Here is a 205,870-nt window from a genome sequence, read left to right on the forward strand (position 1 = left end):
AAACGCCCGGTTACATTCCGAACCCGGAAGCTAAGCCTTACAGCGCCGATGGTACTGCAGGGGGGACCCTGTGGGAGAGTAGGACGCCGCCGAACTCCTTTTAGAGCTCTGGCTCTTGGGCATGCAGCCCAAGAGCCAGAGCTTTTTTGCGTTGGGGTAAGGTTCGGGAGAATCATCGGCACGTTTTCCCACAGGAGGCCCCGGGTGGAGGTCCAGGAGACCCGCGTCCAGACAGACCGGGTGCTCACCATCCCGAACATCCTCAGCATGGCGCGCCTGGTCGGCGTACCCATCTTCCTGTGGTTGATCCTCAGGCCCGAGTTCGGCGGCCCCAAGAGCGACGGCTGGGCGCTTCTGGTGCTGATGCTGAGCGGGATCAGCGACTACCTGGACGGCAAGCTCGCGCGACGCTGGAACCAGATCAGCAGCCTCGGCCGACTTCTTGATCCCGCCGCGGACCGGCTCTACATTCTCTCGACTCTCGTCGGGCTCACCTGGCGCGAGATTCTGCCAATCTGGTTGACCGCCGTGCTGCTGGCGCGTGAACTGGTCCTGCTGGTGGTGGTGGCCGTCCTCAGGCGGCACGGCTATCCGCCGCTGCAGGTGAACTTCCTCGGCAAGGCCGCCACCTTCAACCTGATGTACGCCTTCCCGTTGCTGCTGCTCAGTGACGGAAGTGGATGGCTGCCCTCACTCGCAGCGATTTTCGGATGGGCGTTCGCAGGATGGGGTACAACGCTCTATTGGTGGGCAGGAGTCCTGTACGTGGTACAAGTCCGCCGCCTACTGCGTGCGGACGCCATGGCCGACTGACCTTGCCGATTGGGGCGGTAACAGTCGCTCGATGGCCCGTTGCGCAAAAGTGCGGGACAATCTGGACTGGTGAAGTCGGCTAGACCGTCGTCTCGCAGAGGAGGACGCTTCCGACATGAAGGCCGTAGTGATGGCCGGAGGCGAAGGCACGCGCCTTCGCCCCATGACCTCAAGCATGCCCAAGCCGCTGTTGCCCGTGGTCAATCGACCGATCATGGAGCACGTGCTCAGGCTGCTCAAAAGGCATGGGCTCAATGAGACCGTAGTCACCGTGCAGTTCCTGGCCTCGCTGGTCAAGAACTACTTCGGCGACGGCGAAGAGCTCGGGATGGAGCTCTCGTATGCCAATGAGGAGAAGCCACTCGGTACCGCCGGAAGCGTCAAGAACGCTGAAGAGGCGTTGAAGGACGATGCCTTCCTCGTCATCTCCGGTGATGCCCTGACCGACTTCGACCTCACCGAACTGATCAACTTCCACAAGGAGAAAGGCGCCCTGGTCACTGTCTGTCTGACCCGTGTGCCCAATCCGCTGGAATTCGGCATCACCATCGTCGACGAAGAGGGAAAGGTCGAGCGGTTCCTCGAGAAGCCGACCTGGGGTCAGGTCTTCTCTGACACCGTGAACACGGGCATCTACGTGATGGAGCCCGAAGTCTTCGACTACGTCGAGGCCGATGTTCCCGTCGACTGGTCCGGCGATGTCTTCCCCCAGCTGATGAAGGAAGGCAAGCCGGTCTACGGCTTTATCGCCGAGGGCTACTGGGAGGACGTCGGCACTCACGAGAGCTATGTGAAGGCGCAGGCCGATGTCCTGGAGGGCAAGGTCGACGTCGAGATCGACGGCTTCGAGCTGTCGCCCGGCGTGTGGGTGGCCGAGGGTGCCGAGGTGCACCCGGACGCGGTTCTCCGCGGGCCGCTGTACATCGGTGACTACGCCAAGGTCGAGGCCGGTGCCGAAATCCGCGAGCACACGGTCATCGGCTCCAACGTCGTCGTGAAGTCCGGGGCCTTTCTGCACCGGGCCGTCGTGCACGACAACGTGTACGTCGGCCAGCACAGCAATCTGCGGGGCTGCGTCGTCGGAAAGAACACCGACATCATGCGTGCCGCGCGGATCGAGGACGGCGCCGTCATCGGTGACGAGTGCTTGATCGGTGAAGAATCGATCGTGCAGGGCAATGTGCGGGTCTACCCGTTCAAGACGATCGAAGCCGGCGCCTTCGTCAACACGTCCGTGATCTGGGAGTCCAGAGGGCAGGCGCATCTCTTCGGCGCGCGCGGTGTCTCCGGAATCCTGAATGTTGAGATCACACCGGAACTGGCCGTCCGCCTCGCCGGTGCCTACGCCACGACGCTCAAGAAGGGGTCCACGGTCACCACGGCCCGCGACCACTCCCGAGGCGCCCGAGCGCTCAAGCGTGCGGTGATCTCCGCTCTCCAGACGAGCGCCATCGACGTACGGGACCTGGAGAACGTGCCGCTGCCCGTGGCGCGGCAACAGACCGCGCGGGGCAGTGCCGGCGGGATCATGATCCGGACCACACCCGGTGTGCCGGACTCAGTCGACATCATGTTCTTCGACAGTGAGGGCGCCGACCTCTCGCAGGGGAGCCAGCGCAAGCTGGACCGGGTGTTCGCCCGGCAGGAGTACCGGCGTGCGTTCCCCGGTGAGATCGGGGACCTGCACTTCCCGGCCAGCGTCTTCGACTCGTACACCGGGTCTCTGCTGCGGAACGTCGACACGACCGGGATCGCCGAATCCGGCCTGAAGGTCGTGGTGGACGCGTCGAACGGCAGTGCCGGGCTCGTGCTGCCCAGCCTGCTGGGCAAGCTCGGTGTGGACTCGCTGACGATCAACCCCGGTCTCGACGAGTCCAGGCCGACGGAGACCGCGGACACACGGCGGTCGGGGCTGGTGCGGCTCGGCGAGATCGTGGCCTCCGCGCGGGCCGCGTTCGGAGTGCGGTTCGACCCTGTCGGTGAGCGGCTGTCGCTCGTCGACGAGAAGGGGCGGATCGTCGAGGACGACCGGGCCCTGCTCGTGATGCTCGACCTGGTGGCCGCGGAGCGGCGCAGCGGGCGGGTGGCGCTTCCGGTGACCACCACGAGGATCGCCGAGCAGGTGGCGGCGTATCACGGGACCCAGGTCGAGTGGACGACGACCTCGCCGGACGACCTGACCAGGGTCGGGCGGGACGAGACGACCATCTTCGGCGGGGACGGCAAGGCCGGGTTCATCATCCCGGAGTTCAGCAGTGTCTTCGACGGCGCGGCGGCCTTCGTACGGCTCATCGGGCTCGTGGCGCGGACGCAGTTGACGCTGAGCCAGATCGACGCCCGGATTCCGCGGGCGCATGTCCTCAAGCGGGACCTGGCGACTCCCTGGGCCGTCAAGGGACTTGTGATGCGGCGGGTCGTCGAGGCGGCCGGCGATCGCTTTGTCGACACGACGGACGGTGTGCGGGTCGTCGAGACCGACGGGCGCTGGGTGATGGTGCTGCCCGACCCCGCCGAGGCGGTCACGCATTTGTGGGCCGAAGGGCCCGACGACGCCTCCGCGCAGGCCCTGTTGGACGAGTGGTCGGCGGTCGTGGACAGCGCCGGACGGTAAAACACGGAGCACGCGCGCGTGCCGGACATGTGTCCCCAAGGGGGCCTGTCCGGCACGCCGGTGGGGCCATTCGGAGGTACAGGCCACCACGTGCGACGATGTGCGGCATGCCGCAGCAGCCCCCCGTTCGGAGCACACCCACGCGCCCTTCGCGGCCGGACGCGTCCATGTCGCTGCTCACCAACGTCATGGACCACAGCCTCGACGACGGTTACGCCGAGGCCGCCGCCCGGAAGAAGGCCGCGGGCGCGAGTGGCATGCCGAAGACCCTCCGGGCGAAGCTCGGTCTCGCCGCCGGCCTGGTGTTGGCGGCGCTTGTCGTGACCGTAGGTGCGGCACAGGCGCGGGTGGCCGCCCCCGTGGTGGCCAAGGAGCGCCAGGAGCTGATCGACCGTATCGACAAGGAGACCAAGTCGGCGGACAAGCTGGAGGGCTCCGTCGACACGCTCCGGGACGATGTGAGCGCGCGGCAGCGGGCGGCCCTGAAGACGAGCGGCGGCAGCGGGCAGGCCGACCTGGTGAGCATGCTCTCCGGCGCCACCGCGGTACACGGCCCCGGTGTGCGGCTCGTCGTCAACGACGCGAAGGAAGCCAGCAGCGGCGGCGGCGACAACCCGCGTGAGACCGCGGACTTCTCCGACACCGGCCGGGTGCGCGACCGTGACATGCAGCGCGTCGTGAACGGACTGTGGGCCGCGGGTGCCGAGGCCGTCTCCATCAACGGACAGCGGCTGACGGCGCTCTCCGCGATCAGGGCCGCGGGCAACGCGATACTGGTCGACAACAAGCCGCTGGTGCCGCCCTACACAGTGCTCGCGGTGGGGGACGGCCAACGGCTGAGCAGCAGATTCCAGAACGGTGCCGACGGGCTGTATCTGCACGCCCTGGAGGACACCTACGGCATCAGGGCGACCATCGCCGTGGAGAGCGATCTCCGGCTGCCCGCCGCGCCGAGTGTGATCGTACGTACAGCACAGCCGAGAACTGAGAAGGGCACATCGTGATCGCCGTACTGGGCCTCATCGTGGGAGTGGTGGCCGGAATCCTGGTCCGGCCTGAGGTGCCGGTGGTGGTGGAGCCCTATCTGCCCATCGCCGTGGTCGCGGCGCTGGACGCCGTCTTCGGTGGGCTGCGGGCCATGCTCGACGGGATCTTCGACGACAAGGTCTTCGTGGTGTCGTTCCTGTCGAACGTGGTCGTGGCCGCCCTGATCGTGTTCCTGGGCGACAAGCTGGGCGTCGGCGCCCAGCTGTCGACGGGTGTCGTGGTCGTGCTCGGCATCCGGATCTTCTCCAACGCCGCGGCCATCCGCCGGCACGTCTTCCGGGCGTGACGCCGATGAGCCACGAAGACGAGCGGCCCGAACACCGGCTGCGCAGGGAACTGCCCGAGGAGGTGGCGGCGTCCGCTCCATCGGAGGCGCCGGTTCCGGGGGAGCGGGCCACGTCCGGGGTGACCGGTCGGCAGCGGCTCGTGCAGGGGCTGTGGCCGCCGCGCGTGAGCCGGGCCCAACTCATCGTCGCCGTGCTGCTGTTCGGCCTCGGTTTCGGGCTGGCCGTGCAGGTCGCGTCCAACAGCAACAGCGACAGCGCGCTCCGCGGAGCACGGCAGGAAGATCTTGTTCGCATTCTCGATGAACTGGATGACCGTACTCAGCGTCTTGAGGACGAGAAGCAGGGTCTGCAGAAACAGCGCGACGAGCTGGAGAACAGCTCCGACCAGGCCGAGGAGGCCCGCAAGCAGACGGCCGAGAAGGAGAAACAACTCGGCATTCTGGCGGGCACCGTGGCCGCGCAGGGACCCGGCATCACGATGACCATCGACGACACGAAGGGAACGGTCCAGGCGGACATGCTGCTCGACGCGGTCCAGGAGCTGCGCGCGGCCGGCGCGGAGGCGATCCAGGTGAACGGTGTGCGGGTCGTGGCCAACACGTATCTGTCGGACTCCGGCAAGAGCGTGAGCGTCGACGGGAACAAGATCAACGCTCCGTATCGTTTCAAGGTCATCGGCAAGCCGCAGGACCTCGAACCGGCGCTCAACATCCCTGGAGGCGTGGTGCAGACTCTCGAGAAGGAGCAGGCCACCGTTACCGTCGGGCGGTCGGCCAAGATCGTCGTGGATGCCTTGCGGGCCGCGAAGCAGCCTGACTACGCTCGGTCGTCCTCCCAGTGAACCGGGGGTGCATGGGGACCGTCCGGCGAGGGCATGAGGTTGCGGGGGGTCGACGCACCGATTGGGTGGTGCGTGGTGGAAACTGTCAGGTGGATACGGACGTTGTGAGGATGTCCGGGTCAACCGGTGTGTTCAATCAGGGTTCGTCCTGCCCCACGGGCGGGTCTGTTTCGGTCAAGGGGAATCGCCCGTGAAGTTGTTTGCGAAGTTGTTCGGCAAGAGTGCGAAAGAGGGCAGCGACAATCAGACCGCTCGCCACCGCGCCCAACCGGACGCAGAAGGCCAGCGCCCGCTGTTCCGTGACCAGGTCGCGGGCCAGGGCGCGTCGTCGGTTGACCCTGCGCAGTCCGGCGACATAGGTTTCGGGCAACCGTCAACCTCAAGTACGGGTGGAGGGTTTTCCCCTATGTCGGCCCTGGTGTGTACGAGGTGCGGTAACCGCAACGCGGAGAACAGCCGCTTCTGTTCCAACTGTGGTGCGCCGCTGCGGCCCGGCGCGACCCCGGAGCGTCCGTCCGAGACGACCTCCACGATCTCCATCTCCGGTCTTGAGGCCTACGACGCCGAAGTGACCGGGCAGACGCAGATGCCCACGCTCTCCCCGGAGGCGCAGGCCGCCGTCGACGCCCTGCCGTTGGGCTCGGCGCTGCTGGTGGTCCGTCGCGGGCCGAACTCGGGCAGCCGCTTCCTGCTGGACGGCGAGCTGACCACGGCCGGCCGTCATCCGCAGAGCGACATCTTCCTGGACGACGTGACGGTCTCGCGCCGGCATGTGGAGTTCCGGCGCTCTCCTGACGGTTCGTTCACGGTCGCCGACGTCGGCAGCCTCAACGGCACGTATGTGAACCGCGAGCGCATCGACTCGGTCTCGCTGGCGAACGGTGACGAGGTGCAGATCGGCAAGTACCGGCTGGTGTTCTACGCGAGCCAGCGGGGTTACTGACCCTCCCTCGGACTGGGTCCGGGGGATTCCCCCAGGAAGGTCCATGCTTCAAACACCGAGCGGCGGTGCCGGACACGGTACCGCCGCCGCGGACACTGGCCTGATGAGCATCGGCACGGTGCTGACCGTGCTGCGCGACGAGTTCCCCGAAGTCACCATCTCCAAGATCCGGTTCCTGGAGTCGGAGGGCCTCATCGAGCCGCAGCGGACTCCCTCCGGGTACCGCAAGTTCAGCCCCGCCGACGTCGAGCGCCTGGGCCATGTCCTGAGGATGCAGCGGGACCACTATCTGCCGCTCAAGGTGATCCGTGAGCACCTCGACGCCATGGCGCGCGGTGAGGCGGCTCCGCTGCCCACCGTGGGGCGTCAGCGGGACGGCGAAGCCGCCCTGGAGCCCGTCGAGGGGCCCACCGCGGCCCGGATCGGCCGGGCCGAGCTGATGGCCGCCGCCGGGATCGGCGAGCAGGAGCTCCAGGAGTGGGAGTCGTACGGACTCATCGCCCCGCTGCCGGACGGGGTGTACGACGCGGAGGCCGTCACCGTGGCCGGACTTGTCCTCGAACTCGGGCGGTTCGGGATCGAGCCGAGGCATCTGCGCGCGATGAAGGCCGCCGCCGACCGTGAGGCCGGCCTCGTCGACCAGGTGGTGGCCCCGCTCAAGCGCCACCGCAATCCGCAGACCAGGGCCCATGCGGAGGCCCGTACGAAGGAGCTGGCCGGGCTCACGGTGAAGCTGCACGCGGCCCTGGTGCAGACCGCGCTGGGCGTGCGTCTGCCCTGAGACGGGCGGCTTTGCGGCTGCCTGATCGGTCACCCGTTCTCGGCCCGACTACCCAAACGTCCCGGGCACGGCCTAGGGTTGCTGTGTGAACGAGCTCGATGTCGTAGGTGTCCGGGTCGAAATGCCCTCCAACCAACCGATCGTGCTCCTGCGTGAAGTGGGAGGCGACCGCTACCTCCCCATCTGGATCGGGCCCGGGGAGGCGACGGCGATCGCCTTCGCGCAGCAGGGCATGGCCCCCGCAAGGCCGCTGACCCACGACCTGTTCAAGGACGTGCTGGAGGCCGTCGGCCAGGAGCTGACCGAAGTACGCATCACGGATCTGCGGGAGGGCGTCTTCTACGCGGAGCTGGTCTTCGCCAGCGGCGTCGAGGTGAGCGCCCGCCCGTCCGACGCCATAGCGCTTGCCCTGCGCACCGGGACGCCGATCTACGGCAGTGACGGTGTGCTCGACGACGCGGGCATCGCGATCCCGGACGAGCAGGAGGACGAGGTGGAGAAGTTCCGCGAGTTCCTCGACCAGATCTCGCCCGAGGACTTCGGCACCAACAGCCAGTGAGGGCGAGGCCGGCGGGAAAATGCTGGCATTTGCCACCGGCGTGTGAGTGCGTCCTGCGGCCCTGCGCGAGCGCATTCGGCTAGCCTTTCCCCGCGGTGGGACACGGGAAACCACTCCTTGGGTGATTATCACTCGGCGTGCCGAGTGTGGCGATCGTTGACGCACCCCTGGTGACTGCCTACCGTCGAGAAGGCAGGTCAAGGACGGAGGTCGGCGTGAGAAGCAGCGGCGACGGTACGGCTGGGGGTGCCCCGGAACGCAGTTTCGGGGACAGAGGCCCGTACCCGCTTCACGGCAGTACGGCCGATCGCATTCCGCAGCGGCCGGCGGCAGTGCCGAGCAGCGGAGGGGCGACGTCCATGGCGTCCGAGGAGATCGGCTACCGGGGCCCTACGGCCTGTGCGGCGGCCAGCATCACCTATCGGCAACTGGACTACTGGGCGCGCACCGGGCTTGTCGAGCCCAGCGTGCGGCCCGCACACGGGTCGGGGACGCAGCGGCTCTACAGCTTCCGGGACGTCGTCGTCCTGAAGATCGTCAAGCGGTTCCTGGACACGGGGGTGTCGCTGCAGAACATCCGCAGCGCCGTCCTGCACCTCAGGGAGTGCGGCTTTCGCGATCTGGAGCGCATGACGCTCATGAGCGACGGCGCCACGGTCTACGAGTGCACCTCGCCGGACGAGGTCCACGCGCTGCTCCAGGGCGGCCAGGGCGTCTTCGGCATCGCCGTGGGGGTCGTGTGGCGGGACGTCGAGAGCGCCCTGTCGCAGCTGCACGGGGAGCGCGTCGACACCGGCGAGACACTCGTCGGGTCCAACCCCGCGGACGAGCTGGCCAGGCGGCGCAACCGGGCCGTCTGAGGGCCGGCGGGAGCCGTGGCGGGGCATTGTCAGTGGCGTAGGGCAGCATCGGAGATGTGAGAACCGCGCCCACGATCCTGCATCTCGACATGGATGCCTTCTTCGCCTCGGCGGAGCAGGCGTCCAAGCCGAGCCTGCGCGGGAAGGCCGTCGTGGTGGGCGGGCTCGGGCCGCGCGGGGTGGTGGCCACCGCGTCGTACGAGGCGCGGGTCTTCGGGGTGCATTCGGCTATGCCCATGGCCCAGGCGCGGCGGCTCGCGCCGAACGCCGCGTATCTCGTGCCGCGCTTCGGGTTCTACCGGTCGATCAGCGAGCAGGTGATGGGGCTGCTGCGGGCGCTGTCGCCCTTGGTGGAGCCGCTGAGCCTGGACGAGGCGTTCGTGGACCTGGAGGCCGGGGGAGCGGCCTGGGACGCCGAGTCCGCGCGGCTGACGGGGGAGCGGCTGCGGGCGGACATACGGGCGGTCACGGGGCTCACCGGGTCGGTGGGACTCGCCGCCTCCAAGATGATCGCGAAGATCGCCTCCGAGCGCGCCAAGCCCGACGGGCTGGTGATGATCGAGCCGGGGACCGAGCGGGCGTTGCTGGGACCGCTGTCGGTGCGCACGCTGCCGGGGGTCGGGCCTGCGACCGGTGATCATCTGCGGCGAGCCGGGATCACCACGGTCGACGAGATCGCCGAGGCGGGCGAGGACGAGCTCGTACGGCTGGTGGGCAAGGCGCACGGGCACGGGCTGTACGCGATGGCGCTCGCGCACGACGAGCGGCCCGTGGTGGCCGAGCGGGAGACCAAGTCCGTGTCGGTCGAGGACACGTACGACGTGGATATCCACGACCGGACCAGGGTCGGCCTTGAGGTGCAGCGGCTCGCCGACCGGTGCGTACGGCGGCTGCGGGCGGCCGGCCTGTCGGGGCGGACCATCGTGCTGAAGGTGCGGCGGTACGACTTCTCGACGCTGACCCGGTCCGAGACGCTGCGCGGGCCCACCGACGACCCGGGGGTGGTGCGGGAGGCGGCGGCCCGGCTGCTGGACTCCGTGGACACCACGGGCGGGGTGCGGCTGCTCGGGGTGGGTGTCTCCGGGCTGGCCGACTACACGCAGGAGGACCTGTTCGCGCAGGCGGCCGGGGAGCAGGTCGATCCCCTGGAGGAGGAGCACACGGAGGCGCCGGGCGAGGAGCCGGCGGCCCCCGTGGAGCGGCGCTGGCCCGCGGGGCACGATGTGCGCCACGCCGGGTTCGGGCACGGGTGGGTGCAGGGGAGCGGGCTGGGGCGGGTCACCGTGCGGTTTGAGACGCCGGAGGATCAGGGGCCGGGGAGGGTGCGGACGTTCCGGACGGATGATCCGGAGCTGGAGCCGGCTGAACCGTTGCCGTTGGTGACGCGGGAAGGGGAGGGGGTGGCGGCCGGGGCCGTGTCGATGCCGTATCCGTCGGCGGCGCGCGGAGGCGGGGAGCGGTCGGCCGAGTCGCCACCCTCGGTGGAGCCCAGCCCTGGCATCACCGAGGCCGAGCCGCTCTCCGGACCCGGCAGCACGGACGCGCGGCCCACCGGCATCGCGCCGGACGGTCCGACGCACTCGACGGCACCGGACGCTCATGCCCCGCCCGCCGCGTCGGCGACCCCGGGAAGCCGAAGACCCGGCGACGACCCGTCCGCCGGGCTGCCTCAGCTGTCGTCCGAGCCCGCCAGCTTGCCGAAGTCGTGGTCCGGGAGGGACGGAGGCGGGGCCACGTCGAGGCCGTAGTGGTGGTAGAGCTGGAGTTCCTGGTCGGGGGAGAGGTGGCGGCCGACGCCGAAGTCGGGGGCGTCCTTGATCAGGGAGCGGTCGAAGGGGATGTGGAGCGAGCCCTCGATCAGTTCGCTGGGCTCCAGCGGGACGAAGGCGTCCCTGGAGAACAAGCCCGTGCGTATGGCCGCCCACTCCGGTGCGCCGGTCGCGTCGTCGAGGTAGACCTCGTCGATCGTGCCGATCTTGGCGCCGGTGCGGTCGAACGCCTTGCGGCCGATCAGGTTGCGCGGATCGATATCGGTCTGCACGGGCCCTCCTCCTGGTCGCAACTCATTCGTAGACACTACAAAAGAGCACATTCAGGCCGGTGGCCACTCGAAAGCCGGGCTCTAGTGCTCGCTGGTAGGCTGGCCAGCGGCTGCTGACCCCGTGCGGGAGAGTCCTCCAGACTTCATCGGAGGCGCCGAAGGAGCAACTCCTCCCCGGAATCTCTCAGGCTCACGTACCGCACGGACGAGGTCACTCTGGAAAGCAGGGCGGGTGCCGACGACGGCTCCCGCTCTCACCGACGGTGAAAGCCGGGCACCTTCGGGATGCCCGGTGAAGCTCTCAGGTTGAGATGACAGAGGGGGAGGCCGTCCGGGCACCCCACCGCCGTGGTGTCCCTCGAAGGTCGTGTCTGACCAGGAGGCCTCCGTAATGACCGTCCCTCGCATTCCGCTCTCCGAGCTCGAACAGGGCATTCCGTTCGAGCAGCGTCACATCGGGCCCGACCAGGAGGCGCGGGCCAAGATGCTCGCGCAGGTCGGCTACGGCTCGCTCGACGAGCTCACCGCCGCCGCGGTCCCGGACGTGATCAAGAACGCCGACTCCCTCGACCTGCCGGGCGCCCGCACCGAGGCCGAGGTGCTGGCCGAGCTGCGCTCCCTCGCGGACCGCAACGAGGTCCTCGGGTCCATGATCGGGCTCGGGTACTACGGGACCTTCACCCCGCCGGTGATCCTGCGCAACGTGATGGAGAACCCGGCCTGGTACACCGCGTACACGCCGTATCAGCCGGAGATCTCCCAAGGGCGGCTCGAGGCGCTCCTGAACTTCCAGACGATGGTCGCCGACCTGACCGGGCTGCCGACCTCCGGTGCCTCCCTGCTCGACGAGGGCACCGCCGCCGCCGAGGCCGTCGCCCTGTCGCGGCGCATGGGCAAGAACAAGAAGGGCCTCTTCCTGGTCGACGCGGACGCGCTGCCGCAGACCATCGCCGTGATCGAGACCCGGGCCGAGCCGGCCGGTGTCGAGGTCGTCGTCGCCGACCTCAGCGAGGGCATCCCGGCCGAGATCGCCGAGCGCGAGATCAACGGCGTGCTCGTGCAGTACCCGGGCGCCTCCGGAGCCGTACGCGACATCAAGCCGCTGATCGAGCAGGCGCACGCACTCGGGGCGCTCGTCACCGTCGCCGCCGATCTGCTCGCGCTGACGCTGCTGAAGTCGCCGGGTGAGCTGGGGGCGGACATCGCGGTCGGTACGACGCAGCGGTTCGGGGTGCCGATGGGCTTCGGCGGGCCGCACGCCGGATACATGGCCGTGCACGAGAAGTTCGCGCGCAGCCTGCCCGGCCGGCTCGTCGGCGTCTCCGTCGACGCCGACGGACACAAGGCCTACCGCCTCGCGCTCCAGACCCGCGAGCAGCACATCCGCCGTGAGAAGGCCACCAGCAACATCTGCACCGCTCAGGTGCTTCTCGCCGTCATGGCCGGGATGTACGCCGTCTACCACGGGCCCGAGGGGCTGAGGGGCATCGCGCGGCGGACGCATCGCTACGCCACGATCCTGGCCGCCGGTCTCACCGCGGGCGGTGTCGAGGTCGTGCACGGTGGCTACTTCGACACGCTGACCGCGCGGGTTCCGGGCCGGGCCGCCGAGGTCGTCGCCGCCGCTCGCGAGGACGGGGTCAATCTGCGTCTCGTGGACGCCGACCAGGTGTCCATCGCCTGTGACGAGACCACCACGCGCGACCAACTGGCCGCCGTATGGACCGCGTTCGGGGTCGACGGGGACGTCGAGACGCTGGACGGGTCCGCCGAGGACACGCTGCCGGAGGGGCTGCTGCGGACCGACGCGTACCTCACGCACCCCGTGTTCCGGGACCACCGTTCCGAGACCGCGATGCTGCGGTATCTGCGGCGGCTCGCCGACCGGGACTACGCGCTCGACCGGGGCATGATCCCGCTGGGCTCCTGCACGATGAAGCTCAACGCGACCACCGAGATGGAGCCGGTGACCTGGCCCGAGTTCGGGCAGCTGCACCCCTTCGCGCCCGCCGAGCAGGCGCAGGGATACCTCACGCTCATCCGGGAGCTGGAGGAGCGGCTCGCCGAGGTCACCGGGTACGACAAGGTGTCCTTGCAGCCGAATGCCGGTTCCCAGGGCGAGTTGGCCGGGCTGCTCGCCGTTCGCGGGTATCACCGGGCCAACGGTGACGAGCAGCGCACTGTCTGCCTCATCCCGTCGTCCGCGCACGGCACCAATGCCGCGAGTGCCGTGATGGCCGGGATGAAGGTCGTCGTCGTGAAGACCGCGGAGGACGGTGAGATCGACGTCGAGGATCTGCGGGCGAAGATCGAGCAGTACCGCGACGAGCTCTCCGTGCTGATGATCACGTACCCGTCCACGCACGGGGTGTTCGAGGAGCACGTTGCCGACATCTGCGCGCAGGTCCATGAGGCCGGCGGGCAGGTCTACGTCGACGGCGCCAACCTCAACGCCCTTGTGGGGCTTGCCAAGCCGGGGCACTTCGGTGGGGACGTCTCGCATCTGAATCTGCACAAGACCTTCTGTATTCCGCACGGCGGCGGCGGCCCCGGGGTCGGGCCGGTGGGTGTGCGGGCGCATCTGGCGCCGTATCTGCCGAACCATCCCTTGCAGCCCGCGGCCGGGCCGGAGACGGGAGTGGGTCCGATCTCGGCGGCTCCCTGGGGCTCCGCCGGGATTCTGCCGATCTCCTGGGCCTACGTCCGGCTCATGGGCGGGGAGGGGCTGAAGCGGGCCACGCAGGTGGCGGTGCTCAGCGCCAACTACATCGCCAAGCGGCTTGAGCCGCACTACCCGGTGCTCTACACCGGGCCCGGCGGGCTCGTCGCGCACGAGTGCATCATCGATCTGCGGCCGATCAGCAAGGCGACCGGCGTCAGTGTCGACGACATCGCCAAGCGGCTCATCGACTACGGGTTCCACGCGCCGACCATGTCGTTCCCGGTGGCCGGGACGTTGATGATCGAGCCGACCGAGTCCGAGGACCTGATCGAGCTGGATCGGTTCTGCGAGGCGATGATCGCCATTCGTGGGGAGATCGAGAAGGTCGGGGCGGGGGAGTGGCCGGGCGAGGACAACCCGCTGCGGAACGCTCCGCACACCGCGGCCGCGCTCGGTGGGGAGTGGGAGCACGCGTACACGCGCGAGGAGGCGGTGTTCCCGGCGGGGGTTTCCGTCGCCGACAAGTACTGGCCGCCGGTGCGTCGGATCGACCAGGCTTTCGGTGACCGGAACCTGGTGTGCTCGTGCCCGCCGTTGGACGCGTACGAGGACTGAGCGCTCCGCCGGTAGGCCGTACGTCGGGCGCGGCTGTGTCGAGGCTGGTCGCGCCCTGCGGCGGAGCCGCGGATCGATGCAGCCCGCGCGCCTTATGACGCGCCATGGTTCAGGCCGGATACGCGTGGGTCTGGGTTGCCTTCACCGTCGCCCAGACCGACGCCCCCTGATGCAGGTCCAGTTCGGCCGCCGCGACCGTCGTCAGGTCGGCGGTCAGGGGGAGTTCGCCGGTCAGGTCGGCGCGGATCTGGTCGCCGTGGGATTCCAGGCCCGCTACCTCGCAGTGCCAGAGGTTGCGGGCGCTGATGTCGGTGGGGCGGGTGCGGAAGAGGGTGACTCCGCTGGGCGGGAAGGCCACGAAAGCCTCGCCCTGGAGGTCCTCGGTCGTGGTGATCGTGGGGCCCTCCTCCAGCGTCACGATGTGACCGTCCGCCTGGCCCTTGTAGAGGTTGAGGCCCACCAGTTGGGCGATGTAGTCCGTGCGCGGGTGGCGGGCGATGTCGGCGGGGTTGCCCTCCTGGACGATCGTGCCCTGTTCGATCACCACCAGGCGGTCGGCCAGCACCATGGCGTCCAGGGGGTTGTGGGTGACCAGGACGGCTACCGCCTCGAACTCGGCCAGGTGGCGGCGGAGTTGGGCCCGTACGTCCAGCCGGGTGCGGGCGTCCAGGGCGGCGAGGGGCTCGTCCAGGAGGAGCAGGCGCGGGCGGGTCGCCAACGCCCTTGCCACGGCCACGCGTTGGGCCTGGCCGCCGGAGAGCCGGCGGGGCTTGGCGGCCGCGTGCTCGGCGAGGCCCATCCTGTCCAGCCACTCCGCGGCCACCGCGCGGGACTCCGCCTTGGTCGCGCCCTGGCAGCGGGGGCCGAAGCCGACGTTGTCCAGTGCGCTGAGGTGGGGGAAGAGCAGGTAGTCCTGGAAGACGACTCCCACCGGGCGGGACTCCGGTGGCGTGCGGTCCAACTCCGTTCCGTCCAGCCGCAGATGACCGTCCGTCAGGCGGGTCAGGCCCGCGAGTGCGCGGAGCGCCGTGGTCTTGCCCGCGCCGTTCGGGCCGAGCAGGGCCACGACGTCTCCGGGGGCGGCCGTCAGCTCCACGTCCAGGCGGAACGTGCCGCGGTCCACGACGAGGTGGGCGTCCAGGCCCTGGGCGCCGGGGAGTTCGGGGTCGTAGGGCTCGGGGTCGGTCATGACGGGCACGTCCAGGGGGCCGATGTGCGGGCGGTCGCGGGGGAGTTGGTCATGACGTGGTCATCCAGCGGTCCCGCAGGGCCGCCAGGACCGCGATCGAGACGGCCAGCAGGACCAGGCTCAGGGCGACGGCCGCCTCGGGGTCGTTCTGGAGGGCCAGGTAGACCGCCAGGGGCATGGTCTGGGTGCGGCCGGGGAAGTTGCCGGCGAAGGTGATCGTCGCGCCGAACTCGCCCAGGGCGCGGGCCCAGGCGAGGACCGCGCCCGCCGCGATGCCCGGGGCGATCAGGGGGAGCGTGACCCGGCGGAACGCGGTGAAGCGGGAGGCGCCGAGGGTCTGGGCGGCCTCCTCGTAGCGGGGGTCGGCGGCGCGCAGGGTGCCCTCGACGCTGATGACCAGGAACGGCATCGCCACGAACGTCTCCGCGACCACGACGCCGGCCGTGGTGAAGGGCAGGGTGATGCCGAACCAGGAGTCCAGCCACTGGCCCACGACGCCGTTGCGGCCGAGGGCCAACAGGAGCGCCACGCCTCCCACCACCGGGGGCAGGACCAGCGGGAGGGTCACCAGGGCGCGGAGGAGGCCTCGGCCGGGGAACTCCGCGCGGGCCAGGACCCAGGCCAGCGGGACGCCCAGGACCAGGCTCACGGCCGTCGCCGCCGTCGCGCTGAACAGGGACAGCTGGAGCGCCTGCCAGACCTCGGTGCTGGTCAGCTGGGACGGGAGGGAGCGCCAAGGGGCCCGTACCAGAAGGGCGATCAGCGGGAGGAGAAGGAACGCCAGCCCCACGAGCGCGGGCAGCAGGAGGGGGAGCGGCACTCCCCGCCCCGTCATCCGGACGCGGCGACGCCGCGGGCCGCCCTTGAGGGTCTCGGCCGCGGCGTCGGAGGTGTCGGTCAGGGTCACGGCTTGAGGAAGCCCGCGGCGGACAGCACCTTCTGGCCCTCGGCGGACCGCACCAGCGCGATGAACGCCTTGGCGGCGACCGTGTTCGGCGCGTTCTTCAGGAGGACGATCGGGTAGTCGTTGACGGCGTCGGCGGACTCGGGGAACTCCACGCCCTCCACCTTGCTGCCGGCCGCGTGCACATCGGTCTTGTAGACGACCGCGGCGTCGGCCTCCTTCAGCACCACCTTGTTGAGCGCGGACTTGACGTCCGCCTCGTACGACACCGGGGTGAGCTTCAACTTGCTTGCGGTGAGCGCCTTTTGGGCCGCCGCGCCGCACGGCACCGTCTTGTCGCAGAGCACGACCTTCAGCGAGGACTTCGTGAGGTCCTTCAGAGAGGTCACCTTGTCGGGGTTGCCCGGCAGGGTGGCGATCTCCAGCTGGTTGCGGACGAACGTGGCCGGCGTGCCGACGCCGTCGCCCTTGTCCGTCACGATCGCCATGGTCTTGGGGCTCGCGGCGGCGAACACATCGGCCGGGGCGCCGCCCGTGATGCCGGCCGCGAGGGAGTCGCTGCCGCCGAAGTTGAAGGTGACCTTGGTGCCCGGGTGCGCCTTCTCGAACTCCTTGCCCAGGGTCGTGAACGACTCCTGGAGCGAGGCGGCGGCGAACACGGTGACGGTGCCGGACATCTTCGGGGACGCGGAGGCCGAGGAGTCGGACTTCGAGGAGGACGAGTCGTCGCTGGAGGAGCAGGCGCTCAGGGCCAGCAGCGCGGCGGCTCCCGCACCGGCCACCTGCATGGTCCGGCGGGTCCGACGCGCGGAACGGGTCATCACGGTTCTACTCCTCTGATTCTGCCGATAAGGGATCGTCGCGCCCTTGCCCGGCCGCAATGGCCGTGCCGCGATGATACTGCCGCATTTGCAAGGTGTAAGTCTCCTGTCACATCGCATGAGCTGTGCTATCGGCTTGAGGAGCGCGCATGTGCGTTTGTACGGGAGGGCTGTACCGGGTGCGGGTCAGCTTCGAGTGCACCACCAGCGGCACCCAGGTGCACCCCTTCGAAGGGCCTCGTCTCTACGACGTCCTGTCCTCGGCGGGTCCCGGCTTCGACCCTGTCCGCCGCAAGGACAGGCTGCGCTTCCACCGCGCCGCGCTCCCGACGCGGACGTTCTCGAAGAGGGTCGACGACCCGTGGCAGCCCTGTTGTGCCGGACGGAGAGCGCCTAACCTGCACGTTCCAGGGGAGGTTGGGCATGTTGCTGCGTCAGCTGGAGTATCTGGTCGCGCTGGCCCGTGAGCGGCACTTCGCGCGTGCGGCGGCGGCCTGCTACGTCTCGCAGCCCTCGCTGTCGGCCGCGATCCGGCGCCTGGAGCACGAGTTGGACGTCCCGATCGTGCGGCGCGGCCGACGGTACGAGGGGCTGACCCCGGAGGGCGAGGTCGTGCTCGCCTGGGCGCACCGCATCCTGGCCGAACAGGACGCGCTGCACCAGGAGTTGTCCGCGCTGCGGGGCGGACTGACCGGCACGCTGCGCCTCGGCGTGGTGCCGACCGCGCTGCCCGCCGCCTCTCTCCTCACCACCCCGTTCTGCGAGCGGCACCCCCGGGCCAGGGTCGCCCTGGAGTCGCTCGCGTCCGTCGACATCACCCATGGGCTCGCCGAGTTCGAGCTCGACGCGGCGATGACCTACCTGGACGACGACACGCTCCGCAACGTCCGCCGCCTCCCGCTCTACGAGGAGCGGTACGTCCTGCTGACACCGGTCGACGGGCCGCTCGGCGGTGTCCCCAGGGCGAGTTGGGCCCAGGCCGCCACCCTTCCGCTCTGCCTCCTCAACCCACGGATGCGCAACCGCCGCATCATCGACGAGTGCTTCGCCGCCGAGGGCGCGACGGCCTCCCCGGCGGTCGAGTCGGACAGCGTCGCCGGGCTCTACACCCTGCTGCCGGGCGGCCGTTGGTCGAGCGTGATCTCCCATGCCTGGCTGCACATGTTCGACGTGCCGGACGGCATGCGGGTCGTACCGCTGAACGGGCCCGCGCACGGTCCCCGGGTCGGACTGGTCGTCGCCCGCAGCGAACCCCAATCGGTGCTGGCGGACGCGCTGTTGAAGGTGGCCAGGGGGGCGGGAGTACGGGACGCGCTCGACGCGCTCCTGCACACCTACCTGGGTGACGGCCGCTCATAGAAGCGGGCTATCCAGGCATAGCGAGGTTCGCTTTGACCACGGCGATTCACCCCGAGGATCGTGAAGTCCACCTTCCGACAACGGAGTTGAGGAGCCGCGACATGGCCAAGGTTCTCTGTGTCCTGTACGACGACCCCACCGACGGTTACCCGACCTCGTACGCCCGTGACGACCTGCCCGTGATCGACCACTACCCGGGCGGCCAGACCACCCCGACCCCCGAGGGCGTCGACTTCACCCCGGGCCATCTCCTCGGCAGTGTCTCCGGCGAACTCGGCCTGCGTGCCTACCTGGAGGCGGCCGGGCACACCCTCGTCGTCACCTCCGACAAGGACGGCGAGGGCTCGGTCTTCGACCGGGAACTGGTCGACGCCGACATCGTGATCTCGCAGCCGTTCTGGCCCGCGTACCTCACCCCGGAGCGGATCGCCGCCGCCAGGAACCTCAAGCTGGCGGTCACCGCCGGCATCGGCTCCGACCACGTCGACCTCGACGCGGCGATCTCGCACGGCGTGACGGTCGCCGAGGTGACGTACTGCAACAGCATCAGCGTCGCCGAACACGTCGTGATGATGACGCTGTCCCTGGTGCGCAACTACCTGCCGTCCCACCAGGTGGTGCTCGACGGCGGCTGGAACATCGCGGACTGCGTGGCCCGTTCGTACGACCTCGAAGGCATGCACGTCGGGACGGTCGCCGCCGGGCGGATCGGGCTCGCGGTGCTGCGGCGGCTCGCGCCCTTCGACGTCAAGCTGCACTACACCGACCGGCACCGGCTTTCCGGGGACGTGGAGCGGGAGTTGGGGCTGACCTGGCACGAGAGCGCCGAGGACATGGTGCCGCACTGCGACGTCGTGACGATCAACGCGCCGTTGCACCCCGAGACGGAGGGGCTGTTCGGCGACAAGCTGCTGGAGCGGATGAAGCGCGGCGCGTACCTCATCAACACCGCGCGGGCGAAGATCGTGGACCGGGACGCGGTCGACCGGGCCCTGCGCAGTGGGCAGTTGGCGGGATACGCGGGCGACGTGTGGTTCCCGCAGCCCGCTCCGGCGGACCATCCGTGGCGCACGATGCCGCACCACGGGATGACCCCGCACATCTCGGGTTCGTCGCTGTCCGCGCAGGCGCGGTACGCGGCGGGCACGCGGGAGATCCTGGAGGCGTTCTTCGCGGGGCGGCCGATCCGCGACGAGTATCTGATCGTGGACGGCGGGGCGCTCGCGGGGACCGGCGCCCACTCCTACTCGGTCACCACGTGACCCGGTGACGGACGGGGGCCGCCGCACGCCTCACACGCGGTCGATGTGCACGTTCGTCGACTTCACCCGTGCGGTGGCCTCCATGCCGACCTCCAGGCCGAGTTCCTCGACGGCCTCGCGGGTCAGCAGGGAGACGAGGCGGTGCGGGCCCGCCTGGATCTCGACCTGGGCCGCCACGTCGCCGAGCTTGATCGCGGTGACGATGCCGGGGAACGCGTTGCGCACCGAGGTGTACGAGGTGTCCTCCTCGACGCCGCCCGCCTTGGCCAGCGCCACGGAGAACGCGGCCAGGTCGACGCCGTTGATGAGCCGGCGCCCGCCCTCGTCGCGGTGGGTCGTCACCCGGCCCGCGTCCGCCCACCGGCGCGCGGTGTCCGGACTCACGCCGAGCAGCCGCGCCGCCTGGCCGATTGTGTAGGACTGCATAGGCGTCACCCTAGGGCCAGAAACGCAAGGCGGTGGACGGGGGGCCGCCCCTGGGGTATAACGCGATATAACGTCAGTCCATCGATCGGGGTGAGGGCATGTCGGGTGAGCTGATGGGCACGACCGAGTTGCGGGCCTCCCATGCGGACCGGGACCGCGTCGTGGACGTGCTGACCGGCGCGGCCGGCGACGGAAGACTCACCGCCGAGGAACTCGACGAGCGGGTGGAGGCGGCCCTGTCCGCCCGCACCCTCGGGGAGTTGGCGGTCCTGACGGCCGACCTGCCGGTGCCTGCCGGCGCGGTCGCGGCCGAGGTCAAGGACGTCGCCCGCATCGAGCAGCGCGGCGGTTCCGCGCGACGCGGCGACGGCTGGGTGGTGCCGCGCCGGCTGGAGATCGTCTCGCACCTCGGTGACGTGACACTGGACTTCACCCAGGCGGTGATCACCGAGGACACCCTGCGCATCGACCTGGACATGCACCTGGGCAAGCTGGTCCTGCTGATCCGGCCGGGCATCGTCGTCGACACCGACTCCCTGGTGACCGGCTACGGAAAGATCAAGACACGGGGCCCCGCCGACCCGGGGGTCCCCGTCGACCTGCGGATCGAGATCGCCGGAGAGCTGGGGTTCGGGAAGGTCCTGGTGCGCCGGAAGCGCTGACGGTCAGGAGATCCCCGACGCCCTGAGGACCGAGCGGGCGGTCTCGTCGTCGATCAGCCGACCCAGGTGACGCAGGACATCGGTGCCCTGGCGCAGCGTGCCGCGCTCCATCGAGTGCCTCATGCCCGCGTCCAGCTCGTGCCAGAGCAGCGGGTTGGCGACCAGGACGCGGGGGTCCAGTTCGAGCCACTGTCCGTGCGTGTCCCGCAGCAGCAGGCGCGCGGAGACATCGCCGTACTGCCGTACGACGGTCAGCGCGTCCGTGTGCACCGTGCGCCGCAGCAGCGGGCTGTCCACGGCGAGCCAGCCGGGGCCCGCGGTGACGCGATGCGGGAGCAGGACGGCGAGGAGCGTGACCGACAGGGCGAACCACAGCAGTGCGCGGGTCAGGGTGAGGGTTCCGGCTTCCCCGTCGACCACCAGGGTCATGACGAGGAAGCCGAGCGCGCAGCCCGTCGCCAGCCGCGCGTCGCCACGCCAGTGGCGGTCGCCTGCCGGGTCCGGTGGGAGGGTGCTGTGCCGCATGAGGCCGACGGTAGGCCGCCCCGAGCGCGGTGCGCGGGCCGCTGACGGGGCTCTTACACACCGGGGCCCGATTTTGTCGCGGCTCTTACGGTGACGTCCGCCCGGGCGGTTCCGGAGGGGCGGCCGGTGTGCGCGGGCGGGGTGTGCCGGTCAGCCGGTGTGCACGCGCGGGCGGCGGGCGCGGTCCGGTTCCGCCTCGCGGAGGACCTCACGGGTGACCGGGGCGACCTCGCCCTGGCCGAAGAGGAAGAAGCGGAGGAAGTTGGCGAAGGGGTTGCCCTCGGTCCACTCGAAGTACATGTGCGGGATGCGGCCCGTCGCGTCGCGGACGCTGAGCATCAGCGCGGCCAGGGCGTTGGGGATGGAGGACGACTCCAGGGTCAGCACGCGGTAGCGGCCGTGCAGGACCTCGCCGCGCACGGTCAGGCCCGCCTCGAACTCGGAGGCGTCGAGGACCGTCACCTCGACGAACACGAAGTCCTCGCCGGGGATGTCGTTGTCGTTGCGGATCTGCTCGATCTTCTCGCGGTACTCGACCTTGTCGCGGCGGTCGGGCTCGTTGGCGACGAAGCGGATCTTCCGGCTGGCCATGTCACGGATGAATCGTTCCGCCATGGGGTCCAACTGCACGCTCGTCACGCGGAGTTCGAAGGCGCGGGCCAGCCGGGACAGCAGGGAGACCAGGATGATGCCGGCGATGAAGCAGGCGCCGATCTTCACACCGTCGGGGCGTTCGATGACGTTCACGACGGTGACGTAGAGAAGGACCGCGGAGACGACGCCGAAGACGACGGTCCAGTTGCGCTGCTGGGCGCGGCGGGCCGCGATGGTCACCGCGATCGCCGCCGAGGACATGAGGACGAGGACGCCGGTGGCGTAGGCGCCGCCCTGCGCGTCGACGCTGGCGTCGAAGATCCAGGTGACCAGGAACGCGATCAGGGTGAAGACGATCACCATCGGGCGGACCGCGCGGGCCCAGTGCGGGGCCATGCCGTAGCGGGGGAGGTAGCGCGGCATCAGGTTCAGGAGACCGGCCATCGCGGAGGCGCCGGCGAACCAGAGGATCGCGATGGTCGACAGGTCGTAGACCGTGCCGAAGCCGTTGCCCAGGTACTCGTGCGCGAGATAGGCCAGCGCGCGGCCGTTGGCCTGGCCGCCCGCCTTGAACTCGTTCTCCGGGATCAGCACCGTGGTGATGAAGCTGGTCGCGATCAGGAACACGCTCATGATGAGCGCGGCGGTCGTCAGCAGCTTCTTGGTGTCGCGGATACGGCCCTTGGGGTTGTCGTGGGTGTCGTCCGGGTCGCCCTCGACGTGCGGCATGACGGCCACGCCGGTCTCGAAACCGGACAGGCCCAGCGCCAGCTTCGGGAAGACCAGCAGGGAGACGCCGATCATCGCGAAGACGTTGCCGTGCTCGGTGGTCAGCGCGCTGCTCCAGTCGGTGACCACGTGCCCGTGGGTGACCACGTGCCACAGGCCGACGACCACGACGACGACGTTGAGGCTGAGGTAGGCCGCGACCAGGTACACGGCGACGCCGATCGCCTCCAGGAAGCCCTTGAGGAACACCGCGCCGAGCAGGGCGACCAGGATGAGCGTGATCAGCATCTGCTTGTCGTGCAGGACGCTCGTCAGGTGCGGGTTCTCCACCAGGTGGGTGGAGGCGTCCGCCGCGGACAGGGTGATCGTGATCAGGAAGTCCGTCGCCGCGAACCCGAGCAGGGTCAGGACGAACAGCTTGCCCTTCCAGAACGACAGCAGCCGTTCCAGCATCGCGATGGAGCCCTCGCCGTGGGGGCTCTCCTCGGCGACGCGGCGGTACACGGGGAGGGCGCCGGCGAGGGTGACGACCACGAGCACGATCGTCGCGACGGGGGAGAGCAGGCCGGCGGCCAGGGCGGCGATGCCCGGCTGGTAGCCGAGGGTGGAGAAGTAGTCGACACCGGTCAGGCACATCACGCGCCACCAGCGCTGGCCCTGGTGGGCGTGCTGCTGGGGTTCCGGTGCGGTCTGCGCGACCTGGTGGCTGCCCTTGCCCATGTCGGCCAGGCCCTCCAGCATCCAGGCGCGCAGACGACTGGGAGGGTGTTCGGTCGTGACCATCGGCGTGCTCCTGAGGTGCGGGTCAGCGTGTGGGCTCTGGCCATCACGCGGACGGCGGCACCAGCGTAAGCGGAGAGTGACGCGTGGGCCCATGGATGTGGGGGCGACGGGCGTCAATCTTGCGTTAAGACTGGCCGGGTTCGGGGAGGGGGTGCGTCAGGGAAGGGGGGACGGGGCTGGTTGGGGGTGTGTTGGGCTGTATGGGGCCGTGCGGGGTTGGGTGGGGGTGGTGGATACCCAGCGTTACGGGGGGCGGGGGGTTTGTCGCCTAGGGGGGTGGGGGGGTCTGTTGGGGGGCGGGTGCGGGTTGTCTGTGGCTGGTCGCGCAGTTCCTCGCGCCCCTGAGGGGTGTCGGCCTTGCGGGGTTCCCGGGGAGGCCGCGCTTTCGATCCTCGTGTCTTTGCTGTTACGCGTCTGTCAGCCTTGCCTCTTCCAGGTCCAGGGAGCGTTGGAGGCGGCGGCGGGTCGTGTCGCTGATGGTGTGGTTGTCGTAGAGGCGCTGTAGTTCGACTGTCTCTACGGCGATCAGGTCGCGGCGGAGCTGGCGGTAGACGAGGTCGGCCGATTCTGCTTGTGGTGCTTGGTCGTTGGGGTCGGAGAGGCGGTCGCGGGCGTCGTCGAGGCGGGCGTTGAGGCCGCGGCGGAGGCGGTCGAGGACGACGTCCGGTACGGCTTCCAGCTCGGCGAGTTCGTCGAGGCGGCGGATGCCCGCGTCGGCCAACCGGCAGCGGGCGGAGGCCTCTTCGCGTTCCGTGTGGTCGGGTTCGAGGGCGATGCCCGAGCGGCGGACGACCGGCGCGAGGGTGAAGCCCTGGACGACGAGGGTGACGACCACGACCGAGGTCGTGAGGACCAGGACGAGGGGGCGGTCGGGCAGGGTGGCGCCGGACTTGGTGACCTCCGGGATCGACAGGGCCGCCGCCAGCGGCAGGACACCCCGGGTGCCCGCCCAGGTCAGCACCATCGGCACCCGCCAATTCACCCTGTGCACCCCGCCCTTGCGCTGCACGACCGCCGACAGCGGCGCGAGCCACAGCAGTCGTACGGCGATCAGGGTGGCCGCCACCGCGAGCGCGTACAGCGGCCATGCCCGGTCGCCGTCGGACAGCGCCCGCACCTGGGCGGGCAGTGCGAGGCCGATCAGCGAGAAGACCACGCTCTCCAGCAGGAACACCACCGTGCCGTAGACGGCGTGCAGTTGGAGCCGTATGCGGGCGTTGGTGAGCCGGTCGCCGCGACCGCCGAGGACGACGCCCGCGACGACCACCGAGGTCACGCCCGAGGTGTGGGCGCCCTCGGCGAGGACGTAGGCCGCGTACGGCGTGACCAGGGAGATCACCGTCTCCAGGACCGGGTCCTCGGTGCGCCGCCGGATCAGGGTGACGACGGAGGCGACGGCCGCCCCGATGACCGTGCCGCCGCCCGCGAGCACGAGGAACTCCCCGCCCGCGGCGCCCCAGTCGGCCGCCGCCGAGGCCACCGCCACGCTCACCGCGACCCGGAACAGCACCAGCGAGGTCGCGTCGTTGAACAGGGACTCGGCCTGCACGAGGACCTGGACCCGGGGCGGCAGCGCGAGCCGGCGGCCCAGCGCGGTGACGGCCACCGGGTCGGTGCTCGCTAGGACCGCGCCGAGCACGAGCGCCATCTGCCAGGACAGCGGGGTCACCGTCGACGCCACCCAGCCGACGGCCGCCGCGGAGGCGAGGACCAGGCCGATCGCGAGGATGCCGACCGGCTTCCACACCGCCTTCAGCTCGCGCCACGACATGTCCTCGGCGCTGGCGTACAGCAGCGGCGGCAGGACGACCAGGGCGATCACGTCCGGGCTGATCACGATCGCCGGGGTGCCCGGCAGCAGGGCCACGGCGAGACCGGCGACCACGAGGAGGGAGGGCGCGGGGATGCGCCAGCGGCGGGCGAACGTCGCGACCAGCGTCGCCAGAACCACGAGTGCCAGAACCGTACCGACGCCGCGCATGCCGTCCCCCTGGGGCTTGGACGAGCCCATGTGGACTCCCCGCCGACCAGACTTCCCGGCACACCGCGCACACCCTAACCCGGCCGGGCGCCGTCAAGACAGTGTCAACGTCCCCGCGGGCGACGCCAGAGACGCGTCAAGAAGCCGGTCCGCGCGGCTGTGGGGCGCTTGTCTGGGAGGCGATGAACGACGTACGACGCGGGCGACTGAAGGTCTACCTCGGGGCGGCCCCGGGTGTCGGCAAGACCTACCGCATGCTCGACGAGGCACGGCGGCGGGCCGCTCGCGGCGCCGATGTGGTGGTGGGGTTCGCCGAGTGCCACGGGCGTCCGCTGACCGAGGCGATGCTCGACGGGCTCGAGGTGGTGCCCCGGTCCCCGTGCGCCTACCGGGGCGGGTACTTCGAGGAGATGGACCTCTCCGCGGTGCTCGCGCGCCGCCCGGAGGTCGCCTTCGTCGACGAGTTCGCGCACAGCAACGTCCCCGGCGGCGGGCGCAACGCCAAGCGGTGGCAGGACATCGACGTGCTGCTCGCCGCCGGCATCGACGTCGTCACCGCCGTCAACGTGCAGCACCTGGCCTCCCTCAAGGACGTCGTCGAGAAGATCACCGGGGTGCCGCAGCACGAGACGGTGCCCGACGACGTCGTACGCCGGGCCCGGCAGATCGAGCTGATCGACATGCCTCCCGAGGGACTGCGGCGACGGATGGCGCACGGCAACATCTACGCGCCGGAGAAGATCGACGCGGCCCTCGCCAACTACTTCCGGCCCGGAAACCTCACCGCCCTACGGCAGTTGGCGCTGCTGTGGGTCGCCGACCGGGTCGACGAGGCCCTGCACACCTACCGCGCCGAGCACGCGATCGGCGGCGTGTGGGAGACCCGGGAACGGGTGGTCGTCGCCCTCACCGGCGGCCCCGAGGGCGACACGCTGATCCGGCGGGCCGCCCGCATCGCCGCGCGGTCCGTCGGCGGCGATCTGCTCGCCGTGCACGTGGCCCGCAGCGACGGACTGGCCGCCGGGGTCTCGCACGCCTCGCTCGCCCGGCAGCGGCGCCTCGTCGAGGACCTCGGCGGCAGCTACCACTCGGTGGTCGGCGACGGCGTCGCCACCGCCCTGGTCGACTTCGCCCGCACCGAGAACGCCACCCAACTCGTCCTCGGCACCAGCCGCCGGGGCCGACTCGAGCGGTTCCTCACCGGTCCCGGCACGGGCGAGACGGTCACCGAACTCTCCGGTGACATCGACGTCCACCGGGTCACCCACGAGCGCGCCGGACGCGGCACCCTGCTGCCGTCCCGTCGCCGCACGCTGTCCACGGCACGCCTGATCGCCGGACCGGTGGCGGGACTCGTGCTGCCGGTGCTGCTCACCGTCTGTCTCGCCCAGGTGCGCGGCACGGTCAACCTCACCAGCGAGGCCCTGCTGTTCCTGCTCGCGGTGGTCGGGGTCGCCTGCATCGGCGGTGTCGCCTCGGCGGTCATCGCGTCGGTCACGGCCTCGCTGCTGCTGAACTACTGGTTCATCCCGCCCATCGGTCAGTTCACCCTGAACGACCCCAACGCCCTTCTTGCCCAGGGGGTGTTCACGGTCGTGGCCGCGACCGTGGCCGCCGTCGTCGACCGTTCGCTACGGCTCTCCCGGCGCTCGGCACGTGCCACCGCCGAGGCCGAGACGATGTCGTCCCTCGCGGGCAGCATCGTGCGGGGCGGCCAGACGATCCCGGCCCTGTTGGAACGCACCCGCGAGACCTTCGGCACCGACTCGGCGGAACTCGTGGGCGCACCACCGGACCACGAGGCCGTCACCACCGTCACCAGCGTCCCCGCGGGCCCCGGCGCCTACCTCGTCCTGCGCGGACGCACCCTCTCCTCCTCGGAGCGCCGGGTGCTCGCCGCCTTCGCCGCGCATGTCGGCTCCGCCGTCGAACGCGCCCAACTCGCCGAGGCCGCCGCCGAGATAGAGCCGGTGAAGGCCGCCGACCGCCTGCGTACGGCGCTGCTGCGGGCGGTGGGACACGATCTGCGGACCCCGCTCGCGGCGGGGTGGGCGGCGGTGACCTCGTTGCGCGGGCGGGACGTCGAGTTCTCGGAGGAGGACCGGGACGAGCTCCTCGCCACCGCCGACGAGTCCATGGCCAAGCTCAGCCGGCTCCTGGAGAACCTCCTCGACCTGAGCCGCCTCGAAGCGGGCGTCCTGCCGCTGAACCTCCGTGTCACCAGCCTGGAGGAGGTGCTGCCGATGGCCCTCGCGGACGTGCCCGATGTGGATCTGCGGGGCGTGGAGCCGATCCCGCCGGTGCTCGTCGATCCGCCGCTGCTGGAGCGCGTGATCGCCAACCTGGTCGGCAACGCGGCGCGGCACACCCCGGCCGGGCGGCGCGTCATGGTCACCGCCAGCGCGCTGGGCGGGCGGGTGGAGCTGAGGGTCGTGGACCGAGGGCCCGGGCTGCCGACCACCGGGCGCGAACGCCTCTTCGAGCCCTTCCAGCGGCTCGGCGACACGGACAACACCACCGGGCTCGGACTGGGCCTCGCCCTCGCGCGCGGCCTCACCGAGGCGATGAACGGGAGCCTCACCCCCGAGGACACGCCGGGGGGCGGTCTGACCATGGTGGTGTCCCTTCCGCAGGCCGACCGGGGGAGCCGGCCGGACCCGGCGACGGCCGGCCCAACACCCCACCGGACACCGTGAATTCGGCCCGCGGCCGTTGCTCCGGCCTCGACACCTTGAACACGGTCCCCGCTATTCCAGGCCGGACACCTTGAACACGGTCTCCGCGGTCTCCCGCTCGACGCGCTCCGCGATCCGCCGCAGCGCCGTCGCCCCGCAGGTGAGAGTGCCGGAGTCGAGGGAGCGGCGGGAGTCCTCGGAGACGCGGTGCCACAGGTCCGGGTTGGTCACCAGCACATCGGGGTCGATCTCCACCCGGCCGCCCAACTCATCGCGCAGCACCAGTCGCTGAGAGATCCCGTCGAGACAGCGCACGGACACCAGCCGGTCGGTGCGGACGCACCGCTCGCGCAGCAGCCCGCGGGAGGACAGCCAGCCCTCGCCCGCCCGGACCCGGGCCGGGTACAGCACCACGAAGAGCAGCACGGCCAGGGCGAGCCAGAGCGCGCCGCGCCAGAGCGTGACGTGCCCGGTCAAGCGGTCGACGACCAGCAGGAGTACGAGCAGCGCGCCCGCGCAGCGGAACGCGTCCCGCAGGTCCCGCCGCCACAGGCGGTCGTGCGCGGACGCGTGGCCGTATGCCTGCGCGTGTGCGTCGTCGGGGCGTCCCATGGTGGCGACGGTAGGCACTCCGGACGTACGAAGCCCGGGCCTTGACGGGACTCTGACGGGCGGCCGGTGCTTCTTGACGCCGTCGCGGCGGCGGGTGATCACGGGCGGTCGCGCCGGTCACACGGCCGGCCCGCCTGCGAGCGCCGTTCGCTGGGCCGCCCGTGTACGGGACGCCCCGGCCGCGCAACCGGACGCCCGGGTCACCGTCCTGATCGCCGAGGCGGAGCCCGTACGGCGGGACACGGACGCCGTGATCTGCCGGCTGCGGTTCCGGCTGTTCCGAGGCCGGGGCGCGGGTCGACGCCGTGAACCGGGCTCGCGGCACCGCCGCGGAACCGTGCCCGCGGGCCGTTCGCGGCAGCGCCGTAAGAGTCCCGTCAAAGGCGTGTGCGCCGCCGTAAGGGACCCGTCAACGGCGGTCGAATCCGGTCAGGGGCGCGGTTACCTCTAAGCGTCCGTTCCATTCGCACCTCATTCCAGGAGCTCACGATGGCCGATCTGGCCTTCGTCGTCACCACGATCGCGGTCTTCGCGCTGGTGGCCCTCGTCGCCAAGGGGGTGACGAAGCTGTGACCGCCGAGAACATCGTCGGCCTCGTCGTGGCCGTCGCCCTGCTGGGCTATCTCGTCCTCGCCCTGATCTTCCCGGAGAGGTTCTGAGTAGCGTATGGGTCCCGTCCTCGCCGGCGTGCTCCAGCTGATCGCCCTCATAGCGGCGCTGGCGCTCGTCTACGTCCCCCTCGGCACCTACATGGCCAGGGTCTACTCCTCCGACAAGCACCTGCGCGTCGAGAAGTGGATCTACAAGGGCATCGGTGCCGACCCGAACACCGAGATGCGCTGGCCCGCGTATCTGCGCGGCGTACTCGCCTTCTCGGCCGTCGGCGTCCTCTTCCTCTATCTCCTCCAGCGCCTCCAGGGCATCCTGCCCGGCTCGCTGGGCTTCTCCTCGGTCAACCCGGCGCAGTCCTTCAACACGGCCGTCTCCTTCGTGACGAACACCAACTGGCAGTCGTACTACGGCGAGCAGACCATGGGTCACGTCGTGCAGACCGCCGGTCTCGCCGTGCAGAACTTCGTCTCCGCGGCCGTCGGCATCGCCGTCGCGGTCGCTCTCGTCCGGGGCTTCGCGCGCTCCCGCACCGGTGAACTCGGCAACTTCTGGGCCGACTTGGTGCGCGGCACGATCCGCATCCTGGTCCCGCTGTCGGTCCTCGCGGCCCTCGTGCTGGTGGCCTGCGGTGCCATCCAGAACTTCTCCGGTATCCATGAGGTCGGCCAGTTCATGGGCGGCCACCAGCAGTTCAACGGCGGCGCGGTCGCCTCGCAGGAGGCCATCAAGGAGCTGGGCACCAACGGCGGCGGCTACTTCAACGCCAACTCCGCCCACCCCTTCGAGAACCCGACCCCGTTCACGAACCTGTTCGAGATCTTCCTGCTGCTGGTGATCCCGTTCGCGCTGACCCGCACCTTCGGCGTGATGGTCGGCTCGATCAAGCAGGGCTACGCGATCCTCGCCACCATGGCCACCATCTGGGTCGGCTTCGTCGCCCTGATGATGTGGACCGAGTTCGCCCACCACGGCGCGGCGCTCCAGGCCGCCGGCGGTGCGATGGAGGGCAAGGAGCAGCGCATCGGCGTCGGCGCCTCCTCGATCTTCGCGGTGTCGACCACCCTGACCTCGACGGGCGCGGTGGACTCCTTCCACTCCTCGTTCACCGGCCTCGGCGGCGGAATCACCATCCTGGGCATGCAGTTGGGCGAGATCGCACCCGGTGGTACCGGCTCCGGCCTCTACGGCATGCTGATCATGGCGGTCATCGCGGTGTTCATCGCCGGACTGATGGTCGGCCGTACGCCCGAGTACCTGGGCAAGAAGATCGGCACCCGCGAGATGAAGCTCGCGGCCTGCTACATCCTGATCACCCCGGCCCTGGTGCTGGTCTTCGCGGCGGCCTCCATGGCGCTGCCGACCCCGCCGCACTCGATGCTGAACTCCGGCGCGCACGGCTTCTCCGAGGTGCTGTACGCCTTCACCTCCGCCGCGAACAACAACGGCTCGGCGTTCGCGGGCTTCAACGCGAACACCGACTGGTTCAACACGACGACCGGGCTCGCGATGCTGTTCGGCCGCTTCCTGCCGATGGTGTTCGTGCTGGCGCTGGCCGGCTCGCTCGCCGAGCAGAAGCCGGTGCCGGTCACCGCGGGCACTCTGCGCACCGAGAAGCCGCTGTTCACCGGCCTGCTGGTGGGGGCGATCCTCATCATCACCGGTCTGACCTACTTCCCGGCCCTGGCGCTGGGACCGCTGGCCGAGGGGCTGGCGTCATGAGCACCCGCACAGACAACCAAGAGGACTCGATGTCCACAGCCACTCCGACCAGGGCGCCGCACAGCGATGTGCCCACCGGTCACAAGGAAGAGGGACGTGTCGGCGCGGGTCTGTTCGACCCGAAGCAACTGGTCAAGTCCCTGCCCGACGCCTGCCGCAAGCTCGACCCGCGGGTGATGGTCAAGTCGCCCGTCATGTTCGTGGTGTGGATCGGCTCGGTGCTGACCACCGTCTTCTCCTTCAAGGACCCGGGCGACTGGTTCGGCTGGACGATCAGCGCCTGGCTGTGGCTGACCGTCATCTTCGCCAACCTGGCCGAGGCCGTCGCCGAGGGCCGCGGCAAGGCGCAGGCCGACACCCTGCGCAAGGCCAAGACCGACACGGTGGCCCGGCGCCTCGACGGCACGGCCGAGGGACAGATCCCCGGCACCGAACTGCGCATCGGCGACCTGGTGGTGTGCGAGGCCGGGGACATCATCCCCGGCGACGGTGACGTCGTGGAGGGCGTCGCGTCCGTCGACGAGTCGGCGATCACCGGTGAGTCCGCGCCCGTCATCCGCGAGTCCGGCGGCGACCGCTCGGCCGTCACCGGTGGCACGAAGGTCCTCTCCGACCGCATCGTCATCAAGATCACGACGAAGCCCGGCGAGACCTTCATCGACCGGATGATCGCCCTCGTCGAGGGCGCCGCCCGGCAGAAGACGCCCAACGAGATCGCGCTGAACATCCTGTTGGCGTCCCTCACCATCGTCTTCCTGCTGGCCTGTGCCACGCTGCCGCCGTTCGCGGACTACGCGGGCACCCACCTCACGATGATCGTGCTGGTCGCCCTGCTGGTCTGTCTGATCCCGACGACGATCGGCGCCCTGCTCTCCGCGATCGGCATCGCGGGCATGGACCGGCTGGTGCAGCGGAACGTACTGGCCATGTCCGGCAGGGCGGTCGAGGCCGCAGGCGACGTGTCGACGCTGCTGCTCGACAAGACCGGCACCATCACCCTCGGCAACCGTCAGGCCTCCGAGTTCGTGCCGGTCACCGGCACCACCGAGGCCGAGGTCGCCGACGCCGCCCAGCTCTCCTCGCTGGCCGACGAGACGCCCGAAGGCCGCTCCATCGTCGTCCTGGCGAAGGAGAAGTACGGCCTGCGGGAGCGCCACCAGGGCGAGCTGTCCCAGGCCGAGTGGATCGCCTTCACCGCGCAGACCCGGATGTCCGGCGTCGACGTGGACGGGCGCAAGATCCGCAAGGGTGCGGCCGGTTCGGTCGTCACCTGGGTCCGCGAGCGGGGCGGCGAGGTGTCCGAGGACGCCGGCGCGCTCACCGACCGGATCTCCGCGGCCGGCGGCACCCCGCTGCTCGTGGCGGTCGAAGACACCGACGGCGCACGGGTGCTGGGCGTCATCCACCTCAAGGACGTCGTCAAGACCGGCATGCGCGAGCGGTTCGAGGAACTGCGCCGCATGGGCATCAAGACCGTCATGATCACCGGCGACAACCCGCTGACCGCCAAGGCGATCGCGGACGAGGCTGGTGTCGACGACTTCCTCGCGGAGGCCACTCCCGAGGACAAGATGGCCCTCATCAAGCGGGAGCAGGCCGGCGGCAAGCTGGTCGCGATGACCGGCGACGGCACCAACGACGCCCCCGCGCTCGCGCAGGCGGACGTCGGCGTGGCGATGAACACGGGCACGTCGGCCGCGAAGGAGGCCGGCAACATGGTCGACCTCGACTCGAACCCGACCAAGCTCATCGAGATCGTCGAGATCGGCAAGCAACTCCTCATCACCCGGGGTGCGTTGACGACGTTCTCCATCGCCAACGACGTCGCGAAGTACTTCGCGATCATCCCGGCGCTGTTCGCGGCCGTCTACCCGGGCCTGGACAAGCTCAACATCATGCACCTGGCCTCGCCCGACTCCGCGATCCTCTCCGCGGTCATCTTCAACGCGCTGGTCATCATCGCGCTGGTCCCGCTCTCCCTGCGGGGCGTGCAGTACCGGCCGGTCAGCGCCGACAGGATGCTCCGCCGCAACCTCGCGATCTACGGCATCGGCGGCCTGATCGCCCCCTTCATCGGCATCAAGATCATCGACCTCCTCATCTCCCTCGTCCCCGGGCTGTAACTCTTCGAAAGCGTGCTGATCGGCATGAACAACTCGGTATCCAACACAGCCCGGTTGCTCTGGGCGGGCCTGCGCGCCCTGCTCGTGCTGACCCTGGTGACCGGCGTCATCTACCCGCTGGCCGTCACCGGCATCGCGCAGGGGATCTTCTCCGGCAAGGCGAACGGCTCGGAGATCAAGGCGGACGGCAAGGTCGCCGGCTCGTCCCTCATCGGGCAGTCGTACAACCTGCCGTCGAAGAGGGGGCAGGAGACCCCGGACCCGGACCTGAAGTGGTTCCAGGGCCGGCCGCAGAACGGTCTCGGCACCAACAGCGTCAACACGCGGTACTCGTTGATCCTGTCCGGCGCCACCAACCTCTCCGCCGACAGCAAGGTCCTCGTCCAGCAGGTGAAGGACGCCAAGGCCGCCGTCATCAAGGACAACTCGGTGCCCGGCTACACGGTCAGGGCGTCCCAGGTGCCCGCCGACGCGGTCACGTCCTCCGGCTCCGGCCTCGACCCGGACATCTCCCCGGCCTACGCGGACCTCCAGGTCCACCGCGTCGCCGAGAAGAACGGCCTGTCCGTCGCCCAGGTGCGGAAGCTGGTCGACGAGCACACCGACGGCCGCACCCTCGGCTTCATCGGCGAGCCGACGGTGAACGTGCTGGAGCTCAACATCGCGCTCAAGTCCCTTGTGACGAAGAGCTGATGGCGTTACACGACCGGCAGGGGAGCCGGCGGCCCGGAAGGGAACCCGGAGCCGCCGACTCCCACCGCCATGCCAGGGACCACACGAAAGGCACACCCCCATGACACGGGTGCTGGTGGTGGAGGACGATCCGCAGCTCGTACGGGCCCTCGTGATCAACATGCAGGCTCGGCAGTACGGCGTCGACGCGGCCCCCGACGGCGCCACCGCGCTCCGGCTCGCCGCCATGCGACAGCCGGACGTCGTGATGCTCGACCTCGGACTGCCCGACATGGACGGCGTCGACGTCATCAAGGCACTGCGCGGCTGGACCCGGGTCCCGATCCTGGTGCTGTCGGCCCGGCAGGCCTCCGACGAGAAGGTCGCCGCCCTCGACGCGGGCGCCGACGACTACATCACCAAGCCGTTCAGCATGGACGAACTCCTCGCCCGGCTGCGGGCCGCCGTCCGCCGCGTCGAGGACGTGCCGCTCGCCCCGACGACCACCCTCGTCACCACCGACGACTTCACCATCGACCTGCTGGCCAAGAAAGCCACGCGCGCCGGACACGACATCCGGCTCACCCCCACCGAGTGGCATCTGCTGGAGATCCTGGTCACCAACCCCGGCCGCCTGATCACCCAGAAGTACCTGCTCCAGGAGGTGTGGGGGGTGACCCAGAGCAACAAGACCAACTATCTCCGGGTCTACATGGCCCAGTTGCGCCGCAAGCTGGAAGGGGACCCGTCGAGCCCCCGCTATCTGATCACCGAGCCCGGCATGGGCTACCGCTTCGAAGGATGACATGGGACGCGGCAAGCTCCGGATCTACCTCGGCGCGGCACCGGGCGTCGGCAAGACGTACGCAATGCTGTCCGAGGCGCACCGGCGGATCGAGCGGGGCACCGACTGCGTGGTCGCCTTCGTGGAACACCACAACAGGCCCCGCACCGAGGTGATGCTGCACGGCCTGGAGGAGATCCCGCGCCGTGAACTCGCCTACCGGGACACGACGTTCACCGAGATGGACGTCGACGCGGTCCTCGCCCGCCACCCCGAGGTCGCCCTCGTCGACGAGCTGCCGCACACCAACATCCCCGGCTCCCGCAACGCCAAGCGCTGGCAGGACATCGAGGAACTCCTCGCGGCGGGCATCGACGTGATCTCGACCGTCAACATCCAGCACCTGGAGTCCCTGGGCGACATCGTCGAGTCCATCACCGGCGTCCGCCAGCAGGAGACCGTCCCCGACGAGGTCGTCCGCCGCGCCGACCAGATCGAGCTGGTCGACATGTCACCTCCCGCGCTACGGCGCCGGATGGCCCACGGCAACATCTACAAACCGGACAAGGTCGACGCGGCCCTCTCCAACTACTTCCGGCCCGGAAACCTCACCGCGCTACGGGAGTTGGCGCTGCTCTGGCTCGCCGACCGGGTCGACGCCTACCTCCAGGAGTACCGCAGCGAACACCGCGTCTCGGCGATCTGGGGCTCTCGCGAGCGGATCGTCGTGGGCCTGACCGGCGGACCCGAGGGCCGCACCCTCATCCGCAGGGCCGCGCGCCTGGCCGAAAAGGGCGCGGGCGGCGAGGTGCTGGCGGTCTACATCTCCCGCAGCGACGGCCTGACCTCGGCCTCCCCGAAGGAACTCGCCCAACAGCGCGCCCTCGTCGAGGACTTGGGCGGCACCTTCCACCATGTCGTCGGCGAGGACATCCCGGCGGCCCTGCTGGACTTCGCGCGCGGCGTCAACGCCACCCAGATCGTCCTCGGGGTCTCCCGCCGCAAGGGCTGGCAGTACGTCTTCGGGCCCGGCGTCGGCTCCACGGTCGCCCGGGACTCCGGCCCCGACCTCGACGTCCACCTCATCACCCACGCCGAGGCGGGCAAGGGACGCGGACTGCCCGTGAACCGGGGCACACGGCTCGGGCGGGCCCGGATCGTCTGGGGCTGGCTGGCCGGAATCGCCGGACCGCTGCTGCTCACCTGGCTGTTGAGCGGCGTCGCCCCCGAAGTCGGCCTGGCCAACGACATGTTGCTCTACCTGTCCCTGACGGTAGCGGCGGCCCTGCTCGGCGGACTCCTCCCCGCACTGGCCTCGGCGGCGGTCGGATCGCTGCTCCTGAACTGGTACTTCACCCCGCCCGTCCACACCTTCACCATCGCCGACCCCAAGAACATCGTCGCCATCGCGATCTTCGTGGCCGTCGCGGTGTCGGTCGCCTCGGTGGTCGATCTCGCGGCCCGCCGCACCCACCAGGCGGCCCGGCTGCGCGCCGAGTCCGAGATCCTGTCCTACCTCGCGGGCAATGTGCTGCGCGGCGAGACCAGCTTGGAGGCGCTCCTCGAACGGGTCCGGGAGACCTTCGGCATGGAGTCCGCAGCCCTGCTGGAGCGCGCGAGCGACGTCGACCCCTGGACCTGCGCGGGCAGCGTGGGACCCCGCCCCTGCCGGAACCCGGAGGACGCGGACGTCGACGTACCGGTCGGCGACCACATGGCCCTCGCCCTCTCCGGCCGCGTCCTCCCGGCCGAGGACCGCCGCGTCCTCGCCGCCTTCGCCGCACAGGCCGCCGTGGTCCTGGACCGCCGCCGCCTCCGCGAAGAGGCCGACCAGGCAAGGGCGTTGGCCGAGGGCAACCGCATCCGCACCGCGCTCCTGGCGGCCGTGAGCCACGATCTGCGCACCCCGCTCGCCGGCATCAAAGCGGCGGTGTCCTCGCTCCGCTCCGAGGACGTCGCGTGGTCGGACGAGGACCAGGCCGAGCTGCTGGAGGGCATCGAGGACGGCGCCGACCGCCTCGACAACCTCGTCGGCAACCTCCTCGACATGTCCCGCCTCCAGACCGGCACGGTCACCCCGATCATCCGCGAGGCGGACCTCGACGAGGTGATCCCGATGGCCCTGGGCGGCGTCCCCGAGGACAGCGTCGAACTCGACATCCCCGAGAGCCTCCCCATGGTCCCCGTCGACAAGGGCCTCCTGGAACGCGCCGTCGCCAACATCGTCGAGAACGCGGTGAAGTACAGCCCGGAGCGAACTCCCGTACTGGTCACGGCAAGTGCCATCGCCGACCGGGTCGAGATCCGCGTCGTCGACCGCGGCCCCGGCGTCCCCGACGACGCCAAGAACCGCATCTTCGAACCCTTCCAGCGCTACGGCGACGCCCCGCGCGGAGCCGGAGTCGGCCTCGGCCTGGCGGTCGCCCGCGGCTTCACCGAAGCTCTCGGCGGCACCCTCGGCGCCGAGGACACCCCCGGCGGCGGCCTCACGATGGTCCTCAGCCTCCACCTCACCCCCGCGCCCACCCTTGCCCCCGCCGAAGGATCCACCTACAGTCCGGCTCCGTAATGTTCGTCAATCGTCCCGAAACTTTCGAACCCGGGCCGGACGGAGGGGCGGGACCACATGCGGACCTACGACAACCCGGTCATCGGCGGCTTCCACCCCGACCCCAGCGTGTGCCGGGTCGGCGAGGACTACTACCTCGCGTGCTCCAGCTTCGAGTACTTCCCCGGCGTCCCGCTCTTCCACAGCCGTGACCTGGTCCACTGGCGGCAGATCGGCAACGCCCTCGATCGGCCAGGGCAGTTGGACCTCCCGGCCGACACCCCCGCCTCGGCCGGCATCTACGCCCCGACCCTCCGCCACCACGACGGCCGCTTCCACCTGATCACCACCGACGTGCGGGGAAAGGGCACCTTCATCGTCACCGCCGACCGCCCCGAGGGCCCCTGGTCGGACCCCGTCTTCGTCGATGTGCCGGGCATCGACCCCGACCTGGCCTGGGACGAGGAGGGCAACTGCTGGTGCGCGGTCGCCGGGGTGCAGGTGGCCCGTATCGACCCGGAGACCGGCAAGGTCCTGGAGGGCCCGCTTCCGGCCTGGTCCGGCACCGGACTCCAGCACCCGGAGGCCCCGCACCTCTACCGCATCGGCGACTGGTGGTACCTGCTGCTCGCCGAGGGCGGCACCGCACACGGCCACAGCGTCTCCATCGCCCGCGCCCGCTCCCCGCGCGGCCCCTGGGAACCGGCCCCCGCGAACCCCGTCCTCTCCCACCGCAGCACCGACCTCCCCGTCCAGAGCACCGGCCACGCCGACCTGGTCACCGCCCCCGACGGCACCTGGTGGATGGTCCTCCTCGGCACCCGCCCCCGGGGCTCCTTCCCCGGCTTCCACGTCCTGGGCCGCGAGACCTTCCTGACCCCGGTGGAATGGGCCGACGGCTGGCCCCGGGTCGGCCCGGTGCGGGAACGGCACCCGGCACCGGCCGCCTGGCACCCCTTCGAACTCCCGCCGGTGCGCGACGACTTCGACGCCCAGAGCCTCGCCTTCTCCTGGATCTCCCCGCGCAGCCGGCCGGACGACAACTGGTCGCTGACCGAACGCCCCGGCTGGCTGACCCTCGACGCCCGGTCCGGCCCGGTGTTCCTCGGCCGCCGCCAACAGCACCCCGACTGCCGCGCGTCCACCCGGATCGACCCCGGCTCCGGCCGCGCCGGCCTCTCCGTCCGCATGGACGACGCCCATCACTACGACATCGAGATCGCCGGGGGAGTGGCCGGCGTCGTCGCGCGGATCGGTACCGTACGGCAGCGGCTCGCGGAGCACCCGGTGGGGCCGGGCCCGGTCACCCTGACCGTCGACATCACCGCGACCGGCGCCGACACCCGCGGCCCCGACACCCTCACCTTCTCGGTGGAGAGCCCCGAAGGAGCCGTGGAACTCGCGGAGTTGGACGGCCGCTATCTCTCCACGCAGGTCGCCGGGGGCTTCACCGGTCGTGTGATCGGCATGTACGCGGCCGAAGGCGGGGCGGCCTTCGACTGGTTCGACTACCAGCCGCGGTAGCACATCTTTCCGGACCGGCACCGAAAGTTTCGACCCTCACCCGTACGGGCGCAACCTCACGCACCGCTCATCCATGGACAGGAGTCGCACCATGCCCAGAACCGGAATGAGACTCGCCGGCGCCCTCGCCGCCGTCCTGATCGCCGCGGGCATCGCCGGCGGCACACCCGCCCAGGCCCACGAAAAGCAGCCCACCCTCGCCCAACTCGCCGAGCGCCACGGGCGTTACTTCGGCAGCGCCACCGACAACCCCGAGCTGACCGACACCGCGTACACGAAGATCCTCGGCAGCGAGTTCGACATGATCACCCCGGGCAACGGCATGAAGTGGTACGCCACCGAGCCGCAACAGGGCGTCTTCGACTGGACGAACGGCGACCAGATCGTCGACCTCGCCCGCGCGCACCACCAGCGGGTCCGGGCCCACACCCTGGTCTGGCACAGCCAGTTGCCCGACTGGCTCACGTCCCGCACCTGGACGGCGACGGAACTGAGGGCCGTACTGAAGAAGCACATCACCACCGAAGTGCGGCACTACCGCGGCAAGGTCTACTCCTGGGACGTCGTCAACGAGGCGTTCAACGAGGACGGCACCTACCGCGACACCCTCTGGTACCGGACGCTCGGCCCCGGCTACATCGCCGACGCCCTGCGCTGGGCCCACCAGGTCGACCCGCACGCCAAGTTGTACGTCAACGACTACAACATCGAGGCGACGGGCCCGAAGAGCGACGCCTACTACGCCCTCGCCAAGCAGCTGAAGGCCCGGCACGTCCCGCTCGACGGCGTCGGCTTCCAGGCGCACCTGGCGCTCCAGTACGGCTATCCGACGACCCTGGAGGACAACCTCCGGCGCTTCTCCCGCCTCGGCCTGGACACCGCGCTCACCGAGGTCGACGTCCGGATGCAACTTCCGGCGACGGACGCCAAGTCGGCCGAGCAGGCCGCCTGGTACCGGGACCTGACGGGGGCGTGCCTCGCGGTGCGCAGATGTGTCGGGGTGACCATCTGGGACTACACGGACAAGTATTCGTGGATTCCGGCCGTCTTCCCCGGCGAAGGGGCGGCACTTCCGTGGGACGAACTGCTGAATCCGAAACCGGCCTATTACGCGCTGCGGTCGGCGCTCGGACAGCAAACGACTACGGGGAGTGAGTGACCCGGGAAATGCGTCGGGGCCGGTGCGCACCGTGGAAGTCGTGCGTCCGGCCCCTCAGTTCCCGAAATGCTCAGGCCGCTGTGACCACTTGGCGGTGCGGGGCGATGATCTGGCCGTCGGGCAGGAGCTCACCGGTGTCCTCGAACAGGAGAACGCCGTTGCACAGCAGGCTCCAGCCCTGCTCCGGGTGGTGCGCCATGAGGCGGGCGGATTCCCGGTCGGCGGATTCGGCTGTGGGACACGGCGGCTGGTGCTTGCACATGGGTGGGGTCTCTCGCTCTGTCGTGGTCATGTCCGTCCCCCGTGGTGTTGAGTCGGTCCGAACCCAGTGTTGCCCCACGGGCGTCAATCCGCAGGGATTTAGCGGCACCGCTTCTCACAGGTTGATGACGCATCACCCGCGCGGACGGTTCATCCCTATTCCCGGCTCGTACGAGCGTTACGAGCGTAAAAGGGCCGGAAACGCGATCGTACCCCGCTGCCGGGAATTCGGCGGCGGGGTACGGGGGGTGACGAAGGGGAATGTCAGGCGGGTGAACCGAGCAGGGGCGCGGGAGTCACCCGGTGGGTCAGCACCGGCAGCAACTCGGCGACCCGGTGCGGACGATGGGCCGCGATGCCGGGCGGCGCGGGGGCCAGCGGGACCAGCAGATCGGTCGCGGCGGGGTGGCCGCCGGCGCCGTCCGCCGTGAGGTCACCGTGCAGCCAGAGCGTGAGCATGTAGAGGCCGGGCACGGAGAGCAGGCGCGGCTGGTGGGCGCCCTTCATGTTCTCGGCCTGGCGCAGCGCCCGCTCGGTGGAGGCGATGTACGGCCCCTCGAAGAAGTGCGAGAACGCCCAGCCGTCGGGCGTCAGCATCGTCTCGGCCGCGGCGACCGCGCGGTCCCCGCAGCGGATCAGGAATCGCCATCCGGCCAGCCGGGTGACGGCCGTGCCGTCCTCGGAGACGCGGTCCAACACATGCAGAGGCAACGGGAGTTCGGGTGTCGCGGGCCCCTGGGCCGCGCGCAGGGACGGGGTCTTGGCCTCGCGGACTGCGGTGGGGGAACCGAGTGCCGTGAGAACGGAGCGCAGGGCGGGCGCGGGAGCCGGGGGGACATGCAGCGGCATGGTGGGTCGCCTCTCATTCGACAGGCACTGGTGGCGCGAGGGCGGGGCGGGGGCGGACGGCGCTGTCAGCTCTCGGGGTCAAGAGGCCGGGCCGGGTTCCGTGAGCATGGGTGCGGCCTGCCGCGCGTCGCTCGACGGCAGGTTCCGGGACCGGGGCGCCAACCTTCTGCCTTGTTCGCGGAGTTTATACGACACGTGTTCAGAAGATGTTTCGTCTAACCGTTTCCCGTATGAACAACAAGGGCCTATTCGGTCAGCGATTCACGGGAATCATCCCGGTTCTGAACCGGCTCCACGGCCATGACCTCGGGACTTGTCTCCGGCGGGGTCGGCCAATTCTCGTCGGCGTTTTTCACGAGGGCTCATTGCGCCAGGAACCGCTTACTGCGGCATGCCTCGTGAATGTGCCGCGGGTCACGTCCGACCAGAGTAGCGGGCGCCGGGCCGCTCCGGGACGTTATCGATCGCCAGGTCTGGGCATCATCATTCCTGACCCGGGACGAGGAGGTGACGCTGCGATGGGCGAGAAGGTCGTGGCAGGGCCGTTCGAGCTGGCCGACCGCCAGCGCTACCGCGCCAAGCTGCGGCGGTGCCTGACGGGGCTCGAGCGGCTGCTGGCCGAGGAGCGGTTCGACCGCCCCAAGAACCTCATGGGGCTGGAGATCGAACTGAACCTGGTCGGCTCCGACGGCATGCCGAGAATGCTGAATGGAGAGGTTCTCGAGCGCATCGCGAGCCGAGATTTCCAAACAGAACTCGCCATGTTCAATCTGGAAGTCAACATTGCCCCACACCGATTGGACGGCCGGGTATTCGACCGGCTCGCGGAGGAGATCCGTACGTCACTGGCATATGCCCATCGAAAAGCGGGCGAGGTCGACGCCGGAATACTGATGATCGGCATTCTGCCGACACTCGACCGGGACGACCTGGTCTCCTCGAACCTCTCCGCGGTCGACCGCTACACCCTGCTAAACGATCAGATCGTGGCCGCCCGCGGCGAGGATTTCGTCCTCGACATCGACGGCGTCGAGCACCTCACCTGCACCTCCGGCTCCATCGCGCCCGAAGCCGCCTGCACCTCCGTGCAGTTGCATCTCCAGGTCACCCCGGACCGCTTCGCGGGCGTGTGGAACGCGGCGCAGGCCGTCGCCGCCGTACAGGTCGCCGTGGGCGCCAACTCGCCTTTCCTGTTCGGCCGTGAGCTGTGGTGCGAGTCCCGGCCCCCGCTGTTCCAGCAGGCCACCGACACCCGCCCGCCCGAACTCCAGGCCCAGGGTGTCCGCCCCCGCACCTGGTTCGGCGAGCGCTGGGTGACGTCGGCGTACGACCTCTTCGAGGAGAACCTGCGCTACTTCCCGGCCCTGCTCCCGATCCACGACGACGAGGAACCCCTCGACGTCCTCGACGCGGGCGGCATCCCCACCCTCGCCGAACTCGTCCTGCACAACGGCACGGTGTACCGCTGGAACCGCCCGGTCTACGGCATCGCCGACGGCGTCCCGCACCTGCGCGTCGAGAACCGCGTGCTGCCCGCCGGGCCCACCGTCACCGACGTCATCGCCAACACCGCGTTCTACTACGGCGTCGTGCGCGCCCTCGCCGAGGAGTCGCGGCCGGTGTGGACCCGGCTGCCCTTCGAGGCCGCCGCCGCCAACTTCGACACCGCGTGCCGCGACGGCATCGACGCCCGTCTCGTCTGGCCCCGGCGCGGACGGCTCGGCGGCACCACCGAGATCGACGCGGTGACCCTCGTACGCGATGAACTGCTGCCGCTCGCGGAGGCCGGCCTGGACGCGTGGGGGGTCGAACCGGCCGACCGGGACCTGTACTTGGGCGTCATCGACGAGCGCTGCCGCCGCCGGGCCAACGGCGCGACCTGGCAGGCCGCCACGTTCCACCGGGCCCTGGAGCAGGGGCTCGACAGGGAGGCCGCGCTGGCCGCGACCACCCGCCGCTACAGCGAGCTGATGCACCTCGGCGAGCCGGTCCACACCTGGCCGGTGGGGCTGCCGGAGCCGGTGCCGCTGGGGTGAACGGCGGCTGTTCCGGGGCGCGTCGGCAGCAGCGGGGGAACGGCGGCCGTTTCGAGACGAGTTGGCGGAAGGGCGGGTGAACTGCCGCTGTCTCAGCCCGCGTTGGCCGACGCGCCCGACGCCCCCGCCGCCACGATCGCCTGGAGGATCACCGACTGGATCTCGGCCGGGTTGTTCACCTCGTGCCCCGAGCCGCCGGTCGCCTCGGCGATCTGCCGGGCCTCCTCCTTGTCGGCCTCCGGACCCACCGCGATCATGATGAGCGGCACCGGCCGTTCAGGGCTGGCGAGTTGCCGCAACTGCTGCATCAGCGCCGAGCGGGAGATGCTGCCCGGGTCCTGGTTGACCCCGTCGGTCAGGATCACCAGCGCGTTGAACTTCCCCTTCACATAGGAGGAGGTGGCCGCCTTGTACGCGGCGAGCGTGGTGTCGTAGAGGCCGGTCGCGCCATTCCGCACCGGCTTCAGAGAGCCGAACGCCGCTGACAGGGCGTCGCGTTGGGTGCCGTCGCCCTTGCGGTCGCCGAGCCGCTCGGTCGGGACCAGGACGCGGTAGTCCTTGTCGCCGTCGAGCTTCGTGGAGAACTCCCACAGCCCGATCTCGTCCTCGGGCGTGAACGTGGCCAGCGCCTGGAGCAGCGACCCCTTCGTGACGTCCATGCGCGACTGCCCGGTCCCCGGCACCTTCTCCGCCATCGAGGCGGACGCGTCGACGACCGTGGTGATCCGCGCGCTCTGCACGGTGATCGTCCAGGTCCCCAGGGCCTCCTGGAGCGCCGCGTCGGAAGCCGGCTCGGCCGCCGCCACGCCGTACGGCTGCGGGCTGGTGCCTCCGGCCTTGGCGACCACGGCCTCCGGCGCGGTGTCGTCATCGGTGCGGAAGCCGTACTTCTCCATGAGCTTCTGTTGCGCGGGCCGGCTCAGATAGGTCATGAACCGGATCGCGGCCCGGCTCTCGTCCGTGGTCAGCCGGTCCTGGTCGACCAGGTTGTACGGGTAGTCGAGCCGCGGGGAGCCGTCCTTCGGATAGAAGAGGTCGAGGCTCGCGTCGCCGTCGGCCGACGCGTTGTACGAGAACGCCGACTGCTCGCTGAGGACCAGCGCCTGGTTGCGCTTCGGGTTGCCCTGCTCGGTGCCCGAGGCGTCGCGCGGCAGGGTGTCCAGGACCTGGCCGTCGGTGTCCGAGATCCGCTGCGACAGGGTCTTCATCATCGCCGCCGCCTGCGTGGCCCCGCCCTTGACCTTCCCGGCGGCCGTGCTCAGCTGCGTGAGCGCCAGCAGTCCCGTCGCGCTGCGCGCCGGGTCGGCCGCGCCCAGCCGGAGCGAGTCGTCCTGGAGCGTGGCACCGGCCAGGTCGAGCCAGGTGTACGTCTTCTTCGGCCACCCCAGCGACTTCGCGGCGGCCGGCACCATCGCCACCCCGACCGGCGTCGAGGCCACGTTGCCCGCGGGCGTCACCTCCGTGGCCGCGCTGTCGGCGGCCGACGAGACCTCGCTCACCCACAGCTCGGAGTCGGGCACCCACACCTGCACGTCCGGGTGCTTGCCCGCCTTCAGCGTGTCCGCGAACTTGTACGACTCCGCGGCGGTCACGGAGATGTTCAGGCACTGCCCGTCCGACGTGATGTTCTCGTCGCGGGCCTGTCCGGCCGCCGCGCGCAGGGCGGGGGCCATGTCGGGGGAGGCGGCGAGCTTCAGGCGCACGGCGTCCTTCCGGCAGGAGGAGCCGAAGGAGAGCAACCCGCTCTGCACCGCCACGGCGGTACCGCCTGCGACGGTCAGCACCAGCACCGTGGCGATGGCGATCGTACGGCGACGCGCGCGAGGACGGGGGTCGCTGCCGCCGGCCCGGTACTGATCGGGCAAGCTGTGACGTCCCATGACGGTGGTGCCCCTCCCTGTTGAACCTCGTGCCGGTATGCGGCCGTATGGCAGACATGGGGGAGGTTCGCCCCGTACGGCGTCCGTCCCCCCAACGGCCTGTCGCGCACGATCTTCGTAAGTTCTTTCGAGACCCTAGCGGGGCGAAGATGGGCATGAGGCGGGATTTCCGAACTGAAGGCAGGTGTGCAGGTGGAGGCAGGGCAGGTGGCCGAAACTTTTCCGCTGGAGCGGCCCACACGGCGGATTCTCCGGTCCGAAGCACTGCTCGTTCTGGGGCTTTCGCTCGGTGCGAGTGGAGTGTCCGCCCTGATCAGCTTTGTCGGATCGGTCACCAAACCGGGGGGTCTCAAGGGCCAGGCCGCCACCCTCAACGCCTCGGCCGCACCGGGCCGCCCCTGGCTGGATCTGGCCTGGCAGCTGTTCGGGATCGCGTCCGCGCTGGTCCCCGTCGCCCTCGTCGCGCACTTCCTCCTGCGGGAGGGCGAGAGCCTGCGCACGATCGGCTTCGACCGCACCCGCCCCTGGCCCGACCTGGGGCGCGGGGCGGGCGTCGCGGCCGTCATCGGCTCCACCGGAATCGCCTTCTACCTGGCCGCACGCGGCCTCGGCTTCAACCTCACGGTGGTGCCGGAGGCGCTGCCGGACGTCTGGTGGAAGTACCCGGTCCTGATCCTCTCCGCGATGCAGAACGCGATCCTCGAAGAGGTGATCGTGGTGGGCTATCTGCTGCGCAGGCTGGGCCAGTTGGGCTGGACGCCGGGCACCGCGCTGGTGGCCAGTTCCGTACTGCGCGGTAGCTACCACCTCTACCAGGGCATCGGCGGCTTCGTCGGCAACATGGTGATGGGCGTGGTCTTCGTCTACCTGTACCGGCGCTGGGGCCGCGTGGGTCCCCTGGTGGTGGCGCATTCCCTGCTCGACATCGGGGCGTTCGTCGGCTATGCGCTGCTCGCGGGCAAGGTGGGCTGGCTGCCCACCGCGTAACGCCCGTGCGGGGCACGCCTGTTGCGGCTCAGGCGAGCAGCTCGCCGTCGAGGACCGTGACCGCCCGACCGGTCAACAGGGTCCGCCCGCCCCGCAGTTCGGTACGGACCCGCCCGGAGCGCGGCGACGCCTGGAGCCCGGTGAGGACCGTGCCGCCGAGCCGCTCGGACCAGTACGGCGCGAGCGCCGTGTGCGCGCTGCCGGTGACCGGGTCCTCGTCGATCCCGATGTTCGGGAAGAAACACCGCGACACGAAGTCGTAGCCCCCGCTGGGGTCCTGGGCCCGGGCCGTCGCGATGATGCCGCGCTCGGACGCGGCGCCGAGAGCCCTGAGGTCCGGCGCGAGTCCTACGACGGTCTTCTCGTCGGCGAGTTCGACGACGAGGTCCCCGATGTCCGGGCCGGTGTCGAACGCGGTGAGCGGTTCCGCGCCCAGCGCCTCGGCGAGACCGTCCGGGATCTCGATCGACGTGAGCGGGGCGGTCGGGAAGTCCAGCGTGATCGACCCGTCCTCGGCCGGCGTGGCGCTGAGCACCCCACTGCGCGTCGCGAACCGCACGGGCCCCTGATGGGCGCCGGTGGTGTGCAGCACATGGGCCGTCGCGAGGGTCGCGTGCCCGCACAGCGCGACCTCGGTCGCCGGCGTGAACCACCGCAACGCCCAGTCCGCGTCCCCGCCTTCGGGCAGCCGATGCGCGAACGCCGTCTCGGCGTGGTTCACCTCCAGCGCGATCCGCTGGAGCCGGTCGTCCGCCGGGAAGGCGTCGAGGAGCACTACCCCGGCCGGGTTTCCGGGGAAGGGGCGGTCGGTGAAGGCGTCGACGATTCGGATGCGCATACGGCGACGCTAGCCGCGCCGCGGCCTCCCGGCCCAAGGCCAATTCACGGTCACTGGACCGATACGCGCGCGGGTGGCGGGGGCGACGACGCGGTGCGAGGAGAAGCCGACGCGATGCGAGGTGAAGCGGCGCCCCCCTACCGGCGATCGCCCTGCCGCATGGGTAATGTCCGCCCCGACGCACCAGACCCGTGGCACCGCGGTCCACGACGAGGAGGAACACCATGACCGACCGTGGACACGGGACCGAGGCGGACGAGGCGTCCCCGCCGGGGCCGCCGGAAGCCCGTCACGGGGGCGCACGGGACGCCGTACGGCTCGCGGTGGTGGTCGGGGCGCTCGGCGTGGTCTTCGGCGACATCGGGACCAGCCCGATCTACACCCTTCAGACCGTGTTCAACCCGGGCGACCCGCACCCCGTCCCGGTCAGCACGCAGAACGTGTACGGCGTGGTCTCGCTGGTGTTCTGGTCGGTGATGGTCATCGTCACGGTCACCTATGTGCTGCTGGCGATGCGCGCCGACAACGAGGGCGAGGGCGGCATCATGGCGCTCATCACCCTGCTGCGTCGCTGGAGTTCGGAGCGGGGCGGCCGAGCGGCCGTCGTCCTGACCGGTCTCGGCATCTTCGGCGCGTCGCTTTTCTTCGGCGACAGCATGATCACCCCGGCGATCTCGGTGCTGTCCGCGGTCGAGGGACTCAAGGTCGTCGAACCGTCCCTGGACAGCGCGGTCGTGCCCATCACCGCGGTCATCATCGTGGTGCTCTTCCTGGTGCAGCGCCGGGGAACCGCCGCGGTGGGCCGGGTGTTCGGGCCGGTCATGATCGCCTGGTTCACGGCGATCGGTGCGTGCGGAGTCGTCGGCATCACCGAACACCCGGGCATCCTGCGGGCGTTGTGGCCGAGCTACGCCCTGGGCTTCCTGTTCGGTCACTTCGGCACGGCCTTCTTCGCCCTCGCCGCCGTGGTCCTCGCGGTCACCGGCGCCGAGGCCCTCTACGCGGACATGGGGCACTTCGGCCGCCGCGCCATCACCCGCGGCTGGATGTTCCTCGTCTTCCCCGCCTGCGTCCTGAGCTATCTCGGCCAGGGCGCGCTGATCCTCGACGACCCGGCCAACATCAGCAGCCCGTTCTTCCTTCTCGTGCCGCACTGGGGACGCTGGCCGATGGTCCTGCTCGCCACGGCGGCCACCGTGATCGCCTCCCAGGCCGTGATCACCGGCGCGTACTCCGTCGCCTCCCAGGCAGCCCAGCTCGGCTACCTCCCGCGCCTGCGGATCGCCCACACCTCCGAGTCCACCATCGGCCAGATCTACGTCCCGTGGATCAACTGGCTGCTGATGGTCTCCGTCCTCACCCTGGTCTTCGCCTTCCGCAGTTCGGCGGCGCTGGCCTTCGCGTTCGGCATGGCGGTCACCGGCACGATCACCATCACCACCCTCCTGTTCTTCTGCGTCGCCCGGGCGAAGTGGCACACACCCGTGTGGCTGATCGCGACCGGCGCGACCCTGCTGCTCACCGTGGACCTGCTGTTCGTGGCGGCCAACCTGACCAAGCTCGTCCACGGCGCGTGGCTGCCGCTGCTGATCGGACTCACCGCGTTCACCGTGATGACGACCTGGCAGCGCGGCCGTGAGGTCGTCACCGCCGAACGGGCCGACCACGAGGGCTCGTTGCGCGAGTTCGTCGACCAACTCCGCAGCGGGGAACGGCCGGTGATCCAGGTTCCCGGCACGGCGGTCTTCCTCAACCGGGGCAAGCGGACGGCACCCCTCGCGATGCGCGCCAACGTGGAACGCAACCACGTACGGCATGAACAGGTGGTGATCCTGTCCATCGAGACCGAGCCCGTCCCACGCGTCCCGCTCGACCGGCGCATCGTCGTCGACGGCCTCGGCTACGCGGACGACGGGATCATCCATGTCACCGCCCGCTTCGGCTACATGGAGACACCGGACGTGCCCGGCACCCTGACCCTGATCGACCCGGCCGAGACCGAGGGCACCCTCCACCTCGACCAGGCGTCCTACTTCCTGTCCACCATCGAGCTACGCCGCGGCGAGGCGCCGACGATGGCCCCCTGGCGCAAACGCCTGTTCATCGCCACGTCCCACATCACGGCCGACGCGGCCGAGCACTTCGGCCTGCCCCGCGACCGTACGGTCATCATGGGCTGGCACATCGAGGTGTAACCGGGACTTCCCCGTACGGTCGCGGCGAGCCCCCTCCTCCGCCGCGACCGCGTGCGAGGCTGCGCCCATGGACGTCACGGCACTGGCCCGCACCCTGCTGGAGCCCATCCCGGCCCACCGCACCGCCGGCATCGAGGTGGTGCGGGCCGCCGACGGCGAGGCCGAGATCTCCGCGGAGGTCCCGGAGCCGCTGACCAACGTCATCGGGTCCCTGCACTCCAGCGGCCTCGTCGCCCTGCTGGACGCGGCAGGGCTGGGCGCCATCATCGCGGCGAGCGAGACCCCCGGGGACTTCGACGGGGTCGTCCCCCTCGGCGCCTCCGCGTCCCTGGAGTTCCTGGCCCCGGCCCGCGGCCGCCTCCGCGCCGTCTGCCACCTCGGTACCGAGGCCCGCGCCGCGCTGCGACCCCTGCTGTCCGGCGAGACCGACCGGGCCCGCTTCTCCACCCACGCCGAGATCACGGACGCCACCGGCACCACGGTGTGCCGGGGCGCGTTCGACTGGAGCGTGCGGCGCCGCCGGGCGTGACGAGCGGGGCTACGGCCCTGAAGGCCGGGTCCGGCCAGGCGCGCCCGGCACCGAAGCGGTCCTACTGGTAGCAGGGGGGCGCGCACAGCGGAGTGACCGTGCTGGTCTCCCACGGCATGGGGGCGGCCGAGGCCGCCGGGGTCACGATGCCGACCATCGCCGCGGTCAGCAGGGCCGCGATGCCCGCGCGCTTCCACATCCTCATCACGTTCTCCCTGGGTTGGTTGTCGTGGCTGGCATCCCCAGTCAACGGTGCGGACGCCGGGCGCGGGAAGGACTTCGAAGCCGTTCGAAGTCCTTCTGGGCGGGGGTGTCGGAAGGGGGTTGTCATCCGAACAGTTCCGATATATCGTTGACGCATCGCGACAGATCAACGATGGAATGGAGTGATTGCGATGCGTACCCACGGATACGAGCGTGGACATGGACAGGACGGCTTCTCCCGGCGCGGCCGGGGTGGCCCCGACGGGCTGCGTGGGGCTTTCGGTCCCTTCGGGCCCGGTGGCCCGGGTGGTCCCGGCGGTGGCCCCGGATTCGGACCGGGCTTCGGTCCCGGCCCCTGGGGTGGACGAGGGCGTGGCGGCCCGAGGGGCGGCAGGGCGCGGCGCGGCGATGTGCGCGCGTCGATCCTGGCCCTCCTCAAGGACCGGCCGATGCACGGCTACGAGATGATCCAGGAGATCGCCGAGCGCAGCGGCGGCGCGTGGAAGCCGAGCCCCGGCTCGGTCTACCCCACCCTTCAGCTGCTGGAGGACGAGGGCCTGATCGCCAGTGAGTCGGAGGGTGGCAAGAAGCTCTTCGCCCTCACCGAGGCCGGCCGTACCGCCGCGGGAGAAGGCCCGGACGCACCCTGGGAAGAGGCTTCCCGCGGTGTCGACTGGGAGGCCCTCAGCGAGATCCGCCAGGCCGGTTTCGGTCTGATGGAAGCCTTCGGCCAGGTCTGGAAGACCGGCAGCAAGGAGCAGCGCGAGAAGGCGCTGACCGTCATCAACGACGCCCGCAAGAAGCTGTACCTGATTCTGGCCGACGAGGACTGATGTCCTCCGGGCCGGAAGAGATGGCAGGCCAAGGCGCCTCACGGACCTTCCGTGGGGCGCCTTCCCTGTGCGCGTTCCCGTTCCTGCGGTGCCCCGGCGCGTTCCTCAGGCCACCAGCCCGGCCAGTTTGCGCAGCGACTCGTTCAGGGCAGCCGTACCCGAGTCCTTCAGTTTGCCCGCCATCAACGACACCGCCGCACCCGTGAACTCACCGTCGATCCGGACCGTCGTGGCGTCGCCGTCGGGCGTGAGCGTGTAGCGCGTGGCGACGTTCACGGCCATCGGGCCCTTGCCGCGGATGGCGAACACCCGGGCCGGCTCCACCTCCTCGATGGTCCACTCGACCTCCGCCGGGAAGCCCATCAGCTTCATGTTCTCCTGGAAGGTCCCGCCCACCGCGAGGACGTCCGGGCCGCCCTTGGGGAAGTTGGTGTGGGTCGCGTTCCACTCGCCGTACGCGGACCAGTCCGTGAGTTGAGCCCACACCTTCTCGGCCGGGGCCTCGATGCGGGCCTCCGCGCTGATTTCGGCCATGCGACCACCTCTTCGTATCGGGCTACGGTGTCGCGGAACGTAGCCGCAGGACGCGCAACATTCAATACTGATGAACCGTCAGGAATTGTGTCCATGGGCCGCGTTGCGCGGCTCAGCTCACCCGTCGTATGACCGCCGCGTCGAACAGGTCCCACGCGCGCGGGTGGGCACTCTCGTCGTGGCAGTGCCAGGCGTCCCAGAACAGGTCGGCGAGCAGCGCGTCCTCCGGGGCGTACACCCGGTACACGTACTGTCTGCCGTCGACCGCCGGCAATGCCACCAGCCAGCACCTGCTCTCCACGTTCGCGAAAGACGTACGCCGGGTGCAGCGCGGTTGCGAACGGGGCGCGCGGCGGGGCGGCGCGCGCCTCTCGGGGGCGACGGGCGTGATCTCATCCGTAAGGAGGAGATTCCGCCGCCCCGGGTCCACTTTGTGTGGGACGCCGAAATGCTTCCCTCCGGGGATGCCCTCAACGCGGCGGACTGATGGGGTAGGAGTGTGCAACCCCGTATCCCCAGCCAGTCGGCCCGCGAGCAAGGAATCCACCGCGCGGACAACGATGCCAGGCTCAGTGCAGAGCTGGCAGCGGTGATCGCCGGTGCGCGCCGCCGGGCCCTGCGGGACGGGGACCGGCACATCGACACGGCCCACCTGCTGCACAGCCTCCTGGAGTCCGACCCCGAGGCACGCGCCGTCTTCGGCGACGGCCCGCAGATCGCCCGCCTGCTCGGCTACCTCGTCCAGCGCAGCATCGGCTACGGCCTCCGCTGGCAGGGCGCGGTCGAGGACTCCGGCGCGATCCCCGCGGTACCTGCGGCGGAGGGCTGGTCGCCGCTGGCCGCCGACGCCCTGGAGTACGCCTGCGAGCGCGCAGAACTCCGCGACGGCGACCTGGCCCGCGGCATCGACCTCCTCGCCGCGATCGTCGCGGACCCGGAGTCCCGCGCCGTCGAGGTCCTCCACCGCGCGGGCATCGAGTCCCCCGAGGTGCTGATCTGGGTCGAGGGGCGCTTGGAGGAGTACGTCACGGGTGCCGGCGAGACGGGCTGCTGAGCCCCGGCCATCGGCTGCTGAGTCCTTTGGTGCGGGGAACTGCTCCCGGGTGTGGTCCCGTCCACGCCCTGAGACAGGTGTCAACGGGGATGACGCTGCTGTCCTCCCCTGTCATCATGTGCCCGTGCATACGTCTGAGAGCAGTGCGGCCGGAGGCGGCAAGGGCGTCGGGCTGGGCCTGGCGCTCGGGTCCGCGTTGGCCTTCGGGGGGTCCGGGGTCGCGGCGAAGCCGCTGATCGAGGCGGGGCTCGACCCGCTGCACGTGGTGTGGCTGCGGGTGGCCGGCGCGGCCCTCGTGATGCTGCCCCTCGCAGTACGGCACCGCGCGCTCGTACGCCGTCGCCCCGCGCTGCTCCTCGGCTTCGGGCTGCTCGCCGTGGCCGGTGTCCAGGCCTGCTACTTCGCCGCGATATCCCGGATACCCGTAGGGGTCGCCCTGCTCGTCGAGTACCTCGCACCCGCCCTCGTGCTCGGCTGGGTGCGGTTCGTGCAGCGGCGCCCGGTCACCCGTGCCGCCGCGCTCGGCGTGGTCCTCGCGGCCGGGGGACTCGCCTGTGTCGTCGAGGTGTGGTCCGGTCTGAGCTTCGACGCCGTGGGACTGCTGCTCGCGCTCGGCGCCGCCTGCTGCCAGGTCGGCTACTTCGTCCTGTCCGACGAGGGCAGCGACGCCGGCGACGAGGCCCCCGAGCCGCTCGGCGTGATCGCGTACGGCCTGCTCGTCGGCGCCCTCGTCCTCACCGCCGTGGCCAGGCCCTGGACCATGGACTGGTCGCTCCTCGCGGGCCACGCCCACATGAACGGCACCGCCGTACCCGCCGCGGTCCTGCTCGCCTGGATCGTGCTGGTCGCCACGGTCCTGGCCTATGTCACCGGCGTCGTCTCCGTCCGCCGACTCTCCCCGCAGGTCGCGGGCGTCGTGGCCTGCCTCGAAGCGGTCATCGCGACCGTCCTGGCCTGGGTCCTCCTCGGCGAACACCTCTCCGCACCGCAGATCGCCGGGGGAGCGGTGGTCCTCCTGGGCGCGTTCATCGCCCAGTCCTCGGCCCCGACGAAGGGCTCCGGCGAGCCGGTGGCCAGCGGCGGCCCCGAAAGGGAACTGTCCCGCCGCGGAACGGCCGCCTAGCCGACCGGTCACGCGCCGCAACACGCTCGCCCTTCCGCCTCCGTCCACCCGGGGCGGGCCCCGACGTCAGCCCTGACCCCGCCGCCGCAGCAGATGCTCCCGCGCCGCCGCGTCCCGGGGACCGTCCCGCCCCAGGAGCCCCGCCGCGATGCGGTCCTGGACCCCGGCCGCCCGCTTGCCCGCGTACTTGAACTTCGCCCGCACACCGGTCACTTCGAGCCGCACCGCCCGAATCCCCGACAGCAGCCTGCCGTACGGCCCCTCGCCCGCTGCGACCGTCGAGGAACCGCCCTCGGGCTGGAAGTGCCCGACCTGCCGGTTCAGCAGTGCCGCCAGCTCGGCCGGGTCGTCCACCAGGTGGGCGGTGCACCGGAGTTGGACCGCCGCGTAGAAGCTGGTCGGCACACCGTGTTCCGGCGGGCCGTCCGGGTCCGCCTGCCAGGGGCCGGGGATGAAGGCGTAGTCGTCGACGACGCTCAGGACCACCCGCGGGTCCGCCGCCAGCGCGGGCAACAGGGGGTTGGGGCGGGCGAGATGGGTGATCGCCTCGCCGCGCTCCGGGTCGTAGAAGAAGTGCAGGGGCTGGACGAACGGGGGTTCGCCGGGCGGGCCGTTGACGGCGAGCTGGCCGAAGTCGTGGGTGGTGAGCCAGTGCTGCCACTCGGTGTCGTCCTGCGGTGCGTCCCAGGGGTGGACGAGCATCACAACTCCGCGAGGTAGTCGGGGAGTTCGATGCCCGGGGTCAGGTCGTCGTTCGGGAGCGGGGTGCCGTAGGCCGGTTGGAGCGGGACCACTCCGGCCCAGTGGGGGAGGTCCAGGTCCTCGGGGTCGTCGTTCGCGCCGCCGGTGCGGAGCTTGGCGGAGACCTCGTCGAGATCGAGGCGGATCACCATGGTGGCGGCGAGTTCCTTCTTGTTCGCGGGCCGTGAGTCCGCCGAGCGGCCCGGCACGACGTGGTCGACCAGCGCGTCCAGTGCCGTCCGCTTCTCCTCGGGGTCCGTCACCTGGCGGGCGATGCCGTGCACCACCACGGAGCGGTAGTTGATCGAGTGGTGGAACGCGGAGCGGGCCAGCACCAGACCGTCCACGTGCGTGACCGTCAGGCACACCGGCAGCCCCGGATCGGCCTGACCTGTCATCCGCAGCGGACGCGCGCCCGTCGACCCGTGCACGTACAGCCGCTCGCCGACCCGCCCGTACAGCGTCGGCAGCACCACCGGCACGCCGTCCCGCACGAAGCCGAGGTGGCAGACGTAGGCCTCGTCGAGTATCGCGTGCACCAACTCCTTGTCGTACGAAGCCCGTTCGGCGGAGCGGGTGGGGACGGTCCGGTCGGTCGGCGTGTAGGCGGCGGGCTGTGGCGTCGGCTGTGTGGTGGTCCCCTGCATGGTGCTCTCCATTGCTCCTGCTCGGTCTGCTCGACGCCCGGGGTGGTGTCCGGCGGCGGCTGCGACGGTCGGGTTGCGGTTCGTTTTGCACTAGTGCATAATCCGCTTTGTGCTAGGAGGATATCGGATCGAAGGGCGACGCGCAGCGGACATCGCGGCGGACGTCGAGCGTGCGGTGGGTTCGGGAGAGCTGGAGCCTGGGCAACCGCTGCCGCCCATGCGGGAGTTGGCGGTCGAGCTGGGGGTGAATCCCAATACGGTCGCGGCGGCGTACCGGACCCTGCGGGAGCGCGGGGTCATCGAGACCGCCGGGCGCCGGGGCAGCCGGGTGCGACCGAAGCCGGCCACGACCGGGCGCGAGCACATCCGGGTCGACGTGCCGGAGGGCGTGCGCGACATCTCGCACGGCAACCCGGACCCCGCGCTCCTGCCGTCCCTGGCAAGCGCGTTCACCTTCGCCGCCGAGCAGGCCGACCGGCAGCCGGTCATGTACGGCGACGACCCGGTCGAACCGGAGCTGGCCCGCATCGCCCGCGCCATGCTGGACGCGGACGGCGTGCCGCCCGGCCCCGTGGCCGTCACCTCGGGCTCGCTCGACGCCATCGAGCGGGTCCTCACCGCGCACCTCAAGCCCGGGGACACCGTCGCCGTGGAGGACCCCGGATGGGGCAGTCTCCTCGATCTCGTACCGGCGCTCGGACTGCGCGTGACTCCCGTCCGCGTCGACGACGAGGGACCGCTCCCGGACGATGTGCGCGCCGCGCTGGAGTCCGGCGCGCGGGCCCTGATCGTCACCGACCGGGCGCAGAACCCCACCGGAGCCGTCGTGAGCGGCACGCGCGCGCGTGCCCTGCGGTCCGTGCTCCGCGGTCACCCGGAGACCCTGCTGATCGAGGACGACCACGGCCACGGCATCGTCGACCGCCCGCTGCGCCCCCTGGCCGGCACCACCCGCACCTGGGCCTTCGTCCGCTCCGCCGCCAAGGCCTACGGCCCCGACCTGCGCCTCGCCGTGCTCACCGGGGACACCGTCACCCTCGACCGCGTCCGCGGGCGGCAGCGCCTGGGACCGGGCTGGGTCACCCGCATCACCCAGCGCGCGGTGGCCCGTCTGTGGGCCGAGGGCGCGGTCGACACCCCGGCGGTGGCAGCCGCGTACGCCGCCCGCCGCGACGCGCTGATCACCGCGCTCGCCGAACGGGGGGTCACGGCCCACGGCACCAGCGGCCTCAACGTCTGGATCCCGGTACCGGACGAGACCGGCGCGGTCTCCCGCCTCCTCCACGCGGGGTGGGCGGTGGCCCCGGGCGCCCGCTTCCGGATGAGCGCGCCGCCCGGCATCCGCGTCACCGTCTCGACGCTGACGGCCGAGGAGACCGGACCGCTCGCGGAGGCGATCGCTTCGGCGTGCGGTCCCGCGCCGGCTCGCGGTTACGTCTGAGGCCGGTCACCAGCAATGTCGGGGATGTCCGGTATATCCGGGATGCGGGGCGGACGCTTCCCCCGCGCCACAGCCTCCCCGCGCTACCGCTTCCCCCGTGCCCTCACCTGCGTGAGCCCCGCCCCCGCCAGCACGATCACCGCCCCCACCGGAGTCGACCACGTCAACGACTCGCCCAGGATCGCGACCCCCGCCGCAGTGGCGATGACCGGGATGAAGTAGGTGACCATCTGGGCCGTGGTGGGCCCGACTTCGGCGACCAGGCCGTACTGGAGGAGGACGGCGAGGCCCGTGCCCAGGGCGCCCAGGGCGGCGATCGCCAGGAGGGGCAGAAGAGGGAAGTGGGTCGGCACCGAGGTGAACAGGGGCGTGATCACGGCCAGTTGGACGGTCGCCAGGAGCAACTGGGCCCCGGTCAGCGAGAGATGGGACGAGCCGGTGCCCGCCAGCGTGCGGCGGACGTAGATCCAGCCGATCGCGTAGCAGAGCGAGGCCAGCAGGGCCATCGCCGTGCCTCCGGCGTCCAGACCGCTGAAGCCCTGCCATGCGCCGAGGACCGTGAGGACGCCGAGGAAGCCGAGGCCGAGACCGGCGACGCGGACGCGAGTCGGGCGGTCCTCCGAGAGGGCGACCAGGGAGAGTGCCATGCCCCAGAGCGGCGAGGTCGCGTTGCAGATCCCCGCGAGCGTGGACGGGATCGTCAGCTCGGAGTAGGCGAAGAGGGAGAAGGGCAGGGCGTTGAGCAGGAACGCGGCGACCGTCAGATGGGCCCAGGTGCGCCCGCCGCGCGGCAGCCGCTCCCGCTTCACCGCCATCGCCGCCGCGAGCACCACCGTCCCGAACAGCAGCCGCCCGAAGGTGACGTGGAAGGGCGCGTAGCCGTCCGTGCCCACCTTGATGAGCAGAAAGCTGAAGCCCCAGATGAGGGAGAGCGCCCCGAACCGCAGCCGCCAGTCGAGCGCGCGGCGGCGGAGGGGAGCGGTGGTGTCCGGGGCGGTGACGGTCGTGGTCGTGACGGTGGTCATGAGCACCAAGATCCTGGCACCGACCTCGTAGCACAAGCGAGATTTCGCCCACGGTATCTCGTAGGATCGCTTACATGTTGAACCTGGAGCGCCTGCGCACCCTGGACGCCCTTGCCCGGCACGGCTCGGTCAGCGGCGCGGCCGAGGCGCTGCATGTGACGACCTCGGCCGTCTCGCAGCAGATGGCCAAACTGGAGCGGGAGGTCGCGCAGCAGCTGCTCGCGAAGAACGGGCGGGGGGTACGGCTCACCGACGCGGGCCGGCTGCTCGCGGAGCACGCGGGGCGCATCCTCTCCCAGGTCGAGCTGGCCCAGTCCGACCTGGAGGCCCAACGCGGGCAGGTCGTCGGGGAGTTGAGGATCTCCGCGTTCCCGACCGCCGCCCGCGGCCTGTTCCCCGCCGCGCTCGCCGCCCTCCGCTCCCGCCACCCCGCGCTGCGGGTCCGCTCCACCGAGCAGGAACCGGAGCGCGGCATCGCGGGCGTCGTACGCGGCGATCTCGATCTCGCCGTCGTCCTGGACTGGTACAACAAGCCGATGCCGCTCCCGGACGGCCTGGTCAAGGCGCCGATCCTGGACGACCCCGCCGACGTGGCGATGCCCGCCGATCACCCGCTGGCCGGGCGCGACGAGGTGGACCTCGGGGAGTTCGCCGACGACGAGTGGATCACCTGGGCCGAGGGCGAGTTCTGCCACGAATGGCTGATGTTCACGCTCCGCTCCCGGGGCATCGAACCGATCATCGGCCACCGTGCCGCCGAGACCCACACCCAACTGGGCCTGGTCGCCGCTGGGCTGGGCGTCTGCGTCGCCCCGCTGCTGGGCCGCCACCCGATGCCCGCCGGGGTCGTCACCGTCCCGCTGAAGCAGCGTGTGCGCCGCCATGTCTACGTCGTCTGGCGTGCCGACGCCGACCGCCGCCCGTCCATCCGCGCGGCGGTCGAGGCACTGCGGTCGGCTGCGGAGACCGTCGCCTGAGACGCACCGGCCAACTGCCTTACAGCGCCGCCAACTTGCGGAAGTCCCAGGAGGCGAGGGTGTCCGGCGTCAGCCGTATCCACGCGTGCCGTCCGTCGTACGGCATCGCGTCCAGGCCGAAGTTCTTCTGCGCGAACAGCTTCTCCACGGCGACGAGTTCGGGGTGCGGCTCGCCCGTGTGTGGGGCCTCGCCGACGAACTCGACGGTCCCGGACAGCTCGACGCCCCGCAGCTCGTCGTAGGCGTGCCCGCCGTCGACCACCACCGCCACGCGCGGGTCGCGGCGCAGGTCGGCCCAGCGCTTGCTGCGGGTGATCGAGTACAGCCACAACGAGGTGCCGTCCCACACGAACCAGAGCGGGCTGACGTGCGGTGCCCCGTCCGCCGAGACGGTCGCGACCCGGCAGGTGCGCTCGGCGGCGAGGAACTCGTCCAGCTCCTCGGGTGTCATCATGATCTTCCGGCCTCGACGCTGAGTGGCGGTCATGCGATCCCCTTCGGCTACGGAACACACGGCGGACAGCCGCATCTGACGGTACGTCAGAACAGGGGTCGGGAAAACCGCCGGCCGTCTTCCGTCCGCACACGATGCTCGTTACTGTCACCCGCCCCGGCCGTCGACGACAAGGGAGCGCCATGCCGTCGCACGCACGACTCAGTGAGATCCTCGACACGGCGAGCACGGTCCTGATGACCGTCGAATGCCAACAGGGAGTGGTCGGACCGGACAGCGCACTGCCCGAACTCGCCCTCGCCGCACGGCAGTCGGGTGCGCTGGCGAACATCGCCCGGCTGGTCGCCGCCGCGCACGAGAGCGGGGTCCAGGTGATCCACGCGATCGCCGAACGCCGGCCCGACGGCCGGGGCGCGAACCACAACGCCCGGCTGTTCCGCGCCGCCGAGCGCCTGCCCGTCCAACAGCTGTCGGGCACCACGGCGGTCCGCGTGGCGCCCCCGATCGAGGTCGCCGAGCAGGACTTCGTCGTACGACGGCTGCACGGTCTGTCGCCGATCCAGGGCACCGAAGTCGACGCCCTGTTGAGGAACATGGGCTGCCGCACACTCGTCGTCACCGGCGTCTCGGCCAACGTGGCCGTACCCAACGCGGTGTTCGACGCGGTCAACCGCGGCTACACCGTCGTCGTCCCCAGTGACGCCATCGCGGGGGTGCCCTCGGAGTACACCCCCGCGATGATCCGCAACACCCTCGCGTTGGTCGCCACGGTCGCGACCACGGACGAGGTGCTGGGCTGTCTCAAACGACCGCGCCGAGCGGGCCGCGGCTGACCGTCACCTCAGCCGCCCTCGATCACGCCAGCGTGATCGAGTCCCCGGACACGGAGATCTGCTCGGCGGGCAGGCCTTGGGTGGCCGGGCCCTTCTTGACGCTGCCGTCGGTGACGGAGAACTCGCTGCCGTGGCACGGGCAGACGATGGCCCCGCCGCTGATGCTGCTCACCGCGCAGCCCTGGTGGGTGCACTTCGACGAGAACGCCTTGTAGGTGCCTGCCGTCGGCTGGGTGACCACCACGCCCTGGCTGGCGAAGATCTTGCCGCCGCCCTCGGGGATGTCGGAGGTCTTCGCCAGTTCGGTGCCGCCGGCGGCACCCTGGGCGGTGGACGAGCCGGCCGTGCTGGTGGAGCCCGAGGTGTCCTTGGAACTCGACGAGTCCGACGACGAGTCGTCGGACGAGCACGCGGTCAGCGCGACGGCGAGTCCCGCCGCGCCGACCGCCGCCAACGCGGTGCGACGGGACGGCGCCGTGACGGGTTCGAACGATTCGCTGGTCATGCTGACGTTCCTTCCATGGGAAGCATGTGTGAGTCTGCAAAGGGGTACGACGTGCGGGCGACCGTCGTTCAGACGGTGTCGTGAGCTTGGCCCGATCGAGATCAGGAACGCGTAAAACGTCCCTGTCGTTCCGCTGTCGGCCGCACATAAGCCCAGACCAGGCGCCGGTGAGCCCGACAAGGCACCAGTAATCTGGGGCGATGCTCAAAGAAGTCATCGCGACCCGCTACATCACGCCCCTGCGTGAGGGCGGTTCGCTCCCGGGGCTCGTCGAGGGCGACGACCTCGCGCCGTACGTCATGAAGTTCAGCGGTGCGGGACAGGGCCGCAAGACGCTCGTCGCCGAGGTCGTGGTGGGGGAGCTGGCCCGTCGGCTCGGCTTCCGGGTGCCGCGCCTGGTGACCCTCGACCTCGACCCCGTGCTCGGCCTCGGCGAACCCGAGCAGCAGGTCCAGGAGCTGCTGAGGTCCAGCGGCGGCGCCAACCTCGGCATGGACTTCCTGTCCGGCGCCCTCGGCTTCGACCCGCTCGCCTTCACGGTGAGCCCCGAGGAGGCCGGCCGGATCGTCTGGTTCGACGCCCTCGTCAACAACGTCGACCGCTCCTGGCGCAACCCCAACCTGCTGATGTGGCACGGCGACCTGTGGCTCATCGACCACGGCGCCACCATGATCTGGCACCACAACTGGCCCGGCGCCCGGACCTCGGCGGCCCGCCCCTACGACGCCGCCGACCACGCCCTGGCCCGTTTCACCCCGGACGTCGCGACCGCCGCCGGGGACCTGGCACCGCGGGTCACCCCGGAACTCCTCGCCGAGGTCACCGCCGAGATCCCCGACGCCTGGCTGACCGGCGAACCCGGCTTCGACACCCCGGACCTCCTCCGTGAGGCGTACGCGGCACCCCTCCTCGCGCGCGTGCCCTCCCTCCACGAGCGCATCAAGGGACTCCAGTGACCGAGCGCCACATCATCCGCCCGAGCGAGGCGAACACCCGGGACGTCTTCGAGTACGCCCTCCTGCGGGTCGTACCCCGCATCGAGCGCGGCGAGTGCATCAACGCGGGCGTGCTCGTCTACTGCCGCGCCCAGTCCTACGTCGGCGCCCGCACCCATCTGGACGAGGCACGGCTGCTCGCTCTCGACCCGGACGCCGACGTGGCCGGGATCAGGGCCGCGCTCGGTGCCGTGGAAGGCGTGTGCGCGGGCGGTGCCGCGGCCGGACAGGCGGCCTCGGACGATGCGGGGCGGCGCTTCCGATGGCTGATCGCGCCCCGGTCCACGGTGGTCCAGCCGGGGCCCGTGCACACCGGTCTCACCGTCGATCCGGCGGCCGAGACGGAGCGCCTGCTGGACCTGCTGGTGAGGTAATGGATCACACCGGGCCACGCGCACGTTGACACCGAGTGCCAGGGCTTCTAGCGTCACGTAGGCCGAAGGTACTAAGCGGTCGCTCACCGGCGGGCCGCGAGGGCGAGAGTCACTCAAGGGCGAGGAGAACCAGCAATGTCCACCACTGAGCAGCGGGTCGCGATTGTCACCGGCGGGGCGCGGGGCATCGGCGCCGCCACCGCCGTACGCCTCGCGGCCGAGGGCCGCGCGGTCGCCGTGATCGACCTCGACGAGGCCGCCTGCAAGGACACCGTGGAGACGATCACCGCGGCCGGCGGCAAGGCCCTCGCGGTCGGCGCCGACGTCTCCGACGAGGCACAGGTCGAGGCCGCCGTCACGCGCATCGTGGCCGAGCTGGGCGCCCCGACGATCCTCGTCAACAACGCGGGCGTGCTCCGGGACAACCTCCTCTTCAAGATGAGCGTCTCCGACTGGGACACCGTCCTCGGCGTCCACCTGCGCGGCTCCTTCCTGATGACCAAGGCCGTCCAGAAGCACATGGTCGACGCGGGCTTCGGCCGGATCGTCAACCTCTCCTCGTCCTCCGCCCTCGGCAACCGCGGCCAGGCCAACTACTCCGCCGCCAAGGCCGGTCTCCAGGGCTTCACCAAGACCCTCGCCATCGAGCTGGGCAAGTTCGGCATCACGGCCAACGCGGTCGCTCCCGGCTTCATCGCCACCGACATGACCGCCGCCACCGCCGCCCGCGTCGGCATGGGCTTCGACGACTTCAAGGCCGCCGCCGCCACCCAGATCCCGGTGCAGCGCGTCGGCGAGCCCGACGACATCGCCAACGCCGTCGCCTTCTTCACGAACGAGGCGGCCGGGTTCGTCTCCGGCCAGGTGCTGTACGTCGCCGGCGGACCGCTCAACTAGGGAACACGGAAAAATGACTGAACTCCCCGAACTCTCCGGCAAGGTCGCCGTCATCACCGGCGCGAGCCGAGGCATCGGCTACGGCGTCGCCGAGGCACTGCTCGCCCGCGGCGACCGGGTCTGCATCACCGGCCGCAGCGAGGAAGCCCTCAAGGAGGCCGTCGAGACCCTCGGAGCCGACCGTGTCATCGGCGTCGCGGGCAAGGCCCACGACGAGGCCCACCAGGCTGTCGTCGTCGAGCGCACGATGGAGGCCTTCGGCCGCGTCGACTTCCTGGTCAACAACGCCGGTACGAACCCGGTGTTCGGCCCCATCGCCGACCTCGACCTGAACGTCGCCCGCAAGGTCTTCGAGACCAACGTCATCTCGGCCCTCGGCTTCGCCCAGAAGACCTGGCACGCCTGGCAGAAGGAGAACGGCGGCGCCATCGTCAACATCGCCTCCCTCGCCGGGATCTCCGCCTCGCCGTTCATCGGCGCGTACGGCGTCAGCAAGGCCGCGATGGTCAACCTGACCCTCCAGCTGGCGCACGAGTTCGCGCCCGGCGTGCGGGTCAACTCGATCGCCCCGGCGGTCGTGAAGACCAAGTTCGCCGCCGCCCTGTACGAGGGCCGCGAGGCGGAGGCCGCCGCCTCCTACCCGCTGGCCCGGCTCGGCGTCCCGTCCGACATCGGCGGCGCCGCCGCGTTCCTCACCTCGGACCAGTCCGACTGGATCACCGGCCAGACCCTCGTCGTCGACGGCGGCATCCTCCTCAACGCCGGAGTGGGCTGACCGACTCCGCCCGGGCGCCGGTCCCTTCACTGTTCCCTTGACGGAACCGGCGCCCGTGTCGAGACGGGAAACGCGCACAGCCGAATGACAACGTCGTCATAAAAACGCAGCTCAACAGCCCCTCCCGAACCACCATTCCGGGCCGCGGAACTGCGGTACGGTCTGCCGACCCTTGGCACGGCGGATCGAGGAGCGAGCGCGTGTTCAACCGGAACCGAGGCCTGCGGGCGGGCGCGGCGATCGCGTCGATCACCCTGGCGGCAGGATGCGGAGTGTTCTCGAACGGGAACTCCGACGACCGCCGTCCCATCGTCGTCGGGACCACCAGCGCCCCCAGCACCCTCGACCCGGCCGCGTCCTGGGACGGGTCCTGGGAGCTGTTCCGCAACATCTACCAGACGCTGCTCGCCTACCCCTCCGGTGCCACCACGCCCGAGCCGGACGCGGCCAAGTCCTGCCGTTTCACGGACGGTTCGAACACCACGTACCGCTGCGAACTCCGCGCCGGCATGAGGTTCGCCGACGGCGACCGCCTCGACGCGCGGGCCGTCAAGCACTCCATCGACCGCATCCGCCTGATCGACGTGCCGGGCGGACCCGCCGGCCTGCTCGGCAGCCTCGACCGGGTGGAGACCGCGGGCGACCGCGACGTCGTCTTCCACCTCAACAAGCCCGACGCCACTTTCCCGTTCGTGCTCGCCACCCCCGCCATGTCGATCGTCGACCCCGACGACTACCCCGCGCACTCCCTGCGCAAGGACGGCAAGGTCTTCGGCTCCGGGCCGTACACCCTGAAGTCGTACGACGACGGGAAACGGGCCCGGCTCGTGCGCAACGACCGCTACAAGGGCTTCGCCCAGCGGGAGAACAGCGCGGTGACGATCCGCTACTTCCAGGACTCCGCCACCATGGTGAAGGCACTGCGGGACAGGCAGATCGACGTCACCTACCGGGGCCTCGCCGCCGACGACATCATCGCCCTCCAGGGCCGCGCCTCGAAGACCCTGCAACTGATAGACGGCTCCGGCACCGACATCAACTACCTGGTGTTCAACCCCAAGGACCGCTGGGCCGGCAACATCGCCGTCCGCAAGGCCGTGGCCCAGGTCGTCGACCGCGGGGCGATCACCCACAAGATCTACCGCGACACCGTGGACCCGCTCTACTCGATGGTCCCCAAGGGCCTCACCGGCCACACCACCGCCTACTTCGACGACTTCGGGGACCCCAGCGTCCCCAAGGCCCGCAAACTCCTCACCGACGCGGGCATCCACCAGCGCGTCCCCCTCACCCTCTGGTACACCAGCGACCGCTACGGCTCCGAGACCGCCCTCGAATTCCAGGAGCTGAAGCGGCAGTTGGACGGCTCCGGGCTCTTCACGGTCACCCTGGAGAGCCGCCCCTGGAAGACGTACGTGACCGGCTACCAGAAGGGCGAGTACCCGGTGTTCGGGCGCGGCTGGTTCCCGGACTTCCCCGACGCCGAGAACTTCATCGCGCCCTTCGTGGGGAAGCAGAACGCGCTCGGCACGCCCTACCTGTCGACCAGGATCACCGACGTACTGCTGCCCGAGTCCCGCCGGGAGAGCGACCGGGCCGACGTGGTCAAGGAGTTCGAGGACGCGCAGCAGGTCCTGGTGGACGACGCGCGGCTGCTGCCGCTGTGGCAGGGCCGGCAGTACGTCGCGGCGAGCGACGACATCTCCGGCGGGGAGCAGTCCCTCGACCCGTCGACGATCATGATGATGTGGGAGCTGTACCGCAAGACCAGCTGGTGACCCGGCTTTCGGCCCCCGTTGTCAGTGGCCGCCTGTAGGTTCTGGGGCATGGAGGCGACCGCATCGCGCGGCCGTCCCGCATCGCAGTCGCCGCACACCGTAAGGAAGTTGACGTGACCGACATCTCCATGCTCCCCGAGTCCTGGCGCGGGGTCCTGGGCGACGAGCTTCAGCAGCCCTACTTCAAGGAGCTGACCGAGTTCGTCGAGGAGGAGCGCGCGAAGGGTCCCGTCTACCCGCCGCGCGAGGAGGTCTTCGCCGCGCTGGAGGCGACGCCGTACGACCAGGTGAAGGTGCTGGTCCTCGGCCAGGACCCGTACCACGGCGAGGGCCAGGGCCACGGCCTGTGCTTCTCGGTCCGCCCCGGCGTCCGGACCCCGCCCTCCCTCCGGAACATCTACAAGGAGATGAAGGAGGAGCTCGGCCTCCCCGTCCCGGACAACGGCTATCTGATGCCGTGGGCCCAGCAGGGCGTCCTGCTGCTCAACGCGGTGCTCACGGTCCGCTCCGGCGAGGCCAACTCCCACAAGGGCAAGGGCTGGGAGAAGTTCACGGACGCGGTCATCCGCGCGGTCGCCGAGCGCCCCGACCCGGCCGTCTTCGTCCTGTGGGGGAACTACGCGCAGAAGAAACTCCCCCTGATCGACGAGGAGCGCCACATCGTGGTCAAGGGCGCGCACCCCTCCCCGCTGTCGGCCAAGAAGTTCTTCGGCTCCCGCCCCTTCACCCAGATCAACGAGGCCGTCGCCCAGCAGGGTCACACCCCGATCGACTGGCGCATCCCGAACCTCGGCTGACCACACCGGGGCCGGTCCGGGGCCGCCTGACGGGGATTGTCAGTGCCGCCGGTTAGCTTCGACAGAGACAGTCGGAGTGGCCGGCGAGTGCGGAGGACGCGGTGGCGGAGCGACAGGGGCAGGCGGCGCCGGACGCTCTGCTGACGCGGATCGGACAGGTCGTCATGCTGCACCACGGCGGCGACCGCGAGGAGGCCCGGGAGCGGCTGCTGGGCCTGTGGGCGGAGCTGGGCGAGGACGGCGACCCGCTGCACCGCTGCACCCTGGCCCACTACCTGGCGGACACCCAGGACGACCCGACCGACGAACTCGCGTGGGACCTGCGGGCGTTGTCGGCGGCGGAGGAGCTGACGGACGGGCGGTACGCGGGCGACCCCGCAGACCCCGGGCACATCGCGGACGCAGACCGGGAGGGGGCGGTCGCGATCCGCGCCTTCTACCCGTCCCTGCACCTCAACCTCGCCGCGGACTATGTGAAGCTCGACCGCCCCGACGCCGCCCGCACCCACATCCGCCGCGCCCGCAGCGCCTGCGCGGTCCTCGCCGACGACGGCTACGGCGACGGGGTGCGGGCCGCGATCGGCCGGCTGGAGCTGCGGCTGGGGGACGGAGGTCCTGGCGGGGGCGAGGGCGGGGCGTGGGGGCCGCCGAGACAGCGGCCGTAGAGCGCCGGGCTGCCTGCTGGCCGTAGGGCCCTCGCGCCTGTCCGGGGTCTCAATGCCCGTAGGTCCGGCCGCAGATGACCGACTGCGGGCTGTCCGGCTGCCAGCCGCCGTACTTCCTGCCGAGGGCGCAGACGTCCTGCGTGTTCCTGGGTACCGACCTGACCGCGTCGGGGATGTCCGCGCTCGGCTGCCGGGGACGGTGCGGCTTCGGGTGCGGATGGGGCTGCGGCCGGGGGTGCGGGTGGACGCGGGGGACCGGCTCCTGGGCCGTGCGCGGGGGTGCGAGGGGTGCCCGGTGCGGGGGAGGGGCGGCCGGTGCGGAGCGGTGGGACGGGCTGATGAATTCGAGCGCTTCCCGTGCCGGGGCCTGGACGACCTGCGGCGACGCGCTGTCCTCCGGTCGCGGCACCGACGCCGGGGCCGGTGCGGCCGGGGGAGCGGGGGCCACCGGCCGCTGGACGGTCATACAGCCGGAGAGGGCCGAGACAGCCACGGTGACCAGGAGCGTTGCGGTCGTCGTCGTTCGATGCACCCGCGCAACTCTGCTGGTTCCGGGCCCGTTTGGGACAGCGGACGAGCGGATGATGCCCCGCACGGGTGATCTCCGCCCTCTTACGGACGGCGCCCGCCCGCTCCGGGTGACGAGACGTCAGTCGCCGGTGTTCCCGTCGATCCGCTCACGGAGCAGGTCGGCGTGGCCGTTGTGCCGGGCGTACTCCTCGATCATGTGCGTGTGGATCCAGCGCAGGTTGAAACTCTCGCCGGTGCGCCGGTGCTTGCCCAGGGAGATGTCGTCCAGGGTGAACCGCGCCGCCTGCTCCCGCGCCGCCGCGATCTCGGCCTGCCAGGTGGCGTACGCCTCCGCCCAGGTGTCCGCCTCGGTGAGATGGAAGTCGCCGTCCGGGTCCTCGTCGGTGTAGTAGATCGGGGTCAGCTGCTCGTCCGCCATGACCCGGCGGTACCAGCTCCGCTCCACCTCGGCCATGTGCCGCACCAGGCCCATGAGCGTCAGCCCGGACGGTTCCGCGGAGGCGGTCCTCAACTGTTCGTCGGACAGGCCCTCGCACTTCCACGCGAGGGTCTGCCGGTGATAGTCCAGCCAGCCGTCCAGCATCGTGCGTTCGTCGGCCGTGGTCGAGGGTTCAGTGCGTTCGATGGTCATCCCCGCATCCTCGCGTGCTCCGTCCGCCCGCACCAGCGGATATCGGCCACCGTATGCTTCCGGAAGGTATCGCAGGTCAAACGCCAGGGAGGCTCCGTGAAGGTCGGCTGCGTCGGACTCGGTGACATCGCGCGCAAGGCCTACCTGCCGGTTCTCGGCGGACTGCCCGGGGTCGAGCTGCATCTGCAGACCCGCACGCCCGCCACCCTCACCGAGGTCGCCGACGGCCTGCACCTCCCGGCGGGGCAGCGGCACACGGACCTCGACGCGCTCCTCGCGCAGGACCTCGACGCCGCGTTCGTGCACGCGCCCACGGCCGTCCACCCGGAGATCGTCACCCGGCTGCTGGAGGCGGGCGTACCGACGTACGTCGACAAGCCGCTCGCCTACGAACTCGCCGAATCCGAGCGGCTGGTACGGCTCGCGGAGGAGCGGGACGTGTCGCTCGCGGTCGGCTTCAACCGGCGCCATGCCCCCGGGTACGCGCAGTGCCTCGACCACCCGCGCGAGCTGATCCTCATGCAGAAGAACCGCATCGGACTCCCCGAGGAGCCGCGCGCGATGATCCTGGACGACTTCATCCACATCGTGGACACCCTGCGGTTCCTGGTGCCGGGCCCGGTCGAGGACGTGACTGTGCGCGCCCGCACCCAGGGCGGCCTGCTGCACCACCTCGTGCTCCAGCTCTCCGGCGACGGCTTCACCGCGCTCGGCGTGATGAACCGGCTCAGCGGCTCGGTCGAGGAGATCCTGGAGGTCTCCGGCCAGGACACCAAGCGCCAGGTCCTCAACCTCGCCGAGGTCGTCGACCACAAGGGCCAGCCGACCGTACGGCGCCGCGGGGACTGGGTGCCGGTGGCCCGGCAGCGCGGCATCGAGCAGGTCGTCCTCGCCTTCCTCGACGCCGTGCGCGCCGGAAAGGTGCTCAGCGCCCGGGACGCGCTGGCGACTCATGAACTGTGCGAGCGGGTGGTACGAGAGGTCGCGGAGCGGTCCGCCGCAGCCTGAACGCCCGCATCCCCTCGCCGACGCACACGAGCGCCAGGATCAGCAGCGAGCCCTGCACCGGCCAGTCGCCGTAGCGGACGTACGGCGTGATGCCGTGGGCGAGCGGGACGTCGTAGACCCGGGTCGTGCTCGCGCCGGTGCCCAGCCACGGGCCGACGCGCTCGCCGCTCGGGCCGTAGACGGCGGAGACGCCGGTCAGGGTGGCGTGGACCATCGGGCGGCCGGTCTCGGCGGTGCGCAGGGCGGCCAGCGTGGCGTGCTGCTCGGGGGCCCAGCTGTGCTGGAACGACGAGGTCGACGACTGCGCGAGCAGCACGTCCGCGCCGTCCTGCGCGAGATGCCGGCTCATGTCGGGGAACGCGGTCTCGAAGCAGATCAACGGCCCGACGCGCAGAGCGTGACCCACGCTCATCACGACCTGCTCCGTGCCGTGCCTGCGGTCGACGCCCGCCGCCTTGCCGACGGAGGTCGCCCAGCCGAGCAGCGAGCGGAACGGGATGTACTCCCCGAAGGGCACGAGCCGCATCTTGTCGTAGCGGTCACCGGTGAGCCCCTTCGGGCCGACCAGGATCGAACTCTTGTAGATGCCGGGCTTGTCGGAGCGCTCGGCGTCCACGTTGACCAAAATGTCGGCGCCGGTCTCCTTCGACAGAGCGGCGATACGACGTGCCAGATCCGGCCGCTTGCCGAGGTCGAAGCCGACACTGCTCTCGCCCCACGCGATCAAGTCCACGTGCCGGCCGGCCAGTTGACGGGTCAGCCGCTCCTCGCGGTCGAAGCGCCGGACACCGCTGTCGTCGCCCGCGATGACACCGGGCTGTACGACGGCGATCCGCACGCTGCCGTCGACATCGGGGCGCGGCGACCACACCCAGGCGGCGGAGGTCGCGGCGGCGGTGGCGACGAGTCCGGCGACGGCCGGTACCCGCACCTCACGGACCGAGACCAGCACGGCGGCCGCGACATTCACGGCCACCACCAGGAAGCTCAGCAGCCACACCCCGCCCACGGAGGCGAGCCGCAACGCCGGTTCCACCTGCCACTGGGTGGAGCCGAGCAGCCCCCAGGGACCGCCCAACCCCTGCCAGGAACGCACGAGTTCGACCATCAGCCAGCCCGAGGGCAGCACCAGCAGCGCGGCGGCACCCCGCCGGGGCGACGGCACCCCGCCCAGGAAGCGGCGCACCAGCCAGCCCCACGGCGCCCACAGCGCGCCCAGCAGCGCCGCGATGACCACGATGAACACGCTCAGACTCGGCACCAGCCAGCTGTGCACCGCCAGCATGAACCCGAGGCCTCCGAACCAGCCGTCGTGGGCCGCGCGGCGTCCGGTCGGTGCGGAGCGGGTCAGCAGAATCCAGGGGACGAGCGCGACGTAGGCGAACCACCACAGGGACGGCGCGGGGAACGCGAACACGGGCAGGGCGCCCGCGAGCGCAGCGAGCACGGAACGCCGCCACGGAGAGGCGAGCCAGTCGCCGAAGGTCTTCATACAGCACCTCCTTACCCGCTGGTCGCTCCAGTGTGCGTCCCGGGGACGATCTCGCACAGGGGGCCCCGCCCCGGCCGTCTCAGTGGACCACGGCTTCCGGGCGCCGTTCGGGAAGGCGCCGCCACTTCTCCTCCACCACGACCTCGGTCAGCCGCCAGCCGTCGTCGGTCCGCAGCAGCCCGAACAAGTACCGGCCGCCGCACACGAAATCCGGTGCGGTGGAGAGGTTGTCGGCGCTGTCGTCGTCCTTGGCGAAGCGCATCGGGTTGACGTAGTCGGCCTGGACGTGGGCGGTGTCGTCGGTGTGCTGGTCCGGGGCGCCGAAGCGGATCCGCCGGTTGACGATCAGATGCTGCCGCATCGGGAACATCCGCATGCTCTCCGCCAGCCACCCGGCGATCTGCTCCGCGTTCCCCTCGATCCCACCGGCGGACCGGTAGTCGGCACGCCCGTCCGGGGCGAACAGTTTCCGGTACGCCTCCCAGTCCCCGTTGTCCACCGCCACCGCGTAGGCGGTGACCACTTCGTCCACGGCAAGCCGGTCCATCACAATCGCCAGTTCCACACGCTGCGTCATCGGCTCAGTGTTGGCTACGGAGGGTGTCGCGCCAAGAGGGACGCGGATACAAGGTGGGGAACATTCGGTGGTTCTCCCAGCTCTGCACGGGTCTTCGGCGTTCTTCGTCGCTCATTGTCGTTCTTCGGCAGTCTCGGTCGTTCTTCGTCGCGAGGAATGGTCCATGAGAGGAGAGGAATGGTCCATGAGAGGAGTGGTCCATGAAACGTCTTGTCACGGTCGTCACCGGGGGTGGCCCGGGAATCGGCGCCGCGATCTGCCGCCGGCTCGCGGAGGACGGTCACGACGTGGTGGTGGGCTACGCAGGGGACGGGCACGGGGACGCGGACGCGGCCGAGGAGGTGGCGGAGGACGTACGGCGGTCTGGCGCCCGTGCGGTCTGCGTACGGGCGGACACGTCGCTGGAGGCCGAGGTCGAGCGGCTGTTCACCTCGGCCGAGAAGCAACTCGGCCCGGTCACCGGGCTGGTGAACAACGGGCTGGTGAACATCGCGGGGTCCGCGGGGCCGTCCGCCCGCCTCGCCGACACGGAACCGGCCGACCTGCGCCGGTTCGTCGAGGTCAACCTCCTTGGCACACTGCTGTGTTCACGCCGGGCCGCACGAGTGATGACGGCTGGGGGAAACGGCGTGATCGTGAACGTGATGCCGTGCACGGCCACCCCCGGCGCCCCGGTCCACCCCGCGATGACGAACGCCGCCGTCGAGGCCCTCACCCTGAACCTCGCCGAGGAACTCGGCCCCGGCATCCGCGTCAACGCGGTCGAACCGGGAGACACCGAGGAAGTCGCCGCCGTCGTCGCCTGGTTGATGTCACCGGACGCGTCGCGTGTGAGGGGGACGGTGATACGGGGGACGGGCGGGCGGTAAAGCCACCGCCCCGGGCGGCCGGTGCCTGACTCAGGCCGCCGCGATGACCTCGTCGCGGATCGCCGCGGCCCACTCGACCACCAACAGCTCGTATTCCTCGCGCTCCTGGGTGGAGAGGGAGCCGCCCGCACGGAGCCAGAGTGCCCGGATCTGCTCGTTCACCTCGGCAGCAGACCGCACGGAACCAGGGGCCACGAAATCGGGGGACATGCGAACAGCCTAGGGGCAAGGACTGACACTGCGCTACCGGACGGCTACTCAGACCGTATGGGGTTGGTCACGGGTGCGGTGAACCGGCGCCTGGTGCCGGGCGGGAAGCTCAGTCGACCCACGTGACGACGCACTGCGTCCGACGTGCGGCGGTCCGGTAGAACTCCCGCAGGGCGACGAAGTGTTCGGCCAGATATTCCCGTACGTCCCCGTCGAACCCGGCAGCGAATCCGCAGGCGACGGCCGCGTCCGCCGTGGACGCGGGCAACGACGAGAGCAGCTCGTCGAGTTGGACACGGGTCAGCGCGGCGGCGATGTCGGCGACCGCGGCGGGGGCGAGCAGCCGAGGCGGGTCGCCGAAACCGTCGTACACCTCGGCGTGGTCCAGGAATCCCACGTCGCCGTCGGGATCGCCCGAGACGGCCCGGTCGAGCAGGGCGATCAACTCCGGGTCGGCTGCGGTCGAGCGGCTGTGATGGAGGAGCCCCCATAGCGCCCAGTCCGTGTCGAGCCGGTCGCCCTCCGGTGGGTCCCAGTCCGGGGACGCCCCGGGCGAGTCGAGGGCCGTGGCGCGGCAGCGGTCGAGGTACTCGGGTGTCACCCGGGCGAACTGCTGGGTCAGTGCCATGAGTTGGTCTCCCGGGTCAGGTGGCTCAGCCCGCCGACTCCGCCGCGTGCGGGCTCAGTACGCCCGCCGTCACCAGCGCGATGATGACGATGCCGAGGGCGACACGGTAGTAGACGAACGGCATGAAGCTCTTGTGGGAGATGAACTTCATGAACCAGGCGATGACCGCGTAACCGACCACGAAGGCGATCACCGTCGCGAACATCGTCGGCCCCCACGCCACATGCCCCTCCTCCGCCGCGTCCTTCAACTCGAAGGCGCCGGAGGCCAGTACGGCCGGCATGGCGAGGAGGAAGGAGTAACGGGCCGCCGCCTCCCGGGTGTAGCCCATGAAGAGGCCGCCGCTGATGGTCGCGCCGGAGCGGGAGACGCCGGGGACCAGCGCCATCGCCTGGCAGAGGCCGTAGAGGAGGCCGTCCTTGGCGTTGAGGTCGACCAGGGTCTTGCGCTGCTTGGGGGCACGGTGCCGGCCGCCGTGCTCGTCGCGGGCGGCGAGGCGGTCGGCGATGCCGATCACGATGCCCATGACGATCAGCATTGTGGCGGTGATACGGAGATCGCGGAACGGACCCTCGATCGCGTCCTTGAGGGTGACCCCGAGCACGCCGATCGGTATGGAGCCGACGATCACCAGCCAGCCCATCTGGGCGTCGTGGTCGCGCCGCATCTCCTTGTTCGTGAGGGACCGGAACCATGCGGCGAGAATCCGCCCCACGTCCTTGCGGAAGTAGATCAGCACCGCCGCCTCCGTGCCGAGCTGCGTGATCGCCGTGAAGGCCGCGCCCGGGTCCTTCCAGCCGGAGAAGGCCGCCGTCAGCCGCAGATGCGCGCTGGAGGAGACGGGGAGGAACTCGGTCAGCCCCTGGACGAGTCCGAGGATGAGGGATTCAAACCAAGACATGGAGTTACGGCGTCCAAGTGCTGATCGTGGAGGGGTAAAGGACACGCCAAAACGCCGCGCACGGTGATCGGGTGTGTGTGAGGGGCAGCGTAGCGTCCCGGTGTGACAGGCCCGACACAGGGGTTTCACGGCGACGGGTGGCTCCGGACGCGACGGGTCCGGCGGCGGTCGGGCGATCCCGGGCGGAAGGTTTCGCCGCCGTCGGACGATTCCGGGCACAGAGGATTAGCGAGCGGTCCGGCGACTCCGGGTACAGAGGATTAGCGAGCGGTCCGGCGACTCCCGGTTCGCGGTGTTGACCTGCTGCGGGGGCGGCGCATACGTTGCAGCCGAGGAAAGCGCTTGCTGTACGCGCTCGCTGCCCCGGAGGAGTGCTGATCACGACCATGTCCACACCCGCCACCGACCCCGGGGCGTTCCAGCCCTTGCCCCCGCTCACCGGCCGACGCATCAGGGCCGCGGTGGTCGGCGCGGGTGCGATCGGCCGCGGGTCCCATTTCCCCGCGCTCGCCCGGCTCGCCGAGGAGGGCGAGACCGAGGTCGTCGCCGCCGTTGACATCGATGCCAACGCGGTCGAGTCCTTCGCCGCCGAGGCCGGGATTCCGCACGCCTACACCGACCTGGAGCGGATGCTCCGGGAACAGCGGCCCGACCTCGTCACCATCTGCACCCCGCCCACCCTGCACCGCGCGCAGACCATCGCCGCGCTGCGGGCCGGCGCCTGGGTCTGGTGCGAGAAGCCGCCGGTGCCGACGCTGGCCGACTTCGACGCCGTGGAGGACGAGGAGGGGGCAGTCGGCGGGCCGTACGCCTCGATCGTCTTCCAGCACCGCTTCGGCTCGGGCTCGCGGCATGTGCGGCGGCTGCTCGCCGAGCAGGCCATGGGGCGGCCGCTCGTGGCGCACTGCCAGACCACCTGGTACCGCGACACCGCCTACTACGCCGTGCCCTGGCGCGGGCGCTGGGAGACCGAGGGCGGCGGTCCCGCCATGGGACACGGCATCCACCAGATGGACCTCCTGCTCGATCTGCTCGGGCCGTGGACCGAGGTGAAGGCCATGGCCGGGCGGCTGGTCCACGACGTGGAGACCGAGGACGTCTCGACCGCGCTGGTCCGCTTCGAGAACGGCGCGATGGCCACCGTCGTGAACAGCGTGCTGAGCCCCGACGAGGTCAGCCGTATCCGCATCGACTGCGAGCGCGCCACCGTCGAGCTGACCCACCTCTACGGGCACGGCAACGACAACTGGCGCGTCACCCCCGCCCCGGACGTGCCGGCCGAGGAGGCCGCCGCCTGGCGGGACTTCGGCCCCGACGTACCGAGTTCGCACCTGGAGCAGCTGCGTGAACTCGTCGTGAGCATGCGCGCCGGTGAACGCCCGCGCAGCAGCGGCACCGACGGGCGCACCAGCCTGGAGCTGATCACCGCGCTCTACAAGTCGGCGTTCACGGACACGACCGTACGGGCCGGCGAGATCGGCCCCGGAGACCCCTATTACACGGCGCTGCACGGCGGCGCCCCCGGCTGGGCGCCCGTGGCGCGCGAGGAGGTGCCGGCGTGACCGGCCTGCGTATCGTCCACGCCCACGGGGACCGCGTCACGGTCACCGAACCGGCCACCGGCGTCGAGCTGTTCAGCTATGTGTACCGGCCCGAGGCCGCCTGGGAGGCGCCGAAGCCGTACCTCCACCCGATCAGGACCCTCGCCGGTGACGTCGTCACGGACTACCGGCCCAACGACCACCGCTGGCACAAGGGCCTCCAGTTCACCGCCTCGCATCTGTCGGGCGCGAACCTGTGGGGCGGCAACACATACGTTCACGGCGAGGGGTATCTCCAACTCCCGGAGCGGGTCGGGTCGATGGCCCATGTCGCCTTCGACGAGATCGACGCCGACGCCGACCGTCTCGTCATCGCCGAACGGCTCACCTGGCACCCGTACAGCGGTGAACTCTGGGCCGATGAGCAGCGCCGGATCGAGGTCCACGACGTCGACACGGAGTCGGGTTCCTGGGCGCTGACCTGGACGAGCGCGGTGACCAACCGCCGTGACGAGCCGCTGCGGTTCGGCAGCCCGACCACCCACGGGCGCGAGGCGGCCGGTTACACGGGCCTGTTCTGGCGCGGCCCGCGCGCCTTCCGCGACGGCCGGATCATCGGCCCCGACGGCGAGGGCCCCGAACTGATGGGCTCCCAGGGCCCCTGGCTCGCCCTCTCCGGCGAGCACGACGGCACCGACGGCCACGCCACCGTCGTCTTCGCGCACGCCCCCGAGAACGACGAGTCCGGCGCCCGGGGCACCCACCCCGCCCACTGGTTCGTCCGCAACGAACCCTTCGCGGGCATCGCCCCCTCCTTCGCCTTCCACGACGAACTGGAGCTGGCCCCCGGCGACACGCTCACCCGCCGCTACCGGGTCGTCGTGGCCGACGGGGCATGGGAGCGGGAGGAGATCGCCAAGTACCTGGAGGCGCACCCGTGGTGAGCGGTTTCCCCGGACTGCCGGGCGGGGTCGCCGTCTCGCGTCTCTCCGTCTACGACTGGCCCGCCTCCGACGGTGTGTGCGGCGGAACTCCCCATATGCACCTGACCTGTTCGGAGGGGTACGTCGTCACCGGCGGTCACGGCGCGGTGCAGACGCTCACCACCGCCGGGTACGAGGTGACGCCTCTCGCGGCCGGGACGGTCGCCTGGTTCACGCCGGGCACCATCCACCGGCTCGTCAACGAGGGCGACCTGCGCATCACCGTCCTCATGCAGAACAGCGGCCTGCCCGAGGCGGGGGACGCGGTGCTCACGCTACCCCCGCGGTACCTCGCCGACCCCGGGACGTACGCGGACGTCACCACGATCCCGGCCGACGCGTCCGAGGCCGAGCGGGAACGCGTCGCCCGTGCCCGGCGCGACCTCGCCCTGGAGGGCTACCGGGCGCTGCGTGACGCGAAGGGACCGGAGGCGCTGGCCGCCTTCCACCGGGCCGCCGCCGCGCTGATACGACCCCGGCTCACGGAGTGGCGCGAGCGCTGGGAGCGGGGTGCGCGGGCCGCCGCCGCGGCCACGGGGGAGCAGCTCGACCGGCTGGAGCAGGGCGACTTCTCGCACCTCGCCGATGCTGCCGTGCGGGCTGAACAGCCTTCGGAGTACGGGAAGTTCGGGATGTGCGGGCGGTTGGACGTCTACAAGGGGGCGTAGGCCCGGCTTCTTTTTGGAGCGGGCCTGGTTCTTTCCGCTCAGGCTGCCGCCGGGCCCCTCACGGTCCAGCCCGGTGACTGCGGGTGGGCCGTCAGGTCCTCGTGGCGCACCGGGTCACCGCAGGCCGTGCAGGTGACGGCCGGGACCAGTTCGTTGCCGCAGATGTGCTCGATCACCATGGGGCGATCGTCATCCTTCCGGAGATGGCGGTCGCCCCATGCCATGAGGGTCATCAGGATCGGCTCCAGTTCGAGCCCCGCCTCCGTGGGCCGGTACTCGAAGCGCTGCGGGTGTTCGCTGTAGGTCCGCCGGGTCAGGACGCCGGCGTCGACGAGACGGCGCAGCCGGGTGGCCAGGACGTCGCGCGGGGCGCCGATGTTGCGGACCAGTTGGTCGAAGCGGCGGTTGCCGAGGCACACCTCCCTCAGGACGAGCAGGGAGTACTTCTCACCGACGAGTGCGAGGGCGTCGGCGATGGAGCAGGGGCGCGGGTCTTTGGGGGCGGCCATGGCACCCACTGTAGAGGAGGGTTTGATTTTCAAACTGACAGGGCTATGGTGAGTTTGGAATTCCTACTCACTAGTAGTGCTCGCTGGTAACCACGGAGGCCCGCCCCATGCGTGACGCAGTGATCGTCGAAGCCGTACGCACACCCGTAGGCAAGGGCAAGCCGAGCGGCAGCCTCGCCCAGGTCCACCCCGTCGAACTCCTCTCGCACACCCTGCGCACCCTCGTCGAGCGCACCGGGATCGACCCGGCCGTCATCGACGACGTCATCGGCGGCACGGTCACCCAGGTCGGTGAGCAGGCCGTCAACATCACCCGGCAGGCGGTGCTGTCGGCGGGCTTCCCGGAGTCGGTGCCCGCGACCACGGTGGACCGCCAGTGCGGCTCCTCCCAGCAGGCCGTGCACTTCGCGGCGCAGGGCGTGATCTCCGGGGCGTACGACATCGTCGTGGCCTGCGGTGTGGAGTCCATGGGGCGCGTGCCGATGGGGTCGAGCGTGCTGCCCGGCACGGACCCCTTCGGCCCCGGAGTCGCCGGGCGCTACCCGGAGGGCCTCGTCCCGCAGGGCATCAGCGCCGAACTCATCGCCGCCAAGTGGTCGATGACACGCGACCAGTTGGACGCCTTCGCGGTCTCCTCGCACCAGAAGGCGGCCACCGCGTGGGACGCGGGACTCTTCGACGCCCAGGTCGCCCCCCTGGCGGGCACCTCGCGCGACGAGTGCGTACGGCCCGGCAGCACCCCCGAGATCCTCGCCGGCCTCAAGCCCGCCTTCTACGACGCGACGTACGCCGAGCGCTTCCCGCAGATCGACTGGAACATCACCGCGGGCAACTCCAGCCCGATCAACGACGGCGCCTCCGCCGTCCTCATCACGTCGAGCGAGACGGCGGCCCGGCTCGGACTGCGCCCGCTCGCCCGGCTGCACAGCTTCGCCGTGACCGGGTCCGACCCGCTGCTCATGCTCACCGGCGTCATCCCGGCCACCGAGAAGGTGCTGCGCCGGGCGTCGCTCACCCTCGAGGACATCGACCTGTTCGAGGTCAACGAGGCGTTCTCCAGCGTCGTCCTGGCCTGGCAGCAGGAGACGGGCGCCGACCTCGCCAAGGTCAACGTGCACGGCGGTGCCATCGCCATCGGGCATCCGCTCGGGGCGAGCGGCACGCGGCTGACGACCACCCTGGTGCACGCGATGCGGGACCGAGGAGCGCGCTACGGACTCCAGACGATGTGCGAGGCGGGCGGCCTCGCCAACGCGATGATCCTGGAAGCCGTGTGACGCCTCGGACGCGTCAGTCGCCGCGCAGGTGGTGGCGCTTGCGCCAGGCCACCACCGCGCCGCCCAGGGCGGGCAGGGCGATGCAGGCCATCGCGATCAGGAAGACCGGGGACGTCGGGCTGGAGGCACGGGCGCCGGCGACGACGTAGGCGGCGGTGTTCGGGATCGAGCCGAGCGCCGTCGCGAGCAGGAACGGCGTCCAGCGCATGCGGGAGACCGCGGCGCAGTAGTTCACGCCCCAGAACGGCAGTCCCGGGAAGAGCCGGGCCGCCATCATCGACCGGAAGCCGTGCTTGCTGAGCTGTCCGTCCGCCGCCTTCAGCCAGCGGCCCCGCAGCAGCGGGCGCAGGGCGTCCTGGCCCAGCAAACGGCCCAGGCCGAAGGAGATCCCGGCGCCGAGCACCGTGCCCGCCAGCGCCGCGCCGGTGCCCAGCTGGGAGCCGAAGAGCGCGCCCGCGGCGAGGTTCAGCAGGGGGCGCGGCACGAACGCCACACTGCACAGGCCGTACGCCGCCGCGAACACCAACGCGGCCATGGCGCCGCCGAGTTGGGGCGGCCAGCCGTCCGAGAGCAGTCGCTGCGGGTGGAAGAGCAGCACCGTCGACGCGGCCCCGGCGAGCAGGACGAGCAGCAGCGACAGCCGCGACCACGGCGAGAGCAGGGCTCTCGTGCAGCGCGCGGCGAAACCTGTCGGGACGACGGGCAGCGGAGGCGCGACGGGCATGACCGCGGGAACGGCCACGGCGACGGCGAACTCCGTGCCGGTGATCCGGTCCGTGGCCCGGGGAGTGGCCGTGGCGGTGCCCCCTGAGCGGGTGGTGGCATCGGCGAGCATGTCGGCGACACTAACCGACCTGTGTATGTGATCGCCGTATGGTTCGTCTCATGAGCGTCACAGGTGCGGGCACCGTGCGGGTACCCGGCAGCGTCCTCGCCGACACCGTGCTGGAGCGGCTCACGGCCACGTACGCCGCCGCGGCCGACCCGGAGCGGGCCGCGTCCATGCGGGCGTACATGAAGGACGTGGCGCCCTTCCTGGGCCTCACCACACCCCTGCGCCGCACTCTGTCCCGCACGGTCCTGGAGGGCACACCCCGCCCCGACGAGGCCGACTGCACCGCGATCGCCCTGCGCTGCTGGGAGTTGCCGGAGCGGGAGTACCAGTACTTCGCCGTCGACTATCTGCGCCGCCATGTGAAGCGGTGCACGTCCGGCTTCCTGCCCGTCGCCCGGCATCTCGTCTCGGCCGTCCCCTGGTGGGACACCGTCGACGCACTCGCCTCCCACGTGGTGGGAGGCCTCGTCGCCGCCGATCCGGAGCTGGTCGGTGACATGGACGCGTGGATCGTGGACGAGGACATGTGGGTCGCCCGCACGGCCCTCCTCCACCAACTGCGTTACAAGGAGCGCACCGACACCGAGCGCCTCTTCGCCTACTGCCTGCGGCAGTCCGGGCACCCCGACTTCTTCGTCCGCAAAGCGATCGGCTGGTGCCTGCGCGAGTACGCGAAGACGGACCCGGAAGCGGTACGCGGCTTCCTGGCGCGGGAGAAGGGGCGGTTCGCGCCACTGTCGGTGCGTGAGGCGCTGAAGAACATCGGGGCCTGAGAGCGCCGAGGGACCGGTGGGGGAGCGAACTCCCCGGCCCGCGAAAACCATTCGACTCGGAGCAGGGCGTCGGCGATGATCGCCTCATGTTCCGGTACGCCTTCCACCTCGCAGCACCCGCCGTCGCGGGTGCCACGAAGGCTGCCGTTCCCCCTCCCCTCGCCGCCGTCGACGGCGCCCGAAGCTGACCCTCTCCGGATCGTCCGGCGGACCCCGCAGGGGGAGGGTCGGCGAGTCCTCGGGGTCCCCGCTTTTCACCTCTGGAGAGGCTTCGAGGTACAGCCATGCCCAAGACGGCATACGTGCGCACCAAACCGCATCTGAACATCGGCACCATGGGCCATGTCGACCACGGCAAGACCACCCTGACCGCCGCCATCACCAAGGTCCTCGCCGAGCGCGGGGCGTCCACCTTCGTACCCTTCGACCGCATCGACCGGGCGCCGGAGGAGGCCGCGCGCGGCATCACCATCAACATCGCGCACGTCGAGTACGAGACCGACACCCGGCACTACGCCCACGTGGACATGCCCGGCCACGCCGACTACGTCAAGAACATGGTCACCGGCGCCGCGCAGCTCGACGGGGCGATCCTCGTCGTCTCCGCGCTCGACGGGATCATGCCGCAGACCGCCGAACACGTGCTGCTCGCCCGGCAGGTGGGCGTCGACCACATCGTGGTCGCGCTCAACAAGGCCGACGCGGGCGACGACGAGCTGACCGACCTGGTCGAGCTGGAGGTCCGCGAACTGCTCACCGCGCACGGCTACGGCGGCGACGCCGTGCCCGTCGTCCGGGTGTCCGGTCTCAAGGCCCTTGAGGGGGACCCCCGTTGGACCGCCTCGATCGACGCGCTGCTCGACGCCGTGGACACGTATGTGCCCATGCCCGAGCGGTATCTGGACGCGCCGTTCCTGTTGCCGGTCGAGAACGTGCTCACGATCACCGGGCGTGGGACGGTCGTCACGGGGGCGGTCGAGCGGGGCACGGTCCGGGTGGGTGACCGGATCGACGTGCTCGGCGCGGACCTGGACACGGTGGTGACCGGCCTGGAGACCTTCGGCAAGCCCATGGCGGAGGCGCAGGCCGGGGACAACGTGGCGTTGCTGCTGCGGGGTGTGCCCCGGGACGCCGTTCGGCGGGGGCATGTCGTCGCGGCGCCCGGGAGCGTGGTGCCCCGGCGGCGGTTCTCGGCGCGGGTGTACGTCCTGTCGGCGCGCGAAGGCGGTCGTACGACCGCTGTGTCCACGGGGTACCGGCCGCAGTTCTACATCCGTACCGCGGATGTCGTCGGGGACATCGACCTCGGGGAGGCGGTCGTCGCGCGGCCGGGGGACACCGTCACGATGACGGTCGAGCTGGGGCGGGACGTGCCGTTGGAGCCGGGGCTCGGGTTCGCGATCCGTGAGGGTGGGCGGACCGTGGGAGCCGGGACGGTCACGGACGTCGACTGAGGGGCTGGGTGGTTGATGGGGCGTGGGTGGCTGCGGGGCCGTTGTGGCTGGTCGCGCAGTTCCCCGCGCCCCTTTCGGGGCGCCTCCCTGGGCCGGAGCCGAGACCGCACCGGCACCGGGGGCAAGCCGTCACCGGCACAATGGACCCGTGAACGAATCCCTTCCCGTGGACGAGCCGATACCCGTTACCCGGGATGTCGATCACGGCGTCGCCAAGCTCATGCCCGACGTGGACCGCGACCGTGCCTGGCTGCTGACCGTCGACGGGGCTCCGCAGTCCTACGTGGATCTGGACGAGCCCACGCACCTGGAGTTCGAGTACGCGCGGCGGCTCGGGCATGTGCTGGACGTCGTCGCCGAGCCGGAGCTGCCGCTGGACGTGCTGCATCTGGGCGGTGGGGCGCTCACGTTGCCCCGGTACGTGGCCGTGACGCGGCCCGGGTCGCGGCAGGACGTGGTCGAGGCGGATCGCGGATTGCTGGAACTGGTCGCCGAGCACCTGCCGTTGCCGGAGGGCTCCGGTGTGACCGTGCACGGCGCCGACGCGCGTGCCTGGCTTGAGGCGGCGCCGGACGGGTCGGCCGACGTGATCGTGGCCGATGTGTTCGGCGGCTCACGGGTCCCGGCGCACCTCACGTCCCTCACCTACGCCCGTGCGGCGGCCCGCGTCCTGCGTGCCGACGGGGTCTACCTGGCCAACCTCGCGGACGCCGCCCCCTTCGCCTTTCTGCGTGCCCAACTCGCCACGTTCGGCGCGGTGTTCCAGGAGCTGGCCCTCATCGCGGAACCGGCCGTCCTGCGCGGCCGGCGCTTCGGCAACGCGGTGCTCGTCGCCTCGCGGCAGCCGGTCGAGACGGCGGCCCTGATCCGGCTCGTGGCCTCGGACGCGTTTCCCGCGCGGCTCGAACAAGGGCTCGCGGTAAGGGAGTTCATCGGTTCGGCGCGACCCGTCCGGGACGAGGACGCCGTTCCGTCACCCGAGCCCCCCGACGGGGCGTTCGGCATCGGCTGATGGGTTCGCCGTCGGGTCCGGCCGCCCCGCAGGTGTCGAAACGGTGCGTCGCCGCAGGTTCCGTACCTCCGGTACGCACAGCGCCGCCCCGGTGACCAGCGCGACCAGCCCCGCGCAGCCCCACAGCGCCGCCGTACGCCCGAAGGCGGACTCCGCGGGGCCCGCCGCCGCTGCCGCGAGCGGCATCAGGGCGATCGAGCCGAACCAGTCGTAGGCGGAGACGCGGGAGAGTTTCTCCTCGGGGATCTCCTGGTGCAGGGCGGTCATCCAGCTCACCCCGAACACCTCCACCGTGGCGCCCGCGACGAACATCACCGCGTAGAGGACGCCGACCGGGACCGGGACGGCGAGCGCGGCGGACGGGAGGGCCAGGGGGAAGATGCCGAGCATGCCCGCGAGGAGCAGACGGCGGGGTCTCCAGCGGGTCATCAGCAGAGCGCCCGCGACCGTGCCCGCGCCGAACGCGGCCAGGGCCAGGCCCCAGGGACCCGCGCCGCCGAGGCTGTCGCGGGCGACGAGCGGGCCGTAGACCGCGTCCGCCGCGCCGACGACCGCGTTGGCGACGGAGAACGCCACGACGATCGACCACAGCCAGGGGCGGCCGGTGAACTCCCGCCAGCCGTCCCGGAGATCGGCCAGCATCCCGCCGCCCGGTGCGCGCGCCGGGATGTGGCTCACGTCGAGGAAGGAGCGGAGTCCGCCGGCGACCGCGAAGGCCGCCGCGTCGACCGCGAGCACCCAGCCCGGACCGACCGCCGCGACCAGGGCGCCGCCGAGCGCGGCACCGCCCAGGGACGCGCCCTGCATCGCCATCCGGAAGACCGCGAACGCGCGGCCCGCCTGTTCACCGCTGACCGTGGACATGAGCATGCCCTCGGCGGCCGGGCCGAAGAACGCCTGTCCGGTGCCGCCCAGCGCGGTCAGCAGCATCATCTGCCAGAGGCGGGGTTCGCCGGTGAGGACGAGCACGGCGAAGGCCGCCTGCGAGACGCAGCTCAAGGCGTTCGCCGCGACCATCACGCGGTGGCGCGGCACCCGGTCCGCGATCGCGCCGCCGATCAGCAGGAACAGCACCAGCGGCAGCGTGCGCGAGGCGGCCACCAGGCCCACGTCACCGCCGTCGCCGCCCGCCTCCAGCACGGCGAACGCGGACGCGATCAGCGCGCCGTTGCCCCCGAGACCGGTCGCCACCGCGGCGGCCGTCAGCAGCGAGTAGTTGCGGCCCGCCCAGTCGGGTCGGCTCGGTCGGCGGGAGGCGGGGGCGGCGGTCACCGGCCGACTATCGCCGCCCATGCCGCACCCCGCCAAACGAATTGCCGCCGGAACCGGGCCGAACGGTCAACGACCCGCGGCCGTCAGCTCGTTGCGCCCGTCGGGTCCCCGTGCAGCCGGACGGTGCTGAGGATCTTCTGGATCGTCGCGTCGGGGATCTCCTCGCTGACGCCCTTCGCGCCGTAGAGGGTCCAGGAGACGAAGTCGTCCGCCGAGTTCTTGAAGGCGAACGTGGTCGCCTTGCCGTCGGAGGAGCACTTGCCGGTCTTCGGGACGCCCGTCGTGTACGACGTGGCGACGCTGCCCTTCACACCGGACGTCGTCGTGTACGGCTTGGCCGCGCCGATCTTCAGGTACTTCTTGGACGAGTCCTTCTGGTCCGTGTACCCGCCGAACGCGAACGCGGCGGCGTCACCGCGCGCGGTGCTCGCGGTGTCCTTCGCGCCGTCCTCGCCCTTGGTGCCGCTCGACGCCAGCGACGAGGTCTCCTTGGTGCCGTCCTTGTTGTCGTCGGACTCGCACCAGTTCTCCTTCAGATAGGCAGGCGCGGAGAAGCCGATGTACGGGGAGCCGTCGCCCTTCACCTGGTCCTCGAAGAAGGAGAACGTGCCCGGCTTGCCGACCTGCCAGTCGGCGGGGACGTCGAACGCGGTGCCGTACTTCTGGTTGACGACGACCTTCCAGCCCGCGATCGTCGGCTTCTCCGTCTCGTTGCCGCGCGGGTTGTCGTCCGAACCGGAGGAGGACGCGCTCGGGTCGGCGGACGTCGAGGGCGACTGGCTCGCCTTGTCCTTGCCGCCGTCCGCCTTGTCGTCCTTGTTGCCGCCCAGGACCAGGAATCCGGTCACGCCCGCGGCCACGACGACGGCCGTCGCCGCGATGATCGCGATCAGTTTCGTCCGGTTCCCGCCACCCTGCGGCGGCACGGGCGGCTGCGGTCCGCCCGCCGGACCCGGCGCGCCCCACTGCGGCTGCTGCCCATAGGGAGGGGGCTGCTGGTAGCCGGGTTGCTGATACGGATTCGGCTGCTGGTACCCCGGCTGCTGGTACGGGTTGTCCTGCGGGTTCTGCTCGCCCCCGGGCGGCTGCTGTCCTGGCCACATGGGGGGTAACCCTAGTGCGGCCCCGGACACGGTTGGGTCACCGCCCCTTGTCAGGGTCGTACCAACTCCCCGCCGAGGGGACGGCCGCGCGCGGTGTGCGGGCGCACACACCTGGCCAGAAGTGGCTACTCGTGGGTAACATCACCGTCATGAGTGCTGACCAGATGTCGATAGGCGAACTGCTCGCCGCCACGGTGCCGATGGTTCGGACCCTGAACCTGGAGTACCTGGAGACCAGTCCGGAGCGGGCCGTGCTGGCCCTGCCGGACCAGAGCGAGTACCGCAATCACGTCGGCGGACCGCACGCCGGCGCGATGTTCACCCTCGGTGAGTCCGCCAGCGGCGCGATCGTCCTCGCCGCCTTCGGCGACCAGCTCTCACGGGCCGTGCCGCTCCCGGTCAACGCCGAGATCGCGTTCAAGAAGATCGCCCTCGGCCCGGTCCGCGCCACCGCGACCCTCGGCCGCCCCGCCGCCGACGTCGTCGCCGAACTCGACGCGGGCCGGCGCCCCGAGTTCCCCGTCACCGTCGCCATCCAGCGGGAGGACGGCGCCGTCACCGGCGAGATGACGGTCACCTGGACCCTCCGCCCGAACGGCTGAGCGCCCCCACTCCGTGACGGGGTCCGGTCGTGGCCCACAACGAACCGACTCCGCTACGAGGGCCCGGTCATCGCCTGCCGATGACCGGGCCCTCGTAGCGCGTGAGGTTCAGGCCGCGATCCGCGCGCCGTCGCTCTCCCCGGCCTCGCCGCTCTCCAGTCCCGCCACGAACTCCTTGAGCCAGGCGACGAATTCGGGCCCCAGGTCGTCACGGTCGCAGGCCAGCCGGACCACCGTGCGCAGGTAGTCGGCCTTGTCGCCGGTGTCGTAGCGCAAACCCTTGAAGACGACTCCGTGGACCGTGCCCGAGGCGGCCAACTCCTGGAGGGCGTCGGTCAGTTGGATCTCGCCGCCGCGGCCGGGCGGGGTGCGTTCCAGGGTGGGGAAGATCGACGGGTCGAGGACATAGCGGCCGATGACGGCGTAGCGGCTCGGCGCGTCCTCGCGGGACGGCTTCTCGACGAGGCCGGTGACGCGGACGACACCCTCCTCGCCGGTCGGCTCCACGGCCGCGCAGCCGTACAAGTGGACTGATTCCTCGGGGACTTCCATCAAGGCGACCACGCTGCCCGCGTACCGTTCGCGGACGTCCAGCAGCCGGCTGAGCAGGGTCTCGCGCGGGTCGATCAGGTCGTCGCCGAGCAGGACGGCGAACGGCTGGTCGCCGACGTGGTGGCGGGCGCACAGCACCGCGTGCCCGAGGCCGAGCGGGTCGCCCTGGCGGATGTGGTGGATGTCGGCGAGGCGCGCGGGATCGCGTACGGCGTCCAGGTGCACGGTGTCGCCCTTGGCGGCCAGGGCCTGTTCGAGCTCGAAGGCGTGGTCGAAGTGGTCCTCGATGGCGCGCTTGTGCCGCCCGGTGACCATCAGGATGTCGTCCAGTCCGGCCGCGGCGGCCTCCTCGACGACGTACTGGATCGCGGGCTTGTCGACGACCGGGAGCATCTCCTTGGGTGTCGCCTTGGTCGCGGGCAGGAACCGCGTGCCGAGCCCGGCGGCCGGCACGACCGCCTTGCGGACCGTGGGGACGCGGGCGGGTGCGGGGGTGGCTGAAGAGTGGGGGGCGATCATGCGGCCCATGGTGGCCCACGGTGATGAGAGCACCCCGGGAGAAACGTCGGAGTTCCCTGTGTGCCGCCCGTAGTTTGCGGGGGAGTTGGAGATTTCGTGCAGACGCCTGTGGATACCCGCGGTAACCAATCTGAATTCGCTGCGTTTTGAACATCGGTCACTCGAACTGCTTGTTTCCTGTCAGCCGCTTGTGCGAGTGTGAGCCACCTTGTGGGACCGGCCGTCAGAAGGCATCAGAAGGCAATGGTCGGGGTCGTCGCCTCCGGCACCTTCTGACATCTCATAGGTATGCACCAATCAAGTACCTGCTTTCCGAGGGCGGGCATTCCGTGTGCCGTCCTGCGGCTTGGAAGGAAATGGTTCCGTGCAATCCCCCTACCCCCCACGCCCGCCGTTCGCGCCCCTCCCCGGACCGCACCCGGGGGAGTCCGACCGCAATCTCGTCGCGCAACTCGGCGACAAGGCCGCGGGCACCCGTGCCGTGGCACTCCTGCTCGCACGCCACTGGCAGGCGACAAGCGAATATGCCGTCATCTGCCTCGCCACCGCCGACAGTTCGGCGTCCATGGTGGCCACCGCCGCCTTCCACCAGGTCCTGGCCGGTCGGGTCACCGGCGGCGCACTTCGGCCCCAACTCCTCGTCGCGGTACGGGAGATGGTGAAAGCCTGGGCGGCGGACGAGCGAATCGCCGCTCTGCTGCCGGAACTTCGTAAACCCATCGGCGCCCGAGGTCTACGCGCGGCGAGGCCCGGCACCCCGGAAAGGCGGAAGCTCGCGGAACGGGCTTTCGGCGCGCTGTCCGGAGCCTCCCAATGCCTGCTGTGGCACACCGAGGTCGAGGCCGAACCCATATCCGTACCGGCCGGTCTGCTGGGCGTCGACGAGGTCACCGCGGCTGCCGCCCTGGACCGGGCCCGAGAGCAATTCCGGCAGGGCTGCGCACGCGCCCATAAGGAACTCGCGCCCACCGCGGAATGCCGTCACTACAACCGGCTCCTCGACGTCCCGATCCGTCGCGGCGGCAGCTTGCTCCCTGATGTGCAACGGCATCTCATGACATGCCGCTACTGCCGTTTCGCGGCGGAGCAGTTGAGCCATTTCGACGGCGGCCTCGAAGTGCTGCTCGCCGAGACCGTCCTCGGCTGGGGCGCCCGCCGCTATCTCGACTCACGGCCCGGCCGCAGGACCCCCGACGCCCCTGCCCGCCCCGCCCGCCGACCGGTGGGCCGCCACCGCCCCTCGCCGGACGGCCGGCTGAGCTTCCCGCGCCGGCATCCCAAGGCCGCGCTCGTCGGCGTGGGCCTGACCTCCCTCGCCCTGCTCGCCACCGTGCTGGTCTCCAAGGGCTGGAGCGAAGGGGACAACACGCCCGATCCGCACGTCACTTGGGGCGCCCCCAGCGGCAGCTCGACCCACCCGAGCCCCGTCGGCGCCCCCTCGTCCGACGGTTCCGCCGGGTCCGCCTCGACAGCCGGCGCGGCCGGGACGGGAGTCGTCCAGCAGGGCGTCCTGCGCAGCCTCGGCTCCGGCCTCTGCCTCGGCATCCCGGGCGACCGGGTACGGTCCGGCACCGCCGTCACCATGGCGGCCTGCTCGAACACCGGTCGCCAGCAGTGGTCCTACGACCAGGACGGCCTGCTGCGCAGCCTCACCGACCCGGGACTCTGCCTCGCCACCGACACCACCGCGCGCACGGTCACCCTGGCCGGCTGCCTGGTGCACGCGGGCGAGGTGCACTACGACCTCACGGTGCGCGGCGAGTTCCTGCTCCGCTGGAGCCAGGAGCTGGCCGTGACTCCCGCGACCGGCAAGGCCGGGTCGCGGGTCGTGGTCGCGGACCGGGACGGCTCCGCCCGGCAGCAGTGGGCACTGGAGTCCGCCGCCGACGCACGGGTCAAGCCGGGACTACCGGCCGGGGAGGGGGCGGGAGCGGGACAGGGCTCGCCCGACGGGCGGAGCACGGCGCCGGAGAACGGCGCGGCGCCACCGCCCGCGCCGCCCGGGGGAGCGCCCGAGGACGGCGCGCCGCCTTCCGCGGGCCTACCGCAGCAGGGCAGGCCGGAGCTCGCGCCGCGGGCGGCACAGGTCGCGTGCTGCGACACGAGCGCGCCGGAGCCCGCGCCCGCGGGCGGCGACACGGGGGGCGGCGCCGGTACCGCTGCCGTGCGGCCGCTGACGACGGTGGTGGGGGCCGCCGTGGACACCGTCACCTCACTGGTCCCGGTGCTTCGCTGAGCCACGGCGCACGATCCGCGGGGCCGCCCCGGCATGGGCGGCCCCGCACTCTTGTCATCCTTCGGTTCTTGTGGGCTCGTGGTCGATTCCTGTTCGACTCATTGACACGAGTCAGTGACGGTCATAGTTTTCCCGCCGCGTCACTGGTGCCAGGCGGGTCGTCACGTCGGAGTCCGCACAGGGTGCGTTCAGATACCGAACGCGGTCCGGGGCAGCAGGGCGCACCAGCGGTTCACAACGTCGTGCCCGCACACCGAAGGAGTGACGGCTCATGACCGACACCGTGTCCCGGCGATCCGCCCTGCGTCTGCTGGGCGGCGCGATCGCGGTCGCCAGCGCGGCGACCACCGGACTCGTCTCCCCGACGCACGCGTACGCCCAGGCCAGACCCGAGGCGGGGGCCGGCCCCCGCGTGGAAGGACTCCTGGCCAGGCTGACCCTCGACGAGAAGATCTCCCTCCTGCACGGCGCCACCGACCCGGACTCGCTCGGCCAGGCCGGCTACCTCCCCGGCGTCCCCCGCCTGAAGATCCCGCCCCTACGGCTCACCGACGGACCGGCCGGCGTCCGCGTCACCGCACACGCCACCGCCCTCCCGGCGCCCGTCCTGCTCGCCTCCGCCTTCGACCCGGACCTCGCCCGCCGCTACGGCCAGGTCGTCGGCCGTGAGGGCCGCGCCCTCGGCCAGGACGTCCTGCTGTCCCCGATGGTCAACCTGATCCGCACCCCGTACGCGGGCCGCAACTTCGAGACCCTCAGCGAGGACCCGCTGCTCGCCGGTGACCTGGTCGCCGCCGAGATCAAGGGCATCCAGGGCGAAGGGCTCATCGCGACCGTCAAGCACTTCGCGCTGAACAACCAGGAGAAGAACCGCGACTCCATCGACGTGCGGGCCGACGAACAGACCATGCACGAGCTGGAGTTGAGGGGATTCGAGGCGGCCGTCGAGGTCGGCGCCGGCGCGGTGATGGGCGCGTACAACAAGGTCAACGGCACCTTCGCCTGCGAGAACAAACCCCTCCTCACCGACATCCTGCGCGGTCAATGGGGCTTCGACGGCTGGGTGATGACCGACTGGTTCGCCGCGCACAGCACCGTCGCCGCGATCACCGCTGGCCTCGACATGGAGATGCCGGACGGGATGTACTTCGGGGCACCCCTCAAGTCGGCGGTACAGAACGGCAGTCTGCCCGAGTGGTACGTCGACCGCGCGGTACGCCGGATCCTCGGCGTGATGGACCGGTTCGGGCTCCTCGACGGCAGCGTGCCACCCCGCCCCGCCCGTAACGCGAAGGCGGGCGCGGCCCTGGCCCTGGAAGTCGCCAAGGCGGGCGCCACCCTGCTCCACAACGAGAACCGCACCCTCCCGCTGACCGACGGCGGTTCCATCGCGGTGATCGGACCCACCGGCACCCTGCCCTTCGTCAGCGGCGGCGGCAGCGCGCACGTCGTACCGGACCACGCCGACAGCCCGCTCGACGCGATCAGGGCACGGGCCGGCGCGCGGACCCGGGTGACGTACACACTCGGCGAGGACCTCTTCGGCAAGGCCATTCCCGCGTCCGCGTTCACGCCGGCCTTCGCCAGCGAGGGCCTGCGGGTGGAAGCGGGCAAGACCTGGCAGTACGACGGCTCGCTCACCGTGACCGAGCCCGACGAGTGGACGTTCGTCCTGCACTTCGACTCGGCCCCCGCCGCCCGTCCCCAAGTCCTCCTGGACGGCCAGGAGTTGTTCCCGCTGGCACCCGGCTACGGCGAGTACTTCTCCGGCGGCCTGGTCTCCACCGCCCCCGACGGCCTCGCCGTCCGCCGCAAGACCCTCACCCTCACCCGGGGCACGCACACCCTGAAGATCACCGCCCAGGGCGGCGACACGGGACTGCTGTTCCGGCTGCGCCGCATCACCACCGCGACCCGCGCGCAGGACGTCGCCGAGGCCGCCACCGCGGCACACGCCGCCCGAAGCGTCGTCCTGTTCGCCTACGAGGACGCGACGGAGGGCCTCGACCGCGACACCCTCGAACTCCCCGGCAACCAGGCCAGGTTGATAGCGGCGGTCACGGCGGCGAACCCGCGCACCACCGTGGTCCTCAACACCTCGTCGGCCACGTCGATGCCCTGGCTGGCGAAGACGGGCGCGGTCCTCCAGATGTACTACCCGGGTCAGGAGGGCGCCGCCGCCACCGCCGCCGTCCTGTTCGGCGACTGCGACCCCGGTGGCCGGCTCACCCAGTCCTTCCCCGTCGACGACACCCACCACCCGGTCGCCGGCGACCCCCTCCGCTACCCGGGGGTGAACGGCACCGAGGAGTACTCGGAACGCATCCACGTCGGCTACCGCTGGTACGACGCGGAGGGCGTCCGGCCCCTCTACCCCTTCGGCCACGGCCTGTCGTACACCTCCTTCTCCTACGGTGACGTGTCGGCGCGGTGGACCGGACACGGGCTCGACGTGACCTTCACGGTCCGCAACACGGGCCACCGGGACGGCATCGCGGTGCCGCAGATCTACGTCGGCCGCTCACCCGACCTCCAACTCGACCAGGCCGTGCGGGTGTTGGGCGGATATCGACGACTCGCGCTGCGGCGCGGCGAACGGCGGCGGGTCACCGTGCGGGTTGCCGCGCGCACGCTGTCCTCCTGGGACGTGAAGCGGCACGCGTGGGCGCTGGGGACCGGGCGGCGTTCGGTGTGGGTCGGGGCGTCCGCGGGGGATCTGCGGGAGCGGACGAGTGTCGTGGTGAAACGGTGAGGCAGGGAGCAGCCGGCCGGGGCACGGGAGGGCGATCCGCAAGATAAGGTAAGCCTTACTTGAGTGGTGGAATCGTTGGAGGAGTGCTCTCGGCATTCCCCTGGAGGCCCTTATGGCGGACAACCCGAGCTCCTTGGCGCTCACCCGAGTACGACTCGGAGCCGGTGGGCCGCTCGTCCGGGTGCGGGTGGCGGACGGGCGGGTCACCCATGTCGTGGCCGAGTCGGACGCGGGCGTCGGGGCCGACACCGGGCATCAACTCGACCTGCACGGTCGGGTGTTGCTGCCCGGCCTCTGGGACGCCCATGTCCATCTCGCGGAGTGGGCCAGTGCCCGCCACCGGCTCGATCTGGCCGGTACCCCGTCCGCGCGGGCCGTCGCCGACCTGGTCCGGGAGCGGGCCGGGGCGGCCGATGGCTCCGTGCTCTACGGGTACGGGTTCCGGGACGGCCTGTGGGCCGATGCCCCGCACAAGGCGCTGCTGGACGCGGTGCTGCCCGATCGGCCGGTCGCGTTGGTCAGTGCCGACCTGCACGCCGCGTGGCTCAACTCCGCCTGCCTCGCCCTCGTCGGGCGGGGCGACCACCCGACCGGGCTGATCCGGGAGCACGAGGCACACGAGGTGCTGTCCGCCCTGCCCGCGGCGCCGGTCGACGTCGTCGACGGATGGATCGAGGAGGCCTGCCGGGCCGCCGCCGCGCGCGGGGTCACCGGTGTCATCGACTTCCAGTACGGCGACACGGTCGTGGACTGGGAGCGGCGGTCCGCTCGATTCCGGCCCGCGGTAAGGGTGTCGGCCGCCGTCTATCCCAGTCGCCTGGACGCCGCGATCAAGCGCGGGCTGCGGACGGGGGACGAGGTCGGCGCGGACGGGAGTCCGGTCCAGGTCGGGCCACTGAAGCTCTTCACGGACGGTTCGCTGAACACCCGAACCGCCCTGTGCCGCGACCCCTATCCGGGACTCGAGGGCACGGACGGCGCCCACGGCATCGAGGAGACCGCCCCGGACGAACTGGTCCGGCTCATGCGGCACGCCGCCGCGCACGGTATCGAACCCGCCGTGCACGCGATCGGCGACCGTGCCAACACCGTTGCCCTGGACGCCTTCGAGGCGGTCCGGTGCCGGGGCCGGATCGAGCACGCGCAGCTGCTGAGCCCCCAAGACCTGCCGCGTTTCGCCCAGTTGGGGGTCACGGCGGGGGTGCAGCCCCGGCACGCCACGGACGACCGTGACGTGGCCGACCGGCACTGGGCCGGACGCACCGAACGCGCCTTCGCCTACCGCGACTTGCTCGCGGCGGGCGCCCGGCTGGAGTTCGGCTCGGACGCCCCGGTCTCGCCGCTCGACCCCTGGCTCGCCATCGCGTCCGCCGTCAGCCGCACCGACGACGAGCGCCCCGCCTGGCACCCCGAGCAACGCCTGTCCGTCCCCGACGCGTTGGTCGCGGCGGCCCGCGGACGCCGGCTCATCAGGGTCGGCGACCCGGCCGACCTGGTCGTCGTGGACGTGGACCCGCTGGACGCCGACCCGGACACCCTGCGCGCGATGCCCGTGCACGCCACGATGACCAACGGCCGCTGGACCCACGGGCCCTACTGAGCCGCTCCCTGTCCACATCCCCGTAGACGACCCCACGGCACTACCCCGCGACGTGGGCGCCCGATACGCACGGCGAAGGCCCCGGGCCCGGAGGGGACCGTACCCTCCGGGCCCGGGGAGTCAGGGGGCGTCAGACGGTCACCCTCGCCGACCGCACCGACCGGTGGATCTCCTCCGCCCGCACCGCGACGGTCGACAGCAGGGTGCTGGTCAGCCCGTGCGTGTGCTCCGTGCCGCCCTGGAGGTACAGGCCCGCCGAGACCTCCGGCACGGTCTCGACCCGGTGGTCCCGGCCCACGCGGATCTCGTCGCCGTCGTCCCGCAGACAGAGTTTGGCCGCCTCGCCGAGGAGTGAACTCAGGTCGCGGGGGCGGTAACCGGTGGCGAGCACCAGCACATCCGCGGGCAGCACCTGCTTCTCGCCGGTGGGCAGGAACTCCACGGCGACGTCGAGACCGCCGTCCGCCGCCGGGTCGACCGCGCGGATGCGGGAGACGTTGAGGAAGCGCAGCCGTTCCCGTCCCGCCACCTTCTCCCGGTACGCGGTGGCGTACAGCGCCTCGATCAACTCCATGTCGACGACGGAGTAGTTGGTGGACCGGTGGTAGTCGATGAGCGATTGCTTCACCTCGGACGGGGCCGAGAAGTAGACGTCCACCGCCTCCGGATCGAAGATGCGGTTCGCGAACGGGCTGTCGTCGGCCGGGGTGTAGCCGTACTTGGCGAACACCGAGCACACCTCGGCGTCCGGGAAGGTGCGGTGCAGATAGTCCACCGCCTCGGCGGCGCTCTGCCCGGCGCCGAGCACCACGGCCCGCCGCACGGGCTCGCCCGCGTCGGCGAGTGCGGTGGCGCGGGGGATCAACTCGCTGTTGTGCCAGATCCGTTCGGCCAGTTCGAGCCCCGGCGGCACATGCGGCTCAAGCCCCATCGCGACGCTGATGTTGCGCGCCCGCCGGGTGATCGTCGTACCCGAACCCGAAGGGTCGCGGCTGGTGACGTCGAAGTGGGCGATCTCGCCGTCGTCGCCGCGCACCGGGTCGACGGAGACGACCTCGCTGCCGTAGGAGACCAGGTGGGAGACGCGAGCTGCGGCCCACTCGAAGTACTCGTGGAACTCCACGCGCAGCGGGAACAGGGTCTTCTGGTTCAGGAAGTCGATGAGCCTGCCCTGCTCGCGCAGGAAGCAGAGGAAGCTGTAGTCGCTGGTCGGATTCCGCAGCGTGACCAGGTCCTTGAGGAACGACACCTGCATCGTGGCGTCGTCGATGAGCATGCCCCGGTGCCAGCCGAAGCGCGGCTGCCGTTCCAGGAACAGGGCGTTGAGACGACGGTCTGCCGGAAGGCTCCGGTTGTGCTCCTCAACCGCTATGGACAGAGCGAGATTTGACGGACCGAATCCGATTCCGAGTATGTCGTGGACCACTTCGGAACCCAGTAGCGGTGACTTCACCGTGGCATCGCCTCCCTCAGGCAGCCCAATGCTAGATAAGGTAAGGCTTACCTTGCAATGAGTCGTTGAAGGGGAGGACCGTCATGCGGGTCGTCATGCTCGGCTATCAGACCTGGGGTCACCGCACGCTACAGGCGTTGCTGGACTCCGACCACGAGGTCGTTCTCGTCGTCACCCACCCGAAGAGCGAGCACGCCTACGAGAAGATCTGGGACGACAGCGTCGCCGAACTCGCCGAGAAGAACGACGTCCCCGTCCTGCTGCGCAACCGCCCCGACGACACCGAACTCCTCGACGCCGTACGGGAAGCACGGCCGGACATCATCGTCGCCAACAACTGGCGGACCTGGCTGCCGCCGGAGCTGTTCGACCTCCCGCCGCACGGCACCCTCAACATCCACGACTCACTGCTGCCGTCGTACGCGGGCTTCTCGCCGATCATCTGGGCGCTCATCAACGGCGAGCCGCGCGTCGGCGTCACCGCCCACCGCATGAACGGCGAACTCGACGCCGGGGACGTCCTGATCCAGCGCTCGGTGCCGGTCGGACCCACCGACACGGCGACCGACCTGTTCCACCGGACCGTCGACCTCATCGCACCCATCGTGCGCGAGTCGCTCGACCTGATCGCCTCCGGCCGGGACGCGGGCCAGTGGGTGCCGCAGGACCGCAGCCGCGCCAGCTTCTTCCACAAGCGGTCGGCCGAGGACAGCCGTATCGACTGGAGTTGGCCGGCGGACCGCCTGGAGCGCCTCGTACGGGCCCAGTCGGACCCGTACCCGAACGCGTACGCCTTCCATCGGGGGGAACGGCTCAGGATCGTCTCGGCTGCCGTCTCCGAGGGGCGCTACGGCGGCACCCCGGGCCGGATCTTCATCCGCGAGGGCGACGGCGTGGTCATCGTGGCGGGCCCGGAGGCCCATACCGGGCGCAGCCGTGGGCTGTTGGTGCGCCGGGTGCGCACGGACGACGGCACGGAGTACGCGGCAGGCGACTACTTCCGCACCATGGGCGGGTACTTGACCTCCCGGCCTTGACGTCCCGGCCCTGACCTCCCGCTTCTGGACGACCGGGCCCCCGCCCGCCCCGGCGGGGGCCTCAGCGGGTCGAAACGGCTTTCGCGGCAGGGGAGTTGCCGTCGTGGTGGTGCCGCCCCAGCGGGATCACCAGCGGCGTGCCGCTGACCGGGTCGGGCGTGATCCGGCAGCGCAGGTCGAAGACGTCCTCGACCGTCGCCTCGGTGACGACATCGGCGGGCGCGCCCTCGGCGACGATCCGGCCGGCCTTCATGGCGATGACGTGATCGGCGTACCGGCAGGCCTGGTTGAGGTCGTGCAGCACCATCACGACCGTGCGGCCCTCGCGCCGGTTGAGGTCGGTGATCAGGTCGAGTACGTCGATCTGGTGGGCGAGGTCGAGATAGGTCGTCGGCTCGTCGAGGAGCAGCACCGGGGTGCCCTGGGCGACGGCCATGGCGATCCACGCGCGTTGCCGCTGGCCGCCGGAGAGTTCGTCGACCGGGCGCTCGGCGAGGTCGGTCAGATGGGTCGCCTCAAGAGCCGCGTTCACGGCGTCCTCGTCGGCCGCCGACCACTGCCGCCACCAGGTCTGGTGCGGGGACCGGCCCCGGCCGACCAGATCGAGGACCGTCAGCCCCTCGGGCGCGACCGGCGTCTGCGGCAAGATGCCCAGTTTGCGGGCGAGTTCACGCGTCGGGACGGACCGCAGCGCTACGCCGTCCAGCTCCACCACGCCCTCGCGCGGGGCCAGGAGCCGGGCCAGCGCCCGCAACAGGGTCGACTTCCCGCAGGCGTTGGCGCCGACGATCGCCGTGATCCGGCCGGTCGGCACCGTCAGGTCCAGGTTCTCGACCACGGCCCTGCCGTCGTAGGCGAGATGGAGAGCTCGTGCCCGCAACTCGGGCCCCAAGGCGGGTGATGCGGACGTCCGCGGGGCGCGCGGGTCAGTGGTCGACATGCGATCAGCCTCCAGAGCCCGCGCGGTTGGCGCGGATGAGCAGCCACAGCAGGACCGGCGCGCCCAGGGCGCCGGTGACGATCCCGACCGGCAGTTCCGTCCCCGGAATCGCCTCGCGGGCGAGGAGGTCGGAGCCGAGGACGACGAGTGCACCGGTGAGACCGGAGACGAACGGGGGCGGCGACGAGGTGCCCGCCAGCCGCTGGGCGATCTGCGGACAGGCCAGCGCGACGAACGCCACCGGACCGGCCGCCGCCGTGCCGAACGCGACCAGGCCCACACCGGCCAACAGCAGGGCCAGCCGGACGGGTTGGACGGGCGTGCCGAGTCCGGCGGCCACGTCGTCGCCGAGCATCAGCGTGCGCATCCAGCGGCCCATGCCCAGGGTGACCGGCAGCAGCACGGCCAGGGCGATGGCCAGCGAGTCCACCTGGTTCCAGGTCCGGCCGTTGAGGTTGCCGACCAGCCAGCCGAGCGCCGCCTCCGCCTCGAAGCGATTGCCGCGCGCCACAAGGAAGTTGGTGGCGCTGGAGCAGATCCAGGACACCCCGATGCCGACGAGGACGATGCGGTACCCGGTGGCCCCGCCCTTCCACGCCAGCACGTACACGATGAGCGCGGTGGCGAGCGCGCCGAGCAACCCCAGGGTGGACAGGCCGAGTCCGCCGGTCCAGCCCAGAACGACCGCCGCCACCACGGCGGTTCCGGCGCCCTCGGTGAGCCCGATCATGTCGGGGCTGGCCAGCGGATTGCGGGTCATCGTCTGGAACACGGCTCCGGAGACCCCGAAGGCGACGCCGACCAGCAGCCCGACCAGGGCACGGGGCAGCCGTAGGTCCTGGACGACGATCACCGTTCCCGCGTCGCCCGAACCCCACAGGGCCCTGATCACGTCGGTGAAGGCGACGGGATAGTCGCCGATGGTCAGGCCCCAGCAGAAGAGCAGGAACGCGCCGAGTGCGACCCCGGCTCCCGTGAGGAGCAGGCGTGGACGCAGCACTCCGGACACCGGGGGCACGGTCAGCCGGAACGGCCGGTCGGCGAGGGCGGCGCGCGGGGGAGCGACGGGGGTGGGCACGCTCATACCTCCGCGAGCTTCCGGCGGCGGACCAGGACGATGAAGAACGGGCCGCCGAGGAAGGCGACGAGGACACCGGCCTGGATCTCGGTCGGGCGGTCCACCATCCGGCCCAGGATGTCGGCGGACAGCAGCAGGAGAGGTGCGAGCGCGGCCGAAAGGGGCAGCAACCAGCGGTAGTCGGGGCCGATACCGGCGTACTGCGCGAGAACCCGCGCGATGTGCGGGACGACCAGACCGAGGAAGACCACCGGACCGATGACGGCGACCGACGCGCCGGTCAACAGCACGACGGCGGTGACCCCTTGGAGCCGGACCAGGCCCAACCGCCGTCCCAGCGAGGCGGCCACGTCGTCGCCGAGGGCCATGCTGTTGAGGGCGGGCGCGTTGGCGAGGGCCAGGACGGCGCCCACGACGAGGAACGGCAGGATGCGCACCAGCTCGCCCGAGTCCTGGTCGGCGAGGGTGCCGGCCGACCAGAAGCGGTAACGGTCCAGCGCGTCCTGGTCGGTGAGGACGACGGCGCTGGTGAACGACTGGAGCAGCGAGGTGATCGCGACCCCGGCGAGCGCCAGTTTGACCGGCGTGGCCCCGGACCGGCCCATCCGCCCCAGGAAGAACACCACGACGCTCGCGACCAGCGCCCCGCCGAACGCGAACCACACATAGCCGTACAGCGAGACCACCCCGAACACCCCGACCGCCATGACGATCGCGAAGGACGCCCCCGCGCTCACCCCGAGAATTCCCGGATCGGCGAGGGGATTTCGGGTCAGGGCCTGCATCAGCGCGCCGGACAGGCCGAGCGCGGCGCCGGTGGTCAGGCCGAGCAGGGTGCGGGGCACGCGCACCGACCAGATGACGTTGTCGACGAGGCGGCTGGGCGGATGGCCGAGGACCGAGCGGACGACCTGGTCGAGCGGGACGCTGAGCGCGCCGAGGGCGACGGACAGCAGGGACAGCAGGGCGAGGAGGGCGACGATCACCGTCACCAGCACCGTGGTGCGAAGCCTTCTGCCTGAAGCCACGTGCCGGTCTCCATGTCGTGTTCCGGGTCATCTTCCGTGCTCTGGAGCCCTGTTGGCGGACCAGCGGGCAGCCCGGGCCAGCAGCTTAGGTGAGCATAACCTCAGTGGCTGTGACAGGGGCCGACGGTTCCAGGGAGGTCTATCAAGTAAGGCAATGCTTACCTTACTATGCGAGCGGTCGCGGCTCCGCTGAGCCGTTCCACACGCATGGGGAGGCACGGGCAGCTGTGGCGGGCAATACGCTTTCTTCCGCACGGGCAACGGCGACGAACGACTTCTGGCGACGGCGGTTCGCGTCACCGGTACCGGAGACGTCCCTGCCGCTGGACTTCCCGCGTCCGACGCGCGGCGACGGCGAGGTGTCCCGCGCGCACCGCGCGGCCCCCCTCGCCGTGACGGCCGACGAGGTCACCCAACTCACCGCCTTCGTCGCCCTGTTGCACCGCTACGGTGGCATCACGGCCACCGAGACCGCGGTCGCCCACGAGGGCCTCCCGCTCCGCGTCACGATCGACGGCGACACCCCGTTCGCCCAACTCCGCGACCACATCACGGCCGTTCGCGAGGAAGCCGCGGCGCACCGCCTCCCGACCACCGATCTGCTACGGCTGCTCGCCCCCGAACCCTTCCGCGGCGGCGGCCTGTTGTGCGCGACCGGCTTCGGCGCCGACCCCTGGGACGAGACCGGCCCCCTGGACCTGGCGCTCACCGTGACCGACGGAGAGGTGGCCGCCGACTACCGCGCCGACCTCTTCTCGCCGGCCACCGTCGACCTGATCCTCGGCCACTACGGCACCCTCCTCGCCGACGCCGTCACCCGCCCGGACACCCCGGTCGCCGACCTCGAACTCCTCGGCGCCGACGAACGGCACCGCATCCTGCACGGCTGGAACGACACCGAGCACGACGTCCCCGCGCTCACCTGGCCGCGCATGTTCGCCGACCAGGTCGCCGCCCGCCCGGACGAGACCGCCCTCATCCACGAGGACGTCCGCCTCACCTACGCCGAACTCGACGCCCGTGCGGCGAAGTTGGCGCACGCCCTGGTGGCCCGGGGTGCCGGACCCGAGCAGGTCGTCGCGCTCGCCGTGCCACGCTCGGCCGACATGATCGTGGCCGAGGTCGCCGTCCTGAAGTCGGGCGCCGCCTACCTCCCGGTCGACACCGACTACCCGGCCGACCGCATCGCCTACATGCTCGCCGACGCCCGCCCGGTCTGCCTGGTCACCACTGCCGAGATCGCCCCCGACCTCCCGCCCGACCTCGACCCACTGGCGCTCGACGCCCCGGAGACGGTCGCCGAGCTGGCCGCGTACCCGGCCCAAGGCCCGTCCACCGCCGACGAGTTGACGACCGCCCACGCGGCCTACGTGATCTACACATCGGGCTCCACCGGCCGCCCCAAGGGCACCGTCCTCTCCCACGCGGGCGTCGCGAAGCTCGTCGCCACCCAGCGGGAACGCTTCGGCATCGGCCCGCACAGCCGGGTTTTGCAGTTCGCCTCGCCCAGCTTCGACGTGGCGTTCTGGGACCTGTGCCTCGGCCTGCTCTCCGGCGGCCGACTGGTCGTCGTCCCCGCCGACCGCCGCGTCCCCGGCGCCCCGCTCGCGGACTACGCCAACGAGCACGGCGTCACGTTCATGATCCTGCCCCCCGCACTCCTGGCCGCCATGCCCGAGGACGTCCGACTCCCGCCCGAGGCAACCCTCCTGGCGGGCACGGAACGCGTCTCACCCGAACTCGTCGGCCGCTACGCACGCGGCCGCATGATGTTCAACGCCTACGGCCCCACCGAGGCCACCACCAACTCCACCCTCGGCCTCTGCGACCCGGACTCCCCGCCCGGCACCATCGTGCCCATCGGCATCCCCGACCCCGGCACCCGCGCCTACGTCCTCGACGACCGACTGCGCCCCGTCCCCGCCGGAGTCACGGGAGAGCTCTACCTCGGCGGCGCCGGACTCGCCCGCGGCTACCTCGGCCGCCCCGCCCTCACCGCCGAACGCTTCGTCGCCGACCCCTTCGGCGCTCCCGGTGAACGCCTCTACCGCACGGGCGACTTGGTGCGCTGGAAGGCGGACGGCCGCCTGGAGTTCCACGGCCGCGTCGACAGCCAGGTCAAGATCCGCGGCTTCCGCGTCGAACCCGGCGAGATCGAGTCCGTCCTGCGCTCCCACCCGTCCGTCGACCAGGCCGCCGTGATCGTCCGCGAGGACCGCCCCGGCGAACGCCGCCTCGCCGCCTACGTCGTGCCCTCCCTGGACGCCGAGGCGACCCCCAACGAGGGGGTGGCGGAGTGGAAGGACCTGCACGAACTCCTCTACTCCGCAGCCGGATCGGACGGCTTCGAAGAGAACTTCGCGGGCTGGAACAGCATGTACGACGGGCTGCCCATCCCGCTCGCCGACCTGCGCGAGTGGCGCGAGGCCACCGTCGACCGCATCCGCGCGCTACGCCCGCGGCGCATCCTGGAAATCGGCGTCGGCTCCGGCCTGCTGCTCTCCCGGCTGGCCCCGGACTGCGCCGAGTACTGGGGCACCGACCTCTCCGAGGAAGCCGTACGCGCCCTCGACGCCCAGGTGTCCGCCGTCCCCGAACTCACCGACCGAGTCACCCTGTTGGCCCGCCCCGCGCACGACCTCACCGGACTGCCCGAGGGCCACTTCGACACCATCGTCGTGAACTCCGTCATCCAGTACTTCCCCGGAGGCGACTACCTCACCGGCGTCCTCCAGAACGCGGCGGCTCTCCTCGCCCCGGGCGGCGCGGTCTTCGTCGGCGACGTACGCAACCTGCGCCTGCTCCGCACGCTCGGCGCGGCCGTCGAGAGCGGACGGGCACAGGACGCGGCGGACGACGACAAGGAAGCCCTGCGCGCCGCCGTGGACCGGGCCGTCGCCTGGGAGGGCGAACTCCTCGTCGACCCCGACTACTTCACCACCCTCGACGGACTCAGCGCCGACATCCGCGTCAAGCGCGGCACCCACCACAACGAACTCACGCGCTACCGCTACGACGTCGTCCTCCGCGCGGAGACGGAGACGGACATGGCCGAGGAGATCCCCGAGTCGCCCTGGCCCGCGGTCGGTTCGGTCCAGTCGCTGGGTGAACTGCTCGCCGAGAGCCCGGAGTCGCTGCGGATCACCGGCATCCCCAACTCCCGTCTCGCCGACGACCTCGCCGCACTCGCCACCCTCGACGACAGCAGCCGGCCGGCCGCCGGACCGTACGGCGTGGACCCCGAGACCCTGCACGAGATCGCCGGGCGGCACGGCTACGAGGCGGCGCTGACCTGGAACGGGACGGCGGAGGACGGCAGCCTCGACGCCGTGTTCGCTCCCCGAGGTCGCGGCCTGGACGGCGTGTTCGCGCCCGGGGAAGGTGGTGTGGACGGCGTGGTCGCGCCCGAGGGCGACGGGCGGGTGCGCGTTCGTTACCGGCCGGGCGGCAGCCACCCGCTCACCAACCGCCCGGCGCCCTTCCGCAACGTCAACGCCCTGATGTCGACCCTGCGGACACACGCCACCGAGTACCTGCCCGACTACATGGTCCCGGCCGCGTTCGTCCCGCTGGACCGGCTGCCCGTCACCCCCAGCGGCAAGCTCGACGCCGCCGCGCTGCCCGTCCCCGACCTCACCCGTCGGCTCAGCGCGGGCCGCGCACCCGGGACGGCCCGCGAGCAGCTGCTGTGCGACCTGTACGCACGGGCGCTCAAGGTGCCCTCCGTCGGTGTCGACGACGACTTCTTCGCCCTCGGCGGCGACAGCATCGTCGCCGTCCAACTCCTCATCCTGGCCCGCCGCGCAGGCCTGGAACTCACCCCGCGCGACGTCTTCCGGCACCGCACGGTCGCCGAACTCGCCACGGTCGCCCGCACGGGCACGGCCGACCTCGTGGAGGAAACGCCCTGGCAGACACTGAGTGACGACGAACTCAGCGCTGTGCAGGGCGAGTTCCCCGTCACGGTCGAGGAGGTCCTGCCCCTCGGGCCGCTTCAGGAAGGCTTCTTCTTCCACGCGCTCGTCGACGGCGCCGAACTCGACGCGTACGTCGTCCAGCAGGTCATCGAACTGTCCGGACCTGTCGACGGCACCCTCCTCCGCGAGGCTGCCCAGCGCCTCGTCGACCGGCACGCCCCGCTGCGTGCCTGCTTCCGCCAGACGCCCGACGGCCGCCCCGTCCAGCTCATCGCGACCGGTCTCGAACTGCCGTGGCGCGACGTGTACTTGGCTCCGGAGGGCGACGCCACGGTCCGCCGCGCACTCGCCGAGGCAGTTGCCGCCGAGGAGCGCGCCCACCCCTTCGACCTCGCCCGCCCGCCGCTGATCCGCTGCGCGCTCATCCGCTTCGGCGAGGACCGCAGCCGACTCGTCCTGACCTTCCATCACATCGTCGCCGACGGCTGGTCCTTGCCGGTCCTGCACCGCGAACTCCTCGCCCTCTACGGCGAGAACCCGACGCCCCTCCCCGAAGTCGCCCCGTACCGCGGCTACCTCCGCCGCATCGCCGGCGCCGACCGCGAGGCCGCCCGTGAGGCTTGGCGCACCGCGCTCGCCGGCGTCGAGGAGCCCACCCGGCTCGTCGAGGCCCCCGCGCCCGCCGGACCGGTCGAACCCGCGCAGATCCGCGTCGAGTTGACCGAGCGCGTCACCTCGCGGCTGGCCGCCCGCGCCCGTGAGCGCGGAGTCACCCTCGGCACGCTCGTACAAGGAGCGTGGGGTCTGCTCGTCGGCCGTATGACGGGCCGCGAGGACGTGCTGTTCGGCACCACGGTCGCCGGACGGGACGCCGCCGTCGACGGCATCGAGTCGATGATCGGCCTGTTCATCAACACCCTGCCCACCCGCCTGCGCTGGGCTCCGGGCGACACCCTGGGCGCACTGCTCGACCGGCTCCAGGAGGAGCAGAGCGCGCTTCTCGACCACCAGCACCTCGGCCTCGCCGACATCCAGCGCGCCACCGGGCACGCGGGCGACGGCGAACTCTTCGACACCCTGGTGGTGTTCGAGAACTACCCCGGCGGCGAGGGCGCCCCGGGCATCACCGACCCCACCGGCACGGTCGCGGTCGCCGGGCACGCCTTCCACGACGCCGTGCACTATCCGCTGGCCCTCATCGTCAAGCCCGGCCGGCGTCTCGACCTGCGCCTCAAGCACCACGCCCGGCGCCTGGACGCCGATGCCGTCCAGGCCCTCGCCGACCGGCTGACCCTCATCCTCCACGCGCTGGCCGACGACCCCGGCGCCCGGGTCGCGGACCTCGATCTGCTGACCCCCGAGGAGCTGGCCACGGCTCATCCGGCGGGGGAGACGCGGGAGGTTGCGGCCACCACGCTTGCCGCCGCGTTCGCGGAGCAGGTCGCGCGTACTCCGGACGCGACGGCGGTTGTCTTCGACGGCGCGACGAGCCCGGAGGAAAGAGGGGGCGCGGAGCGAACCACCCTCACCTACGCCGAACTCGACGCCCGTGCGACGGAGTTGGCGGTACGACTGCGGGCCAGGGGCGCCGGACGGGAACGGTTCGTCGCCGTCGCCGTCCCCCGCTCGGCGGAGCTGATGGTGGCGCTGCTGGGTGTCCTGAAGTCGGGGGCCGCCTATCTGCCCCTCGACCTGGACTATCCGGCGGAGCGGCTCGCGTACATGCTGGCCGACTCGGGGGCGACGATCGTCGTGACGACGGAACGGGACGCGCATCGGCTGCCGTCCGTCGAGGACCTGGACGTGGTGCGGGTGGACGCCGCCTCCCCGAAGGCGGGGCCGGAGGGCGAGGACGACCCGACCGTCCCGTCCGCCCAGCTGCCCGACCCCGCCCGCCCCGACGACCCCGCGTACCTCATCTACACCTCCGGCTCCACCGGCCGCCCCAAGGGCGTGGTCGTCACCCACCGAGCCATCGGCAACCGCCTGGCCTGGATGCAGGGCGCCTACGAACTCACCCCCGACGACCGGGTGTTGCAGAAGACCCCGGCCGGCTTCGACGTGAGCGTCTGGGAGTTCTTCTGGGCGCTGCGCGAGGGCGCCGCCGTCGTCCTCGCCGCCCCCGACGGACACCGCGACCCCGCCTACCTGTCCCGCCTGATCCGGTCCGAGGGCATCACGACGATGCACTTCGTCCCCTCGATGCTGGAGGCGTTCCTCGCCTCCGACGAGGTCACCGCCGACCCCGCGTGGGCGGCCGGCCTGCGCCGCGTCTTCAGCAGCGGCGAGGCCCTGTCCGGGTCGGCCGCGCACCGCTGGCACCAGCTGACCGGCGTCCCGCTGCACAACCTCTACGGCCCCACCGAGGCCGCCGTCGACGTGACGTACCACGCCTACGACGGCGAGCCCGGCACCACCGTGCCCATCGGCCGCCCTGTGTGGAACACCGGCCTGCGCGTGCTCGACGCGTGCCTGCGCCCGGTGCCGGACGGTGTCCCCGGCGAGCTGTACCTGACCGGCGTCCAGCTGGCCCGCGGCTACCACCGGCGCCCCGCGCTCACCGCCGACCGTTTCGTCGCCGACCCCTATGCCACCGAACCCGGCGCCCGCATGTACCGCACCGGCGACCTGGCGCGCCGCCGCCCCGACGGCACCGTCGACTACCTCGGCCGCACCGACCGGCAGGTCAAACTCCGCGGCAACCGGATCGAACTCGGCGAGATCGAAGCCGAGTTGACCCGCATCTCCGCCGTGGCCCGGGGCACCGTCGTCATCCGCGACCAGCGGCTGGTCGCCTACGCGGTGCCGGCGTCCGGCGTCACGCCCGACCCCGCCGCCCTGCGCGCCGCCCTCGCGCAGGCGCTGCCCGCACCCCTGGTCCCCGAGGCGTACGTCGTCCTCGCCGACCTCCCGCTCACCCCGAGCGGCAAGCTGGACCAGGCCGCGCTGCCCGCCCCCGAGGCCGAGCGCGCCGAACGGCGGGCGCCCGCGGGGCCGTTGGAGCGGCAGCTCACCGAGATCTTCGCGGCCGTCCTCGGCATCGAGGACGCCGGCCCCGACGACGACTTCTTCCGGCTCGGCGGCGACAGCATCAGCTCGATCGGTGTCGCGAGCCGGGCCCGTGCGGCGGGCCTGGAGCTGAGCCCGCGCGATGTGTTCACCCACCGCACCCCGGCCGCCCTCGCGACGGCGGCCGGCATCGCAACGGCCGTGCCGAGCGACCGAGTTGAGGCGTTCAGCCTCACGGAGGCCGAGCACGCCCGCGTCCGCGCCGTCGCCGCCCCGGCGGAGGTCGCCGACGTCTGGCCGCTGGCCCCCCTCCAGGAAGGCCTGTTCTTCCACTCGGCGTACGACGAGGGCGCGTTGGACGTCTACACCGTCCACGAGACCTTCGACTTCGCGACCCGCCTCGACACCACCCGGCTGCGCGCCGCCGTCCGCGCCCTGCTCGACCGCAACCCCGGCCTGCGCGCGGGCTTCACCAGCGACGGCCTCGACCAGCCGGTGCAGTTCATCGTCGAGGACCCGGAGATCCCCCTCGAAGAGGTCGACCTCTCCCTCCTCCCCGCGGCCGAACAGGACGTGCTCCTGAGGGAGGTGACGGACGCCGAACGCAACCGCCGCTTCGACCTCTCCGCACCCCCGCTCTTCCGCCTGCTGCTTCTGCGCCTGGGTGCGGAACGCGGCGACCGTCTCGTCATCGGCCGTCACCTGATCCTCTGGGACGGCTGGTCGGCGTGGCTGTTCCTCGATGAACTGTTCGCCCTCTACGAGTCGGGCGGCGATGCCAACGCCCTGCCCGAGCGCGGAAGTTACCGCGAGTATCTGACCTGGCTCGACGAGCGGGACGACTCGGTCGCCACGGCCGCCTGGCGCACCGTGCTGGCCGGACTCGACGAGCCGACGCTGCTCGCGCCGACCGCGACCGACGGCCTCGAACCGGTCATCCCCGACCAGCTCGACGTACGCCTCACCGCCGAACTGAGCGACCGGCTGCGCGAGTTGGCCCCGGCTCACGGACTGACCCTCAACACCCTTCTCAACGCGGCCTGGGGACTCACCCTCGCCTCCGCGACCGGCCGCGCCGACGTCGTGTTCGGCACGACCGTCGCCGGGCGGCCCAGTGAGATCCCTGACGTCGGCGACATCATCGGCCTGTTCCTCAACACCGTCCCGACCCGCATCGCCCTCGACCCCGCCGAACCGGTCCTCGGCCTGCTCCGCCGCATCCAGGGCGAACGCCTCGACCTCATGCCCTACGAGCACCTGAGCCTCGGCGTGCTCCAGGCCGAGACCGGTCACCGCAAGCTCTTCGACACACTGTTCGTGCTGCGCAACAACGACACCGAGGAGCGGTTGGCGGACCTGAAGACCCGGCACGGCGCCACGGCCGTCGCCAACGTCGACGCCACCCACTACCCGGCCAACCTCGTCATCACCCCGGGCCGCGAGATCGCCGTCACGCTCACCCACCGCCCCGACCTCGTCCCGACCGCTCAGGCGCAGGCCCTCCTCGACCGCTTCGCGCTCCTCGTCGACCGCCTCACCACCGACCTCACCGCCCCGGTCGGCTCCCTCGACCCGCTCCTGCCCGCCGAACACGCGGCGCTACGGCGGGAGTCGGCGGCCGGCCGGGTCCCCGACCCCGAGGACACCATCGCCGACCTGCTGGCCGCGCAGGCGGAACGCACCCCGGACGAACGCGCCCTCGTCTTCGGCGAGCGCAGCATGACGTACGCCGAACTCGACGCCGCCGTCAACCGGTTGGCCCGCGTGCTGATCGACCGGGGCGCGGGCCCCGAGCGGGTCGTCGCCCTCGGCCTGCCGCGCTCCCTGGACATGGTGGTCGCGCTCTTCGCGGTCCTGCGCACCGGAGCGGCCTACCTTCCCCTGGAGTTGGACCACCCGGCCGACCGCCTCTCGCTGATGCTGGCCGACGCCCGCCCGCTCCTGCTGCTCAGCACCTCGGCCGTGTCGGCCACGCTGGACGGCGAGATGACCCGCGTTCTGCTCGACACCCCGGAGACCGAGCGGGAGCTGGCGGCCCTGTCGGACGCCCCGGTCCGGCTCCGCTTCAGCCTGGAGCACCCCGCGTACGTCATCTACACCTCCGGCTCCACCGGCCGCCCCAAGGGCGTCGTCACCCCCTACCGGGGCCTGACCAACATGCAGTTGAACCACCAGAAGGAGATCTTCGAACCCGCCATCGCCTCCGCCGGCGGGCGGCGCCTGCGGATCGCGCACACCGTGTCCTTCGCCTTCGACATGTCGTGGGAAGAACTGCTCTGGCTTGTCGAGGGCCACGAAGTGCACGTCTGCGACGAGGAGTTGAGGCGCGACGCCGAGGCGCTGGTCGCCTACTGCCAACGCCACCGCGTCGACGTCGTCAACGTCACCCCCACCTATGCCCGACTCCTCATCGAGCAGGGCCTGTTGGAGGGTCACGTCCCGCCGCTCGTGCTGCTCGGCGGCGAGGCCGTCCCCGAGACGGTGTGGACGGCACTGCGCGACACTGAGGGGACCTACGGCTACAACCTGTACGGGCCGACCGAGTACACCATCAACACCCTCGGCGGCGGCACCCTCGACAGCGACACCCCGACCGTCGGCAAGCCCATCCGCGGCACCCGCGCCCACCTCCTCGACGCCTGGCTGCGCCCGGTGCCGGACGGTGTCCCCGGCGAGCTGTACATCGCCGGAATCGGCCTGGCCCGCGGCTACTTGGACCGCCCCGCGCTGACCGCCGAACGCTTCGTCGCCGACCCGTTCGGTGAACCCGGCGAACGCATGTACCGCACCGGTGACCTGGTGCGCCGCAACCCCGACGGGAACCTCGACTTCCTCGGCCGTACCGACGACCAGGTCAAGATCCGCGGTTACCGCATCGAACCCGGCGAGATCGAAACCGCCCTCAGCCGCCACCCGCTGGTCGCCCAGGCCGCCGTCGTGGTCCGCGACGAACGCCTCGTCGGCTACGTCGTGCCCTCCGGCGCCGACTCCGCCGAACGCACCGCCGCCGAGGCCGCGCAGGTGGGGGAGTGGCAGGAGATCTACTCGGACGAGTACGAGGAGATCGGCACCGCCGTCTTCACCGAGCGGTACGACGGCTGGGACAGTTCCTACGACGGACAGCCCATCCCCTTCGAGGAGATGCACGAGTGGCGCGAGGCCACCCTCGCCCGCATCGGCGCTCTGAGGCCCCGCCGCATCCTCGAAATAGGTGTCGGATCGGGCCTGTTGCTGTCCCGCCTCGCCCCCGAGGCGGAGGCGTACTGGGCCACCGACTTCGCCGCCCCCGTCATCCGCAAGATAGGCGAGGAGGTCCGGCGCGACCCCGCGCTCGCCGCCAAGGTCGAACTGCGCTGCCGCCCGGCCGAGGACCTGAGCGGCCTGCCCTTCGGCTACTTCGACACCATCGTCATCAACTCCGTCATCCAGTACTTCCCGAGCATCGACCACCTCACGACCGTCCTGCGCGGCGCGATGGAACTCCTCGCCCCCGGCGGCGCCCTGTTCGTCGGCGACGTCCGCAACCTGCGGCTCGCCGGCACCTTCCACACCGAGATCCAGCGCACCCGGGGTACCGCCGAAGCGGACCTGGAACGCGCGGTGGAACGCGGCCTGCGGCTGGAGAAGGAACTCCTCGTGGACCCCGACTACTTCACCACCCTCGGCTACGGCGTCGACCTGCGCACCAAGCGCGCCCGCCACCACAACGAACTGTCCCGCCACCGCTACGACGTCGTCCTCTACGCCGACGAGCCGGACGTCCGCCTCGACAACGCCCCGTCCGTCGACTGGGCCACCGGCAACGCCATCGGCGAACTCCTGCGCGGCGACCGGGCATCGGCCGAGGCGATCGGCCAACTCCTCGCAGGCAGCTTGTCCGCGACCGGGGTGACCGGTGAACGCCCGCGTGGTGAACGACCGGAGGCGCTCCGCGTCACCGGCATCCCCGACGGCCGTACCACCGAGACGGGTGTCGACCCCGAGCACCTCCACGAACTCGGCACGGCGGCCGGATACCAGGTGCTGACCACCTGGTCCGAGCAGCGGGGCACGTACGACGCCGTCTTCCTGGAGCTCGCCGAACTCCGCCTGACCGGCGGCCTGTTCAAGCCCGGCGGCGGCACCCACCCCTACGCCAACGACCCCACCGCCGCCCGCGAGGCGAGCGCGCTGGTACGGCGGCTGCGGGACGACCTGGGCCGTGAACTGCCCGACTACATGGTCCCGTCGGCCTTCGTCACCGTCGACGGCCTGCCCATGAACGCCAACGGCAAGCTCGACGTCCGCGCCCTGCCCGACGCCGAACCCGCCGTCGCCCTCGGCGGCGGACGCGGCCCGCGCACACCGCGGGAAGAGGTGCTCTGCCGCCTGTTCGCCGAGGTGCTGGGACTGCCGGAAGTCGGCGCCGAGGACAACTTCTTCGACCTGGGCGGCCATTCACTCCTCGCCACCCGGCTGGTCAGCCGCGCCCGCACGGAGGTGGGCGCCGAACTCGCCATCCGCGACCTCTTCGAGGCCCCGACCCCGGCGCTGCTCGCGGACCGCGCCGACCAGGCCGGCCCGGCCCGCCCGGCGGTCACCCCGGTCGCCGAACGGCCCGACCGCATCCCGCTGTCGGCCGCCCAGCGACGGCTGCTGCTCGTCGAGGAGATCACCGGCAGCGGCGTCGCCTACAACTTCCCGCTGGTCTTCCGACTGCACGGCCCCCTCGACACCGAGGCCCTGACCGCCGCTCTGCGCGATGTCGCCGGCCGCCACGAGGCCCTGCGGACGGTCTTCCCGACGCACGAGGGCGAGCCGTACCAGCGGATCGTCCCGGCCGGGGACGTGGCCGTGTCCTGCGCGGTTCTCCACTGCGCCGAGCACGAACTGCCCGCGCTGATCGAGTCGGCCCAGCGCCGCCCCTTCGACCTCACCACCGAACTGCCCCTGCGCTGCGAGGTGTTCAGGCTCGGCCCGGACCAACACGTGGTCGCCGTCGTCCTGCACCACATCACCACCGACGAGTGGTCCGACCGCCCCTTCCTCGACGACCTCGACACCGCCTACACGGCCCGCCGCCAGGGACGAGCCCCGGAGTGGGTGCCTCTGCCGGTGCAGTACGCCGACTACACCCTCTGGCAGGACGACCTCCTCGCCCGCACCGGCGACGCCCAACTCGCGCACTGGGTGCAGGCGTTGCGCGGACTGCCCGACGAACTCGCCCTGCCCACCGACCGACCCCGCCCCACCGCACCGACCGGCCATGGCGGCAAGGTCCGCCTGGAACTCCCCACCGCCACCGGCCACGCCCTGCGCGACCTCTCCGGCGCCACCGGCACCAGTATGTTCATGCTGTTCCAGGCAGCCACCGCCGCCCTGCTGAACCGGCTCGGCGCGGGCGACGACATCCCGCTCGGCGCCCCCATCGCGGGCCGCACCGACGAGGCACTCGCCGACATGGTGGGCTTCTTCGTCAACACCCTCGTACTGCGCACCGATGTCTCCGGCGACGACCTGACCTTCCGCGAACTCCTCGGCCGGGTGAGGGGGGCGTCCCTCGCCGCCTTCGAGTACCAGGACCTGCCCTTCGACCGGGTCGTGGAGGCCCTCAACCCGCCCCGCGTGGCCGGCCGCAACCCCCTCTTCCAGGTCATGCTCGGCTACCACCACCGCCCTGACGGTGATCCGGACGTGCTCGGCCTCACGACCGAGTGGTTCGACATGGACACCGGCATGGCCAAGTTCGACCTGCACTTCACCTTCGTCGACGAGACGGGCAGCGACCGGGTCGTCCTGCTCCTGGAGTACGCGACCGACCTCTTCGATCACGACACCGCGGAGCGCATCGCCGCCCGCATGGCCCGCTTGCTGGACCACGCGGCAGCCGAACCCGACCGCGCGGTAAGGGACTTCGACCTCCTGGCCGACACCGAACGCGCCCTGGTCCTGGGGGAGTGGAACGCCACCGAGCACCCCGTCCCGGCCACCACCCTCCCGGAACTCTTCCGCGCCCAGGCGGCCCGCACCCCCGACGCGACGGCCCTCGTCTTCGAGGGCCGGTCGCTGACCTACGCGGAGCTGGACACCCAAGTCGAGCACACGGCACGGGCGTTGGCAGCACTCGGCGCAGCCCCTGAGCGGACCGTCGCCGTAACCCTCCCGCGCTCACTCGAACTCGTCGTCGCCCTGCTCGCCGTCCACCGGGCCGGAGCCGCCTACCTCCCGCTCGACCCCGACTACCCGGAGGACCGCCTGGCCCTCATGGTCGAGGACGCCCGCCCGGTGCACATCGTCCGCGACACCCTGCCGACCGGCCCCGAGGGTCAACTCCCCACGTCCTACGACCCGTCGAGCCCGGCGTACGTCATCTACACCTCCGGCTCGACCGGCCGTCCGAAGGGTGTCGTCGTCCCGCACGAGGGCATCGTCAACCGGCTGCTCTGGATGCAGGACGCGTACGGACTGACGGCCGACGACCGGGTGCTCCAGAAGACGCCGTCCAGCTTCGACGTGTCGGTGTGGGAGTTCTTCTGGCCGCTGATCACCGGCGCGACCCTGGTCGTCGCCAGGCCCGAAGGCCACCGCGACCCGGCCTACTTGGCAGGGCTGATCCGCGAACAGGGCGTCACCACTGTCCACTTCGTGCCCTCCATGCTGCAACTCTTCCTGGAGGAACCGGCCGCGGCCGACTGCACCGTACTGCGTCGCGTGATGTGCAGCGGCGAGGCCCTGCCCGTCGCCCTCACCCACCGCTTCCACGACGTCCTGACCACCGCCGGACTCCACAACCTCTACGGCCCGACCGAGGCCGCGGTCGACGTCACGGCCGTCGAGATCGCACCGGACGCGGCCGGCGTCCCGATCGGCCGCCCGGTCTGGAACACCCGCACCTACGTCCTCGACGCGGGGCTGCGGCCCGTACCGCCCGGCGTCCCGGGCGAGTTGTACCTCGCGGGCATCCAGCTCGCGCGCGGCTACCTCGACCGACCCGGCCTCACAGCCGAACGGTTCGTCGCCGACCCGTACGGCGCTCCCGGCACCCGCATGTACCGCACCGGCGACCTGGCGCGCTGGAACGCCGACGGGACCATCGACTACCTGGGCCGCACCGACGACCAGGTGAAGGTACGCGGCTTCCGCGTCGAACCCGCCGAGATCGAAGGCGTGTTGACCACGTACCCGTCCGTCGCGCACGCGGTCGTCGTGGTCCGGGAGCAGCGCCTCGTCGCCTATGTGGTCCCGGCCGGGGGCACCGGAGCGGCGGACACGGAGTCGATCCGCGCCCACACCGCCGCCGCACTCCCCGCCCACATGGTCCCCGCCGTGTTCGTCACGCTCGACGCGCTGCCCCTCACCCCCAACGGCAAGCTGGACCGCGCCGCCCTGCCCGCCCCCGACTTCACGACCCGCACCGGCACCGCGCCCCGCGGCCCCCGCGAGGAGATCCTCGCCGGACTCTTCGGCGACGTCCTCGGCCTCGAACCGGTCGGCGCCGACGACGACTTCTTCACCCTCGGCGGCCACTCCCTCCTCGCCATGCGGCTGGTGAGCCGTGTCCGCTCGGTGCTCGGCGCCGACCTCACCGTCCGTACCGTCTTCGAGGCCCCCACCCCCGCACAGCTCGCGGCCCGCCTCGACGACCGGGCCGGCGGACTGCCCGTGCTCGTCCCGGCCGACCGCCCCGACGAACTCCCGCTCTCCCACGCCCAGCAGCGCCTGTGGCTGCTGCACCGCATCGAGGGCCCGGGATCGACGTACAACATCCCCGCAGCCTGGCGCCTGACCGGCACACTCGACCGCGATGCCCTGTCCGCCGCCCTCGACGACCTCGCCCTCCGCCACGAGAGCCTGCGCACGCTCTACCCCGAACAGCACGGCCGCCCGCGCCAGGTCGTGCTGGACGCGGCCTCCGTGCCGCTCCACCACAGCCGCGTCACGGAGACCCACCTGCCCGACCGGCTCACCGAGGCCGCGGCACGCGGCTTCGACATCGACCGCGAAATCCCGCTGCGGGCGCACCTGTTCGAGGTGAGCGAGGACGAGCACGTCCTGCTGCTGGTGCTGCACCACATCGCCGGCGACCAGTGGTCCGACGGCCCGTTGTGGCGCGATCTGGCCACCGCGTATGAGGCCCGCCGCGAGGGGCGGGCCCCCGCGTGGGCTCCGCTGCCGGTGCAGTACGCCGACTACGCCCTCTGGCACCGCGATGCGCTCGGCGACGCCGACGCCCCGGACAGCCGCCAGTCCCGGCAACTCGCCTACTGGCAGCAGACCTTGGCGGGCCTGCCGGACGAGCTCGCGCTGCCCACTGACCGCGCCCGCCCGCTGGAAAGCAGTCACCGGGGCGGTGCGGTCGGCCTGACGCTCGATGCCCAACGGACACGGGAACTGCGGGCGTTGGCCCGGCGCCACGGCGTCAGTATGTTCATGGTCACCCAGGCCGCCGTCGCCGCGCTGCTGCACCGGCTCGGCGCCGGGGACGACATCCCGCTCGGCGCGCCCATCTCCGGACGGGGCGACGAACACCTCGAAGACCTGGTCGGCTTCTTCGTCAACACCCTTGTCCTGCGCACCGATCTGTCCGGCGACCCCACGTTCGCCGACCTGCTCGCCCGCGTCCGGAACACCGACCTCGCCGCCTACGAGCACCAGGACCTGCCCTTCGACCGTCTGGTGGAGGCCGTCAACCCGGTCCGTTCGCTGGCCCGGCACCCGCTGTTCCAGGTGATGGTCGTCCACCTCGACGACGAGGGCGCCACCCCCGCCCTGCCCGGCCTGACCGCCCGCCGTGAGGAACTCGGCCAGCAGGGCGCCAAGTTCGACCTCAGCTTCGACTTCGTCGAGCAGGGCGAGGACGGCATGCGGTGCTGGATCGAGTACAGCGCCGACCTCTTCGACGAGGCGACCGCCGAACTCCTGGCTCAACGGCTGGAGTCGCTGCTCGCCCAGATCGCCACTGACCCCGACCGCCGCATCGGCGCACTCGACGTCCTGCGCAACGACGAACGCGCCCTCGTCCTCACCGACTGGAACGACACCGCCCGAACCATCCCCGACCTCACCCTTCCCGAGCTGTTCCGCGCCCAGGTCGCACGCACTCCCGATGCCACGGCCGTCGTCTTCGAGGACACCGCCCTCACCTACGCCGAACTCGACCTGCGCGTCCAGCGGTTGGCCCATACGCTCGCGGCGCGGGGCGCACAGGCCGAAGCGGTCGTCGCCGTCGCGCTGCCGCGTTCCCTCGCCCTCGTGGTGTCGCTCCTAGCGGTCCACCGCGCGGGCGCCGCCTATCTGCCCCTCGACACCGGCTACCCGGCCGAACGGCTCGCGTACACGCTCGCCGACGCCCACCCGGCCTGCCTCATCACCGCCGACGGTGTCGCCCTCCCGGACACCGACGTGCCCACCCTGACGGTCGACGCGGACGGCACCCCCGACCACCCGGCGCACGCACCCCTGCCCACCGTCCACGACCCCCGGCACCCCGCCTACGTCATCTACACCTCCGGCTCCACCGGCCGCCCCAAGGGCGTCACCGTCCCCCACCAGGGCATCACCAACCGCCTGTTGTGGATGCAGGACACCTACCGCCTCGACGCCGACGACCGGGTGCTTCAGAAGACGCCGGCCGGGTTCGACGTGTCGGTGTGGGAGTTCTTCTGGCCGCTGATCACCGGCGCCACGCTTGTCGTCGCCCGTCCGGAAGGCCACCGGGACCCGGTCCACCTCGCCGACCTGATCCGGCGTCAGCACATCACCACGGCCCACTTCGTGCCGTCGATGCTGCGCGCCTTCCTCGACGAGCCGGGCGCCGCCCGCTGCACCGGCCTGCGCCACGTCATGTGCAGCGGCGAGGCGTTGCCCGCCCCCCTGGCCGCCCGCTTCCACCAGATCCTCCCGGGCAGCCGTCTGCACAACCTCTACGGCCCGACCGAGGCGTCCGTCGACGTCACCGCCCACGAGGTCCCCGCCGACCCGGCCACCGTGCCGATCGGCCGCCCGGTGTGGAACACCCGCACCTACGTCCTCGACGCCGGACTCCGCCCCGTACCGCCCGGTATGGCCGGCGAACTGTACCTGGCGGGCGTCCAGTTGGCACGCGGCTACCTCGGCCGCCCCGCCCTGACCGCCGAACGCTTCGTCGCCGACCCGTACGCCACCGAGCCCGGCGCCCGTATGTACCGCACCGGCGACCTGGCCCGCTGGACCCGGGACGGTGAGCTGGAGTACCTCGGCCGCGCCGACGACCAGGTCAAGCTGCGCGGCTTCCGTATCGAACTCGGCGAGATCGAGAGCGTGCTGGCCGCCCACGAGAGCGTCGCGCACGCCACCGTCGTCCTCCGGGACGAACGGCTCGTCGCCTACGTCGTGGCGGAAGAAGCCGCGGACTCGGCCCAACTCCGCGCCCATGCGGCCCAGTCGCTGCCCGACCACATGGTCCCTGCCGCCGTCGTCACCCTCGACGCCCTCCCGCTCACCCCCAACGGCAAGCTCGACCGCCGTGCCCTGCCCGCCCCCGACTTCGCCGCCGAGGTCACCGCCACCCGCCCGCGCACACCGCTGGAGGAGACCCTCTGCGCTCTCGTCGCGGACGTGCTCGGTCTCGAACGCGTCGGTGTCGAGGACGACTTCTTCTCGCTCGGCGGCGACAGCATCGTGGCCATGCAACTGGTCTCCCGGGCCCGCGCGGCCGGACTCACCTTCAGCCCGCGTGACGTCTTCCGGCACAAGTCGGCGGCGGGGCTGGCCACGGTGACCGCGACCGCGGTCACCGACGGACGTGACGACGACGTCATCCTGCTCGACCTCACCGACGACGAGCGCACCGAGCTGGCCGCGCTGCCCGCCGGGACCGAGGTCCTGCCCGTGTCCCCGCTCCAGGCCGGCCTGCTCTTCCACGCCGCCCTCGACTCCGGCGACGACGGCCCCGACGTCTACACCGTCCAGGTCTCCTACGACCTCGAAGGCCCCCTGGACGCCGACCGGTTGCACACCGCCGCGCAGTCCCTGCTCGACGCGCACGAGAACCTGCGCAGCGGGTTCCGGCACCTGTCCTCCGGACGGCCCGTCGCCGTCGTACCGCGCACGGCCGTCCTGCCCTGGCGGCAGCTCGACCTCACGGACGACCCGGAGGAATGGGAGCGGCTCCTGGTGCAGGAGCGGCGCCGCTTCGACCCCGAACGGCCGCCGCTGCTCCGACTGTTGCTGGCCCGGCTCGGCCCCGACCGGCACCGGCTCGTGCTCTCGCACCAGCATCTCCTGCTGGACGGCTGGTCGTTGCCGCTGCTCACCGCCCAACTCCGGGCGCGCTACGAGGGCCGCACCCCGGCCGCGCCCGCCCCGTACCGTGCGCATCTGCGGCTGCTGGCCGCGCAGGACCCGGCCGCCTCCACCGCCGCGTGGGCCGAGGCTCTCGCCGGACTGGCCGAGCCCACGCGGCTCGCGCCCGTCGACCCCGACCGCGCGGCCGCCGTACCGTCCACCCACACCGTCGAGTTGGACCCGGGCCGCACGGCCGAACTGGAGGCGTTCGCGCGCCGTCAGGGCGTCACCGTCAACACCCTTGTCCAGGCCGCGTGGGGCGTGCTGCTGGGTCGGCTCACCGGCCGCGACGACGTGGTGTTCGGTGCCACCGTCGCCGGACGCTCGCCCGAACTGCCCGGAGCCGAGGCGATGATCGGCCTCTTCATCAACACCGTCCCCGTGCGGCTACGGGTCCGCCCCCAGGAGAGCGTCACCGCACTCCTCAACCGGCTTCAGGACGAGCAGTCCCGGCTCATCGCCCACCAGCACCTCGGTCTCGCCGACATCCAGCGGGCCGCCGGACTGGGCGAACTCTTCGACACCCTCGTGGTGTTCGAGTCCTACCCGGTCGCCGACGACGAGGAGAGCGACGGACCGCGCGTCACCGTCCGCGACCACGAGGACTCCACCCACTACCCGTTCGCCTGGGCCGTCGAGCCCGCCGAACGGCTGCGCCTCACCGCCGAGTTCAGGCCCGACCTCTTCCGGCCGGCCGTCGTACGACGGATCACGGACGCCCTGACCGCCCTGCTCACCGGCATGGCCGCCGACCCCGACCGTCCCGTCGGCCGCCTCGACCTGCTCGCTCCCGCCGAGCGGCACACCGTCCTGGAGACCTGGAACGACACCGCGCTGCCCGCGCTCGTGACCGAACGGCTGGGCACCGTGCCGGAGCTGTTCGTCGCGCAGGCCGCCGCCGACCCCGGCGCGGTCGCCGTCACCGACGGCCGCACGACCTGGACGTTCGCCGAACTCGACGCACGCACCGACCGGTTGGCCCGCGTCCTCGCCGGACACGGAGCGGGTCCCGAGCGGATCGTGGCCCTCGCGCTGCCCCGCACCGCCGACCACATCGCCGCGATCCTCGCCGTGATGAAGGCGGGCGCCGCGTACCTGCCCCTGGACCCCGACCTCCCCGAGTCCCGCCTCACCGGCATGCTCGACGACGCCCGTCCCGTGCTGATCCTGGCCACGGACGAGACGGCCGCCACGCTGCCCCCGACCATCATTCCCATCCTGCGGCTCGACGTCCCGGCCGACGGACTCCCGGAGGCCGATCCCGTCGCCCCCGGCCCCGACCACCCCGCCTACGTCATCTACACCTCCGGCTCCACCGGCCGCCCCAAGGGCGTCGTCGTCACCCAGCGAGGCATCGCCAACCTCTTCCACAGCCACCGGCACGACCTGCATCAAGTCGCCAGGCAGCGCACGGGACTTCGGCGGCTGCGCGTCGGGCACGCCTGGTCGTTCTCCTTCGACGCCTCCTGGCAGCCGCAGCTGTGGCTCCTGGACGGACACGCCCTGCACATCGCCGACGACGAGACCCGCCGCGACCCCGAACTCCTCGCCGCGTTCATCCGCGACCGGGGCATCGACTTCATCGAGGTCACCCCGTCCCTGCTCGCGCGGATGGCGGACAGCGGGCTGATCGGAGACGAGGGCGACTGCCCGCTCTCCGTGGTCGGCTTCGGCGGCGAGGCCGTCCCCGAGTCCCTGTGGACCCGGCTGGCCGCCCTGTCGGACACCGAGGCGTTCAACCTCTACGGCCCCACCGAGGCCACCGTCGACGCCCTCGTCGGCCGAGTCCGCGACAGCGCCACCCCGGTCGTCGGACGTCCCGTCCACGAGTCCCGCGCCTACGTCCTCGACACCGCCCTGCGCCCCGTACCGCCCGGCGTCACGGGGGAGTTGTACCTGTCGGGCCCCGGTCTGGCCCGCGGTTACCTCGGCCGGCCCGAACTCACCGCCGAACGCTTCGTCGCCGACCCGTACGCCACACAGCCCGGCGAGCGCATGTACCGCACCGGTGACATGGCCCGCTGGACCGAGGACGGCCAACTGGAGTTCGCCGGCCGCACCGACGACCAGGTCAAGATCCGCGGCTACCGCATCGAACTCGCCGAGATCGAGGCCGCGCTCGACACCCACCCGGCCGTCGCGCAGACCGTGGTCGTGGCCCGGGAACACCGGCCCGGGATGCGGCAGTTGATCGCCTACGCGGTCGCCGACGGGACGGACGGGGCGACACTGCGCGCCCACGCCGCCGCCGTCCTGCCCGACTACATGGTCCCGGCCGCCGTGGTCGTCCTCGACCGGCTGCCGCTGCTCTCCAACGGCAAGCTGGACCGATCCGCCCTGCCCGCCCCGGACTTCACCGCCCAGGGCGGCGGCCGGGCACCGTCGAGCGACACCGAGCGCACCCTGCGCGACCTGTTCGCGGACGCCCTCGGGCTGCCCGCCGAGGCCATCGGCACGGACGACGACTTCTTCGCCTTCGGCGGCGACAGCATCGTCGCCATGAACCTGGTCGCCCGAGCCCGCGCGGCCGGTCTGCGGGTCACGCCCCGGCAGGTCTTCCAGCACCGAACCGTCGCCGCCCTCGCGGCCGTTGCCGTCCCGCTCGGCACCGGCGAACGGCACGCCGTCCACGACGACGGCACCGGCACCGTCCCGCTCACCCCGATCATGCGCGGCCTGCTGGAGCGCGGCGGCCCCATCGCCGCCTACCACCAGGCGGCCCTGGTCCGGACCCCGGCCGACCTCACCGAACCCGGCCTGCTGACCGTGCTCACGGCACTCGCAGCCCGGCACGACATGCTCCGGGCCCAACTCGTCCGCGAACCGGAGTGGTTGCTGCGGGTACCGGCCGCACACGACACCGACGTCAGCGCCTGGCTCACCCGCGCCGACGTACGCGGCGCCGACGACACCGCACTGCGCGCCGCCATCTCCCGCCACGCCGAGACGGCCCGGGCCGGGCTCGACCCGGACGCCGGGGCGATGGTCCGGGCGGTCTGGTTCGACGCCGGACCCGGACGACCCGGCCGACTCCTCGTCCTGGTCCACCACTTGGTGATCGACGGCGTCTCCTGGCGCGTCCTGCTGCCCGACCTCGCCACCGCCTGGGCGGCGGTCAGGAGCGGCCGTACGCCCGAACTCGTGCCGGTGGAGCTGTCGTTCGCCCGCTGGTCCCGGCTCCTCAGGACCCGCGCCACCGACCCCGCCACCGAGGACGAGCTGCGGTGGTGGACCTCCGCCCTCGCCGAGGGTGCCGAACTCCCGCTCTCCCGACCGCTCGACTCCGCCCGGGACACGGTCGCCACCACCGGCTACGTCTCCCTGTCCCTGCCCGCCGACATCACCGGCCCGCTGCTGAGCCGGGCCCCGGCCGCGTTCGGAGCCACCGTCAACGACGTACTGCTCACCGCGTTCGCGCTGGCGGTAGGCGACTGGCGGACCCGCGCCCTGGGGGCCGAACGATCGGGCGGGCCCGTGCTGGTGGACGTGGAGGGCCACGGGCGCGAGGAACGACTCGCGGGCGACGCCGATCTGTCCCGTACGGTCGGCTGGTTCACCAGCGTCGTGCCCGTACGCCTCGACCCGGGCGAGGCCGACCTGGCGGACGCCGTCACGGACGGGCCCGCGCTGGACGCGGCCCTGGCCCGGGTCCGCGAGCACCTCGCCGCCCTGCCCGCCGCCGGAATGGGACACGGCCTGCTGCGCCACCTCAACCCCGGGACCGGCCCGCGCCTCGCCCAACTCGACGCGCCGCAGATCGAGTTCAACTACATGGGCCGCTTCGACCGCCCGGCGGCAGCCGACTGGTCCTACGCCCCCGAGGACGCCGCCGCCGACCTCGACGCCGACCCCGGCCAGCCCATGTCCCACGCCCTGACCCTCAACGCCATCACCGAAGACCGCCCGGAGGGGCCGGAGTTGAGCGCCCACTGGGCGTACGCCGCCGAACTCCTCACCGAGGAACAAGTGCGGGACCTGGCCCGCACCTGGTTCCGGGCACTGGAGGCGGTCGTACGACGAGCGGCCGTACTCAACAAGTTCTGACCCAGACCGACTTACCCCCGTCCGCAGCAGAGAGGCAAGGAACCCCTGACATGAGCAACCCCTTCGAGAACCCCGACGGCGTCTACTCCGTTCTCGTCAACGACGAGGGCCAGCACAGCCTGTGGCCCGACTTCGTGGATGTGCCGGCGGGCTGGACGGTCGCCTACGGACCGGCCGCGCGGCAGGAGTGCCTCGACCACATCGAGGCCAACTGGACGGACATGAGGCCGAAGAGTCTCGTCGACGGCGCCTGAGCACGGCAAAGGGGGCGGGCCCGAGATGTCCTCGGACCCGCCCCCTTTCGCGTTCCCTGACGTCAGGAGGCCGGCTGCTCCACCTTCGTCGACGTCCGGCCGTCCACCGCCGCCGCGAGCTGCGGCACCATGCGGTCCAGGACGTAGGGGATGCTCAACACCGTCGACAGGGACACGGCGTTGCCGTAGTCGCTGGTCTCCTTGACGAAGACCTCACGGCCCTGCTTCACCACGTTCAGGTCGCCGTAGATCTTGTCGCCGTGCAGCTTGGTGACGGCCGTGGTGGTGTCCGGCACGATCCACACGGCGACCTTCTGGTCGAGGAGGTCGTAGCGCTCCTTGCTGATGTTCGCGCCGAACGTGTCACCGATGACCTTGTCGAGGTCCTTCGGCAGCGAGAAGCCCAGGTCGGAGAGGAGGCGGGAGCGCGGGTCCTGGCTGCCGTAGACGAAGACGCCCTCGTACGGGGTCGCCATCACGGCCGACGCCCCGGCGAACGCCGGGTTGGCCTTCTTGGCCGCGGCGAACCGGGCCTCGACGCCCGACACCAGGGTCTTGGCCTCGTCGGCCTTGCCCATCGCCCTGCCGATCTCCTCGGTCTGCTGCTGCCACGGCACGCCGTAGTCGTTGTACGCCTTCGGCTGGGCGACGACCGGCGCGAACCGCGACAGGCTCTGGTACTGCGCCTTCGTCAGACCGGAGTAGACCGCGAGGATCAAGTCCGGCTTCAGCGCGGCGATCTTCTCCACCTGCGGGCCGGTGCCGGTGTCCTTGAGGACGGTCGGCGCCGGTGAACTCCCCAGCTTGTCCTTGGCCCACGGGCCGATCGTGCCCTGGTAGCCGCCGAGCCATTCCGTCGTGCCCACCGGCACCTTGCCCAGGGCGAGGACCGCGTCCTGGTCGGTGAGGCCGACGGTGACGATGCGCCGCGGCTCGGACTTGATCGTCGTGCTGCCGAACTTGTGGGCGATCGTCACCGGGAAGGCGTCCGCGGACGCCTTCGAGTCCGACCCCGAGGTGGCCGAACCGGACGACGTGGAGCCGGAGTCGGAGGAACCACAGCCGACCGCCGTGACGGCCAGCAGGAGTACGGAGGCGAGCAGACCGGACAGCCGGGAGGCTCTGGTGGCGCGGGGCATCGGATGATCCTTCTGTTCGTCGCGGTGGGTTCGGCGGGGGGTGACAGGTCGTCGGCGGGGCGGGCTAGGGGGCGTCGGGGGCGGTCCCGGCGGAGCGGCTGCCGGACCAGGCGTGCCACAGGGCGGCGTACTGGCCCTGGGCGGTGAGGAGTTCGTCGTGCGTGCCGTTCTCCACGACCCGGCCGTCGCTCAGCACGATCACCCGGTCCGCGGAGGCGGCCTGACTGAGCCGGTGCGCCACGACCAGCGCGGTCCGCCCGCGCAGCGCCTGCTCGGCGGCCTCGTCGAGCTGCCGTGCCCCCGAACTGCCCGCCTCCGCGGTCGCCTCGTCGAGCACGACGACGGGTGGATCGGCCAACAGCAGTCGTGCGAGGGCGAGTTGCTGCGCGCGGTCGGCGGTGAGCCGATGGCCGCCGTCGCCGACAACCGTGTCGAGGCCCTCCGGCAACGCCTCGACCCAGCCGAGCGCGCCCACCGTGCCGAGCGCCTCCCGGAGTTCCCCGACGTCGGCGCCCGGTCGGGCCAGCCGCAGATCCTCCGCGAGCGGCCCGGCGAAGACATGCACCTCCTGCGTGACGAGCCCGACCAGGTGACCGGCCTCGTCCGGTTCCGCGCCGCCGATGTCGATCCGGCCCGACTGCGGGCGGTGCAGCCCCGCGACCAGCTTGGCCAGGGTCGTCTTGCCCGCACCGGTCGTACCGACCAGCGCCACCCGCTCCTTGGGCCGGATCTCCAGGTCGACGTCGTGCAGCACCGGGCGGCCCGGCACATACGCGTGGGAGACACCGGTCAGCGTCACGGGCGGGGGAGCGTCCGTCGTCGTACGGTCGTCCGCGCGGTCGGCGACCGCTGGCGCGGGTTCGTCCACGACCCCAACGAGCCGTGCCAGTCCGGCCGTTGCCGACTGGGCGTCGTCGAGCAGCACCAGCGCGGTGTTGACCGGCCCGAAGAGACTGTGGAAGTACAGCGCGGCGGCGGTGGCCGTGCCGACCGACGCGGAACCGTCGCGCACCAGCAGGAACCCGGTGACCAGCACGGCGGACAGCCCCAGGTACTCGGCGATGTGCAGCCGGCTGTAGAAGCGCAGCATCAACTGCACGCCCCGCATGGTCAGTTCGACGGCGGAACGCGAGCGTTCGGTGACCCGTCGGCTGTGCTCCCGCTGAAGGCGGTACGCCCGTACGGTCCGCGCCCCGCCGATCGTGTCCAGCAACTGCTGCTGCTGCGTGCCGGTGGCGATACGCTCCTTGGCGTACAGGGGAACGGCGTTGCGGACATACCAGCGCGCGGTGTGCGCCTGTACGGGCACCGCGATCAGCGCGGCCAGCAGGAACCGCCAGTCCAGCAGGGCGAGCGCGCCGAGCGTCAGCACGATCGACAGCGCGGACCGGGCCAGCTCGGGCAGCGCCCCGCGCACGGCGTCGGCGACCCGCGAGACATCCCGCGTGACACGGGAGTTGAGGTCACCGGAACCGGCTTTCTCCACCCGGTCCAGGGGGAGCGACAGGGCCCGCTCGACGAACAGTTCACGCAGCCGGGCGAGCGCGGTCTCGCCCAGCCGGGAGATGAGGGACATGCCGAGCGCGGTGGTCACGCCCTGCACCACCGCCACCCCGGCGAGCGCGATCACCGGGAAGGTGAGCGCGTCGGGGGAGCGGTGCTCGGTGACGATGTCGACGATGTGGCCCAGCAGCGGCTGGGTGAGCAGTCCGACGGCTGTGGCGAGCACCATCAGCCCGAACCCGGCGACGGCCAGGCCCCGCTGCGGGCGCAGGAGTTCACGGACCGCGGCGCGGGTGCGGGCGGGGGTGGCGGTGGGGAGGAGAGCGCGGTCCGTGTCCACCCGCGCGGCCTCCCGTACCGCCTCGGCTTCCGTCGTCATGCCAGCACCGCCGTCCGGTAGGTCGCGTCGGTTCGTACGAGGTCCGCGTGGGTGCCCTCGGCGCCGACGCGGCCGGCGTCGAGGAGGATCACGTGGTCGGTGACGGCGAGCAGGGCGGGGCTGTTGGTCACCACGATCGTGGTGCGCCCCTGCCGGAACTCGCGCAGGCCGCTCGCGATACGTGCCTCGGTCACCGTGTCGACGGCGGTCGTCGGATCGTGCACGACCAGGACGGGCGGCCCGGCGCGCAATGCCCGTGCCAGCAGCACGCGTTGACGCTGACCGCCCGACAGCGACCGGCCGCCCTCGCCGACCCCGGTCGCGGTGCCGTGCGGCAGGGAGTCGGCGACCTCGTCGGCGCGGGCGGCGGCCATGGCGTGCTCGGTACGCAGATCGGGTTCCCCGTCCGCCGTACCGCTTCCGTACTCCTCGTGCGGCGTCACGTTCGCGGCCAACGAGCCCTCGAACAGCGCCGCGTCATGGGCGGCGACCAGCACGGCGGCCCGAAGTCCCGCCGGATCGAGGCGAGTCAGGGGTACGCCGTCCAGCTCGACGGAACCGGACTCCGGGTCCGTCTCCCGCCCCAGGCACCGCAACAGGGCCTCGGCGGCGGCCGGGTCCGTCACCGCGATGCCGGTCAACCGCCCGGCGGGCAGGTCGAGATCGAGGCCGTCGAGACCGCCGAGCCGTACGCCGCGCAGCCGCAATTGTCCGCGCACGGGCTCGGCGACCGGGTCGTCGCCGTCCACCACCGCGTGCCCGGTGGCGAGCACCTCCGCGACGCGCGCGGCCGAGGCGCGGCCCTGCGCCAGTTCGGCGTTGACCCACGCGAACGTCTCCAACGGCCCCAGCAGGAACAGCGCGAGCCCCACCGCCGCCACCAACTGCCCCAACGTGAGCGATCCGTCGAGGGCGAGCCGCCCGCCCACGAGGGCGATCAGCGCGATGAACCCACCGGTGAGCGCGAGCGCGAGCCCCGTCTGCCAGGACTCGGCACGCGCCGAACGCAGCGTGGCGGCAAGGGAGACGCGGCTCGTCCCGCGGTACCGCTCGACGGCGGCGTCCTGCGCGCCGAGCCCCTTCAGCACGCGCAGCCCGGCGACCAGGTCGGCGGCCACGCCCGACGCGTGAGCGGCCCTGTCCTGCTCGGCCTCGCTGCGGCGCTCCAGCGGCTTGCTCAGCAGATGCCCCAGCCACAGCAGCACGGGCGTGCCCAGCAGCACGATCAACCCGAGTGTCACGGACGTCAGCAGCAGCGCGACGGCGGCCACGGTGACACCGGAGATCGCCCACATGCCGCTCATCAGCGCCATGTTGACCGCGCCGACCCGCTTGGCGTCCTCGGTGGCGACGTTGGCGAGTTCCCCGGGCAGCCGTCCCTCCTCGGCGCCGCCACGGGCGTCGAGCACCCGGTCCACGATCGCCGACCGGAGTGTGTGCGCGGCCTCCTCGGCCCCGCGTTCACCGGCCTTGGCGCCGAGCCGGAAACTCCACGACAGCGTCACGTACATGACGGCCAGGACACCGAGCCAGAGCGCCAGGCGTCCGGCGTTCTGTCCGTCCACGGCCTGGTCGATGACGACACCGATGAGGACCGGCACCAGGGCTTCCCCGAGTTGGTGCACGCTTCCGAGCGCCAAACCGAGCGCGAGGCGTCGTAGCTGTCCTTTGACCGAGCGCGTCAGGACGTCCCGCCCCGACAGTTCCCCTGCTCCCACCAGCCACCCTCCGGAAACCGGCCAACTTAGGCAAGGCTACCCTATGTGAATCTCCGGCAGATGGCGTTCTTTCGGTCCGCCCGGGACGTAACGGAGCGGTATCGACGCAGCCTCGGAGCCGTCGTCCGAGGGGCGCTGCCGTTCGATGCCGGGCGGTAGGCTTCCTGAGTGCGCCCGCTTCACGCTTCGCGGCGCACGCCGGAAAGTCAGACAGTCCGCGCGTTCAGGAGGACCGGCGTTGCACGTCCAGGAATGGCTCGACTCGGTTCCGGCGGTGGCCGTCTACGCCGTGGTGGCCCTCGTCATCGGGGTGGAGAGCCTGGGCATCCCGCTGCCGGGCGAGATCGTCCTGGTCTCCGCCGCACTTCTCTCCTCCCAGCACTCGGGCATCAACCCGTTCGTCCTGGGCGCCTGCGCCAGCCTCGGCGCGGTGATCGGCGACTCCATCGGCTACGCGATCGGCCGCAAGGGCGGACGCCCCCTGCTGGCCTGGCTGGCGGAGAAGTTCCCGAGACACTTCAGCGAAGGCCATGTGGCCACCGCGGAGAGGTCCTTCGAGAAGTGGGGCATGTGGGCCGTCTTCTTCGGCCGCTTCATCGCCCTCCTCCGCATCTTCGCCGGCCCCCTCGCGGGCGTACTCCGCATGCCCTACTGGAAGTTCCTGATCGCCAACCTCCTGGGCGGAGTCGTCTGGGCCGGCGGCACCACGGCGGTCGTGTACTACGTGGGAATCGTCGCGGAGGACTGGCTCAAGCGCTTCTCGTACTTCGGCCTCGCGGCGGCGGTACTGGTCGGCCTCGCCTCCATGCTGATCGTGCGCCGCAGGGCGCAGAAGATGACCGCGGAGAAGAACGAACCCGAACCGGTGAGCGCCGCCGAGTGACGAAGGGGCGCGGGGCTGTGCCCACGGTGCGGCTCCGCCGTGTGGGCGCGACCGGCCACGACGCACCCGCACCCGCCGACGGTCTACTCATGCACTTCGCGATGCGCCTTCGCCAACTCGGCGTACATCGTCCCGTTGAGGGTCAACCCCTCCCGCTCCTCGGAACTGAGCTCCCGCCGAACCTTGGCCGGCACCCCGGCGACCAGTGACCCCGGCGGCACCACCATCCCCTGCGGCACCAACGCCTGAGCCGCGACCAGCGAACCCGCCCCGATCACCGCCCCGTTGAGCACCGTGGCTCCCATCCCGACCAGGCAGTCGTCCTCCACGGTCGCCCCGTGCACCACCGCGTTGTGCCCCACGGAAACCCGCTCACCCACACTCACCGGAAACCCCGGGTCCGCGTGCAGGGTGCAGTTGTCCTGGATGTTGCTGTCCGCCCCGACGACGATCCGCTCGACATCGCCCCGCACCGCCGCGCCGTACCAGACACTCGCCCCGGCGGCCAGCGTCACGTCCCCGATCAGGGACGCCGTAGGAGCGACGAACGCCGACTCGTCGACCTTCGGCTCCCGGCCGCCCATCCCCACGATCAACGCCCTGTGCGTCATGAAGCCCTCCAAGCTGTCGCGGACACCCGCACGGTACGACACCGGTGGGGCGAAGATCACAGCGGCCGGGCCTCATGGGTCTGACGCGCGCTGAGTACGGTGAGCGGGTGCCCACAAGCAAGAACACGTTCTCATCATGGCGGCGCCGCCTCGTACAGGACGCCGTCCACGCGGGCTGGGCCTGGGTGCAGCGCACGGGCTCGGTGACGGCCGACCGCCCCGGCCGCTTCCGGTTCGGGTCCATCGGCGAGGCCACCCGGCTCGCCTTCCCGCTGGGTACGGTCTTCGGCGAACCCTGGATCCACCTCGGCTCCCACTGCATCGTCGGCGAACAGGTCACCCTCACCGCGGGCCTGATGCCCGACCTCGACCTCGGCCCCGACCCGATCCTGCGCGTGGGCGACGGCGTGGTCCTCGGCCGCGGCAGCCATGTCATCGCCGACACCACAGTCACGATCGGCAGCGACTGCTACTTCGGGCCCTACGTCTACGTGACGTCCACGAACCATTCCTACGACGACCCGCACGAGCCCATCGGCAAGCAGTGGCCCCGGATGGAGCCCGTCGAGATCGGCTCGGGCTGCTGGATCGGCACCGGCGCGGTGATCCTGCCGGGCGCGCGGATCGGCCGGAACGTGGTCGTGGCGGCCGGTGCGGTGGTCCGCGGCACGGTGCCCGACCATGCCGTGGTCGCGGGGGCCCCCGCACGGGTCGTACGCCGCTGGACACCCGCGGAGGGCTGGCAGCCACCGCTCCGCACCCCCGCGCCGGTGCCGATCCCGGCGGACGTGACCCCGGACCAGCTGCGCGCCCTCGCGGACCTGGACGAGGCGGGCGCGGCACGGCTCGCCGACCTGGACGACGACGCGATCGCGAGGCTGGCGGAACTGGACGCGGACGCCTGACGGTCAACGGGCAGCGGGCACCCGGGAGCTGACACCCCGCACGGGTGCCCTCCGCGGCACGTGGGCACCCCGGCCGCGGGCCGCCCTCACCCCGTGGCCAGCAACAACGTCCCCACCAACGCCAACCCCGCCCCCGCCGCCTGGATCACCCGCAACCGCTCGCTCAGAAACCCCCGTGCCGCCAGCGCCGTGACCACCGGATACAGCGAGGCCAGCACCGCCGCCACCGTCACCGGCCCGTGCTGCGCCGCGATCGAGTACGTCCCGTTGGCCGCCACATCGGCCAGCCCCACGAAGGCCAGCGCCGGCAGGGAGGCCCAGGGGAAGCCGCCCTCCGGGAGCGCGACCCCGCCCCGCCGCACCGAGGCGTACAGCGCCGCCCTACCCGTCGCCACGTTGGTGAGCCGCTGCACGAACAGCGCGAGGAACAACCCGGTCACCGTCGTCGACGCCTCCGCGATCAGCGCGAACACCGTGCCGAAGCCGAGCGCGGCGATCAGGGTCAGCAGGATCGCCTGGCGCTGCACGGGCGCGCCCCGCAGCTGGGGGCCGCCCGCGAGGACGACCCCGGTGACGGCGACCGCGATCCCCGCCGCCTGGATCAAGCCGGGCCGCTCGCCGAGGAACAGGCCCACCCCGACCGGTACGGCCACGCTCAGCGTCGCGAGCGGGGAGACGACGCCCATCGGGCCCAGCGCGAGCGCCTTGTAGAAGCTGAACAGCGCGACCGGCCCCACCAGCCCCGCCGCGAACGCGAACCACAGCCGGGGCCCGGCCTCGCTCCAGCCCCCGGTGGCCACCACGACCGCGCCGAGCACGGCCGCCGCGATGCCCTGCGAGACCACGACCACCGTGAGCGCCGGACTGCGCCGGGTCAGCAGCCCGCCGCCGAAGTCGGCCAGCCCCCACAGGAGACTGGTGGCCAGGGCGAAGAATGCTGTCACGGGGTGCCTCGCAGTACAGTTCGGTGAACGAGCCGGTTCATCACACCGTAGTTCGGTCAATTGAACTCTGTCATCCACAATATTGAACTGAAGGTACAGGCAGAACGTGTCGGACCTCGACCTGCTGACCCAGTCCCTGGCACGCAACGTCAAGCACTGGCGCTCCGTGCGCGGCTTCACCCTGGACGTGCTCGCCGCCCGGGCCGCCGTCAGCCGGGGCATGCTCATCCAGATCGAGCAGGCCCGCACCAATCCCAGCATCGGTACGGTCGTCAAGATCGGCGACGCCCTCGGCGTCAGCATCACCACCCTGCTCGACTACGAACAGGGCCCGAAGGTCCGCGTCGTCCCCGCCGAGCGCGCGGTACGGCTGTGGCACACCGACGCCGGCAGCTACAACCGCCTCCTCGCCGGCACCGAGGCCCCCGGCCCGCTGGAGATGTGGGACTGGCGGCTGATGCCCGGGGAGTCCAGCCCCTCCGAGCCGCACCCCGCCGGCACGGTCGAACTGGTCCATGTCACCACGGGCGAACTGACCCTCACCGTCGACGGCGAGGACCATCTGGTCCCGGCCGGGGCGAGCGCCACCTTCGAGGCCAACACCCCGCACACGTACGGGAATCGGGGCGATGCGCCGATGGAGATGATGATGATGGTGTCGGTCCCGCCCGTGCGCGGAGACACCCCGTGAGCAGCGGTCGCACGCCTGTTAGCGTGCGGTCATGCACGCACCCATCGGACACTTCGACCACGCCGTCCCGGCCCCCGACTGCCTCGACGAGCTGACCCGCCCGGTCGCCGACGCCGTGCGCGCCTGGCGCGGCAGCGTCCCCGCCGACCAGTTCGTCTACGTCGACACCGACCCCGAGTGGGCCGACACCGCGACCTTCGTCGAGCACTACGGCCAGGACCTGCTGGAGCGGTCCGCCAACTGCGTGGTCGTCGCCGGGAAGCGCGGCGGCGAGACCACGCTCGCCGCGTGTGTGGTCCTGTCCACCATCCGCGTCGACGTGAACGGCGTCGTCCGCCGCCAACTCGGCGCCCGCAAGGCCTCGTTCGCGTCGATGGACACCGCGACCGGGGAGAGCGGCATGGAGTACGGCGGCATCACCCCCGTCGGACTCCCCGCCGACTGGCCGGTGCTGGTCGACTCGGCCGTCGTCGACCTGCCCTACGTCCTCGTCGGCAGCGGACGCCGCCGGGGCAAACTCCTCGTCCCCGGCAAGGCGTTCGCCGAACTCCCGGGCGCGGTGGTCCTGGAAGGCCTGGGCGTCGCCTGACCCACCCCGGCCTCAGACCATGCTGTGGTGGGCCAACTCCCCATGCGGGTCCGTCTCCCCGGGCACCGGCGCCGGATCGGCGTGCACAAGAGCGGCCGTGAGGCGCGGCACCGCGTGCAGCAGCGCGTGCTCCGCCGCCACGGCGACGGCGTGGGCCTGCCGCACCGTCGCCTCCCCGTCCACCACGACCGCCACCTCCGCGCGCAGCCGGTGCCCGATCCACCGCAGCCTCAACTCGCCCACCCCGCGCACCCCTTCGACCTCCCGCAGGGCGTCCTCGGCCCGGTCCACCAGGGCGGGATCGACGGCGTCCAGCACACGCCGGAACACCTCCCGGGCCGCGTCCCGCAGGACCAGGGCGATGGCCGCCGTGATCGCCAGCCCCACCATCGGGTCGGCCAGTCGCCACCCCAGCGCCGAACCGCCGGCCCCGATCAGCACGGCCAGCGAGGTGAACCCGTCGGTGCGGGCGTGGAGTCCGTCGGCGACGAGTGCGGCCGACCCGATCTCCCGGCCGACCCGCATCCGGTACCGGGCCACCCACTCGTTGCCGACGAATCCGACGAGCGCCGCGACGGCGACCACCGGGACGTGTGTCATGGACCGCGGGTCGAGCAGCCGGTCCACCGCCGCCCAGGCCGCGAAGGCCGCCGACGCGGCGATCGTCAGCACGATCGCGATCCCGGCCAGGTCCTCGGCGCGCCCGTAGCCGTAGGTGAAGCGGCGGGTGGCGGCCCGGCGGCCGAGGACGAACGCGATGCCGAGCGGTACGGCGGTCAGCGCATCCGCCGCGTTGTGCACGGTGTCGCCGAGCAGCGCGACCGACCCGGACACGACCACCACGGCCGCCTGCACCAGCGCCGTCACCCCGAGCACCGCGAGCGACAGCCACAGGGCGCGCATCCCGCGGGCCGAGGACTCCAGCGCGGAGTCGAGCTTGTCGGCGGTCTCGTGGGAGTGCGGGGTGAGGAGGTGGCCGAGGCGGTGACGGAGGCCCGTGGGGGAGTGGTCGTGGGGATGGGGGTGGTCGTGGCTGTGGTCGTCGTGCGGGTGGGCGTGCTCGTGTTCGTGGTGGTGCTGGTCGCTCACTGGGTCCCCTTCCGGTGCGCGGGTGGACGGACGGCGCCCGCAGAGCCATTATGTGCGTATGAGCGCACGCATGCACCTATCACCTGCGCACGATGCGCATCCGCGCACCCCGGGCGAGGAACAGTTCGCCCTGGCCGCCGAACTCCTCGCCCTGCTCGGCGACCGCACCCGGCTGACCCTCCTGCACGCCCTCACGGCGGGCGAGGCCGACGTCAGCACCCTCACGGAGGCCTGCGACGCGGCCCGCCCCGCCGTCAGCCAGCACCTGGCGCGGCTGCGGCTCGCGGGCCTGGTGACCACGCGCAAGGAGGGCCGCCGGGTGATCTACGCGCTGAGCGACGGTCATCTGCGACGGCTGGTCGACGAGGCGTTGAACGTGGCCGACCACCGGCTCACCGACCGCCCGCCGCACGACTGACCGCCGTACCTCAAGTGCCGCGCACACCTCGGGAGTTGGGGTCCATGCCGAGGTAGCTCTCCGCGAACGCGAGTCCCGCGGCCGGGGATTCGAAGACGCGGCGGAGCCGGGCGAGGGTGGTGCCCGCGTGGTACGGGTCGCCGGACGAGGCGCCGTGGTACACGTCGGAGAGCCACTGGGAGAACTCCTGGTACTCCCACACACGGCCCAGACATGCCTCCGAGTAGCCGCCCAGGCCCGTGGAGTCGCCCTTCGTGAGATGGGCGACGAGGGCGTCGCCGAGCAGGAACGCGTCGTGCAGGGCGAGGTTCATGCCCTTCGCGGCGATGGGGGCGGTGAGGTGGGCCGCGTCGCCCGCGAGGAAGAGGCGGCCGAACACCATCGGTTCGACCACGTAGTTGTGCATGTCGAGCACGCGCTTCTCGATCAGCCGGCCCTCCGTCAACGGCGGGGCGCCGGTCGCGGCGAGGCGGTGCCGCAGCTCGGACCAGACGCGCTCGTGCGGCCAGTTGTCGGGGTCGTCGCCGGGCGGGCACTCCAGGTAGTAGCGGGTGACCTCGGGGCTGCGCGCCATGTGCCCGGCGAAACCGCGCGGATGGACCCCGAACACCACGCAGTCCGAGGACGGCGGCGCCTCCGCGAGCAGCGCGAGCCAGCCGACGCCGTAGTCGTGCCGCGCGATGCGGACCCGCTCCGGCGGCAACGCGGCCCGGCTCACCCCGCGCGCACCGTCGCAGCCCGCCACGAAGTCACCGTGCACGAGCCGCCGTTGACCGGTCTCCGGGTCGGTGTACGACACCGTCGGGCGGTCGGTGTCGAGGTCGTGCAGCTGGACGTCCTGGACGCCGAAGCGGATCTCGCCGCCCCGCACATCCGCGTACTCGCGCACCAGGTCCGTCACGAGCAACGGCTGCGGATAGACGTAGTGGTGATGCCCCGTCAGCTCCGTGTAGCCGAACCGGTGCCGCTGCCCGGCGAACCGGAACTCGCACTCGGTGTGCGGCACCGCCCGCTCCAACAGCCGCTCGGCGAGACCCCGTTGCTGAAGTCCGCGGACGGCCCACTCCTCGATGACGCCGGCGCGCGGCCGCTGCTCGATGAACTCCCGGGTCTCCGTCTCCAGTACGAGGCAGTCGATTCCGGCGGCGCGGAGGATGTTGCCGACGGTGAGTCCGGCGGGTCCCGCGCCCACGACGACGACCGGAAAGCGGTCTGCGGACGGGGAGTTGGGGTGGGGGGAAGTCAAGGTCACCCGCCCAGTATGACGGTGTGCAGACAGCCGGAACCGGCCACCTGGACGGCGGCCGGTTCGGGTGTCGGCGGGACGGGCCGGGATCAGTGCGTGGGCACGTCCACGACCACGACCTCGTCGATGCTGCGCTGGATCTCCTCCGGGCGGGAGGCGACGGCGCGGGCCCAGTGGTAGATGGCCAGGGAGAACGCCGAGATGATCAGGATGTCCCACCAGAGCGGGATGTTGCCCTGGCCGCCGAAGCCGCCCTGCCAGGAGATGACGCCCATGCCGATCAGGTAGACCGGCAGCCACTGGGCGGCCTTGAAGTCCAGCCGGGGCGCGTCGGGCAGGTTCTTGCTCTTGGCGTAGAAGGCGTAGCCGCCGAGCAGCGCGTAGCCGAGGACGATCGCCACGCCGAGCCGCCAGAGGATGCCCCAAGTCGCCCAGTAGATGATGAGGTTGGCGACCACGAAGGAGAGCGGGGAGATCAGCTTGCCGCCGGGGAGGCGGTACGGGCGGTCGTGGTCCGGGAGCTTGTCGGTGAAGACGCCGTACGCCAGCGGGGCGCCCGCGTACATCAGGACGCTCGCCGAGGTGATGAAGCCGACCAGCTGCTGCCAGCTCGGGAAGGGCAGGAAGCAGATGACGCCGGTCACGAAGGAGAGGACCAGGCCGAACCACGGCACGCCCCGGGCGTCCGTCTTCTCGAACAGCTTCGGCGCGTAGCCGTTGCGGGAGAGGCCGTAGGAGACGCGGGAGGTGGCGGTCGTGTAGATGAGGCCGGTGCCGGCGGGGGAGACCACGGCGTCGAGGTAGAGGACGACGCTCAGCCAGCCGAGGCCGACGAGGGTGGCCAGGCCCGCCCAAGGGCCGTCGATCCCGGGGAAGTCGAGCTTGCCCCAGCCGTGCGCGAACGAGCTGTGCGGCAGCGCGGCGATGAACACGACCTGGAGCAGGACGTAGATGGTCGCGCCGATCGCGACCGAGCCGAGGGTCGCGCGGGGCAGGTCACGCCTGGGGTTGCGGCTCTCCCCCGCGAGCTGGATCGCCTGCTCGAAGCCGAGGAGGGCGAAGATGATGCCGCTGGTGCTGATCGCGCTCAATACACCCTTGGCGCCGAAGGGCGCGAAGGTCTCCGAGGTGAAGTTGCCCGGGTGGAAGTTACCCACCGCGACGATGAAGATCGTGGCCAGCGGCACGGCGATCTTCCACCAGGTGGCCGCGCTGTTCGTATGGGCGAGGACCTTCACGCCCAGGAAGTTGACCGCGACGAACACCGCCATCAGGACGATCGCGACGATCAGGCCGCTGGTCGTGAGGGTGCTGTCCTTCGCGTGCAGATAGCCCTTGGCGAAGTCCCAGTGACCGGCGTAGCCGATCATGGCCTCGACCTCGATCGGGGCCACGGTCGCCGCCTGGAGCCAGGAGAACCAGCCGAACGACATGCCCGCGAGGCCGCCGAAGGCGTAGTGCGGATAGCGGGCCGTGCCGCCCGCCACCGGGAACATGCCGCCGAGTTCGGCGTGCACGAGCGCGAGCAGCACGATCGCGACGGCGCCGATCACCCACGAGATGATCGCCGCGGGGCCCGCGACCATGACGGCGTTCTTCGCGCCGTACAGCCACCCGGACCCGATGATGGAGCCCACCGAGGCCCACATCAGTCCGATCAGACCGACGTCCCGGCGCAGTCCGCCCGGTTTGTTCGCGGCCTCCGGGAGAACCTGATCAACACTCGCCATGTCAAGGCGCCTCTCGAAGTCAACACGCATGCTTAACGGTCGGGAGGCATCAGGCTAGGAATGCATGAATATTTTCAGAAGCGCGTTGCCTGAAATTTGACTCGTACTGGAGAGCTTCTTTTACCCAGCGCCCGCACAGGGCGGCGCAGGTCAGCCCAGTCGCGGGATCTCGATCGCCGGGCAGTGGTCCATCACCATGTCGAGACCGGCGGCCCGGGTCCGGTCGTACGCGGACTCGTCGATGACCCCGAGCTGGAACCAGACGGCCTTCGCGCCGATGGCGACCGCCTCGTCGGCGACCGGGCCCGCGAGGTCGCTGTTCACGAAGACGTCCACGACGTCCACCGCGAAGGGGATGTCCGCGAGCGAGGCGTAGCCCTGCTCGCCGTGCACCGTCTCCGCCTTGGGATGGACGGGTACGACGCGCTTGCCGAAGCGCTTCAGCACCTCGGCGACACCGTAGGCCGCCCGCGACCGGTTCGAGGACAGGCCCACGACGGCCCAGGTGTCACCGGACTCGGTGAGGATCTTGCGGATCGTTGCTGAGTCGCCGTACATGCTCGGTCTCCTTGGAATCGTGCGCGCCTGCTGCCTGCGACAACAGCGGGGGGCGCTTCCTGATTCCGTGCAGGACGAAGATCGGCGCGGTGTACGGCGGTGGTACGGGTGACCGGCCGAGACGTCGCCGGTCTATCGAGGGCGTCCCAGGGCCGCGGTGAGATCGTCGAGGTGGCGTGCCACCGGGCCCAGGGTGAGCAGGCCGCTGCCCGCCCCGGCCAACTCGGCCGCGGCGGGCGTCAGTTCCACGAGGGCGCGCTCCATCGTCCGGTGGTCGTCCAGGGCCAGCGCGGCGCGGGCGGCCAGACACCACAGCGCCTCGAAGAGCAGGTCGCGGGGCGGGTCCGGGAGCGCGCGGAGCGCGGCCCTGGCGTCGGCGGGGCGGTCGTGCGCGAGCGACACCAGCGGGCGGGCCCACGGTTCGTACGGTCCCCAGTCGAGGTGCTCGTCGGTCTGGGCGGGCAGGCCGTGCCGTAGGCGGAGGCACAGCAGGGCCAGCGGCAGCAGCCCGTGTTCCAGACCGGGCATGCCGGCTCCGTCCAGGCGAAGTGCCGCCCGCCGGTAGGCGGTTGCCTCCTCGGTCGGGCGGGGGTTGCCGGTCGCGGAGAGCCGCAGGACCCGGTACCAGTCGGTGAACACGCCCACCAGGGGTAGTTCGTGACGCTCCGCCAGACGGTCTGCCGAGGCCGCGTGTTCGTCGGCTCCGTCGAAGTCGGCGAGGGCGCTGCGGGACTGGAGTCGGACGAGATGGCCGAGGACTTCGTAGGTGACCATGCCGTGCCGGGCGGACAGGGCGACCAACTCGGCGCCGATCTCGTCGCGTCGAGGGGCCAGGCCCGCGCGGTGGAAGGTCTGCATGAACGTGCCGTTGAGGGCGAAGGCGAGCAGCGCGGGGTCGTTCAACCGGCGGGCGATGTCCTCCGCCTGGCAGGCTGCCTGGGGACCGCGTGCTGAGCGGGTGCCGCGTGACTCCAGGGCGATGGTCGCCAACAGGCGTGCGCGCGCGGCGGGATGGGCGTCCTGGGGGAGCGCGGCCAGGGTGAGCTCGGCCGCCCGCACGGTGTCCGCCGCCTGCCGCGGGTCGTCGACGCGGGTCCAGATCGCGGGGACGTCGTAGGCGCCGATGACCCGGGCGGTGAGTTCCGGGTCGCCCAGTTCCTGCGCCGCCGTGATGGCGGCGAGGCGGTGTCCGCGGGCCGCTTCCAGACCGCCGCCTCCCGTGACGGCGAGATCGCGGAGCAGGCCGACCGTCGACTCCAGGCGGGCGCGGGCACCGGACGCCACGGTTCGGTCGTAGGCGGCGGTGGCCTGGGACCACACGCGGTCGGCGGGGTCGGCCGGCCGGGCCCGTTCCCGGTCGAGGGGATCACCGGGGCCGGGATTCAGATGCGCCGCCTGGTCGAGGATGTCCGCCTCCAGGCGGCGCAGCGTCGGGCCCGGGTCGGCGCCGAGTTGTTCCACGAGGAGGGTGCGCGCCCGGCGCAGGACCGCGAGCGCGTCGCCCTGGCGGCCGGTGCGGTAGAGGGCCAGGGCCAGGAGCCGCCAGGCGTCCTCGCGCCAGGGATGTTCCGCCACATGGGCGTCGAGGTCGGGAACCGCCATCGCGGCCCGCCCCAGGGCGAGTTGGACCTCGGCCCGGCGTTCGACGGCGTGCAGCCGGAGTTCGGCGAGGCGGGAGCGTTCCGCGCGGGCCCAGGGGGCCGTGTCGAAGTCGGCGTAGGCCGGACCGCGCCACCAACTCAGCGCCTCCTCAAGCCGGTTGAGCGCGTCCAGGTCCGGCAGGGTTCCCGCGGCGGTCACCGCCCGCTCGAAGCGCCACGCGTCCACGGTCTCCGGCTCGGCGCGCAGCGCGTACCCCGGGCCCTCGGTGACCAGCAGCCGGGCCGGAGTGCGCGGCGGGCGCTCCGGTTCCAGGGCCCGGCGCAGCGCGGCCACGAAAGTGCGGACCGCGCCCACCGCGTCGGCGGGCGGCTCGCCCTGGTCGGCCCACAGGTCCGCGACCAGTCGGCCGACCGGGACGACCCGGCGCCGGGCGACCAACAGCCGGGCCAGCACCGCGCGGTGCCGGGGGCCCTTCAGAGCGATCGCGTCCCCGGCACCGTCCCAGGCCGCCACCGGCCCCAGCACCCCGAACGCGACACCCATCGCCGACCACCCTTTCCGGGGCATCGCCCCAGGTCACGGTAGCGCGCTCACCCACTGCTCATTCGCGCCCGGCAGGCTCGACGGCATCGACACCGGCGTCGGCCCCGACGCCCGTACCGACATCGCCACGAAGGAAGGGCGCCCCATGTCACCCACCATCCCCGGTTTCACCTACCACCGTGTCCCCGTCGCGGACGGCGTGTCCCTGAACGCCGCCGTGTCCGGAACCGGCAGCCCGATCGTGCTGCTGCACGGCTTCCCGCAGACCCATCTCATGTGGCGCCATGTCGCCACCGACCTCGCGGCCGACCACACCGTGATCTGCCCCGACCTGCGCGGCTACGGCGCGAGCGACAAGCCCGCCGAGACCGACGGCACCGGTTACGCCAAGCGCACCATGGCCGCCGACATCGTCGCCCTCGCCCACGCCCTGGGCCGCGACCGGTTCGCGCTCGCCGGGCACGACCGCGGTGCCCTGGTCGCCTTCCGCGCCGGACTCGACCACCCCGACACGATCACCCACCTGGCCTGCCTCGACGTGCTGCCCACCCTGGACATGTGGGACGCGCTGCACGGCGTGACCGCCGCCGTCGGCTTCCATCTCTACCTGATGGCCCAACCCCCGGGCCTGGCCGAGGAGTTGATCGCCGCCGCGCCCGACGCGTTCTTCGGCCACTTCCTCGACATCTGGACGAACGACCCGCAGGCGATCCCCGCCGGCATCCGCGCCGCCTACCTCGACGCCTGCCGCGCCGCGGTCCCCTCGATCGTGGCCGACTACCGCGCCTCCGCCGGCATCGACGTCACCCACGACCGCGCCGCCCGCGACTCCGGCGACCGGCTGCGGATGCCGGTCGCCGTCCTCCAGCAGGACTGGGGCGCCGCCCTCGGCTTCGACGCCGCCGCCCTGTGGAGCGCTTGGGCCCCCGACCTGCGGCACGAGACCGTCACCTGCGGTCACTTCATGGCGGAGGAGGCCCCCGTGGTCGTAGCGAAGACACTGCGGGACCTCGTCGCCGAGCGCTGAGCGGGGGCGCCTCAGGCGGTGCCCGCGGTCACGGTGAAGTCGACGTCCTCGCCGACCGCCGACACCCCGTTGAGGGCGGCGCTCGCGTGCAGTCGGTTCGCGCCCCTCGGCAGGGGGGTGTCCGGCCTGCACGACCAGGCGCCGCGGACATCTGCGACACCCGCGCACACCGTGTGCTCGGTGGCGTCCAGGACCGTCACCCGCGCCCTTGGATACGAGGTCCCCGCGAGCCGCCCCGCGCCGGACACGAAGGTGCCGCCCGCCGGTTCGGTCAGCGTCGGGCCGGGCATGCCGACGGTCACCGTGCAGCCGCCGGACGCGCGACGCCTGCCCCCGGCGTCGGTCAGCAGGACGGCGCAGCCGGGCAGCCGCGTCCCCGGCACCGCCCGCGCGTCCACGGCGAGCGCGAACGGGTAGCCGCTGTCCCGCCATGAACCGGCCCCCGAGTCACGGACGTAGGTGTACGTGCCGCTGGCCCCGTCGGTGGCCACCGACCCCTGGAACCCCGCGGCGTCGGCGAGCGGCGTACCGGTCACCCGGGCCCCGGCGGGCGCCGTCAGCCGCAGCGAGGAACCGGCCGGCAGGGCGGCACCCTTGTACCCGCTGATCTCCACCAGGCCGGAGCGCCCCGGCACGATGGTGGCGGCACCGCGCAGCACCCGCGCGGAGGCGTCCCCGGCGTCGGAGCCGGAGGGATGCGGCGCGGCGGAGGCGACAGCGGGCGGGAGCAGTGCCGTACCGGCGACGAGTGCGGCGGTCAGAAGACCCAGCCGCTGCCGGAGGGGTCTCGGCGACGGGGGTCCGGGGCGGGGAGAGGACAGGGTGCCGGTCGTCGGCGACGAGGGCTCGTGGGGAAACGTGCGGTCGGTCATGGGGAGTCTCCGGGATCGTCTCGTCCGGGGGCAGGCCGGCTGCTCCCACCCCACACGCCCGACCGCCCCCGGGGAAAGGCGAGATGGGCGAACGGGTGAACGCCGGTCGCCGACAGGCACGGCCGGAAGAGTGCAATCGGCGCGGAAATCCCTCTCCCGGCTGCGGGACACGCTCGCGCACGGACCCGTTCGGGAAACGTGACCCCGTGAACCCGAGCCGCCGTACCGCCGCCCGCCTCCTTGTCCCGCTTCTCGCCCTGTGCCTCGGCGCGGGCGCCCCGCCGACCGCCCCGCGCACCGCGATCACCGTCACGGAGACCGCCTCGCAGCCCGCCTACCAGCCCGGTGGCCGGCTGAGGTTCACCGTGGTCGTGGCCAACTCCGGGCCCGCCCGCGCCACCGGACTGCGGATCACGGCCGCGCCGCCACCCGAACTGCACACCCCGGCACCGGAGTTCACCCGCACCTGCACCCCGGCCGGCCGGGGCACGACCTGCGGAACCGTACCCGGAACCGCCGCGATCGCCCCGCACGGCACCCTGACCTACACCCTCACCGGCACCGTGCCCCCATCCGTCAGCGGCGAACTCACCGCCTCCGCCGACGTACGCGTCCCCGCGACCACCACCGACACGCACTGCAAGCCGGTCTGCCGGGCGAGCGTCACCGTCGGCGGACCGCGCGTCCACCTCCGTACGACCGCCGCCACCGAGCCGGGCGGGATCGTCGCCCTCACCGCGACCCTGGACAACATGGGGTCGGGCGACGCCCGCCGCTTCCGGTTCACGGACGACCTGAGGGACGTGGCCGACGACGCGGGCTTCGTCGCCGGTTCACTCAACTCCGGTCCGCCCGAGGCCGGTTCGGGCACGTACGACGCCCGTGCGAGAACGGTGACCTGGACGGGCGCGGTCCCGGTCGGGCAGGCCGTCACCGTCACCTACCGCGTCCGCCTGCCGGAGCGACCGCACGGCAACGGCGTCCTGACCCACCGCGTCACCGCCCCCGGCACGAACTGCGCCCCCGACTCCTCGGACCCGGCCTGCACGACGACGACCTCCTGAAAAACCGGACGAACATGCGTGCGTACGGCACTCCGCCCGCCTACGCTCAGGCCGTGCTGCGCATCATCGACGTCCGAACCGGCGAGCCCGTCGAAGCCGCCCCCGCCCGCCGTGGCCTGACCAGGGTCCAGGCGCACGCGTCGGGCCTCGACGCCACATCGCTCCGCGTCCTCCTCGTCTCCGACCTCCTCGTCCGCGCCCTCGAACTCGGCGGCACCCCCGTCTGGTCCCTGCTCACCGGCGACCGCCAACAGGCCGAACTCCGCGCCGCCGCCGGTGCGTTGGGCATCCGCCCCTTCGAGGAAGGCGCCGATCTCGGCTCCGGCCTCGGCGAGGCCCAGGTTCTCCATGTCGCGGCCGAGGGTGCGGAGACGGCCGGGGGAGTCCCGGTCTCCGAGCCGACGCGGGGAACCCTGGCCTCCGGGACGACCGGGAGAGCCGTGGTCGCCGTGGCCCCCGTCGCATCGCCCACGGCAGCCGTCCCCGACCTCTCCGACCCGGGTGCGCTCCGGCTTGCCCTGCTCTCGCACCCCCGGGACCTGTCGGTACGCCTCGACGGCGAGGTGCTGGAGGAGGCGCGGCGGACGCTCGGGCACTGGCGCGGCGCGGTCGCCGACTGGGCACGGCGGCCCTCGCGGCCGGTGCCCGACGAGGTGCGGGTGCAGCTGCGGACCGCCTGGGAGGACGACCTGAACGTGCCCGAGGTGCTGCGGGTGCTGCGCCGGGTGGAGACCTGGCCGGACCTGCCGGACGGCGCCCGCTTCGAGACATACGCCTACGCCGACCGGCTGCTCGGGCTCGAACTCACCCGTGACATCGGGTCGTTGGCGTGAACGCCAGGACCGGGGCCCGTCCGCTGCGCCGGCTGGTCGTGCTGCGGCACGCCAAGTCGGCCTGGCCCGTGGGGGTTCCGGACCATCAGCGGCCCCTCGCCCCGCGCGGGCGCCGGGACGCCCCGGCCGCCGGTGTCGCGCTCGCCGAGACCGACTCGCTGCCGGATCTCGCCCTGTGCTCCACGGCCGTACGGGCGCGCCAGACCTGGGAGTTGGCGTCCGCCGAGTGGGGGACACCGCCGCCGGTGCGGTTCGAGCCGGGGCTGTACGCGGCCGACGTACCCGAGTTGCTCGACGCCGTGCACCATGTGCCGTCCGAGGTCGAGACGTTGCTCCTGATCGGGCACAACCCCGGGCTCGAGGAACTGGTTCTCGAACTCGCCGGTGACGGTCTCGACGACGCGCTGGACGAGGTCCGGGTGAAGTTCCCGACCTCGGCCATCGCGGTCCTGGCCTGGCACGGCGGTACCTGGCGGGAACTCGCGCCGGGTACCGCCCTGTTGACGGGGCTGACCGTGCCGAGGGGCAGGAAGAAGTAGGGCCGCGACCGGTACGCGGCGAGCGGGTTCAGGGGCGCGGGGTCCGGGACCAACTGGCCAGCAGCTGAAGGCGTTCCGCGGACGGGGAGCCCGGTTCGGCGGTGGAGACGCCGAGGGTCTGCTCGGGGTCGTCGGTCGGGGCGAAGGCCTCGTAGCCCAGGACGAGGTCGCCCACGACGGGGTGGTGGAAGTGCTTGGTGCCATGGGTGCGCTCGAACACGTCGTGGTCGGCCCACCAGTGGCGGAAGTCCGCGTCCTGGACGGAGAGTTCACCGACCAGCTCGGCCAGCGCGGGGTCGTGCGGGTGGCGCCCCGCGTACAGGCGGAGTGAGGCGACGATGCCTCGCGCGGCGCCCTCCCAGTCGGCGTACAGGGAGCGGAAGGTGTCGTCGAGGAAGGCCAGGCGGGCCATGTTCCGGTCGCGGACGGGCAGCGCCTCGAAGTCCGTGTACAGGGCGCGGGCGAGGCCGTTGGCGGCCAGGACGTCCATGCGGCGGCCGTAGACGAGGGCGGGGACCTCGGTGAGGCTGTCGAGCAGCAGGCGCAGACCGGGGCGGACCCGCTGCGGGGGCAGCGGGCGGGCACGGGTGCGGGACGGTCGGGCGATCCGGAACAGGTGCGCGCGCTCCAGGTCCGTCAGGCGCAGGGCGCGGGCGATCGCGTCCAGGACGGACGCGGAGACGTTCAGGTGGCGTCCGCGCTCCAGACGGACGTAGTAGTCGACGCTGACCCCGGCCAGCCGGGCGACCTCCTCGCGCCGCAGACCCGGAACGCGGCGGGTGCCGGGCAGCGGGGCCAGGCCCGCCTCCTCGGGGGTGATCTTCGCGCGGCGCGAGCGGAGAAAGTCCCGCAGGTCGCTGTTGGGTTCCTGGGCCATTCCTCCACCGTAGACCGGGTGACCTGGGGAGCGGCCGAGCCGGAGGGGGTCTGTTGGACCCCCGGTCGGAGCGGGTCTCCCACCTCGTGGGCGAGAGGTGTTCGGCTGGTGGGAGGCAAACGCACGCACTGGGAGGTCCGTGATGAAGCGCAGGATTCTCGGCGGCACCGGCATGTCGGTGAGCGAGTACGCGCTCGGCGCGATGATGTTCGGCGCGATGGGCAACACCGATCACGACGAGTCGGTCCGGATGATCCACACGGCGCTGGACGCCGGGATCAATCTCGTCGACACCGCCGACGTGTACTCCGGCGGCGAGTCCGAGGTGATCGTGGGCAAGGCGCTGAAGGGCCGCCGCGACGACGTCGTCCTGGCCACCAAGTTCGGCCTCGCGATGGGTGAGGACCCCAACCGCCGTGGAGGATCGGCGCGTTGGGTCCGCCGGGCGCTGGAGGACAGCCTGCGCCGCCTGGACACCGACCACGTCGACCTGTACCAGCTGCACCGCCCGGACCCGCACACCGACATCGACGAGACCCTCGCCGTCCTGTCGGACCTGGTGCGGGCCGGGAAGGTGCGGGCGATCGGCGGCTCGTTCTTCTCGCCCGAGGAGATCGTGGAGGCCCAGTGGACGGCCGAACGCCGGGGCCACCACCGGTTCCGCACCGAGCAGCCGCCGTACTCGATCCTCACCCGCGGGGTGGAGAGCCGGGTGCTGCCCACCGCGCAGCGGTACGGCATGGGTGTGCTGACCTTCGGTCCGCTCAACTCGGGCTGGCTGTCGGGGCGTTCGGACCCGACCGGCGGTCATCGCAGCGCCGGCGCGGGGGCGAGGATGTTCGACCTCGGCCTGCCCGGTGTGCGGGCCAAGGCCGACGCCGTGCGCGCGCTGGCCGAGGTGGCCGCCGAGGCCGGTCTGCCGCTGCCGCATCTGGCCACCGCGTTCGTCCGGGCCCATCCGGCGGTCACCGCGGTGCTCATCGGCCCGCGCCGGCCCGAGCAGCTGGCCGATCTCCTCGCCGCCGCCGACGTGGAACTCGGCGACGACGTCCTCGACCGCATCGACGAGATCGTCCCGCCCGGCGTCGACGTGAACTCCGGCGACTTCTACATCGACCCCACCCCGCCGATCACCGACAAACGCCTGCGCCGCCGCCCGCCCGCCGCCGACGGTCAACACCCTCGCCGATAGCGGCCGTTCAGCCCACGTGGACGCGCGGGCGCCGGTCCGGGTCCGGTTCCGCGCGGCGCAGGACCTCGCGGGTGACCGGGGCGACCTCGCCGTCGCCGAAGATCAGGAAGCGGATCAGATGGCTGACCGGGCTGCCCTCGGTCCAGGTGAAGTACGCGTGCGGGACCTTGCCGGTGCGGTCGCGCAAGGAGAGGAGGACGGCGGCGATCGCGTTCGGGACGGTGGGGCCCTCGACACGCAGCCGCCGCACCCCGTACTTCTCCTCGCCGTGCACCGTGATGTCCGCCGAGAAGTCCGAGGAGTCGCGCAGCAGCACCTCCAGGAACAGCACCGGGCCGCCGTCCGGGATGTGGGTCTCCTCGCGCTGGCTGTACTCCTTGGCGCGGTACTCCCGGCGGCTGTGCTCCTGCGGCTCGTTCGCGATCAGCCGCAGCGGCCCGTGCTCGGCCGCCTCGTCGATGAAGCGGGCCGCGGTGTCGTCGAACGTGACTTCCACGGCGCGGAGTTCGAAGGCGCGGTGCACGCGCGAGCCGAACGACGTCACCAGGATCAGCACGATGAAGATGCCCGCGATCTTGATGCCGTCGGGCCGTTCGATGACATTCGTGACCAGGGTGTACGCGAACACGGCGGTGATCAGCCCGAACCCGAGCGTCGCCCTGTGGTGGCCCCGCTTGTGCACCGTGACCGTGGACGCGAAGGCGGCGGAGAGCATCAGCACCAGCACACCGGTCGCGTACGCGCCGCTCTGGGCGTCCACGCTCGCGTGGAACCACAGCGTGATGACGATCGCCGCCACCATGAAGACCAGCACCAGCGGCCGCACCGCCCGCGTCCACTCCGGCGCCATGCCGTAGCGGGGCAGATAGCGCGGTACGAGGTTCAGCAGGCCGGCGAGCGCGGAGGCGCCGGCGAACCACAGGATCGCGATCGTCGAGACGTCGTAGAACGTGCCGAAGACCTGGCCCAGGTGCTCGTGCGCGAGATAGGCGAGCGCGCGGCCGTTCGCCGGGCCGCCCGTCTTGAACGCGCTCTGCGGGATCAGGATCGTCGTCGCCAGGCTGGACAGCAGCAGGAAGCAGGACATGATCACGGCGGCCGTGGTGAGCAGCTTGCGGGTCTCGCGAATCCGGCCGGTCGGCTTCGCCCACGTGTCCGTGTCACCGCCCTTGACCTGCGGCATCACCGCCACCCCGGTCTCGAAGCCGGACATGCCGAGCGCCAGTTTCGGGAACACGAGCAGGGCGACCCCGACCATCGCGAGCGGCGAGGAGTGCGCCGCCGTCATCGCGTCCGTCCAGTCGCCGATCTTCACCGGATGGCTCAGCACCTCCCACGCGGACACCGCGAGGACGACGAGGTTGAGCGTGAGATAGACGCCCACCAGCACCACGGCGATACCGATGGCCTCCCGGAAGCCCTTGAGGAAGACCGCGCCCAGCGCCCCGACGAGCACCAGAGTGATCCACGTGTTCCCGCCGTGCATCCAGCCCGGCGCGAACGGGTTCTCCACGACGTGCGCCGCCGCGTCCGCCGCCGAAAGGGTGACCGTGATCATGAAGTCCGTCGCCGCGAACCCCAGCAGCACCAGGACGAAGATCTTCCCCGACCACCACGGCAGCAGCCGCTCCAGCATGGCGATCGACCCCTCGCCGTGCGGACTCTCGTGCGCCACCCGCCGGTACACCGGCAGCGCCCCGAGCAGCGTCAGCCCGATCAGCACGACCGTCGCCAGCGGGGACAGCAGCCCGGCCGCCAGGGCGGCGATGCCCGGCTGGTAGCCGAGCGTGGAGAAGTAGTCGACGCCGGTCAGGCACATGACCCGCCACCAGCGGTGCCCCTCGTGCTCCGGGTTCGGCGTGGCGTGCGGGCCGGGGTGCCGGGCGCTCTGCTCGCTCAGCCCGTCCAGCAGCCAGGCCCGGCAGCGCTCCGCGGCGGACTCCGGAACCCCGGATTCCGTGCTCTCCGTGGGGTCCACCTGCGCGCCGGTCATGCTGAGTACTCCCTGTGATCGAACGAACGTGCCCGGTGCCCGGGCGACGAGCAGCGAGTATCCACCACATCGTCACCCGCACCCGGACCGGGGGCGACCCCTGACCCTGCGCATAGGCTGGGCGGATGCAGGACGAGTACCGCACAGTGGCCCGCCCGGGCGTGCACGAGACCGAGGTCAACCGCTCCCGCTTCCTGTGCGCCCTCGCCCCGGCGGCCACCGAGCAGGAGGCCCAGGACTTCATTGCCCGCATCCGCAAGGAACACACCGACGCCAGCCACCACTGCTTCGCCTACGTCATCGGCGCCGACGCCGCGATCCAGAAGGCGAGCGACGACGGCGAACCCGGCGGCACCGCGGGCGTCCCCATGCTCCAGATGCTGCTGCGCCGCGACATGCGGTACGTCGTCGCCGTCGTCACCCGCTACTACGGCGGCGTCAAGCTCGGCGCGGGCGGCCTCATCCGGGCCTACGGCGGCTCGGTCGGCGAGGCCCTCGACACTCTCGGCACGCTCACCCGCCGCCGCTTCCGCCTCGCCACGCTGACCGTCGACCACCAGCGCGCGGGCAAGATCCAGAACGACCTGCACGCCACCGGCCGCGCGGTGCGGGACGTCCGCTACGGCGAGGCCGTCACCATCGAGATCGGCCTGCCGGACGCCGAGGTGGACGCGTTCCGGGGCTGGCTCGCCGACGCCACGGCGGGCACGGCGGAACTGGAGCTGGGCGGGGAGGCGTACGGGGACGCGTGAGCGGCCTCCGGGCTGGTTCTGTCCGCATGCCGGGGTGCTTCAACTCACGCTCGATAACGGGCCAGGCACCCCAAGGCGAAGCCTGACGGTACGTCAGGGTGCCCAGGTCCACACCTGGTTGGAGCTGCCCGCGCAACTGAAGCCCTGGACCCTCTGGCCGTTCTGCCCCGAAGTGGGGGCATCCGCGTCCAGGCAGAAGCCGTCCGGGACACTGACCAGTGTTCGACCGCTCGGCTGCGCGGAAGCCCCCAACAGCCAGCGCTGGGCGCCGAGTCCGTCGCAAGCAGCGACCCGGATCCTCTGCCCGTTCCGGCCGATCGTCCCGGCGTCGGCGTCCAGGCAGTCGTGGCTGCCCTGATGGACCACCAGGTACTGGGAGGTGTGCCCCGGCACGCGGAACAGCGCCCACCGCTGCGCCGACGTGCCGTTGCACGCCCACACCTGTACGGCCCCGGCGTGGGCGTCGAGACACCGGGGCACCGGCCGCGCGTCGACGCTCTCGGTGACGGTCACCGAACCGGCCCGGACCGGCCCGCGCGGCGTGCCGTAGAGCAGCTTCGCGGTGTGCGCGTCGACCGTGCCGGTCGCGGTGATCCCGGCCTCGGTCTGGAAGACCTTCACCGCGTCGATCGTCGTCGCCCCGTAGTCGCCGTCGACCGTGACGTGCAACCCGTGGCCGGCCAGCAGGAGTTGGAGCGCCTTGACGCAGTCGCCGTGCGCGCCCGCCGCGAGTTCGTGGACACAGGAGGAGACCCGGATGTCGAGGCTCGCGGGGTTCTGGGCGGCCGGCGCGGCCGACGGTTTCTGCGACGCCTTCGCCTTCGTCGCCGATGCCGTGGGGGACCCGCTCGGCGAACTGGCCGCCCCCGGGGACGAGTTCTCCGGCAGGGCGAGCGCCGGGGGCGCCTTCGGCGGGGAACCGGCCGACGACCCGGGGTTGTCGTGGAGGAGCAGGGTCGCGGTGATGCTGCCGGCGACCAGGACGGCCGCGGCGGCGACGGCACCGGCGATCAACTTGCCGCGCTTTCTACGGGAGTCGCCGTGCTGTGCGGGAGCCGGGGGCGGGGCGGTCGGGGTGGTCGTAGGCCGCTCGACGGGGGCGGGGCGGGGGGCGACGCGCGGCGGACCGCCCACCGGCGCGGCGAGTTGATGCCCGATGGCCGTCCTGAACACCGCCTCGGGTGACGGCCGCAGGTCGGGGTCCTTGTCGAGGCAGGTGCGGATGAACGCGGCCAGCTCCGCGTCGACGTCGGCGACCTTGTCGAGGACGTCCTCCCGGGGCGGGTCGAACGCCACCCGGTGCAGCACGTCGACCCCGGTGCCCTCGCCGAACGGGGCCTCTCCGGCGACGGCGTAGGTGAGCGTGGAGGCCAGCGAGAAGACGTCGGAGGCCGCGGTCACCTCCTGGCCGCGCACCTGCTCCGGGGACATGTAGGCGGGGGTGCCGACGTTCTGGCCGGTGGCGGTGATCGAGGTGGCGTCTCCGGCCTGGACGACACCGAAGTCGATGACGCGGGCGCCGTCGGCACCCAGGATGACATTGGACGGCTTGAGGTCGCGGTGCACGATCCCCGCGCGCCAGATCGCCTCGATCGCCCGCCCCACGTCGGCCAGCAGCCGCCAGGCCGCCGCCGCGTCGACCGGACCGCGCGCGTCGACCAGCTCCGCGAGGGTCGGCCCGGGTATGTACTCGGTGGCCACCCACACCAGGTCCTCGTCGCAGCCGCTGCCCAACAGCCGCACGATGTGGGCCCCTCGGATCCGGTCCAGCGCGCCGACCTCGCGCTCGAAGCGCCTGCGGAAGAGCGGGTCCTCCGCGTACTCGGGGCGGATCACCTTCACGGCCGCCGGGCCCGTGGCGCCGGTGGCGTCCCGGCCCAGATACACCCGGCCCATCCCCCCGCTGCCGAGCACCGACAGCAACCGGTACGGGCCCGCCTGCCGAGGGTCGCTCTTCCGCAGCGGCACCACGGGCGGCGGCTCCATCCCCGCCGCCGCATAGGCCATCGTTTCGGACCGACCGCGGAACTCGACTGGCATGGGAACCCTGTGTCTCTCGCGTGGTGCGTGTGACGCGAGATTAGCGCAGCACCCGTGCGGTACAAGGGAGTTGCGGTTTTCCACAGTCCCTGCCCAGGCGCGTGGCGTCGCCGTTTCCCGGCAGCCGAGGAGCACCGAAAGCCCACGGTCGACGAGCGGGTCGTCGTCATCGGCGGCCGTCGCCCCGAGGCCGACGAGCCGGGAGCGGTGGCCCACCCGGTCGACAGGTCGACAGGTCAACAGGTTGCCGAGGTGATCGTCCGGCTGCTCTCGCCGGCCGCGTCCTTCGTCCTTCATCCACGGCGCGGTCCTCATCGTGGACGACGGGACACGGCGCCCGATCCGGGAAAGGTCGGCTTCGCCTTCGGCCCCGGCGCCGCGACGATCCCACCGATCCGCCTATTTCCTCCCATAAGGGCTTAGATGAGTGGGAACTCCGAGGTCAATGGTGGGCCAGGGGCCGACAGGCGCTAGCGTGGTGGCCCGATGAGACTGCTGCACACCTCCGACTGGCACCTGGGCCGGGCCTTCCACCGCGTGAACATGCTCGGGGCCCAGGCCGACTTCGTGAGCCACCTCGTCGCCACCGTGCGCGAGCGGGGCGTGGACGCGGTGGTCGTGTCGGGTGACGTGTACGACCGGGCGGTGCCGCCGCTCGCGGCGGTCGAGCTGTTCGACGACACGCTGCACAAGCTCGCCGACCTGGGCGTGCCCACGGTGATGATCTCCGGGAACCACGACTCCGCCCGCCGCCTCGGCGTCGGCGCCGGTCTGATCGACCGCGCCGGTATCCACCTCCGCACCGAGCCGTCCGCCTGCGGAACACCCGTGATCATTCCGGACGCGCACGGCGACGTGGCCTTCTACGGTCTGCCGTATCTCGAACCCGCCCTGGTCAAGGCCGAGTTCGGGGTCGAGAAGGCCGGTCACGAAGCCGTGCTCGCCGCCGCTATGGACCGGGTACGCGCCGACCTCGCCACCCGCGCCCCCGGCACCCGCTCCGTGGTCCTCGCGCACGCCTTCGTCACCGGCGGCGAGGCCAGTGACAGCGAGCGCGACATCACCGTCGGCGGGGTCGCCGCCGTACCGGCCGGGGTCTTCGACGGCGTCGACTACGCGGCGCTCGGGCATCTGCACGGCTCCCAGGCCATCACCGGCCGCGTCCGCTACTCGGGCTCCCCTCTCCCGTACTCCTTCTCCGAGGCCGACCACCGCAAGACCATGTGGCTGATCGACCTGGACGCGGAGGGCACCGTCACCGCCGAACGCCTCGACTGCCCGGTACCGCGTGGACTGGCCCGCATCCGGGGCACGTTGGAGGACCTCCTCCGCGATCCGGAGCTCGGGCGGCACGAGGAGGCGTGGGTCGAGGCGACGCTCACCGACGCGGTGCGCCCGGCCGACCCGATGGCCCGCCTCGCCGAGCGCTTCCCGCACACGCTCAGTCTCGTCTTCGACCCCGAGCGGTCGCCCGACGACCCGGACGTGTCGTACGCCCGCCGTCTCGCGGGGCGCGACGACCGGGAGATCGCCGACGACTTCGTGGCCCATGTGCGCGGCGCCGGACCCGACGACGACGAACGGACCGTGCTCCAGGAGGCGTTCGACGCGGTGCGCGCGGACTCCGTCGTACGGGAGGTGACGCCGTGAGCGTTCGGTGGGGTGAGGTGGAGACGGGGCCGGCAGCGGCGGCCGTGCGGTGGGGTGCGGCGGATGTGCGGTGCGCTGTCGGCCTCGCGCGGCGGGCGGGCGAAGGGGGCGGTCGCCGATGAGGCTGCACCGGCTGGACATCACCGCCTTCGGGCCCTTCGGCGGCTCCCAGACCGTCGACTTCGACGAGCTGTCCTCCGCCGGGCTGTTCCTGCTCCATGGCCCGACCGGCGCCGGAAAGACCTCCGTCCTCGACGCCGTCTGCTACGCGCTCTACGGCTCGGTGCCCGGCGTCCGCCAGTCCGGCCAGGGCCTCGGCCTGCGCAGCGACCACGCCGAGGTCGGCACCCGCACCGAGGTACGGCTCGAACTCACCGTCGCCGGACGGCGGTTGGAACTCACCCGGCAGCCGCCCTGGGCCCGCCCCAAGAAGCGCGGCACCGGCAGCACCCTGGACAAGGCACAGAGCTGGCTGCGCGAGTACGACACGAGCACCGCCGCCTGGAAGGACCTCAGCCGCTCCCACCAGGAGATCGGCGAGGAGATCACCCAGCTGCTCGGCATGAGCAGGGAACAGTTCTGCCAGGTCGTGCTGCTGCCCCAGGGCGAGTTCGCGCGCTTCCTGCGCTCCGACGCCGAGGCGCGCGGCAAGCTGCTCGGCCGGCTCTTCGACACCCATCGCTTCGCCGAGGTCGAGAAGCGGCTCGCGGAGCGGCGCCGGGCCACCGAGGCTCAAGTCCGCGAGGGCGACGCCGAGTTGCTCGCCGACGCGCACCGCATGCAGCAGGCCGCCGGTGACGCCATGGAGCTGCCGGACCTCGCCCCGGGCGAACCCGGCCTCGCCGACGCCGTGTTGGCCGCGGCGGCCGTCGCCCGCAGCACCGCGCGCGAGCAACTGACCGTCACACAGGGCGGGTTGGCCGCCGCCGAGTCCGCCCAGGCCGCCGCCGACCGGGCCCTGGCCGACGTCCGTGAACTGGCCCGCCTGCAACAGCGGTTCACGCAGGCGCGCGAGCGGGCCACGCTCATGGAGGAGCGGGCCGACGGCTACCGGCAGGCCCAGGCGCGGATGGAGCGGGCCCGGAAGGCGGAGGCCGTGGCGCCCGCGCTGGAGCTGCGGGAGGCCGCCGAGACCGAGCACCGGCAGGCGGCCCGGGCCGAGGCGCGCGCGCTCGACCTGCTGCCGGACACCTTCGCGGGCGCCGGGGCCACCGGACTCGCCGCTGCCGCACGCCGGGCCGCCGAGGAACTGGGCGGACTGGAATCGGCCCGCCGCGCCGAGCAGCGGCTCACCGAACTCGGCGTGGAGCGCGCCGAGTTGGAGCGCCAGGAGCGTGCCGACGAGGACGTACGGCAGGAGGCCGAGGCCTGGCTCGCCGAGTGGGACACCACCCGCGCGGGGCTTCAGGCACGGATCGAGTCGGCCCAGGAGGCCACCACCCGGGCCGAGCAACTGGCCGTACGGCGCGAGCCCACCGAGCGGCGGCTCGGGGCGGCCCGGCAGCGGGACCAGTTCGCCGGAGACACCGAGGACGCACACCGGCAGGTGCTCGCCTCGACCGAGCACGCCCTCAAGGCCCGCACCCACTGGCTCGACCTCAAGGAACAGCGGCTCAACGGCATCGCCGCCGAACTCGCCGCCCACCTCACCGACGGCGCCCCCTGCGCCGTCTGCGGAGCCACCGAACACCCCGCCCCCGCCCGCAAGTCCGACGGACACGTCGACCGCGCGGCGGAGGAGCAGGCCCTTGCCGCCCTCCAGCGCGCCGAGGAACAGCGCACCGAGGCCGAGCGCCGGCTCGGCGTCGTACGCGAAGCCCTCGCCGCCGCCACCGCCGAGGCCGGTGACACGCCGACCGATCAACTCGCCGACGAGGTCGCGGAGTTGGAGCGGCTCTACGAGCAGGCCCGCCGCGACGCCTCCTGGCTGCACCCCGCGACCGAGGAGCTGCGCCGGGCCGAGCAGGAGCACGAGCGGCGGACCCGGGTCCAGCAGCAGGCCGCCCTCCGGGCCGCCTCCCGGACGACCCTGCGCGACACCCTGGACCGCGAACGGGCCTCCCTGGAAGGGGAGTTGGCTCAGTCCCGGGGCAGCGCCGACAGCGTGGCCGCGCGCGCCGCCGAGCTGGAGCGGCAGGTCGCGCTGCTCACCGACGCGGCCGACGCGGTCCGTATCGCCGAGGACACCGCGCAGCGCCTCAAGGACGCCGATGCCCGGCTCGCCGACGCCGCCTTCCGCGCCGGGTTCGACACCCCGCAGGCGGCGGGAGACGCCCTCCTCGACGACACCGCCCACCGCGAACTCCAACGGCGCCTGGACGCCTGGCAGTCGGAGGAAGCCGCCGTACGGGCCGTGCTCGCGGAGGCCGACACCGCGGCGGCAGCGCAACTGCCCCCCGCCGAACCGGACGTGGCGGAGCGTGCCGCGACGGCCGCCGTGCAGCGGACCCGGGCCGCGGCCTCCGCGTGCGACGCGGCGCACCGGCGCTGCGCCGAACTCGACCAGCTCTCCGCCCGGTCCGCCGCCGGGGCACGCCAACTCGCCCCGCTGCGCGAGGAGTACGACCGGGTGGCCCGCCTCGCCGCCCTCACCGCCGGCACCTCGGCCGACAACGAACGCCGGATGCGCCTGGAGTCGTACGTCCTCGCCGCGCGTCTGGAACAGGTGGCCGCCGCCGCGACCGTACGGCTGCAACGCATGTCGTCCGGGCGTTACACCCTCGTCCACTCGGACGACCGGGCCGGGCGCGGTCGCAGCGGACTCGGACTGCATGTCGTCGACGCGTGGACCGGGCGGGAACGGGACACGGCGACGCTGTCCGGCGGGGAGACGTTCTTCGCGTCGCTCGCCCTCGCGCTCGGACTCGCGGACGTGGTCACCGACGAGGCGGGCGGGGTCCGGCTCGACACCCTCTTCATCGACGAGGGCTTCGGCAGCCTCGACGAGCAGACCCTGGACGAGGTCCTCGACGTCCTCGACTCCCTGCGCGAGCGGGACCGCAGCGTCGGCATCGTCAGCCATGTCGCCGATCTGCGCCGCCGTATCCACGCGCAGCTGGAGGTCGTGAAGGGGCGGGACGGATCGGCCGTACGGCAGCGGGGGCAGTAAGGGCTGCGGGGACAGTAGGGGCTGCGGGCCCCGCGCGGTCCTCGAGGTCAGTGGCCCAGGGGGCGGCGGGGGAGCGGTGACGAGTAGACGACGCTCGTCGTGACCGATCCGAGGGCGCCGATCTTGCCGGAGACCTCCTCCAGGTGCCGCATCGAACGGGCCGCGACCTTGATCATGAAGCAGTCGTCGCCCGTGATGTGGTGCGCCTCCAGGATCTCCGGCGTCACCGCGACCAGGTCGTGGAAGGGCTTGTAGTTGCCGTTCGGGTAGCGCAGCCGCACGAAGGCCAGGATCGGCAGGCCGAGGCGGTCCGGGTCCACGACCGCCGCGTACCCCTCGATCACCCCCGCCTCCTCCAGCCGCCGCACCCGCTCGGTCACCGCGCTCGCGGACATGGAGACGGCCCGGGCCAGCTCGGCGAAACTGGCCCGGCCGTCTCGCTGGAGGACGTCGAGGATGCGCCAGTCGGTGGCGTCCGGGGCATAAGGGGAATGCACGGTCATGACCGAGGAATAGCAGGGGAATCCCCGGCGGATCAAGGGGGACGGCGGGGATCGTCCCTTCAGCGGAGTGGTCGGCGACCGTAGATTTTCGGCCGTAGGGATACGTCGGTGGAAACGCCTCGGTGCGGACAGCGCAGTGCGGACACCGCAGTGCAGACACCTCTTCGAAAGGCCGGACCATGAGCAGTGCCACGACCGTCAACCCCGTCCTGCGGGTCGCCCCCGCCGCGCCCGCGGAAGCCGCCGCGCACTTCCGCGCGAGCCTTGCCTTCCACGCCGACGTCTCCGACGTGGCCGCCGCGCTCGCGGTCGACGGTGACCCCGCTTTCCCCGGCTTCGTCGTCCTCGACTCGCGGTCCACCGCGTCCTGGGAGCAGGGGCATGTCCCCGGGGCGGTCCATCTCCCCACCGCGCTCATCGCCGAACAGGCCGAGGGGCTCCTCGACAAGTCCGTGCCGGTGGTGACGTACTGCTGGGGTCCGGGCTGCAACGGCGCCGCCCGGGCCGCCCTCGCGCTCGCCCAACTCGGCTACCAGGTCAAGGAGATGCTCGGTGGGTTCGAGTACTGGGTGCGTGAGGGCTTCGAGTTCGAGACGTGGAAAGGTCGTGAGAGGGGTGCGGTCGACGCGTTGACGGCGCCGGTGGATGCGGGCGACTGCGGCTGCTGAATTCCGCGCGATGCCCTCAACTCGGGCCGCTGGAAGCCGAGTTCGCGGGCCGGCCGCCGTCGCCTGAGTTCTCGGGCTCCGAACATGTGGGATCGCTGTGCGTGTAGGTTCTGCCCATGGCGCGATACGCGGAGCCGGGCACGGCGGTGCAGTGGGTGGAGTCGGGCGGCGGGCCGCTCATAGCGGTGCCGGAGACGGTGCTGCCGTTCTGGACGGGAGCCGACGGCGATGAACTCGCCTCCGACTACGACCGGGCGTGCGAGGTCGGCGGGTACGCCGGGCTGCTGCCGGTGGGGGACAGCGCGGCCCTGGTCCTGGGCGACGATCCCGCCTCGACCGCCTTCCTCCCGGAACACGGCACGTTCGTACGGTGGTGTGCGGCGAACTCCGAGGACGAGGCGCTGGCCGGCGTGCCCGCCGCGCTCGCCGGGGCGATGTGGGAGGCCGAGGTGCAGTGGGACGTACCCGGACCTGTCGTCCTCTTCGACTCGGCGTGGCCGGGGCGGGAGTCGGAGGGCACGGAACATCTGAAGGTCGACCTGGAACCGGGGCGGTACGCGGTGCGGGCGGGGCAGGCACAGCCGGGGCCGGAGACATGGCTCGGGCTTGTTCAGCTGCGGCGGCTTTCCACCTGACCGGTCGGTGTGCGGAAGTGCCGGCGGCCGGGTCCCCCACTCCCGGACCCGGCCGCCGACCCTCACACCATGTGCCACCGCAGGCCGGGCGAGAGTGCGTGCCTGGCGTCGCGCGGCAGACGGGAATCGTCAGACAGTCCCTAGAGCCGCGACAACTCGTCCACCAGGTCGTCCAGCCCCAGCGAACCCTGCGACAACGCGGCCATGTGCCAGGCCTTCAGATCGAAGGCGTCGCCGTGTCGCCGCCGTGCGTTCTCGCGGCCCAGCAGCCAGGCCCGCTCGCCGAGCTTGTAGCCGATGGCCTGGCCCGGGATCGTGAGGTAGCGGGTCAGTTCGCTCTCCACGAAGTCCGCCGGGCGGCTGCTGTGCGCGCCGAAGAACTCCTCGGCCAGCTCCGGCGTCCACCGCTCACCGGGGTGGAACGGAGAGTCCGCCGGGATCTCCAGCTCCAGGTGCATGCCGATGTCGACGATGACCCGGGCGGCCCGCATCATCTGGGCGTCGAGATAACCGATCCGCTGCTCGGCGTCCTCCAGGAAGCCCAGCTCGTCCATCAGTCGCTCCGCGTAGAGCGCCCAGCCCTCCGCGTTGGCGCTGACCTGGCCCACGGAAGCCTGGTAGCGGGACAGGTTCCCGGCGACGTGCGTCCACTGGGCGAGCTGGAGGTGATGGCCGGGGACGCCCTCGTGGTACCAGGTCGAGACGAGGTCGTAGACCGGGAAACGAGTCTGGCCCATCGTCGGCAGCCAGGTGCGGCCAGGACGTGAGAAGTCCTCCGACGGGGAGGTGTAGTACGGCGCCGCCGCGCTTCCCGGAGGCGCGATGCAGGACTCCACCTTCCGTACCCGCTCGGCGAGTTCGAAGTGTGTGCCGTCCAGCTTCTCGATCGCCTGGTCCATCAGGCCCTGCAACCACACGCGGACCTCTTCGACGCCCTCGATGTGCCGGCCGTGCTCGTCGAGGTGCGCGAGCGCCACCCATGGGGTCTCGGCGCCGGGCAGGATCTTCTCGGCCTCCTGCTTCATCTCGGCGAGCAGCCGGTGGTACTCGGACCAGCCGTACGCGTACGCCTCGTCGAGGTCGAGGTCCGTGCCGTTGAAGTAGCGCGACCAGCGTGCGTACCGCTCGCGGCCCACCGTGTTCGGGGCGCCTTCGACGGCCGGCGCGTACACGTCGCGCATCCAGTCGCGCAGGTCCACCAGGGCCGCGGTCGCCGTCCGGGCGGCCTCGTCCAGTTCGGGGCGGAGCGCCGCGGGGCCCGCCGAGGCGAAGTCCTCGAACCAGCCGCGTCCCTGGCCGTCCGTGTCCGACCATTCGGTGAGCTGGTCGATGAAGGTGGCGGTCGGGCGCGGGCCCGCGTACAGCTTGCGGTCCAGGCCCAGTTGGAGGGACTCGCGGTACCCCGCGAGCGCGGTCGGTACCGCGCGCAGCCGCTCGGCGATCGCCGCCCAGTCCTCGTCGGTGTCCGCCGGGGTCAGCGTGAACACCTCGCGCACCGAGTGCGCCGGGGTGGACATGTTGCCGACCGCGCGCAGGCTCTCCTCGGCGTCGTGCACCGCGAGTTCGGCGCTGAGCCGCTCGCGCAGCAGACGCGCGCACCGGCGCTCGCTGTCACTGTCCGCGCCGGGCCGGCGCTCGGCCTCGTCGAGCTTGGCGAGGGTCGCCCGCTGAAGCTCCGCGAGTCGTTCCTGACCTGCGGGGGAGAGGTCGGCCAGGCGGCTCGAACTCTCCTTCACGCCGAGATACGTACCGGTGACCGGGTCGAGGGCGATGAGGTCGTCGACGTAGGCATCGGCGACCTGCCGGGGCAGCGGAGTGTTGGTCTGCGACATGGGGACCATCCTCATACGCGGAACTTGTCCTCGTCACCCCGATTCAGCTGTGGGCGTGGCAAGCGGCAGCAGGGGTCCGCAGTCCCACTGCTGGAAGATCAGCCGGGTCTCCACCCGCGCCACCTCGCGTTGTGACGTGAACTCGTCGAGGACCAGCCGTTGCAGGTCCGTCATGTCCGCGACGGCCACATGGACCACGTAGTCGTCGGGCCCGGTCAGATGGAACACGGTCCGCGACTCTGGCAGCGCCCTGATCCGCTCCACGAACGGCCCCACCAGCTCCCGCCGATGCGGGCGCACCTGCACCGACAGCAGCGCCTCCAGACCGCGCCCCAACTTCGCCGGATCGACCCGCAGTTGATGCCCGAGGATCACTCCGGCCCGGCGTAGCCGCGCCACCCGGTCAAGACATGTCGACGGCGCGACCCCGACCTCCGCCGCGAGTTCGCGATAGGTCGCCCGTGCGTCGTTCTGAAGCAACCGCAGGAGGTGGAGGTCGACCGGGTCCAGTACGACAGATTCCGTCATCAGTCGAACGCTACACGGATCATCGGCCACGGATCCCGTTGCTTGTTCACCCTTACGTCCCATGAACGCACCGAACCCGCACCCCGCCCCGGCCCCTCGGGCCCTGGCCACCGAAGCCGTGCACGCCGGCCGTGACGACCTCGCCCGGCAGGGTCTGCACGCCGCGCCGATCGACCTGTCGACCACCTACCCGTCGTACGACAGCCGCGGTGAGGCCGCCCGCGTCGACGCCTACGCCGCCACCGGCGCCGAACCGGACGGCCCGCCCGTCTACGGCCGCCTTGGCAACCCCACCGTCGCCCGGTTCGAGACCGCCCTCGCCCGCCTCGAAGGCACCGAGAGCGCGGTCGCGTTCGCCAGTGGCATGGCGGCCCTGACCGCGGTCCTGCTGGCGCGCGGCGCGCTGGGCCTGCGCCATGTGGTGGCGGTACGGCCCCTCTACGGTTGCAGCGACCACCTGCTCACGGCCGGGCTGGTGGGCTCCGAGGTGACGTGGACCGACCCGGCGGGGATCGCCGACGCGCTGCGCCCGGACACCGGACTGGTCGTCGTCGAGTCACCGGCCAACCCGACCCTGGCCGAACTGGACCTGCGTGCCGTCGCTCACGCCTGCGGCTCGGTGCCCCTCCTCGCGGACAACACCTTCGCGACCCCGGTCCTGCAACGCCCCGCCGAACAGGGCGCGCGTCTCGTCCTGCACAGCGCCACCAAGTACCTGGGCGGACACGGCGATGTGATGGCGGGCGTGGTCGCCTGCGACGAGGAGTTCGCCGGGCGGCTGCGCCAGGTGCGGTTCGCCACCGGCGGCGTACTGCATCCGCTGGCCGGCTATCTGCTGCTGCGCGGCCTCGCGACCCTGCCGGTCCGGGTACGGGCCGCGTCCGCTACGGCCGCCGAACTCGCCCGCCGCCTCACCGCCGACCCGCGCGTGGCCCGCGTCCACTACCCGCGCATCGGCGGCGCGATGATCGCCTTCGAGGTGCACGGCGACCCCCATGAGGTCATCGCCGCCGTCCGCCTCATCACCCCGGCCGTCAGCCTCGGCAGCGTGGACACCCTGATCCAGCACCCGGCCTCCATCAGCCACCGGGTGGTGACCGAGGAGGACAGGAGGGACTCGGGTGTGAGGGACAGCTTGCTGAGGCTGTCGGTGGGGCTGGAAGACGTCGATGACCTGTGGGCGGACCTGGACGGGGCGCTGGCGCCCCTCCGAAGAGGCGCGGGGCTGTGCTCGCATGCGGCTCCGCCGCGGGGCGCGACCAGCCACACCGAACCGTCAGCGGCCGGCGACCCCGCGACGACCACGGCCCTCAGGTCTTCCTGAACTCCGTGACCTCGGCGGCATCCTTGGTCTCGCCCGCGGCCGCGCTCAACCGAGCCGTGACCACCAACGTCCCCTCCTCGATCTGGTAGTCGAGCGGCAGATCGAGCCCCCGCATCGCCGCGACCATCCCCGTGTTGGACGCCTGCGTCACGGCGTACACGCTCTCGCACCCCGCCTCGACGGCCATCCCCACCAGGCGGCCCAGCAACTCGCTCCCGATACCCCGCCGTTGCCAGTCGTCCTCGACCAGCAGCGCGACCTCCGTCTCGTCCCCGTCCCATAGGAGGTGTCCGAGCCCGACGATCCGTCCCGACGCCGTCTGCACGGCGAGCGTCCGCCCGTAGCGCGGGGAGAGCAGGTGGTTGAGGTAGCGGTCGGCGTCACCGACCGGCCCGTGGTACCGCATGCCGAGCGTGCGCGCCGAGCACCGCTCGTGCATCTCCCGGGCCGCGTCGAGGTCGCCGGTGTCCGCGCGGCGCACGGTGATCGCGTTGCCCTCGGGCAGCGTCAGTACGTCCTGGCTGCGGGGGATGCGCGGACCGAGCCGGGCGTCCAACTCGACCAGCGCCCGCGCCCGGGCGAACTCGGTGGGTGTGAACGGCAGATATGCCCGCTCCACGGTGATCACTCCGCCTTCCGGCGCCCGCAGCCGCATGACCGTGTCCTCCAACGCCCCCTCCACCGGCACCGATTCCGGCTCGCGCCCCTTGCGGGCGCTGGTCGCGGGCAGCGAACGGATGGTGCAGCGGCCGAGCAACTGCCGTAGCGCCAGCGGGAGTTCCGCCGCGTCCAGGGCCGTGCGGGTGGCCAGGCCCAGGACCCGGGTCGGTGCGTCCACCAGGTCGTGGGCGTCGGCGCGCTCGATCCAGGTGCCGGAGCCACCGGCCGACGACACCGCCCGGGTGATCTCGGACGCGGCGACCCCGCCCGGCGCCCGCAGCAGGAACTCGTCCACCGTGCCCTCGGCCAGCGGGTGCGTCTGAAGGCTCAGGATGTCTACCTGGTGGCCGGCCAGCGCCGTGCACAACGCCGCCAGCGATCCCGGCGCGTCCTGCACCGTCGTCCGCATCCGCCACAGGGTCGGCGCCTCGGCGACGGGGTCGGGCGTCGCGGACGACTCCTCGGACCCCGGCTCGGACGTGGACCCGGTGGCGGACGTGTGCTTCGGCTTCGACTCGGGTGCTCCGGCCGGCCCGGTCCGCCGCGACTGTGCGGTCGGCCGGGCACCGGTATCACCCGTCGGCGGGGCATGACCGTGGCGGCGTGACCACCACGTGTGGAACCCCGCCGTGGCGACCAGGGCCAGCGCGGACATCGCCAGCAGCATGGGACCATCGGGCCCGTGCCCCACCAGATCCGCCACGACGTCCGCCACCGCGACCGCCGTGAACAGCGCGGCCAGCTCCACCAGGTCCCGCCGCCAGTGGTGCACCGGACGCCCGTGCTTCGCGCGCGTCACATCAGACATGTCTCGACTCATGCATCCACTGTGAAGGAACGGTGTTGCGTGATCACGAACGCTCTGTGACCGACCGGTAAAAGCGGGGTTCTGTACCTTTTGCCGTTCTTTTGGCGAGTGGGGTGCACCGGAGGTCAGCCCTGGTGCCCTACGTCATGCGGCCACCTCCGCAACCAGCGCACTGCGCAGCCGACGTGCCTGCGTGACCAGCCGGGAGGAGCCGCTCCGTGCCGCCGTCTGCGCCAGGTGCGGCAGTTCGCCTCTCGCCCCGGACCGCTCCGCGCACTCGGCGGCCACCGCGAGGAGATCCCCGAGACCCCGTGTGTGGGCGGGCTTCGCGTCGGCGCCGAGGTCGGCGAGCAACGCGGCCAGGGTGTGCCGGAGGATCCCCCAGATGGTCGCGTTCGCCCCGGTCGCGGCCCCTGTCCGCACCGACTCGGCGAGCCGCGACGGCTTCACGGCCCCGCTCCGCACCAGCTCTCCCAGATCCTCGCCCAACCGGTCCACGTCCAGCTGCCCCCGCGCCGCGAGCACCAGCAACGCGTCCACAGCGGCCAGCCGGTCCTCGGGGTGACGCGCCCCGAGCCCATACGCCAGACACAGGTGCGTGGCCTGCCCCGCCGACCCCTCGGACTCGGCCAGCAGCGGAAGTACGGCGGCCGCGCCCCGGGTGTCGTCGAGCGCGACGGCCGACACGTCCCGCACCAGCCGCGCCGCCACCAGCTCGCGACGCTCGGGGAGTATCGCGAGCCAGTGCCGCTGCATGTCCTGGCTCCAGTGGTAGCAGTACCCATGGCCGCCGTAGGCCGTCACCGGCTTGCCCAGCGGGCGGAACTCCGCAGGGAAGTCCTCCTGTAGGTCGAGGAGTTCACCCAGCTCCACCACGACCCGCACCCCGGCCGTCCGGCGCCTGCTCAGGGGGAGCGTGGGGCTGTCGGACGTCAGCCAGCGTGCGAGCCGGGTGCCCTCCGGCGTGCCGAGCGCCTCCGCCCGCCCGGCGGCATCTGTCGCCGCGGCCCGGTCCTCGCGGCGCACCCGCAGCAGCGCCTGCGCGAAGTCGGCCTCCGAGACCCGCGCGCCCAGGCGCCGGTACGCGTCCAGCCGGTCCACCAGCTCGTCCGGCTCCAGCAGCCCCGTGCTCCAGCTCGGTGTCGCCAGCAGCAACGGCAGCGGCTCCGCGCGGAGCCGGTACGCCACCTCCCATATCCGGGCGTCGAAGACCCGCGTCAGCGCGCTGTGCCCGCACTCCCGGCCCCGGTGGCCGTGGTGGGCCCCCTTGTGGAGCGTGACCGTGCGCACCCTGTCCAGGAGGGTGGCCAGCAGGAGGTCGAGAGCGTAGGCCGCGCTGCCGAAGGCGTGGTGCGACCTGCTGAAGTGGTCGTCCGGACGCTGGGGATACCCGGGGGCGTCATCGGCCCACCAGCGGCGCGCGACCACCGGGCCCAGCGCCTCCAGCAGGGCGTCCCGGTCCTCGTACGCATGACGGACGAGTCCGTCCAGCGCGCGCTCGAACGCCGCGACGTCGCCCTCGGTCGCCAGCAACGCCCCCAGTTCCTCGGCGAGTTCGACCGCCGAGGCGGGCGCCGGTGCGAGGCGCGCCGCCTCCGGTGCCGGCGGGAGCACCTCCTCATGGACCAGCGCCGCCGCCGTCACCGGCGCCGCGCCCAAGGTCTCGACCGCGCGGGTGCGCAGAGCGGGGGCCAACTGCTCTGCCGCTCCGGCGAGTTCGGCCCGTACCTCCGGGGAGTCGACCTTCCTCAGGTGCCGCTCGACCAGCTTCAGTGCCCGCTCCTGCACCTCCGCGTCCTCGTGGGCGAAGGCCTGTGCGACGGCGGGCAGCACCTCCTCTGCGACCGACGCGTCCCGCGCCAACACCTCTCCCAACAGCACGAGTTGGGCCCGGACGAGCTTCTTCTCGGGGCGGAACAGCACCGCGTCCGACATCTCCGCCAGCCGGCGCGGCGTCAACTCACCGTCCAGGGCGCGGAGTCCGAGCACCGACTGGGCAAGCGACGCCACCATGGACACCGCGTCCGAGGCCAGCGCAAGCCAGTCGGCGATCCTCTCCCGCTCCTCCTCGCGGGTGAGGGCGAGGGCCTTCAGCACGCGGAGGAACACCCGGTTGTCGACGGTCGTACCACCCCGCAGCAGCCTGGCCACGCACGCGTCCACCGTGCGCTTCCGGTCCAGGACGCCTTCGGCGGCGAGCAGGGCGAGCGCGTCGACCCAGCTGTTCGGCCCTTCGGCCGGGGTCCACTCCAGAGGGCTGCCGATGTCCTCCGTCTCGAAGACCGCGGCCACCAGCTCCGCGAGATGCGGGTCCTTGCGCAGCCGGTCGGACAGGGTGTCCCCGCGCTGCCACAGATGCCCGGTGTGCTCGACCCAGCCGCGCACATAGGCGTCCGTCGTCGGCACCGGACATCCGGAGAGCCGCACCAGACCGGCCATCAGCTCGTACGGCACGCTCGACGAGGCCGGGCGCCCGGCGAGGCGGTGCGTCACGTCGGCCAGCCAGGCGGTGTCACGGTCGCCCAGGATGTGGAGCAGCAACGCGGGCGACGACTGCGACCAGCGCATGTCGGAGGCCGCGATCCAGGTCGCCGCGGCTGCTGCCCCCGTCTCGCAGGCGGCCCCGGCCGCGTGCAGGGCCGGGTAGGCGCGGCGGGACGGCTCCTCCCACGGTGCCTTGCGCAGCTCCTTGCGGAGCGCCTTCAACTCCGGCAGGAACGCCCGCCGTTCGGTGTCCGTCAATCCGTCGAGCAGGCCCACCGCCTCGGCAGTCCGGCCCGCCCGCACCGCTTCCATCAGTGAACTCATCGCACACCCCCGTCGACCCGCACCAGGTCCTGCTTCGTGTTCCGCTCCGCCGCGGCGCCCCGCCGCACCATCCGCACCGCCAGCGCGTGCTTGCAGGGACCGCGCCCGCCCCGGTACTTCGCCCACCACACGCAGCTGCAGCTCAGCACCCCCGCCTCGTCCCGCACCCGGTGCACATGACCGTCCTCGGCGGTCACCGTGCCGAGGCTGCCCTCCAGGGTCACCGCCCCGGCGGCCACCAGCGCGCGGGCCGAGCGCAGCCGCGGGTTGTGGCGCTCCACGCGCTCTGCGTCGTAGGGCAGTTCGCGGTGGAAGTAGGCGGCCTCCGCCGTGTCGTAGCCGACGCGCCCCGAGGTGCCCAGCCGGGTCAGTGCCGCGCGGACCCGCTCCGGTGTGAGGCCGGAGGAGGTGGCCATGTCGGCGACGTCGATACGGGGCTCCCAGGCCAGCAGCACGGAGATCAACTCCGCGTCCTCGCCCGCCTCGTCGGCCGCGAGCGCGTCCAGGACCCCGCCCTCGCCGGAGAAGCCGCGCGACGCGTCAGGCGACAGCGTGAGGGTGAGCCGCATGCCCGGCAGGACGGCCTCCCAGGCGCCGGCCGTCGGCGAGGCGCCGATGACGGAGGGGCCGTAGATCCGCAGGGCCGTCGCGTGGCGCAGGACGCGCTGGAGGGCGATCAGGCGCTCCGGGCCGGGGAGGCAGACCGCGCCCGGTACGGGACGGGTGGTCGGGCGCAGGCCGCGGCCGGCCGGGACGACCCAGCGCGGGCCGCTCGTGGCGCCGCGCGCGCCGCTCTTCGGAAGCGAGCGCAGGAAGCGGACCGCCTCGGCCGCGGGGAGTTCGGCGCGCAGGTCGAAGCCCGCCGCTATGACCTGGGCCTCGGCGAAGCCGCGCAGCCAGCGGTCCGGGAGCGGGACCTTCTTCTCCACCACCGGGCCGTCCAGCGTGGTGACCGCCAACTCCTCCGGTCCGACCCGGAGATGGAGCGGATCGTCCGTGCCGATCCGGGAGAGGGCCTCGCGCAGGGGGTTGTTGACGTCGACGTTCGTCGTGCCGTGTCCCACCTCGTCGCCGTCGAGTCCGGGGGCGAGGACGTCCAGTCGCGCGTACACCCCGCCGCAGCCCGAGAAGGACTCGAAGCGCAGCCGGTCGCCGCCCGCCGTGACCACCGGGTCCAAGGAGGCGGCCAGTTGACGCTGGTAGTACCGTGTGGCCGCCACGTCGGCCACCGCGAGCAGCGCCGCCGACGCCACCTGAGGAGACGTCAGGAAGCCCGCGAAGAAGCGCGGATGGTCGGTGACACCCGAAGGAGTGGCCCCGCGTGAGGTCTCCAGCCCGAGGCGCCGGCCGTCCGCCGCGGACTCCAGCACGGAGGGTCGGCGATAGGTCACGTCCTGCAAAGATCGCGTCATGGAAAAACCGTAGAGGCCCGCACTGACAATCGTCCTGACCTGCGGAAACGCGGTCTGGGGCGGAGAGTTGGCACGCGGCGCACCAGGCCGCGCACCGGGGGATGACGCCGGTGCGCGGCTCAGGTACGAGGGTAGTGGAGTTACTGGCCGACCCGTCCCGGCTGAAGGGTCTTGGTGAACAGCACGGTGCCGTCCTGCTCGCGCAGACGGACCGTCAGCTCCCCGCTGTGGCCGTCGATGTCGACCTCTCCGAAGAACTGGTAGCCCTCGGCCGGCGACACGTTCTGCGCGGTCGGCGCCTTCACGAACACCCGCTCGGGGCCGAAGGTGTTGTCGAGGTTGCTGGCCGGGAAGGCGCCCGCGTTCAGCGGACCCGAGACGAACTCCCAGAACGGCTCGAAGTCGGTGAACGCGGCCCGCGAGGGCTGGTAGTGCTGGGCGGAGGTGTGGTGCACATCGGCCGTCAGCCACACGGTGCCGGTGATCCGCCGGTGCTTGATGTACCGCAGCAGCTCCGCGATCTGGAGCTCACGCCCGAGCGGCGCGCCCGGGTCGCCCTGCGCGACCGCCTCGATGTTCGCCTTGCCCTCGGTGGCGTCGGGCACGACCAGGCCGAGCGGCATGTCGGCGGCGATCACCTTCCACACGGCACGCGAGCGCGACAGCTCCCGCTTGAGCCACTCCAGTTGCTCCCGGCCGAGGATGCCCTGCGGGTCCACGGTCTGCTGGTCGGGCGAGTTGGCGTTGCGGTAGGTCCGCATGTCCAGGACGAACACGTCGAGCAGCGGGCCGTGCCGCATCACCCGCTGGACGCGGCCCTCCTGGGCGCCCGGCCGCAGCGTCGAGATCGGGAAGTACTCGCTGAACGCACGCCGGGCGCGGACCGCCATGACGTCGACGCTCTTCTCCGTGTAGCGGGTGTCGGAGGCGGCGATCACCTCACCGGGGTACCAGTTGTTGCGCACCTCGTGGTCGTCCCACTGGATGATCGACGGGACCTGGGCGTTGAACCGCCTGAGGTTCTCGTCGAGCAGGTTGTAGCGGAAGTTGCCGCGGAACTCGGCCAGGGTCTCGGCGACCTTGGACTTCTCCTCCGTGGTGACGTTCCGGTACAGGCTGCCGTCGGGCAGGGCCTGGGTCGCCGTGATGGGACCGTCGGCGTAGATGTTGTCGCCGCTGCACAGGAAGAAGTCCGGGTCGAGCCTGCCCATGGCGTCGTAGATCCGGTAGCCGCCGAGGTCCGGGTTGATGCCCCAGCCCTGGCCCGCGAGGTCGCCGGACCACAGGAAGCGCACATCGCGCCGCCCGGTCGGCACCGTGCGGAACGTGCCGGTCACCGGCTCGCCCGTACGGCGCGGGTCGTCAGGGTCGGCGAGCAGGACCCGGTAGTGGACCTGCCGCCCCGAGGGCAGCCCGCGCAGCCGGGTAGTGCCGGTGAAGTCCGTGTCCGGGCCGAGCAGCGGACCGTGCCACCGGTGCGGGTTGCGGAACGACTCGGTGGCCGAGGTCTCCACGATCATCCGCGCGGGGCGGTCGGAACGCACCCACACCAGACCGGAGTCGGAGGTCACGTCCCCCGCCTGCACACCCCAGCCCGCCTTGGGGCGCCCGGACAGCGCGAGGGCGGGTGCCGATCCGAAGGTGACGGGCACGGTCAGGGCCGCCGACGCGGCCAGGGTGCCGCGCAGGACGCTGCGGCGGGCGGGGAACGGACGATGCGACATGGGGTTGCGCCTCCACGGACAGGATGCGGTCAGGGTGCACCGCCACAACTACTGGTGCGCCACAGCGCACACGGAAACCACAGGTGAACAACGGAACGCCACGCCATGGGGGCCCACGCGCGGTGACGCCGGGGGCCCTAGGGGCGCACGGCGTCGGCCATCCGACGTATGCCGGCGCGAATCCGTCCGGGGGACAGCTGCGCGTACCCCAGGACCAGCCGTACGACCGCGTCGTCCACGCGCGCGTGGGCGTAGTCCGTGAGCGGGCGCACCGCGACACCCGCCTGGGCAGCACGTTCCAGGAACTCGTCCTGGGGGCCGTATTTCTCCGGCAGTTCCGCGATGACGTGCAGGCCCGCCGCGATCCCGGTCACCCTTGCTCCCGGGAAGTGCTCCTCCAGGGCGACGACCAGGGTGTCGCGGCGCTGCCGGTAGGCGCGCTGGCAGCGGCGCAACTGGCGATCGTAGTCGCCGCGTTCCAGGAAGCGGGCGAACAGTGCCTGGTCGAGGGCCGGATGGCCGAGGTCGATGGTGCGCTTGCGTTCGACGACCTCGTCGGTCAGGGACTCGGGCACCAACAGCCAGCCGAGCCGCAGCCCCGGGGCGAGGGACTTGCTGACCGAGCCCGTGTAGGCGACGTGCTCAGGGTCGAGGCCCTGGAGGGCGCCCACGGGTGCCCGGTCGTAGCGGAAGTCGCCGTCGTAGTCGTCCTCGAAGAGGAGACCGTCCACCGACCGTGCCCAGTCGAGGAGCTGGGCACGCCGCTCGGCGGAGTAGGCGATGCCCGTGGGGAACTGATGCGCGGGCGTCGTCACCACGGCCCGTACGCCCGACGCCCGCAGCGGCCCGATCGCCAGGCCCTCCGCGTCCAGGGGCAGCGGTACGGTGCCGACGCCCGCCGCGGCGTACAGGGTGTCGTGCTGGGGACTGCCAGGGTCCTCGACGCCGACGGTACGCATCCCGCGCGCGTGGAGCACGAAGCCGAGCAGCGTCATCGCCTGGGCCACTCCGGAGACCACGATCAGCCGCTCCGGGTCGGCGACCACACCCCGTCGGCGCGCCAGCAACTCCGCCAGCGCCGTGCGCAGCCGGGGCAGCCCGCGCGGATCGGGATACCCGAGCACCTCGTGCGGCAGCTCCGCCAGCACACCGCGCTGCGCCGTCGCCCAGGCCGCACGCGGGAACAGCGACAGGTCCGGCGTGCCGGGCACGAAGTCGGCCAAGGCGCCCGGGGAGCGCGGCGCGAGGTCACGCGCGCGTGGCCGCGCCGCCCGTACGGCACCGCCCACCCAGGTGCCCGCACCCCGGCCGCTGCGCAGATACCCCTCCGCCGTCAACTGCTCGTACGCCTCCGTGACCAGCCCCCGCGACACCCCGAGGTCGGCCGCCAGATCCCGGCTCGACGGCAGCCGGGTGTCAGGCGCCAGCCGCCCCGACCGCACCGCGTCCCGCAGCGCCGCCTGAAGCGAGCGCCCACGCGCGCGTGCCGGTGCCGCGACGGCGGGCAGCAGCAACTCCCAGGCGGCGGAACCCGTCAGACCTCCGGGATCGACCCGTTCCTCCCCATCGGCCCGTCCCTCCGGATCGGCCTGCTCCTCCGGATTGGTCCGCGATGACGTCATGGAAGTGGACCTTAAACCGGGCCGCCGTGCTCCCTAGCGTCGCTGCCATGAACGCCACCACCGTCCGCGGCGCCCCGCTCGCCGCCTTCGCCTGTGTCCTCGTCGGCGCGTCCTTCACCGCGAACAGCGTCCTGGGCAACTACCCGTACGCGGGCGGCCAGTTCCTGCGCTACGGCCTCGCCTGCCTGCTACTCGTCCCGTTCACCGGCAGGGACGCGAGGGCCCGGCTGCGGGTGCTCACGGCACGGCAGTGGGCGCGTCTCGCCCTGCTCGCGGCCGTCGGCATGGTCGGTTTCAACCTGGCCGTCATCGCCGCCGAACGCGGTGCCGAACCCGCCGTCCCCGGCGTCTTCGTGGGCTGCGCCCCCGTGGCGGTCGCGATCATCGTCCCCCTCGTGGAGGGACGCCGTCCACGCCGGATCGTGCTCTACGGGGCGTCGCTCGTCGCCGTCGGCGCGTTCACGGTCCAGGGGTGGGGCCGTACGGACGGTGCCGGAATCGCCTTCTCCGGGTGCGCGCTCGCGGGCGAGGTGGGTTTCGCCGTGCTCGCGGTTCCCGTACTGCGGCCCCTGGGACCGCGGTTGCTGTCGGCCACCGTGTGCGGTCTCGCCGCGGCCGAGGCGGCGGGGGTCGGGCTCGTCGCCGACGGGACCGGCTGGCTGCGGCGCCCCGACGGCACCGAGGCCGCCGCGCTGCTGTGGCAGGCGGCGGTCGTCACGGTCGTCGGCTTCGTGTGCTGGTACATGGGCATGCAGCGGATCGGCGCGGAGCGCGCCACGCTCTTCTCCGGCCTCATCCCGGTCGCCGCGGCCGCCACCGCGCCGCTCGTCGGAACGGGCTCCTACGGGGCCGTCCAGGCCGTCGGCAGCGCCCTCGTCGGTGCCGGAGTGGCCCTGGGATCGGGCGCGTTGGGGCTGTTTCCGCGAGGATCAGCGGCTGCCGTCGAGGATGACGCGCGCGACCAGGGCCGGGTCGTCGTTCATCGGGCAGTGCCCGCAACCGGGCAGCCGCACCAGCCGGGAGCGGGGCATCAATTGCTTGGCGCGGACGCCCTGTCGGCGCAGCAGCAGCCGGTCCTGAGTACCCCAGGCCACGGTCACCGGGATGCCGGGGAGGTCGTCGGTGAACCGGACACTCGTACCGGCCCGCAGCGTGTCGTCGAACCCGGGCGCGTTGATCAGCGCGAGCGTCTCGGCGACCACGGCCTCGGGTGAACGGCGGCCCGGGCGGGCGTAGATGGTGCTGGTGAGGGCGGTGCGGCCGGCCGCCGTGCGCGCCAGTTTCTCGACCAGCGGGAGCGGCATCCGGCGGGCGATCTGCCGCATGGTGAGCAGCACACCGAAGGCGTAGCGGCGCTCGGCCTGCGACCAGAACCCGGCGGGGGAGAGGGCCGTGACGGACCGTACGAGCTTTTCGCGGCCCAGCTCCAGCGCCATCAGGCCGCCGAGCGAGTTGCCCGCCACATGCGGACGGTCCAGTTCCAACGCCTCGCAGAAGGCGGCGAACACGGCGGCCGTCGTGGGCAGGTCGTACGACATCCCCTCCGGGAGCGCGGGCGAGGCGCCGAACCCGGGCAGGTCCACGGCGATGACGTCGCGCTCGGTCGCGAGCACGTCCACCACCGGGTCCCAGGCCTGCCGGTGGTGACCTATGCCGTGCAGCAGGAGCAGAGGTTCGCCGCGGCCCACGCGCGCGTAGGACACGGTCACGGTCTTCGGGCCCCGCGGGGTGGGGACCGGGAAGGAGACGGTGGCGGACATGGGGGTGCTCCTCGTCTGGGACGCGCCGACGGACGCCGTACAGGCTGGGTAGACAGCTTGTCAGCAACTGCTACTGACCGGTAGCCCCTGTATTCGAGAACACGGCGTGCCCGGGGTTCCGGAACGGGTCCTGGACATGGGCGGACGCGTCGCATGGGATGACGAGGTGACCACCGACGCCAAAACCGCAGTCTTCGAAGAGCACCGCCCCGTCCTCATGGGAGTCGCCTACCGCATGCTCGGCCGGGTCGCCGACGCCGAGGACGTCGTCCAGGAGGCCTGGCTGCGCTGGTCCGCCGCCGACCGGGCTGGGGTCCGCGAACCGCCCGCCTACCTGGTGCGCATCACCACCCGCCTCGCCATCGACCGGCTCCGCCAGGTCAAGGCGCGCGGCGAGGCCTACGTGGGCCCCTGGCTGCCCGAGCCCTACGTCACCGACTTCGGGCACACCGTCCCCGACACCGAGGAACGCGCCGTCCTCGCCGACTCCGTCTCCCTCGCCGTCCTCGTCGTCCTGGAGTCGCTGTCACCGCTGGAACGCGCCGTGTTCGTCCTCAGGGAGGCGTTCGGATACCCGTACGCCGAGATCGCCACCATGCTCGACCGGGGCGAACCGGCGGTGCGCCAACTCGCCGGACGGGCCCGCAGACACGTCGACGAACGACGCGCGCGCTACGACGTCGACCCCGCCCAGCGCCGCGATCTCACCGAGCGGTTCCTCGCGGCGGCGGCCGAGGGCGACCTCGCGAGCCTCATGGACCTGCTCGCCCCGGACGTCCGTCTGGTCGGCGACAGCGGCGGCAAGACCCGGGCACCGCTGCGCGTCCTGGAGAGCGCCGACAAGGTGGGCCGCTTCCTGGTCGCCGTGGGTGGGAAGAGCGTCCCGGACATGTCGTTCCGCTTCCTCGAACTCAACGGAGGACCCGCGGTACTGATCCTTTCGGGTGACATGCCCGACAGTGTCTTCCAGGTGGACGTATCCGCCGGACGCATCAGTTCCGTCTACGTCCTCCGCAACCCGGACAAGCTCCGGTCGCTGGCTTCCGCTTAGCCGTACGCCCGGACAGAGCCCCCGTTTCGCGACGGGGGCTTTGCCGCGATGTCACGAAGAACCCGCCGTACGAACGCCCTGTGAACGCTCTGCGGCGCGGGTTCTATGGGTTGCATACGACATGGAGGATTGGTCTTGACCAAGAGTGGGGGGCGTCCTATGGTCGCTGATAAGTGAAACAACCTTTAATAAACAAGGGCGCTAAAACGCCGCCGGACCACGGCGATTGCGGAGGACAGGGTGGGGACCACGCAGCTGGAATCGGTGGCGGAGCCGAAGTACTGGCATCTCAAGACAGTGCTGAGTGAGGCACTGGACTCGGAGTTCTCCGTGGGCGAGATCCTGCCCAACGAGCGAGACCTGGCGGCCCGTTTCGGCGTCGCCCGGGCCACGCTCCGGCAGGCTCTGGAACAACTCGAACTGGAAGGCCGGCTCCAGCGCCGACGCGGAGTCGGTACGACCGTCGCGCCGCCGCGCGTTGGTGTCGCCGTCGGCACCGAGCAGCACGCCTGGCCGGGCGCGGGGGAGGACGCCTGGCAGGCCGTCGACTGTGTGCTGGCGGCTCCGCCGGCGGCCGTCGCGGAGGCCCTGGAGACCGGTTCCGAGGAACTGGTGCACACCGTACGGCGCTCCCGGGTGAGCCACGGCCAGCCGGTCGCCGCCGAGCTGCTCTACATCCCGCAGTCGTCGGTGCCCGACCTCTCCGCCATAGACACTCCGTCGGCGACGGCACGCGCGCGTGCCGTACTGCGCGAGCTTCAGCGCCTCGGACTGGAGGGCCAGGACCGGGCCGTGGAACTCGGCTCGGCCCGCGCGGACGACGCCAAGGAACTGGACCGCCTCCCCGGCGCCCCGGTCCTCGTCGTCACCACCCGCTTCTTCGCCGAGGGCCGCACGGCCGCGGTCTCCATCGCGACCTACCGCGCGGACACCTGCCGCCTGACCTTCGCCGACTCCGGAGGCGTGGAAATACACCACGGCCCGGAACGCCAGGCCTCCTGACCAGCCACAGCCCAACCGTCGCGCCCCGGAACCCCTCCGGGGCGCGACGCTTTCCTCCCCGGCTACGACAGACGCCCCAAGGGGGCGCGGGGAACGGCGAGCCCAGACCCCCGGCTACGACAGCCGCCCCAAAGGGACGCGGGGAACGGCGAACTCAGCGCCCCGGCTACGACAGGCGCCCCAAAGGGGCGCGGGGAACGGCGCGACCAGCCCCAACGGCGCCGCAGACACAACACACGCCCGAGCCCAGCGCCCCGGCTGCGACAGGCGCCCGAAAGGGGCGCGGGGAACGGGGCGACTAGCCCCAACGGCGCCGCAGCCAAAACACAACGCCCGAACCCAGCCCCAACGCCGCCGCACCAAAGAACCAACCACCGAGCCCAGCCCAAACGAACCGGCACCCAAAAACCAACCCCACCGCCAAGCTAGCGCCGCGTCACCGTGCCCTCGACCGCGAACAACTGCTCCTCAACATGGTCAAGTGCCAACCGCAACGCCCCCGTAGCCGCAGCCGCCTCCCCTAGCAACGACAGGGCAACCTTCGGCGGCCGCAGGCAATACCGCGCCAACTCCCGCCGCAACGGCTCCAGCACACCGTCCAGCCCGGCCGCCCACCCACCCACGACGACCAGCTCCGGATCGAGCGCCAGCACCAGCGCCGCGACATCGTGCACAAGCCGCTGGATGAACCGGTCGACGGCCGCACGCGCGCGCTGGTCACCGTCGCGCGCCAGCGCGAACACCTTCGCGACCGCCTGCTCGTCCAGCGGATGCAGCGGCTCGTCCGTGGTGGAGAGCAGCGTCTCCGGAGTCACGTCCCGCCCCAGCAGATGCAGCGCCCCGATCTCCCCGGCCGCCCCGCGATACCCCCGGTGCAGCCGCCCCCCGATCAGCGACCCGGCCCCAGGACTCAACCCGGCCAGCACCATCACCATGTCGTCGGACTCGGTCGCCGCACCCTTCCAGTGCTCGGCGACCGCCGCCGCGTTGGCGTCGTTCTCCACCAGCACCGGGCACTTGAAGGAACGGCTCAACCGCTCACCCAGGTGCAATCCGGTCCACTGGGGCAGCGCGGTGCCCAGCCGTACCGTGCCGTCCGCCTCGACGATGCCCGGCGTGGCGACGCCCACCGCGCGCAGCGAGCCGCGTGCGACCCCGGCCCGGCGCAGCAGTTCGGCGACCGCGGTCCGCAGCCGCTCCAGACGTTCGTCCGCCGGGGCCGCCTCGTCGACGTCCTTGGCGATCGCGCCCAGCACCCGGCCGTCCAGGTCGGCGAGGAGCACGGCGACGCGGTGTGCGCCGATCTCAAGGCCCAGCAGATGCCCGGCCTCGGCCCTGAACCTGAAGCGCCGCGCCGGCCGCCCCTGCCGCCGTACAACGCTCTCGTCGGCCGCTTTCTCGACGACCAGCCCGGCCTCGATCAGTCCCTCGACGACGCCCTCGACGGTCGGCCGGGACAGGCCCGTCACCCGGGTGATCTCCGTCAGCGTGGCGCAGTCCGTGGCACGCAACGCGTGCAACACCACCGCGGAGTTGATCCTCCGCAGCAGCGAGGGGTCCCCGCCGGTCAGCCCCGCCAAGGTCTGTCCTCCCAGCTCGTGCGCGTGTTGGGCGGATCGTACTCGGCGCGGCGGACCCCGGCGAGTGCCGGGCGCCCCCGACCCGTCCGGCCCACCGCGTCACCCCGGTGCCACGAACCCCGACTCGTACGCCGCGATCACCGCCTGTGTACGGTCCCGGGCCCCCAGCTTCGCCAGTACGCCGCTCACATGCGACTTCACCGTCTCGGTCCCGACGACCAGCCGGGCGGCGATCTCCGCGTTCGACAGACCCCGCGCCATCAGCCGCAGCACCTCCGCCTCACGCTCGGTCAGCTGCGCCCGCTCCATCACCGCGCGGGCCGCCCGGTTGCCGCAGCCGTCGCCGTACTCGGCGGCCAACTGCCGTACGGAGGCGGGGAACAGCAGCGAATCGCCCTCGGCCACCAGACGTACCGCGTGCACGATCTCGGCCGGCCGGGCCCGCTTCAGCAGGAACCCGTCGGCACCGGCGCGCAGCGCCTCGTAGACGTACTCGTCGTTCTCGAACGTGGTGATGACCAGGATCTTCGGCGGATCGTCGACCGTGCGCAGCACCGCGCGCGTGGCCTCGATGCCGTCCATGAGCGGCATCCGTACGTCCATGGCGACCACGTCGGGCCGCAGCTGCCGTACGAGCGGGACGACCGCGGCCCCGTCGGCGGCCTCCCCGACCACCTCGATGTCCGGCTGCGCCTCCAGCACGGCCCGCAGACCCGCGCGGACGAGGGGTTCGTCATCGACCAGGAGAACGGTGACCGGCATCCCGCCAGCGTAGATCAGCCCAGCGGCAGCTCCGCGTGTACCTGCCAGTCGCCCTCGTCGGGTCCGGTGTACGCCCGCCCGCCGAGCAGTGCGGCACGCTCGCGGATGCCCCGCAGCCCGCCGCCCCGGCCCGGACCGGCTGTCGCGGCCGTCAGGGGATTGCGGATCTCCAGGTCGAGGGTGCCGGCGGCGACCCGGATGCGGACCCGAACGGGCACGGAGCCCGCGTGCCGCAGCACATTGGTCAGCGACTCCTGGAGAATCCGGTACCCCTCCCGGGAGACCGGCCCCGGCACAGTCTCCAAGGGCCCGGTGACCTCCGCGTCGACCTTCGCCCCGGAGGCCCGCGCCGACTCCAGCAGCCGGTCGGCCTCCACGAGCGTCGGCCGGCCGCTCACCGGCCGCTCCGCCTCCCGCAGGACGCCCAAGACCCGCTCCAGGTCCTCCAGCGCGGCCCGGCCGGTCTCCTCGATGGCGCCCAACGCCCGCTCGGTGAACTCCGGATCACCCGCCGCGCGGGCCGCACCCGCCTGCACCACGGCGACCGTCAGCGCGTGACCGATGGAATCGTGCAACTCCCGTGCGATACGGGTGCGTTCGAGCAGCTGCTCGGTGCGCTCCTCCAGAGCGGCGAGGCGCTCCGCGCGCGAGGGGCCGAGCAACTGCCGGGCCAGCCATGTGGCCACCTGCCCGAGGCCGACCACGGCGGCGTACAAGGCGATCAGCGGGAAGGGCGCCAGCAGGGCGTACCACCCGCTCTGTGTCGCCTCCTTGAGGATCGGTACGTCGTCGGGCACACGCCCGCGTGCGACCTCGACCAGCTCGAACGTGAGGACCGGCAGCCAGACGCAGGCGAAAGAGGCCACCCAGCCCAGAGCCATCCGGGCCTCCAGCCACACCAGGGTGCGCCCCCGGTCCCGCCAACTCGCCGACGGCGCCACGGAGATCCCCGATTCCCGCTCACCCGGAGTCAGCAGCAGCCGCGCCTGTACGCCCTCGCCGATCCGCACGGCCGGGATCAGCGCGACCGGGATCAGCGCGAGCGCGGGTGCGTACGGCGTCGACGGGCTGACGAACACCCACACGCTGGTGATCAGCATCGGCACCCAGAGGTGCAGCAGACGCGTGTACGTCGTCCCCCGGAGCAGCGGGCGCAGGAAGCGGGCCATTCCGACATCGTGACAGCCGGCACCGACAACGGGCCTCCCCCGGGCGGGGGAGACGATCTCCACCGGCGGGGGAGGACCCAACCCCCTTGGACAGCCAGGCTGTTGGCCATGACCAGCATCGACGTACGAGACCTCACCAAGGAGTACGGCACCCGGCGGGCCGTGGACCACCTCACCTTCGACGTCCGCCCCGGCAAGGTCACCGGATTCCTCGGCCCCAACGGCGCCGGAAAGTCCACCACCATGCGCCTCGTCCTCGGCCTCGACCGGCCCACCTCGGGAACCGCCACCATCGGCGGCCACCCCTACACCGCGCTCGCCGAACCGCTGCGCCACGTGGGCGCGTTGCTCGACGCGCGGGCCGCCCACGGCTCCCGTACCGCCCGCGACCACCTGCGTGCCCTGGCGGCGAGCAACCGCATCCCGGTCGCCCGGGTCGACGCGATGCTGGAGGAGACGGGACTCGCGTCGGTCGCGCGGCACCGGGTGAAGACGTACTCCCTGGGCATGCGCCAGCGGCTGGGCATCGCAGGTGCCCTCCTGGGTGATCCCGAAGTGGTCCTTCTGGATGAGCCGTCGAACGGCCTCGACCCCGAAGGCATCGTCTGGATCCGCGAGTTGCTGCGCCGGCTGGCGGCGGAGGGCCGCACGGTCCTGGTCTCCAGCCACCTGATGAACGAGACCGCCTCCTTCGCCGACCACCTCGTGGTCCTCGGCCGCGGCCGTCTCCTCGCCGACACCCCGATGCGGAGCTTCATCGACGCGCGCGTGCAACCCCACGTACGCATCCGTACGACGGACCCCGGCGCCCTCAAGAGCGCGCTCGCCGGACACGGACTCGACGCCGTGGAGCAGGAGGAAGGGCACTGGACCGTGGCGCACGCGCGCGTGGAGGAGATCGGCGCCCTGTTGTCCGCGGCCGGCGTACCGATCCTCGAACTGGCCGTCGCCAAGGGCACGTTGGAGCAGGCCTACCTCGATCTGACGGCCGCCGCGACCGAGTTCACCGCAGCGCACCAGGAGGCCTGACCATGGAATTCACGCCCGCGTTCCACTCCGAGTGGATCAAGATCCGCACCCTGCGCTCACAGATCGCCGCCCTGGCCATGATCCCCGTGGCGACGGTCCTCTTCTCCGCTCTTGCCGCGTCCGACACCGGGGGCGACGACTTCGATCCCCTTTTCGCGGTCTTCTTCGGCGTGGCCTTCGGCCAGATCGCGGCCATCGCCTTCGGCACGACCGCCGTCTCCTCCGAGTACCAGGGCGGAGCGCTACGGCTGTCGCTGGCGGCGGTGCCGCACCGGGGACGCTGGTTCGCGGCCAAGGCGGCGGCGATCGCGGTGCCCGTGTTCGCCGTGGGCCTTGTCACCGGAGTGCTGACGCTGGTCGTCGGCAAGGCGGTGCTCGGCACCGAGGCCGACGGGCTCGGCGCGGGCGCGCAGGTGCGCGGGGTGGTCGGCTGCGCCGTCTACCTCACGCTGATGGCGCTGCTCGCGGCCGGGCTCACGGCGGTCCTGCGCGGCGGGGTGGCGACGCTGAGCATCCTCATCCCCTTCCTGCTCATCGTGTCCTTCGTGGTCGGCGACGCGTCGAGCGACATCGCGGACCTGCTGCCCGACCGGGCGGGCCAGGTGGCGCTGCACGAGACCTGGGACGGCTCGATGGGCCCGTGGACCGGGCTGGCGGTGACGGCGCTGTGGGCGATGGCCGCGTTGGCGGCGGGGGCATGGAGCGTCCGGCGCCGAGACGCCTGACCGTGGAAGCGCCGGAACGTTTACCCCCGTACGAGCACTGACGCACCGTCAATTGTCAGTGGTGGCGGCTTTACTGGAGGCATGAACGTCACACGCCGGCTGGCGACGATCGACCTGCTGTGCACCCGGGACTTCCCCCCGGAGCACGGCAGGACGGACGCGGGTATCGGAGGACCCGGCTGCCACATCGCCGAACTGCGGACGAGCGACGACTTCTGGGAGGGCGCCGGGACGGAGCGGGAGGAGACCGAGGCGCGGTACGAGACCGACCGGGACGCACTCGGCGAGCGGCTGATCGAGCGCTGGGGAGCGCCCGACGCCTTCAGCCCGGCCAGTGTCCTGGAGCGGTCACTGAGCGGCGAGGACATACCGGAGCGAGACGGTGCCACGACGATGGCCCCACAACGACGGTCGTGCGACGACGAACCCGCGACGACGGAGCCGCTATGACGGATGGACCGTGACGCCCTGGTCCCGGGCCGCCGTCCTCAGCCGCCCGAACTCCTCGGCCATCGTCGCCGCGGTCCAATGCGCGTTCAACCCGCTCGGGTTGGGCAGCACCCACACCCGCGTGTCCCCGAACGTCCGCTCCTGCGGCCCGACTTGGGCCTTCTTGTCGTCGAACGCCGCCCGGTACGCGGTCACCCCGAGCACCGCCAGCCACCGCGGCTTCCAGCCCGTCAGCTTCGACGCGAGGAGTTGGCCGCCCTCGCGGTACTCCTCCGCGCTCAGCTCGTCGGCCCGGGCCGTCGCCCGGGCCACCACGTTCGTGATGCCGAGCCCGTACGACAGCAACTCGCCCTGCTCCGACGGCTTCATGAGCCTCGGGGTGAAGCCGGACAGGTGCAGCACCGGCCAGAAGCGATTGCCGGGGCGGGCGAAGTGGTGGCCCGTGGCCGCCGTCATCAGACCGGGGTTGATGCCGCAGAACAGCACGGCGAGGCCGTCCGCGACGACGTCCGGTACGAGACGGTCGCGGGCGGCCTCCAGCTCGGCCTGGGTGAAGCGGGTCAGAGGATCGCCCCCGGGGCGTAACCCGCGGCCTCCGGGTGCTGCTTCGCGAGTTCCTCGACGCGGGCGACGATGACGGCGACCTGGTCGGCCGCGGCGCCGGTGAAGGACAGCTTGTCGGCCATCAGCGCGTCCAGCTGGGCGCGGTCGAGCGGGATGCGCTCGTCGGCGGCGAGCTTGTCCAGCAGCTCGTTGCGCTCGGCGCCCTGCTCGCGCATCGCCAGCGCGGAAGCGACGGCGTTCTCCTTGATGGCCTCGTGCGCGACCTCACGGCCGACACCCGCGCGGACCGAGGCCATCAGCACCTTGGTCGTCGCGAGGAACGGCAGATAGCGGTCCAGCTCACGCGCCACGACGGCCGGGAACGCGCCGAACTCGTCGAGCACGGTCAGGAACGTCTCCAGCAGCCCGTCCAGCGCGAAGAACGCATCGGGGAGGGCCACCCGGCGCACCACCGAGCAGGAGACGTCGCCCTCGTTCCACTGGTCGCCCGCCAGCTCGCCCGTCATCGACGCGTAGCCGCGCAGGATGACCATGAGGCCGTTGACGCGCTCGCAGGAGCGGGTGTTCATCTTGTGCGGCATCGCGGAGGAACCGACCTGGCCCGGCTTGAAGCCCTCGGTGACCAGCTCGTGCCCGGCCATCAGCCGGATCGTCTTCGCCAGCGAGGAGGGCGCCGCCGCGACCTGCACCAGCGCGGTCACGACCTCGTAGTCCAGCGAGCGCGGGTACACCTGGCCGACCGAGGTGAACGCCTGCGAGAAGCCCAGGTGGGAGGCGATCCGCTGCTCCAGCTCCGCGAGCTTCGCCGCGTCGCCGCCGAGCAGGTCCAGCATGTCCTGCGCCGTGCCCACCGGGCCCTTGATGCCGCGCAGCGGGTAGCGGCCGAGCAGTTCCTCGACCCGGCCGTAGGCGACGAGCAGTTCGTCGGCGGCGGTCGCGAAGCGCTTGCCGAGGGTGGTGGCCTGCGCGGCCACGTTGTGCGAGCGGCCGGCCATGACCAGCTCGCCGTACTCACCGGCCAGCTTGCCGAGCCGCGCCAGGACGGCCACCGTACGGTCGCGCATCAGCTCAAGCGAGAGCCGGATCTGCAGCTGCTCGACGTTCTCCGTCAGGTCCCGGGACGTCATGCCCTTGTGCACCTGCTCGTGCCCGGCGAGGTCGTTGAACTCCTCGATCCGCGCCTTCACGTCGTGCCGCGTGACCTTCTCGCGCTCGGCGATCGAGCCCAGGTCGACCTGGTCGAGCACGCGCTCGTAGTCCGCGATCGCGCCGTCCGGCACCTCGATCCCGAGGTCCTTTTGGGCCCGCAGCACGGCGAGCCAGAGTTGCCGCTCCAGCTTCACCTTCTGCTCGGGCGACCAGAGCGTGGCGAGCTCGGTGGATGCGTAACGTCCGGCGAGGACGTTCGGGATGCGGGGCTTGGCGGGAGCGGAAGTCACGTGTACGGAGTTTACCCGGCGTCCCCGCGAGGTCCGGACCGTCCGTTCAGGCATGAGATCCCAGGTCAGTGACTGAACGACTCCAGCGGCTCGGCCCCGGTCGGGTCTCCGGTCAGGCGGCGCGCATCACGTCCCGCGCTCCCCGCCGTCACCATCGGCGAGCTCGGCCAGCACCCCCGCGTGACACAGCAGTGGCGCACACCAGCAAGCCAGCACCCGTCCTCGCAACTCCGGTATCAGGCGCAGCAGTTCGGGCCGGTCCAGCAGATACTCCCGGTACTTCGCCATCACCTCCGCGCGTGTGCCGTCGCGGCGGCGGGTGGGGGTGTCGTAGGCGAAGGGGTTGTAGAGCGGGTGGCGGGGGAGGCGCCAGCCGCCCAGGGTCCAGTGGCGGCCGACGTAGACGAGGTCCGGTGGGGCGAGTTCCAGGCGGGGGCCGAAGTCGTGGATTCGGCCTCTGATGTTGATCACCCGCGTGGTCATGGGGAGTTACGCCGTGGGGCCCTGGTACGGGAGAAGGTCCGGGTGTTTGGGGGAGAGGCCGTCGCCCGAGGAGCGGCCCGTGAGGCGGCGGCCGATCCAGGGGAGGAGGTACTGGCGGGTGAAGCGGGCGTCGGCCACGCGGCGGGCGGTCCAGTTCGGGGGCGGGGTCGGCGGCATCGGGGTGCGCCAGTCCAGGTCCTCCGGGTCGTAGCCGAGGGTCTGCCAGACCGCCTCGGCGACCCTGCGGTGGCCCTCGGCCGTGAGGTGCAGGCGGTCGACGTCCCACATGCGCTGGTCGGCGAGCGAAGGAGCGCCGTACAGGTCCACGACCAGGGCGCCGTGCCGGTCCGCGAGGGTGTCGACGCAGGCGAAGAGCTCCTCCATGCGGGGCCGGAAGCGCTGCTGGACCGGGCCCTCGCGGCCGGGGCTGCGCATCAGCACCAGCTGCTTGCAGGCCGGGGTCAGGCGTTCGACGGCCTCCTCCAGCAGGCCGCGCACCCGGCCCATGTCGACCTTGGGACGCAGGGTGTCGTTCAGGCCACCCACCAGCGTGATCACGTCGGGCTGCATGGCGGCGGCGAGGCCGACCTGCTCATCGACGATCTGCGCGATCAGCTTGCCGCGTACGGCGAGGTTGGCGTACCGGAAGCCGGGCGTCCGCGCGGCCATCCGGCCGGCGAGGAGGTCGGCCCAGCCCCGGTAGGTACCGTCCGGGAGCAGGTCCGACATGCCCTCGGTGAAGGAGTCGCCTATCGCGACCAGGCTGGTGTACGTGGGATTCGTCTGCATGGCGACGAAGATGATATCCCGCGTCCATACCCGCCGGTCGGTGGGCCTCTGCCGCGGGCATCACCGGGTTCTGGTGGTGCCCGCGACGGTACGGGCCGCGTCGGTACGGGCCGCGTCAGTACAGGTTGCCTTGGCCGGGATCTACGCCCGCACCCGCCTATGCCCGCCTCAGCCTCCCTCGGCCGCCGACGCCAACCCGCCCCAGCCCACGGCTACGCCGACTGACGCGTACGCCGACCTACGCCCGCTGCCCGAACAGCTCGCGCAACACGTCCTCCATGGTCACCAGCCCCGTCAGCCGCCCCTCCTCATCAAGCACCGCCGCCAAATGCGTGCGGCTGCTCCGCATCGCGGTGAGGACGTCGTCCATCGGTGTCGTCTCCGTCACGTTCGCGATGGGGCGCATGTCCTCCACCCTGAACGGCTCGTCGCGCGGGGACGCGTCCAGCGCGTCCTTGACGTGGAGGTAGCCGATGATGCGGCGCTCGGCGTCCACCACCGGGAAGCGGGAGAAGCCGGATTCGGCGGAGAGGACCTCCAGCTCCGCCGGGGTGATGCCCGCGACCACGTAGTCGACGCGTTCCAAGGGGAGGACGACGTCCCGGACTGGGCGCCTTCCCAGTTCCAGCGCGTCGTTCAGGCGCTCCAGGGCCCGTTCGTCGATGAGGCCCGCCTCGCCGGAGTCCCGGACGATGCGGGCGAGCTCGGCGTCGGAGAAGGAGGCCGTGACCTCGTCCTTGACCTCGACCCTGAGCAGTTTGAGCAGGGTGTTGGCAAACGCGTTGATCGTGAAGATCACCGGGCGCAGCGCCCGGGACAACGTCACCAGCGGCGGTCCGAGGAGCAGCGCGCTGCGGACCGGCTCGGCCAGGGCGATGTTCTTCGGCACCATCTCGCCGAGCAGCATGTGCAGATAGGTCGCCGCGGACAGGGCGATCACGAACGACACCGCGTGTCCCGCGCCCTCGGGCACGCCGACGGCGTGGAACACCGGCTCCAGCAGATGCGCGATCGCGGGTTCCGCGACGATGCCGAGCACCAGGGTGCACAGCGTGATGCCGAGCTGGGCCGCCGCCATCAGCGCCGACACGTGCTGGAGCCCCCAGAGCACGCTCTTGGCCCGCCGGTCGCCCTGTTCGGCGTGCGGCTCGATCTGGCTGCGGCGTACCGAGATCAACGCGAACTCGGCGGCCACGAAGAAGGCGTTGACGACCAGCGTCGCCAACCCGATCAGCAGTTGTACGGCGGTCACAGCTCCCCCTTCGCGGAGTCGGAACCAGAGCCCGAACGAGAATCAGAGCCCGAACCCGAGTCGGAACCCGAACCCGACCTCAAGTCGGAGCCCGAACCCGAACCCGAACCCGAACCAGAACCAGAGTCGGCATCAGTGCCGGAACCGGCATTGCCCGGCGGCACGTGCAGCAGCAGTCGGGCCGCCCTGCGCCCCGACGCGTCCACCACGTCGATCCGCCATCCGGCGACCTCGACCGCGTCCCCGACCTCCGGAATCCGCCCCAGCTCGTTGGCGACAAGCCCGGCCAGCGTCTCGTACGGTCCGTCCGGTGCCCGCAGGCCCACGCGCGCCAGCTGGTCCATCCGGGCGGCGCCGTCCGCCGAGTACAGGGCGCGGCCCTCGTCGTCCGTCCCGGCCGGGGCCAGGTCGGGCGTCTCGTGCGGGTCGTGCTCGTCCCGCACCTCGCCGACGACCTCCTCGACGATGTCCTCCAGGGTCGCGACCCCGGCCGTACCGCCGTACTCGTCGATGACGACGGCCATCGTGCGCTTGCCGGACAGCCGGTCCAGGAGGCGGTCCACGGTCAGGGACTCGGGGACGAGGAGGGGTTCGCGCATGACTTCGGCGAGGGGGACGCGGGCTCGCCGGTCGGCCGGCACCGCGAGGACGTCCTTGATGTGCACGGTGCCGACGACCTCGTCGAGGCTGCCGCGGAAGACCGGGAACCGGGACAGCCCGGTCGCCCGGGTCGCGTTGGCCACGTCCTCGCAGGTCGCCTGGGCGTCGAGGGCGACGACCTGGACGCGGGGGGTCATCACGTTCTCCGCGGTGAGGTCGGCGAGGTTGAGGGTCCGGACGAACAGCTCGGCCGTGTCCGGCTCCAGGGCGCCCGCCTTGGCGGAGTGCCGGGCCAGCGCGGCCAGCTCCTGCGGTCCGCGCGCGGAGGCCAGCTCCTCGGCGGGCTCCAGCCCGAAGGCGCGCACCACGTGGTTGGCCGTGTTGTTCAGATGGCTGATGAACGGGCGGAACGCGGCACTGAACCACCGCTGCGCGTTCCCCACCCGCTTCGCCACGGTCAGCGGCGAGGAGATCGCCCAGTTCTTCGGCACGAGCTCGCCGACGACCATCAGGAACACCGTCGACAGCGCGGTGCCCAGCACCAGCGCGACGGACTTCGACGCGGAGTGCGAGATGCCCAGGGACTCCAGTGGGCCCGCGATCAGCGCGGCGATCGACGGCTCGGAGAGCATGCCGACGACCAGATTGGTGACGGTGATGCCGAGCTGCGCCCCGGACAGCTGGAACGTCAGATTCCGTACGGCCTTCAGGGCGCCCGAGGCACCCCGCTCGCCGCGCTCGACCGCGCGCTCCAGCTCGCTGCGCTCGACGGTGGTCAGCGAGAACTCGGCCGCGACGAAGGCACCACAGGCGAGCGACAGCAGGATCGCCACCAGCAGCAGAAGCACTTCGGTCATCGGTTCACCTCTGTCCCATGATCGGGCAGGGCAAGGAGGTTCGCGCGATGTCGCGCGCCGGGACTGGGGGGCTCGCCCATGGGCGGACGCTCACACCTTTCGAGAAGAAGTAGAAGTTCGGAGTGGTCCGCCAATAGTAAAGGATGGGCAAAGCGTTCAGGTGGTGAGGTGCTTCACCCAGCGCCGCCACTGTTCCTCGGGGGCGTACCCCGCCGCGCGCCACGCATGCTGGCCGGTCTCGTTGCGTTCCAGCACCATCGCGTCCCCGCGTCGCCCGCCCAGCGCCACGAAGCGTTCCTCGGCCGCGGTGAGCAGCGCCGAGCCGATGCCCTGCCTGCGCTGCTCCGGGTGCACGGCCAGTCGGTACAGGTGGCAGCGCCAGCCGTCGAAACCGGCGATCACCGAGCCGACGAGTCGTCCGTCCCGCTCCGCGAGGAGCAGCGCGTCCGGGTCCCTGGCGATGAGCCGGGCCACCCCGTCGCGGTCGTCGCTGATGCTCGTGCCCTCGGCGGCCTCGGCCCAGAACGCCAGCACGGCGTCGACGTCGGAGAGGGCGGCACCGCGGATATGAAGATCACTCATGGGACGAGCCAAGCAGAGGGTGGCCGAGCGGGGCGAGCGGGTTTCGGCGCAGTTCCGCCATGATCGGCGCGAACGCCTCCATGTGCGGCTCCAGCACGCTGAGATAGGAGAACCCGTACCGGTCGCGCAGCGCGCGCAGCTTCGCGGTGACCTGGCCCAGGGTGCCGACCAGCATGACGGGCAGGTCGAGGACCCGCTCCACGGTCAGGTCGGGCCGGCGTTCCAGCAGCGGCCGGAGCGCGCTCGCCGGGTCGTCGGTCACCGCCACCATCTGGAGCAGCAGGTTGAGTTCGGCCGGTTCCGCACGGGCGGCCGCGAACTCCCGGTAGCGGGCGACCCGTTGGCCGAACCCGGCGGCGTCGACCGGCGCCAGCCTGCCCGTCGTGCTCCCGGGCTCCAGGCTCGCGCCCGTGAACGCCGCGATGTCCGCGTGCTCGGCTGTGAGGCGCAGCACGCGGTCGCCGTTGCCGCCGAGGAGCAGCGGGACGCGGCGGTTCTCGGCATCCAGGATGCGTCCCAACTCCTCGACCGTGCGCCGGAGATGGTCGACGCGCTGTCCCGGCGAGCCGAAGGGCAGCCCTGCCGTGTCGTGCTCCGCCTGGATGTAGCCGGTGCCCAGCCCGAGTTCGAGACGGCCGCCCGTCAGATCGTCGGTGGTCATCACCTCGCGGGCGAGCAAAGTCGGGTTCCAGAAGCCCGCGTTGAGCACGAACGTGCCCACCCGTGGCCGCTCGGTCGCCTCCGCCGCCGCGACCAGCGCGGGGAACGGCGCGACCATGCCCAGATGGTCGGGGACCAGGAGGACGTCGTAGCCGAGTTCCTCGGCCCGTCGGCACTTCGCCCGCCATTCGCCGGCCGGTGCGGAGGTGAGCAGATTGACTCCGAAGCGGAAGGGGCGCGGCATGAACTCTCCTCACGGGTACGGGACGTGACGGTCCAAGAGGTCCGTCGTGCCCGGAAGCGGCCTACGACGTGCCTCCCCCGCCGCGCACCCCGTCACTCGTGCGCGATGGCCGCCAGCACATTCATCCGAGACGCCCGCAACGCCGGCAGCAGGGCCGCCACGATGCCCACCACCGCCGAGCCGATCACCACCGCGACGATCGTGGTCCACGGCACCGCGAGCGCCTTCATGCCCTGGAGAGCCAGGACTTGCTGCGCGCAGACGCCCCACACCAGGCCGAGCCCGAGGCCGAGTACGGCGCCGAACACCGCGATCACCACCGACTCCAGCCGGATCATGCGCCGGAGTTGGCGCCTGCCGAGTCCGATCGCGCGGAGCAGGCCGATCTCGCGGGTGCGCTCGACGACCGACAGGGCAAGGGTGTTGACCACCCCGAGCACCGCGATGACGATGGCCAGCCCGAGCAGCGCGTACACCAGGTACAGGAGCACGGCGATCTGGTCGTGGACCAGCTTCTTGTAGTCGGCCTGGTCGCGGACCTGGACCTGGGGATACGGCTTCAGCGTCGTCTCCAGGGACGTGCGGAGCCGGTCGGCGCCGGTGCCGGACGCGGCGTTCACGTACAGCGAGGAGTCCTGGCCGTTCGGGATGTACTTCTCGACCGTGGCGATCCCGAAGAACAGCCCGCCCTGCGTGCCGAAACCGCCCGAGGAACCCTGGTCGCTCAGGGCACCCACCGTCAGCTTCGTCGTCCGCCCGCCCGGGAACTCGACGGGGAGCACGCTGCCGATCCGTACGCCGTGCTTCTTCGCGAAGTCGACCTCCATGGCGAGGTGTCCGGCGGCGAGTGCCGAACTCGTGCTGCCCTGCGCGTACTTGATGTGGGCGACGTCGTCGAGCGGGGTGTCGTAGCCGGCCGCCGTGGTCTCCACCCGCCTGCCGTCCGGCAGGTGGACCGCGAGGGGCGCGAAGCGGGCCCGTACGACGAGACCGACGCCCTCGGTGGCGCGCACATGGTCCGTGACCTCCTTGGAGAACGGCAGGAAGTTGCCGTTCTGGACCACGAAGTCGGCGCCGAGGGTCTTGTCGATCTGCTGGTCGAAGGACTTGGACATGGAGGCGCTGGCCACCGACATCCCGCCGACCAGGGCGAGCCCGACCATCAGGGCCGCCGCGGTGGCACCCGTCCGGCGCGGATTGCGCAGGGCGTTGCGCTGGCTCATCCGGCCGACCGAGCCGAACACGGCGGGGAAAGCGCCGCCCAGCACCCGGATCATCGGGCGGACCAGCAGCGGGCCCGCGATCACGGTCGCGATCAGGGTCAGGACGATGCCGAGACCCAGGAAGGAGGAGGACGAGGCCGTACTCGTCGCGGCGGCGCAGCCCGCGAGCGCGGCCGCACCGATCACCCCGACCACCGAACCCACGATGGCCCGCACCCTCAACGGCCGCCCCACGCCCGCCACTTCGGCGTCCGCGAGCGCCGCCATCGGCGAGACACCGGCCGCGCGCCGGGCCGGGAGATACGCGGCGACGAAGGTGACACCGACGCCGACCACGTACGCCGCCACGGGAGTTGGCCAACCGACCACCATCTCCGTGGTCTTGAGGTTCATCCCGAAGGCGGTCATCAGTTTGATCAGCCCGGCCGCGAGCCCGATTCCCGCGGCGAGACCCAGGGTCGAACCGATCAGGCCGAGCAGCAGCGCCTCCGTGAGCACCGACCGCCGCACCTGCCTGCGGTCGGCGCCGAGGGCGCGCAACAGGCCCAGTTCGCGGGTGCGTTGGGCGATCAGCATCGAGAACGTGTTGACGATCAGGAAGATCCCGACGAGGACGGCGATCCCGGCGAAGCCCAGCATCACGTACTTGATGACGTCGAGGAAACCGCCCAGATCGGCGGCGGCCGACTTCGCCTGCTCACTCGCCGTCTTGATGTCGTACGTACCGGACGGGTCGATCGCGGCCGACAGCCGCTGCTTGAGTACGGCGTCGTCGACCCCCTTCGCCGCGTCCACCGAGATGCTCGTGGCCCGGTCGGACGCGCCCAGGAGCTGGGACTTGGCGGTGGCCGGGTCGAGGAAGACCAGGGCGGCACCGGGGTTGGTGGTGGTGAAGGTGGCGATGCCGACGATCTTGACGCGGAAGGTGCCCGGCTGCGCCTGGACCGCCAGGGTGTCGCCGATCCTCACGTGCTTGTTGTCGGCGGTGTCCGCGTCGAGGAGTGCCTCGTCCGCACCCCGCGGTGCGTGGCCCGAGGTCAGTTTCACGGCGCTGCGGTCGGTGAGGTACCAGTCGGTGGCGATGGTGGGGGCGCCGGTGGTCGGGCCGACGGACTTGTTCCGGCTGTCGACGACCACGATGTTCTCGACGGACACGTCGGCGTGGGCCGCCGCGGCCCCGGGCACCTTCGCCGCCTGCGCGGCGAGCGAGGCGGGCACGGTCTCGGTCGCGCCGGTGGGCACCGAGGACTTGAGGTCCTGCTTCGGCTCGACGGTCACATCGGCGGAGGTGGAGGCGAAGAGCCGGTCGAAGGTGCGGGTCACCGTGTCGGAGAAGATCAGGCTGCCGGCCACGAACGCCACCGACAGCACGACCGCGAGCGCCGAGAGCAGCAGCCGTCCCTTGTGCGCGAGGAAACTCCGCAGGGTCGCCTTCAGCACGGGCTCAGTCCTTGTCGAGGGTCACGTCGGACGCGCCCTCCGAGGGACCGCTTCCGGGGCCGACACCGGGTCCAGGACCGGCATCGGGTTCGGGACCGGCATCAGGATCGGGATCGGGCTCGTCGAACTGGCCTCTCGCCAGGTCGAACCGCTTCATCCGCTCCAGCACCCCCTCCGCCGTGGGCCGCTCCATCTCGTCCACGATCCGCCCGTCGCCGAGGAAGAGCACCAGGTCGGAGTGGGCGGCGGCGCCCGGGTCGTGGGTGACCATGACCACGGTCTGGCCGAGCTCGTCCACCGCGTCGCGCAGGAAGCCGAGCACTTCGAGGCCCGCCCGGGAGTCGAGGTTGCCGGTCGGCTCGTCGGCGAAGATCAGCTCGGGGCGGGAGGCGAGCGCCCGCGCGCAGGCCACGCGCTGCTGCTGACCGCCGGACAGCTGGGCCGGCCGGTGCTTGAGCCGGTCCCGCAGCCCGAGGGTGTCGATGACCTGGTCCACCCACATCTGGTCCGGCTTCTTGCCCGCGATGTCCATCGGCAGCGTGATGTTCTCCGCCGCGTTCAGGGTCGGTATGAGGTTGAACGACTGGAACATGAACCCGATCCGGTCCCGGCGCAGCCGGGTCAGCTCGCGGTCCTTCAGCCCGGTGATCTCCGTGTCGCCGAGCCACACCTGCCCGGCCGAGACCGTGTCGAGCCCCGCCAGGCAGTGCATCAGCGTGGACTTCCCGGACCCCGACGGGCCCATGACCGCGGTGAAACGGCCGCGCGCGATCTCCACGTCCACCGAGTCCAGGGCGAGCACGGTCGTCTCGCCCGAGCCGTACGCCTTGGTCAGACCGTGGGCGCGGGCCGCGTTCGGGCCGGCCGAGGCCTGACCCGGGGCGTGCTCCGCAGCAGGTGTGGACAAGGCCGCCTCCTCGTGTGTGGACGTGCCCGACTCCCTGGTCCCGGACGAGCCTAGTGTGATGCGCCGCACAGCCGATATCCCCCGTGCGGCCGAGGCGGTCTCCACCCCAGGTCGGGCCCCGGACACCGGTGTAAGGGGCACTCTCCACCCGCCGTCCCTCGGGGGCCGAACCCTTGCCGGTGCTAGCGATTCGGCGCTAGCGTCTAGGTATGGCGAAGACCCAGCTGAACGTACGCGTGGACGAGGGCACCGCCCGCGCGGCGCGTGAACGTGCCCTGGCGCGCGGCATGAGCGTCAACCGGTACATAGAGGAACTGGTCCGACAGGACACCGGCGAGGTCGGCCACACGTTCGTCGAGGCCGCGGCCGACTTCATGAAGCAGTACGAGTCCGTCTTCGCCGACGAGTCCGGCGCCGACGGGGAGCGTCCCCGCGAAGGTCGCCGCTGATCCGTTGAGCAACCTCAGGATCGACCTCGCCTGGCTGCTGATGCTCGCCGAACAGAAGACACCGGGTGACCCCGAGGTCACCGACTGGGGCGCGCTCGTCGCCGCCGTGGCGCGCCACCAGGCCGAGATATTCGACGTCCCCGTCTACGACAGCCCGCACGCACGTGCCGCCGCCCTCCTCCAACTCCTCATCCATGTACCGGCGTTGGAGCGCTCCAACGCCCTCTTCGCCTCCGCCGTCGCGTACGCCTACCTCGTCGCGAGCGGCCTGAAGGTCGTCACCTCGCCCGAACAGGTCCGCGAACTGGCCCGGTTGGTCAAGAGCGGCGAGGCGTCGGTCGACGAGATCGCGCGGGAACTGCGCCAGTGGAGCCTGTGATCAGTCGGCCGCCACGGGGCGCCACGCGGTGCCGAGGACGCAGTACGAGCTCGGCAGCGTCGGCCCCTTCTCCGGGATCAACACCCTTCGGTACGGCCCGAGTTCGAACCCCGCGTCACGCAGCGCGGCGACCGGGTCGCGGGCCAGATGGCAGCCGCCGTTCAGCGGCGGCCACAGCGTGCGGTCCAGGGCGCGCTGGGTGAACGCCATCGCCGGTCCGCCGCCCCGGCCGTGCTCGAAGAACCGCACGACTCCACCGGGGCGCAGCACCCGCCGTACCTCCGCGAGGGCGCGCGGCACGTCGCCCACGCTGCACAGCACCAGCGACAGCACCACCGCGTCGTAGGCCTCGCTCTTGACGGGAAGCTTCTCCGCCGCGCCCGGCACCACGTCGACGGGCACCTCCGAGCGGAGCGCGGCCTCCACGGCGAGCCGGCGCAGATTCCGTTCGGGCTCGATCGCGACGACCTCCGAGACGGTGCCCGGATAGTGCGCGAAGTTCAGGCCGTTCCCGGCCCCGATCTCGATCACCCGCCCGGAGAGCCCGGCGAGCAGTCGGTCCCGCATCGCGGCCAGGCCGAGCCGCGACTCGGCGCTCACGCTGAAACGGGCGTAGTAACGGGCGAACAGCGGGTGGTGGACGGCGTCGCGCGGCACCGTGCCGGAGCCTGCGGACCGTAGCGGCATGGCGACCTCCCGGACCGGACCGGGCCGAAACCGGTCCCTACCGGGATTGTCCCCCCTGTCGCCCTTGACCACCCCCGCTGCCGCCGGGGGAAGGGGCGGGGCCGGGATCAGGAGATCCGGGCCCCGGCCTCCGGATCAGGAGATGAAGTTCCGGACCTGCTCGTAGACGCCGTGGTCGTTGTTCATGTCGGTGTGCGAGATGCACCCGACGTCCACGTTGGTCGCGCCGCTCAGCTCGGCCGAGGTGTCCGGGTCGATCGCCGCGTCGCAGTCCGACCAGTAGGCCGCGTACGACACGCTGCCGGGCGTCTCGTCACCGGAGTTGAGCGCCGTGAGGAACGAACTCCCCGTCTGCATCTCCTTGCAGGACGTGTACAGCCAGCCGCAGAGCGAGGCGATGCTCGTCCCGTGGTTCACCCCGGCGACCGACACGAAGTCGTCGACGTACGAGGTCCCGCCCAGGTTCTTGAGGTAGTAGCGGCTGTTGAGCGCACCCATCGAGTGGACCACCAGGTCAACCTTCGAGGCGCCGGTCTTCGAGAGGACGGACTGGATGTAGGTCGACAGCGTCGACGCGGTGGTGACGTTCGACTTCGTCCAGTCGTAGGAGATCGCGTACAGCTCGGAGGACGAGTAGCCGTCAGCCTCGAAGTCCGCGATCCAGTCGTTCCAGGTGGTGGAGTCGCTGCTCAGGCCGTGCACGAACACGATCGGGTTGTGGCTCGCCGCGTGAGCGGGCGTCGAGGCCAGGGGGAGTGACAGAAGGAGCGAGGTGGTCACGGCCGACAGGGCCGTGGCGATGCGACGCTTGTGGCGCTGCATGATGCCTCCTGATACGGGTGGGGTTGTCAGGAGTGTCAGTGCCGTTCTACGCGCGCCGCATCGGTTGAATCGCCGGTCTTTACGGTTGAATTAACTCGCCAGTAACGTCAGTTGTGTGCTGACTCCGGTGAACCCCACTTCCCCAGACCGCACTTCGCCACCGCGCCGCACCGAAACAGGGCGGCCCCTCGACCCCGCGCTCCCCGAAGGGGTCCATGTCCGGGTACTGCGCGCTGTCTACGGCGATCCGCGCGCCGTCGCCGAACTCCTCCCGCGGCTGACCCCACGTCAGGCCGCGGGCCTCGACCCCCTGCCGACCGAACCGGCTTCCCTGGCACCGGAGTTGCTGGCCCGGTGCCGCCGGGAGATCCGGGCGCTGCCCGACGACACGCGTCTGCTTCTCCTGCTCGCGGCGGCGGACCAGTACCCGGTAGCCACCCACGCGTTCCTCCGTGCCGCCGCCGCTGGGCGGCTCGACACCAGGTGCCTGGATGCCGCCGAGACGGCCGGGATCGCTCAAGGGACGGCCGGCGGTGTGGTGTTCCGCGACGCGTGGACGCGGATCGCCGCGTACGAGACCGGGTCGGCGGCGGACCGGCGGGACGTACACCGGTTGCTGGCACGGGTGTTGCGGGCGGAGGGCGAGACACCGCGGCGATCCTGGCACCGGGGCGCGGGCGCGCTCGGCCCCAGCGTGAGGCTCACCGCGGAACTCCGCACGGCCGCGCACCGGGCCCGCGACGCCGGCGAACACACCCTCGCCCGCGCCCTCGTCGAACGCGCCGCCACGCTCACCCGAGACCCCCACGAACGCTCCCGCCTCCTCAACCGCGCCGCCGCCGACGCCTGGCAGTCCGGCGACGGCGACCGAGCCCGAAGACTCGCGGCCACGACGGACAGCGACGCGCTGTCCGGGGTGTTCGCGCTGCGGGCGGGGAACGCGGCGGAGGCGTTCGATGCCCTGGTGACTGCGGTGATGCGGCGGGGATCGGGGGAGGAGACTGGGGCGGCGTCTGGGCGGGGATCGGCCGGGTCGGTTTCCGTGGCCGAGGCGACCGAATCTGCGTCCGGGCCGGGGTCGAGCGGGTCGGGGTCCGGGCCGGGGACGACTGGGTCGGCGTCTGGGCCGGGATCGGCTGGGTCGGTTTCCGTGCCTGAAGCGACACGAGCAGCGTCGGGGCAGGGATCGGTCGGGTCGGTCTCCCTGGCCGAAACGACCCGATCTGCTTCCGCGCCGGGGTCGAGCGAGTCGGCGTCTGGACCGGGATCGGTCGGGTCGGTTTCCGTGGCCGAGACGAGCGGATCAGCGTCCGGGCCAGGGTCGGGCGGGTCTACGTCCGGGCCGGGAAGGACCGGGTCAGCGTCCGGGCCAGGGTCGAGCGGGTCGACGTCCGGGCCGGGAATGACCGGGCCAGCATCCGGCTCGGGGTCGGCAGGATCAGGTTCCGTGCCCGAAGCGACGCGAGCAGCGTCCGTGCTGGGATCGGCCGAGTCGGTTTCAGTGGCCGAGACGACCGGGTCAGCGTTAGTGCCGGGGGCGAGCGGGCCGGGGTCGAGTGGGTCGGCGTCTGCGCTGGGGACGACTGGGCCGCGATCGGCAGGGTCGGTCTCCCTGGCCGAGACGGCCGGATCTGCTTCCGTGCCGGGGTCGAGCGAGTCGGCGTCTGGGCCGGGATCGGCCGGGTCAGCCTCCGTGCGCGAAACGACCCGATCATCCTCCGCGCGCGGAGCGACCGAGCCAGCCTCCGTGCGCGGAGCGACCGGATCAGCTTCTCTGCGCATGGTGCCTGGGTCGGCGGCGGCACACGGGGTGCAGGAGAGACCCCGGGCGACCGAAGCGCCCCGGTCGGCCGAAGCGCCCCGGGAGACCGAGCCACCCCGCCTGACCGCCACCCCCCGAACCCCCGCCCCCGACCTGGCCGTTCATCTCCTCGCTCGGGCCACCGAAGCCGCCGTCTACACCGGGGATCTGAGGCGGTGTCGGGAGGCGGCGGCTGTTGCCGTTCGGGTGGGGGTCGTGCCGCATGGGACGCTCGGGGGGCTGGCCGCCGCGTTCGAGGGGCGGTACGAGGATGCCCGGGATCTGCTCAAGGCCGCCGCCGGGCGGTGCGGGCCCGGGGGCGATCCCACCCTTCTCATCCATGCCGGGATCGCCGCGCTGATGCTCGGTGACCACACCCGCGCCACCACCGCCACCGTGCGCGCGGCGGCCTCGGCACGGGCGCGGGGCACGACCGCGGTCGTGGCGCAGGCGATGGAGTTCCGGGCGTACGCCGAGTTCTGGACCGGGCGTCCACGCGCCGCCGAGACGGCCGCCGCGGACGCCCTGTGGCAGGCCCACGCCACCGGTCAGGACAACGGCGCCTGCCATCTTCAGGCCGCGCTCGCCATGTTCGCCGCGCTCACCGGCGACGCGGACGTGTGCCGCGAACGTGCCGCCGCCGCCCGCGCGTTCGCCCTGGGACGGGGGCTCGGGCTGCCCGCCGCCCTCGCCCAGTGGGCACTTGCCTATCTCGACCTGAGCAGCGGCCGGTTCGCCGCCGCCGCGGCCCGGCTGCGCGCGCTCGCCGGGTTCGGGCCGGGCCACGGCCACCGCGCGATACGGCACTTGGCCACCCCGCACTACGTCGAGGCCGCCGCCCGCAGCGGCGACACCCGGATCGCCCGGGTCGCGCACGCCGACTACGACCGCTGGGCGCGTGCTGTCCGCAGCCCCGACGACCTCGCCCTGAGCGCCCGTTGCCGCGCCCTGCTCACACCCGGCGCCGAAGCGGTCGAGCACTACCGCATCGCCCTCGACCTGCACGCACGCGGCACCCGTGACTTCGAACGGGCCCGCACCGAGCTGCTGTTGGGCGGTGCGCTGCGCCGACTGCGCCGGCGTACCGAGGCCCGCGACCGCCTGCACACCTCGCTGGAGGCGTTCGAGTCCTTCGGTGCCCCGCACTGCGCCGCCCAGGCCCGCGCCGAACTCCGCGCCCTGGGCACACCGGTGGCCCCGACCGCCCTGCTCGCACCCGGAGACCTCGCTCCGACCACCCGCCTGACCGCCCAGCAGCTGATGGTCGCCCGCATGGCGGCCGAGGGCGCCACCAACCGCGAGATCGCCGTCCGCCTCGCCCTCAGCCCGCGCACGATCGACCACCATCTGCGCGGTGTCTTCAGCCGGTTGGGCATCCGCTCGCGTATCGAACTGGTCCGGCTGTTGGCCGAAGGGGAGGCTTCCTAGACGGCCCCGGAAGGGGGGACTTCCTGGACGGCCCCGGTCGAGCGGGAGTCCCAGGAGGGTGGTGCCTCCCGGTCTCCGAAACCGTCCGCGTCCCACGTCCCGTCCAGCCGCGGCGCCAGCCAACTCGGCGCCGCTGCACGGAAGTCGGCCGGTGCCAACGCCCCCGCCCCCTCCGGCAGCGCCCCGAGCAGCGGTGCCCCCGACACCTCCGGCAGGTCCGCCACATTGCAACGGGACGCCAGATCAGGTGTGTTGGGCCAGCTGCCGATCACCACGCCCAGCAGGTCGAGCCCCCGGGTGCGGAGTTCACGGGCCGTCAGTTCCGTCGTGTTCAGGGTGCCCAGGCCCGCCGACGCCACCACCAGGACCGGGGCGTCCAGCAGCCGTGCCGCGTCCGCGAGCGTGCCGCCCTCCGCGTCGAACCGTACGAGCAGCCCGCCCGCGCCCTCGACCAGCACCAAGTCGTGCTCGGTGGCCAGCTTCTGTGCGGCCACGGCGATTTCGTGCGGGCGCACCGGTGCCAGACCGGCCCTGCGTGCCGCCGTGCCGGGAGCCAACGGCTCGGGATACCGGGCGAGTTCGGTCGCCGTCGCCACGCCCGCGAGCCGGGCGACCTCGTCCGCGTCCCCGCGCTCGTCCGGCCGTACACCCGTCTGCGCGGCCTTCAGGACGGCCACCGTGCGGCCGGAGGCGAGCGCCGCCGCCGCGACCGCGGCCGTGGTGATCGTCTTGCCGACCTCCGTGCCCGTGCCCGTGATCACCAGTACCGGCATGTCATCCCTCCCGTGCCGCCGCGCACACCGCGCGGGTGATCCGCGCGAGGTCGGCGTCGTCCGTGACGTACGGCGGCATCGTGTAGACGAGGTCGCGGAACGGCCGTAGCCACACGCCCTCGCGGACGGCCGCGTCCGTCGCGGCCTTCATGTCGACGGCGTGGTCGAGCTGCACCACACCGATGGCGCCGAGGACGCGGACGTCCTGGACGCCGGGGATCTGCCGGGCCTGGGCCAGGCCCTCGCGCAGACCCGACTCGATGCGCTTTACCTCCGCCAACCAGTCCTGGTTCAGCAGGAGTTCGAGGGAGGCGCAGGCCACGGCCGCCGCGAGCGGGTTGCCCATGAAGGTCGGGCCGTGGGCCAGGACCGGTACCTCGCCCCGCGAGATGCCCTGGGCCACGCGTGACGTGCACAGCGTCGCCGCCATCGTCATGTAGCCGCCGGTCAGCGCCTTGCCCACGCACATCACGTCCGGCGTCACCGCCGCGTGCTCGGCCGCGAACAGCGCGCCCGTGCGGCCGAAGCCCGTCGCGATCTCGTCGAACACCAGCAGCACGTCATGCGCGTCGCACGCCTCGCGCAGCACCCGCAGATACGCGGGGGAGTGGAACCGCATCCCGCCCGCGCCCTGCACCACCGGCTCCACGATCACGGCGGCCAGTTCGTGCGCGTGCCGCCCGATCAGCTCGCGCACATGCTCGGCGTACGACTCCTCGTACTCCGTCGGCGGCGCGTCCGCGAACACCTGCCGGGGCAGCACCCCCGACCAGAGTTCGTGCATCCCGCCCTCGGGGTCGCACACCGACATCGGCTGCCAGGTGTCGCCGTGGTAGCCGCCGCGCCAGGTCAGCAGCCGCTGCTTGGCCGGTCGGCCGAGCGAGCGCCAGTACTGAAGGCACATCTTCACCGCGATCTCGACCGACACCGAACCCGAGTCGGCGAGGAAGACGTGCTCCAGGCCGTCCGGAGACATGTCGACAAGGAGCTTCGCCAGGCGTACGGCGGGCTCGTGGGTGAGCCCGCCGAACATCACATGGCTCATCCGGCCGAGCTGCTCGCGCGCGGCCTCGTTGAGCACGGGGTGGTTGTAGCCGTGGATCGCCGACCACCAGGACGACATCCCGTCGACCAACTCGCCCCCGCCGCCCGCCAGTCGGAGCCGCACCCCGCTCGCCGACTCCACGACGAGCGGTTCCTGCCGGCCCGGCATCGGACCGTAGGGATGCCAGACGTGCCGCCGGTCCAGCTCCAGCAGCTCCGGGACGGGCAGACGGCCGATCGGGTCAGGCATTGGGCGCGATGTCCGTTCCGGCACCTCGACGGCGTACGGAGACCAGATCGCGGCGGACCTCGTCGACCTGCGGCGCGGAGGCGGACGTTGAAGCGGCGGCGGGAGCGGAACCGCAGACTCCGGCGCCCTCGTGCCCGCCGCAGCCGGCGCCTTCGTGTCCGCCGCAGCCGGCGCCTTCGTGTCCGCCGCAGCCGGCGCCTTCGTGCGATCCGCAGCCCGCGCCCTCGTGGGACCCGCAGCCGCCCGCCGTCACAGTCGCCCGGTGCTGCGGCAGCGTCACCTCGCCCGCGCCCTCCACCTCGAAGCCCGCGTCCGCGATCATCTCCAGGTCGGCGTGGCCGGCCTGGCCCTCGCTGGTGAGGTAGTCGCCGAGGAAGATCGAGTTGGCGAGGTTCAGGGCGAGGGGCTGCATCGTGCGGAGGTGGACCTCGCGGCCGCCCGCGATGCGGACCTCGACGTCCGGGCAGACGAAGCGGACCATCGCGAGGATGCGCAGACAGCGCTGCGGGGTCAGGTGCCAGTCGGCCTCGAGCGGGGTGCCCTCCATCGGGATCAGGAAGTTCACCGGCACCGAGTCGGGGTCCAGGTCGCGGAGGGAGAAGACGACGTCGACCAGGTCCTCGTCCGTCTCACCCATGCCGGCGATCAGGCCGGAGCAGGCGGACAGGCCCGCCGCGTGCGCCTTCTGCACGGTGTCGACGCGGTCGGCGTAGGTGTGGGTGGTGGTGATGTCCCCGTACGTCGACTCGGACGTGTTGAGGTTGTGGTTGTAGGCGTCCGCGCCGGCCTCGCGCAGCCGGTCGGCCTGGCCGTCGGAGAGCAGTCCGAGGCAGGCGCACACCTCGACGCCCTCGTTCTGGTCCTTGATCGCCTTGATGGTGCCCGCGACCCGGTCCACGTCCCGGTCCGTCGGGCCCCGGCCGGAGGCCACCAGGCAGACCCGCTTGGCGCCACCCGCCACACCGGCCGCCGCCGCCTTCGAGGCATCGTCGGGTTTCAGCCATGTGTACTTCAGGATGTCGGCCTTCGAGCCGAGCCGCTGCGAGCAGTACGAGCAGTCCTCGGGGCACAGGCCGGACTTGAGGTTGACGAGGTAGTTGAGCTTCACCCGTCGGCCGAACCAGTGCCGGCGCACCTTTCCGGCCGCGGCCACGACATCCAGCAGGTCGTCGTCCGAGGTGGAGAGGACGGCGAGAGCTTCCGCGCGGGTCGGCAGCTCGCGCCGAAGCCCCTTGTCCACGAGCGTGTTCAGCAGGTCCATGAGGCCCGATCCTGTCCTACGGGACCGCCCGCGGCCAAGGAGAGAATGCACAAGACACGGAGCTGGGGGTGTGGGTATCACCACACCATGGGCGGCCGGTCGTCCGATTAGTGTCTGTGCACTGCCTACAAAAGCCCCGGAGGAACCATGGCGTTCGGCTGGATCGACGAGCAGGCGGAGCGGCGCCGCCGCGCCGGGCTCGTACGGACCCTGCGGCCCCGTCCCGCCGACTCACCGCTCCTGGACCTCGCGAGCAACGACTACCTGGGCCTGGCCCACCATCCCGAGGTTGTCGAGGGGGCCGCCGACGCGGCGCGGACCTGGGGCGGCGGGTCGACCGGGTCGCGGCTCGTCACCGGAACGACCGAGCTGCACACCCGACTGGAGCGCGAACTGGCCGAGTTCAGCGGCTTCGAGGCCGCCCTCGTCTTCTCCTCCGGCTACGCGGCCAACCTCGCCGCGGTCACCACGCTCGCGCCGCACGGCTCGCTGATCGTCTCCGACGCGGGCAACCACGCCTCCCTGATCGACGGCTGCCGGCTGGCGCGGGGTGCCACCCAGGTCGTGGGCCACGCCGATCCGGACGGGGTGCGCAAGGCGCTGCGGACGCACGAGGGGCCGGCCGTCGTCGTGTCCGACTCGGTGTTCTCCGTGGACGGGGACGCGGCGCCGGTGGGCGCGCTCGCCGAGGCGTGCCGGGAGTTCGGGGCGGGGCTGCTGCTCGACGACGCGCACGGGCTCGGGGTGCTGGGCGACGGCGGGCGCGGGGCGCCGTACGCGGCGGGGCTCGCGGGCGACGAGGACGTGGTCGTGACGGTCACGCTGTCCAAGTCGCTGGGGAGCCAGGGCGGTGCCGTGCTCGGTCCGGCGCGGGTCATCGACCATCTGGTCAACGCGGCGCGGACGTTCATCTTCGACACGGGGCTCGCGCCGGCGGCGGCGGGTGCGGCGCTCGCGGCGCTGACCCTGCTGCGGCGCGAGCCCGAGCGGGCTGCCCGGGCGCGCGCCGTGGCGGGTGATCTGCACACACGGCTGACCGCGGCGGGTCTGGAAGCGGTACGTCCGGACGCCGCCGTGGTCTCGGTGCGTGCGCCGTCCCCGGAGGCGGCCGTGCAGTGGGCGGCCGACTGCCGTACGGCAGGGCTGGCCGTGGGCTGCTTCCGTCCTCCTTCCGTGCCCGACGGCATCTCACGGCTCAGGCTGACCGCCCGAGCGGACCTCTCCGGGGCCGAGATCGAACGCGCTGCACGTGTGATCGGCGAGACGCGACCATGAGTCGGCGTGACACGGCCGTGCGTCGCTGACGGGCGGACAGATCAGTGGAACGCGGTGAGGAATCCCGTCCAGCTCTCGGGGGAGAAGAGCAGGGCGGGTCCTTGCGGGTCCTTCGAGTCGCGTACGGCGAGCAGCCCCGCGCGGGGGCCTGAGCGCGGACGAGCCGCCTCGACGCAGTTGTTCGCTCCCGTGCTGTAGCTGCTGCGCAGCCACCGCACACCGGACAGTTCAGAACTGGAAGGTACGTTCCGAGGCAGTGCAGACATGGTGCCTCCTTACGCGCCGTCACCTATCCCGGCGATGTAATCCGACGAATCCTCGGGCGAAAGGGCGTGGAACTGAAGGGTGCTGAAGGCCTCGCTGTAGGCCTCCAGGTCTTCTTTCCGTTCGAGGTAGAGGCTACTCGTCAAGTGGTCGAGAACAACCACGTCCAGATCAGAAGTGCTCGGAAAGGAGAAAATAACGAAAGGCCCGGTGACGCCGATGTGCGCCCCCGCGGCGAACGGCAGTACCTGGAGCCGGACTTGGGGCAACCGAGCCGCCTCCACCAGCCGGTCCAGCTGACGTGCCATCACGCCGGGACCGCCCACCTCCCGGCGCAGCACCGCCTCGTCGAGGACCACGCTCAGCGCCAGCGGCGGATCCGCGCGCAGCACGTCCTGCCTGGCCATACGCACCTGCACCAGCGCGTCGAGCCGCTCGGGCCCGTCGTTGTCGGGGCCTCCCACGGCGGCCCGGGTCACCGCCCGGGCGTACTCCGGCGTCTGAAGCAGTCCGGGGACCACCGAGGTCTCCAGGGTGCGGAGCGTGCTGGCCTGTGACTCCAGACTGATGAAGTCCCGGTAGGCGGGCGGCAGTACACCGCGATAGGCGTGCCACCAGTGGTGCCGGCCGCCGATGTCGTCGGAGCCCGCCAGGATGAGGAGCATGTCCCGAAGTTGGGGGTCACCTACCTGATAGGCGTCCAGAAGTAACCGGACGTCAGGTGGTTTCACGCCACTCGCCCCGGTCTCGATGCGGCTCACCTTCGACTGATGCCAGCCGACGAGCCGGGCCGCCTCTCCGCTGGTGAGCCCCGCCTCCGCACGCAACGCGCGCAGTTCGGCGCCCAGTTTCCGGCGGCGCACCGCGGGACCGTACTGCATGGGTTTCTCCTTACTCCTTCCGAGCCGCCCAAATACGGTCTGAGGTCGCAGAGTTCACCGCTTCGAGCGACAGATATATGCATATCTTGGTGGATCGGCACCGTTACCGCCGAGCTAATGGCAGTCTGGCGAAGAAGCACCAGTCCGGGACCGTACTCGAACCATCCGCGCGCGCCGTGACGGACACCGGTCCCGCGGGAAAGGGACGACCGCGCCATGGCAGACCATCTGGAAGCATCCGTCACTCTGCCGAGCGATCCGGCCTCGGTGTCCGCCGCCCGTACCTATGTCGTCGGAACCCTGGCCGAATGGGGACTCCCGGCGGACACGGAGGCCGCCGACACCATCCGTCTCATCGTGTCGGAACTCGCCACCAACGCCGTACAGCACACCTTCGGCCAGTCACCCACCTTCACGGTGGACATCGAACTGGAGCGTGACGAACACCTGCGCATCGGGGTCACCGACAGCCACCCCCGCTTCCCCAAACGCCTGCCGGCCGCCGTCCAGCAGGACAACGGCCGGGGCATGGTGATCATCCGCTGGCTGACCGCGGAGTGCGGCGGCAAGCTCAGGGTCCGGCCCACCCGCGAGGGCGGCAAGACCGTCTCCGTCGAGGTGCCCTGGACCGTACCGGCCCCGCCGGTGACCGCCGCGGGCCGGCAGGAGCCGTAGAACCGCTTCTGGAACGTCTCCGGACACCCGAGGGGGTGGCGGCCCGTCAGGTGGCCGCCACCCCCTCGGGAGACTCAGCGCGGGTCAGCTGACCCGGCCGTACCAGACGCTCTTGGTCCAGATCTTCTGCAACCGCACCACGTCCCCGGTCTTCGGGGCGTGCCAGATCTTTCCCTTCCCGGCGTAGATGCCGACGTGGTAGACGCTGGAGCCCGAGTGGAAGAACACGAGGTCCCCGGCCTTGCGGCTCTTGGCCGAGATGTGGTGGGTCTTGTTGTACTGCTGGGCAGCCGTACGCGGCAGCTTCTTGCCCGCCTTCTTGTACGAGTACAACGTGAGCCCGGAGCAGTCGAAGCGGCCCGGCCCGGTGGCCCCGTACCTGTACGGGGCGCCCTTCTTGGACGCCGCGACCTGAAGTGCCTTCGTCGCGGGTGTCGCGGCCGCGGCGTCGGATGCGACACCCGGTATCACGACGGAGCCGCCCACGGCGGCGATGGCGAAGGCCGAGGCCGTACCGGCCCTGACCATCAGCGACGGGACACGATTGAGCGCAGTCATGCGCAACCCTTCGTCAGCCGCCTGTGAAGGATGACCTGTCGGATTCGGGCTGGCGAAGTTGCCCGGCCGCTGACGCGGCTTCACCCCAAGGGCTGCTCGACCCGGTCATGGCGTGACCGTCCCGGCGACCCGTCGTGCTTGGGTCCTCCACTCCTGCCGATGCAATCCTGTCGACCTGTCATCCGGGCGGCGGCAGGACTCGGCGTCCGCCCGGATCGCCCCGCCGCTGCGGCGGGGTCTTGTCGTCAGACAGGGATCTTCACCTATGGATGTCCGAAAATCCCAATGGAACCGGGTATTTGTGGGGTTACTCACCACTCACCCGTTCGGGTGGACACCCCCGTGTTCGAGCGGGTGTCGAGCGGGGTGCACCCCTCGGACCAGCACCGGAACACCTCAGCGGCCCCTCGGACCACGCGTGTTGCGCAACCCGGGACGCCTCTCGGACGGAGGAGCGACTACGCCGATCGGGGGTACGCCGTTCGGCTCGTTTCGCCTCCGACCGGGACGGCTCCGCGACCCTCAACTGTCCGGGGGCGCGGGGATGGTGACGCGCGCCGTGCGGCGCTCCCCGTCCAGCACGCGCAGCGCACGCGCCAGGGTGGGGGCGTGCAGCTCGGTCTCGCCCCGCTGGTGCATCAGCGCCAGCGCGTCCCGCAGCTCGACGGCCTTCGCCACCAGCGCCTGAGCGGCCCTCAGACCACGGTACGTGTCACCGTCGTGCGCCGGGTTGATACGGCCCAGCAGGTCGGCCACCTCCAGATAACGGTCGATCAACTCGCCCTCGGCGCGCGTCAGTGCGGGCAACGGCGGCAGTTCCGGCGGCAGCATCGTCGGCTCACGCCCCGCCCGGCTCGGTGAGCGAGGTCTTGCGGGTGGCCACGATCCGGTCCACCAGCCCGTATTCCAGGGCCTGTTGGGCATCCAGGATGTGGTCGCGCTCGATGTCCGCGCTCACCTGCTGCACCGTCCGGCCCGTGTGCAGGGCGAGCAGGGACTCGAGTTGGGACCGGGTGCGCGCCAACTCCTCGGCCTGGATGGCGAGATCACTCGCCTGGCCCTGGACCGGATCCGGCAGCGCGGGCTGGCGGATCACCACCCGCGCACCCGGCAGCGCCGACCGCTTGCCCGGCGTGCCCGCCGCCAGCAGCACCGCCGCGGACGAGTCGGCCCGGCCCAGGCAGATCGTCTCCACGTCACAGCTGACGAACCGCAAGGTGTCGTAGATCGCCGACATCGCGGTGAACGATCCGCCGGGCGAGTTGATGTACAGCGAGATGTCCCGGTCGGGTGCCTGGTACTCGAGGTGCATGAACTGGGCCATCACGTCGTTCGCCGCGATGTCGTCGATCGGCGTCCCGAGGAAGACGATCCGCTCCTCCAGCAGCTTCGAGTACGGGTCGAGGGTCCGGTGGCCCGAGCTGGTGCGCTCGGTGAACTCGGGCAGGACATAGCGGGCGGACGGTCGGGTCATGGCATGACCTCTCTCTGACGGGCGCACTCCCTGGCGGGCTCTGTACAAAATGTACAGGACGTATGGAACGTATGATGGGCCCATGGCCTACGAGATTCCGGTGACGCAAGCCAGGGCTGAACTCGCCGACCTGATCAACCGGGTGGTGTACGGCGGTGAGCGCGTCGTCGTGACACGGCACGGGAAGCCGCTCGTCGCCCTCGTCTCCGCCGCCGACCTGGAACGACTCGACGAACTCGACCGGGCCGACGAGGGGCGCGTGATCAGCGCCGTCTCCGCCGTGCGCGAGGCCGCGTCCGCTCCCCGCGAACACCAGCGGTTCGGCATCGCGGCCGAACACCGGGGGCCGAATCCCTCCTAGCGGCAGGTCGTGTGCGGGGGTGTGCCGGACGGCGTGCGCGCGGTCGCTCTACGGGCGTAGATGCGATTGCCCTGATCACAGCTCGGTTAACTTGCTTGAAACCCGGTCCAACTAGCCTGCCGATCCACGCCACCAGGGACGTAGCCCGGGGCTGCGGCAACCGGACCCCGCACGGTCCGGAGCGAGGACTGTGAGGTGGGAGCGTGCAACTGACCCCGCACGAGCAAGAGAGGCTGCTGATCCATGTGGCGGCCGACGTGGCCGAGAAGCGCCGGGCCCGCGGTGTGAAGCTGAACCACCCCGAGGCGGTCGCCCTCATCACGTCGCACATCCTCGAAGGCGCCCGCGACGGCCGCACCGTCGCCGAACTGATGGCCTCCGGGCGCAAGCTGCTCACCAGGGACGACGTCATGGTGGGCATCCCCGAGATGATCCACGACGTACAGGTCGAGGCGACCTTCCCGGACGGCACCAAGCTCGTCACCGTCCACGACCCGATCGTGTAGGAGGCCTCGATGATTCCCGGCGAGATCCTGTTCGCGGACGACCCGATCGTCTACAACGCGGGCCGCGAGGTCACACGGATGACCGTCCTCAACGCCGCCGACCGGCCCGTCCAGGTCGGCTCCCACTACCACTTCGCCGAGGCCAACCCCGGGCTCGAGTTCGACCGCTCCGCCGCACGCGGCAAGCGGCTCAACATCGCCGCCGGTACGGCCGTGCGCTTCGAGCCGGGAATCCCCGTCGACGTCGAACTCGTCCCGCTGGTCGGCGCCCGTGTCGTGCCCGGACTGCGCGGGGAGACCGGAGGTGCCCTCGATGCCTGAGATCTCACGTGCCGCGTACGCGGACCTGTTCGGGCCGACCACCGGTGACCGCATCCGGCTCGCCGACACCGATCTGCTGATCGAGATCGAGGAGGACCGTTCCGGCGGTCCCGGACTCGCCGGTGACGAGGCCGTCTTCGGCGGCGGCAAGGTCATCCGCGAGTCCATGGGCCAGTCTCGCGCCACCCGCGCGGAGGGCACCCCCGACACCGTCATCACCGGTGCCGTGATCGTCGACCACTGGGGCATCGTCAAGGCCGACGTCGGCATCCGTGACGGCCGGATCACCGGCATCGGCAAGGCCGGCAACCCCGACACCATGGACGGCATCCACCCCGACCTGGTGATCGGCCCCGAGACCGAGGTCATCGCCGGCAACGGACGCATCCTCACGGCCGGTGCCGTCGACGCCCACGTCCACTTCATCTGCCCGCAGATCGCCGACGAGGCCCTCTCCGCCGGGATCACCACCCTGGTCGGCGGCGGCACCGGACCCGCCGAGGGCTCCAAGGCGACCACCGTGACGCCGGGCCCCTGGCATCTGGCCCGGATGATGGCGGCGATGGAGCAGTACCCGCTCAACATCGGCTTCCTCGGCAAGGGCAACACCGTCTCGCACGACGCGATGATGTCCCAGATCCGCGGCGGCGCCCTCGGCCTCAAGCTGCACGAGGACTGGGGCTCGACCCCGGCCGTCATCGACGCCTCGCTCACCGTCGCCGACCGCACGGGCGTCCAAGTCGCCATCCACACCGACACGTTGAACGAGGCCGGGTTCGTCGGCGACACCCTCGCCGCGATCGCCGGGCGCGGCATCCACGCCTACCACACCGAGGGTGCGGGCGGCGGACACGCGCCGGACATCATGACCGTGGTCTCCGAGCCGCACGTGCTGCCCAGCTCCACCAACCCGACCCGGCCCTACACCGTCAACACCGCCGAGGAACACCTCGACATGCTGATGGTCTGCCACCACCTCAACCCGGCGGTCCCCGAGGACCTGGCGTTCGCCGAATCCCGCATCCGCCCGTCCACGATCGGCGCGGAAGACATCCTCCACGACCTCGGCGCGATCTCGATCATCTCCTCCGACGCGCAGGCGATGGGGCGCGTGGGCGAGGTGATCCTGCGGACCTGGCAGACGGCGCATGTGATGAAGCGGCGGCGGGGGGCGCTGCCCGGGGACGGGCGCGCGGACAATCACCGGGTACGGCGGTATGTCGCCAAGTACACGATCAACCCCGCCCTCGCGCAGGGCCTCGCCCGTGAGATCGGGTCCGTCGAGACCGGGAAGCTCGCCGACCTCGTGCTGTGGGAGCCGCCGTTCTTCGGCGTCAAGCCGCATCTCGTCATCAAGGGCGGGCAGATCGCGTACGCGCAGATGGGCGACGCCAACGCGTCCATTCCGACGCCTCAACCCATCCTGCCGCGGCCGATGTTCGGGGCGATCGGACGGGCGCCGGCCGCCAACTCCTTCAACTTCGTCGCCCCGCTGGCGATCGAGGACGGGTTGCCCGAGCGGCTCGACCTCGGGAAGAAGTTCGTCGCCATCGAGTCCACGCGGGGGGTCACGAAGGCGGACATGCGGGAGAACGACTCCCGGCCCCGTGTCCAGATCGACCCCGACAGTTTTGCCGTGCACATCGACGGTGAGCTGGTCGAAGCCACTCCTGCGGCTGAACTGCCCATGGCTCAGCGGTACTTCCTCTTCTGATGTCCAGGGCAGCGCTACTCGTTCTGGCCGACGGCCGCTTTCCCGCCGGGGGGCACGCGCACTCCGGCGGGGCGGAGGCCGCCGTCAAGGCCGGGCGGATCACCGGGGCGGCGAGTCTCGCCGACTTCTGCCGGGGGCGGCTGCACACGGCCGGGCTGGTGTCCGCCGCGGTGGCCGCGTCCGCCGTACTCGGGGTGGACCGGAGGGAGTTGGACGGTGCCGTCGACGCGCGGACGCCGTCGCCCGCGCTGCGGGTGGCCTCGCGGAAGCTGGGGCGGCAGTTGATGCGGGCCGCTCGGGCCACCTGGCCGTCCGCCGAACTCGATGCCCTGGCCGGGGAGTTCCCCAAGGGTGCGCACCAGCCTGTGGTGTTGGGGCTGGTGGCTCGGGCGGCCGGGCTGGGGCCGGAGGATGCGGCGTACTGCGCGGCCTACGAGAGTGTGAGTGGGCCTGTGTCGGCGACGGTGCGGTTGCTGAGTCTTGACCCGTTCGACGCTACGGCTGTGCTGGCTCGGTTGGCGCCGGAGTTGGACCTTGTTGCCGATCGGGCGGTGGAGGCGGGGCGGCGGGTCGGTGCGGGGGGCGTCGATGAACTGCCTTGTGCGTCGGCGCCGTTGCTGGAGATCGGGGCGGAGGCGCATGCCGCTTGGGCTGTACGGCTGTTCGCTTCGTGACGGGGGGTGGTGGGGGTGGGTTGCTCGCCGTTGCGGGGGGGGGGGGGGGGGCCCCCCCGCGGCCCCCCCCCCCCCGGCCCGCCGGGGGCCCCCCCCCCCCAGCCGCGCGCGGGCGACCGGGCCCCGGCGGGCGAGA

General features: G+C 71.7%; 169 protein-coding genes, 1 rRNA gene, 3 pseudogenes and 2 riboswitches. Of the genes and pseudogenes, 90 read left to right on the forward strand and 83 right to left on the reverse strand.

What is annotated here, in order from left to right; genetic code table 11:
- From rrf to ACIRB1_RS37460, 11 genes are all read left to right on the forward strand, one after another.
- Positions 1-95 (forward strand): 5S ribosomal RNA (gene rrf / locus ACIRB1_RS37410); the annotation flags it as partial.
- 109 nt (positions 96-204) lie between these two features.
- On the forward strand, positions 205-813 hold the full coding sequence (locus ACIRB1_RS37415; protein ID WP_352179594.1) for a CDP-alcohol phosphatidyltransferase family protein: 609 nt from the start codon (positions 205-207) through the stop codon (positions 811-813).
- Positions 814-928: 115 nt separating this feature from the next.
- Positions 929-3,424 (forward strand): mannose-1-phosphate guanyltransferase, encoded by a 2,496-nt coding sequence (locus ACIRB1_RS37420; RefSeq protein WP_352179593.1) that lies wholly within the window; start codon positions 929-931, stop codon positions 3,422-3,424.
- Between the two features lie 167 nt (positions 3,425-3,591).
- A complete protein-coding gene (locus ACIRB1_RS37425) occupies positions 3,592-4,428 on the forward strand; it encodes a DUF881 domain-containing protein (RefSeq protein ID WP_403468665.1) in 837 nt (278 codons plus the stop codon).
- Positions 4,425-4,757 (forward strand): small basic family protein, encoded by a 333-nt coding sequence (locus ACIRB1_RS37430; RefSeq protein WP_019059351.1) that lies wholly within the window; start codon positions 4,425-4,427, stop codon positions 4,755-4,757. Before ACIRB1_RS37425 ends, ACIRB1_RS37430 begins: the two co-directional genes overlap by 4 nt.
- Positions 4,758-4,762: 5 nt before the next feature.
- The gene (locus ACIRB1_RS37435) at positions 4,763-5,599 is read left to right on the forward strand and encodes a DUF881 domain-containing protein (RefSeq protein WP_403468666.1); all 837 of its coding nucleotides are present in this window, start codon (positions 4,763-4,765) and stop codon (positions 5,597-5,599) included.
- A 61-nt stretch (positions 5,600-5,660) separates the two neighbouring features.
- A complete protein-coding gene (locus tag ACIRB1_RS37440) occupies positions 5,661-6,542 on the forward strand; it encodes an FHA domain-containing protein (protein WP_329556005.1) in 882 nt (293 codons plus the stop codon).
- A gap of 43 nt (positions 6,543-6,585) precedes the next feature.
- Positions 6,586-7,323, forward strand: a complete 738-nt coding sequence (locus ACIRB1_RS37445) for a MerR family transcriptional regulator (RefSeq protein WP_352179592.1) — start codon at positions 6,586-6,588, stop codon at positions 7,321-7,323.
- Between the two features lie 85 nt (positions 7,324-7,408).
- Complete coding sequence (locus ACIRB1_RS37450) at positions 7,409-7,882, forward strand: bifunctional nuclease family protein (protein ID WP_006123076.1); 474 nt, start codon at positions 7,409-7,411, stop codon at positions 7,880-7,882.
- Positions 7,883-8,097: 215 nt separating this feature from the next.
- Positions 8,098-8,742 (forward strand): MerR family transcriptional regulator, encoded by a 645-nt coding sequence (locus tag ACIRB1_RS37455; protein ID WP_403468667.1) that lies wholly within the window; start codon positions 8,098-8,100, stop codon positions 8,740-8,742.
- Positions 8,743-8,798: 56 nt separating this feature from the next.
- Positions 8,799-10,490, forward strand: a complete 1,692-nt coding sequence (locus ACIRB1_RS37460; RefSeq protein ID WP_403468668.1) for a DNA polymerase IV — start codon at positions 8,799-8,801, stop codon at positions 10,488-10,490.
- Here the strand turns inward: ACIRB1_RS37460 and ACIRB1_RS37465 are convergent.
- Positions 10,412-10,783 carry a PRC-barrel domain-containing protein gene (locus tag ACIRB1_RS37465; RefSeq protein ID WP_352179590.1) on the reverse strand — a complete coding sequence of 124 codons (372 nt, stop codon included), beginning with the start codon at positions 10,781-10,783 and terminating at the stop codon, positions 10,412-10,414. The two genes, ACIRB1_RS37460 and ACIRB1_RS37465, sit on opposite strands and share 79 nt — an antisense overlap.
- A 114-nt stretch (positions 10,784-10,897) precedes the next feature.
- Positions 10,898-10,993, forward strand: a riboswitch (glycine riboswitch).
- Between the two features lie 181 nt (positions 10,994-11,174).
- Between ACIRB1_RS37465 and gcvP the strand changes: the two genes are divergently transcribed.
- Positions 11,175-14,060 carry an aminomethyl-transferring glycine dehydrogenase gene (gene gcvP, locus ACIRB1_RS37470; RefSeq protein WP_403468669.1) on the forward strand — a complete coding sequence of 962 codons (2,886 nt, stop codon included), beginning with the start codon at positions 11,175-11,177 and terminating at the stop codon, positions 14,058-14,060.
- Positions 14,061-14,169: 109 nt separating this feature from the next.
- Here gcvP and ACIRB1_RS37475 read toward each other — a convergent pair whose 3' ends face one another.
- Genes ACIRB1_RS37475 through modA form a run of 3 tightly spaced genes read right to left on the reverse strand, consistent with a single transcriptional unit; the run spans position 14,170 to position 16,974 of the window.
- The gene (locus ACIRB1_RS37475; RefSeq protein WP_403468670.1) at positions 14,170-15,249 is read right to left on the reverse strand and encodes an ABC transporter ATP-binding protein; all 1,080 of its coding nucleotides are present in this window, start codon (positions 15,247-15,249) and stop codon (positions 14,170-14,172) included.
- Positions 15,250-15,298: 49 nt separating this feature from the next.
- Positions 15,299-16,156, reverse strand: a complete 858-nt coding sequence (locus ACIRB1_RS37480) for an ABC transporter permease (RefSeq protein ID WP_403468671.1) — start codon at positions 16,154-16,156, stop codon at positions 15,299-15,301.
- Positions 16,153-16,974 carry a molybdate ABC transporter substrate-binding protein gene (modA, locus tag ACIRB1_RS37485; RefSeq protein ID WP_403468672.1) on the reverse strand — a complete coding sequence of 274 codons (822 nt, stop codon included), beginning with the start codon at positions 16,972-16,974 and terminating at the stop codon, positions 16,153-16,155. The genes ACIRB1_RS37480 and modA overlap by 4 nt, the downstream gene beginning before the upstream one ends.
- Positions 16,975-17,397: 423 nt before the next feature.
- Here modA and ACIRB1_RS37490 point away from each other — a divergent pair, with 423 nt between their 5' ends.
- Positions 17,398-18,333 (forward strand): LysR substrate-binding domain-containing protein, encoded by a 936-nt coding sequence (locus ACIRB1_RS37490; protein WP_403468673.1) that lies wholly within the window; start codon positions 17,398-17,400, stop codon positions 18,331-18,333.
- A gap of 101 nt (positions 18,334-18,434) precedes the next feature.
- Positions 18,435-19,595 carry an NAD-dependent formate dehydrogenase gene (locus tag ACIRB1_RS37495; RefSeq protein ID WP_352179584.1) on the forward strand — a complete coding sequence of 387 codons (1,161 nt, stop codon included), beginning with the start codon at positions 18,435-18,437 and terminating at the stop codon, positions 19,593-19,595.
- Between the two features lie 30 nt (positions 19,596-19,625).
- Here the strand turns inward: ACIRB1_RS37495 and ACIRB1_RS37500 are convergent, their stop codons facing one another.
- Positions 19,626-20,021, reverse strand: coding sequence for a molybdopterin-binding protein (locus ACIRB1_RS37500; RefSeq protein WP_328832740.1), 396 nt, complete (start codon positions 20,019-20,021; stop codon positions 19,626-19,628).
- Between the two features lie 98 nt (positions 20,022-20,119).
- On the opposite strand from ACIRB1_RS37500, the gene ACIRB1_RS37505 reads away from it, so the two are divergent.
- Positions 20,120-20,683 (forward strand): DUF1707 domain-containing protein, encoded by a 564-nt coding sequence (locus tag ACIRB1_RS37505; protein WP_403468674.1) that lies wholly within the window; start codon positions 20,120-20,122, stop codon positions 20,681-20,683.
- Between the two features lie 3 nt (positions 20,684-20,686).
- Here the strand turns inward: ACIRB1_RS37505 and ACIRB1_RS37510 are convergent, their stop codons facing one another.
- The 3 genes from ACIRB1_RS37510 to ACIRB1_RS37520 form a co-directional block, all read right to left on the reverse strand.
- Positions 20,687-21,208 (reverse strand): hypothetical protein, encoded by a 522-nt coding sequence (locus tag ACIRB1_RS37510; RefSeq protein WP_352179582.1) that lies wholly within the window; start codon positions 21,206-21,208, stop codon positions 20,687-20,689.
- Positions 21,209-21,358: 150 nt separating this feature from the next.
- Positions 21,359-23,314, reverse strand: coding sequence for an amino acid transporter (locus ACIRB1_RS37515; RefSeq protein ID WP_403468675.1), 1,956 nt, complete (start codon positions 23,312-23,314; stop codon positions 21,359-21,361).
- A gap of 406 nt (positions 23,315-23,720) precedes the next feature.
- Positions 23,721-25,325 carry a Na+/H+ antiporter gene (locus ACIRB1_RS37520; protein WP_403468676.1) on the reverse strand — a complete coding sequence of 535 codons (1,605 nt, stop codon included), beginning with the start codon at positions 25,323-25,325 and terminating at the stop codon, positions 23,721-23,723.
- A 152-nt stretch (positions 25,326-25,477) separates the two neighbouring features.
- Here ACIRB1_RS37520 and ACIRB1_RS37525 point away from each other — a divergent pair, with 152 nt between their 5' ends.
- Positions 25,478-27,991, forward strand: coding sequence for an ATP-binding protein (locus ACIRB1_RS37525; RefSeq protein WP_403468677.1), 2,514 nt, complete (start codon positions 25,478-25,480; stop codon positions 27,989-27,991).
- 51 nt (positions 27,992-28,042) lie between these two features.
- Here the strand turns inward: ACIRB1_RS37525 and ACIRB1_RS37530 are convergent, their stop codons facing one another.
- Positions 28,043-28,582 (reverse strand): hypothetical protein, encoded by a 540-nt coding sequence (locus ACIRB1_RS37530; RefSeq protein ID WP_403468678.1) that lies wholly within the window; start codon positions 28,580-28,582, stop codon positions 28,043-28,045.
- A gap of 569 nt (positions 28,583-29,151) precedes the next feature.
- Here ACIRB1_RS37530 and kdpF point away from each other — a divergent pair.
- The 8 genes from kdpF (at position 29,152) to ACIRB1_RS37570 (ending at position 39,723) form a co-directional block, all read left to right on the forward strand.
- Complete coding sequence (gene kdpF / locus ACIRB1_RS37535) at positions 29,152-29,241, forward strand: K(+)-transporting ATPase subunit F (RefSeq protein WP_016434100.1); 90 nt, start codon at positions 29,152-29,154, stop codon at positions 29,239-29,241.
- 7 nt (positions 29,242-29,248) lie between these two features.
- Entirely contained in the window at positions 29,249-30,913 is a 1,665-nt protein-coding gene (gene kdpA / locus ACIRB1_RS37540) for a potassium-transporting ATPase subunit KdpA (protein WP_403468679.1), read from the forward strand.
- Positions 30,914-30,942: 29 nt separating this feature from the next.
- Positions 30,943-33,036 carry a potassium-transporting ATPase subunit KdpB gene (gene kdpB, locus ACIRB1_RS37545; protein WP_403468766.1) on the forward strand — a complete coding sequence of 698 codons (2,094 nt, stop codon included), beginning with the start codon at positions 30,943-30,945 and terminating at the stop codon, positions 33,034-33,036.
- A 24-nt stretch (positions 33,037-33,060) separates the two neighbouring features.
- Positions 33,061-33,729: a potassium-transporting ATPase subunit C gene (locus ACIRB1_RS37550; protein ID WP_352179575.1), complete on the forward strand. Its 669-nt coding sequence runs from the start codon at positions 33,061-33,063 to the stop codon at positions 33,727-33,729.
- 100 nt (positions 33,730-33,829) lie between these two features.
- Complete coding sequence (locus ACIRB1_RS37555) at positions 33,830-34,513, forward strand: response regulator (RefSeq protein ID WP_403468680.1); 684 nt, start codon at positions 33,830-33,832, stop codon at positions 34,511-34,513.
- 1 nt (position 34,514) lies between these two features.
- Positions 34,515-37,061 carry a DUF4118 domain-containing protein gene (locus ACIRB1_RS37560; RefSeq protein WP_403468681.1) on the forward strand — a complete coding sequence of 849 codons (2,547 nt, stop codon included), beginning with the start codon at positions 34,515-34,517 and terminating at the stop codon, positions 37,059-37,061.
- Between the two features lie 57 nt (positions 37,062-37,118).
- Entirely contained in the window at positions 37,119-38,564 is a 1,446-nt protein-coding gene (locus ACIRB1_RS37565; protein WP_403468682.1) for a glycoside hydrolase family 43 protein, read from the forward strand.
- Between the two features lie 91 nt (positions 38,565-38,655).
- Positions 38,656-39,723, forward strand: a complete 1,068-nt coding sequence (locus ACIRB1_RS37570) for an endo-1,4-beta-xylanase (RefSeq protein ID WP_403468683.1) — start codon at positions 38,656-38,658, stop codon at positions 39,721-39,723.
- Between the two features lie 70 nt (positions 39,724-39,793).
- On the opposite strand, the gene ACIRB1_RS37575 is transcribed toward ACIRB1_RS37570, so the two are convergent.
- Complete coding sequence (locus ACIRB1_RS37575; RefSeq protein WP_033283380.1) at positions 39,794-39,985, reverse strand: DUF5999 family protein; 192 nt, start codon at positions 39,983-39,985, stop codon at positions 39,794-39,796.
- 263 nt (positions 39,986-40,248) lie between these two features.
- Positions 40,249-40,833, reverse strand: coding sequence for a hypothetical protein (locus ACIRB1_RS37580; protein ID WP_352179570.1), 585 nt, complete (start codon positions 40,831-40,833; stop codon positions 40,249-40,251).
- Between the two features lie 518 nt (positions 40,834-41,351).
- On the opposite strand from ACIRB1_RS37580, the gene ACIRB1_RS37585 reads away from it, so the two are divergent.
- Entirely contained in the window at positions 41,352-42,869 is a 1,518-nt protein-coding gene (locus ACIRB1_RS37585; protein WP_352179569.1) for a glutamate-cysteine ligase family protein, read from the forward strand.
- Between the two features lie 92 nt (positions 42,870-42,961).
- Here the strand turns inward: ACIRB1_RS37585 and ACIRB1_RS37590 are convergent, their stop codons facing one another.
- Complete coding sequence (locus ACIRB1_RS37590) at positions 42,962-44,749, reverse strand: substrate-binding and VWA domain-containing protein (protein ID WP_352179568.1); 1,788 nt, start codon at positions 44,747-44,749, stop codon at positions 42,962-42,964.
- 186 nt (positions 44,750-44,935) lie between these two features.
- On the opposite strand from ACIRB1_RS37590, the gene ACIRB1_RS37595 reads away from it, so the two are divergent.
- Entirely contained in the window at positions 44,936-45,736 is an 801-nt protein-coding gene (locus ACIRB1_RS37595) for a CPBP family intramembrane glutamic endopeptidase (protein ID WP_403468684.1), read from the forward strand.
- A gap of 28 nt (positions 45,737-45,764) precedes the next feature.
- Here the strand turns inward: ACIRB1_RS37595 and ACIRB1_RS37600 are convergent, their stop codons facing one another.
- The gene (locus tag ACIRB1_RS37600; RefSeq protein WP_403468685.1) at positions 45,765-46,574 is read right to left on the reverse strand and encodes a PhzF family phenazine biosynthesis protein; all 810 of its coding nucleotides are present in this window, start codon (positions 46,572-46,574) and stop codon (positions 45,765-45,767) included.
- Positions 46,575-46,798: 224 nt separating this feature from the next.
- Between ACIRB1_RS37600 and ACIRB1_RS37605 the strand changes: the two genes are divergently transcribed.
- Both ACIRB1_RS37605 and ACIRB1_RS37610 read left to right on the forward strand, forming a co-directional pair.
- Positions 46,799-48,769, forward strand: coding sequence for a potassium transporter Kup (locus ACIRB1_RS37605; RefSeq protein WP_403468686.1), 1,971 nt, complete (start codon positions 46,799-46,801; stop codon positions 48,767-48,769).
- A gap of 67 nt (positions 48,770-48,836) precedes the next feature.
- The gene (locus ACIRB1_RS37610) at positions 48,837-49,298 is read left to right on the forward strand and encodes a DUF4442 domain-containing protein (protein ID WP_352179564.1); all 462 of its coding nucleotides are present in this window, start codon (positions 48,837-48,839) and stop codon (positions 49,296-49,298) included.
- A 61-nt stretch (positions 49,299-49,359) separates the two neighbouring features.
- On the opposite strand, the gene ACIRB1_RS37615 is transcribed toward ACIRB1_RS37610, so the two are convergent.
- Positions 49,360-49,503, reverse strand: a complete 144-nt coding sequence (locus ACIRB1_RS37615; protein ID WP_352179563.1) for a hypothetical protein — start codon at positions 49,501-49,503, stop codon at positions 49,360-49,362.
- A 190-nt stretch (positions 49,504-49,693) separates the two neighbouring features.
- Between ACIRB1_RS37615 and ACIRB1_RS37620 the strand changes: the two genes are divergently transcribed.
- Positions 49,694-50,335 carry a PadR family transcriptional regulator gene (locus tag ACIRB1_RS37620; protein ID WP_352179562.1) on the forward strand — a complete coding sequence of 214 codons (642 nt, stop codon included), beginning with the start codon at positions 49,694-49,696 and terminating at the stop codon, positions 50,333-50,335.
- A gap of 105 nt (positions 50,336-50,440) precedes the next feature.
- Here ACIRB1_RS37620 and ACIRB1_RS37625 read toward each other — a convergent pair whose 3' ends face one another.
- Both ACIRB1_RS37625 and ACIRB1_RS37630 read right to left on the reverse strand, forming a co-directional pair.
- Positions 50,441-50,869 (reverse strand): SRPBCC family protein, encoded by a 429-nt coding sequence (locus tag ACIRB1_RS37625; RefSeq protein WP_328684664.1) that lies wholly within the window; start codon positions 50,867-50,869, stop codon positions 50,441-50,443.
- Positions 50,870-50,981: 112 nt separating this feature from the next.
- Positions 50,982-51,149 (reverse strand): hypothetical protein, encoded by a 168-nt coding sequence (locus ACIRB1_RS37630; protein ID WP_106971117.1) that lies wholly within the window; start codon positions 51,147-51,149, stop codon positions 50,982-50,984.
- Between the two features lie 219 nt (positions 51,150-51,368).
- Between ACIRB1_RS37630 and ACIRB1_RS37635 the strand changes: the two genes are divergently transcribed.
- Together ACIRB1_RS37635 and ACIRB1_RS37640 are read left to right on the forward strand one after the other, a co-directional pair.
- On the forward strand, positions 51,369-51,923 hold the full coding sequence (locus ACIRB1_RS37635; RefSeq protein ID WP_352179561.1) for a Clp protease N-terminal domain-containing protein: 555 nt from the start codon (positions 51,369-51,371) through the stop codon (positions 51,921-51,923).
- Positions 51,924-52,041: 118 nt separating this feature from the next.
- Positions 52,042-53,046 (forward strand): EamA family transporter, encoded by a 1,005-nt coding sequence (locus ACIRB1_RS37640; protein WP_352179560.1) that lies wholly within the window; start codon positions 52,042-52,044, stop codon positions 53,044-53,046.
- Between the two features lie 66 nt (positions 53,047-53,112).
- Here ACIRB1_RS37640 and ACIRB1_RS37645 read toward each other — a convergent pair whose 3' ends face one another.
- A complete protein-coding gene (locus ACIRB1_RS37645) occupies positions 53,113-53,748 on the reverse strand; it encodes an FMN-binding negative transcriptional regulator (RefSeq protein WP_403468687.1) in 636 nt (211 codons plus the stop codon).
- The gene (locus ACIRB1_RS37650; protein ID WP_352179555.1) at positions 53,748-54,434 is read right to left on the reverse strand and encodes a pyridoxamine 5'-phosphate oxidase family protein; all 687 of its coding nucleotides are present in this window, start codon (positions 54,432-54,434) and stop codon (positions 53,748-53,750) included. Before ACIRB1_RS37650 ends, ACIRB1_RS37645 begins: the two co-directional genes overlap by 1 nt.
- A gap of 109 nt (positions 54,435-54,543) precedes the next feature.
- Here ACIRB1_RS37650 and ACIRB1_RS37655 point away from each other — a divergent pair, with 109 nt between their 5' ends.
- Positions 54,544-55,875, forward strand: a complete 1,332-nt coding sequence (locus ACIRB1_RS37655; RefSeq protein ID WP_403468688.1) for an aminotransferase class I/II-fold pyridoxal phosphate-dependent enzyme — start codon at positions 54,544-54,546, stop codon at positions 55,873-55,875.
- 83 nt (positions 55,876-55,958) lie between these two features.
- Here the strand turns inward: ACIRB1_RS37655 and ACIRB1_RS37660 are convergent, their stop codons facing one another.
- Entirely contained in the window at positions 55,959-56,900 is a 942-nt protein-coding gene (locus ACIRB1_RS37660; RefSeq protein WP_352179553.1) for a DMT family transporter, read from the reverse strand.
- A 74-nt stretch (positions 56,901-56,974) separates the two neighbouring features.
- Between ACIRB1_RS37660 and ACIRB1_RS37665 the strand changes: the two genes are divergently transcribed.
- On the forward strand, positions 56,975-57,877 hold the full coding sequence (locus ACIRB1_RS37665) for a LysR family transcriptional regulator (RefSeq protein ID WP_266766794.1): 903 nt from the start codon (positions 56,975-56,977) through the stop codon (positions 57,875-57,877).
- A 19-nt stretch (positions 57,878-57,896) separates the two neighbouring features.
- Here the strand turns inward: ACIRB1_RS37665 and ACIRB1_RS37670 are convergent, their stop codons facing one another.
- The gene (locus tag ACIRB1_RS37670; protein WP_403468689.1) at positions 57,897-58,364 is read right to left on the reverse strand and encodes a pyridoxamine 5'-phosphate oxidase family protein; all 468 of its coding nucleotides are present in this window, start codon (positions 58,362-58,364) and stop codon (positions 57,897-57,899) included.
- Between the two features lie 149 nt (positions 58,365-58,513).
- Here ACIRB1_RS37670 and ACIRB1_RS37675 point away from each other — a divergent pair, with 149 nt between their 5' ends.
- The gene (locus ACIRB1_RS37675) at positions 58,514-59,164 is read left to right on the forward strand and encodes a cysteine hydrolase (RefSeq protein ID WP_352179550.1); all 651 of its coding nucleotides are present in this window, start codon (positions 58,514-58,516) and stop codon (positions 59,162-59,164) included.
- 22 nt (positions 59,165-59,186) lie between these two features.
- On the opposite strand, the gene ACIRB1_RS37680 is transcribed toward ACIRB1_RS37675, so the two are convergent.
- Positions 59,187-59,669 (reverse strand): Rieske (2Fe-2S) protein, encoded by a 483-nt coding sequence (locus ACIRB1_RS37680; RefSeq protein ID WP_352179549.1) that lies wholly within the window; start codon positions 59,667-59,669, stop codon positions 59,187-59,189.
- Positions 59,670-59,869: 200 nt separating this feature from the next.
- On the opposite strand from ACIRB1_RS37680, the gene ACIRB1_RS37685 reads away from it, so the two are divergent.
- The 7 genes from ACIRB1_RS37685 to ACIRB1_RS37715 all read left to right on the forward strand — a co-directional run bounded on the left by ACIRB1_RS37685 (position 59,870) and on the right by ACIRB1_RS37715 (position 65,950).
- Positions 59,870-60,625 (forward strand): HipA family kinase, encoded by a 756-nt coding sequence (locus tag ACIRB1_RS37685; protein ID WP_352179548.1) that lies wholly within the window; start codon positions 59,870-59,872, stop codon positions 60,623-60,625.
- Positions 60,622-61,038: a DUF3037 domain-containing protein gene (locus ACIRB1_RS37690; RefSeq protein ID WP_403468690.1), complete on the forward strand. Its 417-nt coding sequence runs from the start codon at positions 60,622-60,624 to the stop codon at positions 61,036-61,038. The genes ACIRB1_RS37685 and ACIRB1_RS37690 overlap by 4 nt, the downstream gene beginning before the upstream one ends.
- Before the next feature lie 135 nt (positions 61,039-61,173).
- Positions 61,174-61,935: a 3-oxoacyl-ACP reductase FabG gene (gene fabG / locus ACIRB1_RS37695; protein WP_352179546.1), complete on the forward strand. Its 762-nt coding sequence runs from the start codon at positions 61,174-61,176 to the stop codon at positions 61,933-61,935.
- Between the two features lie 13 nt (positions 61,936-61,948).
- Positions 61,949-62,710, forward strand: a complete 762-nt coding sequence (locus tag ACIRB1_RS37700) for an SDR family oxidoreductase (RefSeq protein WP_352179545.1) — start codon at positions 61,949-61,951, stop codon at positions 62,708-62,710.
- A 200-nt stretch (positions 62,711-62,910) separates the two neighbouring features.
- A complete protein-coding gene (locus ACIRB1_RS37705; protein WP_403468691.1) occupies positions 62,911-64,488 on the forward strand; it encodes an ABC transporter substrate-binding protein in 1,578 nt (525 codons plus the stop codon).
- Positions 64,489-64,601: 113 nt separating this feature from the next.
- Positions 64,602-65,285: a uracil-DNA glycosylase gene (locus ACIRB1_RS37710; protein ID WP_352179543.1), complete on the forward strand. Its 684-nt coding sequence runs from the start codon at positions 64,602-64,604 to the stop codon at positions 65,283-65,285.
- 101 nt (positions 65,286-65,386) lie between these two features.
- Complete coding sequence (locus ACIRB1_RS37715) at positions 65,387-65,950, forward strand: hypothetical protein (protein ID WP_352179542.1); 564 nt, start codon at positions 65,387-65,389, stop codon at positions 65,948-65,950.
- 49 nt (positions 65,951-65,999) lie between these two features.
- On the opposite strand, the gene ACIRB1_RS37720 is transcribed toward ACIRB1_RS37715, so the two are convergent.
- Together ACIRB1_RS37720 and ACIRB1_RS37725 are read right to left on the reverse strand one after the other, a co-directional pair.
- Positions 66,000-66,482 (reverse strand): hypothetical protein, encoded by a 483-nt coding sequence (locus tag ACIRB1_RS37720; protein ID WP_403468692.1) that lies wholly within the window; start codon positions 66,480-66,482, stop codon positions 66,000-66,002.
- Positions 66,483-66,599: 117 nt separating this feature from the next.
- Positions 66,600-67,112, reverse strand: coding sequence for a DinB family protein (locus tag ACIRB1_RS37725; protein ID WP_403468693.1), 513 nt, complete (start codon positions 67,110-67,112; stop codon positions 66,600-66,602).
- A 96-nt stretch (positions 67,113-67,208) separates the two neighbouring features.
- Between ACIRB1_RS37725 and ACIRB1_RS37730 the strand changes: the two genes are divergently transcribed.
- A complete protein-coding gene (locus ACIRB1_RS37730; protein ID WP_403468694.1) occupies positions 67,209-68,120 on the forward strand; it encodes a Gfo/Idh/MocA family protein in 912 nt (303 codons plus the stop codon).
- Here the strand turns inward: ACIRB1_RS37730 and lnt are convergent.
- The gene (gene lnt / locus ACIRB1_RS37735) at positions 68,038-69,612 is read right to left on the reverse strand and encodes an apolipoprotein N-acyltransferase (protein ID WP_403468695.1); all 1,575 of its coding nucleotides are present in this window, start codon (positions 69,610-69,612) and stop codon (positions 68,038-68,040) included. The two genes, ACIRB1_RS37730 and lnt, sit on opposite strands and share 83 nt — an antisense overlap.
- Positions 69,613-69,691: 79 nt before the next feature.
- Positions 69,692-70,189, reverse strand: a complete 498-nt coding sequence (locus ACIRB1_RS37740) for a nuclear transport factor 2 family protein (RefSeq protein WP_403468696.1) — start codon at positions 70,187-70,189, stop codon at positions 69,692-69,694.
- A gap of 200 nt (positions 70,190-70,389) precedes the next feature.
- Between ACIRB1_RS37740 and ACIRB1_RS37745 the strand changes: the two genes are divergently transcribed.
- Positions 70,390-71,058 (forward strand): SDR family NAD(P)-dependent oxidoreductase, encoded by a 669-nt coding sequence (locus ACIRB1_RS37745; protein ID WP_403468697.1) that lies wholly within the window; start codon positions 70,390-70,392, stop codon positions 71,056-71,058.
- A 30-nt stretch (positions 71,059-71,088) separates the two neighbouring features.
- Here the strand turns inward: ACIRB1_RS37745 and ACIRB1_RS37750 are convergent, their stop codons facing one another.
- The 3 genes from ACIRB1_RS37750 to ACIRB1_RS37760 form a co-directional block, all read right to left on the reverse strand.
- Positions 71,089-71,268, reverse strand: a complete 180-nt coding sequence (locus ACIRB1_RS37750; RefSeq protein ID WP_352179535.1) for a hypothetical protein — start codon at positions 71,266-71,268, stop codon at positions 71,089-71,091.
- A gap of 109 nt (positions 71,269-71,377) precedes the next feature.
- Positions 71,378-71,896, reverse strand: coding sequence for a DUF1877 family protein (locus ACIRB1_RS37755; protein ID WP_403468698.1), 519 nt, complete (start codon positions 71,894-71,896; stop codon positions 71,378-71,380).
- Between the two features lie 25 nt (positions 71,897-71,921).
- Positions 71,922-72,797: an undecaprenyl-diphosphate phosphatase gene (locus ACIRB1_RS37760; protein ID WP_403468699.1), complete on the reverse strand. Its 876-nt coding sequence runs from the start codon at positions 72,795-72,797 to the stop codon at positions 71,922-71,924.
- Between the two features lie 386 nt (positions 72,798-73,183).
- Between ACIRB1_RS37760 and ACIRB1_RS37765 the strand changes: the two genes are divergently transcribed.
- From ACIRB1_RS37765 to ACIRB1_RS37775, 3 genes are read left to right on the forward strand one after another with little or no spacing between them, the layout of a single operon-like run.
- Positions 73,184-74,359 carry a Gfo/Idh/MocA family oxidoreductase gene (locus ACIRB1_RS37765; protein WP_352179533.1) on the forward strand — a complete coding sequence of 392 codons (1,176 nt, stop codon included), beginning with the start codon at positions 73,184-73,186 and terminating at the stop codon, positions 74,357-74,359.
- Positions 74,356-75,282, forward strand: coding sequence for a PmoA family protein (locus ACIRB1_RS37770; RefSeq protein WP_352179532.1), 927 nt, complete (start codon positions 74,356-74,358; stop codon positions 75,280-75,282). The genes ACIRB1_RS37765 and ACIRB1_RS37770 overlap by 4 nt, the downstream gene beginning before the upstream one ends.
- Entirely contained in the window at positions 75,234-75,989 is a 756-nt protein-coding gene (locus ACIRB1_RS37775; RefSeq protein ID WP_403468700.1) for a cupin domain-containing protein, read from the forward strand. Before ACIRB1_RS37770 ends, ACIRB1_RS37775 begins: the two co-directional genes overlap by 49 nt.
- Before the next feature lie 38 nt (positions 75,990-76,027).
- On the opposite strand, the gene ACIRB1_RS37780 is transcribed toward ACIRB1_RS37775, so the two are convergent.
- Complete coding sequence (locus ACIRB1_RS37780) at positions 76,028-76,498, reverse strand: helix-turn-helix domain-containing protein (RefSeq protein ID WP_352179530.1); 471 nt, start codon at positions 76,496-76,498, stop codon at positions 76,028-76,030.
- Positions 76,499-76,605: 107 nt separating this feature from the next.
- Between ACIRB1_RS37780 and ACIRB1_RS37785 the strand changes: the two genes are divergently transcribed.
- On the forward strand, positions 76,606-77,775 hold the full coding sequence (locus ACIRB1_RS37785; protein WP_403468701.1) for a thiolase family protein: 1,170 nt from the start codon (positions 76,606-76,608) through the stop codon (positions 77,773-77,775).
- A gap of 13 nt (positions 77,776-77,788) precedes the next feature.
- Here ACIRB1_RS37785 and ACIRB1_RS37790 read toward each other — a convergent pair whose 3' ends face one another.
- Positions 77,789-78,610 carry a TVP38/TMEM64 family protein gene (locus ACIRB1_RS37790; RefSeq protein WP_403468702.1) on the reverse strand — a complete coding sequence of 274 codons (822 nt, stop codon included), beginning with the start codon at positions 78,608-78,610 and terminating at the stop codon, positions 77,789-77,791.
- Positions 78,611-78,660: 50 nt separating this feature from the next.
- Here ACIRB1_RS37790 and ACIRB1_RS37795 point away from each other — a divergent pair, with 50 nt between their 5' ends.
- The 3 genes from ACIRB1_RS37795 (at position 78,661) to ACIRB1_RS37805 (ending at position 81,849) form a co-directional block, all read left to right on the forward strand.
- Complete coding sequence (locus ACIRB1_RS37795) at positions 78,661-79,383, forward strand: DNA alkylation repair protein (RefSeq protein ID WP_403468703.1); 723 nt, start codon at positions 78,661-78,663, stop codon at positions 79,381-79,383.
- Positions 79,384-79,667: 284 nt separating this feature from the next.
- Complete coding sequence (tuf, locus tag ACIRB1_RS37800; RefSeq protein ID WP_403468704.1) at positions 79,668-80,837, forward strand: elongation factor Tu; 1,170 nt, start codon at positions 79,668-79,670, stop codon at positions 80,835-80,837.
- A 166-nt stretch (positions 80,838-81,003) separates the two neighbouring features.
- Entirely contained in the window at positions 81,004-81,849 is an 846-nt protein-coding gene (locus ACIRB1_RS37805) for a spermidine synthase (protein ID WP_403468767.1), read from the forward strand.
- Here ACIRB1_RS37805 and ACIRB1_RS37810 read toward each other — a convergent pair.
- Entirely contained in the window at positions 81,811-83,142 is a 1,332-nt protein-coding gene (locus tag ACIRB1_RS37810; protein ID WP_403468705.1) for an MFS transporter, read from the reverse strand. The genes ACIRB1_RS37805 and ACIRB1_RS37810 overlap by 39 nt on opposite strands.
- Before the next feature lie 62 nt (positions 83,143-83,204).
- The gene (locus ACIRB1_RS37815) at positions 83,205-84,224 is read right to left on the reverse strand and encodes a hypothetical protein (RefSeq protein WP_403468706.1); all 1,020 of its coding nucleotides are present in this window, start codon (positions 84,222-84,224) and stop codon (positions 83,205-83,207) included.
- A gap of 164 nt (positions 84,225-84,388) precedes the next feature.
- On the opposite strand from ACIRB1_RS37815, the gene ACIRB1_RS37820 reads away from it, so the two are divergent.
- Positions 84,389-84,826, forward strand: coding sequence for a DUF4442 domain-containing protein (locus ACIRB1_RS37820; protein WP_266776222.1), 438 nt, complete (start codon positions 84,389-84,391; stop codon positions 84,824-84,826).
- A 108-nt stretch (positions 84,827-84,934) separates the two neighbouring features.
- Here ACIRB1_RS37820 and galU read toward each other — a convergent pair whose 3' ends face one another.
- Positions 84,935-85,897, reverse strand: coding sequence for a UTP--glucose-1-phosphate uridylyltransferase GalU (galU, locus tag ACIRB1_RS37825; protein ID WP_403468707.1), 963 nt, complete (start codon positions 85,895-85,897; stop codon positions 84,935-84,937).
- Between the two features lie 364 nt (positions 85,898-86,261).
- Between galU and ACIRB1_RS37830 the strand changes: the two genes are divergently transcribed.
- From ACIRB1_RS37830 to ACIRB1_RS37840, 3 genes are all read left to right on the forward strand, one after another.
- Positions 86,262-88,133, forward strand: a complete 1,872-nt coding sequence (locus ACIRB1_RS37830; protein WP_403468708.1) for an RICIN domain-containing protein — start codon at positions 86,262-86,264, stop codon at positions 88,131-88,133.
- 271 nt (positions 88,134-88,404) lie between these two features.
- Complete coding sequence (locus ACIRB1_RS37835; RefSeq protein ID WP_403468709.1) at positions 88,405-90,885, forward strand: beta-glucosidase; 2,481 nt, start codon at positions 88,405-88,407, stop codon at positions 90,883-90,885.
- A 112-nt stretch (positions 90,886-90,997) separates the two neighbouring features.
- Entirely contained in the window at positions 90,998-92,485 is a 1,488-nt protein-coding gene (locus ACIRB1_RS37840; RefSeq protein WP_352179520.1) for an amidohydrolase, read from the forward strand.
- 130 nt (positions 92,486-92,615) lie between these two features.
- Here the strand turns inward: ACIRB1_RS37840 and ACIRB1_RS37845 are convergent, their stop codons facing one another.
- Positions 92,616-93,938: a lysine N(6)-hydroxylase/L-ornithine N(5)-oxygenase family protein gene (locus ACIRB1_RS37845; protein WP_352179519.1), complete on the reverse strand. Its 1,323-nt coding sequence runs from the start codon at positions 93,936-93,938 to the stop codon at positions 92,616-92,618.
- Between the two features lie 83 nt (positions 93,939-94,021).
- Here ACIRB1_RS37845 and ACIRB1_RS37850 point away from each other — a divergent pair, with 83 nt between their 5' ends.
- Positions 94,022-94,975, forward strand: coding sequence for a methionyl-tRNA formyltransferase (locus tag ACIRB1_RS37850; protein WP_403468710.1), 954 nt, complete (start codon positions 94,022-94,024; stop codon positions 94,973-94,975).
- A 61-nt stretch (positions 94,976-95,036) separates the two neighbouring features.
- Here the strand turns inward: ACIRB1_RS37850 and ACIRB1_RS37855 are convergent, their stop codons facing one another.
- Genes ACIRB1_RS37855 through ACIRB1_RS37865 form a run of 3 tightly spaced genes read right to left on the reverse strand, consistent with a single transcriptional unit; the run spans position 95,037 to position 97,991 of the window.
- Positions 95,037-95,915: an ABC transporter ATP-binding protein gene (locus ACIRB1_RS37855; RefSeq protein WP_403468711.1), complete on the reverse strand. Its 879-nt coding sequence runs from the start codon at positions 95,913-95,915 to the stop codon at positions 95,037-95,039.
- Positions 95,916-95,919: 4 nt separating this feature from the next.
- Entirely contained in the window at positions 95,920-96,999 is a 1,080-nt protein-coding gene (locus tag ACIRB1_RS37860; RefSeq protein WP_403468712.1) for a FecCD family ABC transporter permease, read from the reverse strand.
- A complete protein-coding gene (locus ACIRB1_RS37865; RefSeq protein ID WP_403468768.1) occupies positions 96,996-97,991 on the reverse strand; it encodes a FecCD family ABC transporter permease in 996 nt (331 codons plus the stop codon). Before ACIRB1_RS37865 ends, ACIRB1_RS37860 begins: the two co-directional genes overlap by 4 nt.
- A 257-nt stretch (positions 97,992-98,248) precedes the next feature.
- On the opposite strand from ACIRB1_RS37865, the gene ACIRB1_RS37870 reads away from it, so the two are divergent.
- Both ACIRB1_RS37870 and ACIRB1_RS37875 read left to right on the forward strand, forming a co-directional pair.
- The gene (locus tag ACIRB1_RS37870; RefSeq protein ID WP_403468713.1) at positions 98,249-120,295 is read left to right on the forward strand and encodes a non-ribosomal peptide synthase/polyketide synthase; all 22,047 of its coding nucleotides are present in this window, start codon (positions 98,249-98,251) and stop codon (positions 120,293-120,295) included.
- Between the two features lie 50 nt (positions 120,296-120,345).
- Entirely contained in the window at positions 120,346-120,549 is a 204-nt protein-coding gene (locus tag ACIRB1_RS37875) for an MbtH family protein (RefSeq protein WP_352179513.1), read from the forward strand.
- 62 nt (positions 120,550-120,611) lie between these two features.
- On the opposite strand, the gene ACIRB1_RS37880 is transcribed toward ACIRB1_RS37875, so the two are convergent.
- From ACIRB1_RS37880 to ACIRB1_RS37890, 3 genes are all read right to left on the reverse strand, one after another.
- A complete protein-coding gene (locus ACIRB1_RS37880) occupies positions 120,612-121,688 on the reverse strand; it encodes an iron-siderophore ABC transporter substrate-binding protein (RefSeq protein WP_403468714.1) in 1,077 nt (358 codons plus the stop codon).
- Between the two features lie 64 nt (positions 121,689-121,752).
- A complete protein-coding gene (locus ACIRB1_RS37885; RefSeq protein WP_403468715.1) occupies positions 121,753-123,570 on the reverse strand; it encodes an ABC transporter ATP-binding protein in 1,818 nt (605 codons plus the stop codon).
- Positions 123,567-125,288: an ABC transporter ATP-binding protein gene (locus ACIRB1_RS37890; protein WP_403468716.1), complete on the reverse strand. Its 1,722-nt coding sequence runs from the start codon at positions 125,286-125,288 to the stop codon at positions 123,567-123,569. The genes ACIRB1_RS37885 and ACIRB1_RS37890 overlap by 4 nt, the downstream gene beginning before the upstream one ends.
- Positions 125,289-125,526: 238 nt before the next feature.
- Here ACIRB1_RS37890 and ACIRB1_RS37895 point away from each other — a divergent pair, with 238 nt between their 5' ends.
- The gene (locus ACIRB1_RS37895) at positions 125,527-126,171 is read left to right on the forward strand and encodes a DedA family protein (protein ID WP_352179509.1); all 645 of its coding nucleotides are present in this window, start codon (positions 125,527-125,529) and stop codon (positions 126,169-126,171) included.
- Between the two features lie 83 nt (positions 126,172-126,254).
- Here ACIRB1_RS37895 and ACIRB1_RS37900 read toward each other — a convergent pair whose 3' ends face one another.
- A complete protein-coding gene (locus ACIRB1_RS37900; RefSeq protein WP_403468717.1) occupies positions 126,255-126,782 on the reverse strand; it encodes a gamma carbonic anhydrase family protein in 528 nt (175 codons plus the stop codon).
- Positions 126,783-126,889: 107 nt separating this feature from the next.
- Here ACIRB1_RS37900 and ACIRB1_RS37905 point away from each other — a divergent pair, with 107 nt between their 5' ends.
- On the forward strand, positions 126,890-127,687 hold the full coding sequence (locus ACIRB1_RS37905) for an acyltransferase (protein WP_403468718.1): 798 nt from the start codon (positions 126,890-126,892) through the stop codon (positions 127,685-127,687).
- Between the two features lie 86 nt (positions 127,688-127,773).
- Here ACIRB1_RS37905 and ACIRB1_RS37910 read toward each other — a convergent pair whose 3' ends face one another.
- Positions 127,774-128,631 carry an EamA family transporter gene (locus ACIRB1_RS37910; protein ID WP_403468719.1) on the reverse strand — a complete coding sequence of 286 codons (858 nt, stop codon included), beginning with the start codon at positions 128,629-128,631 and terminating at the stop codon, positions 127,774-127,776.
- Positions 128,632-128,737: 106 nt separating this feature from the next.
- On the opposite strand from ACIRB1_RS37910, the gene ACIRB1_RS37915 reads away from it, so the two are divergent.
- Both ACIRB1_RS37915 and ACIRB1_RS37920 read left to right on the forward strand, forming a co-directional pair.
- On the forward strand, positions 128,738-129,322 hold the full coding sequence (locus tag ACIRB1_RS37915) for an XRE family transcriptional regulator (protein WP_352179505.1): 585 nt from the start codon (positions 128,738-128,740) through the stop codon (positions 129,320-129,322).
- A 31-nt stretch (positions 129,323-129,353) separates the two neighbouring features.
- Positions 129,354-129,911, forward strand: a complete 558-nt coding sequence (locus tag ACIRB1_RS37920; protein WP_403468720.1) for a YbaK/EbsC family protein — start codon at positions 129,354-129,356, stop codon at positions 129,909-129,911.
- Positions 129,912-129,923: 12 nt separating this feature from the next.
- Here ACIRB1_RS37920 and ACIRB1_RS37925 read toward each other — a convergent pair whose 3' ends face one another.
- Positions 129,924-131,000 carry a cation diffusion facilitator family transporter gene (locus ACIRB1_RS37925; protein WP_403468721.1) on the reverse strand — a complete coding sequence of 359 codons (1,077 nt, stop codon included), beginning with the start codon at positions 130,998-131,000 and terminating at the stop codon, positions 129,924-129,926.
- Positions 131,001-131,058: 58 nt separating this feature from the next.
- On the opposite strand from ACIRB1_RS37925, the gene ACIRB1_RS37930 reads away from it, so the two are divergent.
- Positions 131,059-131,418 (forward strand): metalloregulator ArsR/SmtB family transcription factor, encoded by a 360-nt coding sequence (locus ACIRB1_RS37930; protein WP_352179502.1) that lies wholly within the window; start codon positions 131,059-131,061, stop codon positions 131,416-131,418.
- Positions 131,419-131,428: 10 nt separating this feature from the next.
- Here ACIRB1_RS37930 and ACIRB1_RS37935 read toward each other — a convergent pair whose 3' ends face one another.
- The 4 genes from ACIRB1_RS37935 to ACIRB1_RS37950 all read right to left on the reverse strand — a co-directional run bounded on the left by ACIRB1_RS37935 (position 131,429) and on the right by ACIRB1_RS37950 (position 137,097).
- Positions 131,429-132,670: a 4-hydroxybenzoate 3-monooxygenase gene (locus tag ACIRB1_RS37935; protein ID WP_403468722.1), complete on the reverse strand. Its 1,242-nt coding sequence runs from the start codon at positions 132,668-132,670 to the stop codon at positions 131,429-131,431.
- Between the two features lie 83 nt (positions 132,671-132,753).
- Complete coding sequence (locus tag ACIRB1_RS37940; protein WP_403468723.1) at positions 132,754-134,394, reverse strand: APC family permease; 1,641 nt, start codon at positions 134,392-134,394, stop codon at positions 132,754-132,756.
- Positions 134,395-134,544: 150 nt separating this feature from the next.
- A complete protein-coding gene (locus tag ACIRB1_RS37945) occupies positions 134,545-134,952 on the reverse strand; it encodes a CoA-binding protein (RefSeq protein WP_329556090.1) in 408 nt (135 codons plus the stop codon).
- 132 nt (positions 134,953-135,084) lie between these two features.
- The gene (locus ACIRB1_RS37950) at positions 135,085-137,097 is read right to left on the reverse strand and encodes a BTAD domain-containing putative transcriptional regulator (protein WP_403468724.1); all 2,013 of its coding nucleotides are present in this window, start codon (positions 137,095-137,097) and stop codon (positions 135,085-135,087) included.
- A gap of 145 nt (positions 137,098-137,242) precedes the next feature.
- On the opposite strand from ACIRB1_RS37950, the gene ACIRB1_RS37955 reads away from it, so the two are divergent.
- Complete coding sequence (locus tag ACIRB1_RS37955) at positions 137,243-138,124, forward strand: alpha/beta fold hydrolase (protein WP_403468725.1); 882 nt, start codon at positions 137,243-137,245, stop codon at positions 138,122-138,124.
- Positions 138,125-138,135: 11 nt separating this feature from the next.
- Here the strand turns inward: ACIRB1_RS37955 and ACIRB1_RS37960 are convergent, their stop codons facing one another.
- Positions 138,136-138,996 (reverse strand): carboxypeptidase regulatory-like domain-containing protein, encoded by an 861-nt coding sequence (locus ACIRB1_RS37960; RefSeq protein ID WP_403468726.1) that lies wholly within the window; start codon positions 138,994-138,996, stop codon positions 138,136-138,138.
- 206 nt (positions 138,997-139,202) lie between these two features.
- Between ACIRB1_RS37960 and ACIRB1_RS37965 the strand changes: the two genes are divergently transcribed.
- From ACIRB1_RS37965 to ACIRB1_RS37975, 3 genes are read left to right on the forward strand one after another with little or no spacing between them, the layout of a single operon-like run.
- Positions 139,203-140,060 carry a hypothetical protein gene (locus ACIRB1_RS37965; RefSeq protein ID WP_403468727.1) on the forward strand — a complete coding sequence of 286 codons (858 nt, stop codon included), beginning with the start codon at positions 139,203-139,205 and terminating at the stop codon, positions 140,058-140,060.
- A gap of 14 nt (positions 140,061-140,074) precedes the next feature.
- Positions 140,075-140,893 carry a hypothetical protein gene (locus ACIRB1_RS37970; RefSeq protein WP_403468728.1) on the forward strand — a complete coding sequence of 273 codons (819 nt, stop codon included), beginning with the start codon at positions 140,075-140,077 and terminating at the stop codon, positions 140,891-140,893.
- Positions 140,890-141,432, forward strand: coding sequence for a SixA phosphatase family protein (locus ACIRB1_RS37975; protein WP_403468729.1), 543 nt, complete (start codon positions 140,890-140,892; stop codon positions 141,430-141,432). The genes ACIRB1_RS37970 and ACIRB1_RS37975 overlap by 4 nt, the downstream gene beginning before the upstream one ends.
- Positions 141,433-141,460: 28 nt before the next feature.
- Here ACIRB1_RS37975 and ACIRB1_RS37980 read toward each other — a convergent pair whose 3' ends face one another.
- The gene (locus ACIRB1_RS37980) at positions 141,461-142,309 is read right to left on the reverse strand and encodes a helix-turn-helix domain-containing protein (RefSeq protein ID WP_403468730.1); all 849 of its coding nucleotides are present in this window, start codon (positions 142,307-142,309) and stop codon (positions 141,461-141,463) included.
- A gap of 142 nt (positions 142,310-142,451) precedes the next feature.
- On the opposite strand from ACIRB1_RS37980, the gene ACIRB1_RS37985 reads away from it, so the two are divergent.
- On the forward strand, positions 142,452-143,501 hold the full coding sequence (locus ACIRB1_RS37985) for an aldo/keto reductase (protein WP_403468732.1): 1,050 nt from the start codon (positions 142,452-142,454) through the stop codon (positions 143,499-143,501).
- Between the two features lie 7 nt (positions 143,502-143,508).
- On the opposite strand, the gene ACIRB1_RS37990 is transcribed toward ACIRB1_RS37985, so the two are convergent.
- Entirely contained in the window at positions 143,509-145,494 is a 1,986-nt protein-coding gene (locus ACIRB1_RS37990) for an amino acid transporter (RefSeq protein WP_403468733.1), read from the reverse strand.
- A 125-nt stretch (positions 145,495-145,619) separates the two neighbouring features.
- Here ACIRB1_RS37990 and ACIRB1_RS37995 point away from each other — a divergent pair, with 125 nt between their 5' ends.
- Positions 145,620-146,246, forward strand: coding sequence for a YigZ family protein (locus ACIRB1_RS37995; RefSeq protein ID WP_403468734.1), 627 nt, complete (start codon positions 145,620-145,622; stop codon positions 146,244-146,246).
- 93 nt (positions 146,247-146,339) lie between these two features.
- Here the strand turns inward: ACIRB1_RS37995 and ACIRB1_RS38000 are convergent, their stop codons facing one another.
- Positions 146,340-148,286, reverse strand: coding sequence for a protein kinase (locus ACIRB1_RS38000; protein WP_403468735.1), 1,947 nt, complete (start codon positions 148,284-148,286; stop codon positions 146,340-146,342).
- Between the two features lie 486 nt (positions 148,287-148,772).
- Here ACIRB1_RS38000 and ACIRB1_RS38005 point away from each other — a divergent pair, with 486 nt between their 5' ends.
- Positions 148,773-149,936, forward strand: a complete 1,164-nt coding sequence (locus ACIRB1_RS38005) for an exonuclease SbcCD subunit D (protein WP_403468736.1) — start codon at positions 148,773-148,775, stop codon at positions 149,934-149,936.
- A gap of 118 nt (positions 149,937-150,054) precedes the next feature.
- On the forward strand, positions 150,055-153,045 hold the full coding sequence (locus tag ACIRB1_RS38010; RefSeq protein ID WP_403468737.1) for an AAA family ATPase: 2,991 nt from the start codon (positions 150,055-150,057) through the stop codon (positions 153,043-153,045).
- Positions 153,046-153,092: 47 nt separating this feature from the next.
- Here the strand turns inward: ACIRB1_RS38010 and ACIRB1_RS38015 are convergent, their stop codons facing one another.
- Positions 153,093-153,548: an Lrp/AsnC family transcriptional regulator gene (locus ACIRB1_RS38015; protein ID WP_352179486.1), complete on the reverse strand. Its 456-nt coding sequence runs from the start codon at positions 153,546-153,548 to the stop codon at positions 153,093-153,095.
- 179 nt (positions 153,549-153,727) lie between these two features.
- On the opposite strand from ACIRB1_RS38015, the gene ACIRB1_RS38020 reads away from it, so the two are divergent.
- Positions 153,728-154,216: a rhodanese-like domain-containing protein gene (locus ACIRB1_RS38020; protein ID WP_403468738.1), complete on the forward strand. Its 489-nt coding sequence runs from the start codon at positions 153,728-153,730 to the stop codon at positions 154,214-154,216.
- A gap of 116 nt (positions 154,217-154,332) precedes the next feature.
- Positions 154,333-154,851: an immunity 21 family protein gene (locus ACIRB1_RS38025; protein WP_352179484.1), complete on the forward strand. Its 519-nt coding sequence runs from the start codon at positions 154,333-154,335 to the stop codon at positions 154,849-154,851.
- Positions 154,852-154,991: 140 nt separating this feature from the next.
- On the opposite strand, the gene ACIRB1_RS38030 is transcribed toward ACIRB1_RS38025, so the two are convergent.
- Positions 154,992-156,683, reverse strand: a complete 1,692-nt coding sequence (locus tag ACIRB1_RS38030; RefSeq protein ID WP_403468739.1) for a DUF885 domain-containing protein — start codon at positions 156,681-156,683, stop codon at positions 154,992-154,994.
- A 33-nt stretch (positions 156,684-156,716) separates the two neighbouring features.
- Positions 156,717-157,211, reverse strand: a complete 495-nt coding sequence (locus tag ACIRB1_RS38035) for an Lrp/AsnC family transcriptional regulator (RefSeq protein ID WP_266766722.1) — start codon at positions 157,209-157,211, stop codon at positions 156,717-156,719.
- Between the two features lie 61 nt (positions 157,212-157,272).
- On the opposite strand from ACIRB1_RS38035, the gene ACIRB1_RS38040 reads away from it, so the two are divergent.
- Positions 157,273-158,535 carry a trans-sulfuration enzyme family protein gene (locus tag ACIRB1_RS38040; protein WP_403468740.1) on the forward strand — a complete coding sequence of 421 codons (1,263 nt, stop codon included), beginning with the start codon at positions 157,273-157,275 and terminating at the stop codon, positions 158,533-158,535.
- On the opposite strand, the gene ACIRB1_RS38045 is transcribed toward ACIRB1_RS38040, so the two are convergent.
- From ACIRB1_RS38045 to ACIRB1_RS38065, 5 genes are all read right to left on the reverse strand, one after another.
- On the reverse strand, positions 158,522-159,967 hold the full coding sequence (locus ACIRB1_RS38045) for a GNAT family N-acetyltransferase (protein ID WP_403468769.1): 1,446 nt from the start codon (positions 159,965-159,967) through the stop codon (positions 158,522-158,524). The two genes, ACIRB1_RS38040 and ACIRB1_RS38045, sit on opposite strands and share 14 nt — an antisense overlap.
- A 180-nt stretch (positions 159,968-160,147) precedes the next feature.
- Complete coding sequence (locus ACIRB1_RS38050) at positions 160,148-162,811, reverse strand: DUF6493 family protein (protein ID WP_403468741.1); 2,664 nt, start codon at positions 162,809-162,811, stop codon at positions 160,148-160,150.
- Positions 162,808-164,223: an SWIM zinc finger domain-containing protein gene (locus tag ACIRB1_RS38055; protein ID WP_403468742.1), complete on the reverse strand. Its 1,416-nt coding sequence runs from the start codon at positions 164,221-164,223 to the stop codon at positions 162,808-162,810. Before ACIRB1_RS38055 ends, ACIRB1_RS38050 begins: the two co-directional genes overlap by 4 nt.
- Before the next feature lie 140 nt (positions 164,224-164,363).
- Complete coding sequence (locus ACIRB1_RS38060) at positions 164,364-165,947, reverse strand: alkaline phosphatase D family protein (protein WP_403468743.1); 1,584 nt, start codon at positions 165,945-165,947, stop codon at positions 164,364-164,366.
- 137 nt (positions 165,948-166,084) lie between these two features.
- Entirely contained in the window at positions 166,085-167,569 is a 1,485-nt protein-coding gene (locus ACIRB1_RS38065) for a PLP-dependent aminotransferase family protein (protein WP_403468744.1), read from the reverse strand.
- A 47-nt stretch (positions 167,570-167,616) separates the two neighbouring features.
- Here ACIRB1_RS38065 and ACIRB1_RS38070 point away from each other — a divergent pair.
- A pseudogene (locus ACIRB1_RS38070) lies at positions 167,617-168,453 on the forward strand (DMT family transporter); the annotation flags it as partial.
- A 45-nt stretch (positions 168,454-168,498) separates the two neighbouring features.
- On the opposite strand, the gene ACIRB1_RS38075 reads toward ACIRB1_RS38070, so the two are convergent.
- Positions 168,499-169,329, reverse strand: a complete 831-nt coding sequence (locus ACIRB1_RS38075; protein ID WP_352179476.1) for an alpha/beta fold hydrolase — start codon at positions 169,327-169,329, stop codon at positions 168,499-168,501.
- A gap of 166 nt (positions 169,330-169,495) precedes the next feature.
- Here ACIRB1_RS38075 and ACIRB1_RS38080 point away from each other — a divergent pair, with 166 nt between their 5' ends.
- Together ACIRB1_RS38080 and ACIRB1_RS38085 are read left to right on the forward strand one after the other, a co-directional pair.
- A complete protein-coding gene (locus ACIRB1_RS38080) occupies positions 169,496-170,380 on the forward strand; it encodes an RNA polymerase sigma-70 factor (RefSeq protein WP_403468770.1) in 885 nt (294 codons plus the stop codon).
- A gap of 240 nt (positions 170,381-170,620) precedes the next feature.
- Positions 170,621-171,382 carry a GntR family transcriptional regulator gene (locus tag ACIRB1_RS38085; protein ID WP_352179474.1) on the forward strand — a complete coding sequence of 254 codons (762 nt, stop codon included), beginning with the start codon at positions 170,621-170,623 and terminating at the stop codon, positions 171,380-171,382.
- 425 nt (positions 171,383-171,807) lie between these two features.
- Here ACIRB1_RS38085 and ACIRB1_RS38090 read toward each other — a convergent pair whose 3' ends face one another.
- The 3 genes from ACIRB1_RS38090 to ACIRB1_RS38100 all read right to left on the reverse strand — a co-directional run bounded on the left by ACIRB1_RS38090 (position 171,808) and on the right by ACIRB1_RS38100 (position 174,893).
- Positions 171,808-172,962, reverse strand: a complete 1,155-nt coding sequence (locus tag ACIRB1_RS38090) for an ROK family transcriptional regulator (protein ID WP_352179473.1) — start codon at positions 172,960-172,962, stop codon at positions 171,808-171,810.
- A 99-nt stretch (positions 172,963-173,061) separates the two neighbouring features.
- Positions 173,062-173,724 (reverse strand): response regulator transcription factor, encoded by a 663-nt coding sequence (locus ACIRB1_RS38095; RefSeq protein WP_352179472.1) that lies wholly within the window; start codon positions 173,722-173,724, stop codon positions 173,062-173,064.
- Between the two features lie 14 nt (positions 173,725-173,738).
- Complete coding sequence (locus ACIRB1_RS38100; protein ID WP_352179471.1) at positions 173,739-174,893, reverse strand: histidine kinase; 1,155 nt, start codon at positions 174,891-174,893, stop codon at positions 173,739-173,741.
- Positions 174,894-175,001: 108 nt separating this feature from the next.
- On the opposite strand from ACIRB1_RS38100, the gene ACIRB1_RS38105 reads away from it, so the two are divergent.
- The 3 genes from ACIRB1_RS38105 (at position 175,002) to ACIRB1_RS38115 (ending at position 177,097) form a co-directional block, all read left to right on the forward strand.
- Positions 175,002-175,922, forward strand: a complete 921-nt coding sequence (locus ACIRB1_RS38105; protein ID WP_403468745.1) for an ABC transporter ATP-binding protein — start codon at positions 175,002-175,004, stop codon at positions 175,920-175,922.
- Between the two features lie 2 nt (positions 175,923-175,924).
- Entirely contained in the window at positions 175,925-176,647 is a 723-nt protein-coding gene (locus ACIRB1_RS38110) for an ABC transporter permease (protein ID WP_403468746.1), read from the forward strand.
- An 81-nt stretch (positions 176,648-176,728) separates the two neighbouring features.
- Entirely contained in the window at positions 176,729-177,097 is a 369-nt protein-coding gene (locus ACIRB1_RS38115) for a hypothetical protein (RefSeq protein WP_403468747.1), read from the forward strand.
- Here ACIRB1_RS38115 and mug read toward each other — a convergent pair.
- The 10 genes from mug to ACIRB1_RS38165 form a co-directional block, all read right to left on the reverse strand.
- A complete protein-coding gene (gene mug, locus ACIRB1_RS38120; RefSeq protein ID WP_403468771.1) occupies positions 177,092-177,661 on the reverse strand; it encodes a G/U mismatch-specific DNA glycosylase in 570 nt (189 codons plus the stop codon). The genes ACIRB1_RS38115 and mug overlap by 6 nt on opposite strands.
- The gene (purB, locus tag ACIRB1_RS38125; protein WP_403468748.1) at positions 177,658-179,100 is read right to left on the reverse strand and encodes an adenylosuccinate lyase; all 1,443 of its coding nucleotides are present in this window, start codon (positions 179,098-179,100) and stop codon (positions 177,658-177,660) included. Before purB ends, mug begins: the two co-directional genes overlap by 4 nt.
- Before the next feature lie 126 nt (positions 179,101-179,226).
- A complete protein-coding gene (locus ACIRB1_RS38130) occupies positions 179,227-179,583 on the reverse strand; it encodes a DUF4326 domain-containing protein (RefSeq protein WP_403468750.1) in 357 nt (118 codons plus the stop codon).
- A 6-nt stretch (positions 179,584-179,589) separates the two neighbouring features.
- Entirely contained in the window at positions 179,590-180,372 is a 783-nt protein-coding gene (locus ACIRB1_RS38135; protein WP_403468751.1) for an SGNH/GDSL hydrolase family protein, read from the reverse strand.
- Between the two features lie 238 nt (positions 180,373-180,610).
- A complete protein-coding gene (locus ACIRB1_RS38140) occupies positions 180,611-181,624 on the reverse strand; it encodes a hemolysin family protein (RefSeq protein ID WP_352179462.1) in 1,014 nt (337 codons plus the stop codon).
- Positions 181,621-183,081, reverse strand: a complete 1,461-nt coding sequence (locus ACIRB1_RS38145; protein ID WP_403468752.1) for a hemolysin family protein — start codon at positions 183,079-183,081, stop codon at positions 181,621-181,623. The genes ACIRB1_RS38140 and ACIRB1_RS38145 overlap by 4 nt, the downstream gene beginning before the upstream one ends.
- 156 nt (positions 183,082-183,237) lie before the next feature.
- Positions 183,238-183,663, reverse strand: coding sequence for a GNAT family N-acetyltransferase (locus tag ACIRB1_RS38150; RefSeq protein ID WP_352179460.1), 426 nt, complete (start codon positions 183,661-183,663; stop codon positions 183,238-183,240).
- Positions 183,656-184,567 (reverse strand): LLM class F420-dependent oxidoreductase, encoded by a 912-nt coding sequence (locus tag ACIRB1_RS38155; RefSeq protein WP_403468753.1) that lies wholly within the window; start codon positions 184,565-184,567, stop codon positions 183,656-183,658. Before ACIRB1_RS38155 ends, ACIRB1_RS38150 begins: the two co-directional genes overlap by 8 nt.
- Positions 184,568-184,659: 92 nt before the next feature.
- Positions 184,660-187,230 (reverse strand): ABC transporter permease, encoded by a 2,571-nt coding sequence (locus ACIRB1_RS38160; RefSeq protein ID WP_403468754.1) that lies wholly within the window; start codon positions 187,228-187,230, stop codon positions 184,660-184,662.
- Between the two features lie 4 nt (positions 187,231-187,234).
- A complete protein-coding gene (locus ACIRB1_RS38165) occupies positions 187,235-188,137 on the reverse strand; it encodes an ABC transporter ATP-binding protein (protein WP_403468755.1) in 903 nt (300 codons plus the stop codon).
- Between the two features lie 209 nt (positions 188,138-188,346).
- On the opposite strand from ACIRB1_RS38165, the gene ACIRB1_RS38170 reads away from it, so the two are divergent.
- Both ACIRB1_RS38170 and ACIRB1_RS38175 read left to right on the forward strand, forming a co-directional pair.
- Entirely contained in the window at positions 188,347-188,586 is a 240-nt protein-coding gene (locus tag ACIRB1_RS38170; protein WP_352179457.1) for a toxin-antitoxin system HicB family antitoxin, read from the forward strand.
- A 4-nt stretch (positions 188,587-188,590) separates the two neighbouring features.
- Positions 188,591-188,965, forward strand: a complete 375-nt coding sequence (locus tag ACIRB1_RS38175; RefSeq protein WP_266766695.1) for a fic family toxin-antitoxin system, toxin component — start codon at positions 188,591-188,593, stop codon at positions 188,963-188,965.
- Here the strand turns inward: ACIRB1_RS38175 and ACIRB1_RS38180 are convergent, their stop codons facing one another.
- Both ACIRB1_RS38180 and ACIRB1_RS38185 read right to left on the reverse strand, forming a co-directional pair.
- Positions 188,966-189,652: a class I SAM-dependent methyltransferase gene (locus ACIRB1_RS38180; RefSeq protein WP_352179456.1), complete on the reverse strand. Its 687-nt coding sequence runs from the start codon at positions 189,650-189,652 to the stop codon at positions 188,966-188,968. It abuts the gene before it with no gap.
- Positions 189,653-189,787: 135 nt separating this feature from the next.
- Positions 189,788-190,474: a triacylglycerol lipase gene (locus tag ACIRB1_RS38185; RefSeq protein WP_352179455.1), complete on the reverse strand. Its 687-nt coding sequence runs from the start codon at positions 190,472-190,474 to the stop codon at positions 189,788-189,790.
- A 115-nt stretch (positions 190,475-190,589) separates the two neighbouring features.
- On the opposite strand from ACIRB1_RS38185, the pseudogene ACIRB1_RS38190 reads away from it, so the two are divergent.
- Positions 190,590-191,457 (forward strand): annotated as a pseudogene (locus tag ACIRB1_RS38190) (LuxR family transcriptional regulator); the annotation flags it as partial.
- 926 nt (positions 191,458-192,383) lie between these two features.
- Positions 192,384-193,703: pseudogene (locus ACIRB1_RS38195) on the forward strand (LuxR C-terminal-related transcriptional regulator); the annotation flags it as partial.
- Here the strand turns inward: ACIRB1_RS38195 and bioD are convergent.
- Genes bioD through bioB form a run of 3 tightly spaced genes read right to left on the reverse strand, consistent with a single transcriptional unit; the run spans position 193,700 to position 197,031 of the window.
- Positions 193,700-194,476 (reverse strand): dethiobiotin synthase, encoded by a 777-nt coding sequence (gene bioD / locus ACIRB1_RS38200; protein ID WP_403468756.1) that lies wholly within the window; start codon positions 194,474-194,476, stop codon positions 193,700-193,702. The pseudogene ACIRB1_RS38195 and the gene bioD overlap by 4 nt on opposite strands.
- 1 nt (position 194,477) lies before the next feature.
- The gene (locus ACIRB1_RS38205) at positions 194,478-195,770 is read right to left on the reverse strand and encodes an adenosylmethionine--8-amino-7-oxononanoate transaminase (protein ID WP_403468757.1); all 1,293 of its coding nucleotides are present in this window, start codon (positions 195,768-195,770) and stop codon (positions 194,478-194,480) included.
- Positions 195,763-197,031 carry a biotin synthase BioB gene (bioB, locus tag ACIRB1_RS38210; protein ID WP_403468758.1) on the reverse strand — a complete coding sequence of 423 codons (1,269 nt, stop codon included), beginning with the start codon at positions 197,029-197,031 and terminating at the stop codon, positions 195,763-195,765. Before bioB ends, ACIRB1_RS38205 begins: the two co-directional genes overlap by 8 nt.
- A gap of 147 nt (positions 197,032-197,178) precedes the next feature.
- Between bioB and ACIRB1_RS38215 the strand changes: the two genes are divergently transcribed.
- Positions 197,179-198,306 (forward strand): 8-amino-7-oxononanoate synthase, encoded by a 1,128-nt coding sequence (locus ACIRB1_RS38215; protein ID WP_403468759.1) that lies wholly within the window; start codon positions 197,179-197,181, stop codon positions 198,304-198,306.
- Positions 198,307-198,347: 41 nt separating this feature from the next.
- Here ACIRB1_RS38215 and ACIRB1_RS38220 read toward each other — a convergent pair whose 3' ends face one another.
- Together ACIRB1_RS38220 and ACIRB1_RS38225 are read right to left on the reverse strand one after the other, a co-directional pair.
- Positions 198,348-198,572: a DUF397 domain-containing protein gene (locus tag ACIRB1_RS38220; protein WP_328832882.1), complete on the reverse strand. Its 225-nt coding sequence runs from the start codon at positions 198,570-198,572 to the stop codon at positions 198,348-198,350.
- Between the two features lie 9 nt (positions 198,573-198,581).
- A complete protein-coding gene (locus ACIRB1_RS38225) occupies positions 198,582-199,451 on the reverse strand; it encodes a helix-turn-helix domain-containing protein (RefSeq protein WP_403468760.1) in 870 nt (289 codons plus the stop codon).
- A gap of 216 nt (positions 199,452-199,667) precedes the next feature.
- Between ACIRB1_RS38225 and ACIRB1_RS38230 the strand changes: the two genes are divergently transcribed.
- A complete protein-coding gene (locus tag ACIRB1_RS38230; protein ID WP_403468761.1) occupies positions 199,668-200,126 on the forward strand; it encodes an ATP-binding protein in 459 nt (152 codons plus the stop codon).
- Positions 200,127-200,210: 84 nt separating this feature from the next.
- Here ACIRB1_RS38230 and ACIRB1_RS38235 read toward each other — a convergent pair whose 3' ends face one another.
- The 3 genes from ACIRB1_RS38235 to ACIRB1_RS38245 form a co-directional block, all read right to left on the reverse strand.
- Complete coding sequence (locus ACIRB1_RS38235; RefSeq protein ID WP_033278230.1) at positions 200,211-200,684, reverse strand: C40 family peptidase; 474 nt, start codon at positions 200,682-200,684, stop codon at positions 200,211-200,213.
- 3 nt (positions 200,685-200,687) lie between these two features.
- A riboswitch (cyclic di-AMP (ydaO/yuaA leader) is annotated at positions 200,688-200,867 on the reverse strand.
- A 339-nt stretch (positions 200,868-201,206) separates the two neighbouring features.
- Entirely contained in the window at positions 201,207-201,515 is a 309-nt protein-coding gene (locus ACIRB1_RS38240) for a hypothetical protein (protein WP_403468762.1), read from the reverse strand.
- Positions 201,516-201,522: 7 nt separating this feature from the next.
- Positions 201,523-202,158 carry an ATP-dependent Clp protease proteolytic subunit gene (locus ACIRB1_RS38245; RefSeq protein ID WP_403468763.1) on the reverse strand — a complete coding sequence of 212 codons (636 nt, stop codon included), beginning with the start codon at positions 202,156-202,158 and terminating at the stop codon, positions 201,523-201,525.
- Between the two features lie 82 nt (positions 202,159-202,240).
- Here ACIRB1_RS38245 and ACIRB1_RS38250 point away from each other — a divergent pair, with 82 nt between their 5' ends.
- The 5 genes from ACIRB1_RS38250 to ACIRB1_RS38270 all read left to right on the forward strand — a co-directional run bounded on the left by ACIRB1_RS38250 (position 202,241) and on the right by ACIRB1_RS38270 (position 205,734).
- Positions 202,241-202,519, forward strand: coding sequence for a type II toxin-antitoxin system Phd/YefM family antitoxin (locus ACIRB1_RS38250; protein WP_352179445.1), 279 nt, complete (start codon positions 202,241-202,243; stop codon positions 202,517-202,519).
- A 203-nt stretch (positions 202,520-202,722) separates the two neighbouring features.
- A complete protein-coding gene (locus ACIRB1_RS38255; RefSeq protein WP_266766681.1) occupies positions 202,723-203,025 on the forward strand; it encodes an urease subunit gamma in 303 nt (100 codons plus the stop codon).
- 9 nt (positions 203,026-203,034) lie between these two features.
- On the forward strand, positions 203,035-203,346 hold the full coding sequence (locus ACIRB1_RS38260; RefSeq protein WP_403468764.1) for an urease subunit beta: 312 nt from the start codon (positions 203,035-203,037) through the stop codon (positions 203,344-203,346).
- Positions 203,339-205,060 (forward strand): urease subunit alpha, encoded by a 1,722-nt coding sequence (locus tag ACIRB1_RS38265; protein WP_403468765.1) that lies wholly within the window; start codon positions 203,339-203,341, stop codon positions 205,058-205,060. Before ACIRB1_RS38260 ends, ACIRB1_RS38265 begins: the two co-directional genes overlap by 8 nt.
- The gene (locus ACIRB1_RS38270; RefSeq protein WP_352179442.1) at positions 205,060-205,734 is read left to right on the forward strand and encodes an urease accessory UreF family protein; all 675 of its coding nucleotides are present in this window, start codon (positions 205,060-205,062) and stop codon (positions 205,732-205,734) included. The genes ACIRB1_RS38265 and ACIRB1_RS38270 overlap by 1 nt, the downstream gene beginning before the upstream one ends.
- Positions 205,735-205,870 lie beyond the last annotated feature (136 nt).

It is taken from the genome of Streptomyces sp. NPDC096013 (assembly GCF_044763565.1).
Taxonomy (GTDB): domain Bacteria; phylum Actinomycetota; class Actinomycetes; order Streptomycetales; family Streptomycetaceae; genus Streptomyces.

Bases quoted from the DNA above. Each gene is read 5' to 3' on its own strand.
- ACIRB1_RS38150 (WP_352179460.1), bottom strand. From the start codon at position 183,663: ATGAGTGATCTTCATATCCGCGGTGCCGCCCTCTCCGACGTCGACGCC.
- ACIRB1_RS37500 (WP_328832740.1), bottom strand. From the start codon at position 20,021: ATGCAGTCCTACACAATCGGCCAGGCGGCGCGGCTGCTCGGCGTGAGT.
- ACIRB1_RS37505 (WP_403468674.1), top strand. From the start codon at position 20,120: ATGTCGGGTGAGCTGATGGGCACGACCGAGTTGCGGGCCTCCCATGCG.
- ACIRB1_RS38250 (WP_352179445.1), top strand. From the start codon at position 202,241: ATGGCCTACGAGATTCCGGTGACGCAAGCCAGGGCTGAACTCGCCGAC.
- ACIRB1_RS37785 (WP_403468701.1), top strand. From the start codon at position 76,606: ATGCGTGACGCAGTGATCGTCGAAGCCGTACGCACACCCGTAGGCAAG.
- ACIRB1_RS37425 (WP_403468665.1), top strand. From the start codon at position 3,592: ATGTCGCTGCTCACCAACGTCATGGACCACAGCCTCGACGACGGTTAC.
- ACIRB1_RS37835 (WP_403468709.1), top strand. From the start codon at position 88,405: ATGACCGACACCGTGTCCCGGCGATCCGCCCTGCGTCTGCTGGGCGGC.
- ACIRB1_RS37680 (WP_352179549.1), bottom strand. From the start codon at position 59,669: ATGACCAGCGAATCGTTCGAACCCGTCACGGCGCCGTCCCGTCGCACC.
- ACIRB1_RS38035 (WP_266766722.1), bottom strand. From the start codon at position 157,211: ATGACGGAATCTGTCGTACTGGACCCGGTCGACCTCCACCTCCTGCGG.
- ACIRB1_RS38050 (WP_403468741.1), bottom strand. From the start codon at position 162,811: ATGAGTTCACTGATGGAAGCGGTGCGGGCGGGCCGGACTGCCGAGGCG.
- ACIRB1_RS37855 (WP_403468711.1), bottom strand. From the start codon at position 95,915: ATGTCGACCACTGACCCGCGCGCCCCGCGGACGTCCGCATCACCCGCC.
- ACIRB1_RS37970 (WP_403468728.1), top strand. From the start codon at position 140,075: ATGCGTGCGTACGGCACTCCGCCCGCCTACGCTCAGGCCGTGCTGCGC.
- ACIRB1_RS37645 (WP_403468687.1), bottom strand. From the start codon at position 53,748: ATGCTCGTCCACCCCTGGGACGCACCGCAGGACGACACCGAGTGGCAG.
- ACIRB1_RS37945 (WP_329556090.1), bottom strand. From the start codon at position 134,952: ATGTACGGCGACTCAGCAACGATCCGCAAGATCCTCACCGAGTCCGGT.
- ACIRB1_RS38130 (WP_403468750.1), bottom strand. From the start codon at position 179,583: ATGACCACGCGGGTGATCAACATCAGAGGCCGAATCCACGACTTCGGC.
- ACIRB1_RS37555 (WP_403468680.1), top strand. From the start codon at position 33,830: ATGACACGGGTGCTGGTGGTGGAGGACGATCCGCAGCTCGTACGGGCC.
- ACIRB1_RS37420 (WP_352179593.1), top strand. From the start codon at position 929: ATGAAGGCCGTAGTGATGGCCGGAGGCGAAGGCACGCGCCTTCGCCCC.
- ACIRB1_RS38145 (WP_403468752.1), bottom strand. From the start codon at position 183,081: ATGACCGAAGTGCTTCTGCTGCTGGTGGCGATCCTGCTGTCGCTCGCC.
- ACIRB1_RS37860 (WP_403468712.1), bottom strand. From the start codon at position 96,999: ATGAGCGTGCCCACCCCCGTCGCTCCCCCGCGCGCCGCCCTCGCCGAC.
- ACIRB1_RS37515 (WP_403468675.1), bottom strand. From the start codon at position 23,314: ATGGTCACGACCGAACACCCTCCCAGTCGTCTGCGCGCCTGGATGCTG.
- ACIRB1_RS37850 (WP_403468710.1), top strand. From the start codon at position 94,022: ATGCGGGTCGTCATGCTCGGCTATCAGACCTGGGGTCACCGCACGCTA.
- ACIRB1_RS38095 (WP_352179472.1), bottom strand. From the start codon at position 173,724: ATGCCGGTCACCGTTCTCCTGGTCGATGACGAACCCCTCGTCCGCGCG.
- ACIRB1_RS37795 (WP_403468703.1), top strand. From the start codon at position 78,661: ATGAGCGTCACAGGTGCGGGCACCGTGCGGGTACCCGGCAGCGTCCTC.
- ACIRB1_RS37885 (WP_403468715.1), bottom strand. From the start codon at position 123,570: ATGACGACGGAAGCCGAGGCGGTACGGGAGGCCGCGCGGGTGGACACG.
- ACIRB1_RS37780 (WP_352179530.1), bottom strand. From the start codon at position 76,498: ATGGCCGCCCCCAAAGACCCGCGCCCCTGCTCCATCGCCGACGCCCTC.
- ACIRB1_RS38170 (WP_352179457.1), top strand. From the start codon at position 188,347: ATGGCGAAGACCCAGCTGAACGTACGCGTGGACGAGGGCACCGCCCGC.
- ACIRB1_RS37940 (WP_403468723.1), bottom strand. From the start codon at position 134,394: ATGGCGAGTGTTGATCAGGTTCTCCCGGAGGCCGCGAACAAACCGGGC.
- ACIRB1_RS38105 (WP_403468745.1), top strand. From the start codon at position 175,002: ATGACCAGCATCGACGTACGAGACCTCACCAAGGAGTACGGCACCCGG.
- ACIRB1_RS38155 (WP_403468753.1), bottom strand. From the start codon at position 184,567: ATGCCGCGCCCCTTCCGCTTCGGAGTCAATCTGCTCACCTCCGCACCG.
- ACIRB1_RS37670 (WP_403468689.1), bottom strand. From the start codon at position 58,364: ATGACCGCCACTCAGCGTCGAGGCCGGAAGATCATGATGACACCCGAG.
- ACIRB1_RS37650 (WP_352179555.1), bottom strand. From the start codon at position 54,434: ATGCAGGGGACCACCACACAGCCGACGCCACAGCCCGCCGCCTACACG.
- ACIRB1_RS37575 (WP_033283380.1), bottom strand. From the start codon at position 39,985: ATGTGCAAGCACCAGCCGCCGTGTCCCACAGCCGAATCCGCCGACCGG.
- ACIRB1_RS38225 (WP_403468760.1), bottom strand. From the start codon at position 199,451: ATGCAGTACGGTCCCGCGGTGCGCCGCCGGAAACTGGGCGCCGAACTG.
- ACIRB1_RS37820 (WP_266776222.1), top strand. From the start codon at position 84,389: ATGTCGATAGGCGAACTGCTCGCCGCCACGGTGCCGATGGTTCGGACC.
- ACIRB1_RS37765 (WP_352179533.1), top strand. From the start codon at position 73,184: ATGTCCACACCCGCCACCGACCCCGGGGCGTTCCAGCCCTTGCCCCCG.
- ACIRB1_RS37615 (WP_352179563.1), bottom strand. From the start codon at position 49,503: ATGAGGATGTGGAAGCGCGCGGGCATCGCGGCCCTGCTGACCGCGGCG.
- ACIRB1_RS38040 (WP_403468740.1), top strand. From the start codon at position 157,273: ATGAACGCACCGAACCCGCACCCCGCCCCGGCCCCTCGGGCCCTGGCC.
- ACIRB1_RS37745 (WP_403468697.1), top strand. From the start codon at position 70,390: ATGAAACGTCTTGTCACGGTCGTCACCGGGGGTGGCCCGGGAATCGGC.
- ACIRB1_RS38110 (WP_403468746.1), top strand. From the start codon at position 175,925: ATGGAATTCACGCCCGCGTTCCACTCCGAGTGGATCAAGATCCGCACC.
- ACIRB1_RS37810 (WP_403468705.1), bottom strand. From the start codon at position 83,142: ATGGGCGGCGATAGTCGGCCGGTGACCGCCGCCCCCGCCTCCCGCCGA.
- ACIRB1_RS37750 (WP_352179535.1), bottom strand. From the start codon at position 71,268: ATGTCCCCCGATTTCGTGGCCCCTGGTTCCGTGCGGTCTGCTGCCGAG.
- ACIRB1_RS38010 (WP_403468737.1), top strand. From the start codon at position 150,055: ATGAGGCTGCACCGGCTGGACATCACCGCCTTCGGGCCCTTCGGCGGC.
- ACIRB1_RS37665 (WP_266766794.1), top strand. From the start codon at position 56,975: ATGTTGAACCTGGAGCGCCTGCGCACCCTGGACGCCCTTGCCCGGCAC.
- ACIRB1_RS37445 (WP_352179592.1), top strand. From the start codon at position 6,586: ATGCTTCAAACACCGAGCGGCGGTGCCGGACACGGTACCGCCGCCGCG.
- ACIRB1_RS37475 (WP_403468670.1), bottom strand. From the start codon at position 15,249: ATGACCGACCCCGAGCCCTACGACCCCGAACTCCCCGGCGCCCAGGGC.
- ACIRB1_RS37550 (WP_352179575.1), top strand. From the start codon at position 33,061: ATGAACAACTCGGTATCCAACACAGCCCGGTTGCTCTGGGCGGGCCTG.
- ACIRB1_RS37590 (WP_352179568.1), bottom strand. From the start codon at position 44,749: ATGGGACGTCACAGCTTGCCCGATCAGTACCGGGCCGGCGGCAGCGAC.
- ACIRB1_RS37775 (WP_403468700.1), top strand. From the start codon at position 75,234: ATGGGAGCGGGAGGAGATCGCCAAGTACCTGGAGGCGCACCCGTGGTG.
- ACIRB1_RS38075 (WP_352179476.1), bottom strand. From the start codon at position 169,329: ATGTCCGCCACCGTCTCCTTCCCGGTCCCCACCCCGCGGGGCCCGAAG.
- galU (WP_403468707.1), bottom strand. From the start codon at position 85,897: ATGATCGCCCCCCACTCTTCAGCCACCCCCGCACCCGCCCGCGTCCCC.
- kdpA (WP_403468679.1), top strand. From the start codon at position 29,249: ATGGGTCCCGTCCTCGCCGGCGTGCTCCAGCTGATCGCCCTCATAGCG.
- ACIRB1_RS37985 (WP_403468732.1), top strand. From the start codon at position 142,452: ATGAAGCGCAGGATTCTCGGCGGCACCGGCATGTCGGTGAGCGAGTAC.
- ACIRB1_RS38020 (WP_403468738.1), top strand. From the start codon at position 153,728: ATGAGCAGTGCCACGACCGTCAACCCCGTCCTGCGGGTCGCCCCCGCC.
- ACIRB1_RS37675 (WP_352179550.1), top strand. From the start codon at position 58,514: ATGCCGTCGCACGCACGACTCAGTGAGATCCTCGACACGGCGAGCACG.
- ACIRB1_RS37620 (WP_352179562.1), top strand. From the start codon at position 49,694: ATGCGTACCCACGGATACGAGCGTGGACATGGACAGGACGGCTTCTCC.
- ACIRB1_RS37560 (WP_403468681.1), top strand. From the start codon at position 34,515: ATGGGACGCGGCAAGCTCCGGATCTACCTCGGCGCGGCACCGGGCGTC.
- ACIRB1_RS38240 (WP_403468762.1), bottom strand. From the start codon at position 201,515: ATGCTGCCGCCGGAACTGCCGCCGTTGCCCGCACTGACGCGCGCCGAG.
- ACIRB1_RS38185 (WP_352179455.1), bottom strand. From the start codon at position 190,474: ATGCAGCGCCACAAGCGTCGCATCGCCACGGCCCTGTCGGCCGTGACC.
- ACIRB1_RS37760 (WP_403468699.1), bottom strand. From the start codon at position 72,797: ATGTCTTGGTTTGAATCCCTCATCCTCGGACTCGTCCAGGGGCTGACC.
- ACIRB1_RS37490 (WP_403468673.1), top strand. From the start codon at position 17,398: ATGTTGCTGCGTCAGCTGGAGTATCTGGTCGCGCTGGCCCGTGAGCGG.
- ACIRB1_RS38055 (WP_403468742.1), bottom strand. From the start codon at position 164,223: ATGACGCGATCTTTGCAGGACGTGACCTATCGCCGACCCTCCGTGCTG.
- ACIRB1_RS38065 (WP_403468744.1), bottom strand. From the start codon at position 167,569: ATGACGTCATCGCGGACCAATCCGGAGGAGCAGGCCGATCCGGAGGGA.
- ACIRB1_RS37790 (WP_403468702.1), bottom strand. From the start codon at position 78,610: ATGCTCGCCGATGCCACCACCCGCTCAGGGGGCACCGCCACGGCCACT.
- ACIRB1_RS38015 (WP_352179486.1), bottom strand. From the start codon at position 153,548: ATGACCGTGCATTCCCCTTATGCCCCGGACGCCACCGACTGGCGCATC.
- ACIRB1_RS37520 (WP_403468676.1), bottom strand. From the start codon at position 25,325: ATGGGCTCGTCCAAGCCCCAGGGGGACGGCATGCGCGGCGTCGGTACG.
- ACIRB1_RS38245 (WP_403468763.1), bottom strand. From the start codon at position 202,158: ATGACCCGACCGTCCGCCCGCTATGTCCTGCCCGAGTTCACCGAGCGC.
- ACIRB1_RS38235 (WP_033278230.1), bottom strand. From the start codon at position 200,684: ATGACTGCGCTCAATCGTGTCCCGTCGCTGATGGTCAGGGCCGGTACG.
- ACIRB1_RS38030 (WP_403468739.1), bottom strand. From the start codon at position 156,683: ATGTCGCAGACCAACACTCCGCTGCCCCGGCAGGTCGCCGATGCCTAC.
- ACIRB1_RS37605 (WP_403468686.1), top strand. From the start codon at position 46,799: ATGACCGACCGTGGACACGGGACCGAGGCGGACGAGGCGTCCCCGCCG.
- bioD (WP_403468756.1), bottom strand. From the start codon at position 194,476: ATGCCGGTACTGGTGATCACGGGCACGGGCACGGAGGTCGGCAAGACG.
- ACIRB1_RS37990 (WP_403468733.1), bottom strand. From the start codon at position 145,494: ATGACCGGCGCGCAGGTGGACCCCACGGAGAGCACGGAATCCGGGGTT.
- ACIRB1_RS37610 (WP_352179564.1), top strand. From the start codon at position 48,837: ATGGACGTCACGGCACTGGCCCGCACCCTGCTGGAGCCCATCCCGGCC.
- ACIRB1_RS37815 (WP_403468706.1), bottom strand. From the start codon at position 84,224: ATGTGGCCAGGACAGCAGCCGCCCGGGGGCGAGCAGAACCCGCAGGAC.
- tuf (WP_403468704.1), top strand. From the start codon at position 79,668: ATGCCCAAGACGGCATACGTGCGCACCAAACCGCATCTGAACATCGGC.
- ACIRB1_RS37740 (WP_403468696.1), bottom strand. From the start codon at position 70,189: ATGACGCAGCGTGTGGAACTGGCGATTGTGATGGACCGGCTTGCCGTG.
- ACIRB1_RS37525 (WP_403468677.1), top strand. From the start codon at position 25,478: ATGAACGACGTACGACGCGGGCGACTGAAGGTCTACCTCGGGGCGGCC.
- ACIRB1_RS38215 (WP_403468759.1), top strand. From the start codon at position 197,179: ATGGCGTTCGGCTGGATCGACGAGCAGGCGGAGCGGCGCCGCCGCGCC.
- fabG (WP_352179546.1), top strand. From the start codon at position 61,174: ATGTCCACCACTGAGCAGCGGGTCGCGATTGTCACCGGCGGGGCGCGG.
- ACIRB1_RS37495 (WP_352179584.1), top strand. From the start codon at position 18,435: ATGGCCAAGGTTCTCTGTGTCCTGTACGACGACCCCACCGACGGTTAC.
- ACIRB1_RS37725 (WP_403468693.1), bottom strand. From the start codon at position 67,112: ATGACCATCGAACGCACTGAACCCTCGACCACGGCCGACGAACGCACG.
- ACIRB1_RS37755 (WP_403468698.1), bottom strand. From the start codon at position 71,896: ATGGCACTGACCCAGCAGTTCGCCCGGGTGACACCCGAGTACCTCGAC.
- gcvP (WP_403468669.1), top strand. From the start codon at position 11,175: ATGACCGTCCCTCGCATTCCGCTCTCCGAGCTCGAACAGGGCATTCCG.
- kdpB (WP_403468766.1), top strand. From the start codon at position 30,943: ATGTCCACAGCCACTCCGACCAGGGCGCCGCACAGCGATGTGCCCACC.
- lnt (WP_403468695.1), bottom strand. From the start codon at position 69,612: ATGAAGACCTTCGGCGACTGGCTCGCCTCTCCGTGGCGGCGTTCCGTG.
- ACIRB1_RS38100 (WP_352179471.1), bottom strand. From the start codon at position 174,893: ATGGCCCGCTTCCTGCGCCCGCTGCTCCGGGGGACGACGTACACGCGT.
- ACIRB1_RS38220 (WP_328832882.1), bottom strand. From the start codon at position 198,572: ATGTCTGCACTGCCTCGGAACGTACCTTCCAGTTCTGAACTGTCCGGT.
- ACIRB1_RS38005 (WP_403468736.1), top strand. From the start codon at position 148,773: ATGAGACTGCTGCACACCTCCGACTGGCACCTGGGCCGGGCCTTCCAC.
- ACIRB1_RS37530 (WP_403468678.1), bottom strand. From the start codon at position 28,582: ATGGGACGCCCCGACGACGCACACGCGCAGGCATACGGCCACGCGTCC.
- ACIRB1_RS37435 (WP_403468666.1), top strand. From the start codon at position 4,763: ATGAGCCACGAAGACGAGCGGCCCGAACACCGGCTGCGCAGGGAACTG.
- ACIRB1_RS37660 (WP_352179553.1), bottom strand. From the start codon at position 56,900: ATGACCACCGTCACGACCACGACCGTCACCGCCCCGGACACCACCGCT.
- ACIRB1_RS38230 (WP_403468761.1), top strand. From the start codon at position 199,668: ATGGCAGACCATCTGGAAGCATCCGTCACTCTGCCGAGCGATCCGGCC.
- ACIRB1_RS37930 (WP_352179502.1), top strand. From the start codon at position 131,059: ATGAGCGCACGCATGCACCTATCACCTGCGCACGATGCGCATCCGCGC.
- ACIRB1_RS37600 (WP_403468685.1), bottom strand. From the start codon at position 46,574: ATGCGCATCCGAATCGTCGACGCCTTCACCGACCGCCCCTTCCCCGGA.
- ACIRB1_RS37625 (WP_328684664.1), bottom strand. From the start codon at position 50,869: ATGGCCGAAATCAGCGCGGAGGCCCGCATCGAGGCCCCGGCCGAGAAG.
- ACIRB1_RS38180 (WP_352179456.1), bottom strand. From the start codon at position 189,652: ATGCCGCTACGGTCCGCAGGCTCCGGCACGGTGCCGCGCGACGCCGTC.
- ACIRB1_RS38060 (WP_403468743.1), bottom strand. From the start codon at position 165,947: ATGTCGCATCGTCCGTTCCCCGCCCGCCGCAGCGTCCTGCGCGGCACC.
- ACIRB1_RS37875 (WP_352179513.1), top strand. From the start codon at position 120,346: ATGAGCAACCCCTTCGAGAACCCCGACGGCGTCTACTCCGTTCTCGTC.
- ACIRB1_RS37840 (WP_352179520.1), top strand. From the start codon at position 90,998: ATGGCGGACAACCCGAGCTCCTTGGCGCTCACCCGAGTACGACTCGGA.
- ACIRB1_RS37920 (WP_403468720.1), top strand. From the start codon at position 129,354: ATGCACGCACCCATCGGACACTTCGACCACGCCGTCCCGGCCCCCGAC.
- ACIRB1_RS38135 (WP_403468751.1), bottom strand. From the start codon at position 180,372: ATGCAGACGAATCCCACGTACACCAGCCTGGTCGCGATAGGCGACTCC.
- ACIRB1_RS38265 (WP_403468765.1), top strand. From the start codon at position 203,339: ATGCCTGAGATCTCACGTGCCGCGTACGCGGACCTGTTCGGGCCGACC.
- ACIRB1_RS37565 (WP_403468682.1), top strand. From the start codon at position 37,119: ATGCGGACCTACGACAACCCGGTCATCGGCGGCTTCCACCCCGACCCC.
- ACIRB1_RS38115 (WP_403468747.1), top strand. From the start codon at position 176,729: ATGAACGTCACACGCCGGCTGGCGACGATCGACCTGCTGTGCACCCGG.
- ACIRB1_RS37900 (WP_403468717.1), bottom strand. From the start codon at position 126,782: ATGACGCACAGGGCGTTGATCGTGGGGATGGGCGGCCGGGAGCCGAAG.
- ACIRB1_RS37685 (WP_352179548.1), top strand. From the start codon at position 59,870: ATGCTCAAAGAAGTCATCGCGACCCGCTACATCACGCCCCTGCGTGAG.
- ACIRB1_RS37570 (WP_403468683.1), top strand. From the start codon at position 38,656: ATGCCCAGAACCGGAATGAGACTCGCCGGCGCCCTCGCCGCCGTCCTG.
- ACIRB1_RS37955 (WP_403468725.1), top strand. From the start codon at position 137,243: ATGTCACCCACCATCCCCGGTTTCACCTACCACCGTGTCCCCGTCGCG.
- ACIRB1_RS37700 (WP_352179545.1), top strand. From the start codon at position 61,949: ATGACTGAACTCCCCGAACTCTCCGGCAAGGTCGCCGTCATCACCGGC.
- ACIRB1_RS37960 (WP_403468726.1), bottom strand. From the start codon at position 138,996: ATGACCGACCGCACGTTTCCCCACGAGCCCTCGTCGCCGACGACCGGC.
- ACIRB1_RS38205 (WP_403468757.1), bottom strand. From the start codon at position 195,770: ATGCCTGACCCGATCGGCCGTCTGCCCGTCCCGGAGCTGCTGGAGCTG.
- ACIRB1_RS37980 (WP_403468730.1), bottom strand. From the start codon at position 142,309: ATGGCCCAGGAACCCAACAGCGACCTGCGGGACTTTCTCCGCTCGCGC.
- bioB (WP_403468758.1), bottom strand. From the start codon at position 197,031: ATGGACCTGCTGAACACGCTCGTGGACAAGGGGCTTCGGCGCGAGCTG.
- ACIRB1_RS37995 (WP_403468734.1), top strand. From the start codon at position 145,620: ATGCAGGACGAGTACCGCACAGTGGCCCGCCCGGGCGTGCACGAGACC.
- ACIRB1_RS37950 (WP_403468724.1), bottom strand. From the start codon at position 137,097: ATGGGTGTCGCGTTCGGGGTGCTGGGGCCGGTGGCGGCCTGGGACGGT.
- ACIRB1_RS38000 (WP_403468735.1), bottom strand. From the start codon at position 148,286: ATGCCAGTCGAGTTCCGCGGTCGGTCCGAAACGATGGCCTATGCGGCG.
- ACIRB1_RS38025 (WP_352179484.1), top strand. From the start codon at position 154,333: ATGGCGCGATACGCGGAGCCGGGCACGGCGGTGCAGTGGGTGGAGTCG.
- ACIRB1_RS38260 (WP_403468764.1), top strand. From the start codon at position 203,035: ATGATTCCCGGCGAGATCCTGTTCGCGGACGACCCGATCGTCTACAAC.
- modA (WP_403468672.1), bottom strand. From the start codon at position 16,974: ATGACCCGTTCCGCGCGTCGGACCCGCCGGACCATGCAGGTGGCCGGT.
- ACIRB1_RS38270 (WP_352179442.1), top strand. From the start codon at position 205,060: ATGTCCAGGGCAGCGCTACTCGTTCTGGCCGACGGCCGCTTTCCCGCC.
- ACIRB1_RS37880 (WP_403468714.1), bottom strand. From the start codon at position 121,688: ATGCCCCGCGCCACCAGAGCCTCCCGGCTGTCCGGTCTGCTCGCCTCC.
- ACIRB1_RS37510 (WP_352179582.1), bottom strand. From the start codon at position 21,208: ATGCGGCACAGCACCCTCCCACCGGACCCGGCAGGCGACCGCCACTGG.
- ACIRB1_RS37580 (WP_352179570.1), bottom strand. From the start codon at position 40,833: ATGCCGCTGCATGTCCCCCCGGCTCCCGCGCCCGCCCTGCGCTCCGTT.
- ACIRB1_RS37585 (WP_352179569.1), top strand. From the start codon at position 41,352: ATGGGCGAGAAGGTCGTGGCAGGGCCGTTCGAGCTGGCCGACCGCCAG.